This window comes from Yoonia sp. SWMV100 (assembly GCF_056108365.1).
In genome coordinates this window covers 115344-339530 of the sequence record NZ_JBWBAQ010000004.1, presented here as the reverse complement: position 1 = coordinate 339530, position 224187 = coordinate 115344, and the positions used below count along the sequence as shown (strand labels likewise).

General features: G+C 56.8%; 241 protein-coding genes, 4 tRNA genes, 1 other RNA gene, 3 pseudogenes and 1 riboswitch (2 of these 250 running past the window's edge). Of the genes and pseudogenes, 124 read left to right on the top strand and 125 right to left on the bottom strand.

Annotation, left to right across the window (positions count from 1 at the left end; all coding sequences use genetic code 11):
* The 4 genes from ACXJGX_RS10790 to ACXJGX_RS10775 all read right to left on the bottom strand — a co-directional run.
* Window positions 1-59, bottom strand: the 5' portion of a protein-coding gene (locus tag ACXJGX_RS10790; RefSeq protein ID WP_474781914.1) for a helix-turn-helix domain-containing protein. The gene continues 715 nt to the left of window position 1, outside the view; the window shows 59 of its 774 coding nt (coding positions 1-59); the start codon lies at window positions 57-59; the stop codon falls past the left edge of the window.
* A gap of 145 nt (window positions 60-204) precedes the next feature.
* A complete protein-coding gene (locus ACXJGX_RS10785; RefSeq protein WP_474781465.1) occupies window positions 205-1035 on the bottom strand; it encodes a carbohydrate ABC transporter permease in 831 nt (276 codons plus the stop codon).
* Between the two features lie 2 nt (window positions 1036-1037).
* Window positions 1038-1898: a carbohydrate ABC transporter permease gene (locus tag ACXJGX_RS10780; RefSeq protein ID WP_474781463.1), complete on the bottom strand. Its 861-nt coding sequence runs from the start codon at window positions 1896-1898 to the stop codon at window positions 1038-1040.
* A gap of 69 nt (window positions 1899-1967) precedes the next feature.
* Window positions 1968-3275, bottom strand: a complete 1308-nt coding sequence (locus ACXJGX_RS10775) for an ABC transporter substrate-binding protein (protein WP_474781461.1) — start codon at window positions 3273-3275, stop codon at window positions 1968-1970.
* A 295-nt stretch (window positions 3276-3570) separates the two neighbouring features.
* Between ACXJGX_RS10775 and ACXJGX_RS10770 the strand changes: the two genes are divergently transcribed.
* A complete protein-coding gene (locus ACXJGX_RS10770; protein ID WP_474781459.1) occupies window positions 3571-4572 on the top strand; it encodes a hypothetical protein in 1002 nt (333 codons plus the stop codon).
* A 485-nt stretch (window positions 4573-5057) separates the two neighbouring features.
* On the opposite strand, the gene ACXJGX_RS10765 is transcribed toward ACXJGX_RS10770, so the two are convergent.
* From ACXJGX_RS10765 to ACXJGX_RS10730, 8 genes are all read right to left on the bottom strand, one after another.
* Window positions 5058-5417, bottom strand: a complete 360-nt coding sequence (locus ACXJGX_RS10765) for a copper-binding protein (protein WP_474781457.1) — start codon at window positions 5415-5417, stop codon at window positions 5058-5060.
* Window positions 5418-5465: 48 nt separating this feature from the next.
* A complete protein-coding gene (locus ACXJGX_RS10760) occupies window positions 5466-8657 on the bottom strand; it encodes an efflux RND transporter permease subunit (protein WP_474781455.1) in 3192 nt (1063 codons plus the stop codon).
* Entirely contained in the window at window positions 8654-10879 is a 2226-nt protein-coding gene (locus ACXJGX_RS10755) for an efflux RND transporter periplasmic adaptor subunit (protein WP_474781453.1), read from the bottom strand. The genes ACXJGX_RS10760 and ACXJGX_RS10755 overlap by 4 nt, the downstream gene beginning before the upstream one ends.
* Before the next feature lie 93 nt (window positions 10880-10972).
* Window positions 10973-11239: a hypothetical protein gene (locus ACXJGX_RS10750; protein ID WP_474781451.1), complete on the bottom strand. Its 267-nt coding sequence runs from the start codon at window positions 11237-11239 to the stop codon at window positions 10973-10975.
* 188 nt (window positions 11240-11427) lie between these two features.
* Window positions 11428-12276: a copper resistance D family protein gene (locus ACXJGX_RS10745; RefSeq protein WP_474781449.1), complete on the bottom strand. Its 849-nt coding sequence runs from the start codon at window positions 12274-12276 to the stop codon at window positions 11428-11430.
* A gap of 2 nt (window positions 12277-12278) precedes the next feature.
* On the bottom strand, window positions 12279-12620 hold the full coding sequence (locus tag ACXJGX_RS10740) for a copper resistance CopC family protein (RefSeq protein ID WP_474781447.1): 342 nt from the start codon (window positions 12618-12620) through the stop codon (window positions 12279-12281).
* A 34-nt stretch (window positions 12621-12654) separates the two neighbouring features.
* A complete protein-coding gene (locus ACXJGX_RS10735) occupies window positions 12655-13089 on the bottom strand; it encodes a c-type cytochrome (protein ID WP_474781445.1) in 435 nt (144 codons plus the stop codon).
* Window positions 13090-13296: 207 nt separating this feature from the next.
* Entirely contained in the window at window positions 13297-13713 is a 417-nt protein-coding gene (locus ACXJGX_RS10730; RefSeq protein ID WP_474781443.1) for a VOC family protein, read from the bottom strand.
* An 83-nt stretch (window positions 13714-13796) separates the two neighbouring features.
* On the opposite strand from ACXJGX_RS10730, the gene ACXJGX_RS10725 reads away from it, so the two are divergent.
* The 3 genes from ACXJGX_RS10725 to ACXJGX_RS10715 all read left to right on the top strand — a co-directional run bounded on the left by ACXJGX_RS10725 (window position 13797) and on the right by ACXJGX_RS10715 (window position 19806).
* Entirely contained in the window at window positions 13797-15089 is a 1293-nt protein-coding gene (locus ACXJGX_RS10725) for an O-acetylhomoserine aminocarboxypropyltransferase/cysteine synthase family protein (protein WP_474781442.1), read from the top strand.
* Between the two features lie 110 nt (window positions 15090-15199).
* Window positions 15200-17755, top strand: a complete 2556-nt coding sequence (locus tag ACXJGX_RS10720) for a hypothetical protein (RefSeq protein WP_474781440.1) — start codon at window positions 15200-15202, stop codon at window positions 17753-17755.
* A 176-nt stretch (window positions 17756-17931) separates the two neighbouring features.
* Window positions 17932-19806, top strand: coding sequence for a cation:proton antiporter domain-containing protein (locus ACXJGX_RS10715; RefSeq protein ID WP_474781438.1), 1875 nt, complete (start codon window positions 17932-17934; stop codon window positions 19804-19806).
* Here ACXJGX_RS10715 and cobT read toward each other — a convergent pair.
* Window positions 19803-20813 (bottom strand): nicotinate-nucleotide--dimethylbenzimidazole phosphoribosyltransferase, encoded by a 1011-nt coding sequence (gene cobT / locus ACXJGX_RS10710; protein WP_474781436.1) that lies wholly within the window; start codon window positions 20811-20813, stop codon window positions 19803-19805. The two genes, ACXJGX_RS10715 and cobT, sit on opposite strands and share 4 nt — an antisense overlap.
* Window positions 20814-20889: 76 nt before the next feature.
* Between cobT and cobS the strand changes: the two genes are divergently transcribed.
* Complete coding sequence (gene cobS, locus ACXJGX_RS10705; protein ID WP_474781434.1) at window positions 20890-21642, top strand: adenosylcobinamide-GDP ribazoletransferase; 753 nt, start codon at window positions 20890-20892, stop codon at window positions 21640-21642.
* Here the strand turns inward: cobS and ACXJGX_RS10700 are convergent.
* Both ACXJGX_RS10700 and ACXJGX_RS10695 read right to left on the bottom strand, forming a co-directional pair.
* Window positions 21631-22383, bottom strand: coding sequence for an FG-GAP repeat domain-containing protein (locus ACXJGX_RS10700; protein ID WP_474781432.1), 753 nt, complete (start codon window positions 22381-22383; stop codon window positions 21631-21633). The genes cobS and ACXJGX_RS10700 overlap by 12 nt on opposite strands.
* The gene (locus tag ACXJGX_RS10695; RefSeq protein WP_474781430.1) at window positions 22383-22706 is read right to left on the bottom strand and encodes a 2Fe-2S iron-sulfur cluster-binding protein; all 324 of its coding nucleotides are present in this window, start codon (window positions 22704-22706) and stop codon (window positions 22383-22385) included. Before ACXJGX_RS10695 ends, ACXJGX_RS10700 begins: the two co-directional genes overlap by 1 nt.
* 303 nt (window positions 22707-23009) lie before the next feature.
* Here ACXJGX_RS10695 and ACXJGX_RS10690 point away from each other — a divergent pair, with 303 nt between their 5' ends.
* Window positions 23010-24011 carry a TAXI family TRAP transporter solute-binding subunit gene (locus ACXJGX_RS10690; protein ID WP_474781428.1) on the top strand — a complete coding sequence of 334 codons (1002 nt, stop codon included), beginning with the start codon at window positions 23010-23012 and terminating at the stop codon, window positions 24009-24011.
* 53 nt (window positions 24012-24064) lie between these two features.
* Entirely contained in the window at window positions 24065-26155 is a 2091-nt protein-coding gene (locus ACXJGX_RS10685; RefSeq protein WP_474781426.1) for a TRAP transporter permease, read from the top strand.
* 124 nt (window positions 26156-26279) lie between these two features.
* Here ACXJGX_RS10685 and ACXJGX_RS10680 read toward each other — a convergent pair whose 3' ends face one another.
* Window positions 26280-26558 carry a hypothetical protein gene (locus ACXJGX_RS10680; RefSeq protein WP_474781424.1) on the bottom strand — a complete coding sequence of 93 codons (279 nt, stop codon included), beginning with the start codon at window positions 26556-26558 and terminating at the stop codon, window positions 26280-26282.
* A 7-nt stretch (window positions 26559-26565) separates the two neighbouring features.
* A complete protein-coding gene (locus ACXJGX_RS10675; protein ID WP_474781422.1) occupies window positions 26566-28245 on the bottom strand; it encodes an OmpA family protein in 1680 nt (559 codons plus the stop codon).
* 204 nt (window positions 28246-28449) lie between these two features.
* Between ACXJGX_RS10675 and ACXJGX_RS10670 the strand changes: the two genes are divergently transcribed.
* Window positions 28450-28833 carry a GFA family protein gene (locus ACXJGX_RS10670; RefSeq protein ID WP_474781420.1) on the top strand — a complete coding sequence of 128 codons (384 nt, stop codon included), beginning with the start codon at window positions 28450-28452 and terminating at the stop codon, window positions 28831-28833.
* Between the two features lie 49 nt (window positions 28834-28882).
* Here ACXJGX_RS10670 and ACXJGX_RS10665 read toward each other — a convergent pair whose 3' ends face one another.
* From ACXJGX_RS10665 to rpiA, 5 genes are all read right to left on the bottom strand, one after another.
* On the bottom strand, window positions 28883-30367 hold the full coding sequence (locus ACXJGX_RS10665; protein ID WP_474781418.1) for a Do family serine endopeptidase: 1485 nt from the start codon (window positions 30365-30367) through the stop codon (window positions 28883-28885).
* 184 nt (window positions 30368-30551) lie between these two features.
* Complete coding sequence (hflC, locus tag ACXJGX_RS10660; RefSeq protein ID WP_474781416.1) at window positions 30552-31433, bottom strand: protease modulator HflC; 882 nt, start codon at window positions 31431-31433, stop codon at window positions 30552-30554.
* Window positions 31433-32569, bottom strand: coding sequence for an FtsH protease activity modulator HflK (gene hflK, locus ACXJGX_RS10655; protein WP_474781414.1), 1137 nt, complete (start codon window positions 32567-32569; stop codon window positions 31433-31435). The genes hflC and hflK overlap by 1 nt, the downstream gene beginning before the upstream one ends.
* A gap of 66 nt (window positions 32570-32635) precedes the next feature.
* On the bottom strand, window positions 32636-34072 hold the full coding sequence (locus ACXJGX_RS10650; protein ID WP_474781412.1) for an FAD-dependent oxidoreductase: 1437 nt from the start codon (window positions 34070-34072) through the stop codon (window positions 32636-32638).
* A 34-nt stretch (window positions 34073-34106) separates the two neighbouring features.
* On the bottom strand, window positions 34107-34895 hold the full coding sequence (gene rpiA, locus ACXJGX_RS10645; protein ID WP_474781411.1) for a ribose-5-phosphate isomerase RpiA: 789 nt from the start codon (window positions 34893-34895) through the stop codon (window positions 34107-34109).
* Window positions 34896-35050: 155 nt separating this feature from the next.
* On the opposite strand from rpiA, the gene ACXJGX_RS10640 reads away from it, so the two are divergent.
* Complete coding sequence (locus ACXJGX_RS10640; protein ID WP_474781409.1) at window positions 35051-35737, top strand: glutathione S-transferase family protein; 687 nt, start codon at window positions 35051-35053, stop codon at window positions 35735-35737.
* Window positions 35738-37111, top strand: coding sequence for an L-serine ammonia-lyase (locus ACXJGX_RS10635; protein WP_474781407.1), 1374 nt, complete (start codon window positions 35738-35740; stop codon window positions 37109-37111).
* A 51-nt stretch (window positions 37112-37162) separates the two neighbouring features.
* Here the strand turns inward: ACXJGX_RS10635 and ACXJGX_RS10630 are convergent, their stop codons facing one another.
* Window positions 37163-37843: a thiamine diphosphokinase gene (locus ACXJGX_RS10630; protein ID WP_474781405.1), complete on the bottom strand. Its 681-nt coding sequence runs from the start codon at window positions 37841-37843 to the stop codon at window positions 37163-37165.
* Window positions 37844-37964: 121 nt separating this feature from the next.
* Between ACXJGX_RS10630 and ACXJGX_RS10625 the strand changes: the two genes are divergently transcribed.
* The gene (locus tag ACXJGX_RS10625) at window positions 37965-39539 is read left to right on the top strand and encodes a hypothetical protein (RefSeq protein ID WP_474781403.1); all 1575 of its coding nucleotides are present in this window, start codon (window positions 37965-37967) and stop codon (window positions 39537-39539) included.
* A 48-nt stretch (window positions 39540-39587) separates the two neighbouring features.
* On the opposite strand, the gene ACXJGX_RS10620 is transcribed toward ACXJGX_RS10625, so the two are convergent.
* The 3 genes from ACXJGX_RS10620 to ACXJGX_RS10610 form a co-directional block, all read right to left on the bottom strand.
* Window positions 39588-39806: a DUF2842 domain-containing protein gene (locus tag ACXJGX_RS10620; RefSeq protein ID WP_474781402.1), complete on the bottom strand. Its 219-nt coding sequence runs from the start codon at window positions 39804-39806 to the stop codon at window positions 39588-39590.
* Complete coding sequence (locus tag ACXJGX_RS10615) at window positions 39806-41098, bottom strand: adenylosuccinate synthase (RefSeq protein WP_474781400.1); 1293 nt, start codon at window positions 41096-41098, stop codon at window positions 39806-39808. Before ACXJGX_RS10615 ends, ACXJGX_RS10620 begins: the two co-directional genes overlap by 1 nt.
* Window positions 41099-41187: 89 nt before the next feature.
* Window positions 41188-41838, bottom strand: coding sequence for a pyridoxamine 5'-phosphate oxidase family protein (locus tag ACXJGX_RS10610; protein ID WP_474781398.1), 651 nt, complete (start codon window positions 41836-41838; stop codon window positions 41188-41190).
* A gap of 163 nt (window positions 41839-42001) precedes the next feature.
* Between ACXJGX_RS10610 and ACXJGX_RS10605 the strand changes: the two genes are divergently transcribed.
* The 13 genes from ACXJGX_RS10605 (at window position 42002) to ACXJGX_RS10545 (ending at window position 53503) form a co-directional block, all read left to right on the top strand.
* Window positions 42002-42397, top strand: coding sequence for a DUF6524 family protein (locus ACXJGX_RS10605; RefSeq protein WP_474781396.1), 396 nt, complete (start codon window positions 42002-42004; stop codon window positions 42395-42397).
* 78 nt (window positions 42398-42475) lie between these two features.
* The gene (secG, locus tag ACXJGX_RS10600) at window positions 42476-42832 is read left to right on the top strand and encodes a preprotein translocase subunit SecG (protein ID WP_474781394.1); all 357 of its coding nucleotides are present in this window, start codon (window positions 42476-42478) and stop codon (window positions 42830-42832) included.
* 158 nt (window positions 42833-42990) lie between these two features.
* Window positions 42991-44634: a CTP synthase gene (locus ACXJGX_RS10595; protein ID WP_474781392.1), complete on the top strand. Its 1644-nt coding sequence runs from the start codon at window positions 42991-42993 to the stop codon at window positions 44632-44634.
* A gap of 72 nt (window positions 44635-44706) precedes the next feature.
* Window positions 44707-45495 (top strand): 23S rRNA (adenine(2030)-N(6))-methyltransferase RlmJ, encoded by a 789-nt coding sequence (locus ACXJGX_RS10590; protein WP_474781390.1) that lies wholly within the window; start codon window positions 44707-44709, stop codon window positions 45493-45495.
* Window positions 45496-45532: 37 nt separating this feature from the next.
* Window positions 45533-45970, top strand: coding sequence for a tellurite resistance TerB family protein (locus ACXJGX_RS10585; protein ID WP_474781388.1), 438 nt, complete (start codon window positions 45533-45535; stop codon window positions 45968-45970).
* 3 nt (window positions 45971-45973) lie between these two features.
* Window positions 45974-46708, top strand: coding sequence for a phosphate/phosphite/phosphonate ABC transporter substrate-binding protein (locus tag ACXJGX_RS10580; protein WP_474781386.1), 735 nt, complete (start codon window positions 45974-45976; stop codon window positions 46706-46708).
* A gap of 98 nt (window positions 46709-46806) precedes the next feature.
* Complete coding sequence (locus ACXJGX_RS10575) at window positions 46807-47580, top strand: ABC transporter ATP-binding protein (protein ID WP_474781384.1); 774 nt, start codon at window positions 46807-46809, stop codon at window positions 47578-47580.
* Between the two features lie 21 nt (window positions 47581-47601).
* Window positions 47602-48333, top strand: coding sequence for a transporter substrate-binding domain-containing protein (locus ACXJGX_RS10570; protein ID WP_474781382.1), 732 nt, complete (start codon window positions 47602-47604; stop codon window positions 48331-48333).
* A 57-nt stretch (window positions 48334-48390) separates the two neighbouring features.
* The gene (locus tag ACXJGX_RS10565) at window positions 48391-49275 is read left to right on the top strand and encodes an ABC transporter permease (protein WP_474781912.1); all 885 of its coding nucleotides are present in this window, start codon (window positions 48391-48393) and stop codon (window positions 49273-49275) included.
* A complete protein-coding gene (locus ACXJGX_RS10560) occupies window positions 49272-50075 on the top strand; it encodes an ABC transporter permease (RefSeq protein ID WP_474781380.1) in 804 nt (267 codons plus the stop codon). The genes ACXJGX_RS10565 and ACXJGX_RS10560 overlap by 4 nt, the downstream gene beginning before the upstream one ends.
* The gene (locus ACXJGX_RS10555) at window positions 50072-51403 is read left to right on the top strand and encodes a glutamine synthetase family protein (RefSeq protein ID WP_474781378.1); all 1332 of its coding nucleotides are present in this window, start codon (window positions 50072-50074) and stop codon (window positions 51401-51403) included. The genes ACXJGX_RS10560 and ACXJGX_RS10555 overlap by 4 nt, the downstream gene beginning before the upstream one ends.
* 67 nt (window positions 51404-51470) lie before the next feature.
* Window positions 51471-52154, top strand: a complete 684-nt coding sequence (locus ACXJGX_RS10550; protein ID WP_474781376.1) for a type 1 glutamine amidotransferase — start codon at window positions 51471-51473, stop codon at window positions 52152-52154.
* Window positions 52151-53503, top strand: a complete 1353-nt coding sequence (locus tag ACXJGX_RS10545; protein ID WP_474781374.1) for a glutamine synthetase family protein — start codon at window positions 52151-52153, stop codon at window positions 53501-53503. Before ACXJGX_RS10550 ends, ACXJGX_RS10545 begins: the two co-directional genes overlap by 4 nt.
* Here ACXJGX_RS10545 and ACXJGX_RS10540 read toward each other — a convergent pair.
* Window positions 53500-53922: a GFA family protein gene (locus tag ACXJGX_RS10540; RefSeq protein WP_474781372.1), complete on the bottom strand. Its 423-nt coding sequence runs from the start codon at window positions 53920-53922 to the stop codon at window positions 53500-53502. The genes ACXJGX_RS10545 and ACXJGX_RS10540 overlap by 4 nt on opposite strands.
* A gap of 84 nt (window positions 53923-54006) precedes the next feature.
* On the opposite strand from ACXJGX_RS10540, the gene ACXJGX_RS10535 reads away from it, so the two are divergent.
* Window positions 54007-55311: an NAD(P)/FAD-dependent oxidoreductase gene (locus ACXJGX_RS10535; protein WP_474781370.1), complete on the top strand. Its 1305-nt coding sequence runs from the start codon at window positions 54007-54009 to the stop codon at window positions 55309-55311.
* Window positions 55312-55379: 68 nt separating this feature from the next.
* Entirely contained in the window at window positions 55380-56564 is a 1185-nt protein-coding gene (locus ACXJGX_RS10530; protein WP_474781368.1) for a DegT/DnrJ/EryC1/StrS family aminotransferase, read from the top strand.
* Here the strand turns inward: ACXJGX_RS10530 and ACXJGX_RS10525 are convergent.
* From ACXJGX_RS10525 to ACXJGX_RS10510, 4 genes are all read right to left on the bottom strand, one after another.
* Window positions 56561-57520, bottom strand: a complete 960-nt coding sequence (locus ACXJGX_RS10525; protein WP_474781366.1) for a LysR family transcriptional regulator — start codon at window positions 57518-57520, stop codon at window positions 56561-56563. The two genes, ACXJGX_RS10530 and ACXJGX_RS10525, sit on opposite strands and share 4 nt — an antisense overlap.
* A 191-nt stretch (window positions 57521-57711) precedes the next feature.
* On the bottom strand, window positions 57712-58257 hold the full coding sequence (phaR, locus tag ACXJGX_RS10520; protein ID WP_474781364.1) for a polyhydroxyalkanoate synthesis repressor PhaR: 546 nt from the start codon (window positions 58255-58257) through the stop codon (window positions 57712-57714).
* Between the two features lie 198 nt (window positions 58258-58455).
* Window positions 58456-58905 carry a phasin family protein gene (locus tag ACXJGX_RS10515; RefSeq protein WP_474781362.1) on the bottom strand — a complete coding sequence of 150 codons (450 nt, stop codon included), beginning with the start codon at window positions 58903-58905 and terminating at the stop codon, window positions 58456-58458.
* 144 nt (window positions 58906-59049) lie between these two features.
* Window positions 59050-60846, bottom strand: coding sequence for a PHA/PHB synthase family protein (locus tag ACXJGX_RS10510; RefSeq protein ID WP_474781360.1), 1797 nt, complete (start codon window positions 60844-60846; stop codon window positions 59050-59052).
* A 66-nt stretch (window positions 60847-60912) separates the two neighbouring features.
* Between ACXJGX_RS10510 and phaZ the strand changes: the two genes are divergently transcribed.
* Window positions 60913-62187, top strand: coding sequence for a polyhydroxyalkanoate depolymerase (phaZ, locus tag ACXJGX_RS10505; RefSeq protein ID WP_474781358.1), 1275 nt, complete (start codon window positions 60913-60915; stop codon window positions 62185-62187).
* A 1-nt stretch (window position 62188) separates the two neighbouring features.
* On the opposite strand, the gene ACXJGX_RS10500 is transcribed toward phaZ, so the two are convergent.
* The 3 genes from ACXJGX_RS10500 to ACXJGX_RS10490 all read right to left on the bottom strand — a co-directional run bounded on the left by ACXJGX_RS10500 (window position 62189) and on the right by ACXJGX_RS10490 (window position 64631).
* Window positions 62189-62905 (bottom strand): alpha/beta fold hydrolase, encoded by a 717-nt coding sequence (locus tag ACXJGX_RS10500; protein WP_474781356.1) that lies wholly within the window; start codon window positions 62903-62905, stop codon window positions 62189-62191.
* A 94-nt stretch (window positions 62906-62999) separates the two neighbouring features.
* Window positions 63000-63854 (bottom strand): alpha/beta hydrolase, encoded by an 855-nt coding sequence (locus ACXJGX_RS10495; RefSeq protein WP_474781354.1) that lies wholly within the window; start codon window positions 63852-63854, stop codon window positions 63000-63002.
* 15 nt (window positions 63855-63869) lie between these two features.
* On the bottom strand, window positions 63870-64631 hold the full coding sequence (locus tag ACXJGX_RS10490; protein WP_474781909.1) for an alpha/beta hydrolase: 762 nt from the start codon (window positions 64629-64631) through the stop codon (window positions 63870-63872).
* 91 nt (window positions 64632-64722) lie between these two features.
* Here ACXJGX_RS10490 and ACXJGX_RS10485 point away from each other — a divergent pair, with 91 nt between their 5' ends.
* The 8 genes from ACXJGX_RS10485 to ACXJGX_RS10450 all read left to right on the top strand — a co-directional run bounded on the left by ACXJGX_RS10485 (window position 64723) and on the right by ACXJGX_RS10450 (window position 71120).
* Window positions 64723-65466, top strand: coding sequence for an ArsR/SmtB family transcription factor (locus ACXJGX_RS10485; RefSeq protein WP_474781352.1), 744 nt, complete (start codon window positions 64723-64725; stop codon window positions 65464-65466).
* Between the two features lie 21 nt (window positions 65467-65487).
* Window positions 65488-65934, top strand: a complete 447-nt coding sequence (locus ACXJGX_RS10480; protein ID WP_474781350.1) for an SRPBCC domain-containing protein — start codon at window positions 65488-65490, stop codon at window positions 65932-65934.
* A 101-nt stretch (window positions 65935-66035) separates the two neighbouring features.
* Window positions 66036-66305 carry an MAPEG family protein gene (locus ACXJGX_RS10475; RefSeq protein ID WP_474781348.1) on the top strand — a complete coding sequence of 90 codons (270 nt, stop codon included), beginning with the start codon at window positions 66036-66038 and terminating at the stop codon, window positions 66303-66305.
* Window positions 66306-66421: 116 nt separating this feature from the next.
* Window positions 66422-68368 carry a threonine--tRNA ligase gene (thrS, locus tag ACXJGX_RS10470; protein WP_474781346.1) on the top strand — a complete coding sequence of 649 codons (1947 nt, stop codon included), beginning with the start codon at window positions 66422-66424 and terminating at the stop codon, window positions 68366-68368.
* A 235-nt stretch (window positions 68369-68603) separates the two neighbouring features.
* Window positions 68604-68906: a BufA1 family periplasmic bufferin-type metallophore gene (locus ACXJGX_RS10465; RefSeq protein WP_474781344.1), complete on the top strand. Its 303-nt coding sequence runs from the start codon at window positions 68604-68606 to the stop codon at window positions 68904-68906.
* A 67-nt stretch (window positions 68907-68973) separates the two neighbouring features.
* On the top strand, window positions 68974-69828 hold the full coding sequence (gene bufB / locus ACXJGX_RS10460) for an MNIO family bufferin maturase (RefSeq protein ID WP_474781342.1): 855 nt from the start codon (window positions 68974-68976) through the stop codon (window positions 69826-69828).
* Window positions 69825-70556 (top strand): HvfC/BufC family peptide modification chaperone, encoded by a 732-nt coding sequence (locus ACXJGX_RS10455; RefSeq protein ID WP_474781340.1) that lies wholly within the window; start codon window positions 69825-69827, stop codon window positions 70554-70556. Before bufB ends, ACXJGX_RS10455 begins: the two co-directional genes overlap by 4 nt.
* A 12-nt stretch (window positions 70557-70568) precedes the next feature.
* Window positions 70569-71120: a DoxX family protein gene (locus ACXJGX_RS10450; RefSeq protein ID WP_474781338.1), complete on the top strand. Its 552-nt coding sequence runs from the start codon at window positions 70569-70571 to the stop codon at window positions 71118-71120.
* Here the strand turns inward: ACXJGX_RS10450 and ACXJGX_RS10445 are convergent.
* The 6 genes from ACXJGX_RS10445 to thyX all read right to left on the bottom strand — a co-directional run bounded on the left by ACXJGX_RS10445 (window position 71104) and on the right by thyX (window position 74677).
* Window positions 71104-71472, bottom strand: a complete 369-nt coding sequence (locus tag ACXJGX_RS10445; RefSeq protein ID WP_474781336.1) for a hypothetical protein — start codon at window positions 71470-71472, stop codon at window positions 71104-71106. The two genes, ACXJGX_RS10450 and ACXJGX_RS10445, sit on opposite strands and share 17 nt — an antisense overlap.
* A gap of 44 nt (window positions 71473-71516) precedes the next feature.
* The gene (locus ACXJGX_RS10440; RefSeq protein WP_474781334.1) at window positions 71517-71846 is read right to left on the bottom strand and encodes an arsenate reductase family protein; all 330 of its coding nucleotides are present in this window, start codon (window positions 71844-71846) and stop codon (window positions 71517-71519) included.
* A gap of 86 nt (window positions 71847-71932) precedes the next feature.
* A complete protein-coding gene (locus ACXJGX_RS10435) occupies window positions 71933-72094 on the bottom strand; it encodes a hypothetical protein (RefSeq protein WP_474781332.1) in 162 nt (53 codons plus the stop codon).
* Window positions 72095-72320: 226 nt separating this feature from the next.
* Entirely contained in the window at window positions 72321-72644 is a 324-nt protein-coding gene (locus tag ACXJGX_RS10430) for an arsenate reductase family protein (protein WP_474781330.1), read from the bottom strand.
* 205 nt (window positions 72645-72849) lie between these two features.
* The gene (locus tag ACXJGX_RS10425) at window positions 72850-73758 is read right to left on the bottom strand and encodes a type II toxin-antitoxin system death-on-curing family toxin (RefSeq protein WP_474781328.1); all 909 of its coding nucleotides are present in this window, start codon (window positions 73756-73758) and stop codon (window positions 72850-72852) included.
* A 13-nt stretch (window positions 73759-73771) separates the two neighbouring features.
* Window positions 73772-74677, bottom strand: a complete 906-nt coding sequence (thyX, locus tag ACXJGX_RS10420) for an FAD-dependent thymidylate synthase (protein ID WP_474781326.1) — start codon at window positions 74675-74677, stop codon at window positions 73772-73774.
* A gap of 134 nt (window positions 74678-74811) precedes the next feature.
* On the opposite strand from thyX, the gene ACXJGX_RS10415 reads away from it, so the two are divergent.
* A complete protein-coding gene (locus tag ACXJGX_RS10415; protein ID WP_474781324.1) occupies window positions 74812-76185 on the top strand; it encodes a surface lipoprotein assembly modifier in 1374 nt (457 codons plus the stop codon).
* 35 nt (window positions 76186-76220) lie between these two features.
* Here the strand turns inward: ACXJGX_RS10415 and ACXJGX_RS10410 are convergent, their stop codons facing one another.
* The 4 genes from ACXJGX_RS10410 to ACXJGX_RS10395 all read right to left on the bottom strand — a co-directional run bounded on the left by ACXJGX_RS10410 (window position 76221) and on the right by ACXJGX_RS10395 (window position 78740).
* Window positions 76221-76553 carry a chaperone modulator CbpM gene (locus ACXJGX_RS10410; RefSeq protein WP_474781322.1) on the bottom strand — a complete coding sequence of 111 codons (333 nt, stop codon included), beginning with the start codon at window positions 76551-76553 and terminating at the stop codon, window positions 76221-76223.
* Entirely contained in the window at window positions 76550-77494 is a 945-nt protein-coding gene (locus ACXJGX_RS10405) for a DnaJ C-terminal domain-containing protein (protein ID WP_474781320.1), read from the bottom strand. The genes ACXJGX_RS10410 and ACXJGX_RS10405 overlap by 4 nt, the downstream gene beginning before the upstream one ends.
* A gap of 311 nt (window positions 77495-77805) precedes the next feature.
* Window positions 77806-78144 (bottom strand): hypothetical protein, encoded by a 339-nt coding sequence (locus ACXJGX_RS10400; protein WP_474781318.1) that lies wholly within the window; start codon window positions 78142-78144, stop codon window positions 77806-77808.
* A gap of 521 nt (window positions 78145-78665) precedes the next feature.
* Window positions 78666-78740 (bottom strand) — tRNA-Thr (locus tag ACXJGX_RS10395).
* 27 nt (window positions 78741-78767) lie between these two features.
* On the opposite strand from ACXJGX_RS10395, the gene ACXJGX_RS10390 reads away from it, so the two are divergent.
* The 13 genes from ACXJGX_RS10390 (at window position 78768) to ACXJGX_RS10330 (ending at window position 86942) form a co-directional block, all read left to right on the top strand.
* On the top strand, window positions 78768-78977 hold the full coding sequence (locus ACXJGX_RS10390) for a hypothetical protein (protein ID WP_474781940.1): 210 nt from the start codon (window positions 78768-78770) through the stop codon (window positions 78975-78977).
* A gap of 6 nt (window positions 78978-78983) precedes the next feature.
* A complete protein-coding gene (murA, locus tag ACXJGX_RS10385) occupies window positions 78984-80252 on the top strand; it encodes a UDP-N-acetylglucosamine 1-carboxyvinyltransferase (RefSeq protein ID WP_474781316.1) in 1269 nt (422 codons plus the stop codon).
* Window positions 80249-80722 carry a DUF2948 family protein gene (locus tag ACXJGX_RS10380; protein ID WP_474781314.1) on the top strand — a complete coding sequence of 158 codons (474 nt, stop codon included), beginning with the start codon at window positions 80249-80251 and terminating at the stop codon, window positions 80720-80722. Before murA ends, ACXJGX_RS10380 begins: the two co-directional genes overlap by 4 nt.
* Window positions 80723-80857: 135 nt before the next feature.
* Window positions 80858-82168, top strand: coding sequence for a histidinol dehydrogenase (gene hisD / locus ACXJGX_RS10375; protein WP_474781312.1), 1311 nt, complete (start codon window positions 80858-80860; stop codon window positions 82166-82168).
* The gene (locus ACXJGX_RS10370; RefSeq protein WP_474781310.1) at window positions 82165-82644 is read left to right on the top strand and encodes a UPF0262 family protein; all 480 of its coding nucleotides are present in this window, start codon (window positions 82165-82167) and stop codon (window positions 82642-82644) included. Before hisD ends, ACXJGX_RS10370 begins: the two co-directional genes overlap by 4 nt.
* Window position 82645: 1 nt before the next feature.
* On the top strand, window positions 82646-83125 hold the full coding sequence (locus tag ACXJGX_RS10365) for an arsenate-mycothiol transferase ArsC (protein ID WP_474781308.1): 480 nt from the start codon (window positions 82646-82648) through the stop codon (window positions 83123-83125).
* A gap of 187 nt (window positions 83126-83312) precedes the next feature.
* The gene (infA, locus tag ACXJGX_RS10360) at window positions 83313-83531 is read left to right on the top strand and encodes a translation initiation factor IF-1 (RefSeq protein WP_007205486.1); all 219 of its coding nucleotides are present in this window, start codon (window positions 83313-83315) and stop codon (window positions 83529-83531) included.
* A 93-nt stretch (window positions 83532-83624) separates the two neighbouring features.
* Window positions 83625-84230: a Maf family protein gene (locus tag ACXJGX_RS10355; protein ID WP_474781306.1), complete on the top strand. Its 606-nt coding sequence runs from the start codon at window positions 83625-83627 to the stop codon at window positions 84228-84230.
* Window positions 84227-85261 carry a ribonuclease E/G gene (locus tag ACXJGX_RS10350; protein WP_474781304.1) on the top strand — a complete coding sequence of 345 codons (1035 nt, stop codon included), beginning with the start codon at window positions 84227-84229 and terminating at the stop codon, window positions 85259-85261. The genes ACXJGX_RS10355 and ACXJGX_RS10350 overlap by 4 nt, the downstream gene beginning before the upstream one ends.
* A complete protein-coding gene (locus ACXJGX_RS10345) occupies window positions 85261-85446 on the top strand; it encodes a DNA gyrase inhibitor YacG (protein WP_474781302.1) in 186 nt (61 codons plus the stop codon). Before ACXJGX_RS10350 ends, ACXJGX_RS10345 begins: the two co-directional genes overlap by 1 nt.
* 85 nt (window positions 85447-85531) lie before the next feature.
* Window positions 85532-85606: transfer RNA gene (locus ACXJGX_RS10340), tRNA-Phe, on the top strand.
* Window positions 85607-85903: 297 nt separating this feature from the next.
* On the top strand, window positions 85904-86323 hold the full coding sequence (locus ACXJGX_RS10335) for a hypothetical protein (protein WP_474781300.1): 420 nt from the start codon (window positions 85904-85906) through the stop codon (window positions 86321-86323).
* Between the two features lie 109 nt (window positions 86324-86432).
* Complete coding sequence (locus tag ACXJGX_RS10330; protein WP_474781938.1) at window positions 86433-86942, top strand: hypothetical protein; 510 nt, start codon at window positions 86433-86435, stop codon at window positions 86940-86942.
* Here the strand turns inward: ACXJGX_RS10330 and ACXJGX_RS10325 are convergent.
* Window positions 86915-87855: pseudogene (locus ACXJGX_RS10325) on the bottom strand (helix-turn-helix domain-containing protein); the annotation flags it as partial. The gene ACXJGX_RS10330 and the pseudogene ACXJGX_RS10325 sit on opposite strands and share 28 nt — an antisense overlap.
* Window positions 87856-87945: 90 nt before the next feature.
* Here ACXJGX_RS10325 and ACXJGX_RS10320 point away from each other — a divergent pair.
* Window positions 87946-88563: pseudogene (locus tag ACXJGX_RS10320) on the top strand (transposase); the annotation flags it as partial.
* 379 nt (window positions 88564-88942) lie between these two features.
* Here ACXJGX_RS10320 and rpmG read toward each other — a convergent pair.
* From rpmG to gatC, 6 genes are all read right to left on the bottom strand, one after another.
* Window positions 88943-89110: a 50S ribosomal protein L33 gene (rpmG, locus tag ACXJGX_RS10315; protein ID WP_011750518.1), complete on the bottom strand. Its 168-nt coding sequence runs from the start codon at window positions 89108-89110 to the stop codon at window positions 88943-88945.
* Window positions 89111-89330: 220 nt separating this feature from the next.
* An RNA gene (gene rnpB, locus ACXJGX_RS10310) (RNase P RNA component class A) lies at window positions 89331-89699 on the bottom strand.
* An 11-nt stretch (window positions 89700-89710) separates the two neighbouring features.
* Window positions 89711-90331, bottom strand: a complete 621-nt coding sequence (locus ACXJGX_RS10305; protein WP_474781907.1) for an N-acetylmuramoyl-L-alanine amidase — start codon at window positions 90329-90331, stop codon at window positions 89711-89713.
* Between the two features lie 74 nt (window positions 90332-90405).
* Window positions 90406-91113 carry a hypothetical protein gene (locus ACXJGX_RS10300; RefSeq protein ID WP_474781295.1) on the bottom strand — a complete coding sequence of 236 codons (708 nt, stop codon included), beginning with the start codon at window positions 91111-91113 and terminating at the stop codon, window positions 90406-90408.
* A 40-nt stretch (window positions 91114-91153) separates the two neighbouring features.
* A complete protein-coding gene (gatA, locus tag ACXJGX_RS10295) occupies window positions 91154-92635 on the bottom strand; it encodes an Asp-tRNA(Asn)/Glu-tRNA(Gln) amidotransferase subunit GatA (RefSeq protein WP_474781293.1) in 1482 nt (493 codons plus the stop codon).
* A complete protein-coding gene (gene gatC / locus ACXJGX_RS10290) occupies window positions 92635-92922 on the bottom strand; it encodes an Asp-tRNA(Asn)/Glu-tRNA(Gln) amidotransferase subunit GatC (RefSeq protein WP_474781291.1) in 288 nt (95 codons plus the stop codon). The genes gatA and gatC overlap by 1 nt, the downstream gene beginning before the upstream one ends.
* A 135-nt stretch (window positions 92923-93057) precedes the next feature.
* Between gatC and ACXJGX_RS10285 the strand changes: the two genes are divergently transcribed.
* Window positions 93058-93771 carry a metal-dependent hydrolase gene (locus ACXJGX_RS10285; protein WP_474781289.1) on the top strand — a complete coding sequence of 238 codons (714 nt, stop codon included), beginning with the start codon at window positions 93058-93060 and terminating at the stop codon, window positions 93769-93771.
* Here ACXJGX_RS10285 and ACXJGX_RS10280 read toward each other — a convergent pair.
* Window positions 93768-94226 carry a nucleoside deaminase gene (locus ACXJGX_RS10280; protein ID WP_474781287.1) on the bottom strand — a complete coding sequence of 153 codons (459 nt, stop codon included), beginning with the start codon at window positions 94224-94226 and terminating at the stop codon, window positions 93768-93770. The genes ACXJGX_RS10285 and ACXJGX_RS10280 overlap by 4 nt on opposite strands.
* A gap of 66 nt (window positions 94227-94292) precedes the next feature.
* Between ACXJGX_RS10280 and ACXJGX_RS10275 the strand changes: the two genes are divergently transcribed.
* From ACXJGX_RS10275 to dtd, 11 genes are all read left to right on the top strand, one after another.
* Entirely contained in the window at window positions 94293-95093 is an 801-nt protein-coding gene (locus tag ACXJGX_RS10275; RefSeq protein ID WP_474781285.1) for a pseudouridine synthase, read from the top strand.
* 28 nt (window positions 95094-95121) lie between these two features.
* The gene (locus ACXJGX_RS10270; RefSeq protein WP_474781283.1) at window positions 95122-95250 is read left to right on the top strand and encodes a hypothetical protein; all 129 of its coding nucleotides are present in this window, start codon (window positions 95122-95124) and stop codon (window positions 95248-95250) included.
* A gap of 33 nt (window positions 95251-95283) precedes the next feature.
* Window positions 95284-95487: a hypothetical protein gene (locus ACXJGX_RS10265; RefSeq protein ID WP_474781281.1), complete on the top strand. Its 204-nt coding sequence runs from the start codon at window positions 95284-95286 to the stop codon at window positions 95485-95487.
* Window positions 95487-96383 (top strand): 5-bromo-4-chloroindolyl phosphate hydrolysis family protein, encoded by an 897-nt coding sequence (locus ACXJGX_RS10260; protein WP_474781279.1) that lies wholly within the window; start codon window positions 95487-95489, stop codon window positions 96381-96383. The genes ACXJGX_RS10265 and ACXJGX_RS10260 overlap by 1 nt, the downstream gene beginning before the upstream one ends.
* Window positions 96380-97567: a toxic anion resistance protein gene (locus ACXJGX_RS10255; RefSeq protein ID WP_474781277.1), complete on the top strand. Its 1188-nt coding sequence runs from the start codon at window positions 96380-96382 to the stop codon at window positions 97565-97567. The genes ACXJGX_RS10260 and ACXJGX_RS10255 overlap by 4 nt, the downstream gene beginning before the upstream one ends.
* Before the next feature lie 5 nt (window positions 97568-97572).
* Window positions 97573-98535 carry a DUF2927 domain-containing protein gene (locus tag ACXJGX_RS10250; RefSeq protein WP_474781275.1) on the top strand — a complete coding sequence of 321 codons (963 nt, stop codon included), beginning with the start codon at window positions 97573-97575 and terminating at the stop codon, window positions 98533-98535.
* Between the two features lie 24 nt (window positions 98536-98559).
* On the top strand, window positions 98560-99663 hold the full coding sequence (locus tag ACXJGX_RS10245; protein WP_474781273.1) for an SPFH domain-containing protein: 1104 nt from the start codon (window positions 98560-98562) through the stop codon (window positions 99661-99663).
* A 193-nt stretch (window positions 99664-99856) separates the two neighbouring features.
* Window positions 99857-100432, top strand: a complete 576-nt coding sequence (locus tag ACXJGX_RS10240) for a cytochrome B (protein ID WP_474781271.1) — start codon at window positions 99857-99859, stop codon at window positions 100430-100432.
* Between the two features lie 44 nt (window positions 100433-100476).
* Window positions 100477-101595 (top strand): TFIIB-type zinc ribbon-containing protein, encoded by a 1119-nt coding sequence (locus ACXJGX_RS10235; protein ID WP_474781905.1) that lies wholly within the window; start codon window positions 100477-100479, stop codon window positions 101593-101595.
* A gap of 17 nt (window positions 101596-101612) precedes the next feature.
* On the top strand, window positions 101613-102518 hold the full coding sequence (locus tag ACXJGX_RS10230) for a carbohydrate kinase family protein (protein WP_474781269.1): 906 nt from the start codon (window positions 101613-101615) through the stop codon (window positions 102516-102518).
* Entirely contained in the window at window positions 102515-102952 is a 438-nt protein-coding gene (gene dtd, locus ACXJGX_RS10225; RefSeq protein ID WP_474781267.1) for a D-aminoacyl-tRNA deacylase, read from the top strand. Before ACXJGX_RS10230 ends, dtd begins: the two co-directional genes overlap by 4 nt.
* Here the strand turns inward: dtd and ACXJGX_RS10220 are convergent.
* The 3 genes from ACXJGX_RS10220 to ACXJGX_RS10210 are packed head-to-tail and all read right to left on the bottom strand — an operon-like array spanning window position 102949 to window position 104977.
* A complete protein-coding gene (locus tag ACXJGX_RS10220) occupies window positions 102949-103749 on the bottom strand; it encodes a metal ABC transporter permease (RefSeq protein WP_474781903.1) in 801 nt (266 codons plus the stop codon). The genes dtd and ACXJGX_RS10220 overlap by 4 nt on opposite strands.
* Window positions 103749-104495 carry an ATP-binding cassette domain-containing protein gene (locus ACXJGX_RS10215; RefSeq protein WP_474781265.1) on the bottom strand — a complete coding sequence of 249 codons (747 nt, stop codon included), beginning with the start codon at window positions 104493-104495 and terminating at the stop codon, window positions 103749-103751. Before ACXJGX_RS10215 ends, ACXJGX_RS10220 begins: the two co-directional genes overlap by 1 nt.
* The gene (locus ACXJGX_RS10210) at window positions 104492-104977 is read right to left on the bottom strand and encodes a transcriptional repressor (RefSeq protein WP_474781263.1); all 486 of its coding nucleotides are present in this window, start codon (window positions 104975-104977) and stop codon (window positions 104492-104494) included. Before ACXJGX_RS10210 ends, ACXJGX_RS10215 begins: the two co-directional genes overlap by 4 nt.
* A gap of 70 nt (window positions 104978-105047) precedes the next feature.
* Here ACXJGX_RS10210 and ACXJGX_RS10205 point away from each other — a divergent pair, with 70 nt between their 5' ends.
* A complete protein-coding gene (locus ACXJGX_RS10205) occupies window positions 105048-105959 on the top strand; it encodes a zinc ABC transporter substrate-binding protein (protein WP_474781261.1) in 912 nt (303 codons plus the stop codon).
* Here the strand turns inward: ACXJGX_RS10205 and ACXJGX_RS10200 are convergent.
* Complete coding sequence (locus tag ACXJGX_RS10200; protein ID WP_474781259.1) at window positions 105956-106660, bottom strand: HAD family hydrolase; 705 nt, start codon at window positions 106658-106660, stop codon at window positions 105956-105958. The two genes, ACXJGX_RS10205 and ACXJGX_RS10200, sit on opposite strands and share 4 nt — an antisense overlap.
* A gap of 71 nt (window positions 106661-106731) precedes the next feature.
* On the bottom strand, window positions 106732-107010 hold the full coding sequence (locus ACXJGX_RS10195) for a DUF3572 domain-containing protein (protein WP_474781257.1): 279 nt from the start codon (window positions 107008-107010) through the stop codon (window positions 106732-106734).
* A 93-nt stretch (window positions 107011-107103) separates the two neighbouring features.
* Here ACXJGX_RS10195 and ACXJGX_RS10190 point away from each other — a divergent pair, with 93 nt between their 5' ends.
* On the top strand, window positions 107104-108495 hold the full coding sequence (locus ACXJGX_RS10190; protein ID WP_474781255.1) for a diguanylate cyclase: 1392 nt from the start codon (window positions 107104-107106) through the stop codon (window positions 108493-108495).
* Here ACXJGX_RS10190 and ACXJGX_RS10185 read toward each other — a convergent pair.
* The 4 genes from ACXJGX_RS10185 to ACXJGX_RS10170 form a co-directional block, all read right to left on the bottom strand.
* Window positions 108484-108966, bottom strand: coding sequence for a periplasmic heavy metal sensor (locus ACXJGX_RS10185; RefSeq protein WP_474781253.1), 483 nt, complete (start codon window positions 108964-108966; stop codon window positions 108484-108486). The genes ACXJGX_RS10190 and ACXJGX_RS10185 overlap by 12 nt on opposite strands.
* A gap of 1 nt (window position 108967) precedes the next feature.
* The gene (locus ACXJGX_RS10180; RefSeq protein ID WP_474781251.1) at window positions 108968-109306 is read right to left on the bottom strand and encodes a hypothetical protein; all 339 of its coding nucleotides are present in this window, start codon (window positions 109304-109306) and stop codon (window positions 108968-108970) included.
* On the bottom strand, window positions 109299-109886 hold the full coding sequence (locus ACXJGX_RS10175; protein WP_474781249.1) for an RNA polymerase sigma factor: 588 nt from the start codon (window positions 109884-109886) through the stop codon (window positions 109299-109301). Before ACXJGX_RS10175 ends, ACXJGX_RS10180 begins: the two co-directional genes overlap by 8 nt.
* 74 nt (window positions 109887-109960) lie before the next feature.
* Window positions 109961-110458 carry an EF-hand domain-containing protein gene (locus ACXJGX_RS10170; RefSeq protein WP_474781247.1) on the bottom strand — a complete coding sequence of 166 codons (498 nt, stop codon included), beginning with the start codon at window positions 110456-110458 and terminating at the stop codon, window positions 109961-109963.
* A gap of 192 nt (window positions 110459-110650) precedes the next feature.
* Between ACXJGX_RS10170 and ACXJGX_RS10165 the strand changes: the two genes are divergently transcribed.
* Together ACXJGX_RS10165 and ACXJGX_RS10160 are read left to right on the top strand one after the other, a co-directional pair.
* A complete protein-coding gene (locus tag ACXJGX_RS10165) occupies window positions 110651-111040 on the top strand; it encodes a DUF983 domain-containing protein (protein WP_474781245.1) in 390 nt (129 codons plus the stop codon).
* Window positions 111041-111045: 5 nt separating this feature from the next.
* Entirely contained in the window at window positions 111046-111723 is a 678-nt protein-coding gene (locus ACXJGX_RS10160; protein ID WP_474781243.1) for an NUDIX hydrolase, read from the top strand.
* Here the strand turns inward: ACXJGX_RS10160 and ACXJGX_RS10155 are convergent.
* Genes ACXJGX_RS10155 through ACXJGX_RS10145 form a run of 3 tightly spaced genes read right to left on the bottom strand, consistent with a single transcriptional unit; the run spans window position 111720 to window position 113478 of the window.
* Complete coding sequence (locus ACXJGX_RS10155) at window positions 111720-112622, bottom strand: EamA family transporter (protein ID WP_474781241.1); 903 nt, start codon at window positions 112620-112622, stop codon at window positions 111720-111722. The genes ACXJGX_RS10160 and ACXJGX_RS10155 overlap by 4 nt on opposite strands.
* A gap of 50 nt (window positions 112623-112672) precedes the next feature.
* Window positions 112673-112933, bottom strand: coding sequence for a hypothetical protein (locus tag ACXJGX_RS10150; protein ID WP_474781239.1), 261 nt, complete (start codon window positions 112931-112933; stop codon window positions 112673-112675).
* Window positions 112930-113478: a lipocalin family protein gene (locus ACXJGX_RS10145; RefSeq protein ID WP_474781237.1), complete on the bottom strand. Its 549-nt coding sequence runs from the start codon at window positions 113476-113478 to the stop codon at window positions 112930-112932. Before ACXJGX_RS10145 ends, ACXJGX_RS10150 begins: the two co-directional genes overlap by 4 nt.
* Before the next feature lie 201 nt (window positions 113479-113679).
* Here ACXJGX_RS10145 and ACXJGX_RS10140 point away from each other — a divergent pair, with 201 nt between their 5' ends.
* Window positions 113680-114171 carry an N-acetyltransferase family protein gene (locus ACXJGX_RS10140; RefSeq protein WP_474781235.1) on the top strand — a complete coding sequence of 164 codons (492 nt, stop codon included), beginning with the start codon at window positions 113680-113682 and terminating at the stop codon, window positions 114169-114171.
* Here the strand turns inward: ACXJGX_RS10140 and ACXJGX_RS10135 are convergent.
* The gene (locus ACXJGX_RS10135) at window positions 114168-115211 is read right to left on the bottom strand and encodes an aldo/keto reductase (RefSeq protein ID WP_474781233.1); all 1044 of its coding nucleotides are present in this window, start codon (window positions 115209-115211) and stop codon (window positions 114168-114170) included. The genes ACXJGX_RS10140 and ACXJGX_RS10135 overlap by 4 nt on opposite strands.
* Window positions 115212-115338: 127 nt before the next feature.
* Here ACXJGX_RS10135 and ACXJGX_RS10130 point away from each other — a divergent pair, with 127 nt between their 5' ends.
* Window positions 115339-116562 (top strand): MFS transporter, encoded by a 1224-nt coding sequence (locus tag ACXJGX_RS10130; protein WP_474781231.1) that lies wholly within the window; start codon window positions 115339-115341, stop codon window positions 116560-116562.
* Here ACXJGX_RS10130 and ACXJGX_RS10125 read toward each other — a convergent pair.
* The gene (locus tag ACXJGX_RS10125) at window positions 116559-117023 is read right to left on the bottom strand and encodes a hypothetical protein (protein WP_474781229.1); all 465 of its coding nucleotides are present in this window, start codon (window positions 117021-117023) and stop codon (window positions 116559-116561) included. The genes ACXJGX_RS10130 and ACXJGX_RS10125 overlap by 4 nt on opposite strands.
* A 130-nt stretch (window positions 117024-117153) precedes the next feature.
* Between ACXJGX_RS10125 and metG the strand changes: the two genes are divergently transcribed.
* Both metG and ACXJGX_RS10115 read left to right on the top strand, forming a co-directional pair.
* Window positions 117154-118866: a methionine--tRNA ligase gene (gene metG / locus ACXJGX_RS10120; RefSeq protein WP_474781227.1), complete on the top strand. Its 1713-nt coding sequence runs from the start codon at window positions 117154-117156 to the stop codon at window positions 118864-118866.
* A 10-nt stretch (window positions 118867-118876) separates the two neighbouring features.
* Window positions 118877-119590, top strand: a complete 714-nt coding sequence (locus tag ACXJGX_RS10115; protein ID WP_474781225.1) for an acylneuraminate cytidylyltransferase family protein — start codon at window positions 118877-118879, stop codon at window positions 119588-119590.
* On the opposite strand, the gene ACXJGX_RS10110 is transcribed toward ACXJGX_RS10115, so the two are convergent.
* Window positions 119587-120294, bottom strand: coding sequence for a phosphatase domain-containing putative toxin (locus ACXJGX_RS10110; RefSeq protein WP_474781223.1), 708 nt, complete (start codon window positions 120292-120294; stop codon window positions 119587-119589). The genes ACXJGX_RS10115 and ACXJGX_RS10110 overlap by 4 nt on opposite strands.
* A 134-nt stretch (window positions 120295-120428) precedes the next feature.
* Between ACXJGX_RS10110 and ACXJGX_RS10105 the strand changes: the two genes are divergently transcribed.
* From ACXJGX_RS10105 to ACXJGX_RS10040, 14 genes and pseudogenes are all read left to right on the top strand, one after another.
* On the top strand, window positions 120429-121460 hold the full coding sequence (locus tag ACXJGX_RS10105) for an N-acetylneuraminate synthase family protein (RefSeq protein WP_474781221.1): 1032 nt from the start codon (window positions 120429-120431) through the stop codon (window positions 121458-121460).
* 2 nt (window positions 121461-121462) lie between these two features.
* Window positions 121463-122584 (top strand): capsular polysaccharide export protein, LipB/KpsS family, encoded by a 1122-nt coding sequence (locus ACXJGX_RS10100; protein ID WP_474781219.1) that lies wholly within the window; start codon window positions 121463-121465, stop codon window positions 122582-122584.
* Window positions 122581-123513, top strand: coding sequence for a glycosyltransferase family 92 protein (locus ACXJGX_RS10095; protein WP_474781217.1), 933 nt, complete (start codon window positions 122581-122583; stop codon window positions 123511-123513). The genes ACXJGX_RS10100 and ACXJGX_RS10095 overlap by 4 nt, the downstream gene beginning before the upstream one ends.
* A gap of 3 nt (window positions 123514-123516) precedes the next feature.
* A complete protein-coding gene (locus ACXJGX_RS10090; RefSeq protein WP_474781215.1) occupies window positions 123517-124284 on the top strand; it encodes a glycosyltransferase family protein in 768 nt (255 codons plus the stop codon).
* A 118-nt stretch (window positions 124285-124402) separates the two neighbouring features.
* The gene (locus ACXJGX_RS10085) at window positions 124403-124987 is read left to right on the top strand and encodes an ANTAR domain-containing response regulator (RefSeq protein WP_474781213.1); all 585 of its coding nucleotides are present in this window, start codon (window positions 124403-124405) and stop codon (window positions 124985-124987) included.
* Window positions 124984-126162 carry a CmpA/NrtA family ABC transporter substrate-binding protein gene (locus ACXJGX_RS10080; RefSeq protein WP_474781211.1) on the top strand — a complete coding sequence of 393 codons (1179 nt, stop codon included), beginning with the start codon at window positions 124984-124986 and terminating at the stop codon, window positions 126160-126162. Before ACXJGX_RS10085 ends, ACXJGX_RS10080 begins: the two co-directional genes overlap by 4 nt.
* Window positions 126163-126405: 243 nt before the next feature.
* Window positions 126406-127776, top strand: a complete 1371-nt coding sequence (locus ACXJGX_RS10075) for a CmpA/NrtA family ABC transporter substrate-binding protein (RefSeq protein ID WP_474781209.1) — start codon at window positions 126406-126408, stop codon at window positions 127774-127776.
* Window positions 127777-127842: 66 nt separating this feature from the next.
* Window positions 127843-128916, top strand: a complete 1074-nt coding sequence (locus tag ACXJGX_RS10070) for an ABC transporter permease (protein ID WP_474781207.1) — start codon at window positions 127843-127845, stop codon at window positions 128914-128916.
* A gap of 4 nt (window positions 128917-128920) precedes the next feature.
* Window positions 128921-130597, top strand: coding sequence for an ABC transporter ATP-binding protein (locus tag ACXJGX_RS10065; protein WP_474781205.1), 1677 nt, complete (start codon window positions 128921-128923; stop codon window positions 130595-130597).
* Between the two features lie 3 nt (window positions 130598-130600).
* Window positions 130601-131872, top strand: a pseudogene (locus ACXJGX_RS10060) (NAD(P)/FAD-dependent oxidoreductase); the annotation flags it as partial.
* Window positions 131873-131901: 29 nt separating this feature from the next.
* Window positions 131902-134478: a nitrate reductase gene (locus ACXJGX_RS10055; protein WP_474781203.1), complete on the top strand. Its 2577-nt coding sequence runs from the start codon at window positions 131902-131904 to the stop codon at window positions 134476-134478.
* Complete coding sequence (locus ACXJGX_RS10050) at window positions 134475-135428, top strand: glycosyl transferase family protein (RefSeq protein ID WP_474781201.1); 954 nt, start codon at window positions 134475-134477, stop codon at window positions 135426-135428. Before ACXJGX_RS10055 ends, ACXJGX_RS10050 begins: the two co-directional genes overlap by 4 nt.
* On the top strand, window positions 135425-136804 hold the full coding sequence (gene cysG, locus ACXJGX_RS10045) for a siroheme synthase CysG (protein ID WP_474781199.1): 1380 nt from the start codon (window positions 135425-135427) through the stop codon (window positions 136802-136804). Before ACXJGX_RS10050 ends, cysG begins: the two co-directional genes overlap by 4 nt.
* A gap of 89 nt (window positions 136805-136893) precedes the next feature.
* The gene (locus ACXJGX_RS10040) at window positions 136894-137532 is read left to right on the top strand and encodes a DUF4130 domain-containing protein (protein WP_474781197.1); all 639 of its coding nucleotides are present in this window, start codon (window positions 136894-136896) and stop codon (window positions 137530-137532) included.
* On the opposite strand, the gene ychF is transcribed toward ACXJGX_RS10040, so the two are convergent.
* Window positions 137529-138626: a redox-regulated ATPase YchF gene (gene ychF / locus ACXJGX_RS10035; RefSeq protein ID WP_474781195.1), complete on the bottom strand. Its 1098-nt coding sequence runs from the start codon at window positions 138624-138626 to the stop codon at window positions 137529-137531. The two genes, ACXJGX_RS10040 and ychF, sit on opposite strands and share 4 nt — an antisense overlap.
* Before the next feature lie 143 nt (window positions 138627-138769).
* Here ychF and trpA point away from each other — a divergent pair, with 143 nt between their 5' ends.
* Complete coding sequence (trpA, locus tag ACXJGX_RS10030; RefSeq protein WP_474781193.1) at window positions 138770-139561, top strand: tryptophan synthase subunit alpha; 792 nt, start codon at window positions 138770-138772, stop codon at window positions 139559-139561.
* Window positions 139562-139566: 5 nt separating this feature from the next.
* Here trpA and ACXJGX_RS10025 read toward each other — a convergent pair whose 3' ends face one another.
* Window positions 139567-140604 (bottom strand): Hint domain-containing protein, encoded by a 1038-nt coding sequence (locus ACXJGX_RS10025; RefSeq protein ID WP_474781191.1) that lies wholly within the window; start codon window positions 140602-140604, stop codon window positions 139567-139569.
* 209 nt (window positions 140605-140813) lie between these two features.
* On the opposite strand from ACXJGX_RS10025, the gene ACXJGX_RS10020 reads away from it, so the two are divergent.
* The 3 genes from ACXJGX_RS10020 to ACXJGX_RS10010 all read left to right on the top strand — a co-directional run bounded on the left by ACXJGX_RS10020 (window position 140814) and on the right by ACXJGX_RS10010 (window position 144053).
* Window positions 140814-141977 (top strand): alpha-hydroxy acid oxidase, encoded by a 1164-nt coding sequence (locus ACXJGX_RS10020; protein ID WP_474781189.1) that lies wholly within the window; start codon window positions 140814-140816, stop codon window positions 141975-141977.
* A gap of 126 nt (window positions 141978-142103) precedes the next feature.
* Window positions 142104-142724, top strand: coding sequence for a 50S ribosomal protein L25/general stress protein Ctc (locus ACXJGX_RS10015; protein WP_474781187.1), 621 nt, complete (start codon window positions 142104-142106; stop codon window positions 142722-142724).
* A gap of 213 nt (window positions 142725-142937) precedes the next feature.
* Complete coding sequence (locus tag ACXJGX_RS10010; RefSeq protein ID WP_474781185.1) at window positions 142938-144053, top strand: hypothetical protein; 1116 nt, start codon at window positions 142938-142940, stop codon at window positions 144051-144053.
* Window positions 144054-144075: 22 nt separating this feature from the next.
* Here the strand turns inward: ACXJGX_RS10010 and ACXJGX_RS10005 are convergent, their stop codons facing one another.
* Entirely contained in the window at window positions 144076-144708 is a 633-nt protein-coding gene (locus tag ACXJGX_RS10005; protein WP_474781183.1) for a cation efflux transmembrane domain-containing protein, read from the bottom strand.
* A 74-nt stretch (window positions 144709-144782) separates the two neighbouring features.
* Between ACXJGX_RS10005 and ACXJGX_RS10000 the strand changes: the two genes are divergently transcribed.
* From ACXJGX_RS10000 to ACXJGX_RS09975, 6 genes are all read left to right on the top strand, one after another.
* Complete coding sequence (locus tag ACXJGX_RS10000) at window positions 144783-145199, top strand: MerR family transcriptional regulator (protein ID WP_474781181.1); 417 nt, start codon at window positions 144783-144785, stop codon at window positions 145197-145199.
* Between the two features lie 32 nt (window positions 145200-145231).
* Window positions 145232-145909, top strand: a complete 678-nt coding sequence (pth, locus tag ACXJGX_RS09995) for an aminoacyl-tRNA hydrolase (RefSeq protein WP_474781179.1) — start codon at window positions 145232-145234, stop codon at window positions 145907-145909.
* Between the two features lie 131 nt (window positions 145910-146040).
* Entirely contained in the window at window positions 146041-147183 is a 1143-nt protein-coding gene (locus tag ACXJGX_RS09990; RefSeq protein ID WP_474781177.1) for a serine hydrolase domain-containing protein, read from the top strand.
* A gap of 1 nt (window position 147184) precedes the next feature.
* Window positions 147185-147577 (top strand): DUF2237 family protein, encoded by a 393-nt coding sequence (locus ACXJGX_RS09985; RefSeq protein WP_474781175.1) that lies wholly within the window; start codon window positions 147185-147187, stop codon window positions 147575-147577.
* A gap of 97 nt (window positions 147578-147674) precedes the next feature.
* Window positions 147675-148181 (top strand): hypothetical protein, encoded by a 507-nt coding sequence (locus ACXJGX_RS09980; RefSeq protein ID WP_474781173.1) that lies wholly within the window; start codon window positions 147675-147677, stop codon window positions 148179-148181.
* Between the two features lie 11 nt (window positions 148182-148192).
* Window positions 148193-148753 (top strand): helix-turn-helix transcriptional regulator, encoded by a 561-nt coding sequence (locus ACXJGX_RS09975; RefSeq protein ID WP_474781171.1) that lies wholly within the window; start codon window positions 148193-148195, stop codon window positions 148751-148753.
* Here ACXJGX_RS09975 and ACXJGX_RS09970 read toward each other — a convergent pair.
* The 7 genes from ACXJGX_RS09970 to ihfB form a co-directional block, all read right to left on the bottom strand.
* Window positions 148750-149232, bottom strand: a complete 483-nt coding sequence (locus ACXJGX_RS09970) for a helix-turn-helix transcriptional regulator (RefSeq protein WP_474781169.1) — start codon at window positions 149230-149232, stop codon at window positions 148750-148752. The two genes, ACXJGX_RS09975 and ACXJGX_RS09970, sit on opposite strands and share 4 nt — an antisense overlap.
* Window positions 149233-149261: 29 nt before the next feature.
* The gene (locus ACXJGX_RS09965) at window positions 149262-149678 is read right to left on the bottom strand and encodes a hypothetical protein (protein ID WP_474781167.1); all 417 of its coding nucleotides are present in this window, start codon (window positions 149676-149678) and stop codon (window positions 149262-149264) included.
* A gap of 47 nt (window positions 149679-149725) precedes the next feature.
* A complete protein-coding gene (locus tag ACXJGX_RS09960; protein WP_474781165.1) occupies window positions 149726-150166 on the bottom strand; it encodes a PepSY domain-containing protein in 441 nt (146 codons plus the stop codon).
* A 161-nt stretch (window positions 150167-150327) separates the two neighbouring features.
* The gene (gene trpB, locus ACXJGX_RS09955) at window positions 150328-151554 is read right to left on the bottom strand and encodes a tryptophan synthase subunit beta (protein ID WP_474781163.1); all 1227 of its coding nucleotides are present in this window, start codon (window positions 151552-151554) and stop codon (window positions 150328-150330) included.
* Between the two features lie 96 nt (window positions 151555-151650).
* A complete protein-coding gene (locus ACXJGX_RS09950; protein WP_474781161.1) occupies window positions 151651-152301 on the bottom strand; it encodes a phosphoribosylanthranilate isomerase in 651 nt (216 codons plus the stop codon).
* Window positions 152301-152657, bottom strand: coding sequence for a LapA family protein (locus tag ACXJGX_RS09945; protein ID WP_474781159.1), 357 nt, complete (start codon window positions 152655-152657; stop codon window positions 152301-152303). The genes ACXJGX_RS09950 and ACXJGX_RS09945 overlap by 1 nt, the downstream gene beginning before the upstream one ends.
* Window positions 152658-152666: 9 nt before the next feature.
* Entirely contained in the window at window positions 152667-152948 is a 282-nt protein-coding gene (gene ihfB / locus ACXJGX_RS09940; protein WP_474781157.1) for an integration host factor subunit beta, read from the bottom strand.
* A 432-nt stretch (window positions 152949-153380) separates the two neighbouring features.
* Between ihfB and ACXJGX_RS09935 the strand changes: the two genes are divergently transcribed.
* On the top strand, window positions 153381-154019 hold the full coding sequence (locus tag ACXJGX_RS09935; protein ID WP_474781155.1) for an NAD(P)H-dependent oxidoreductase: 639 nt from the start codon (window positions 153381-153383) through the stop codon (window positions 154017-154019).
* A 56-nt stretch (window positions 154020-154075) separates the two neighbouring features.
* On the opposite strand, the gene ACXJGX_RS09930 is transcribed toward ACXJGX_RS09935, so the two are convergent.
* From ACXJGX_RS09930 to trmB, 6 genes are all read right to left on the bottom strand, one after another.
* Window positions 154076-155119 carry a PAS domain-containing sensor histidine kinase gene (locus tag ACXJGX_RS09930; protein ID WP_474781153.1) on the bottom strand — a complete coding sequence of 348 codons (1044 nt, stop codon included), beginning with the start codon at window positions 155117-155119 and terminating at the stop codon, window positions 154076-154078.
* A 457-nt stretch (window positions 155120-155576) separates the two neighbouring features.
* Complete coding sequence (rpsA, locus tag ACXJGX_RS09925; RefSeq protein ID WP_474781151.1) at window positions 155577-157250, bottom strand: 30S ribosomal protein S1; 1674 nt, start codon at window positions 157248-157250, stop codon at window positions 155577-155579.
* A gap of 325 nt (window positions 157251-157575) precedes the next feature.
* The gene (locus ACXJGX_RS09920; protein ID WP_474781149.1) at window positions 157576-158961 is read right to left on the bottom strand and encodes a KAP family P-loop NTPase fold protein; all 1386 of its coding nucleotides are present in this window, start codon (window positions 158959-158961) and stop codon (window positions 157576-157578) included.
* Window positions 158962-159199: 238 nt separating this feature from the next.
* The gene (locus ACXJGX_RS09915) at window positions 159200-159808 is read right to left on the bottom strand and encodes a (d)CMP kinase (protein ID WP_474781147.1); all 609 of its coding nucleotides are present in this window, start codon (window positions 159806-159808) and stop codon (window positions 159200-159202) included.
* Entirely contained in the window at window positions 159805-161157 is a 1353-nt protein-coding gene (aroA, locus tag ACXJGX_RS09910) for a 3-phosphoshikimate 1-carboxyvinyltransferase (RefSeq protein ID WP_474781145.1), read from the bottom strand. The genes ACXJGX_RS09915 and aroA overlap by 4 nt, the downstream gene beginning before the upstream one ends.
* A gap of 102 nt (window positions 161158-161259) precedes the next feature.
* On the bottom strand, window positions 161260-161973 hold the full coding sequence (gene trmB / locus ACXJGX_RS09905) for a tRNA (guanosine(46)-N7)-methyltransferase TrmB (RefSeq protein ID WP_474781143.1): 714 nt from the start codon (window positions 161971-161973) through the stop codon (window positions 161260-161262).
* Between trmB and ACXJGX_RS09900 the strand changes: the two genes are divergently transcribed.
* A complete protein-coding gene (locus tag ACXJGX_RS09900) occupies window positions 161972-162286 on the top strand; it encodes a hypothetical protein (protein ID WP_474781141.1) in 315 nt (104 codons plus the stop codon). The genes trmB and ACXJGX_RS09900 overlap by 2 nt on opposite strands.
* A 15-nt stretch (window positions 162287-162301) precedes the next feature.
* Here the strand turns inward: ACXJGX_RS09900 and metK are convergent, their stop codons facing one another.
* The 6 genes from metK to miaB form a co-directional block, all read right to left on the bottom strand.
* Entirely contained in the window at window positions 162302-163483 is a 1182-nt protein-coding gene (metK, locus tag ACXJGX_RS09895; RefSeq protein ID WP_474781139.1) for a methionine adenosyltransferase, read from the bottom strand.
* Window positions 163484-163489: 6 nt separating this feature from the next.
* A riboswitch (SAM-SAH riboswitch) is annotated at window positions 163490-163537 on the bottom strand.
* Between the two features lie 32 nt (window positions 163538-163569).
* Window positions 163570-165057 carry an apolipoprotein N-acyltransferase gene (lnt, locus tag ACXJGX_RS09890; RefSeq protein ID WP_474781137.1) on the bottom strand — a complete coding sequence of 496 codons (1488 nt, stop codon included), beginning with the start codon at window positions 165055-165057 and terminating at the stop codon, window positions 163570-163572.
* A gap of 1 nt (window position 165058) precedes the next feature.
* Window positions 165059-165946 carry a transporter associated domain-containing protein gene (locus ACXJGX_RS09885; RefSeq protein WP_474781135.1) on the bottom strand — a complete coding sequence of 296 codons (888 nt, stop codon included), beginning with the start codon at window positions 165944-165946 and terminating at the stop codon, window positions 165059-165061.
* A gap of 30 nt (window positions 165947-165976) precedes the next feature.
* Window positions 165977-166468, bottom strand: coding sequence for an rRNA maturation RNase YbeY (ybeY, locus tag ACXJGX_RS09880; RefSeq protein WP_474781133.1), 492 nt, complete (start codon window positions 166466-166468; stop codon window positions 165977-165979).
* The gene (locus ACXJGX_RS09875) at window positions 166465-167478 is read right to left on the bottom strand and encodes a PhoH family protein (RefSeq protein WP_474781131.1); all 1014 of its coding nucleotides are present in this window, start codon (window positions 167476-167478) and stop codon (window positions 166465-166467) included. The genes ybeY and ACXJGX_RS09875 overlap by 4 nt, the downstream gene beginning before the upstream one ends.
* 92 nt (window positions 167479-167570) lie before the next feature.
* On the bottom strand, window positions 167571-168887 hold the full coding sequence (gene miaB, locus ACXJGX_RS09870) for a tRNA (N6-isopentenyl adenosine(37)-C2)-methylthiotransferase MiaB (protein WP_474781129.1): 1317 nt from the start codon (window positions 168885-168887) through the stop codon (window positions 167571-167573).
* A gap of 75 nt (window positions 168888-168962) precedes the next feature.
* Here miaB and ACXJGX_RS09865 point away from each other — a divergent pair, with 75 nt between their 5' ends.
* On the top strand, window positions 168963-169859 hold the full coding sequence (locus tag ACXJGX_RS09865; protein ID WP_474781127.1) for a hypothetical protein: 897 nt from the start codon (window positions 168963-168965) through the stop codon (window positions 169857-169859).
* Here the strand turns inward: ACXJGX_RS09865 and ACXJGX_RS09860 are convergent.
* From ACXJGX_RS09860 to irrA, 3 genes are all read right to left on the bottom strand, one after another.
* Window positions 169798-170343 (bottom strand): REP-associated tyrosine transposase, encoded by a 546-nt coding sequence (locus ACXJGX_RS09860; protein ID WP_474781125.1) that lies wholly within the window; start codon window positions 170341-170343, stop codon window positions 169798-169800. The two genes, ACXJGX_RS09865 and ACXJGX_RS09860, sit on opposite strands and share 62 nt — an antisense overlap.
* Window positions 170344-170409: 66 nt before the next feature.
* Window positions 170410-171129 carry a hypothetical protein gene (locus ACXJGX_RS09855; protein WP_474781123.1) on the bottom strand — a complete coding sequence of 240 codons (720 nt, stop codon included), beginning with the start codon at window positions 171127-171129 and terminating at the stop codon, window positions 170410-170412.
* A gap of 101 nt (window positions 171130-171230) precedes the next feature.
* Window positions 171231-171647 (bottom strand): iron response transcriptional regulator IrrA, encoded by a 417-nt coding sequence (gene irrA / locus ACXJGX_RS09850; RefSeq protein ID WP_474781901.1) that lies wholly within the window; start codon window positions 171645-171647, stop codon window positions 171231-171233.
* 147 nt (window positions 171648-171794) lie between these two features.
* Between irrA and fabA the strand changes: the two genes are divergently transcribed.
* Complete coding sequence (gene fabA / locus ACXJGX_RS09845; protein ID WP_474781121.1) at window positions 171795-172304, top strand: bifunctional 3-hydroxydecanoyl-ACP dehydratase/trans-2-decenoyl-ACP isomerase; 510 nt, start codon at window positions 171795-171797, stop codon at window positions 172302-172304.
* A gap of 57 nt (window positions 172305-172361) precedes the next feature.
* Here the strand turns inward: fabA and ACXJGX_RS09840 are convergent, their stop codons facing one another.
* Window positions 172362-173039 (bottom strand): Crp/Fnr family transcriptional regulator, encoded by a 678-nt coding sequence (locus ACXJGX_RS09840; protein ID WP_474781119.1) that lies wholly within the window; start codon window positions 173037-173039, stop codon window positions 172362-172364.
* A gap of 120 nt (window positions 173040-173159) precedes the next feature.
* Between ACXJGX_RS09840 and ACXJGX_RS09835 the strand changes: the two genes are divergently transcribed.
* From ACXJGX_RS09835 to ACXJGX_RS09825, 3 genes are all read left to right on the top strand, one after another.
* The gene (locus ACXJGX_RS09835; RefSeq protein ID WP_474781117.1) at window positions 173160-173588 is read left to right on the top strand and encodes a hypothetical protein; all 429 of its coding nucleotides are present in this window, start codon (window positions 173160-173162) and stop codon (window positions 173586-173588) included.
* Between the two features lie 164 nt (window positions 173589-173752).
* Window positions 173753-174982, top strand: a complete 1230-nt coding sequence (fabB, locus tag ACXJGX_RS09830; RefSeq protein WP_474781115.1) for a beta-ketoacyl-ACP synthase I — start codon at window positions 173753-173755, stop codon at window positions 174980-174982.
* Window positions 174983-174985: 3 nt separating this feature from the next.
* Entirely contained in the window at window positions 174986-175798 is an 813-nt protein-coding gene (locus ACXJGX_RS09825) for an enoyl-ACP reductase FabI (RefSeq protein WP_474781113.1), read from the top strand.
* A 195-nt stretch (window positions 175799-175993) separates the two neighbouring features.
* On the opposite strand, the gene ACXJGX_RS09820 is transcribed toward ACXJGX_RS09825, so the two are convergent.
* On the bottom strand, window positions 175994-176428 hold the full coding sequence (locus ACXJGX_RS09820; RefSeq protein WP_474781111.1) for an FKBP-type peptidyl-prolyl cis-trans isomerase: 435 nt from the start codon (window positions 176426-176428) through the stop codon (window positions 175994-175996).
* A gap of 127 nt (window positions 176429-176555) precedes the next feature.
* Here ACXJGX_RS09820 and ACXJGX_RS09815 point away from each other — a divergent pair, with 127 nt between their 5' ends.
* The 12 genes from ACXJGX_RS09815 (at window position 176556) to ACXJGX_RS09760 (ending at window position 186338) form a co-directional block, all read left to right on the top strand.
* Window positions 176556-177233 (top strand): haloacid dehalogenase type II, encoded by a 678-nt coding sequence (locus ACXJGX_RS09815; protein WP_474781109.1) that lies wholly within the window; start codon window positions 176556-176558, stop codon window positions 177231-177233.
* Window positions 177233-178051, top strand: coding sequence for an alpha/beta fold hydrolase (locus ACXJGX_RS09810; protein ID WP_474781107.1), 819 nt, complete (start codon window positions 177233-177235; stop codon window positions 178049-178051). Before ACXJGX_RS09815 ends, ACXJGX_RS09810 begins: the two co-directional genes overlap by 1 nt.
* Window positions 178048-179010 carry a threonine ammonia-lyase gene (locus tag ACXJGX_RS09805; RefSeq protein ID WP_474781105.1) on the top strand — a complete coding sequence of 321 codons (963 nt, stop codon included), beginning with the start codon at window positions 178048-178050 and terminating at the stop codon, window positions 179008-179010. The genes ACXJGX_RS09810 and ACXJGX_RS09805 overlap by 4 nt, the downstream gene beginning before the upstream one ends.
* Window positions 179007-180206 carry an endonuclease/exonuclease/phosphatase family protein gene (locus ACXJGX_RS09800; protein ID WP_474781103.1) on the top strand — a complete coding sequence of 400 codons (1200 nt, stop codon included), beginning with the start codon at window positions 179007-179009 and terminating at the stop codon, window positions 180204-180206. Before ACXJGX_RS09805 ends, ACXJGX_RS09800 begins: the two co-directional genes overlap by 4 nt.
* Window positions 180199-180996 (top strand): 3-oxoadipate enol-lactonase, encoded by a 798-nt coding sequence (pcaD, locus tag ACXJGX_RS09795; RefSeq protein WP_474781101.1) that lies wholly within the window; start codon window positions 180199-180201, stop codon window positions 180994-180996. Before ACXJGX_RS09800 ends, pcaD begins: the two co-directional genes overlap by 8 nt.
* Entirely contained in the window at window positions 180989-181708 is a 720-nt protein-coding gene (locus tag ACXJGX_RS09790; protein ID WP_474781099.1) for an alpha/beta fold hydrolase, read from the top strand. Before pcaD ends, ACXJGX_RS09790 begins: the two co-directional genes overlap by 8 nt.
* A 1-nt stretch (window position 181709) precedes the next feature.
* Complete coding sequence (locus ACXJGX_RS09785; RefSeq protein ID WP_474781097.1) at window positions 181710-182927, top strand: TCR/Tet family MFS transporter; 1218 nt, start codon at window positions 181710-181712, stop codon at window positions 182925-182927.
* Window positions 182928-182995: 68 nt separating this feature from the next.
* A complete protein-coding gene (locus tag ACXJGX_RS09780) occupies window positions 182996-183592 on the top strand; it encodes a TetR/AcrR family transcriptional regulator (protein WP_474781095.1) in 597 nt (198 codons plus the stop codon).
* Between the two features lie 102 nt (window positions 183593-183694).
* Window positions 183695-184375, top strand: coding sequence for a PspA/IM30 family protein (locus tag ACXJGX_RS09775; RefSeq protein WP_474781093.1), 681 nt, complete (start codon window positions 183695-183697; stop codon window positions 184373-184375).
* A 25-nt stretch (window positions 184376-184400) separates the two neighbouring features.
* Entirely contained in the window at window positions 184401-184679 is a 279-nt protein-coding gene (locus ACXJGX_RS09770) for a YiaA/YiaB family inner membrane protein (RefSeq protein WP_474781091.1), read from the top strand.
* 79 nt (window positions 184680-184758) lie between these two features.
* A complete protein-coding gene (locus ACXJGX_RS09765; protein WP_474781089.1) occupies window positions 184759-185400 on the top strand; it encodes a lysophospholipid acyltransferase family protein in 642 nt (213 codons plus the stop codon).
* Complete coding sequence (locus tag ACXJGX_RS09760) at window positions 185397-186338, top strand: phosphatidate cytidylyltransferase (protein WP_474781087.1); 942 nt, start codon at window positions 185397-185399, stop codon at window positions 186336-186338. The genes ACXJGX_RS09765 and ACXJGX_RS09760 overlap by 4 nt, the downstream gene beginning before the upstream one ends.
* Here the strand turns inward: ACXJGX_RS09760 and ACXJGX_RS09755 are convergent.
* The 7 genes from ACXJGX_RS09755 to ACXJGX_RS09725 are packed head-to-tail and all read right to left on the bottom strand — an operon-like array spanning window position 186335 to window position 192729.
* Window positions 186335-187078: a glycosyltransferase family 2 protein gene (locus ACXJGX_RS09755; RefSeq protein ID WP_474781085.1), complete on the bottom strand. Its 744-nt coding sequence runs from the start codon at window positions 187076-187078 to the stop codon at window positions 186335-186337. The two genes, ACXJGX_RS09760 and ACXJGX_RS09755, sit on opposite strands and share 4 nt — an antisense overlap.
* Window positions 187075-187953, bottom strand: coding sequence for a glycosyltransferase family 2 protein (locus tag ACXJGX_RS09750; RefSeq protein WP_474781083.1), 879 nt, complete (start codon window positions 187951-187953; stop codon window positions 187075-187077). The genes ACXJGX_RS09755 and ACXJGX_RS09750 overlap by 4 nt, the downstream gene beginning before the upstream one ends.
* The gene (locus ACXJGX_RS09745; protein ID WP_474781081.1) at window positions 187950-188492 is read right to left on the bottom strand and encodes an LbetaH domain-containing protein; all 543 of its coding nucleotides are present in this window, start codon (window positions 188490-188492) and stop codon (window positions 187950-187952) included. The genes ACXJGX_RS09750 and ACXJGX_RS09745 overlap by 4 nt, the downstream gene beginning before the upstream one ends.
* Entirely contained in the window at window positions 188489-189610 is a 1122-nt protein-coding gene (locus tag ACXJGX_RS09740; protein WP_474781079.1) for a glycosyltransferase, read from the bottom strand. Before ACXJGX_RS09740 ends, ACXJGX_RS09745 begins: the two co-directional genes overlap by 4 nt.
* Window positions 189607-190191, bottom strand: coding sequence for an acyltransferase (locus tag ACXJGX_RS09735; protein ID WP_474781077.1), 585 nt, complete (start codon window positions 190189-190191; stop codon window positions 189607-189609). The genes ACXJGX_RS09740 and ACXJGX_RS09735 overlap by 4 nt, the downstream gene beginning before the upstream one ends.
* Entirely contained in the window at window positions 190181-191530 is a 1350-nt protein-coding gene (locus ACXJGX_RS09730; RefSeq protein ID WP_474781075.1) for an oligosaccharide repeat unit polymerase, read from the bottom strand. Before ACXJGX_RS09730 ends, ACXJGX_RS09735 begins: the two co-directional genes overlap by 11 nt.
* Window positions 191515-192729, bottom strand: a complete 1215-nt coding sequence (locus ACXJGX_RS09725) for a lipopolysaccharide biosynthesis protein (protein ID WP_474781073.1) — start codon at window positions 192727-192729, stop codon at window positions 191515-191517. Before ACXJGX_RS09725 ends, ACXJGX_RS09730 begins: the two co-directional genes overlap by 16 nt.
* Before the next feature lie 151 nt (window positions 192730-192880).
* Here ACXJGX_RS09725 and ACXJGX_RS09720 point away from each other — a divergent pair, with 151 nt between their 5' ends.
* Complete coding sequence (locus tag ACXJGX_RS09720) at window positions 192881-194740, top strand: polysaccharide biosynthesis tyrosine autokinase (protein WP_474781071.1); 1860 nt, start codon at window positions 192881-192883, stop codon at window positions 194738-194740.
* 93 nt (window positions 194741-194833) lie between these two features.
* Here ACXJGX_RS09720 and ACXJGX_RS09715 read toward each other — a convergent pair whose 3' ends face one another.
* Entirely contained in the window at window positions 194834-196441 is a 1608-nt protein-coding gene (locus ACXJGX_RS09715; protein WP_474781069.1) for a hypothetical protein, read from the bottom strand.
* Window positions 196432-196689 carry a spike base protein, RCAP_Rcc01079 family gene (locus ACXJGX_RS09710; RefSeq protein ID WP_474781068.1) on the bottom strand — a complete coding sequence of 86 codons (258 nt, stop codon included), beginning with the start codon at window positions 196687-196689 and terminating at the stop codon, window positions 196432-196434. Before ACXJGX_RS09710 ends, ACXJGX_RS09715 begins: the two co-directional genes overlap by 10 nt.
* A 117-nt stretch (window positions 196690-196806) precedes the next feature.
* Here ACXJGX_RS09710 and ACXJGX_RS09705 point away from each other — a divergent pair, with 117 nt between their 5' ends.
* Entirely contained in the window at window positions 196807-197526 is a 720-nt protein-coding gene (locus ACXJGX_RS09705) for a metallophosphoesterase (protein WP_474781066.1), read from the top strand.
* Here the strand turns inward: ACXJGX_RS09705 and ACXJGX_RS09700 are convergent.
* The 10 genes from ACXJGX_RS09700 to ACXJGX_RS09655 all read right to left on the bottom strand — a co-directional run bounded on the left by ACXJGX_RS09700 (window position 197523) and on the right by ACXJGX_RS09655 (window position 208082).
* On the bottom strand, window positions 197523-198161 hold the full coding sequence (locus ACXJGX_RS09700; RefSeq protein WP_474781064.1) for a sugar transferase: 639 nt from the start codon (window positions 198159-198161) through the stop codon (window positions 197523-197525). The two genes, ACXJGX_RS09705 and ACXJGX_RS09700, sit on opposite strands and share 4 nt — an antisense overlap.
* A gap of 333 nt (window positions 198162-198494) precedes the next feature.
* Window positions 198495-199493, bottom strand: a complete 999-nt coding sequence (locus tag ACXJGX_RS09695; RefSeq protein WP_474781062.1) for an endonuclease/exonuclease/phosphatase family protein — start codon at window positions 199491-199493, stop codon at window positions 198495-198497.
* Complete coding sequence (gene ugpC, locus ACXJGX_RS09690) at window positions 199490-200527, bottom strand: sn-glycerol-3-phosphate ABC transporter ATP-binding protein UgpC (protein ID WP_474781060.1); 1038 nt, start codon at window positions 200525-200527, stop codon at window positions 199490-199492. Before ugpC ends, ACXJGX_RS09695 begins: the two co-directional genes overlap by 4 nt.
* 10 nt (window positions 200528-200537) lie before the next feature.
* The gene (gene ugpE, locus ACXJGX_RS09685; protein ID WP_474781058.1) at window positions 200538-201413 is read right to left on the bottom strand and encodes a sn-glycerol-3-phosphate ABC transporter permease UgpE; all 876 of its coding nucleotides are present in this window, start codon (window positions 201411-201413) and stop codon (window positions 200538-200540) included.
* A 9-nt stretch (window positions 201414-201422) separates the two neighbouring features.
* Window positions 201423-202304 carry an ABC transporter permease subunit gene (locus tag ACXJGX_RS09680; protein ID WP_474781056.1) on the bottom strand — a complete coding sequence of 294 codons (882 nt, stop codon included), beginning with the start codon at window positions 202302-202304 and terminating at the stop codon, window positions 201423-201425.
* A gap of 72 nt (window positions 202305-202376) precedes the next feature.
* A complete protein-coding gene (locus ACXJGX_RS09675; protein WP_474781054.1) occupies window positions 202377-203678 on the bottom strand; it encodes an extracellular solute-binding protein in 1302 nt (433 codons plus the stop codon).
* A 181-nt stretch (window positions 203679-203859) separates the two neighbouring features.
* Window positions 203860-204414 (bottom strand): DUF3833 family protein, encoded by a 555-nt coding sequence (locus ACXJGX_RS09670; protein WP_474781052.1) that lies wholly within the window; start codon window positions 204412-204414, stop codon window positions 203860-203862.
* A 4-nt stretch (window positions 204415-204418) separates the two neighbouring features.
* Complete coding sequence (locus ACXJGX_RS09665) at window positions 204419-205636, bottom strand: MFS transporter (RefSeq protein ID WP_474781050.1); 1218 nt, start codon at window positions 205634-205636, stop codon at window positions 204419-204421.
* A gap of 6 nt (window positions 205637-205642) precedes the next feature.
* Window positions 205643-206800 (bottom strand): class I SAM-dependent methyltransferase, encoded by a 1158-nt coding sequence (locus tag ACXJGX_RS09660; RefSeq protein WP_474781048.1) that lies wholly within the window; start codon window positions 206798-206800, stop codon window positions 205643-205645.
* Complete coding sequence (locus ACXJGX_RS09655) at window positions 206751-208082, bottom strand: NAD(P)/FAD-dependent oxidoreductase (protein ID WP_474781046.1); 1332 nt, start codon at window positions 208080-208082, stop codon at window positions 206751-206753. Before ACXJGX_RS09655 ends, ACXJGX_RS09660 begins: the two co-directional genes overlap by 50 nt.
* A gap of 140 nt (window positions 208083-208222) precedes the next feature.
* Between ACXJGX_RS09655 and ACXJGX_RS09650 the strand changes: the two genes are divergently transcribed.
* Both ACXJGX_RS09650 and ACXJGX_RS09645 read left to right on the top strand, forming a co-directional pair.
* Complete coding sequence (locus ACXJGX_RS09650) at window positions 208223-208993, top strand: DUF1365 domain-containing protein (RefSeq protein WP_474781044.1); 771 nt, start codon at window positions 208223-208225, stop codon at window positions 208991-208993.
* Window positions 208990-209715 carry an SDR family NAD(P)-dependent oxidoreductase gene (locus ACXJGX_RS09645; protein ID WP_474781042.1) on the top strand — a complete coding sequence of 242 codons (726 nt, stop codon included), beginning with the start codon at window positions 208990-208992 and terminating at the stop codon, window positions 209713-209715. The genes ACXJGX_RS09650 and ACXJGX_RS09645 overlap by 4 nt, the downstream gene beginning before the upstream one ends.
* Here the strand turns inward: ACXJGX_RS09645 and ACXJGX_RS09640 are convergent.
* Both ACXJGX_RS09640 and ACXJGX_RS09635 read right to left on the bottom strand, forming a co-directional pair.
* On the bottom strand, window positions 209712-210347 hold the full coding sequence (locus ACXJGX_RS09640) for a ChrR family anti-sigma-E factor (protein ID WP_474781040.1): 636 nt from the start codon (window positions 210345-210347) through the stop codon (window positions 209712-209714). The two genes, ACXJGX_RS09645 and ACXJGX_RS09640, sit on opposite strands and share 4 nt — an antisense overlap.
* Window positions 210344-210979, bottom strand: a complete 636-nt coding sequence (locus tag ACXJGX_RS09635; RefSeq protein ID WP_474781038.1) for a sigma-70 family RNA polymerase sigma factor — start codon at window positions 210977-210979, stop codon at window positions 210344-210346. The genes ACXJGX_RS09640 and ACXJGX_RS09635 overlap by 4 nt, the downstream gene beginning before the upstream one ends.
* Window positions 210980-211113: 134 nt before the next feature.
* Here ACXJGX_RS09635 and ACXJGX_RS09630 point away from each other — a divergent pair, with 134 nt between their 5' ends.
* A complete protein-coding gene (locus tag ACXJGX_RS09630) occupies window positions 211114-211299 on the top strand; it encodes a PLD nuclease N-terminal domain-containing protein (protein WP_474781036.1) in 186 nt (61 codons plus the stop codon).
* Window positions 211300-211409: 110 nt separating this feature from the next.
* Complete coding sequence (locus ACXJGX_RS09625) at window positions 211410-212468, top strand: AI-2E family transporter (protein ID WP_474781034.1); 1059 nt, start codon at window positions 211410-211412, stop codon at window positions 212466-212468.
* Here the strand turns inward: ACXJGX_RS09625 and ACXJGX_RS09620 are convergent.
* The 4 genes from ACXJGX_RS09620 to ACXJGX_RS09605 are packed head-to-tail and all read right to left on the bottom strand — an operon-like array spanning window position 212402 to window position 216358.
* A complete protein-coding gene (locus ACXJGX_RS09620) occupies window positions 212402-213934 on the bottom strand; it encodes a phospholipase D family protein (protein WP_474781032.1) in 1533 nt (510 codons plus the stop codon). The two genes, ACXJGX_RS09625 and ACXJGX_RS09620, sit on opposite strands and share 67 nt — an antisense overlap.
* Window positions 213934-215586, bottom strand: a complete 1653-nt coding sequence (locus ACXJGX_RS09615) for a sensor histidine kinase (RefSeq protein ID WP_474781030.1) — start codon at window positions 215584-215586, stop codon at window positions 213934-213936. The genes ACXJGX_RS09620 and ACXJGX_RS09615 overlap by 1 nt, the downstream gene beginning before the upstream one ends.
* Window positions 215587-215639: 53 nt before the next feature.
* Entirely contained in the window at window positions 215640-216197 is a 558-nt protein-coding gene (locus ACXJGX_RS09610; RefSeq protein ID WP_474781028.1) for an RNA polymerase sigma factor, read from the bottom strand.
* Window positions 216194-216358 carry a NepR family anti-sigma factor gene (locus ACXJGX_RS09605; RefSeq protein ID WP_474781026.1) on the bottom strand — a complete coding sequence of 55 codons (165 nt, stop codon included), beginning with the start codon at window positions 216356-216358 and terminating at the stop codon, window positions 216194-216196. The genes ACXJGX_RS09610 and ACXJGX_RS09605 overlap by 4 nt, the downstream gene beginning before the upstream one ends.
* 104 nt (window positions 216359-216462) lie before the next feature.
* Between ACXJGX_RS09605 and ACXJGX_RS09600 the strand changes: the two genes are divergently transcribed.
* Window positions 216463-217272: a response regulator gene (locus ACXJGX_RS09600; protein ID WP_474781024.1), complete on the top strand. Its 810-nt coding sequence runs from the start codon at window positions 216463-216465 to the stop codon at window positions 217270-217272.
* 42 nt (window positions 217273-217314) lie between these two features.
* Here ACXJGX_RS09600 and ACXJGX_RS09595 read toward each other — a convergent pair whose 3' ends face one another.
* The gene (locus ACXJGX_RS09595) at window positions 217315-217812 is read right to left on the bottom strand and encodes a Dps family protein (protein ID WP_474781022.1); all 498 of its coding nucleotides are present in this window, start codon (window positions 217810-217812) and stop codon (window positions 217315-217317) included.
* 32 nt (window positions 217813-217844) lie between these two features.
* Entirely contained in the window at window positions 217845-218009 is a 165-nt protein-coding gene (locus ACXJGX_RS09590) for a DUF1328 domain-containing protein (protein WP_474781020.1), read from the bottom strand.
* 166 nt (window positions 218010-218175) lie between these two features.
* Here ACXJGX_RS09590 and ACXJGX_RS09585 point away from each other — a divergent pair, with 166 nt between their 5' ends.
* The 3 genes from ACXJGX_RS09585 (at window position 218176) to ACXJGX_RS09575 (ending at window position 219579) form a co-directional block, all read left to right on the top strand.
* Window positions 218176-218493 (top strand): hypothetical protein, encoded by a 318-nt coding sequence (locus tag ACXJGX_RS09585; RefSeq protein ID WP_474781018.1) that lies wholly within the window; start codon window positions 218176-218178, stop codon window positions 218491-218493.
* 3 nt (window positions 218494-218496) lie between these two features.
* The gene (locus tag ACXJGX_RS09580; RefSeq protein ID WP_474781016.1) at window positions 218497-218829 is read left to right on the top strand and encodes a phage holin family protein; all 333 of its coding nucleotides are present in this window, start codon (window positions 218497-218499) and stop codon (window positions 218827-218829) included.
* A 132-nt stretch (window positions 218830-218961) separates the two neighbouring features.
* Window positions 218962-219579, top strand: coding sequence for a fasciclin domain-containing protein (locus ACXJGX_RS09575; protein WP_474781014.1), 618 nt, complete (start codon window positions 218962-218964; stop codon window positions 219577-219579).
* 81 nt (window positions 219580-219660) lie between these two features.
* Here ACXJGX_RS09575 and ACXJGX_RS09570 read toward each other — a convergent pair whose 3' ends face one another.
* The 4 genes from ACXJGX_RS09570 to ACXJGX_RS09555 all read right to left on the bottom strand — a co-directional run bounded on the left by ACXJGX_RS09570 (window position 219661) and on the right by ACXJGX_RS09555 (window position 222080).
* On the bottom strand, window positions 219661-220590 hold the full coding sequence (locus ACXJGX_RS09570) for an MYG1 family protein (protein WP_474781012.1): 930 nt from the start codon (window positions 220588-220590) through the stop codon (window positions 219661-219663).
* Window positions 220591-220757: 167 nt separating this feature from the next.
* Window positions 220758-220835: transfer RNA gene (locus ACXJGX_RS09565), tRNA-Arg, on the bottom strand.
* 501 nt (window positions 220836-221336) lie between these two features.
* Window positions 221337-221423, bottom strand: a tRNA-Leu gene (locus tag ACXJGX_RS09560).
* A 165-nt stretch (window positions 221424-221588) separates the two neighbouring features.
* Window positions 221589-222080, bottom strand: coding sequence for an Lrp/AsnC family transcriptional regulator (locus ACXJGX_RS09555; RefSeq protein WP_474781010.1), 492 nt, complete (start codon window positions 222078-222080; stop codon window positions 221589-221591).
* A gap of 104 nt (window positions 222081-222184) precedes the next feature.
* Between ACXJGX_RS09555 and putA the strand changes: the two genes are divergently transcribed.
* On the top strand, window positions 222185-224187 hold the 5' portion of the coding sequence (gene putA / locus ACXJGX_RS09550; RefSeq protein ID WP_474781008.1) for a bifunctional proline dehydrogenase/L-glutamate gamma-semialdehyde dehydrogenase PutA. Its footprint extends 1471 nt past the window's final position; only the first 2003 of its 3474 coding nucleotides appear in the window; its start codon is at window positions 222185-222187; its stop codon lies off the right edge, out of view.

Sequence of the window (224187 nt, the reverse complement as noted above, 5' to 3'; positions counted from 1 at the left end):
AAGTCTCCGATATAGTCGCCAACATAGCTGCGCCCGGTCGTGGTCATAATCAGATGCAATTCGCATTCCTTGTGCGCATGCCAGCGACACAGCGGGTCCGGCCAGCCATGTTCAAGATAGCGCAGGCTTTCCGGGCTGTTCTGAAGCACCTCCAATTCGGGTAGGATTATGGACATGAAACCGCCCCGGTCACTTGGCGCTGGATCATTTTACCGCCCCAAATGTCAGCCCTTGCACCAGCTGTTTTTGTGCCAGCCAGCCAAAAACCACAATCGGCGCGCAGGCCAGCGTCGATACCGCGGATACCTTGGCCCAGAACAGACCTTCGGGGGCTTGGAAAGATGCAACAAAAGACGTCAGTGTCGTCGCGTCGGTCGTTGTCAGGACAATCGACCAAAACGCCTCGTTCCAACACAAGATGATCGACAAAAGCGCTGTTGACGCGATCCCGCCCCAAGCCAGCGGCATAACGATGCGCCGGATTTCGTTAAACGTTGATGTGCCGTCCATCCGCGATGCCTCCAAAATTTCTTTGGGGATTTCACGGAAGTAGTTGAACAGGATCAGCATCACGATCGGCAGGTTCATCATGGCATATATGATAACCAACAGGCCCTTGGTGTCGTACAGACCAGTTGACTGCGCCAAAAAGTAGATCGGCATCAGCACACCCACTGCAGGCAGCATTTTAGTCGATAGCATCCACATCAAAATGTCTTTGGTCCAGCGCCCGGTGTTAAAGGCCATCGAATAGGCCGCGGGGATCGCGATAAGCAGCGCCAGCGCCGTCCCCCCAAAAGCCGTGATGACAGAGTTCAATGCGAATTTGCCATAGTTGGTCCGCGACTGAATTTCCGTATAGTTTTCCAGCGTGGGTTCAAAGAACAGCAGCGGCGGCACCGCAATCGCCTGCCCTTCGGTTTTAAAGCTGGTCAGAACCATCCAGAAAATTGGAAAGAAGAACAGGCATGCCACGATCCAGGCAACAATGACTGCAATTCGGTTTTTCAGGTGTGCGCGTTGTTTATCAGTCATGTTTACACCGTCAGCGTTTTGCCAACCGCACGGATCAAAAAGATCGCAACGATATTGGCAAGAATGATTGCAAAGACACCACCGGCAGAGGCCACGCCCACATCAAAGGCTTGCTGCGATTGGATATAGATCAGGTAGGTCAGGTTTGTAGACTGCACGCCCGGTCCACCGCTTGTGGTGACAAAAATCTCGGCGAAGATAGCAAGGTGAAAGATCATCTGGATCAGGATCACGATCGCAATCGGGCGCGCCAGATGCGGCAGCGTCAGGTGAAAGAACTGTGCCCAAAAGCCAGCACCGTCCAAGGTGGCGGCTTCTTTTTGCTCTTGGTCTTGCGACTGCAAAGAGGTCATGAAAATCAGGATGGCAAAGGGCGTCCACTGCCAACTGACCATCACAATAATCGACAAAAGCGGCATATCTTGCAGCCATTCGACCGGCGTGGCGCCAATCGCGCGCGCGAAGGCGGCGAACAGACCGTTGTTGGGGTCCATCAGCATGTTTTTCCAGATCAACGCCGACACAGTTGGCATGATAAAGAACGGGGAAATCAACATAACCCTTACGATCCCGCGGCCCTTGAACGGGCGGTCAATGAGCAGGGCAATCGCAAGCCCCAAGATGACCGTGATCGCCAGGATTGACCCGACAAGGATCAATGTGTTCAGCAAAGCCGGGAAAAAAGACGGATCGGTCCAAAAGAACTTGTAGTTGGACAACCCGATAAAACCTGACCGCTCTGGGTACAGAAGGTTATAGCGGATGGTCGAAAAATAGACCGTCATCGAAAGCGGCACGATCATCCATAAAAACAGGAGAAAAATGCTTGGCGCTTGAAGCCATTTGGCAAGTGTGGGGTTCATGACCGAATTCCCTGCTGAACGGGTGAAATCGGGGGCGGCAATTGCGGCCGCCCCCAACCGGGAGGAAACTTAGTAATAGCCGGCTTTGCGCATTTCGCGGTCGGCAGCTTCTTGCGACGCAGCAAGCGCCTCCTCGACTGTGGTGTCACCAGCCAATGCAGCGGTCATTTGCTGGCCAACAGCCGTACCGATCGCTTGGAACTCTGGGATCGCCGCGAACTGCACACCAACATAAGGTGATGGGTTCAACGTTGAATCCTCGGGGTTCGCCGACAAGATCGCTTTCAGCTCGGCCTCTGCAAAAACAGCTGCGGCTTGGAAGTTTTCGTTGTCGTATGTCGACTGACGCGTCCCTGTCGGAACAGCGGCCCACCCGTTGGTTTCCGCAACAAGTTCGATATACTCTTTCGACGTCGCCCATTCGATGAACTTTTGGGCATCTTCGGCTTGGTTGGTGCCCGCAGGGATCGCCAGCGACCAAGCCCAGAGCCAGTTTGCGCCTTTTGTCGTGACTTGCTGTGGTGCTTGCGCAAAGGCGATCGTATCAGCAACTTGTGATTGTGCTGGATCGCTCACGAAGGACGCCGCGATTGTCGCGTCAATCCACATACCGCACTTGCCTTCGTTCATCAGCGCCAGAATTTCGTTGAAAGAGTTGCCGCTCGAGCCGGGAGGGCCGTAGTTGTTCAGCAGATCAACGTAGAAATTCACAGCAGCGTTCCACTCTGGGCTATCCAAAGCAGGCGTCCAGTCCTCGTTGAACCACTGCGCACCAAAGCTGTTCGCCATCGTGGTGATGAACGCCATGTTGTCGCCCCAACCCGGCTTGCCGCGCAAACAGATCCCGTACACGCCGGCGTCTTTGTCGGTCATCGCGGCTGCGGCTTCTTCAACTTTCGCCCATGTCGGATTGTCTTCCAACGTGATGCCCGCGGCATCCAGCAAATCCTTACGGTACATGATCATCGAAGATTCACCATAGAACGGTGCCGCGTACAATGTGCCGTCATGGCTTAGGCCATTGCGCATTGCAGGCAGGATGTCGTCGACATCATAGGCCTCTGAAAAATCCAGCGCTTGCAGCCAGCCGCGTTCGCCCCAGATCGGTGCCTCGTACATACCGATTGTCATGATGTCGAACTGGCCACCTTTGGTGGTGATGTCGGTGGTGACGCGGCTACGCAATGTGCCTTCGTCCAAAGTGACCCAGTTTACGGTGATGCCGGGGTTCGCCGCCTCAAACGCAGGGGTCAGCTTTTGCATTTCAATCATATGACCGTTATTCACAGTCGCAATCGTCAGCTCGCCAGCGATCGCCATTGACGCGCCTGCGACGCCAAGGGTGAGCCCCAGCGCAGTATTCCGAAGATGTTTCATATTTTCCTCCCAAAAAACGACGGGCCGCTCTTGCAGGCCGTTTACCGAGATTGAACGAAACCCGGATCACAATCCTATACGTTTTGCACAAGTTGCTATACTAAAAGTACGCGATTGACGCGAAATCCACGAATTATTGCACGTAAAGTATGACCCTCGCAGATGCAGCATCGTTTTCTAACATTTAGTGCGCAGCCGCAGCATGACCTTGTGCGGTCAACAACGGCCATCTTGGTTGCGCGGATGTGGTGCAACGGTATAGGAAAACACAGACCTTATTGCAGATGGACCCCTCATGCCGCCCGCCGCAACACCACCCGCCTCGTTCAACATTCTGATCGTCGGACAGGCCGGGCGGCTGGAATATGAGGCCGTTCTTTTCACGGCGTCGTTGCGGCGCGCCTGCCCGAATTTTGCGGGCAAACTGATCGTTGCCGAACCGCAGCCCGGCCCGAAATGGGAGGGTGATCCGCGGATATCCGGTGGCATTCGGACCGCGCTCATTGAGATGGGCGCAGAGGTGCGCGGTTTTGATACCGTGCATTTCGGCAAAGACTATCCCTACGGCAACAAGATCGAAGCGCTGAAGGTTATGCCTGCCGCAGAGCCGTTTGTTTTCTTTGATACCGACACCATTATAACGGGTGATATCACCCACATACCTTTTGATTTCTCGCGCCCGTCGGCGTCGATGCAACGCACAGGGACTTGGCCAGTCGAAGAGCTGTACTGGCCGGGATATACCGCCATTTGGCGGTCACTTTACGACCGGTTCGGTCTGGATTTTGACAGCAGCCTTGACCTGTCGCAGCCGGATGAATTTTGGGAACGATACCTTTATTTTAATGCGGGCTGGTTTTACGGGGCAGACCCCGTGGCGTTCGGACAGCGGTTCACGGAATATGCCGTTTCGGTGCGGGATAATCCGCCGCCCGAAATGGTGATCCAGCCTTTGGATCCTTGGCTGGATCAGGTGGTTTTACCGCTGGTGATCCATGCGTTTGGTGGTGGCAGGCCGGGGCCGGAACTGGCGCCTTTGGACGGGGCATCCAGTTGTCATTACCGCGTGTTACCTTTGTTCTACGCCCGCGAAAGCGATGCGGCGGTCGCAGCGCTGGAAGACATCGCCAGCCCGAACAAGGTCAAAAAACTACTGAAGCAATATGAGCCGTTCAAGCGGATGATCTATCAGGGGCGCGGTCAAAAAGTACGGGCCTTGTTCGACCAAAACAACCTGCCCCGCCACGAGCAATCATTGCGCAACAAAATCAAATCAGCCGGATTTTGGATGCGCTAAGGACGGGTGATGCTATGTGCGGAAAACATCGGGCAACCATCTGTTTTAATGCTAAAAAATCTGCGGGATTAGCGTCAAAAATGACGGTGGCAAGACGTCCGACCACTTTCGGCGCCGTGGTGGATCAACGGCGCGGGCGAGGTACGCCTGCGATCAATTGACATCTATGGCGAACGGCGGACTTTGTGGATCGGTAAGTATGCGGGAAAAGCGCCATTTTGCTGCGGTTACGCCAACTTTTGGACGGTCCTACGCAACCCAACCCAATGATTTCTTTATGTCACCGCCGATGCCGCATATCCGCGAGCACCTGCGTCACTGACGTGCTGATGGCAATGGTCAAGGGGCGCGTTACTGGACGCATCAACCAGCAATTCAAGAAATCACCCGCATTGCCCCCTTCGCGCCCGAAGCTATGATCGTTGCCGTGATCCGGAATATCATCGCAAATGGCCGGGGCAGTTGCCCGCCCCGGCCAAAGTTATTTATTCGCTGGCCATCAAAGCGCCGACAGCATACATGCCATCAGCATCCTTAACCAACATCATGGTCACGGTATCGCCCACGGCGATCTCGCCCATCATTTCTGCGCCCTCCAAAAGTGGCATGTCCATCGTCATCGCTGGCCAGCCAATTTCGGGGATAGGACCGTGGCTGACATTGACCGTGCCATCGCCCATGGAATTCACCACGGCTTGGGCGTGGACAGCGCCTTCAATCACCTCTTCGCCCATCGCCATGGCGCTGTGGTCCATTGATGAATGGTCCATGGTTTGTGCGAACGCGGTACCTGCCGTCAGGACAATGCTTGCAATGCCTGCAGTAATAATAAGGGGTTTACGCATAGAAATCTCCAGTTCTTGGTTTTGGTTTTGGTTGATGGGCCCCGACGATCAGTCGCCGGGAACCGCATTGGGGTAATTCTCAAGGTGGTGCGACGGGCCTTCCGTCATCTGGCGATTTACGCGTTTGAGCGAGGCGCGTTTCCAGATCACGTAGATTGAAGGGATAACCAGCAGCGTCAAAAGCGTCGCAGTGGCCATACCACCCACCATCGGGGCGGCAATGCGCTGCATGATCTCGGACCCTGTGCCGTGGCCGTACATAATCGGGATCAGACCTGCAAAGATTGTAGCGACCGTCATCACCTTTGGCCTCACCCGCAGCAATGCGCCTTCGAACACAACTTGTTCTACGTCCACAGCCGTCAGGCTACGGCGTTCATCTACAGCCAGTTTCGTGCGCTTTTCCCACGCAAGGTTGAGGTAAAGCAGCATCACAATAGCAGTTTCAACGGCGACACCCGCGAGAGCGATAAATCCGACGAGTACAGCGACCGAAATGTCAAAGCTTAGATACCAGATCAGCCAGACACCGCCCGCAAGTGCGACGGGCAATGCCGCCAGAATGATGGCAACCTCGGTCACGCGACTAAAGGCCATGAACAGCATTAACGTGATGATCAGCAATGTCGCAGGTGCCACAAGCGCCAAACGGTCCTGCATCCGTTCGATATACTCGTACTGGCCTGACCACGTGATCGAATACCCTGGTGGCAGTTCAACCCTTTCAGTGACCAGATCACGCGCTTCGTTCACGTAGCCGCCCAGATCACGGCCTGCGATGTCGATGAACACGAACCCCGTGCGGCGCGCATTTTCAGACCGGATCATGCTGGGGCCATCCACGACATCAATTTGCGCCAAAGTCCCCAAAGGAATGTGCGCACCTGAGGGGGTCACGACGGGCAGATCACGCAATCTCTCGGGGCTGTTGCGCCATTCCTGCGGGTAGCGCAAGTTGATCGGGAACCGTTCTAACCCTTCAACACTTTCAGACACTTGCATACCGCCAATGGCTGTTTGCACGACATCCTGGACGTTCTGCACGCTCATCATATACCGCGCCGCGGTTTCACGATCGACGTTGATCTCGACATAGCGCCCACCAACAGGGCGTTCAGCATAGGCCGATGCCGTTCCAGCGATTGTGGCCACGACCTGTTCAATTTCAATACCGATCGTTTCGATCACAGCCAGATCCTCGCCCGAAATTTTGACGCCCACAGGGGTTTTGATGCCCGTTGCCAACATATCAATCCGGTTCTTGATCGGTTGTATCCAGACGTTGGTTACGCCGGGTATTTGCACGACGCGATCCAGTTCGTCGCGAATGCCCTCCATCGTCATCCCAGGCCGCCATTCGGCTTCGGGGCGCAATTGCACCGTCGTTTCGATCATCGTCAGCGGTGCTGGATCTGTCGCGCTATCTGCACGACCCAGTTTGCCATGAACGGTCAGCACTTCTGGCACCGTGGCGATCAGACGGTCGCTTTGCTGCAACACCTCGCGGGCCTTACCGATGGACACACCGGGATAAAGCGACGGCATATACAGGAAATCGCCCTCGTTCAGTTCGGGCATGAATTCCGTGCCTATGCGTTGTAATGGCCATGCCATAGACACGACCAGCGCGATGGCCAGCGTCGTAGTCGCCCATGGCCATGCAACGGCGGCGTCAAGAAACGGGCGGTATATCCAGATCACCAGCCTGTTCAGCGGGTTCCTATGTTCGGCCATGATACGCCCGCGCACAAAGTAACCCATCAGGACCGGAACCAAAGTAATCGACAAGATTGCAGCAGCGCCCATGGCATACGTTTTGGTAAAGGCCAGCGGTTTGAACAACCGCCCCTCTTGGCTTTCCAGAACGAACACCGGCAAGAAACTAACTGCAATGATGGCCAGCGAAAAGAACAGCGCAGGTCCGACTTCTTCGCAACATTCGGTCACAATCCGCCAGCGGTTTTGAGGCGTGAGCGGTTCCCGTTCAATCCGCCTGTGCATCGATTCAATCATCACAATTGCAGCATCCACCATCGCGCCAATCGCAATCGCGATCCCGCCCAGTGACATGATATTGGCGTTCACACCTTGGAATTTCATGATGATGAAGGCCGCAAATATCCCCAATGGCAGCGACAATACGATGACCAAAGACGACCGGACGTGAAGCAAGAACGCGGCACACACCAGCACGACGACGATGAATTCCTCGGTCAGCTTTTTCTCAAGGTTCTCGATCGCGCGTTCGATCACGCCTGCGCGGTTATAAGTCGTCACAATCTCGACGCCTTCGGGCAGGTTGGGGCGTAATTCTTCAATCCGCGCCTCGACGGCCTTGATTGTGCGCAGTGCGTTTCCACCCCAGCGCAAGATCACGACGCCACCGACAGCATCGCCTTTCCCGTCAAATTCGCCCACACCACGGCGCAATTCAGGGCCAAGTCGGATATCAGCCACATCCCCCAGCGTGATTGCCGCACCGCGCGCGTTCACCATCAACGGCGCGCTTGCAATGTCGGATATTTCATCGACGTAACCGGTTGAGCGGACCATAAATTCGGCCTCGCCCATTTCGATCACGCTGCCACCGGTTTCACGGTTGGCCCCTTTGATCGCATTGCGGATATACTCCAGCGTCAGATCGTAAGCGCGCAGTTTGTTGGGGTCCACAACCACCTGATATTGCTTGACCATGCCGCCAATCGTGGCGACCTCTGACACGCCATCGACCGTCTGTAATTCATATTTCAGAAACCAGTCTTGCAGGGTCCGCAGTTCTGACAGATCGTGGTTTCCCGTTCTGTCGATCAGGGCATATTGATAGATCCAACCCACGCCCGTCGCATCCGGCCCAAGTTCCGGTGACACGCCATCGGGCAGGTTTGCCGAAATCTGGCTTAGATATTCCAGCACACGGGTACGCGCCCAATACAGATCGGTTCCGTCCTCGAACACGACATAGACATAACTGTCGCCGAAGAACGAAAACCCGCGCACGTCCGTGGCCCCCGGCACCGCCAGCATGGCTGTGGTGATCGGATAGGTCACCTGATCCTCGACCACTTGCGGTGCCTGTCCGGCATAGGGTGTTTTGATGATGACCTGCACGTCCGACAGATCGGGAATGGCATCCACAGGCGTTGAACGTATTGCCCAGACACCCGCAATGGCCATCATCATGGCCAGAGCGATGATCAAAAATCGGTTCTTGATCGATCCGCGAATGATGGCAGGGATCATTGGGTCACCTGCTCGGCCGGGGCCTCATAGCCCACCAGCGTGATCGAAAAATCGGGATTGCGGGTCATCAGCAATGACACTTCAACCCCCATTGGCAGGTCCTGCATCTGGACAGATGGCGCTATGTCAAAGTCCATCGTCATGCCGGGCATTCCGATGTCGATCATCGGGCCGTGGCTGATGTTGGCCATGCCGGTCATTGGATCAACCGCGTTAATTGTCCCCGTCACCTTCATCGGAGCCTCTGCCTGCTCGACGCCGGCCAGAACCATCGTCATCCCATCCGGGCGATCAAATGTCAGGGTTGCCTCGCTGCCGGTTTGGAGCGTCATCAGATTGACCGTGTCCGCAATCGCAAAGTCCATCGTCATCCCGGGCATACCGGTTTCAACGATCGGGCCATGCGCGATTGTCGCTGTGCGGGCCTCCAGGTTGATGCTTTCGATTGTACCTGACACGACGATTTGTGCCGCTGCCGTTGCCTCGGGCATGTCATCTATGATCGGGTCATCCATCGACCCTGACATGTCGGTGTCAGACCCCGCATCATTCGCGGGCCGCACCGCGACAATCACAAATATGCCGTCGTCATCTTTGGACAGATCAAATGACACTTGCGCGCCGAGCGGCACAGTTGCCGGATCAAACCCGACAACGGGCATGTCCATCTGCATCGCCGGCCAACCAAGTTCGGGAATGGGATCGTGGCTCATGCTGAGTTTCCCATCGGCGGTGATAGCATCAACCACCCCATTGCCTGTTGCAGCGACGCCGTCGTCTGGCCCGATATCCATCAGGTATAACAAACCGTCCGCACCACGCGCCGCACGAAACGCGACCTGTTGACCGGCCATCAGATTGCCGACCATCACGTCAGCCCTGATCGGGAAATCAGATGTCATCGCAGGCCAGCCAAGGCTGTCCAAGGCATCGTGACGAATGGTTGCCATCCGTGTTTCGGGATTGAATGCCAGCAATTCACCCGCGCCGCGTGCCGGTTCCACATCCGTAGGGGCCATCCGCATGAGGCCCGCGCTCAGCGCACTTTCACTGTCGATCAGGAACTGTGCCGAGGCCACGACCTCTTCGCCGGGGGCCAGACCTTGCACAACTTCTGTGCGTCCGCCTTCGTCGAAATCATCCCGCAAACCTGTGGTAATCAAGCGGGGCGTGAACGTGTCTTCACCGGTTTTCAAGATGACACGTTCCGCACGACCGGTACGAATAATCGCTTCGGTCGGCACCGTAAGGGCCACGCGCGTCTGATTTGGGGTCAACCGCACGGTCCCGAACATATTGGGCTTTAACAGGCCATCGGAATTATCCACGCTCAACCGAACCGGCAATGTCCGCGTCTCAGCGTCCAGTTCGGGGTAAATGTAATCAATCTGTCCCTCAAAAATCCGCCCATTCAGATGTTCGAATTCCACGCGCGCCGTCATGTCGTCGGTCAAGCGTGCGATGTCGCGCTCGAATACATCAACAATCAGCCAGACGGTCGACAGATCAGTGAGCGACACGGCCCGCGTGTTGGGCTGCAAGAACATGCCGTCTGCGGCCTCAAGCGAAATGACGATCCCGTCTTGGGGTGCGAATACCTCTAGATTGCGGGCCATCTGCCGCGTTGTGCCAATTTCGTCAATCTGGGCATCGGACATGCCTTGACTGCGAAGATTACTGCGGGAAATGTCGATGATCCGCTGGTTTCCATTCTCAAGTGCGCGGATGTATTCAGCACTGGCAAGGCCGATCTGCGGAGAGAACATTTCGAACATAATGTCACCCTTGGCGACCGTATCGCCTACGGCCCGCACGGCAAGTTCTTCAATCCAGCCATCAACCCGCGTGTGGACGTGGCTTGTCAGATGCTCGTCATACCCAACAAAGCCAACCGTCTCGATGGACTGCGCGATGTCAGACACCTGCGCAACGGCGGTGCGCACGCCGATGGCGTTGATTTCGGCTGCGGACAGTAGCACGGTGGACGGATCGCCGGTCGGTTCTTCGCCTGCATAAACCGGGATCAGATCCATGCCCATCGGGGATTTTCCCGGTGTGTCGCGGCGAAAATTGGGGTCCATCGGGGCCACCCAATACAAAATATTCTGCCCACCATCGCCGGCCATATCCGATGGGTTCAAATAAAATCGTTCTGCATAAATGCCACCGGCCAATCCGGCACCAAGGGCAAGTATGCTAAGTGCTACATAGCGTCCACTCATGGTCGTCTCCTGTGACCCGCATAACGGGTCTAAATCATGATCAATACAAAGCCGCAGCCGCAGATTTACTGCGCTGTCGGTCCAATAGCGTGATCAGATTTGTTTCGGAGGTTTGCCGAGTTGCGACACGAACGGGCCGTCGACCATCGCGACGTCCATGGTGACCTTATCAACTGCAAGAAGGGTCAAAGCAGACAGTGGCAGCAGTGCATTCAAAGGCGAAAGCGCCTGACAGGCCATCATGTTACAAACACCGGTATGATCCTCAGGGTCAGCGGTGTTGTGTGCCATATCAGCATGATCGCCAAGGCCGTCATGCATCATATGTTCGGATGGCGTAATCGCATCAGTCATGGACATGTGGGACTGTGATACCATTTGCATTGCCTGCAGCATCAAGACCCCGCAAAGCAAGATCAACAGCGAAAACCTCTGGGCTTTCGTGAGCCATGATAGAATATGAAAATTCATTCCAAATCCTTTACCGGTAACACCTAAAACTGCAAGTCAAATAAATGTTGGTCCACGCATCTGCTGAATGCTGCCGCCTATGTCGGCAGCATCATGGTGGACGTGAACGTGGCTGTTACCGCGAAAATGAGCATAATAACCCCCCATTCAACGGTGATTGTTCTGACAAGCGAACGCGCCGCACAGGGATCGCCCCGCTGAAGGCCCGGTATGAACCTCAGCTTGTTTGCGGCTGCCAACCCCAGCAGCACAGCGACCAGCGCAACTTTCAGGATCAGCGCCTGACCGTATTGCGTTTCAACCAACGCCCCGAACGACCCCACGAGGACATACGCCATGTAACCGCCCGCAACGATCAAAACAGGCACCGCAAACGATGCCACGACACCAAATCTGTGCCCAAGGTGCGCGGCGTCTTCATATGTCGCCGGGTCCAAGGCCAACCGCCTAAGCGGCATCAGGACACCAAGCCAAAGCGCGACGGCAAGCAGGTGAAGCGTCAGCGCGATGTTTAACAATGCCATGCTCTTATCGGGCACGTGTCCAACATGGTCAAACGACCAGAGCGCGATGCAACCGCCAATGGCGGCGACCCAAAGCCCGCCGCGCCCCATGAATAACCCTGTCATTAGCAGGCCGAGCCCGGTCAACCGTAGGGCCAATGCCGTGCCAACAGGTGTCGACCAAAGCAAGCCGAGCATCTCGGCGTCGGCCATCCCGCTCGCGTCGCCAGTCAGGCTTGCGCCTCGCAAAGAAAACACCAGCAGCGTTGCCAAAATCCCGAGCCCGCCAAACGCCAGCGCGAACCCACGGTAGCGTTGAAACCGGAACATCAACGCCGCGAACACTGTGCCCGCGGCAGTAAATATCCCAAGATATAGCGCAAATTTCGTGGCGATGGCCGCAACGCCCCAGACATCAGGCATCGCTATTGAACAGTAAAGCTGAAGGATCCGGTCATCGGATGACCGTCAACGCCCAACCCACGCCATTCAATCAGGTAAATACCGTCGTCCTGTTCGGACAGTGGAATGGCATAGTCCGTCATGAACCCGTCGTGTCCGCTCAAATCCAGATCGACGCCATCTGCATCGGCATGGGTCATCGTCACCCGCGTCAGCCGAATATCATTTTTGAAATCAAAGGCTAAGACCTCTGGCACCTGTGCGATGACTGCGTCTGCCGCAGGTGTCGTCGCCTCTAGGGGGGAATGCGCAGCAGCTGCACCCGCCCAAAGGCCGATCAGGCCCGCAAGTATCATCGGTTTCATGGTCATTTCCTGTTTCATGAGAGGCCGCAGTTGATCAATTGATTCCGTTGGCTTGTTGCAGTTCGCGGATGTAGGCCACGATCATTGTAATATCCGCTGTCGTCACGCCCTCGACCGGCGGCATATCACCAAAGGGCCAGTGATGCCCACGCACACCTTGCGCGGCGGCGCGTTGAAAACTGTCGTCGCCGTGGTGGCTTGGTTCATAGATCACGTGAACCAAAGGCGGGGCGACCCCGTCCTGACCTGCCGCGTTCCTGCCGTGGCACGCCGCACATTTGGCTTCAAATCCGTTTTTGCCGACCTGTGCATTTTCTGATAGAACTTGGGGAAGACTTACGTCGACAAGCGCCAGATCATCAATACCAGGTGCTAAAACAGGCGCAGCGACGTCCGTTTGGCGCGGCCAAACGGTGTAACCCACACCGCTGGCAATCAAGATAGCGACAAGCGCAACGACCGGTTTCATAACATTTTTCGCCCTTTTTGTTGGTCAGATACAGGTTCCCGTTAGGGGAAGGTCAAACGTTTTTTTGTCACAGTTCTGATAGCATGCAAATCGCCACAACCACCACCGCACGTTCTGAGGCCACGACACAAACCTCATTGATAGCTTGCTGTCTTAACCACCGCTCGAAGCATCGGGCGCTTTTAGATCATGGTTGACCTTGCACCCTCAACCTTTTGCGAAGACCCCACTTGTTTCGGCGAACCCCTTTACCTCGATCGGGTTTCCAGACGGGTCGCGGAAGAACATGGTCCATTGTTCGCCCGGCTCGCCTTTGAACCGCACCGAAGGGGCGAGGATGAAATCGGTTTGCCGGTCTTCCAGCCGTCCGGCCAGCGCAGTCCATGTGTCCAACGGCAGCACGACACCGAAATGCGGCATTGGCACCATGTGATCGCCAACTTTGCCGGTGGGCGCGTTGGCAAAGGGTTCGCCCAGATGCAGGCTAAGTTGGTGCCCGAAGAAATCAAAGTCGACCCATGTGTCGGTCGACCGCCCCTCTGTCGCGCCCAGCGCGTCGACGTAAAAGTCCCGCGCGGCATCCAGATCAGTTACGTGAAAGGCAAAGTGAAACGGCACCAGCATCGGGTAGTCCTTGTGTGAGGGCATTGAGCGCGATTTGGGTTACGCCTACACCTAGTCCAACGGTTTTCAAAGGGAGAGAGAGAATGTCAGAGGCTTCACCACTAGGTTTTGATACGTTGCAGATTCACGCAGGCGCCGCCCCCGATCCGGCGACGGGCGCCCGGCAGGTGCCGATTTACCAAACCACGGCCTATGTGTTTCGCGACGCCGATCACGCGGCAAAGCTGTTTAACCTTGAAGAGGTGGGGTACATCTATTCGCGACTGACCAACCCGACCGTGTCGGCGTTGCAAGACCGCATTGCCGCGCTTGAGGGTGGTGCCGGCGCTGTGTGTTGTTCCTCCGGTCATGCCGCCCAGATTATGGCGCTGTTTCCGCTGATGGCACCGGGGCGCAATATTGTCGCATCAAGCCGGTTGTATGGTGGCACGATCACCCAGTTCAGCCAGACCATCAAACGCTTTGGCTGGTCGGCAAAGTTTGTGGATTTCGATGATCATGCCGCCGTCAAGGCTGCGATTGATGACGACACCCGCGCGGTGTTTTGTGAAACCATCGCCAACCCCGGCGGTCATATCAGCGATCTGGACGCGATTGCGGCGATCACCGATGCGGCGGGGATTCCGCTGATCGTGGATAACACGACGGCGACCCCGTATTTGTGCAACCCCATTGCCCATGGCGCAACGTTGGTGGTGCATTCCACCACAAAATACCTGACCGGCAACGGCACTGTTACCGGTGGCTGTGTGGTGGATTCTGGCAAGTTTGACTGGATGGCCAACGACAAATTCCCATCGCTCAGCCAGCCAGAACCGGCTTACCATGGTTTGACGTTCGGGTCGGCGCTGGGTCCGATGGCTTTTACGTTCCACAGCATTGCCATTGGTCTGCGCGATTTGGGCATGACCATGAACCCGCAAGCCGCCCATTATACGCTGATGGGGATCGAAACGCTGTCGCTGCGGATGGATCGCCATGTCGCGAACGCCCAGAAGGTCGCTGACTGGTTAGAAAATGACCCGCGGATTGATTATGTCACCTATGCGGGTTTGAACAGTTCGCCCTACGCGCATCTGGTGCCAAAAATCTGCCCCAAGGGTGCAGGCGCGCTGTTCACGATCGCGGTGAAGGGCGGGTATGATGCCTGTGTAAAGTTGGTGGATAGCCTAAAAATCTTTAGCCACGTTGCCAACCTTGGTGACACCCGCAGTCTGGTCATTCATTCCGCCAGCACCACCCACCGCCAGTTGACCCCAGAACAGCAAGCCGCCGCAGGTGCAGGCCCGTCGATTGTCCGGCTGTCGATCGGGATCGAGGATGTCAAAGACCTGATTGCCGACCTTGATCAGGCACTGACGGCGGCCACAACTTAACCTATCACAATCCTGTCCGCGCCCTTGGCGTGGGCGGGTTTCTGCTATAGGCTTTGCGCGCGGGGGCAAAACGCGTTTTGCCGATCACTTCAATATGCTAGATGCGGCTTATGACCACCAATTTTGCGCTATCGCTTTTCTTTGAAGGTATTGAACTGCTGCACCGTGTTCCGCGCGGCTGGCAAGTTGTTGGCACGGCTGATGTCGAGGATAAAAACCTTGATGCGGCATTAGCAGCCCTGCGCGAAAAGGCGTTGGCGCTTGAGCCCGGCAACCTGCGCACAAAGCTGGTGATCCCGATGGACCAGATCAAATATCTGGCGATCGACAGCACGCAGACCAACCTTGATGACATTCACGCCGCACTTGACGGTGCGACGCCTTATGATCTGAACGAATTGGCGGTTGACTATGAACGCTCTGGCGGGCGCACCCACGTTGCTGCCGTTGCCCGCGATACGCTGGAAGAGGCAGAAAGCTTTGCCAGCGCGCATCAGTTTAACCCGGTCGCATTTGTGGCGGTTCCCGAACCGTTCACCTTCCAAAAAGAAGTGTTTTTTGGGGCGACCACATGCGCGGCGCAAATCGTCGGATCCGATGTCATTTCCCGTGACGACCTGCCAGTGTTGAAAGTTGGCACGCGGATCAAATCGCGTTTGCTGATTATGTCCGACCTTGTTGATGACGAACCGGAATCGCCGGGCGAATTTAATCTGGCTGATGCGCTGGCACCGTTTGTGTCGCCTCCGCCCGTCGCGGATATTGCCATTGCGGTGCCCGTTGCGCCCGAGGTGATACCACACCCAGACGTTTTGCCCGCACCAGAAGCCGTTGCCGCCCCTGCCCCACGGGCGGTCCAAATTGACCGCATCTTGCCAGAGTTTCACGCACCGGTCGCGCCAGTGGCACCACAGGTGATCCTTACCCCCGAAGCAGTGACCGTCACCCGACCCATTCTACCGGAAAATCCGGTTTTGGCGGATATCTCCGGGCTGCACAGGATGATCCCAGAGTACCATGCCAAGACAGCAAAAGCGGGACGGTTGATTTTGTCGGCAAGCGCCCCTGCGGCCAGCCGGAACATCCCGACGCTTGGGGCGGCCACACCGTTCAAGACACCGGTAACGGATTCCGCATCGCGACGAACCACCGTTATTTTCGCTGCGTTGGCAGCAAGCGTTGCCGCAGCGGCCGTATTTGCATGGTCCCAGTACAGCGCCGCGCCGATAGCATCCGTGGACAGCCGCGCCGCGGCTTCGGAAACGATCGCGCCAGTTGAATTGCAAATTGTCGCAACGCCTGACGCCGCCGTGACGGTGACAGGCGCGGATCTGGCGACGCTTGCCCCACCTGTCATCCCGACGGCCAGCATCACCGCGCCGGAGCCGGTCAATATCTTCACGGTGCCCAATACCCCCGAAGCCATCATCGTCAGCCTGCAAGACGGGTTGCCAGATATCGCAACCGCCACGCCACCACCGCCGCAAGCGGATCCGGTCGCGCAAACCAATGCCGACACGCCTGCGCCCGTCATCGGTCAGGTGTTAAGCCCGGCCGACGCCCAGGCCGCCTATGATGCGACGGGCGTGTGGCAACGCGCGCCGCGTATGATCGACACGCCCCGGATTGCCCAAGGGCCGGATTTCACGCCGCCCGCAGACCTGCCTCCAGCGACCCAGCGCGTTGCGCAAGCCCCGGCAATTCCCGACATGTCGCCTGACCTCAGCTTTGTTGCGCCAGTGAACCCGCCGTCTGCCGATGCTGTTTTTGCGTTGGATGATAACGGCCAGATCATTCCAAGCACCGAGGGCACGATCACACCCGAAGGGGCCGTAGTTTATGCGGGTCTGCCCGATTTGCGTGTCCGCGTGCGCCCGGAATTGTCCGAAGAAGATCTTGCGCGGTTTGCACCACCTGTTGCACCGACCAGCGGTGGGGTGGTTGTGATTGCAGGGGCGCCTGATGTCGTGCCTCCGGCCCGGCCGGATGATCTGGTTGCAACCCCCGAAGATCCGGCACCCACGGCAGGCGCAGTTGGCCTTGGCGGATTAAGCACACAAGATAATGCCGCCGAAGCACTGATCGCGACCGCGCCAAACAATGTCGTCCGCCCGCAGCCCCGCCCACAAGATCTGGCGGCAGTTGCACCTTTGCCCGCACCTTCTGATGCTGCCACACCGGATATCACCGCGATTATCGCAAGCGTGATGGAAGAAGACGCGCGCCAACCGTTCATTGACATGACAGCCCAAGCCGTGAGCACATCACGGCGTCCGACCATGCGCCCGCGCAACTTTGACCGGGTTGTGGCAGCCGCCCGCGCCCGACAAGCAGCGCAACCCACGCAGACCGCGTCGGCCCCCGCCGCCGCACCAGCGCCCGTTGCCGCGGCCCCCGTCGCCCCGCAAAACTATGCACCCGTCCCCGGTGGCGTGGCGCGTGCCGCGACCGAAGACAATGCCATCAACCTGCGCGAAATAAACCTGATCGGGATTTATGGCCGCCCCAGCGCGCCCCGTGCGCTCGTCCGGCTCAGTAACGGACGGTATGAACATGTCGAGGTCGGCAGTGCGCTGGACGGTGGACAAGTGACTGCCATTGGTGATGGCGTGTTGAATTATGTCAAACGCGGTCGCACGATCTCTTTGCAGGCGTTGGGCGGTTAAGCAGTGTGCGCTACGGTTGCGCATCTCGTCGCGCGCCGTTTTGACAACACCGACTTTTCCCGCATGCGATGAATACGGTCGCACATCAGCAAGAGATCGCACAATTCTGCGTGCATACCCCAAAATGGTGTGGCAGCACGTTGCGTATTCACGCGCTGACCGCCATATCTTGACGCATGGAATCTTTTCTTCTTCAGGCCACAATTTACCTTGGTGCCGCGGTTATCGCGGTGCCTCTTGCTGCGCGTTTGGGTTTGGGGTCTGTGCTGGGCTACTTGCTGGCTGGCATGGTTATTGGCCCGTTAACCGGGCTGGTTGGCACGGAATCGCAAGACATCCAGCATTTTGCCGAATTCGGCGTTGTTGTGATGCTGTTTCTTATCGGGCTTGAGCTAGAGCCGCGCGCGCTGTGGGATATGCGCAAACGGCTGGTTGGCTTGGGTGGGTTGCAGGTTGGCCTGACAACCTTGGTGATTATGGGCGGGGCAATGGGTCTTGGCTATGATTGGGCCACGTCGCTGGCGATTGGTCTGATCTTTGCTTTGTCATCGACGGCGATCGTGCTGCAGACGCTGGCCGAAAAGAAGTTGATGCAAACCAGTGGGGGACGGTCAACATTTTCCGTTCTTTTGACCCAAGATATTGCCGTGATCCCGATGCTGGCTCTTTTGCCGCTGCTGGCTGTCCCTGCAATGATGTCACTGGCCCCCGACGGGTCGATGGTGCTGACCGAAGATCTGCATGACGAGGCACATGCAGGGATCAGTCTGGTCGAAGGATTACCCGGGTGGGGTGTGACCTTGGTCACGCTTGGCGCGGTGGCGGCTATCATTCTGGCCGGTATATTTTTGATTGGCCCATTGTTTCGCTATATAAACCATGCCCGGCTGCGCGAAATGTACACCGCCTTTGCGCTGCTGCTGATCGTGTCGATTGCCGTTTTGATGGAGCTGGTCGGCCTGTCGCCTGCGCTTGGGACTTTTATGGCGGGCGTTGTTCTGGCCAACTCCGAGTTCCGCCACGAGCTGGAAAGCGACCTTGAGCCGTTCAAGGGCCTTTTGTTGGGGCTTTTCTTTATCACGGTTGGTGCCGGGATCAATTTTGAACTGCTGTTTGCCCAACCGATCTACATCCTGAGCCTGACATTGGGTGTGATGACGATCAAGGGTGTAATCCTGTATGGTCTGGGACGGTTGTTCAATCTGAAAGGCAAAAATCAGTGGCTGTTCACACTTGGCCTCGCGCAAGCAGGTGAATTTGGTTTTGTCCTTATCTCGTTTTCATTGCAGCAGGGCGTACTGACAAGTGTTTTAGCGTCGCAACTGTTGCTGGTGATCGCGCTGTCGATGCTGATCACGCCGTTGCTGTTCATCGTTTACGATGTCCTTAGTCGCCGGATCGCCGATCCCGAAGCCCCCGAGGCCGACGAAGTCGACGAACAAGGCACCGTGATTATCGCGGGGATCGGGCGGTTTGGGCAAATCGTCAACCGGCTGGTGGAAAGCGCAGGCTTTACGACTGTTGTGATCGACAGCAACCTGCAAACGGTTCAAATGATGCGAAAATTCGGGTTTCGCGGTTTTTTTGGCGACCCCACGCGCCCGGACCTGCTAAGCGCGGCAGGCTTGGACGACGCCAAAGTGCTGGTTGTCGCGATCGATGACAAATCTGCCGCCAGCAAACTGGTGGCCTATGCCCGCAAGGTCAGGCCGGATTTGCATATTATCGCGCGTGCCCGTGACCGGGTGCATGTCTACGAACTATATGCGGCGGGTGCCAACGACATCGTCCGTGAAATGTTCGATAGTTCGCTGCGCGCAGGGCGCTATGCGTTGGAAAACCTTGGTCTGACCGAATTCGAAGCCGCAGAAGCCGAAGAGATGTTCTATCATCATGACCGGAAGGCCATGCGCGAACTTGCAGAGCTGTGGCAGCCGGGCGTGGCGGTTTCCGACATCCCCGCATATGTCGCAAGGTCGCGCGAATTGAACAATGATCTGGAAACCGCGCTGGCAACCCGTCAACAGGCAGAAGAGGCCAAAAAGGGTTAGCCGCCGCTGACCCCTGCTTCTGCAAACGTCACCATCCCGGAATGGCAGGCAACTGCGCCTTGCAAAACAGCAATCGCCAGCGCGGCGCCTGACCCTTCGCCCAGACGCAAGCCCAGATTCAACAACGGGTCTTTGCCCAATGTGTTCAACAGGCGACCATGCGCGCCTTCGGCGCTTTGATGGCCGGCCACGGCGTGGTCCAGTGCGCCGGTGACGGTCTGCGCCAAGGTCGCGGCGGCAGCGCAACAGATGAACCCGTCCAAAATTACCGGGATACGGTGGTGGCGGGCTGCTGCAATCGCGCCCGCCATCGCGGCGATTTCGCGCCCGCCAAGGCAGCGCAGGATTTCCAGCGGATCATCCGAGGTATGCAGTGCCAATCCGCGCGTCACCACGTCCAATTTTCGCGCAAGCCCAGCGTCGTCGACACCGGTGCCCCGCCCGGTCCAATCCGCAGGATCACCGCCGAACAATGCGGACGCAATCGCCGCAGCCGATGTTGTATTTCCGATCCCCATTTCGCCAGTGACCAACAGGTCGCTTGCGGGGTCAACAGCCGCCCAGCCGGTTTGCAGGGCGGCGACCACGTCGGCTGTGGTCATTGCCGGACCTTGGGTAAAATCGCATGTCGGTGTATCGAGCGACAAGGCATGCACGTCCATTTTGGCGCCGAAGGCCTTGGAAAGCTGATTGATTGCTGCGCCGCCATGTTCGAAGTTGGCGACCATCTGCGCCGTCACTTCAGATGGGAATGCCGAAACACCTTGCGCGCAAACACCGTGGTTACCCGCAAAGATCACCACCTGCGGCGCGGTGATCTGGGGCTTTGCTGTCCCCCGCCATCCTGCGTACCAAATCGCCAAATCCTCCAACCGCCCCAGCGCACCGGGTGGTTTTGTCAATTGCCCATTGCGGTCTGTCGCAGCTTCGAGAGCGACAGCGTCGGTCAGTGGCGCATTGGCCAATAGGTCGCGAAATTCGGTTAGGGTCGTAAAGGGCGCTTGCATCGGAACCTCGTTGCATCAATCTTTGGTCCTGTCTAACGATCAGGGCAGCAATGAAAAGACCGCTAGGGGCAAATCGATGACCAATCGCGACACAAACCGGATTGATGCGCATGATATTGCAGCAGCGATCGGTCTTTTGACGCGGCTGCCGATCCCTGTGTCACAAGACAGGGCGATTGCACGTGGGGCCGCTGCCGCGTGGGCCTATCCGATTGCGGGGGGCGTCGTTGGCGCTATAGTGGCGGCATCCATCGCTGTTTTGATGTGGGTGGGTCTGCCCATCGGGATCGTTGCCGCATTGGCCCTGGCCGTCGGCGTCATTGTCACGGGTGCAATGCACGAAGACGGTTTGGCCGATACCGCAGATGGGTTGTGGGGGGGCTGGGACCGTACCCGGCGCCTTGCGATTATGAAAGACAGCCATATCGGGGCTTACGGCGTGATCGCATTGGCGCTGTCACTGTTGATCCGGTGGATGGCCATCAGCGGGCTGATTGTTCTGGGGGGGTACGTTGCCGCGCTGATCTCGGTTGCTGTTCTTAGCCGTGCGGGCATGGTCGTGCTAATGGCGACAATGGTGCATGCACGTGACACGGGCCTCAGCCAGAGTGTCGGCCGCCCTGCCCCGATGACCGCATGGATCACCGTCGCCATCGCGGTAGCCGTCGCATTTGTGTGCGGGCATTTGGGGTTGATCGTCGTTGCGGTGATCACGACGACCCTGTGCGGCATGATCGCGCAGGTGAAAATCGGCGGGCAAACGGGCGACATTCTGGGTGCAACCCAGCAAATCACTGAAATTGCGCTGTTGCTGGTGCTACTGACCTGAACAATTCAGCGCAGCGGCAAACGACGCACGGCCGATGTGCGCGCCAATGTCGCGCGATTGCGCGCGGCCATCGGCAAAGGTGGTCGCCATGATCCGTGTCCAATCCGCATTTGCGGTGATCATTTCCGGCCCTTGCCCACAATCACGGATGCCACCCGCGATATTGTCTTCGCCAATGCGGTGGTTGGTCAGATCCGGCACGTCCACCACGTGTATCAATGCCCCATCCTGATAACGCCAAATGCGTAGCGTCTTGGCCAGATGTGGACGGTCGATATAGGCAATTTCAATCGCACCGTCACCGTCAAGGTCAGCCGCCCCAATCGGGGCGAGCCAGCGGTGGGTCTGGCCGATATACGGGGTGCTGGCAATCTCTTCGAGCTTGCCGCGATCATTCACCCCAAAGATTAACAGCCGCGCCCCAAAGCCCCGATGTGTTTCGATCACGACGACTTCAGGAAAGCCGTCCCCCGTGACGTCCCACAAGCGCGGATGAAAATCTTCGAAAACCTGTTCTTCGGGTAGATCAATCAGCCACGTCTGAGTGGTAAGCCCCCTCAAAGTCAGGCCTGTATCAGCAGCGCCGCCTTTCGTGACGATCTCAAGCCCGCCCCATTCAACCGCATCCCCAAGGATACCGTGGTCATACCGCGTGGTCGGATCGACAAATTCCGCGCTGTCGATGGTCTGCGCCGCAGCCATGGCTGGCCATAAGGCCAAGACAACAGCGCAAAGCCGCATCAGATTTGCTTTTCAGGCATCTGTACGCGCAACCCGTCAAGCGCGTCTGTCACCTTGATCTGGCAAGTCAGGCGCGATTTCACCGGATCGGGTTGATACGCAAAATCAAGCATGTCCTCTTCCATGCCGTCTTTGGCAGGCAGTTTTTCGACCCATGCGTCATCAATGTAGACGTGGCAGGTAGAGCAGGCACAGGCACCGCCGCAATCGGCTTCGATTCCTGGAATACCGTTGTCGCGTGCGCCCTCCATGACGGTCAGCCCGTTGGCAACCTCGACGACATGTTCTTTGCCACTGTGTTCGACATAGGTAATCTTGGCCATCTGCTGTGATCCTTCGCGTTTGACAATTTTGTTTCACGCATTCCTAAACAAGCCGCCAACGCTGGGCTAGGCCAAAACGCCGTGAAACGATGCAAATTGTCGTGGGCCGAGTCGGTATATGGCGTGAAATTGTGTGGATTTCCGCACATAGCACGATGCCGAATGATGTATGACCAAAAAGATACATTTAAAATCATTATGTTACGCTGAATTCGCTATCAGGGTTGTTCCAAAGCCCCTGAAAAGGTTTCTTTGCCGCAGTACGCCATGGCGTCTGTGATAATCCAACTGGGAGGAAACCCGATGACATTCTTTAAAGCTGCAATCGCGGCAGGTTTTGCTTTGGCCGCACCCGCGGCGCAGGCCGAAGAAGCCAGCTATATCTTGGCAACCGCGTCAACAGGCGGCACCTACTATCCGGTCGGCGTGGCGCTGTCGACTTTGGTCAAGGTCAAGCTCGAGCCATCCGAAAAAATCGGTATGTCCGCGATCAGCTCTGCCGGGTCGGGTGAAAACATTCGTCTGCTGCGCGAAGGCGAAGCACAGTTCGCCATCCTTCAAGGTCTTTACGGATATTATGCGGCAACGGGGACTGGTCCTTTGTCGGAATCCGGCCCGCAGGATAACCTGCGCTCTGTCACCATGCTGTGGCAGAACGTCGAGCAGTTTGTGGTGTCGTCTGACGTGGCCACCACCGGCACAATGGCCGATATGGTCGCGCTAAAGGGCGAAGCAATGGCGCTTGGCGCGCAAAGCTCTGGCACGTTGGGGTCGAATGCGGCGCTTCTGGCGGGTTTGGGTATCGACGCCGAGACCGATTATGAACTGGTTTATGGCGGGTACGGCCCAGCAGCCGAAGCCCTGCAAAACGGTCAGGTCAAAGGTCTGGGTGCCCCCGCAGGTGTGCCAACAGGTGCGATCAGCCAGTTGATGGCTGCAGCAGGCGACGGTGTGACGATGCTGTCATTCACCGCCGAAGAACTGGCTGCGGCTGATGCGGGCCGTGAATTGTGGACACCCTACCTGATCCCGGCAGGCACATATCCCGGTCAGACAGCGGATGTGAACACGATCGCGCAGCCAAACTTTTTGGCGACAAACGCGGATCTGCCAGAAGAGAACGTCTATCAGATCACCAAGGCGATCTATGAAAACCTCGCGTTTTTGCAGGCAATCCACCCGGCGACCAAAGTGATGGCAATTGAAACAGCAATTGCGGGTCTGCCTGTGCCGCTGCACGCCGGTGCGGTGCGGTATTATCAGGAAATCGGCGTCGACATCCCGGCACGCCTGATTGCTGACTAAACGGATCGTGGCCCGCAGCTTTTGCGGGCCGCCTTTTTTCAAGGAATTTTCTGATGTCCGATGAACGCCCCGCAGAAGGTCTGGCGCTGCGCAGCTTTACCGGCGCACCAAACACTGCCCTGTCTATTTTATGTTTTCTGATTGCGGTTGGGCACGTTTACGTCGCCTTTGATCCCATCATTTCCGAACTGCAGCGCAACGCCTACCACTTTGCTGGGTTTGCGTTTCTGGCGGCGGTTCTGCACCCTGCCGCCGCGACACGCGGCAAGGCCGGGCTGATTTTTGATCTGGGTTTTGGCCTGTTGATTGCAGCTGCGGCCATCTACCTGCCCTACGCGGAAAAGGGCATTTATGACCGCGGCGTAAAATTTGTGACGCTCGATTGGGTCGCGGCCGGTCTGTGCGTGATCGGCGCCATCGAATTGACCCGGCGTTTGACAGGTTACATCATTCCACTGCTGATCATCCTTGCCCTGACCTATATCGGGTTTTGGGGCAAATATGTCGGCGGCGTGTTTTCGTTTCCGGGTCTCTCGTGGGAATCGATCGCGTTCCGCTCTGTGTTTGGCGATGACGCAATGTTCGGGACGATTGCGCGGATTTCATCCACCTATGTGTTTTTGTTCATCATTTTCGGGGCCTTTTTGCTGCGATCGGGTGCGGGGGATTTTGTGATCAACCTTGCCCGCGCAGTTGCCGGGCGCATGGTGGGTGGACCGGGGATTGTTGCCGTGATCGCGTCTGGCCTGACCGGCACGATTTCGGGGTCCGCCGTGGCGAACACGGCCTCGACCGGGGTCATCACCATCCCCTTGATGAAAAAGGCCGGTTTCCCCGCAAAATTTGCGGGCGGGGTGGAGGCTGCCGCATCAACCGGCGGTCAGTTGATGCCGCCGATCATGGGGGCTGGCGCCTTTGTCATGGCCAGCTTTACCCAAATCCCTTACGAGACAATCGTCGCGGTCGCTGCCCTGCCTGCGCTGCTGTACTTTCTGTCAGTGGCGTTTTTTGTCCGGATCGAAGCCCAGCGTTTGGGCCTCAAGCCGATGGAAAGCGACGGAGAGACATTCCGGTCGGCCTTTGCCAAGGGCGGCGCGAGCTTTGTCATTCCGATCGGCGCGCTGATCGGAATGCTGGTATCCGGCTTTACCCCCGCCTACGCAGCTGTGTTCGGTATTCTGGCTGTGATCGCATCAAGCTGGCTGACCCAGAACCCGATGGGCCCGCGTGCCGTGCTGGACGCGATGGTAATGGGCACCAAAGGCATGGTGATGACCGCTGTGCTGCTGTGTGCCGTCGGTCTTGTGGTCAACGTGATTTCCACCGCCGGGATCGGCAACACCTTTAGTTTGATGATCTCGGGCTGGGCAGGTGGCAATCTGGTCATTGCGATCGTGCTGGTGGCCTTGGCAAGCCTTGTGTTGGGCATGGGGTTGCCGGTGACGGCGGCCTATATCGTGCTGGCAACGCTGTCGGCCCCGGCATTGGCGGGCATGATCGCGGACCGGTTTGTGATCGACGCATTGGTTGCGGGGACATTGGGCGACGCGGGCAATGCGATTTTGATGTTTGGCATTCCTGACCCATCGGTGTTGATGGGGCCGCTGGCCTATGCTGACGCAGCCGCCATTATCAAGACGCTCCCGCTCGAGGTGGCCGCCCCGCTGCGTGATCTGGTAGTGCCGCAAGATGTGGCCGTGGCTGCGTTGTTGTCAGCGCATATGATCATCTTTTGGCTGTCCCAGGACAGTAACGTGACCCCACCTGTGGCATTGGCGGCCTTTACGGCAGCTGCAATTGCCAAGGCCCCTGCGATGGCGACCGGCTTTGCAAGTTGGAAGCTCGCCAAGGGTCTCTATATCGTCCCGCTGATGATCGCCTATACGCCGTTCTTGTCGGGTGACTGGCCTGTCATGATCAAGATTTTCGCTTTTGGCGTGGTGGGAATTTATGCGCTGGCAAGCGCGATCCAAGGCTGTATGGAGCGCCCGATCGGCATTCCGGTACGGGTCATTGTGGGTATTGCGGGGGCAGCATGTGTGTGGCCTGCCCCGATCTGGGTGCATTTTCTGGCATCAGCAGTGGTCGTTGCACTGCTGGTCTGGAACAAACGCGGGTTCGGATCAGCAGCGCAGACGGCCTAGTCCGCGCTGCTGATTGTTTGCCGTATTTCGGCGCAATCACGGAAGAAATTGTTAATCCTGTAGAACAAAAAACCGCCCGGCTGATACACAGCCGGGCGGTTTTCATGTCACGGTATAGCGCGTATTACGAGCGAGCGGCACGCACCATATCTTCAAGCGACGCGATGCGTTTTTTCAATGCCGCCTTTTCTTCGGTAAGCGCGAGCGTTTTATTTTGCTCATAGCCGAGTTTGACGCGGCTTTCTTCAAGATTGCTGCGCCAGAAATCGACTTCGCTGCTGGCCGCACCCAACGCTTTTTGTGAAACGCCATCATAGCGCCAGACCAACCAGCCCAGCACGATACCCAGCAAAAACGTGATGCCCATGAAGGCAAAGATTTGAATTACAAATGGAGACATCATTATTTCCCTACTGGTCTACGGGGTCTGTCACGGCGTCTTCGGCGGTGGCAGGCACGGTTTCGTCTGTTGGTTCTGATACCGCTGCGTCAGGCGCGGTTTCTTCGGCTGCTTCGGACACGCCATCGGTTGCGTCCGTCGCGGCGGCGTCTGGGGTTTCAACAATCGGTTCTTCAGCTGGCGTCATCAGCTTCCATTCAAAGGTGATGCGACGGTTGGCGGCGCGTCCTTCGTTAGTGTCGTTGGTCGCAATTGGGTCTGCTTCGCCATATCCGACCGCTTGCATCGTGTCCGCATCGACTCCAAGGCGGACCATATAGTCCAACACGGCTTTTGCACGTGTTTCGCTCAGGCGTTGGTTATCCGCCTCGCCACCTTGGCTGTCGGTGTGACCGCCAATTTCGATCATCAGACCTTCGTTTTTGCAACCGATTGCCAGATCGCGCAGTCGTTCAAGCGTAGGTACAGAACTGTCGCTGATCGTAGTGGTTCCGGTCGAAAAGGTGATCTGTGAAGTTTCCAAAAACGCACGGGCCCAGTCCATACAGACCTTTGCCAGCTCATCGGCCTCCATCGGTTCATCACCCAGACCAAGACGCAGCATTTCAATTGTCGAGCTTTGGGTGTTGACCTGTTCTGACAGGTTGCTCACTTGCGTGTCCAGCGCCGCAATTTGCGCTTCGCGCTCTGCGACCAGTGCTGTGATGTCTTCGTCGGTATTCGCCGCTGCGGCCTCAGCGACCTGTGCTTCCAGCGCGGCAATAGCGGCCTCGCGTTCGGCCAAAGTCGCGGTCAGGGTTTCGATTTCCGCGTTGGCTTCGTCTTGCTGCCCGGCGTCACCGGTCGCGGCAGCTTCGGCCTGTGCCGCCTCAAGGGTGGCGATGGCCGCATCTCGTTCTGCAACCGCTGCGGTCAAGGCCGCAATTTCGGCAATTGTATCTTCGCTCGGGGCATCACCCGTTTCAGCCAATTGCGTTTCAAGTGACGCAATGGCCGCTTCACGCTCTGCGACTGTGGCGGTCAGTTCGTCGACCTTTGCAACAAGCGCCGCGGCCTCATCGGTCGCGTCCGCAGCGGGTGTCAGGTCGGTAATCGTTGTTTCCAAGTCGGCGATGACGGCATCGCGTTCCTCGAGCGTCTTTTGCAAAAGAAGGACTTGCTCGTCCGTGCTCACGGGAAGTGCGGCCGCATCAATTGTGCCAGTTTCCAGTTCTGCAATACGCGCGGCAGCCGTGACGGCACCGTCCTGCAACGCAGCCATTTGCGCCACGATCAGGTCCATTTCAGCATCTTTTTCGGCGATGGTTGCGTTCAGCGCGGCAATGGTCGCTTGCGATTCAGCGAATTGCGCTTCGAGTTCGACAGTTTGCGGTGACACCTCAGCAACCTGTTCGGCGTAAGCAGCCAGCGCGGCGCTCGTCTCGGCGGCGTTTGCTTGCGCAGCGGCCAGATCTGCGGCCAACGCATCGCGTTCGGATGTCACTGTCGTGATTTGCGCCTCAAGCGCAGTGCCAGCCTGTTGCAGGCGTGCAAACTCTGTCGCCAAGGCGGCTTGTGTCTGCACCAGTTGCGAATTCTGCGCGGCCTGCTCTGCGACCAAAATTTCGGCGTTGGACGATGTGAACCTTGCCGCTAGAAAAAACGTGAGCGCCGTTAAAGCCATGACCACGGCAACGAGAAGTGATCTCATAAGTGTCTTCCTTGATAACCCAATTGTCCATACAAAGCGTTTTAATGCCTTTGTCCCGTCATTAAGTATCAATTTGGTCTATTTTTAGGCATAGAGGACATCACCTAGCGGAAACAGCAAATGTCCGAAACTACTGCGGGTTGATTAGCTGAGACCGCAGGCCTCACGGTGTGGCATTGCCATCAACGCAAGGAAAGGTATCGCATGACACATAAAGGAAGCTGTCTTTGTGGCGCGGTGACGTTTACGGTATCGGGTGATCTGCCAGATCCAAACGCATGCCATTGTGCGGCCTGCCGCAAGCATGGCGGCCATTATGGCGCATCAGTTGATGTGCCACGCGCGGCGCTCACTGTGTCGGGAGAGGGCAGTCTAGAGTGGTACGCGTCATCGCAGAAAGTGCGCCGTGGGTTTTGCGGGCACTGCGGGTCCACCCTGTTTTGGGATCCGGTATTGCGCGACTGGACGGCCATCGCGATGGGCGCTTTTGACGGGCCGACAGGCACAAGGATGTCGGCGCATATTTTTGTAAGCGAAAAAGCTGACTATTACGATATCGCAGATGGAATTCCACAGAACCAAACATAAATGCGGGCCGCATATCGCCACCCGCCTTTATTCGTGGGTAATAATGGTTTTATTCGTCGATTGGCAGGGCCACAAACCGTGGGTCACCGCCACGGCGCACCAGCATCAACAGGGACTTGCGCCCGCCATCTTTTGCTTCCTGGATGCGCCCTTCTAGGTCAGCCACGGTTGCGACAGCCTGTTGTCCGGCTTCCGTGATAACGTCGCCTTCAAGCAACCCTTTTGAAGCGGCTTCCGATGACGGGTTGATCGCCGTGATCACAAGCCCTTGTTCAACGGTAATCCCGAATTGATCCGTCAGATCTGGGGTAATTTCTGACAAAGTCAGGCCCAGAATTTCAGATGCAGCGGGCGCGATTTCCTCTGGCTCGCTTGAGGCAGGGAATGCCACGGCTTCGGATGTTTCACGGCGCCCCAAGATCACGACGAGCTGTTCCATGTCGCCGTTGCGCAGCACCTCGACCGGGACTTCTTTGCCGACCGGAGAGTTACCAACAATGCGAACCAGTTCACGGGTATCTTCAATCGCGATACCGTCAAAGTTGACGATCACATCGCCTGCCATCATGCCGGAATCTTCGGCAGGACCAGTTGGAACGTCAGTGACCAAAGCACCGCGGGCAAGGTCAAGACCTTCGATTGCATCAACCATGTCGGGTGTCACGTCCTGGATGCGGACGCCCAGCCAACCACGGCGGGTTTCGCCGAATTCTTTCAGCTGGTCGACGACGTTTTGCACAACGGCTGACGACATCGCAAAACCGATCCCGATCGACCCGCCGTTTGGTGACAAGATCGCAGTGTTCACGCCAACGACCTGACCGTCCATGTTAAACAACGGCCCGCCAGAGTTGCCGCGGTTGATCGCGGCATCTGTCTGAATATAGTCGTCATACGTGCCTTGCAGCGACCGGTTGCGCGCAGAGACAATCCCGGCAGAGACCGAGAAGCCCTGACCAAGCGGGTTGCCCATTGCCATGACCCAATCACCTACGCGGGCGCCATCGCCGTTGCTGTCGCCGAATTCGACGTAGGGCAGATTGTTCATATCAACCTTAAGCACGGCAATGTCCGTGTTTGGATCGGTCCCGATCAATTCGGCAGGCACACCTTCGCCGCCACCCGGGAAAAATTCGATCAGGATTTCGTCCGCGCCTTCGATCACGTGGTTATTGGTGACGATGTAGCCATCGGCAGAAATCACGAAACCCGAGCCCAGCGCGGAAGACCGCTGTTGGCCGCCACCCGGACCGCGGTCCAGATCGTTAAAGAAATCTTCGAATGGGGATCCGTCCGGCACAAGCCCCTGCGGGCCGGTCCGCCCGGCAATCACGGTGCTGGTGGTAATGTTCACAACCGACGGGCTGATCTGTTCCGCCAGATCGGCAAATGTGGCTGGCCTGTCTTGGGCGTATGTCGGCGCGACCTGCGCAAAAACAACGGCCGAGGCGAGCGCGACAGCTGCGAAACCCGCGGTAAACCAGCGGCGCGCCTGTCCCAAATCTTGTTGAATTGCGATTGCCTGAGATGTCACGGGCGAATCTCCTCTTGAGTGTGAAGGCGCGTCAATCCGGCGCCCGGTAATGCATAATGTTGTATGTGTGTCAGAAAACATTCAATACAAACTATTTCACCTCACTGTGAGAATAACACCCCCTAAATGTAAGAAAAGGGCCAGCAAAGCCGGCCCTTTTTAAGATCGCAGAAAATCTGATGCCTTATTCGCTGGACGCAGCCCCGCTGTCAGACTTGAGATAATTAAAGAACTCGTTGTCTGGCGACAGCACCATGGTTGCGTTGCCCGCTTGCAAGGCCCGTTCATACGCGGTCATTGAGCGGTAGAATTCGAAAAATTCCGGGTCAGCACCAAAGGCGTCCGCAAAGATTTCGTTACGGCGCGCGTCCGCTTCACCTTGGGCGATCTGGCTTTGACGCGCCGCGTCAGAGACAAGTTCGATCACCGTCCGGTCGGCAAGCGCCTGAATGCGCAATGCCGCTTCGTTACCGCGCGCAATTTCGTCAGCCGCTTCGCGTTCGCGTTCGGCTTTCATCCGCTCGTAGGTGGCGTTCAGGTTCTCGGGTGGCAAATCCGTGCGCTTCAGACGCACGTCAATCAGCTCTAGCCCAAGACCGCGCGCCTCTGGGATCGCGTCATTGCGGATACGCAACATCAAAGCGGTCCGGTCCGTAGACAAGATATCATTGCTGGCGACCGTCCCCAGCACGTTACGCGTTTTGTCGCGCAAAATACCGTCAAGGCGTTCGGCTGCGCGCGCTTCCGCGCCATCACCAACCGCACGGCGGAACTGTTCGACATCCGAAATCCGGTAGCGCGCAAACGCATCGACAACAAGGCGACGGTCGTCAGATGGTGTGACCTCAAGCGGTTCCAGATCACGGCTGAGAATGCGGTCATCGTAGCGCACAACGTCTTGGACAAGCGGTATCTTCATATAAAGGCCCGGCTCTGTTTTGACCGAAACAATCTGGCCAAATTGCAGAACAAGCACCTTTTGCCGCTCGTCCACGATGAACAACGACGACAACACACCAATCGCCAAGACCGCGACCGCAGGCAGGATAAATGCTGACTTCTTCATTAGTTCGAGCCTCCGGTTTGGTTGCGACGCAGTTCATTCAGCGGCAGGTATGGAACGACGCCCTGCCCGCCGCCGGCGCCCTCATCAAGCAAGATAATATCGGTCCCGCCTAGAACACGCTCCATCGTTTCCAGATACAGGCGCTTGCGCGTGACTTCTGGCGCGCGCTGATATTCAGTCAACACAGCAGAGAAACGGCTGGCTTCACCTTCGGCTTCGTTGACCACGCGGGCACGATACCCTTCGGCCTGTTCCAGAATTTGTGCGGCTTCACCACGGGCCTCGGCCACGACGCGGTTCGCATATGCATCCGCCACGTTCTGGACCCGGTCGCGTTCTTGTTCAGCGTCCTGCACCTTGCGGAAGGATGCGATGACCGGCTCGGGCGGATCGGCCTTGTTAAAGTTGACGCGCACGATGTTCACACCCGAATTATACGAATCCAGCGTCAATTGGATTTCATCAGTCAGACGTTCCGCAATCGACCCGCGATCACGGTTCAAAATCGGGGCAAGCTGGCTTTGCGCGATGATTTCGCGCATCGCCGATTCGGCAACAGCGGCAATCGTTTGTGGCGGATCAGCAAGGTTGAAAAGGTAAAGTTCAAGGTCGGAGATGTTCCAGACAACTTGAAAGTCGATATCAACGATGTTTTCGTCACCCGTCAGCATGAGACCTGCATCCAGCCCCGAACGGCTGGTGCCGATGTCGATGCTGCGTTCGGTTGTCACCGCTTGGATTTCGTAGGTCACCAGTGGCCATGGCGCAAAGTTCAGACCTTCGCCATTGGTTTCAAGAAGCTTACCAAACATAAGCTCGACCGCCCGTTCTTCGGGCTTCACGGTATACACAGACGCAAAAACCCAAAGGAGCGCAGCGCCAAACAAACCCAGACCAACCATGCCACGCGTGATTTCTGGCCCACCGCCTCCGGAGGGTGGGGTACGCCGGGCGCCGTTGTCGCCGCCGCCACCCATCAGAACGCGCAGTTGTTCGCGGCCTTTATTTACCAGTGCGTCAATTTCGGGGATGCCGGGGCGGTCTTCGCCCTGATTACGTCCGCCGTTGCGATCACGATCGTCGTCGCCGCCGTTATTATTGCCGCCACCCCAAGGGCCACCCGAATTTCCTGCCATATTCTGTCTCAGCTTCCTTTATTCTTACGTCATCCCTAGGCCATGTGTGGCTTTGGGCCAAAAAATTCAAGCGGTGCGCACCGGCGATTTCATTGTCACCAGTTCTTCTGCCATCGTTGGATGGACGGCCACTGTACGATCAAAATCCTCTTTCGTCGCCCCCATTTTTACGGCGATCCCGACCATCTGGATCATTTCACCGGCATGATCCGCGACAATATGACAGCCCAGCACCTTGCGGGTGTCGGCACAGACGATCAGTTTCATCAGCACCCTGTCCTCACGCCCGGCAAAGGCGTGGTTCATGGGCTTGAACGACGAACAATATACTTCGATGGGGCCATTGGCCGCTGCTTGTTCTTCGGTCAGGCCGACGGTGCCCAGTTCCGGCTGGGTAAAGACCGCCGAAGGGATCAATTCATGATCGACCGGGGTTGGGTTACCCTTAAACACGGTTTCGACAAAAGCCATCGCCTCGCGGATGGCGACCGGGGTCAGCTGCACACGGTCGGTCACATCGCCAATCGCGTAGATCGACGGTACTTTGGTTTGGCTGAATTCGTCGACGATCACCTCGCCTTTGCGGCCCAGCGTCACCCCGATTTCGGCAAGCCCGAGCCCGTCGGTATTGGGCGCGCGTCCTGTTGCAAACATGACCTGATCATAGACTTTTTCGGTGCCGTTCGTGGCCTTGACCCAAATCCCGTGGCCAGCAGCGGTACCGGGTAGCTGTGCAGGTTTGCCCTGATCCATCAATGTCCCGGTTTCAATACCGGCAAGGTCGTCTTTGGTGGCGGCGCGCATCTCAATAACATTGGTGCCCAGATGCAAATCAACACCTTTGGCGCGCATCCCTTCGGCAACCAGACCGCGGGCTTCGTCATCGAACCCACGCAGAATTTGGGCGCCCCGATAGAATTGCGTCACTTCGACGCCCAAGCCATTTAAAATGCCCGCAAATTCGGACGCGATATAGCCGCCGCCGACGATCAGGATGGATTTGGGCAGCGCATCGAGATTGAAAATATCGTTTGACGTGATCCCAAGTTCCGCACCTGCCATATCAGGCAGAACCGGACGTCCGCCGGTCGCGACCAGAATATGTTTGGCAGTCACATCCTGCCCTGTGGACAGGGTCACCGTATGCGCATCCTTCACAGTCGCGCGGGCGTCAAAAATTTCGACCCCGGAACCATTCAGCAGTTTGCGGTAGATCCCTTCAAGCCGGTCGAGTTCGGCGTCAAGTTTGCCGCGAAAACGCGGCCAGTTGAAATCACCATCGTCCAGATCCCAACCGTATGCACGCGCGTCCTCGAACATTTCCGAATAACCGGATGCAAAGACCATCAGCTTTTTGGGAACGCATCCCCTGATCACACAGGTGCCACCCATCCGGAATTCTTCGGCAAGCGCAACTTTGGCGCCTTGGGATGCGGCGACACGGCCAGCGCGCACGCCACCAGAGCCACCACCAATGACAAAGAGGTCATAATCAAATGCCATATTCAGGCTCCAATCGCTGTTCGCGGGTCTGGGATTAGTCCGCCAGATCCGTAAAAATATTGTCGTCGTCGCGCAGATCGAACCGCACCACTTCGGTTTCATCGTTGTTCACATCGCGGATGTCGACACGCCCGTTCGCATGTCCGACGATCACCATGTCACAGATATCTATGAATAGCCCGTTTTCAACCAAACCCGGAATTTGATTGAGCGCGAGGCTAAGCTGGTGGGGGTTACCAATCCGTTTCAGGTGTAGATCAAAGATAAAGTTGCCTTCATCCGAAACGAATGGTTGCGTCCCGTTCATACGTTGGGTGATGTCACGTCCAAGCACATCCATGCCTGTCAGTGTTTCTTCGATCAGGCGTTTGGTGATGCCGGCCCCAAAGGGGATCACTTCGACGGGCAATGGAAAGGCCCCCAAAGTATCCACTTTTTTGCTGGCGTCAGCGATGACGATCATGCGGTCACTGGCGGTCGCAACCACTTTTTCTTGCAAATGCGCCCCGCCGCCGCCTTTGATCAGGTTCAGATCATTGTCATATTCGTCGGTGCCGTCGATGGTGACGTCCAGCCATTTGGCTTCGTCCAGCGTGATCACTTCGATGCCGACTTTGCGCGCGAGCGCCGCAGTGCGCGACGATGTTGGCACGCCTTTGATTTTCAAGCCTTCATCGCGGACCATTTCGCCAAGGCACTGCACCAGCCACGCCGCAGTAGACCCGGTTCCAAGGCCGACTTTCATCCCGGATTCAACGTATTCCGTGGCTTGTTTCGCGGCGAGAAATTTTGCTTTGTCGATGGGGGACAATTCACTGGTCATCGGGTCGCTCCAAAAAAATTCCTTGTGACTTATAAGCACGTTGTCACAAAGGTGCGAGACCTGATTGCCCTGACAGGCGCCCATTCGATACGTTTTCAGGACCAACAGGTCGTATTTAAACCGCCTGCAAACATGACTTGCGCTAGATTGGCGACATGACTGACCCTGTTCGCCTGCATTATGCGCCTGACAACGCCTCGCTTTGTGTGCGGCTGACGCTGTTGGAATTGGCTGTGCCGTTTGAAACGATCTTGGTGGACCGCCGCGCCAACGCCCAAAAGTCATCGGCATTTTTGGCCCTGAATCCAAACGGCTTGATTCCGGTTTTGGAAACGCCCGACGGGCCGATGTTTGAAACGGCGGCGATATTGTTATGGCTCGGGGATCGTTATGGTCATTTGCTGCCTGCCCCAACCGACCCGGCCCGCGCCCATGCTGTGCAATGGATGTTCTGGCTGTCCAACACCCTGCACGCTGCACTGCGAATGCTATTTTATCCCGATCACTATGTAGAGGACGACACCGAGGGGCTGCGCCGTATGACGCGTGCCCGGATCACCACCCAGCTTGACCTGCTGGCAGCCGCAAAAACCGCCCCGTGGTTGGATCGCGATACACCGTCGGTTCATGCCTGTTATCTGGCGCCGATGCTGCGGTGGTGCGCGCTTTATGGTGGGGACACGGCGTGGTTCGATCTAAAGCGATGGCCGCGCCTTCTGGCCTTTGCAACCCGGTTTGAAATACGCCCGGCGGCAGTTTTGGCCGCGCAAGCCGAAGGCCTTGGTCCAACCCCGTTTTCAAAACCTTGCCTGCCCATACCACCAGAAGGAAGTGCGTTATAAATGTTTCTGTCCGTATTCGACATGTTCAAGGTGGGTGTCGGCCCGTCGTCATCCCATACCATTGGCCCCATGGTCGCCGCTGCACGGTTTCTGGATCATCTGCGCGCGCAGCCGTTCCGCGTCGTTGGTTTGCGCGCATCTTTGCATGGGTCACTGGCGTTCACGGGCGTCGGTCATGCCACGGACCGCGCTGTCATCCTTGGGCTGGCAGGGTTTCATGCCGACACATATGACGCCATCAAGGCAGACGCCGAACTGACGCGGATCAAAAGCGAAAATACTGTGCAGCCAGAGGGGCTTGGCCCGCTTCGTTTTCATCCCGCTGACGACCTGAAATTTGACTATGGGCCAGCCCTGCCCGGCCATGCCAACGGGTTGGTTTTGATGGGGACGGACGCGCAGGGTGATATACTTACCCAAATGACTTACTATTCAATTGGCGGTGGTTTCGTGCTGACGGCGGATGAATTGGCCGCAGGCAATGATACCGACAACGGGCCGCCTGTGCCCTATCCGTTTCACAGCGCCGATCAGATGCTGGTGATGGCGGCGGCGTCGGGTAAATCCATCGCCGCAATGAAACGCGCGAATGAACTGTCGCGAATGCCTCATGCCGATCTGGACAAAGGACTGGCCCGGATTTGGCAGGTGATGAATGATTGCATCGATCGCGGGCTTGTCACGGACGGGATTTTACCCGGCGGCTTACATGTGCGCCGCCGCGCCAAGGGAATCTACGACGCGCTAATGGCAGAGCGTGGCATGAACATGACCGCGCCGCATACAATCAACGATTATATGTCCACCTACGCGATGGCCGTGAACGAAGAAAACGCCGCTGGCGGACAGGTGGTGACCGCCCCCACCAATGGTGCTGCGGGTGTTGTGCCTGCCACGATACGCTATTGGCTGGACCATGTTCCGGGCGCGGTGGCGTCACGTGTTCCCGAATTTTTACTGACGGCGGCAGCCGTTGGCGGGCTAATCAAATTTAATGCCTCAATTTCCGGGGCAGAATGCGGCTGTCAGGCCGAGGTGGGCAGTGCCGCGGCCATGGCAGCAGCCGGATTGGCGGCCGTGTTAGGCGGCACACCAGAACAAGTTGAAAACGCCGCTGAAATTGCGCTGGAGCATCATTTGGGCATGACCTGCGATCCGGTCAAAGGTTTGGTGCAGGTGCCCTGCATCGAGCGCAACGGCCTAGGCGCCATCAAGGCAGTTTCAGCGGCATCATTGGCACTGCGCGGAGATGGCAAACATCTGGTATCGCTGGATGTCGCGGTGGAAACCATGCGACAAACGGGTGCTGATATGTCGGAAAAATACAAAGAAACTGCGCTGGGCGGATTGGCCGTGAACGTCCCGAACTGCTGACAGGCGCCGCCCGCAAACGGCTGCCCGATCACCTGCTAGCGGTGTTTGACGTCACGGCCCGCGCAAGGCCGATTTGATCGCGTTTGGTAAAAATGCAAGTGGCAATGTTATCAGCACCGGCCCGTCGGTTTGCACACGCACATCGCCCGCAACCTCGTTTGATGAACTGATAAAACCGACAGGATGCATCACCCGATCAGTGAAGCTCCAACGCAGTCCCGTGACACTGACGCGACATTCGGCAAGCGGCATCAATGACATGCGTGTCCCTGGTGGTGCTGTGACCGACGTTGTCCCCTGCTTTGCGAGGAAACAGACGTCGGTGCCATCAGCCAAAATCACAGCGCGGTCAGCGAAGCGGGCAAGCACATTCAGCACAGCCAGCGTGTGGTCCATCCGCCCCCCCGTAAATCCCAGCGCGACAACCATAGGTGCTGCGACCCGCGACAATGCCTTTTCAAAATCAGTGGTGTCTTGTTCCGGGATATGATGCAGCACGGCCCCTAAAGCGGCGCGCGCGTCATCTGAAATGCTGTCTAGATCGCCGATGACTGCCGCAGGTGTAATGCCCGCCGCTATCAACGTGTCTGCGCCACGATCAACGGCAATAAATCGCGCAACCATCGGTAACATAAGTGAGATCAGGTCGGCATCCACCCTTGCGCCACCGACCAAGCAGACCGTATGCTCGGATGAAACAATCAGATCATTCGCTGTCGATTTAACCGGCATTCACAAACATTCCCCAAAACGGTCACAAAATGATCTTCAATGTAACCTCATCCTGTTCTTGAATAAGGACAATCCTGAATCGTGCAGGCATCGTCTGATAACCGAAGAAAGCATAAACGTCATGAGCCAGAAAAACCAAATCCTTGATGTATCTTATGGGACGTTCTCGTGTCGGCTAGAAGGTTTCGAAGATTCGGTTGCAACGATGAAGACAGTTGTGTCCTATTTTCACGATCTGGCCGGACATAACCGATTTATGGACATGGCCCCGCAAGCGCCCGACATGGACACGTTGGCACAGTTGACCGAAGAACAGGCCGGCACTGCAGTCGAAATCGAAGGAACAGGTCAAAACGTCAGCCTGCGGGCCGCGTTTGCAGAACCTGTGGCGACCGCGCATGACGATGTTGCCGATGACGGTTGGGACGAAGATGAAGACGACGAAGATCCCATTTCGCTGACCGCAGACGATGACGAAGAAGACGAAAGCGAATACGCTGACGGTGGTGCGATGAACATCACCCAAGACGACTACGAAGAAGATTACGACGACGACTCCGAAGATGACGTTGAACCCGTTGCCGCAGAGGCCGATGTTGACGACTTTGAGGAAGACGACAGTATTGCCGCTAAACTGCAACGCATTCGCGCTGTGGTTGGTCGTGGGCATGTCAGCGCAACACCAGCATCAACCCCCGCTGTCTCTTCCATTCTTGATCTTGATGAAGATGATGATGACGAAGACGACAAACCGAACCCATTGGCGCTGCGCCTCGCGGAACTTGCAAAACGCAATGCCGAAGTGACCGCCGCTGCGCAACAAGACACCGTCGCAGATGCAGACGACGCGTTTGATGAGGACATGGACGCCTTTGCGGGCGATTTGACCGAAGACGCGACAACGGATCACACCGACACGGTTGAAGACGACGCCGAAGACAGCCCGTTGGTGCTATCGACGACACCGCACGACCCCACAGACGCATTCGAATTTGATGCAGCGGACGCCGACGGCGAAGCAGATGTTGAGGATGACGTGCCGCATTCCAAACGTGACGAACTGACGCAAAACGTCGATTCCGCAATGAGCCGGATTCTGTCCGAGACTGACGCGCAATTGAACACCCCAGAGGGACGTCGTCATCGCGGTGCATTTGCGCAACTCAAGGCCGCAGTCGCCGCAACAGAGGCAGCGCGGCAGATGGGTGACAAGGATCCAACTGTCGATAAGGACGAGCCATTCCGCGAAGATCTGAGCGCGCACGACGCTGAAGAACGCAGTGAAGCGCGCGATTCCGCACCGTTGCGTCTGGTGCAACCGCTACCTGCGGCATCCGACAGCAGGCCCTTGGACCACGCGGCCGAAAGACTGCGCCGTATCGCATCAATGAAAGAGCAATCGCATGGACCGGCCGCAGGTGGGTTTGCTGAGTTTGCTGCCGAACAGGGCGTGACGGAATTGGGCGACCTACTAGAGGCAGCAGCGGCATACATTGCGTTTGTTGAAGGCGACGAAGATTTCTCGCGACCGCAAGTGATGAAGAAGGTGCAGATGGCGTCGTCTGAAGAAATTTCGCGTGAAGACGGGCTGCGGTCGTTTGGGCGCCTGCTGCGCCAAAGCAAAATTCTGAAACTGGACAACGGGCGTTTCCAAGTGGCCGAAAACACACGGTTCCGTCCCGATCAAACGGCCTAAGGCGACATGAAAAATTAAAAAAGGCGGGGTGATTGCCCCGCCTTTTTTTTATTCCTGATCCGGATCGGGTTGCCCGATACCCTTGAATACCCATTTGAGCGGAAATATCCACGCGATCCCCAAAGTGACGTAAATCACCAGCTCAACAGGTTTGGCAAAGCCGGGCGCGATGTTCATCAAGGTGACGGCCAGCACAATATAGGCGGGCAGGCCGACCACCAGCACAAACAGCGCCAGCCGCTTGCGGGCTTTGTACCCCAGCGCCATCAGTCGGCGAAGGGGTCAGTGACAAGGATCGTGTCTTCGCGTTCAGGCGACGTGGACAACAAAGCCACCGGACATTCGATCAGTTCTTCCACCCGCTTTACATATTTGATCGCGTTGGCGGGCAGATCGGCCCAGCTGCGCGCGCCTTCGGTCGATTCTGACCAGCCGGGCATTTCTTCGTAAATCGGGGTGCAACGCGCCTGCTGGTCCGCAGCAGTGGGCAGATAATCCAGACGTGTGCCGTCCAAATCATACGCGACACAGATTTTCAGGGTCTCAAACCCGTCAAGAACGTCAAGTTTGGTCAATGAAATACCGGTGACACCAGATGTGGCGCAGGTTTGGCGCACAAGGCAGGCATCAAACCAGCCACAGCGGCGCTTGCGACCTGTTGTTGTTCCAAATTCATGTCCACGCTCGCCCAGGCGTTCGCCATCACGATCGTGCAATTCGGTTGGGAAAGGCCCTTCGCCGACGCGCGTCGTATAGGCCTTGACGATGCCCAGGACGAAATCAATCGCGCTTGGCCCCAGACCAACGCCGGTGGCCGCCTGACCAGCGATCACATTCGACGATGTCACATAGGGATAAGTACCGAAATCGATATCTAACAACGCACCTTGCGCACCCTCAAACAGGATCCGCTTGCCCGCCTTGCGGTTTTCGTTCAGCACCTTCCATACAGGCGCGGCGTATTCAAGAATGCCCGGTGCAACCGCACGCAGTTTGTCCAGCACGGCATCACGGTCGATCGGATCCAACCCCAAACCGCGGCGCAGCGCGTCGTGGTGGACGAGCGCACGGTCCAGTCGCAATTCAAGCGTGGCATCGTCGGCCAAATCAGCGACGCGGATCACACGTCTGCCGACCTTATCTTCGTAGCACGGTCCAATTCCCCGACCGGTGGTTCCGATCTTGGCGACGGAATTCTGGCTTTCGCGCGCACGATCCAATTCCCCGTGGAATGGCAAGATAAGCGGCGTATTTTCAGCGATCATCAGTGTTTCTGGCGTGATGGTCACACCCTGCGCCCGCAAAGTTTCGATCTCTCCGAGAAGGTGCCAAGGGTCCAGCACAACGCCGTTCCCGATAACAGACAATTTGCCGCCACGCACAACGCCGGAAGGCAGCGCATGCAGTTTGTAAACTTTACCGTCGATGACCAGCGTGTGGCCTGCGTTATGGCCGCCTTGAAAGCGGGCGATGATATCGGCCCGTTCAGAAAGCCAATCAACGATTTTACCTTTGCCTTCGTCGCCCCATTGCGCACCAACGACCACCACATTTGCCATAAGAAGAGTTCCCTTTTGAGCTTCAGGCCTCCTATATCGTTCCGGGCGGCCATGGGAAACACCAAATTGCCGCGCGGCGACACGGTGCTTTAGTAAAGCGTCCGCTTGTACCCTGCTTCAAGGTCAGCATCGATTTGGCGCATTTCATCGGCATCAGTGGGGGCGCCAGTGGTTTGATCGAGAATGATCTTGGAAAGTGATGGCATTTCGCTGCGGTCCTGATGCTGCGTTGCGTCCCAAAGTTTGGACCGGCGGAACGCCTTGGCGCAGTGCAAGAATATTTCCGTCACTGCGACGACAATCGCAAGGCTGGGCGTGCGGTCGTTCACCTGCATACTGGCCAGCAATTCGGGATCCGTCACCAGACATGCCCGCCCGTTCACCCGCAGTGTATCGTCGAAACCCGGAATAATGAACAAAAGCCCGACAGCCGGATTGGCAACGATATTGGCAAGCGTATCAAGCCGGTTGTTGCCGGGACGATCAGGGATGGCCAGCGTCTGGTCATCAAGGATTTTAACAAATCCACGCGGATCACCCCGCGGACTGACATCGGCCTTGGTCTGCATGTCCTGGGTGCCGATGCATAAAAATGGCGCGCGCGCGATAAAATCCCGTGCGTGTTGGTCGAACCGCGTTTGGGACTTTAGCGCCGCCAATGTGTGTGTGGGCGGAAACAAGCTGCGCAACGTCTTTTCGTCCGATACGATAAATTCGGGACGTACGGCATATTTATGCATGATCATGTGCCTTTTATTTAAGGTGCCTTTTTACCAACACCCCAAAGAGGTTACGTAATGCGCAAGCGCGCGTCCATCTTCGATTTGCTGTGCTGTCGGCGTGGGGTGGACAGGGTGGCGCCGGGGCGGCATTGTCGGGCGCAAACAACAACAGGGACGTCACATGGGTTTTGTTATTCGCTGGATTTTTGCCTTTGCGCTGCTGGCCGCAACGTATAATCCAACCCAGTGGAACGTCGTGCGCTGGGGCATGGCCAACTATGAGACCAAACTGTCGTTGGTGGTGTTGTTCGGGCTGATCCTGTTTGTCGGCTACATTATCTATTTGCGTGCAACGCTGCGGTCGATTGGCCTGTTCGGGATGTTGCTGATTCTTGCTGTGGTCGGCACCTTGCTTTGGGTGATGTACGATCAGGGTCTGATCAATCTGGATAACCCCACGCTAAATACATGGATCGCAATTGTGACGCTTTCCATTGTTTTGGCCATCGGTCTAAGCTGGTCAATCGTGCGCAGGCGCCTGACCGGGCAAACAGATGTTGACGATCTGGATGACTAACCGGTTTTTCAGGGGTTGCGACATCGTCGCGTAGCTTTTAGATACCGCTTGTTCCGAACGCCCCGAAAGGCACCTTAGATGCAAAATGTTGTCCTTGTCATTCATCTGATTCTGGCCCTGAGCCTGATTGGTACAGTTCTGCTGCAACGCTCTGAGGGTGGTGGTCTTGGCATGGGTGGCGGCGCACCGGGTTCGACGGGCGGACGCCCTGCCCCCACTGCGATGGGCAAAGTGACGTGGATGTTGGCTGTTGCCTTTATCTGCACATCGATCGCACTGACATTGCTGGCCGCCAGCAACGCATCAGTATCGTCGGTCGTGGACCGGATCGATATCACCGCACCAGACGCAGATGGAACACCTGCGCCGGGCCTTGGCGATAGCCTGCTGCCACCATCGGCAACAGATGATCCGCTGGTGCCTTCGGTCGACTAAACACTACCACTGGCCGGTCGCCCGCGACCGGCACCATTATGTTGCGGGGCGGTTGCGCGACCTGACCTTTTCCGCTATAGGTCAAACCCCGTGATACTGCGAATTTTGACATTCGCACTTCCACAATTATTGGACTTTTTCACGGGAGATTCCTGCTCATGGCGCGTTACATCTTTATCACGGGCGGCGTTGTCTCTTCGCTGGGCAAAGGGCTGGCTTCGGCCGCGCTGGGTGCGTTGCTGCAGGCGCGCGGTTTTTCCGTGCGTTTGCGCAAGCTTGACCCCTATCTGAACGTCGATCCGGGCACGATGTCCCCGTTTGAACATGGCGAAGTTTTTGTAACCGACGACGGTGCGGAAACGGATCTGGATCTGGGTCACTACGAGCGTTTCACCGGCGTTCCGGCGCGTCAGACAGATTCGGTCAGTTCTGGCCGGATCTATTTCACTGTTCTCGAAAAAGAGCGGCGCGGCGATTATTTGGGAAAAACAATTCAGGTCGTTCCCCACGTCACCAACGAGATCAAGGATTTCTTGAAGATCGGCGATGACGAGGTTGATTTTATGCTGTGCGAAATTGGCGGGACCGTCGGCGACATCGAAGGTTTGCCATTCTTCGAGGCGATCCGCCAGTTCAGCCACGACAAACCGCGCGGCCAGTGTATTTTCATGCACCTCACGTTGCTGCCGTATCTGGCGGCCAGCGGCGAATTGAAGACAAAGCCGACCCAACACAGCGTCAAGGAATTGCAATCCATCGGGATCGCCCCGGATGTACTGGTCTGCCGGTCCGAACATCCGATTCCGGAAAAAGAGCGCGAAAAAATCGCGCTGTTCTGTAACGTGCGCAAAGAATGTGTCGTTGCGGCGTACGATCTAAAGTCCATTTACGAGGCCCCGTTGGCCTATCACGAACAGGGCTTGGATCAGGCCGTGTTGAACGCCTTTGATATTTCGCCGGCCCCAGCGCCCAAACTGGATATGTGGCATGACGTCTATGACCGCATCCACAACCCCGAAGGCGAAGTCAAAGTCGCCATCGTCGGGAAATACGTGCAGTTGGAAGACGCCTATAAATCCATTGCAGAGGCCCTGACCCATGGTGGCATGTCCAACCGTGTAAAAGTGCGCATCGAATGGGTTGATGCCGAACTGTTTGATCAAGCAGATGCAGCGCCTTATCTGGAAGGCTTTCATGCAATTCTGGTGCCCGGTGGCTTTGGCGAACGCGGCACCGAAGGTAAAATCAAGGCAGCGCAATTCGCCCGCGAAAAGAAAATACCGTATCTGGGCATCTGCCTGGGCATGCAAATGGCCGTGATCGAGGCCGCCCGCAACGTCGCGGGCATGGGCAAAGCCGGATCAGAGGAATTTGACCACGAATCTGGCAAAAAACGGTTTGAACCTGTGGTCTATCACCTAAAAGAATGGGTGCAGGGCAACCACAAGATCGCCCGCAAGTTTGACGACGACAAAGGCGGCACCATGCGGTTGGGCGCCTATAGCGCGACACTGGCCGAAGGGTCGAAAGTCGCCGAAATTTACGGCACCACGGCCATCGAAGAACGCCACCGCCACCGCTATGAAGTCGATGTAAAATACCGCGATGCGCTGGAAAAAGTGGGTTTGTGTTTCTCGGGCATGTCCCCGGATGGCAAGCTGCCAGAAATCGTAGAGTGGCAAGACCACCCTTGGTTTATCGGCGTGCAGTTCCATCCGGAACTGAAATCCAAACCATTTGCACCGCATCCGCTGTTTGCGGACTTTGTGCGGGCGGCTGTCGAAACCTCGCGCCTTGTTTGATCCAAGGGCGCGGGCGCAGCCCGCACAAACGGCGTGCTGCGCCCCTGATATTTTTACGCGAAAGACCCGCTGATGCTATCCTATCAACATGGTTATCACGCTGGAAATATGGCGGACGTGCACAAGCACAGCCTGCTTGCATGGGTCATCGCGTATATGACCCGCAAAGATAAGCCGCTAAGCTATCTGGAAACACATGCGGGACGCGGGCTTTATGATCTGACCGATGACGCCGCATTAAAAACCGGCGAGGCCGAAAAGGGCATCGCACTGGCTGCGGATTGGTTTGCGTCCAGTCATCCCTATACGCAAGTTTTGCGCCGCATTCACGCCAAGCATGGCCCAAACGCCTATCCCGGATCGCCGCTGGTCGCAGCGGAATTGCTGCGTCCGATTGACACGATCCACCTGTCCGAATTGCATCCGCAAGAGTTTGCCGCCTTGCAGGATAATATGGCCCCGTATGGGGCCATCTACCGCCAGCGTGATGGCTGGGAGATGGCAATGTCACTGTGCCCGCCAGACCCGCGCCGTGGCCTGCTGCTGATTGATCCGTCGTTCGAGGTGAAATCGGATTACGACACCATTCCTGACACCATCGCAAAGCTGCATCGCAAGTGGGCTGTTGGTGTGATCATGCTGTGGTATCCGATTTTAACAGATGCCCCGCACCGCCCCATGATCAAGGCATTAAAAGACGTCTTGCCCGAAGGCGTGGTGTCCGAAGTCACGTTCCCGCCCGCCCGCCCGGGCCACCGCATGGTTGGATCAGGGTTGTTCGTGGTCAATGCACCCTACGGGTTTGACATCGAAGCCCGGCGGATTGCCCATCTCTTTCACGAAAAACTGAAAGCAATTTGACCTTTGCAGCCACTGCCGCACGGCCTATGTAAGCACTATGTTTACTGATTTCCTCAAGCGCTTGACCGCCCCCGCCGCAAAGCCCCTGTCTGATCCTGATGCCCGTTTGGCCCTGGGGGCCCTGCTGGTGCGCATCGCCCGCGCTGATGGCGATTATGCAATGGCAGAAGTAACCCAAATCGACCGGGCGCTGGCAGCCCGCTATGGTTTGACGCCCGCTGCGGCCCAAGATCTGCGCCAACAAAGCGAAGCCTTGGAGGCAGAGGCCCCCGATACAGTGCGGTTCACACGCGCGATCAAAGACGCCATCGATTACGACCACCGTGTCGGCGTCATCGAAGCGCTGTGGTCCGTTGTCTTGGCTGACGGGGTCCGCGACGAAGCCGAAGACAGCCTGATGCGCATGACGACATCCTTGTTGGGCGTCACTGACCAAGACAGCCACGCCGCCCGACTGCGCGTCAAACCCAGCTGATCGATGATTGCCAGCCTGCCGATGTACGCGCGCGCGTCCAATCGCGACGCGCACGATGCGTTTTGGGTGTTGGTGCGCAATGGACTGCGTGATCGCGGTATTGCTGCGCCAGACACGCTGGACCATGATATCAACCACATGGACAGTTGGGCACACACTGATTTGGTGCTGGGACAAATCTGCAACCTGCCTTATCGGGTCGTTTTTCGGGATCGTGTCACGCTGATTGGGGCGGCGCATTATGGGCTGCCGGACTGTGCGCCGGGATATTATTACAGCCATATTGTCGTGCGTGCGGATGAAACACGCACCGATCTGCGCGGGTTGCGATTTGCCTGCAACGAATTGTTATCGCATTCGGGTTATGGCGCCGCGCATATCTGGGCCGCGGCGCGCGGGTTCCGGTTTAGCGCACCGCTTGTTCTGGGCAGCCATCATGCCGTCATTGCCGCCATCGCCGACGGGTACGCCGATATTGCCGCGATTGATGCGCAGACATGGTGGATGGAGGCACAGGAAAATCCGCAGGTGCCACGCCTGCGGATCATCGGGCAGACACCCGCCAGCGCCGGGCAAAGTTTTATGACCCGTGGCGGGCAGGACCCGGCACCCTATTTTGCCGCTATCCACGATGCGATCACAGCGCTATCGCCTGCCGACCGCCAAAGTCTGAATCTGCGTGGAATTATTCGACTGCCGCAAAGTGCATACGATCAGCCGCTTCCGCCTAAGCCTTAGGCGTTTGCCCCTGTAATCATCAATTGACGCTGGGCGAGCGTTGCAAAAGCTGACAGAATACGCCTTACTTGCCTGTGAAATTATTGAAGCGACTGACCGTGACAGACCCTACCCCCGTTATCGAAATCCGAAACCTTCACAAAGCTTATGGTGATCTGGAGGTGCTGAAAGGCGTCGATATTACCGCGCCAGCGGGGCACGTCGTGTCATTGATCGGGTCTTCGGGCTCTGGAAAGTCGACATTGTTGCGTTGTGCCAACCTGCTGGAGGATAGTCAGCAAGGTGACGTGCTGTTTTGCGGTGAACCGGTGATCTGGAAAGGTACAGGCGCCAGCCGCCGCCCCGGCGATCACGCGCAGATGATTCGCATCCGCACCAACCTGTCGATGGTATTCCAGCAGTTTAATCTGTGGGCGCATATGACGATCTTGCAAAACGTGATGGAAGCCCCCGTGACCGTTCTGAAACGCGACAAACCAGAGGTAGAGGCAGCCGCGCGCAAATATCTCGACAAGGTGGGGATCGGCGATAAATGTGATGCCTATCCGGCGCAGCTGTCTGGCGGACAACAACAGCGGGCCGCGATTGCACGGGCGCTGTGCATGGAACCCAAAGCGTTGCTGTTTGACGAACCGACCAGCGCGCTGGACCCGGAATTAGAACAAGAGGTGGTAAAGGTGATCAAGGATCTGGCCAACGAAGGCCGCACCATGATTATCGTGACCCACGACATGCGATTGGCCGCCGACGTGAGCGACCATGTCGTATTCCTGCACCAAGGCAAAATCGAAGAACAAGGTCCGCCTGAGGCCTTGTTTGGGAACCCTCAAACCGACCGACTGCGCGGATTTCTTTCCGCCACGGTTTCTTGATCATCAAACGGGAGACATCTGATGAAAAACCTGATCCTTACAACCGCTGCACTGGCTTTGACCGCCGGTATGGCCATGGCCGAAAGCCATTCTGTTGTCCGTCTGGGCACCGAAGGCGCCTACCCTCCGTATAACTTCATCAACGATGCTGGCGAAGTTGACGGTTTCGAACGCGCTGTCGGCGACGAAGTTTGCGTGCGTGCCGAACTGACCTGTGAGTGGGTCACCAACGAATGGGACAGCATCATTCCGAACCTTGTGTCGGGCAACTATGATGCGATCATCGCGGGTATGTCGATCACAGACGAGCGCAAAGAAGTCATCAGCTTTACCCAAGATTACTATCCGCCAACCGCGTCGGCCTATGTCGCGATGTCCGATGGTGTTGATCTGACGGGTGGCGTTGTTGCCGCGCAAACATCGACCATTCAAGCGGGCCATGTTGTGGACTCTGGTGCAAGCCTGCTGGAATTCGCAACCCCGGATGAAACAATCAGCGCCCTGCGTGCCGGCGAAGCCGACGCTGTGTTCGCCGACAAGGATTTCCTCGTGCCAATCGTTGAATCGTCCGGTGGCGAACTGATGTTCGTGGGCGACGACGTGCCACTGGGCGGCGGCATTGGTTTTGGTATCCGTCAAAGCGATACCGAACTGGGGGCGAAACTGGATGCGGCCATCACTTCGATGAAAGCCGACGGTTCGTTGAACGCGCTTTTGGTTGAATGGTTCGGCGAAGAGACCGCAACTTACTAATACCGCTACATTGAGGGGGCAATTTGCCCCCTCTTTCTACCCGATTGGTGACCTCTCATTTTTAGTTTTTGTTCTGATCCTAACGTGCTTGATGGTTTGCAATGGCTCGGGTGTTACCTGACCACCGGCAAGCACATGGCGATGTATTACGCGTTTGGTACTGTTTTGCTGCTTTTGGCGATCACGGCACCTGTGGCCTTGGCCTTTGGATTTGGCGCCGCCGCTGCGGCCCGCAGCCATATCCCGCCGCTGCGCTGGTTTGGCAAAGCCTATATCGCCCTTGTGCGTGGCGTGCCCGACGTGGTGTTTTTCCTGTTTTTTGTCATCGCGCTGGATCAGGCGCTTGAATACGTCCGCCACAAGGTCAAATGCCCTGACTGGACGGAACCCGTGCGGCAGGGCAACGATTTCGTCGTCTGCGCGGCGGCAAAGCTGCCGCTGGGCAACGCGCCACAATGGGTGCATGAAACCTACGGGTTTGCGCTGGCTGTGTTGACATTTTCGATCGTCTTTGGCGCCTTTGCGGGCAACGTTCTTTTGGGGGCGATGTCCGCCGTGCCGCGCGGCCAGATGGAAACCGGCGAAGCCTATGGCATGTCGCGCAGGCAGACATTTTGGCGCATTCTGGTGCCGCAAATGTGGGTTTTTGCCCTGCCCGGCCTGTCAAACCTGTGGATGGTGCTGATCAAAGCGACCCCGCTGTTGTTCCTGCTGGGCGTCGAAGATATTGTCTATTGGGCGCGGGAACTGGGCGGGTCGAAACAGCCGCAGTTCACCGACTTTCCGCACCCCGACTGGCGGATGTGGTATTTCCTCGCACTGTTAGTGTTCTACCTTTGCTTTACCAAGCTGTCCGAAGTCGTCCTTGATCGGATCATGGCGCGGTTGACCTTTGGGCAGGCCACCTCCGGCGGCGAAGCACAACGAAAGGCCGCCGCATGAGTTGCTGGGATACCATCATGGAATTCGGGCTGCGCAGCCAAGGGATCGGCGAACGCCTTCCGCGCAGTGATTTCACCCTGTGTCAGCAATTCACGCTGATCGGGTCGGGGATGATCTGGAACATTTATTTTGGCGTGTTCGCCCTGTTTTTCGGATTTTTCATGGCGACCGCCGTCGCGTTGGGCAAAGCCGCGCGATCCCCGTTCCTGCGCAAACCATCGGAATGGTTCATCTTTATCTTCCGTGGCTCACCGCTGTTTATCCAGTTCTTTTTTGCGTATTTCCTGTTCCTCGGGCTCAAGGGCAGCTATCCGGTGTTCACCCCGCTGACGTCCGCATGGGCGGGGGCATTGGTTGTGCTGTTTTTGAATACGTCAGCCTACACGGGCGAGATATTTTACGGGGCACTGCAATCCATTCCCAAAGGCGACACCGAAGCGGCAGATGCTTACGGGTTGTCTGGCTGGTCCCGGTTCAGGCGCGTCATTTGGCCGACGATGCTGCGGCTCGCGTGGCCCGCATATACCAACGAAGCGATATTTTTGTTTCATGCGACGACGCTGGTGTTTTTTGCCGGATTTCCGATCATCCAGCAACGCGGTGATGCCCTGTATTACGCCAACTATTTCGCGGATAAAACGTTTAACCCGTTCATTCCCTATCCGATTTTAGCTGGCTATTTTGTGCTATTGTCACTAGCGGTTATCGGGCTGTTCGGGTTGGTGAACAATCGCCTCAACCGCCATCTTCCTCAAGAGCGCCGCAAGCGCCTTAAAATCAAACCACAGGTGATCAGATGAGTTGGCTAGACGCGCACCCCGAAGTGCGCAATGTGCGGTGCGGTGCGGCAGACCTGAACGGTCAAGCACGCGGAAAACGACTTCCGCGCCGGTTCGCGGCAAAGCTGGAAACAGAAGGCACACGCTTTCCTTTCTCGATTCTCAGCCTTGATATTTGGGGTGAAGACGTCGAAGACAGCCCGCTGGTATTCGAAGACGGTGACCCCGACGGTGTGTTGCTGCCGACAGAACGTGGCTATGTGCCGATGCCTTGGTTGCCAAGCCCGTCAGCCTTGTTGCCTGTCTGGATGCACCACGAAGATGGCCGCCCGTTTGAAGGCGACCCGCGTCAGGCACTGGCCCGTGTTGTGGACCGCTACAAGGCGCGCGGTCTGACGCCCGTCGTCGCCACCGAAATGGAGTTTTATCTGGTCGATGACAGCGGCGATGGTATCCGCCAGCCGCGCTCGCCAAGGTCCGGCAAACGCCGCCCCGGCGCGGAAATCCTGTCTTTGCGTGCACTGGACGCGTTCGATGGATTTTTTAACGACCTGTATGACGCCTGCGAAGAAATGGACATTCCGGCAGAAGCCGCGATTTCCGAAGTCGGGATGGGCCAGTTCGAGGTCAACCTTGAACACGTCCCCGACGCCTTAAAGGCCGCAGATGATGCATGGCTGTTTAAAATGCTGGTGCGCGGTCTGGCCCGCAACCATGGCATGGCCGCCAGTTTTATGGCGAAACCATACGAGGAATATGCCGGCAACGGTCTGCATACGCATTTTTCCGTCGTGGATGATGCGGGTAATAACCTCATGGCCAACGACACCTTCGAAGGAACACGCCTGTTGCACAATGCAATTGCGGGCTGTCTGAAAGGTATCCCCGATCTGACGCTGGTTTTTGCGCCGCACGGAAATTCCTATCAACGCCTCGTGCCCGAAAGCCATGCGCCAACGGGCGTTTGCTGGGCTTACGACAACCGTACAGCGTCGGTCCGCGTCCCCGGCGGCAGCTTCAAGGCCCGCCGTGTCGAACACCGTGTCGCCGGCGGTGATGTAAACCCCTATCTGTTTCTAGCCGCAGTTCTGGGTTCTGCCTTGATCGGGATCGAAGACGATTTGACCCCACCCAAGCCGATTTCCGGTAACGCCTATGATCAGGATATTTTGCAAATCCCGGACACATGGGCAGGATCGATTGATACGTTTGAAACCAGCCCGCTTGTCCGCCGGATATTTGATGACCTGTTGGTGGACAGCTTTGTGATGACCAAACGGCAAGAACTGCACTATTTCTCGGAACTGTCAGAGGAACAGCAGCTCGAACTGTATCTCGACACTGTGTAACGGGACCGCTTGCGGCGGCATAAATGGCAGAGTAGCGTAACCCGATACATCAACACACGGTGACATTATGAAAATCGGCATCCTGCAAACAGGGCACGCGCCGGACGAATTGCGCCCGGACACCGGCGATTTCGCTGATCTTTTTAAACGTCTTTTGGGCGGCAAAGGGTTTGAATTTGCCGTCTATAGTGTTGTGGACATGGAATTCCCGGATGCGATCACAGATTGCGACGGCTGGTTGATCACCGGTTCCAAACATGGCGCCTACGAGGACCACCCGTTTATTCCGCCGTTGGAAAATCTGATCCGCGACGTCTATTCCGCCGATATTCCGTTGGTGGGTGTCTGCTTTGGTCACCAAATCATCGCGCAAGCGCTGGGTGGCAAAGTCGCCAAGTTTGATGGCGGCTGGGCTGTCGGGCGGCAGACCTACCGGTTGAACGGTGAAGAATTCGCGCTGAACGCGTGGCATCAGGATCAGGTTATCACCCGCCCCGCGGACGCGACCGTGGTGGGCACCAATGACTTTTGCACCAATGCCGCGCTGGTCTACGGCAACCGGATTTTTACGGTGCAGCCGCACCCGGAATTTGACACGCAAGTGATCGACGGACTGTTGAAGTATCGCGGCCCCGGAAATGTTCCCGACGCGCAACTGACGCAGGTGCGCAACGATCTTGATAAACCGGTGGACAGCGCCCGCCTTGCCGCACAGATCGCGCGCTTCTTTCAAGAAAGAAAACTAGCATGAGCTGGACAGCCAAAATCCCCGCAGCCGCAGTGGCCTATCTCGAGGCCAACCGTCTGGACGAGGTCGAATGTGTCATCGCAGATTTACCCGGTATCGCCCGCGGTAAGGCGGTTCCAGCCGGAAAATGGGAAAAGCAATCGCATTTCCATTTGCCTAATTCGATCTTTTTCCAGACCATCACCGGTGAATGGGGCGAAGCCGCAGGTCCAGACGGGTTTCTTGAACCCGATATGATCTTGAAACCGGATTTATCGACGGCGACCGCCGCTCCTTGGGCGGCAGATGGAACGCTGCAAGTGATCCACGACGCCTATGACCAAAAAGGCCGCCCGGTGCCGTTTTCGCCCCGCAACGTGTTGCGCCGTGTCGTGGATCTTTACAAGGCCGAAGGCTGGACCCCTGTTGTCGCCCCCGAGATGGAATTTTATCTGGTGGGCCGTAACATTGACCCCGCCAAAGCGATTGAACCAATGATGGGCCGCACCGGCCGTCCTGCCGCAGGGCGTCAGGCCTATTCGATGACCGCCGTGGATGATTACGGCCCGGTGATTGATGACATCTATGAATACGCCGAAATCCAAGGCTTTGAGATTGACGGCATCGCCCAGGAAGGCGGCGCCGGACAGCTTGAAATTAACCTGCGCCACGGCGACCCGATCAAGCTGGCGGACGAGGTATTCTTTTTCAAACGCCTCATTCGCGAGGCCGCGCTGAAGCATGATTGCTTTGCGACCTTTATGGCCAAACCGATCGAAGGCGAACCGGGGTCGGCGATGCATGTCCACCACTCTGTGTTAGACGAAAGCGGGCGTAATATATTTACCGGACCACAGGGCGGGGAAACCGACGCGTTCTTCCATTTTATCGGTGGTCTGCAAGAACATATGCCCAGCGCCATCGCGCTGATCGCGCCCTACGTCAACAGCTATCGCCGCTATGTGCCAGACAGCGCCGCACCTGTGAACCTGGAATGGGGCCGCGATAACCGCACCACGGGCATCCGGATTCCCATCAGCGACCCCAGCGCACGCCGCATTGAAAACCGCCTGCCCGGCATGGATTGCAACCCTTATCTGTGCATCGCGGCGTCATTGGCCTGTGGCTATCTGGGTCTGAAAAACGAAATACGCCCCGACAAGCGTTGGCGCGGTGAGGCGTATGATTCAGAGGCCGAAATTTCGGGATCACTAAGTGAAGCGCTGGATCTGTTTGAAGAAGCCAAGGAACTTCATACGGTGCTGGGCGCTGATTTTGCCCGCGTCTATTCCATCGTGAAGCGGCTAGAATACAAAGAATTCCTGCAAGTAATCAGCCCTTGGGAGCGTGAACACCTGCTGTTGAACGTCTAAGATTTGGTGAACCGCAACACCCCGGCGATATGCGGCGCGTCCGGATCGTCGCTGGGATGTTGGACGCCATTGTTCACGATGACCTCGGCAAAATCGAACGGGCTCACGCCCTTTAGACAGGCCGCATTCACCCCCAGTTCGTTCGGGTTCGATCGCCGTTTGTGATGGGTGTAAATCCCGCATTTCGAACAAAAATAGTGCTGCGCGGCTTTGGTGTTGAATTGATACAGCGTCAACGCATCCTTGCCCGCTGTAATCTGCACACCGTCCAAGGGCGCGGTCACCGCCACCGCCCCACGCATCGCGCAAAATGAACAGGTGCAGCGCCGCGCACTGGCCAATCCGCCTTTTAAGGTCACAGTAAACTGAACGGTCCCGCAGTGGCAGACTGCGTCATACGTGTCTTTCGGGGTGGTCATGCGTCAGTCCTTTCGGTTTCGATTGCGGGCTGGCAGCAGCATGCCTATCAATGGCTTATCAATGCAAGCCATCGGACGAATTTCATGAACCCGCTTTATCGCAACGATCAGCCCGGCCAACGACCCAATAGCTGGTACGCCGCCAGCACCGATTTGCCCGCTGACCGGCCGACGCTGGATGGCGACATATCGGTCGATGTTTGCGTGATCGGGGCTGGTTTTACCGGACTTTCCGCTGCACGGCATTTGGCGGAAAAAGGGCTGGATGTTGTGGTGCTGGACGCCCATTGCGTGGGGTTTGGTGCATCGGGGCGCAATGGCGGTCAGGTCGGCAGCGGGTATAACGCCGACCAGATGACGCTGGAAAAGAAGCTTGGCAAAGATGCGGCGCTTGCGCTTTGGGTGCTGGCCGAAGAAGCCAAGCAAGACGTGCGCGACACCTGTGCCACCCACATTCCCGAAGCACGCTATCGTCCCGGTGTCGCCCACGGGTTTTACAACCCCAAAGAGGCCGCGAGCTATGCGGCGGACGCCGCACATTCGGCACAGGCCTACGGCTACGACCAGATCGAGGTACTTGATGTCGATGCGATGCGCTCCATCGTCAAATCACCGCGCTATCAGGGTGGGTTGCTGGATATGGGCGCGGGCCACATTCATCCGCTGCGCTATGCGGTGGGTCTGGCGCGTTTGGCCGAAACCGCAGGCGCGCGCATTTTTGAACGCACAGAGGTGACACAAATCACCCACGGCGACACCGTGACACTGACCACACCCCATGGCGACGTCAAAGCCAAGCATGTGATTATCGCGGGCAACGGGTATCTGCCCAACATCGACGCAAAAACAGCTGCCAAGGTGATGCCGATCAACAGCTTTATCTGCGCGACCGAACCGTTGGGCGACCGGGCGGCAGACGTGCTGGCGCGCGATATTGCGGTCGCTGACAGCAAATTTGTGGTGAACTATTACCGGATGTCCGAAGACAACAGGTTTCTGTTCGGTGGGCGGGAAAGTTATTCGCTTGGGTTTCCCAAGGATATCAACACCGCGTTGATCCAGCGGATGACAAGCCTGTTTCCGCAGCTTGCCGGTGTGAAGGTTGATTATGTCTGGGGTGGCACATTGGGAATCACGATGACCCGCCTGCCCGCGGTACAGCGTGTTGCCCCCAATATTTTATCTGGGGCTGGTTTTTCGGGGCACGGCGTCGCGTTGTCTGGTTTCGCTGGCAAAGTGATGGCCGAGGCGATCGCCGGACAGGCCGGGCGGTTTGATACGCTGTCGGCGTTGAAGGTCCCGAATTTTCCCGGCGGCCCCACCTTTCGCGCGCCTTTGCTGACACTCGCGATGACATGGTATGCACTGCGTGATCGGTTAGGGGTTTAATCGTCATAGATTTGTAACTTAAGATATGTTAAAGTTCACCGAAACATACTTTCGGAAAAGCTGAATACATGAGCCAGATCCCCAACGTCTACGACGCCGAACCCATCCCACCAGCAGCCATGGCCGAGGTCACGCGCATCCTGCAGACGGGTGACCTATTTCGCTACACATCGGAAAATTCTCCGGTCACGTTGCTTGAGGCGGAATTTGCGGCCCTGTTAGGCAGCAAATATGCCTTGGCAGTATCGTCGTGTTCGGCGGCGCTATTTCTGTCGCTCAAGGCCTTAGGTCTGCCCCGCGACGCGCGTGTGATGATCCCGGCGTTCACCTTCGGGGCCGTACCTTCGGCTGTTGTGCACGCGGAATGCGTGCCGGTTTTGTGCGAATGCGCCGACAACTACCGCATTGATACGGAAGATTTCGCGGCCAAATTGCCAAGCGTGCAGGCGGTGATCATCAGTCACATGCGCGGACATACGTCGGATATGGATGCGATCATGCAGCTGTGCGACGCCGCGAATGTCCCCGTGATCGAAGATGCGGCGCATTCGCTTGGCACGACCTGGCACGGGCGCAATATCGGGACGATTGGCAAAATCGGATGTTTCAGCTTTCAGTCCTATAAACTGCTGAACGCGGGTGAAGGCGGTATCATGGTCACGGATGACCCTGACCTGATTGCCCGCGCCATTATTATGTCGGGCGCCTACGAACATAACTGGAAAAAGCACCCTGTGCTGCATGACAGTTTTGCAAAATGGCAGAACCAACTGCCGCTTTATAACCAGCGGCTCAATAACCTGTCAGCCGCGCTGATCCGGCCGCAATTAACAGAGCTGCCGCGCCGCGTCGCAATGGGACGGCGCAACCACGATCACGTGGCGGCACAGTTGAACCAGTCGCCTTGGCTTACGGTGCCTGACTGCCTGCGCGCTGAACAACGCGCCCCCGATTCGATCCAGTTCAACGTCGTTGACATGACAGACGCTGATATCGCGCAGTTTGTTGACGCTGCATCGGCTGCGGGTTTGAAAATTCAGGTCTTCGGGCAAAGCACGGACAACGCACGCGCATTTTGGAATTGGCAGTTCATGGGTGAAACGCCCGACCTGCCGCAGACCCGTGCCATGTTGATGCGTGCATGTGATGTGCGCCTGCCCGCCCGCCTGACGCTGGAAGAATGTGATGTGATTGCGCGGATTATTATACAGGCTGCAAACGCCGCGATGGTCCCGTCGCGCGCTTACGGTTAGCGCAGGCGCAGTTGATCGTGTAGCCAGGGATGGCTTTCGATCGCAGGCCGCACGATCAAGTCCGCGAGCAGCGGCTTGATATGCTCTGCGATTGTGGTGGGCATGGCGCCCAGAATATCGCGGCGCGCCGTCAATGAAATCACCCGCGACAGCGGCGCAAACGGCAAGGGCAGCAGGTCAACCGCGTGTTGAAACCGCTGCGCACGCAACCAGCCGAGCGGTGTCAGGATGGTCCAACCGGACCCGGCCGCCACCATCGCCATAATTGCGTGATAACTGTCGAGTTCGAACCGGTACGTGATCCGCACATTTTCGCGGGCAAGATGCGCGGCAATCATACGCCCCATCAGGTGCCGCGTGGTGTATTGGATCAACTGCATTTGGCGCAATTGTCGTATCACATCGCCATCCCTGATTGTGCCTTTCGGGACGGCAATCACAAAGGGTTCTTCAAGCAGCGGATGGGCTTCCATTTCGGGGCCGGCCTGCCCTAAATCTGTCGCTACAATCACATCCAGCGCACGACTGTCCAGCAAATCAAACAGCCGGTGCGATGCGCCGGTCTCTAACAAAAACTGGCAGTTTTTCAACGTGTCGCTCATCGTGGTCAGCAGGCCGGGTGTGACGTCCGCATCAAAATCTTCGATCATGCCCAACCGGAACCGCGTCAGGCGACTGTAATCGGCCATCGCCAGTTCGGCGCGGGCCTGATCCGCCTCGTTCAAAATGACATTGGCGCGGCGCAAAAACATTTCACCTGCGGGGGTCAACGTCACCGGACGTTCGGCACGGTTCAGCAACTGCACCCCGATTGCTGTTTCAAGGTTGGTCAGTTGCTGGCTAACGGTGGCAGCCGAACTATCCAACCGCCGGGCAGCGCCGGAAATAGAGGCTTCTTCGGCGGTGGCAACGAATATCTCGACACCCCATAGCGTAATTTTCCCTGCCGTTGCCATCTGCCCCCCTTGCACTGTTGCCCCAAGGCTAGGGGGAAATACGTGCTGCTGCAATTCGGTGATTGTCAGGGATCACATAACAATCATTGCGCAGCGATCCCCTTGCGCCGGTTCGGGCGGTAAAAGCACCCCTGTGAAACGCTGTTATTTTCCGATCCATACCACCCGACAAGGCGGCAACGACCGCCGCGCTACTTTCCGAGCTTTGAAAGTTTTTCCTGCAGTTCAGTCAGTTGATTTTTGATATCTGCCAGATCGTCGTTGCCGGTTTCGCGCGCAGGGCCACTGCTGCCGGTCGGGATTATCCCACCTGTCATCGCCTTGAAGAAAGCCGTCTGTTGGGCACGCATGGCTTCGAAACCGGGCATCGCAACCATCGGGTTGGCCTTGGTCATATTTTCAAGCGCCTTTGACTGCCCGTCGCGCAGCATTTCAAAGCTGGCTTGCAAGAATTCAGGCACGACAGACGCCGCTTGCGAGGTATAGCTGCGCACAAGATCCGTCAGCACATCCACAGGAAGCACGCTTTCGCCACGCGATTCATGTTCCGCGATGATTTGCAGCAGGTATTGGCGTGTCAGGTCGTCGCCCGATTTCAGGTCAACAATTTGCACTTCGCGACCTGCGCGAATGAACACGGCGATATCTTCAAGCGTTACATAGTCGCTTGTTTCGGTGTTATACAGACGTCGGCTCGCGTAGCGCTTGATCAAAAGCGGTTTGTTGGTGTCGGCCACAGCGATCCCTCCCCAGATATGTTGCAGTGCAGAGAAGCCTATGCCGCGTCCGCGCAAAAAGAAAGCCTTTTAGATCAACCCCCCACTCTGGTTTCGGAGTTCACCTTAAAGGTGATCCGCGAAACGAAAACGACCCGCAAATTGCGGGCCGTTTCAGTTTGTGATCTCAGGGGGGAGGATGAGATGCACAGATACTCGTTACTTCGCTGCAGTTGCTTTCTTTGCAGCGGCAGACACTTCGGATGTTGCTTTTTTAGCAGCAGCTGACAGGTCTTCTGACATGTCTTTGCCAGCAGCCATCATCAGTTCCATGGTCTGTGTTTGCACTTTTTTCGCGATTTCAGCGAAAGCAGACATGTGTTCGGCAGCGGCTTCTGCGGTCGAAGATGCGAAATCTGTCATCGCTTTTGCATAGTCAGCTGGCTCTGGCTTCGACTTTGACATCGCTTCCAGTTTGCCCAGTGTATCTTGTGTCCACTTTGCAGAAATTTCAGCAGATTTGCCAGCAGCGTCCAAAGCAACAGCGGACATTTTTTCAGCCAGCGCAGACTGGTTTTTGAATTGCTCTTCCATCGCTTTTGTATCGACGGGGAAAGAACCTGCCATGTCCTTGAAGATGGCGGTGAAGTCAGTTGTCTTAGTAGCCATTGTAGTAGCCTTTCAGGTTTGGTGGGCGATTGCCGCATTATTATCTCTGCACCCAATATGAATGCTGCACTGCAGCATTTCAAGTATTTTCTGCACCGCAGCATAAAAAAATTTGCAGGTGCGGAATTAACCCTGTCGGTTACGCTACTTAGAGATCACGTATGTGCCGGGCGCGGCCGCAAGGACGGGGTGGGAATCGTCCCCAAGTTGTCTTGCCGCGACCATTTTACCTGACTTTTTGGCCAACCAAGCCTCCCACATCGGCCACCAAGACCCGTCATGCTTGTCCGCTGTCGCAAGCCATTCGTCGGCGCCCAGACCCAGATCGGGGTTGGTATAATGACCATATTTCCGCTTTTCAGGGGGGTTTATGATGCCCGCAATATGGCCTGACTCGGACAGGATAAATGTCTTTTCCTTTGATCCCATCTTTTGCACGCCCGTATAGCTGCTTTTCCACGCGGCGATGTGATCTGTCTCGCAAGCGATGGCGCAAAGCGGGACAGTCACGTCTTTGAGCCGCACAGTGGTTCCACAAATCTCGAACCCGGTTGTCGCGAATTTGTCGTCTTGGCAAAGCCCGCGCAGGTATTCGACAGCCATCTTGCCCGGCAGGTTGGTGCCGTCCCCGTTCCAGTAGAGCAGGTCAAAGGCTGGCGGGGCCTTCCCCAACATATAACTTTTGATCGCGGGGCCGTAGATCAGGTCGTTCGCCCGTAAAAATGAAAACGTGCGCGACATGTAAAATGAATCGAGCATCCCGCTTTCGGAAACCTCGGCGGTGATCCCGTCGACGAAATCATTATCTAAGAATACGCCGACTTCGCCACGGTCGGAAAAATCCGTCAACGTTGTAAATAAGGTCGCCGTATTCACCGAGGTGTCTTTGCGCTGCGCCATTAATGCCAAGGTAAGCGACAGGGTGGTGCCCGCAATACAATATCCGACCGCGTTCACTTTCTTAACGCCGCAAATCTTTTTCACCTCGGCAAAGGCGGTCAGATAGCCGTCTTCGACATAGTCATCCATCCCGATGTCTTTGTAGCTGGCGTCCGGATTGACCCATGAAACCACAAAGACGGTATGCCCTTGGGCGACGGCCCATTTGATCAGGCTGTTTTGCGGTTTGAGGTCAAGAATGTAAAATTTGTTGATCCACGGTGGGAAAATGATCAATGGCGTGGTGTAAACCTGTTCTGTGGTCGGCGCGTATTGGATCAGTTCAAACATGTGGTTACGAAACACCACAGCCCCCGGCGTCGTCGCAAGATTTTCGCCCACTCTGAAGGCAGATTTATCAGCCAGCGTGACAACCATATCGCCATTGTTTGCCTCAAGGTCGGCAATCAGGTTTTCGAGCCCCGCAACAAGGCTTTCGCCTTCGGTCTCGGCCGCCAGCGACAATGCCTCTGGGTTTGTCGCCAAAAAGTTGGTCGGACAGATCAAATCGACAATTTGGCGACTAAAATAACGCAGACGCTTCTTTTCTTCCGAATCAAGCGTGTCGATATCTTCGACCGCCTGCTGCACCGCAGCGGCGTTCATGAGGTACTGCTGTTTGATGAAATTGAAGTACGGGTTGGTATCCCAAAGCGGGTGCGAAAACCGCCGGTCTGTGGGGGTATTGTCTGTGGCAGGTTCGAGTTTACCTTGCGCCAACAGATGCTGCGCCTCGACAAAATGTTTGACGGATTTACCCCAGAATTCAATCTGATGCTCGATCAGTTTGGCGGGATTTTGAAACATTTCCGTCATATAAGCGCCGGCAGCTTTGACATACAGTTCTTGGCTGGGGCCCTGCAACGCGGGCGGAACTTTGCGCGCCTGCCCCATAGCCTTAAGGAGACGTTGCGTGAGCACCTCGATCCGGGCCAGATTGGCGTCAAGCTTGGCAACATTGTGATCAGACGGGGTAGGCGTTTTTAAATCGTTTGTTGTCATAACCACATTCCTATGCGTATGCTGCACGTGCAGCATACTCTGCGCGCCCTCAAAAGGAGCTGATACATGAAGTATATGATGACCTACGACCTGATGGAAAGCGTGCGGAACACAAACCAATGGCTGGGTGCCTCGGCGCGCGCCTTTGCGTCATACCCTGCCATGTCCTTTGGGGCAAATCCTGCGATGGATTGGCTACAAGCCTGGGGTGAGGTGACAGAGCGCACATTCGCCCGCATGGTAATGAAGCCCGATTGGAATATCCCCCCTGTCACGTGCGAAAAAGGCAAGGATCACCCGGTTGTCGTCGAAACCGTCGTGAAGCGCCCCTTTGGCGATTTGATCCGCTTTACGATGCCGGGGCGCAAACCCAGCAAACGCCGGGTTTTGTTGGTGGCACCAATGTCGGGCCACTATGCGACACTGCTGCGCAAAACTGTGATTAGCCTACTGCCCGATTGTGACGTCTACACGACAGACTGGCACAACGCGCGCGACATTCCTGTCAGCGCTGGCAAATTTGATGTCGAAGATTACACCTTGTATCTGGTCGACTTCATGCGCGAACTGGGTGCCGATTTGCACGTGATCGCTGTCTGCCAGCCTGTGCCACTGACGTTGGCCGCCACCGCATATCTGGCAGAACAAGATCCGACAGCCCAGCCGCGGTCATTGACCCTGATCGGCGGGCCCGTCGACCCAGAGGCGAACCACACCGAAGTTACAGACTTCGGCAGGTCCGTGACCATGGGCCAGTTGGAACAGACGATGATCCAACGCGTCGGCTTTAAATATGCGGGTGTTGGCCGCCAGGTTTATCCGGGGCTCTTGCAGCTTAGCTCTTTCATTTCGATGAACGCACAAACCCATTCAGACGCGTTCCGCGACCAGATCATTCGCGTCGCCAAAGGCGAAGCATCCGAACACGACAAGCACAACGCGTTCTATGACGAATATCTGTCGGTTATGGATATGACCGCCGAATTCTATCTGACCACGGTCGAAAAGGTGTTTCAAAAGCGCGATATCGCCCGCAATGATTTCACCGTTGCAGGCCACAAGGTCGATATGGGTAAAATCACGACTGTTGCGGTCAAGATTGTCGAGGGCGAAGAAGATGACATTTCTGCACCCGGCCAATGTCTTGCGGCGCTTGGGTTGCTGACAAATCTGCCGGACAGCAAAAAGGCCGCGCATTTGGAACCCGGTGCGGGACACTACGGGATTTTTGCTGGCGCAAGCTGGCGGAACAATATCCGTCCGCTTGTGCTTAATTTCATTGATGCAAATGCGGAAGATCCGCACAAGGCCAAGCCTGCCAACAAAAACGCAGCGGCCTGAATTAACTGCGTAAGACCAGCGGCGCTTTCATCCACAGTTGCAGCGCCGCGGTCACGGCTTCTGGTGCTTCGAAGCTTGGCAAATATCCCGCGTCTTCGATAATTTCGAGGGTCGCATAGGGGATCAGCTCTGCCAAAAATTCGTGTCGTTTGACCGGATATTGCCCGTCATGTCGCCCGCAGATCACCAAGGTCGGTTGTTTTATCTGGTGCAACATCGCTTGCTGGTCTTTGCGGCGCTGCATCGCGCGTGATTGCCTGACGTAGACATCAGGCCCCAAAGCGTCACCCATTTCTTTGAGCAAGCGCACCAGCCCGACCTTATGGGTGGTGGGCGACATCCATGTTGAATGGATTTCGTGTTGCAGCACCTCGTCCCAGCGTCCGGCACGCGCCCCGATGATCTGCGGTTCACGCGCTGCGGCGATCTCGGGCGTGTCGGGTTGCGGATTTGTGCTAATCAACGCGATCCGCGTGACGCGTTCGGGCGCACGGCGCAACACCTCCATCGCGACCATACCCCCCATCCCCATGCCCATCAGTGCGAATTTGGCAGGTGCCCAGCTAAGGATTTGTGACGCAATTTCCTCCATCCTTTCGCCCTTTGTCGTGGGCGCAAACATGACTGCGTGATCCGACCCTAGGGTTCGGATTTGGTTTTCAAAGATGCGTGCATCGCACAGCATCGGCGGGATCATCACCAGTGTTTCACAAGGCATTTTTGCGGTTACCTGTTTTCATGCTCGCCCTTTCAGGGATTTGCGCCTGCCAGTCTGGCCCGCACCCCCCCTTAGCGCAAGCCTATGCACCGTGCTAGAGTCCCTGCAACCAAGCAGAAATCCGCTGGGCCAATGGCACAGTCTGGCCGGGGCTAAAGATCGCACCGGCCATCACATGTCCGTTGGGGTCGTCTCCGGGGCCGGGCGTCACCACGACTTCGGTTGTCGGCCCACCCCAACGCGCCATGACCGTGCGTGTGCGTTTGGGGTGCACCACCTGATCCGCATTATTGATCGCAAACAGCGTCGGGGTTTTAATTTTTGACAGATCGGATTTCCAGACCGCGCGCACCGCGTCGGCCATCGGGTAAAGCGCCTGTGTCGGATAGCTATTCGTCCAATAGGCCGCGTGCCCTTCGTTAATCGCCGCGAACTTTCGAGCCTTGCCAGCCACATAATGCCCCCAATGTCGCACGCCCGGCATATCCAGCAGCCCCTGCGCCGCAACGCTGCGCAAGCCAAAGTTGGGTGAAATAAACACGGCCGCCTTAGGTTGCAGCCCATTTACCATCGCGACGGTCGCTAGGGTGCAGCCCGTCGAGCAGCCCATCAAAACAATCTCGTCGCCGATAGTACGGGCAACCGCGACCGCCTCGGCGACATCCGCCTGCCACGCGGCAAAGGTTGCATTTGCCAGCGCGTCGCCGGTCTGACCGTGACCCGTAAGGCGGGTGAAATAGATGTTTGCCCCCAATTCTTGCGCGACCAAATCCGGAAGAGGCCGCAATTCTTCGGGAGACGCCGAAAACCCGTGGATAAACAGGATCACCACAGGTGTTTTCACGCATGGTTTATCCGCCCAGACGATCCGTTTGGCGCAGCCCGGTCGCAGATCCGGAACATCCGCCTCGCCAGCAGCAATACCATCCTCAAGGGTGGTGATATCCATCGTCTGTGTCATTGCCTATTCTTTCCGCGCAGCCGTCAGCACATCGGTCACCGATTGCGCGATCAGATCAAGACAGGCGTCATTCGAAAACCGGTGATCCGCACCGTCAACCAGTGTCAGGCGCATATCGGGACCGGTGGCATGGTCAAGCAACCGCAAAGCGACGGCCATATCGACGTCCTTGTCTGCGGTGCCTTGCAAAAACCGGACAGGAAACGGCAAAGCCAGCGGATCGCGCAAAACCAAACGGTCTCGTCCTTCTTCGATCAGGCGTTTGGTGATGATGTAGGGTTCGCCATACCCTGACGGCAATGCCACCTGCCCGGCCATCAGTTCGGCTTTTTGGCTATCGGAAAAGCTGCCCCACATGCTGTCTTCGGTGAAATCAGGGGCGGCCGCGATCGTGACCATCCCGGCGATCCGCTCAGGCATCGCCAACGCGATTTGCAGCGCGATCCAGCCGCCCATTGATGATCCGACCAGCACCACCTTGCCCGCGATCAGGCCCAGCGCCGCGCAGGCGTCCTCGAACCAGTCGCCAATCGCACCATCGGTAAAGGCCCCATCGCTTTCGCCATGCCCCGAATAATCGAACCGCAAAAACGCACGACCTTCGCGACGCGCCCAATCCTCTAGGAACACAGCCTTGGTGCCGCCCATGTCTGATTTGAACCCGCCCAAGAAAACAACCGCAGGCCCGGTGCCGTCGGTCAGGTGGTAGGCAATCTTGCGCCCTTGCGGGGTGTTTAAAGTCGGGGGGGTGTCATCTGTGTTCATGTCATGAAAGCACCACACCTGCCCGCGCACTGCAAGAGCCATTAAGTTACCCTATTGTCACGTTACTATCTAGTAACGTATAAGCGATTCCATGGACAAGATCTTCAAAGCCCTTAATGACCCTGCCAGACGCGCCTTGCTTGACAGCTTGCGCCAGCGCGATGGTCAAAGCCTGTCCGAGCTTGAAACGGTTCTGGATCTTAGTCGGTTCGGGGTGATGAAACATCTGGGCGTCCTTGAGGATGCGCGGCTGATCATCACCCGCAAGCAGGGACGGTTTAAATATCACTACCTTAATGCCTTGCCTCTTCAGGATCTGATGGACCGCTGGGTTGCACCATTTTTGCAACCGCAGGCCCGTGCACTGACAGAATTAAAACATAAACTTGAAAGAAATAGCAAAAGCGGAAAACCTGACTTCATGATGCAGATATTTATTCGCTGCACCCAAGACGCTTTATGGTCCGCGTTAACCGAAGCCAGCGCGATGGCGGCATATCACTTTGCCTGCAACGTGGTGCAAGGCAATGCCACGGTCGGTCAGCCGACCGCCTTTATTTTACCCAATGGCGATGCGATGTTGCGCCAGGTCACCACCGCGCTGGACCCGAAATCGCGGATCGCCATGACGTTTGAACCGCTATTTATGGGTCCAAACGCGCCCGCCAGCCACATGGTGTATCTGATCGAAGCCCAAGGCGACCGGTGCAAGTTGACGATCGAACATTTTGACATCGCGCCCGGCCAAGACGGATTCGCCGAAGGGTGGGCGCGTCTGGCGGCAAGTCTGAAATCTTATCTCGAAACTGGCGCGGCGCTGAAGGCGGCAATGTAACCTCAACCAAGGAGACCCGATATGACTGACAAACCTAAATTCATGATGCAAACCTACATTCGCTGCACCCAAGATGCGCTGTGGGACGCCCTGACAGATGCGGACGCGTTCCAGCATTATGATTTCCTTGAACAAACCGCAAAGCGCGACAACGACAAAGTCACCTATATGATGCCGGACGGCACGGTTACACTTTACGCACGTGACCTTGAGGTGACGCCAAAGACAAAGCTTGTGACCACCTTCGAGCCAACATGGGCACCGGATGCGCCCCCGTCGCGGATAACCTATGAAATCGCGGTTGAGGGCGACTTTTGCTGTTTGACCGTTCTACACGAGGATCTGAACAACGACCCCTCCGATGGCACGGGCGATGGTTGGGTGCGCAGTATCGCGGGCCTTAAAACATGGCTTGAAACGGGTCAACCTGCCCATTTTGGCGGCGCCTACCTGATGGAAGGCATGTGATACGCAGGCTTTCGCTGGAGTCCCTTTGTTGACGGCGTGTCATAAAACCCCTGCCCGCGCGTTCGTCCGATCCTTTCGCAAGGCCGCATGACCTACGATATATGGCGCCTTCGGGTCAGCGTTCCTACCGCGCCCATTTGAACCTGTTTGGACAGCTTTTGCCCTTTGCCATTCTTGTGCTGATCATCGACCGCATGACTGGCTTTGCCGCACTGACCCATTGGGCGGCAATCGCGTTCCCTTTTGTGCGGGTTGTGCATGACGTCGCGATGATTACCGGCAGACTGCGTTTGCCGTGGCGACCCGTTGTCATTGATCCGGTTCTGCTCTGTGTCGTGACGATGGGCGTTGCTGTCGTTGCCGCCGCATAAGGGATCCCGGCTGTCGGCGCCCGCTTGACAGCCCATATCTTAGGCATCATGTAGCTGGCACACATAACCCGCAACCGGGCGTTCCGTGGGCGCCAAACTGACGAGGAGCCCAATAGATGGCCCAAATCTCTCTTACTTTTCCTGATGGCAATGCACGTGTCTATGATGCGGGTGTCACTGCGGCTGATGTCGCTGCCGATATTTCCCCCAGCCTGCGCAAAAAGGCGATCAGCGCGACGGTGAACGGCGCGCATTGGGACCTGCAATGGCCGATCGATGCAGATAGCAGCATCGCGATCAACACCATGAAAGACGACGCCCCCGCGCTCGAACTGGTCCGCCATGACCTCGCGCACATTATGGCGCGCGCGGTGCAGGAATTGTGGCCCAACGTCCAAGTCACCATCGGCCCCGTGATCAAAGACGGTTGGTATTACGACTTTGACCGCAAAGAACCGTTTACACCCGAAGACCTTGCGACGATCGAAAAGAAGATGAAAGAGATCATCAACAAACGCGATGAGGTCCGGACCGAGATTTGGGACCGCCCCAAAGCGATCCAGTATTATCAGGACCGGGGCGAACCCTATAAGGTTGAACTGATCGAAAGCATTCCGGGTGACGAACCATTGCGGATGTATTGGCATGGCGATTGGCAGGACCTGTGCCGTGGCCCGCATTTGCAAAACACCGGACAGGTGCCTGCGGATGCGTTCAAACTGATGTCCATCGCCGGGGCATATTGGCGCGGTGACAGCAACCGTGCGATGCTGCAACGGATCTATGGCTGCGCTTTTACGAACAAAGAAGGGCTGAAAGCCCACCTGCATATGCTGGAAGAAGCCGCCAAGCGTGACCACCGTAAACTGGGCCGCGAGATGGACCTGTACCACATGCAAGAAGAGGCCCCCGGTCAGGTCTTCTGGCACCCGAACGGCTGGACGATCTACACACAGTTGCAGGACTACATGCGCCGCAAGCAACGCGCCGACGGCTATGTCGAGGTCAACACCCCACAGGTCGTGAACCGCGTGCTGTGGGAAAAGTCAGGGCACTGGGACAACTACCAAGACCATATGTTCATCGTCGAGGTCGACGAGGAACATGCCCGCGAAAAGACGGTCAACGCGCTGAAACCGATGAACTGCCCCTGCCACGTGCAGATTTTCAATCAGGGGCTGAAATCCTATCGCGACCTGCCGCTGCGGATGGCGGAATTCGGGTCATGCAACCGGTATGAACCTTCGGGCGCATTGCACGGGATCATGCGCGTGCGCGGGTTTACCCAAGATGACGCGCATATTTTCTGCACCGAAGACCAGATCGTCGCAGAGACGGAAAAGTTCATCAAACTGCTGGCCTCGGTCTATGCCGACCTTGGGTTTGACAACTGGACGATCAAACTGTCCACACGCCCCGAAAAGCGGATCGGCAGCGAGGAAAGCTGGGACCGGGTCGAAGCGGCGTTGGGGGATGCCTGTAAGGCGGCGGGCTATGACTTTGAATTGCTGCCCGGCGAAGGCGCGTTTTACGGTCCGAAACTCGAATTTACCCTCACCGACGCGATCGGGCGCGAATGGCAGTGCGGCACCTTGCAGGTCGACCCAAACCTGCCGGACCGGCTTGATGCGAATTATGTCGCTCAGGACGGGGCAAAGCATCGCCCGGTGATGCTGCACCGCGCTGTGCTGGGGTCGTTCGAGCGGTTCATCGGCATCCTGATCGAAGAACACGCAGGCAAGCTGCCGTTCTGGCTCGCCCCGCGGCAGGTTGTTGTGGCGACGATTGTGTCAGATGCGGATGACTATGCGCATGAAATTGTGGCAGCCCTAAAAGCCGTCGGCGTGCGCGCCGAGGTCGATACCCGCAATGAAAAGATCAACTATAAGGTCCGTGAACATTCCGTCGGCAAAGTGCCGGTCATTTTGGCGCTGGGCGCGCGCGAGGTCGAAGAGCGCACGGTGACAGTCCGGCGTCTGGGCGAGACCCAAACGACTGTAACATCTTTGGACGAGATCGTGCACGCGCTGGCCAAAAGCGCCACAGCCCCCGATCTTTTGTAACATTCCAGCGCAGGACACTGTAACAAACCCGCCGGTTGCATGACCGGCGGGTTTTTTCATGGCCAAAGCCGCTTAGTGCGACAGGCTGTTGCGGCAAGGTTGCGCTGTTCACATCAGATCACGCAAACGCGATGCACGCGGCTGTGAGTGGCCGCCGCGCATTTTCAGGCCCTAAAGTTTGGTCATCGCCGCGCAGACGTGGCGGAACATTTTGACGCAAACAAAGGAAACTATTATGTCCAACATCTCGAAAACTTTGATCGTCGCAACGGCTGTTGCATCTGCTTTTGCGGGCCTTGCCACGACTGCATCTGCGGCAGATGACGAAAAATGCTATGGTGTTTCGCTGGCCGGCGAAAACGACTGCGCGGCGGGCCCGGGCACAACATGTGCAGGCACATCCAAAGTCGATTACCAAGGCAACGCATGGGCGTTGGTGCCTGCTGGAACATGTACCACGATGGAATTGCCCGCGATGGAAGACGGATCTGCACGCATGGGTGCCCTAGAGGCCCTAGAGCGCGACATCCCCGCATAGACCACGCCACCCAGGGTGGGATTAAACCCACCCTACCTGCCGCGCCGCAACGATAATGGACCCCGCCATGTATGATAGTGCCGCCGATACGCGCCTCCCTGCCCTGCCAGGTGTCGGCTACAAAGCCCAGCATTATGCCGACATCATCGCAGACCCCGCGCCTGTGGGATGGCTGGAAATCCATGCTGAAAACTACATGGGTGACGGCGGACGCCCCATCGCGCAACTGCGTCACTTGGCGGAACGATTTCCGATTTCGGTGCACGGTGTCGGGCTATCCATCGGGGGGGCGGGTCCGCTTGACACCGACCATCTGGCGCGCTTGAAACACCTGATCGACTGGTTGAACCCGGCCAGTTTTTCCGAACACCTCGCGTGGTCGACCCACGACAGCCATTTTTATAACGACCTGTTCCCGCTGCCCTACACCGAGACAACATTAACCCACGTCGTCGCGCATATCGATCAAGTGCAGGAAGCGCTGGGCCGCCAGTTGTTGCTGGAAAACCCGTCCAGTTATCTGGCATTCGCGGAATCAACGCTGTCAGAGACCGACTTTCTGCGCCAAGTGGTCGCCCGCACCGGATGTGGCCTGCTGCTTGATGTGAACAATGTGTTTGTCAGCGCCACCAACCTGAAGACATCGCCGCAAGACTATATAAATGCTTTTCCGCTGGACGCTGTCGGCGAAATTCATCTGGGCGGTCATGACGCGGACACGGATGAAACAGGTGCGCCTTTGCTGATCGACAGCCATGGGAAACCGGTTGCTGATCCGGTTTGGTCGCTGCTTGATTACACGCTTGCCCGATCCGGGCCGAAGCCCCTGTTGATTGAATGGGACACCGACGTCCCCGACTGGACCACCCTTGCAGCCGAAGCACAGCGTGCCGCAGCAGCGCTGGACATGGTGGCTGTATGACTGTTTCACAATCCGGCTTTCTTGCAGGCCTTCTTGACCCGACAGCCGCAACCCCGCTTGGGCTGATTAACCCCGATGAAACAACCGCCGCGAAACGGTTTGATGTCTACCGCAACAACGTGGCCGTCGGATTAACTGACGCATTGGTTACCGCATTTCCGGTCATTCACAGGTTGGTCGGTGATGATTTTTTTCGCGCGATGGCGGGCGTGTTTTTGCGCCAACACCCCCCGACCTCACCGATGATGATGTTTTACGGCCTGCAAATGCCACAGTTCTTGCGGCGCTTCCCCCCCACGCAAAGCCTGTCATATCTGCCCGACATCGCCCTGCTAGAGCTGGCAATGCGGCGCGCCTACCATGCTGCGGATGCGACCCCGCTTGATCCACATGCCCTTGCAACATCTGCGCCAGCAGCCTTGCTTGGCGCGCGTCTGGGGTTTGCGCCAGCAGTGCAAGTCCTGACGTCAAACCACCCGATCCACAGCATCTACCGCGCCAACACCACCACAGACGCGCCGAAACCCGTGATGAAACCCGAAGCCGTCTTGATCACTCGCCCTGCATATGACCCCAAAATCCACTTGATCAGCGCAGCAAATGCGGCTGCCGTGACCGCGCTTATCGCGGGCGACCCGTTGGGACAGACATTAACCGACGAAGATGTGGATCTGAGCGCGCTTCTCGCCCTTTTGTTGGGACAATCAGCGGTCACCACCCTGTACTGAAAGTACGCATTTATGACACTTCCCCCGATGGCCACAGACCTGTCCGGCAAATTGCACCGCCTCGGCGATCACGCATTACCCATTTTGGCGCGTTTCGTTTTCGCGGCGGTGCTTCTGCATTATTTTTGGAATTCAGGTCTGACCAAAGTGGGGAAAGGTGTGTTTGGCGTCTTCATGCCGTCGTCCGGGGCATATGTGCAAATCTTTCCACGTGCGATGGACGCCGTTGGATACAACACCGCTGATCTGACCCTGTTTCACCGGGTCGTCGTGGTTGCGGGTACGCTCGCTGAATTTGTGTTGCCGCTTTTGATCGTGATCGGCTTGCTGACGCGCTTGGCAGCGCTCGGCATGATCGGATTCGTCGCCGTGCAGTCCCTGACCGATTTGTTTGGCCACGGCGGGATTGCGCACGAAGGCACGTTGGGCGCGTGGTTTGACCGGATGCCCGACGCACTTATCCTTGACCAGCGCGCGTTTTGGGTGCTGTGCCTATGCGTTCTGGTGTTCAAAGGTGCGGGCGCCATATCCGCCGACCGCCTGATATTCAAAAATGCGCCTTAGGCTCGTCGGGTTTGCCAGCGGCAACTGCCAACATGCCGCCCAAGCCCGCAAAACCGATCGGAAACATCGTCGCGACATTGAATCCAAAGGCAGCGTACATCAGTGCCGCAGAGGCGATTAACAACCCGCCGCCCCATAGCGCGCGCGATTTGGCCATCGCGCCGCCAGCAATCGCAAACAAAGGTGCCAAAAAGCTGGCCAGCTTGATAAAGCCCGGGCGCTCGAACATCCCGAATGTTTCGCCCAACTGGGCGTGCTGATCGGTCATGGTCACGTATCCATACCCAAACAGGCCCACGAATATGCCCATAATGCCGGCAATCAGGCCAAGGGTAAGTGCTGCGTTGCGCATGAAAGTCTCCTCGTTACTTGGTATGGCACATAAGCACCCGATGCCTATGCGCCAAGGTACAGCGCCTGCACATCGGGTTTCCAACCGACTGTCCAGCGGTCATCATGCATAATCACGGGGCGCTTCATCACTGTCGGGTGGGCCGCCAGCAAGGCGGCGATATCGGCGGATTTATCGGTGTCCGACAGGCCACGCCATGTGGCTGAGGATTTGTTGATAGCCGCGTCACCAAACTGGGCCGCGATCTGGGTGATGTCATTTGTGGTCAGGCCGTCGGCGCGGACATCGGTCACGACAGGAGTATATCCGGCGGCCTGCAGGGCCTTGATCGCCTTGCGGCAGGTGTCACATGTTTTCAAGCCAAAGAACCGCATCTTGCCTCTTTTCCGGTCGCCGTTGGGGCGCGTTCAGTCGGCAGAGCGATAAATCAGTTCAGGCCCGGCAGCAATGCGGCCGTGACTTAGGCTGCGATCTGGGGCTTCGTGTCATTGACCTTGGCCAGACCGCTGGCGACGTGGTCGCAGGTGCGCGTCAGGCGGTCGACCAAATCCACGCGGATCGGCGAAAAGATGTCGTGGGGTTTGGTGCTGGTGTTGGACGGTGTAGTGTCGTGGTCACTCATTACGATACCTGGCTTATGTTACTTGGCTGGGACGTATTAACAAACCTACATATATCGCAAAACAGGCATCTGGTGATGGGGAAATTTGCGGCTGACGCATCAGGTTACGCTAGGTAACTTTACCCAAAAGCAGTGGAAATGCGGCCATTCACAACTCTGGGAATCGCTCAACCTGTCCTTTGGGTAAGGGTGTTCGCGTGCGGCGATACAGCCCGCGAATCGGCGGTTAGAGCCACAAGGCGCGCGCGGCGTCGTCCCATCCAAGGGTCCACTGGGTGCCGTCGGAGATGATCGGGCGGGCCATAAGCGCGGGTTGCGCGGCAAGCTGATCCTCTGCCTCGCTCTCGCGCAGCCAAGCGTTCAGGTTGCGGTAGGTCTGGGATTTGCGGTCGACCAGATTGTCGCCAAATTCGGCCAGCAGCGGCGCCCAGTCTTCGGCAGACATCGGATCGGCCCGCACATCACGAAACGTCACATCCCGCCCCGCATCCGCAAGCGCGCGCAGCGCCTTGGTACAGTCAGAACATGTGGGGAGGCCGTAGAGGATCATGTGGGTTTCCATTTGTTGGTAGGCTTAATCTAATTGGATTAGCTCAGACGTTCAACACAAGCGCGGCGTTTGGACCTCGGGGTGGGTGCGAAGCGCCCTCCCCATGGGGGAGGGTTTGCGCCGTCTCGGAATTGATCCAGTGGATCAATTCCGGCGAAAACGGGCGAAGCCCCGGCCCGGGCGCTGTGAAATACGAATTCGTTCTTTAACGATACGCCAACCGACGAAGCGCCCCTTCATAAACGTCAATTAGTACTCTCATATCATCTAACCCATTAAAAAATGACTGTGAATCAATTCCCTTTTCCGGTGTCAAACCCAGTTCCGTTCTCAGGTATGCGATCCGGCCCTTACCCACCTGCTTGGACCATCCAGGAAACCCAAACGAACAAACCCTGCGTATTTCTTTCGTATACTTTTTCTTTTGAAAAAATTTACTGCCATTAACCTCAACGTCTTCCCAACGCATAATATCAATCGAACTATTTTTGGGGTTCTCCATAAATACATCGTATTTCTTTAGCAATTTCTCCAACTCTCTGTAGGTCACAAAATACTGTTGCCGGTCAATTATGTGGGTGTTCGCTCTCAAGTACCACGCAATGTATTTGACTTCCGCGTCAGGCCCCTTTTTCTGAAAATTACTAAAACGGCGAAATTTTTTCAAACCTTTTTTTGCAACAAGTACGGCTAAATCTTCTAAATCTTTCGGAGAAACAGAAAGAATGAATCCATTAACATACAGATAGTGTACAGTGCTCAGATACGCCGTTCTCTTGTTTGCATCGTGAAACGGATGGTTCATGATCAAACCGAAAAAAAGCGTTGCTGCCTTCTCATAAATGGTATTCCACTTAGAAACTCCACCAAATGATACGTGAGGGCGGGCCATCGCCGAAATTAGCATCCCCATGTCCTTTGGTCCGATGCCACCAATACCTTCGCCGTCACCCTCCCTCAGAAAATAGTCTACAACCGAGAAATGTGCTCTTAGCACTTCTTCGACAGATATCCCCTGTGCTCTCAAATCAATGTCTGAATCTGCCAAGCTTGATAATGCTTGGGAATATTTAACTTGAAGGCTTGGCAGTAATGTTGAGACAAAATCGTTCATATTTCTTGACTACTCACCCGATAATCCCTTCAAACTCCCGCCACTCGCCCTTGGACATCCCCGATGTCTCTTGCGTCACTTTTTCACCCTTAAGCATACGGCGGACGCAGTCAATCGCCTTACCGGACAGGTTGGCGCCCCCCATGCGGTAATCGTCAAAGGCGGCGTAGGCGGCAGGCACCCAGTCGGCGACGACGTTGCAGATCGCGTCGGCGTAGACGCGGATTTCGTATTGGGCGTGGGCGTCGGCGCGTAGGCGCAAGAAGTGGAACAGGTTGTGCAGGTCGACCTTCCAGTACCACTGCGTATAGATATTGGCGGGCAGGTTCATGCGGGCAAGTTCGCGCGCCAGCCCTTGCTGTCCTTCTTGGTCGATCATTTCCGCATAGTGGTCATAGCAGCGCGCCGCGTCCCCCTTGAGGTATTCAAGCACGCGCGCGGCTTCTTCGCCCGACAGGGCTTCGCCGCGCCCTTGGTTGTTGATCACGGATTGCGCGGCCAGTTTGTCGGCCTCGGGGATATAGAATTCACGGTCAAGGATCGAATAACGCGCGGAATATTCGTTCACGTTTGCGGTCCGATGCCGGATCCATTGCCGCGCCACAAAGACCGGTAATTTGACGTGCAGCTTGATTTCGCACATCTCGAACGGGGTCGAATGCCAGTGGCGCATCAGATAGCGGATCAACCCTTCGTCATTTTGCACCGATTTGGTGCCTTTGCCGTAGGACACCCGCGCCGCCTGACAGATCGCCGCATCGTCGCCCATATAGTCGATGACGCGGATAAACCCGTGGTCCAGCACTTCGTGCGCTTTGTACAGGTGCGATTCCATCCCTTCGGACACCGCCCGCAAGGTGGGTTTTGCTTGGGCGCGCAGGGCGTCGATTTCGGCCTGTTGGTCGGCGGTGATGGGCATGGGTTTCTCCGGCTGCTGGATTCGCGTTGCGGTCACTATAGAGTGTGATCATCGCGCAGACACCCCACATGTTGCTGGCCGTGTCCGGCGCGTTGTGCCAATGTCGCATCTGTCCCCCGTCAGGAGCCTTACATATGATCGCCCGCGCTCTGCGAATAATTGCCATGCTGGCCGCCTCTGGGGCGCAAGCCCAGTCAAACGTCGATATCCCTGTGGACCAGGCCCGCACCATCGCAACCCGCGCTGTGCTGGCGGGAGATATGGCGTTGGCGCGCGAAATTGCACTGCAATTGCTGACGGTTGACCCGGAGGACCGCACGGCGCTGATCGTGTTTGCCGCGACGGCGCCGCAAATGGGCGACCCGTCTGCGGGTCGTGTGGCGGGCGCACGCGCGTGGGATTTATCGGTCACCAATGCCGAAAAATACGAGGCCGCCCGGCTGACCGCCTTAGCCGCCGCGAATGAGGGCCGATTTACCCTTTCAACCTTATGGCTACGCCGCGCCCTGACGGTCGCACCAGATGACGCGGAATATGCGCGCACAATCGCCGATGCCCGCACGGTCGCCCGCCGCAATCCGTGGTCAACATCGGTGGGGTTTTCGATTTCGCCTTCAAATAACGTCAATGGCGGTGCAAAGAGCCCGACCGTGACCACCAATGGCGCCCCCACCGGGGGTACGCTAACCAGAGATGCGTTGGCGCTGGAAGGCATCCGCGCCACATTCAATTTCCGCACCCAATATCGCCTGCACGCCGACGCCAGTAGTCGCACCACCGTCGTCTTGCGCTATCAAGGTGCGCGGGTGAAACTGACGGAAGATGTCGATATTCCCGACGCGTCTTTCGCCACCAATACGTTTGAGGGCAGTGTACGCTATGACCATGCTTTGGACATTGGCAGCTACGGGTTAGGTTTCGCGCTGGGCCGATCAGACTATCGCGACGTCGACAGATCTGACCTGTCTACAGATATGGAGTTTTACGCGAACGTTCGGATCAGTGCCGATTATCGCCGCCCGCTGTCGTCCGCGACCGAAATCAATTTATCCACGCAAGCAGAGCGTCTGTCGTATCGCAACGCAAATATCGGCGATGTTGACCGGATAACACTGCAAACGGGTATCATTCATCAGCTGTCCAGTGGCGATGCATGGCGCGCAAGCCTGTCCTACACCGATAGCGACGGGGACAGTGTCAATTACACATCCGACATGTGGACCCTACAGGGCGCGTATTTTTGGAAAGACCCCATTGGCGCGGTCAGCCTGTCGGTGGGCGCGGGATTAAGCTGGGCAAATTATCCTGACTATCAACTTCTTGGTTCGGTTGCAGGCGGACGCCAGGACACTACGGTATTTTACAACGTGAACATCGGCTTTCCTGATGTCGCTTACGCTGGTTTTGTCCCGGGCTTCACGGTCAACCACAGCATCAGCGACAGTAACGTCAGTCGCTTCACACGCGACACGCTGTCGGTTGGCCTTACGGTGAACTCTGTCTTTTAAGAACTGTCTGAACCAGCGTCTTGTGCGGTTGCCATTCACTGCGCCGCGCCGAGTGCGGCAGCGATATGGCTTTTGATCTGCGGGGGCAGCCCGTCAATGACCTGCACCACCTGCGCAAGGTCCGCGCGCGCAGCATGAAGCTGATCCAACAACGAGATGACGATACCAAGCGCCGTTTCATCAAGATCAAGGTCGTGCGCCAAATCGCACAGTAACTCCAGGCGTGCGATATCAACCTGCCGGAACTGATAGTCGGGTCCAGTGTGTTCGGGTCTCACGAAATCAAGCTCTATGAACCGCACCAGCTGGGTACGCGTCAGCCGGGTGACACGCATGATAACATCGTCTTGCGAAAAGTGATCGGTCATGAGTTGCCCCCCTTCAACATATCCGCCCTTGGGTCAAATGGATGCGTCTTGCGCCATTCGGTCAGAAATTCACGCAATCCATCATCAATATCTTTGGGCACGACAACCTGCAGCGTGACTTTCTGGTCGCCCTTCGCCCTCCCTTTGCGGGCAACGCCCCGCCCGCGCAGCCGCATGACGCGCCCCGAACTTGCGCCCGCAGGAATATTCAACCCAACCGGACCGTCAATGGTGGGCGTTGTGACCTTCCCACCCAATATGGCCTCGTCAAAGCTGATCGGCAGCGTCAGCAAAATGTCATCCCCGTCACGTTGGAAAATGGGGTCGGGGCGGACCGAAATGGTGATCAGCGCGTCGCCTGCGGGGCCATCACCAAAACCGGGGCCGCCTTTGCCACGCAAACGCAACGTTTGACCATCTTCGGTACCTTGGGGAATCTTGACCGCAAGGTTCTGCCCGTCCGGCAATGTAATCCTGCTTTCTGTGCCATGCACGGCGTCCATGAATGACACCGACATTGAATACCGCGCATCATCCCCGGCCGCCGAAAAGCTGCCCCTGCCAAAGGGGTCGCCACCAGATGCACGGGCGCGGCTGCGCAAAATTTGTTCGAAAATATCCGCAGGATCACCCTGCGCACCAAAGCCACCTTGGGGGTGGTAGGCACCGCCGCCAGCCTCCGCAAAATCCCGATAATATTGACGCGGGGGTCGCTCTGCCCCGGATCCATCAATTTCGCCAGCATCAAACCGCGCACGTGTTTCCGGATCTTTCAAAATGTCATAAGCCGCCGAGATTGCTTTGAATTTGGCTTCGGCGGTCGGGTCATCGGGGTTCAAATCCGGGTGGCTACTGCGTACCAGTTTGCGATAGGCTTTTTTGATGTCGTCTGCTGTTGCGGTTTTCGTCAGACCGAGCACCGCATATGGATCTTTTGGCATTCCGTGTCCTTTGGTATTGTGCAGCGCGCGCTGCACATAACGTGTAGCATACCAACACACACATGTATCTGATTTACATCAAGGACTGCAAACCGACGCGATAGATCAATTGCGCCAGCCCGCCGCATATTCAAAACTGTCAAACGCGCCAAAGTCGCGATCAGTTTCCGCGCCGACCACTGGGTGCCGCGTAACCCGGCGCGATAAACGACCCGACGGCGGCCTTTTAAAACGGGCAGACAAAATGATCGACACCGTCATGGCCGCCGCCGAGGATAACGCGGGCAAAGTGTTTTTCTTAGCCCGCGCGTCTAGTTGGCTTCGCAGACGTCATAGACGTTGGATGCAACCACTTCGCCATCGACAGTCAAAAGCGCCAGCAGATCGCCGCGCGGTGGCATGCCAATGTCAAAACGGACATCGGGGTTCGCGCCTTCGTGCACATCAATCGTGCCAAGCATTTCGCCCTTCTCACCAAGCCGGTAATCATAGATCTCGACAACGCCGTCTCCCTCGGAAGTGATCAAGCCAAGGTCAAGCACGGATTTCGCCGGGACGCTGCCCATACACACAAAGTAGCTTTCAGCAGACGCACCCGAAGTCAGGGAAATGGCAATAAAGCCTCCGACAGCAATTGAACGTAACAACATCTTGTTATCCTTTCTTAGGTTTCTACGGCCGACAATCTGACGGCGCGTGCGGCGGAAACCGCCCTATAAGGGACAATAAGCGATCAAGAATCGGCCAAACTGACAAAAGTCATTTCAAAAGCGAAAAACTGGCGCTGCCCCGATGGAAACAAAAGCCAGCGGCGTTTGCCATCTGAACTGCATGTTTTCCATCCAAGACGCGCGTAGGAATTTTCCAAGCAAATACCCCTGACGCCATGCAGGTGGTATCCCCCAATTGCGCGGTGATCAAAAGTCGACGGTTTCCGCCGGGAAAATATCTGCGACAGCGGGCAGGTTTGGGGCGATGATGGAAATCGCGTGTGACATCAAATCAAGCGAATGGAAACAAAGGGAAATATGGTGTTCTTTACTGTGCCGGACGTTGCGCATATTGGCCAATACTTGGGTATTTGCGGACCGTCGAACGGACACACATAGAACACCGCAAAAAGCATTTCCGCGAAAAGCCTTGGCGATGTTTTGAGGGGGCAAATAATTCATGGTGCTGTGAGAGAGGATTGAACTCTCGACCTCACCCTTACCAAGGGTGTGCTCTGCCACTGAGCTACCACAGCATCCGTGAGGCGGGGAATTAGCTGCAAATGGCAGGTGGTGCAAGCCCTCTCTGGACGGTTTTTGCGCGAATTGCTAACAGGGCTGTCATGAGCGATAAACAAGAGCAAAAGAATAGGGCAAAGCCAGCCAATCCGCGTGAAGACCGGTTGAAGGCGGCGTTGAAGGCAAATATGGCCAAACGCAAGGCGCAGGCGCGCGCCCGTGCAAGCAGCGCCAATGAAAAAGAGAAAGAGTGAGCAGGCATGGATTCGATTGTTGTAAAGGGCGGAACACCGCTGAATGGGAAGATCCAGATCGCGGGGGCAAAGAATGCGGCGCTGGCGTTGATGCCGGCCACGCTGTTGTCCGAAGAGCCGCTGACGCTGACCAATGCGCCGCGCCTGTCCGACATCAAGACCATGACCGCCCTGCTTCAGTCGCTTGGCGTCGAAGTGACGTCTATGCAAGGCGGCAAGGTGCAGGTTTTGTCGTCCCACGACATGACGTCGACCCGCGCTGATTATGAAATTGTGCGCAAGATGCGCGCCTCCAACCTTGTCCTTGGCCCTTTGTTGGCGCGGCATCATCAGGCGGTTGTGTCCCTGCCCGGCGGCTGCGCAATTGGCGCACGCCCGATGGATATTCACGTGACCGCGCTTGAGGCGATGGGTGCCCAGATCGAGCTGAAAGACGGGTATTTGCATGCGGTTGCCAAAGGCGGGTTGAAGGGTGCACGCGTGCCGCTGCGGTTCGCCTCGGTGGGCGCAACCGAAAACGTCCTGATGGCAGCCACATTGGCCAAGGGCACGACAATCATCGAAAACGCGGCCCGCGAGCCCGAAATTGTTGATCTGGCGCAATGCCTGCGGCGCATGGGCGCCCAGATCGAAGGTGAAGGCACCAGCACGATCACCATTCAAGGTGTTGACCGTTTGGGGGCCGCCACCCACCCTGTCGTCACTGACCGGATTGAACTGGGCACGTATATGTTGGCCCCCGTCTTTGCCGGCGGTGAAGTGGAATGTCTGGGAGGGCGTCTGGATCTTGTTGCATCGTTCGTCGAAAAGCTGGACGCAGCCGGCGTTGATGTCACCGAGACCCCGGACGGGCTGAAGGTGAAACGCCGGGGCGACAGGGCGCAGGCGGTTGATATCACCACCGAAGTTTTCCCCGGCTTCCCGACGGATCTGCAAGCCCAGATGATGGCGATGCTGTGTACGGCCGAAGGCACGTCTGTTCTTGAAGAAAAAATCTTTGAAAACCGTTTTATGCATGCACCCGAGCTGATCCGCATGGGCGCAAACATAGAGGTACACGGCGGTACCGCGACGGTACACGGGGTTAACCGCTTAAAAGGCGCTCAGGTGATGGCGACCGACCTGCGTGCATCTGTATCATTGATTTTGGCAGGTCTTGCTGCCGAAGGTGAAACCGTTGTCAGCCGCGTGTATCATTTGGATCGCGGGTACGAGCACGTCGAAGACAAACTTGGCGCTATTGGTGCCAACATTGAACGGATTACAGTATCATGACCGAGGACGCACGCTTTGAAGATGGCCGCGAGGCGCCATTGCGCCTGAAGGCGCTTGATGCCGAAGATCTGACAGTGATCGCTGCACTGGTCCAGGATGCGGTTTTTCCCGCCAGCGAAATGCGCTGGGACAGCAAGGCGCGGCGCTTTGCGCTTTTGTTGAACCGGTGTCGCTGGGAGGATGCGGTCAACGCCCCGCGTCACGGGTTTGAACGGGTGCAGGCGGTGCTCGCTTTTGAAGATGTCATGCGCGTGCAAAGCCAAGGCGTGGATAAATCCGACCCTGAGATAGTGTTCTCCTTGCTGTCTATCGCCTTTCATCCTTCGGATGATGGCATGGGACGCATCGAGCTAACCCTTGCAGGGGACGGCGTCATCGCGTTGGAGGTCGAGACGCTGGAGGTCATTTTGCGCGATGTCACCCGGCCCTATGTTGCCCCGTCAGGCAAAGCACCCCATCACAACGTGTGATCCAAAGGGGCGGCTACGCCGCACATGATTCCATGGTGCGCTGCGCGCAGCGGATATCTACCCTCGCGACTTGCAAGACACACGGCATTGATGCGCCGCCCGCACATGTTTATGTCCTGATCAAAGGAGTGCCCTATGCCACAGTTTTTGAACACATCTGACACCGACTTTGAGGTCCGCTTTGCCACCCTCTTAGGTGCTAAGCGCGAAGAAAGCCCGGATGTCGATCATATCGTGGCGGACATCATCGCAGACGTGCGTGCGCGCGGCGATGCAGCGGTGTTGGAGCTGACGGCAAAATTCGATCGTCTGGAACTGACACCTGAAACGATGCGTTTCTCGCCCGCAGAGATTGAGGCCGAATGCGCCAAGGTCAGCGACGAGGACCGTGCGGCACTTGAACTGGCCGCCGAGCGCATTCGCGCCTACCACACCCTGCAAATGCCCGAAGACGCGATGTGGACGGATGCAGTCGGTGCGCGCCTTGGCTGGCGCTGGACGCCTGTTTCTGCGGCGGGGTTATACGTGCCGGGTGGGCTTGCATCCTACCCGTCATCCGTCTTGATGAACGCAATTCCCGCCAAAGTGGCAGGCGTCGGGCGTTTGGCGGTTGTTGTGCCAACGCCGGATGGCGTGACAAATCCACTGGTTTTGCTTGCCGCCCGCATTGCAGGGGTCGACGAAGTCTACCGTATTGGCGGCGCCCAAGCGATTGCCGCCTTGGCCTATGGGACCGAAACCATTGCCCCGGTCGATAAAATTACCGGCCCCGGAAATGCTTTTGTGGCGGCTGCCAAGCGCAGGGTGTTTGGCAAGGTTGGCATTGATATGATCGCCGGCCCTTCCGAAATTTTGGTGATTGCGGATAAGGACAACGATCCCGACTGGATCGCGCTTGATTTGCTATCGCAAGCCGAACACGATGAAAGTGCGCAGTCCCTATTGATAACCGATGACGCCGCCTTTGGGATTGCCGTGGCAGACGCTGTCGACACACGTCTTAAGACATTGGAACGCCGCGCCATTGCCAGTGCAAGCTGGCGTGACTTTGGCGCAGTGATCACGGTCGCCAATATGGACGAGGCCGTGGCCCTATCCGACCGTATAGCGCCCGAACACCTTGAATTATGTACCGCCGATGCTGAAAATTTGGCCAACCGCGTCACCCATGCGGGCGCCATCTTTATCGGGGGTTGGACACCCGAGGCGATTGGTGACTACATTGGGGGACCGAACCACGTGTTGCCGACGGCCCGGTCGGCGCGGTTTTCCAGTGGATTGTCTGTTATGGATTTTATCAAACGTACGACACTGTCGCGCATGACCCCCGAAGCCCTGGCCGCGATCGGCCCTTCTGCCGAACGTCTGGCAAAGTCCGAAAGCCTTGAAGCGCACGGGCTTTCTGTCCGTGCCCGTCTTGATCGACTGAATGCAGGCAACCGATGACACGCATTAGCCATATCACCATCGACGACAGCGGGCTGCCTGCGCCGACCCCCGAAATCGAACAAGAGCGCAAAGTCGCAATGTTTGATTTGCTTGAGGACAACAGCTTTGACCTCCCGGCGCGCGCCGACCGCGATGTTCCCCCCGGACCCTACCAACTGGGGCTATCCATTCGCGAAAGGCGTCTGGTGTTTGATATTCAGACCGAAGACCTGCGACCGGCCGGCGAATTCCATCTGTCACTTGGCCCATTCCGGCAGGTCGTAAAGGATTATTTTCAAATCTGCGCAAGCTACTTTGATGCGGTCAAAACCCTGCCCCCAAGCCAGATCGAAACCATCGACATGGCGCGGCGCGGTATCCACAACGAAGGGGCGCGCGTGTTGCAAGAGCGCCTGGAAGGCAAGGCCACTGTCGATACTGACACCGCCCGCCGCCTGTTCACCTTGATCTGCGTTTTGCATTTTGGTGGTTGATTTGGCATCAGGTGATACATTTCTACCTTTGCCACAGTCGGTATTGTTTTGCTGCGATTACAATTCTGTCCGTTCTCCGATGGCGGAAGGGATCATGAAAAAGCTTTACGGTACAGACTGTTACATCCAGTCCGTCGGCGTGAAAAACGACCTTGAAATCGACGGGTTTGCGATTACCGTCTGCGAAGAAATCGGCGTCGAATTGTCACGTCACCGCGCCCGTACGTTCGATCAGATGGAACAATGGGGCGATGATCTGTCGTCATTTGATCTTGTCCTGGCCCTGTCACCTGCCAGCCAGCGCCGCGCGCTTGATTTGACCCAGTTTTATCATATCGAAGTGGAATACTGGCCCATTCTTGACCCGACGGGTCTGGGCGATGACCGCGAGGCGCGGCTTGCCATGTATCGTCAGGCCCGCGACCAAATCAAGGAACGTCTGATCGCACGATGGGGCCCGGGAAAGTGCGATGACGCCTGACAACCGCTGCTGCATCCGCTTTGGGATACCTTTCAGCAGCGCAAACAGATGCAACCGCCGCTGACAACAGCATCAAAACAGTCACATCCGTGACGTTACGCTGATTAGGCCTTGAAAATCTGCAGGTTCGGGCGCATTTAGACGCCGACCGCCATACTTTGGGCGGAAGTGAAACACAGGAGATCACATGGCCAAGGAAGAACTGCTCGAATTCCCAGGTGTCGTAAAAGAACTTCTGCCAAACGCGACGTTTCGGGTCGAGCTGGAAAACGGCCATGAGATCATCGCGCATACGGCAGGCAAGATGCGCAAGAACCGCATCCGCGTTCTGGCTGGCGACAAGGTACAAGTCGAAATGACACCTTACGATTTGACCAAAGGTCGGATCAACTATCGCTTCAAGTAACATGAAACGTCGTTTCATGCAGCGCGGGTAAGTGCTTTGCCATAAGGCAAAATGCCGCCGATACCCGGTTGCATTTGTTAGGTGCCCGCTCGCATGACAACACAGCAGCCAGCAAATGACCTCAAGCTTGTGCTCGGTTCAGGTTCGCCCCGGCGGCTAGAACTTTTGGCACAGCTTGGCGTGTCGCCCATTGCGATCCGCCCCCCCGATATCGACGAGGAACCGCGCAAGGCTGAATTGCCGCGCGATTACGTCAACCGGATTGCTGCGGAAAAAGCGGCTGCCATTGTCGCGGGCGATAACGAGGTCGTGCTATGCGCCGACACAACCGTTGCGTTGGGCCGCCGAATCATGGGCAAACCCAGCGACCCGGGCGAAGCGGCCGCGTTTTTATACGCCCTGTCAGGGCGTCGTCACAAAGTCATCACCGCCGTCGCGGTCAAACGCGGCGACCGAATCTGGCAAAAAGACGTGCAAAGCACCGTTGCGATGAAACAGCTTTCCGATGCCGAGGTGAACGCCTATCTGGCGTCTGGTGATTGGCAGGGCAAGGCAGGCGGCTATGCAATCCAAGGGCCCGCCGGCGCGTTCATCCCGTGGATCAACGGATCTTATACTGGCATTGTAGGCCTGCCACTGACCGAAACCGCAGGTCTTTTGACCGCTGCTGGTTTCCCGCTTTATCAAGGTGACATATGAAGGGCCGCACAATCATTCTGGATCATATCGGCGAGATCGAAGTCGCCGCCTATATGGTCGATGGCAAACTCGACGATCTGCTGATCGACGACATAGATGCCCCGCGCCCCGGCGCGATCTTTCGCGGGATATGTGATCGTCCCATCAAAGGCCAAGGCGGCATGATGCTGCGCCTTCCCGACGGCGAAACCGCGTTCTTGCGTGCTGGCAAGGGGCTGCATCCCGGCCAAGCACTGTTGGTCCAGGTCACCGGCCATAGCGAAACCGGAAAGGCGGTGCCTGTCACCGACCGCGTCCTGTTCAAAAGCCGCTATGCCATCGTGACCCCCGGCAAACCGGGGATGAATATTTCCCGTCAAATCACCGACGAAGACACGCGCGACGCTCTTTTAGCGGTAGCGCACGAGGTGTTCGACAGTGAACACGGCCTGATTCTGCGCTCCTCCTGCGAGGGCGCTGACGAGGCAGAGATTGCCGAGGATATCATGGCCATGGTTTCAATGGCCGACGCCGTGCTGGCGGACGCAACGGGTCCCACACCCGAGGCCCTGACCGAAGGCGACGGACCCCATGCCCTTGCTTGGCGGGAATGGACCGGCGCGGCAAGCATCGTGACAGAACCCGGCAGCTTTGCCACGCACGGCGTGTTGGACCAGATCGCCGCACTGGGCGGCGCGCTGGTCGAAATCGGCGAAGGCACAATGTACGTCGAACCGACCCGCGCCTTGGTCGCGGTGGATGTAAACACCGGCAATGACACATCGCCCGCTGCCGCGCTCAAGGCCAACCTTGCCGCCGCGCGCGCCCTGCCCCGTGCGCTGCGGCTGCGCGGCCTGGCCGGACAAATCAGCGTCGATTTCGTGTCGATGTCCAAGGCGCATCGGAAACAGGTCGAACAGTCGCTCCGGGCGTCGTTCAAAAACGACCCGATTGAAACATCGCTTGTCGGTTGGACCCCGATGGGGCTGTTTGAACTTCAGCGCAAACGCGAACGCCCCCCCTTCCCCAAGCATTTGTTTACGGACCTCTGATGCCCTGCCCGATTTGCAAGAAACCCACAGTCGTTGACTTCCGGCCATTCTGCTCAAAACGCTGCGCTGACATTGATTTGGCCAAATGGTTCAGCGGCAGCTACGCGATCCTTGCCGCTTCACCCGAAGATATGGAAGACTTGGAAGCCGAACGACGCGCCGCAGAAGAAAAGAAACCGCACTAAGTACAAACTTCCCTCTGGACACCCCCCGTCCCCACGTCTAAAACGCCGCTACCCAAGAGGTTACAGATTGTAATTTCGTCCCGATGCCCGGGTAGCTCAGGGGTAGAGCAGTGGATTGAAAATCCTCGTGTCGGTGGTTCGATTCCGCCCCTGGGCACCATTTTAATCGCATGTAAACAATGCCTTAACCGCTTCATTGGCGCGGAGAATTCGTGCAGTCTGAGGGCTGGGTGCCGTATGGGGGCCCAAAGCCCTCTGCATTAAGTGGCGGTCTTCGACGGGGTGCTGCGCCTGAGAGTGCGGATGCACTTTCAACAACGCAGAAGATGAGCGTCTCATTTTTGGTAAATGTGCCCACTGGGGGTTCTACTTTCGGTTGGGGCTCAATACCTTGCGGTAAAACCATTCTGGGATTTGACTGGCCGGGAAAGCGAGAACCTATCGGAGTAAGTAAACTTTGAAGCCCTATGTACCCACCGAACGACGCTTTGCCCTAGCCGAAAAGGTTGAACTCAGAGACCCCCACTACTTGTCGCTTTTTGGGGCGGTACCGGATGGCGTTTACAAGTGGCCAGACCTATTTGAAATGACGCCGTTAGTAATTATTGGTGAGGGGCGTTCCGGAAAAACACGAGAATTCGAAGAACAAGTTGAAATGCTCCGTGCATCGGGAAGCGACGCGTTCTTCTTACCATTGGAACGACTTCACGACGAAAACTTGGAAAGCGCCATGCTTCCAGAAGATGTCATGGCGTTTGAAAGATGGAAGCAGAGTCCCACGGCTGTGGCGTACTTCTTCTTGGACGCCTTGGACGAACTGTGGCTCAGAGAAGGTTCCTTATCCAGCCAGTTGGTTGCTCGCATTGGCGGCAGTTAAGGCAAAGTCCGAAACAGACGGTTGGGCGACGTCACTATCTCATGACGAGGCCATCCGAGCCGCGAGGATCTCATGCGTCGAATTAAATGGGTTCGGTGACTATTTATCCATGCTTGATCAGGCGCACCCCAATGCGTTCGCGGAAGTAGTATCCTTGGAGGCTCTGGCGCAATTGCAGCAACTTGCCGATATCGGGCAGGCCGAGATTTTTCATGATGTATTGCACCACGGAAGGGCAAACATGAAGGCCGCGGTAGCTACTCGCATCGCCCCTCGAATTGCAGACTTCCTTTCGACTGAGCAGGCGGGCGCGAGGAACGCTCTAGAGTATGCAATCCGTATCATCGAGGAGGCAGGCGGGGCGGAACATCGTCAGCATGCAAAGGATCAGCTTGAAGCATCACTTAGAGACGAAAGCCTTTCGGCGGGCTTCGCGCTGTCGCTTCTCGCAACAATTGATGCACAGGCAGGTTGCCGACAACTTTTGCTGAAAACCGAAGAGCTACGTAATGCGGAAAGCCGTCAAGACGCAATAGATGTATTCGCATCTGTCTTTGGTGACCGTCCCTTTGGACGTGTGCCTGACTTGTTTGTGCAGAGATTCCAGGCGATGATATAGTGGCTGTAATCATCCAAGATGGTGCTGAGATAATACCAACCCCAGCCGATGATCTTGAAGTAGGTGAAGTCGGTCTGCCACATCTCGTTAATGGCGGTGGTTTTGTCTTTGAACTCCTCGACCGCTTTTAATGACCACATAGTCTGGTGCTGTTATCAGGTCGGCTGCCTTGAGAATACGTTAAGCTGATGATTCAGAGACAAAGTTGGAGGGGTCAGGAAAGGCCCCAGTGGGGCGTTTCCCCCGAATAACGTTTCTCATCGGTGTATTTGACGGCCAATTCCCGTGTCGACAGCGCCTCGTGTTCGAGCGCAAACTCAATCAGATCATCGCGCCTTGTATCAGGGATACGGTTCCGGACCGACTTCGGGCGCGGCGATCCATCGGCCAGTGCATCGAAGCCACCATCAACGTAGCGATCATACCATCGGTAAAATGTCGTGCGTGGGATGCCCAACATGTCGAGGGTCATCTTGGTGGGGAGGTGCGAACGCTCCACGGTGCCGATGATTTCCAGTTTCTCTGAAGCAAAATACCTCATTCCTCGTATCCCCCCACTTCCTGTCATGCTTTTTTTGAGCAGACGGTTCTCAAGAGTCAGATCGGCGACGCATTCTTTCAAGGCCAGCGACTCTGAGCGCAGCTCCTTCACTTCAGGCGATGTGGCCTGACGTGCCGTGTCCCCAGACAGACGGCGTTTGCCTGCCTCCAAGAATTCTTTCGACCAGCTTTAATACAGGCTCTCAGCGATTCCTTCACGGCCGCACAACACTGAGATGCTTTCCTCGCCGCGCAAGCCTGCCAATACAATGCGGATCTTCTCTTCAGCTGAATAAGTCAGCAGGGTCTTACGGAAGATGTTTTTAACCACCTTCTCGGCGGCATCCTTCGATGTCTGCGGTTTCTTCGTCATCTCGATCTCCTAATCGATAAGATGAACCAGAAATCCTCCGTTGTTCAAATCCCCAAATCATTCCCACGGGTGCTGACGTCAGACAGGTTGCTGATCAAAGCGGCCGAGGAGTTCAAAGACAAAACCACCGCCATTGACGAGATGTGGCAGACCGACTTCACCTACTTCAAGATCATCGGCTGGGGTTGGTATTATCTCAGCACCATCTTGGATGATTACAGCCGCTATATCATCGCCTGGAAGCTATGCACAAACATGCGGGCTGAAGATGTGACAGATACGATTGAACTGGCGCTGACGGCATCAGGCTGCGACCAGGCCGTCGTGCGCCATAAGCCGCGTCTGCTCAGCGATAACGGCTCCTGCTACACCTCTGGCGATCTGGCTGAATGGTTGGGCAAGCAAAACATGAAGCATGTCCGTGGCGCACCGTTCCACTCACAAACTCAGGGCAAAATAGAACCTTGGCACCAGACCATGAAGAACCGAGTTCTGCTGGAGAACTACTATCTGCCCGGCGATCCCGAACGCCAGATCGGCGCATTCGTCGCGTATTACAACAATCAGCGTTACCACGAGAGCCTGAACAACGTCACACCCGCCGACGTCTACTTCGGACGCGACAAAGCCATTCTCAGGGAAAGGGAGAAGATCAAGAAACTGACTATCAAACAACGCCACTTGCAACATCAAAAACAAGCCGCATAATCAATCACACAAACGAGCCAGAGCCTCTATTACTCAAGCCGCTCTGATGTCCCATTTTATATGACGACGGACATGAATAGCTCGGATGAGGGTAACGGCCCCTCGGCCAGGACTTCCTGCAGGAACTCTACAACGCGCTTCCTCACTCTGGTCGCGAACGCGCGACAGGTCCAGACAACGGATGCTTAAGTCAGAAATTTTGAAGACCACTCATTTTAGGCGGGATTACCCGGCATAACACCACCTGTGACAGATGCACCGTGACACCCCCGTCGCGGCGGCAATCTCGGCGGTGCTGACTACGCTAGAAGTCATCTCAACCGAAACAAAAAAAGCCACGCGATTGCGTGGCTTTTATGCGATCCAAAGGGTCGACCAATTACTTGATCTTGCCTTCTTTGTATTCCACGTGCTTACGCACAACGGGGTCGTACTTGTTGACTGTCATTTTTTCAGTCATGGTACGTGCGTTTTTCTTGGTCACGTAAAAGTGCCCGGTCCCCGCAGTGGAGTTCAGGCGGATCTTGATGGTGGTAGGCTTCGCCATGTCTCATCTCTCCTGGTTGCGGGCCATCATCGGCGCTACGCATAAATGTCATTGAAGCTGCCTTTTACGCCAGCCGCGCCCCGAGTCAACCGCAAAGACACGCATTAAACGGCATCGCCGACCAAATCATGCAGAATCCCGCGAAACCTGATGGTACGGGAACGCCACAAGGGATGTGGACAATTTATTCTGGCTTGGAAATGTAAGCGAACGGATCAAATTGCGCGGACGGCCTATAAGCCGGATTTTGTCCTTTGGGTTGCCCCAAATGGATGACCATTCATCTGGAGCGCCTGTTACCAGACGCCCTCTAGCTGCCAACCCGGACTGCTCGGGCTCAAGCCACCCTGCCTTGCGGCGCGCAGTCCCTATTTGGCATTGCTCCCGGTGGGGCTTGCCGTGCCGCTTTGGTTGCCCATCGCGCGGTGGGCTCTTACCCCACCGTTTCACCATGACCCTGCATGCAGGGCTGTCTGTTCTCTGTGGCGCTATCCCTAGGGTTACCCCCGCCGGGCGTTACCCGGCACCGTGCTTTGTGGAGTCCGGACTTTCCTCGAACGTTACCGCCCGCAGCCATCCAGCCATCCGCGCATGGTTGAGTTAGGTGCAAGCGGCGTTCACGTCAACGGGGAAACGCCGCGCAAGGTCGGTGATCATCCCGGCGTCCGTCGCATCCAGCGGCCCCGTGGCCCAAGGCCGGAACCGCAAGCGAAAGACCGATAACAGCAGATCGGCATCATTGGTGGCCGTGTAACCAAAGGCCTGCATACTGGCCACAAATCTGTCAGTGTCGTGTGATTTTACATCCTGCGGCCAGACCGACAGGCCCACATGCGCCAGCCTGCGCCAGTCGAACCGCGCGCCCGGGTCGATTTTGCGCCCCGGCGCCATGTCCGAGTGGGCAATCACCCGTTCCGGCCGTATCGCCCAGCGCGCAGTGATCCCCTGCAACAGGTCTGTTAGCGCGTCCATTTGCGGGGCGCTAAACGGACTGACGCCGTTGTTGGCGATCTCGATCCCGATCGACCGGCTATTCACGTCTGTGACGGCACCCCAGCGCCCTGCCCCGGCATGCCAGGCCCGCATCTGTTCGGGAACCAGCGCCAGCACCTCGCCATCCTCCGCGATCAGATAGTGCGCGGACACTTCGTTGTCGGGATGACACAGGGTCCGCAGCGCCGCCTTGGCGGATTGCATCGCCGTATAATGCAGCACAACCATATCTGGCCGCACGTTGTCACGTCGCGGCCCGAAGTTCGGTGATGCATGTGTTGTCAGCTTCAGCGGTGTCACCCTTATTTGAACGGTGCAGGGTCCCAACCGCACGCAAAACCGTCCCCATCGGGATCAATACCGCGCCGATCACGTTCGGGACCACCACGCGCCAAGAAGTCGCGCTGTGCTTCGTCAGGGCTGCTGTAGTCGGCGCAGTTGCGCTGATAGCGACCTTGGGTGGTCAGCAGTGAACGGCTGTACCATTCCTGTCCCTTCACGTTCGGCGCATTGATCGCGTATTCCACAATGTTCGGGCCGGTGTTGGATGGGCGCTGCGGCACTGCGGTCGGTTGGACCTGCTCGCGCGCTGCGGCTTGCGCGGCGCGGCGCTCTGCGTCGCTTTGGATCGTTTCGCGCCCGGCAACTGCATCAAAGCTTTGCTCGTCGGAAATTCCGGTGTTGTTACTTGGCGCGGCAAGCGGCTGGCTGACGGCGGGCGCGGCAGGCACAAATGGCGTGACCGCGGGCTGCATCTGTCCAATTCCGGCGCGGGCTAAATCCGCGGACGGAATGGCCTGCTGCATCGGCGTGGGGCTGGCCACAGTGTTAATGCGCGGTGCCGGGATAATGCTTTGCGATCCGGTCAACTGCGCCTCGCGGCGTGCCCGGTCCAGCTCATAGGCTGAATAGTCGTCAAAGCCGACACCGCGGCTTTGCGGTGCATCTGGTGACGCGCATGCGCCCGCCATCAGCAAAGCGCCAAACGCTACTCCAAAGCCTATTTTCATTGCTCTCTACCCGTTACCCAGTGTCTTCGTTCAAAGACAACTACCACCACTTTGTCGGCTTGGCTACAAATCCTGCAGCCTGTTCGAGACTGTACGCCACGTTCAACAAATCCGCTTCTTCCCAAGGGCGACCAATCAACTGTAGCCCCATCGGCAATCCGGCCGCGTCCGTCCCTGTGGGCACCGCAATGCCCGGCAAACCAGCAAGGTTCACAGTCACCGTAAACACGTCATTGAGATACATTTTGATCGGATCGGCATCCGTCATTTCGCCCAAACCAAATGCGGCCGACGGTGTTGCAGGTGTCAGGATCGCATCCACACCTGCGGCAAACACGTCGTCAAAGTCGCGCTTGATCAATGTCCGCACCCGACGGGCACGGTTGTAATAGGCGTCGTAGAACCCGGCGGACAGCACATAGGTGCCGACCATCACCCGACGCTGGACTTCGTGACCGAATCCTTCGGCGCGGGTTTTTTCGTACATTTCGGTGATGCCGTCACCCGCCGCCAACGTGGCGCGGTGGCCAAAACGCACCCCGTCATAGCGCGCAAGGTTTGATGACGCCTCGGCTGGCGCAATCACGTAATAGGCAGGCAGCGCGTATTTGGTGTGCGGCAGGCTGATGTCTTTGATCACAGCGCCTGCGTCTTTGAGCATCAACGTGCCGTCGTCCCATAGCTTTGCAATTTCGGTCGGCATACCGTCCATGCGGTATTCTTTGGGGATACCGATGACCTTGCCTTTGATATCGCCTGTTAATGCCGCCTCGAAATCCGGCACGGCCAGATCGGCGCTAGTACTGTCTTTGGGGTCGTGACCACACATGGCTTGCAGCATGATCGCCGCGTCGCGCACGTCTTTGGTCATCGGTCCCGCCTGATCAAGCGATGACGCGAAAGCAACAACACCCCAACGCGACACCCGCCCATACGTGGGCTTCAGGCCGGTGATGCCGGTAAAAGCAGCGGGTTGGCGAATGGAACCGCCCGTGTCCGTCCCCGTCGCCGCAAGGCATAGGTCAGCCGCAACCGCAGCCGCAGACCCACCCGACGACCCGCCGGGCGTCAATTCGCGATCGTCCACCTTCCATGGGTTCACCGCATTGCCGTAAACCGAGGTCTCGTTGGACGACCCCATGGCAAATTCGTCCATGTTGAGCTTGCCCAGCATGACCGCGCCCGCATCAAACAACTGGCTGGTCACGGTCGATTCGTATTCGGGTTTGAAGCCCTGCAAAATACGCGACGCCGCCTGTGATGGCACACCTTTGGTGCAGAACAGATCCTTGATACCAAGCGGAATGCCACACATCGCAGGCGCATCCCCTGCCTTGATCCGCGTGTCCGCAGCCGCGGCTTGCGCTGTCGCAATTTCGGGCGTGTGATGCACAAATGCATTCAACGCACCTGCGCCTTCAATGGCCTTCAGGCAGGCAGCGGTGATTTCCGCGCTGGTGGTGTCGCCCTTGCGCATCGCATCACGGGCACCCGCAATCGTAAGTTTCGTCAGATCAGTCATTATTCCACCACCTTCGGCACGGCAAAGAACCCTTCGCGGGCATCGGGCGCGTTTTTCAAAATGGCCGCTTGCTGATTGCCATCCGTTACCACGTCTTCACGGCGTTTCAGGCGCTGCGGTGTGACGGATGTCATCGGCTCAATGCCATCCACATCAACTTCGTTGAGCTGCTCGATAAAACCCAGAATGGCGCTGAACTCAGCGGCCAAAGCGGGCAGTGCATCGTCTTCCACCTTGATACGGGCAAGCTTTGCCACGCGGCGGGCGGTTTCGGTGTCAATGGACATGGAACGCGTCTCCGGTAAATCGTTGCTCCGCGTTTATCGGTTGGGACGGCTGGTCGCAAGCACGCAGGCCGCCGAAAATACGCTTGTCTTGCACCAAATGCAGCTTAACCTCACGATAGCAACAAGGAGGTAGGCATGAAAATCACTTGGCTTGGCCACGCGGCCTTTCGGATCGAGATCGCAGATGCCGTTCTTTTGATTGATCCTTGGATGAAGGCGGGACCATTTATAGGCATGGCAAACCCGCTGTTCCCCGGCGATCAGTTCGCACAGGCCACCGCTGGCGTCACCCATGTGTTGCTGACCCATGGCCACGCCGACCACATCGGGGACACGGTGGAAATTTGCAGCACGCACGATATACCCGTGGTCTGTATCGCCGACCTGTCCGACTGGATGGCAGCAACCCAAAACATAAAAACAATTGATATGAGCAAAGGCGGCACCGTCGACCTGAATGGCGCGCAGGTATCTATGGTGCCCGCAAGCCATTCATCATCGTTCATGCAAGGCGAAACGGTTGTTTATGCGGGCACCGAAGCAGGCTTTATGATCGGTGGCGAGGGACACATGATCTATGTCAGTGGCGACACGGGAATCATGGCCGACATGGGTTGGATGGGGGACTATTATAAACCCGACATCGGGATCATCTGTGCCGGTGGGCATTATACCATGGACATGCAGCAGGTCGCTTATGTGGCAAAGCGGTATTTTGACTTTCAGACCGTGATTCCATGCCACTATCAGACATTTCCCGTTCTCGCCCAATCCGCGGCGCCACTTATCGATGCGCTACCGCATGGCGTGGTCAAAACACCAGCAGTGATGGAAACACTCGACTTTTAAGAACGTATGTCGCGTTTCGCCGCGAAAAAATCGCGCAACATCGTTTCAGCCTCTTGGGACGCGATGCCGTCGTACACTTCGGGTTTGTGGTGGCATTGCGGGTGCGCAAATACGCGTGGACCCTGCGCCACGCCCCCCGATTTCGGGTCCGCCGCCCCGTAATACAGCCGCGCAATGCGGGCATTGCTGATGGCCGCCGCACACATCGGGCATGGTTCAAGCGTGACATACAGATCGCAGCCCGTCAGCCGTTCCTGACCCAATGCCGCGCAGGCTGCACGGATCACCAGCATTTCGGCATGGGCCGTGGGGTCGTTCAGCGCGCGTGTCTGATTCCCCGCGCGCGCAATCACCTGACCGCCGCGAACGATCACGGCGCCCACCGGAACCTCGCCGCGGGCGGCGGCGGCCTGCGCTTCTGACAGCGCAATATCCATGTAACTGCGAAAATCCATGCAGATGTGATGCCCTGACGATGCACCCACTGGCAAGGGGCGATCAAAGCAGCTATGGGCATAGCTATGACCAATGACACCCCACAGGGCGATCGCATCGCCAAAGTTTTATCCCGCGCAGGCATCGCCAGCCGCCGCGAAGCTGAACGCATGATCGCCGATGGCCGCGTCTATGTGAACGGGAAACCCATCGACAGCCCGGCGTTGAATGTGACGGATACGGATAAAATCACCGTTGATGGCAAAGCTGTCGGTGAACCCGATCCGCCACGTATCTGGCTGTATCATAAACCCGCGGGTCTTGTGACGACCGAACGCGACGAACGCGACCGCGCCACCGTGTTCGGGGCGTTGCCCGAAGATATGCCGCGCGTGATGTCCATCGGGCGCCTTGATCTGAACTCTGAGGGTTTGTTGCTGCTGACAAACGACGGCGGCGTGAAACGCAAGCTGGAATTGCCCAGCACCGGCTGGCTGCGGCGTTACCGTGTGCGGATCAACGGATCGGTATCCGAGCCGAAACTGGAACAACTGCGCGCGGGCATCACTGTTGATGGCATCACTTACCAGCCGATGATCGTCACGTTTGACCGCCAGCAGGGGGCGAACGCGTGGCTGACCGTGTCGCTGCGCGAAGGCAAAAACCGCGAAATCCGCCGTGCCATGGAGGCGATCGGCGTGACCGTGAACCGTTTGATCCGCGTCAGCTATGGCCCGTTCCAGCTTGGCTCGCTCAAGCAAGGCGAGGTCGAAGAGCTAAAGCAACGGGTGGTGCGTGAACAGCTGGGTCTGTCAGAACGACCAACGCCGACACGGGTCCGCAAACCTGTCAACCGTCCCGCTGCGGGGAAAAAACGCGCGCGTTGAACCCTTGTTCTATGAACAGGCGTTGTGCATGGTAGTTGGTGACAACTGCATGGAGGACTTTGGCGTGTTCTATTTCATTCTTTGCGCCCTTGCGACGTATCTGATGACGACGGCGCGGCAGCCCGCCATGGCCAAGGTCGCCGTAATGCGGCGTTAGGACATCCTGACGGCGAACCGGTAGAGGGTAAGAATGGCGCGTCTATTTCTTTTAATTGCCTTATCGGTCATTGTTGTCATTGCAATGATAACCGTCTTTGGGACAATGCAAGCTGTGGTCAGATTGGCCCAAGAAAAGGAAGACGACCATATGCCCGACACATTCAAGCGGATCGCCTATATTGTTCTGGTGATTTTGATGTTTGGCGTCACCTCTGGCTGGCTGGGGGCATCGTAATGGCGCAACGATTCGGCGGAAAATATAGCCCTGACGCGACAACAGAAGGGGCCCGCGAACCTGCCTTGAATGCGCGCCAGGCCCGCGCCGCAAAATCACCCGCACGCCTGCTGTTTGTGCCTGCCATCGTGCTGGCGGTGACGTCGTTGAATGACGGGCCTGCGGTTTTGGTGACGGCGCTGATCGGTGCAGGTATCCTGACGCTGGCGGCATGGCTGCTGCAAGAAGGGCTTGTCGCCGAGGCCGCGTATAACGCCCGCAAGGTGGCCCGCCGCCCCGGCGTGCCGCGCAAGATGCTGGCGTCCCTGCTAACCGGGGTTGGTATCGCGATTGCGGCCTATTCGGGCCAAAGCAGTGTCGCGGGTGCAGTGCTGTACGGGATTGCGGCGCTGGGTCTGCATGTTGCCGTCTTTGGCATTGACCCCCTGTCCGACAAGCGCATGGAGGGGGTCGACGATTTCCAACAAGACCGCGTCGCCCGCGTGGTCGACAAAGCCGAAGCCCACCTAGAGGCGATGCGTGGCCAGATCGATATTCTGGACGATCGCAAGCTGACCCTGCGCGTTGTGGCGTTTCAGACTGTCGCGCGCCAGATGATCCGCACTGTCGAAGAAGACCCGCGCGATCTGACCAGCGCACGCAAGTACCTGGGCGTCTATTTGCAGGGCGCGCGTGACGCGACCACAAAATTTGTCGCTCTCTATCGCCGCAAAAAGGACGAAAGCGCCCGCGCCCATTATGAAACGCTGCTGAATGATCTTGAACAGAACTTTGCGGCACGCACCGAAAAGCTGATGATCGATGACCGCAGCGATATGGACATTGAAATCAAAGTATTACGTGACCGGCTTCAACGCGAGGGCGTCACGCTAAACCCGAAAGGAACCGACGAATGACCGAGAATACCCGCCAAAAAGCAGAGGCCGCTCTTGCCGAAGTCGCCAAAGTGACCGCCGTGGTTCTGCCCGAACCCAAAGGCGAGATCGTCCCGCTTGAGGCCGCTGATGCGCCAACAAGCGCCGAGATCACCAGACGCATTGCCGAACTGGACATGACCGACACAAATTCCATCGTGTCGTTCGGGTCGTCAGCCCAAGCAGAACTTCAGGTGATCAGCCAAGCCATGCTGGCCGGTGTACGCAACAAGGATGTGGGGCCAGCGGGCGACAGTCTGCGCAATATCGTGTCCACGATCCGCGGGTTTTCTGTGTCCGAACTTGATGTGCGCCGTCAGCGCACGTGGTGGGAAAAATTGTTGGGCCGCGCTGCGCCGATGGCAAAATTTGCCGCCCGTTTCGAAGAGGTCCAAAGCCAGATCGACAATGTGACCGACGACCTGTTGGGCCATGAGACAGTGCTGCTGAAAGACATCGAAAGCCTTGACGTTTTGTACGACAAGACACTGCAATTCTACGACGAACTGGCGCTGTATATTGCTGCGGGCGAAGCAAAGATCGCCGATCTGGACGCAACAACCATCCCCGCGAAAGAGGCCGAGGTCGCCGCTGCCGCCGAGGACGCCGCGGTGATGAAAGCCCAAGAACTGCGCGACATCCGTTCTGCCCGCGACGATCTTGAACGCCGGGTGCATGACCTGAAACTGACCCGTCAGGTCACGATGCAGTCGCTGCCATCGATCCGTTTGGTGCAGGAAAATGACAAATCACTGGTGACCAAGATCAATTCGACTTTGGTCAACACGGTGCCTTTGTGGGAAACCCAACTGGCGCAGGCTGTTACCATCCAGCGGTCTGCCGAAGCCGCAGAAGCCGTCCGTGACGCAAATGATCTGACCAACGAATTGCTGACGGCAAACGCACAAAACCTGCGTCAGGCCAACAAAACCATCCGCACCGAAATGGAACGCGGCGTGTTCGACATCGAAGCCGTCAAGCAAGCCAACGCCGACCTGATCGCGACCATCAACGAAAGCCTCGAAATCGCAGACGAAGGCAAGCGCAAGCGCGCCGAGGCCGAAGTCGAGATGAAAAAGATGGAAGCCGAGCTCAAGAACACCTTGGCCTCTGCCAAGGCGCGCAAGACCGGCGCCGGCGACACCATTGGTACGTCAGCCGACTAAACGCGATGGGTTTTGGGGGCACAGTTCAGCGGTTTGGCATGGTCGTCAGTTTGGCGGCCATGGCAGGCTGCGTCGCGGGTGCCCCGCCGCCCGTGGTGCCGCCGCCCGATCTACCAGAGTTGGTGGTGCCAATTACCCCGCCAGAATCGGTGGAACCCAGCGACGAAAGCAAACAGTTGGCGGCCTATTACACGCGCTTGCAAACCGGTTTGCTGACCCAAGGGTTATTGCGTGGCGATGGCGGTGGCCCTGACACACAGTTCACCGATACCCACTTGGCGCGGAATTTTGTGCGCATCGCGCTGTTTAATGAATACCAAGACGATAGCGATTTCAGGACCACCAAAAATACCGTTTCGCACTTGCGGCGCTGGGATCAACCGATCCGCATGTCGGTCGGATTTGGCAACACCGTTCCTTTTTCGCAGCGTGACCAAGACACCGCAAGTGTCCACACGTATGCGGCGCGCCTGTCACGTCTGACCGGGGTGCCGATCAGCTTTACCGACGCCAACCCCAACTTCCACGTTCTGTTTTTGGGTGAAGACGACAGACGCACGTTCGAACCGCAGCTGCGCCAACTGATCCCTGCGATTTCGACGGCAACCGTGCGCGCGATCATTGACCTGCCCCGCGATCAGTACTGCATCGTGATCGGCACCTTTAACCCCGGCCAGTCCAGCTATAGCAAAGCCGTGGCCATCATTCGCGCCGAACATCCCAACCTGATGCGTGCCGCCTGCATTCACGAAGAATTGGCCCAAGGGATGGGTCTGGCCAACGACAGCCCCGGCGCGCGCCCGTCGATCTTTAACGACGACGAAGAGTTTGCGCTGCTGACCACGCACGACGAACTGTTGCTAAAAATGCTTTACGATCCACGCCTGCAAACCGGCATGGACCCCGCCACCGCCGCCCCCATCGCCCGCCAGATCGCCCGTGATCTGATGGCGCAAGGGGCGAGCTGACCAGACATAACCACGGAGGCCACTATGGGCATTTTCGATTTTCTCACCGGCGAATTTATTGACGTCATTCATTGGACGGACAACACCCGCGACACGATGGTCTGGCGGTTCGAACGTGAAGACCATGAAATCAAGTATGGCGCGAAACTGACCGTGCGCGAAGGCCAAGCGGCGGTGTTCATCCACGAAGGCCAATTGGCAGATGTGTTCACCCCCGGCCTTTATATGCTTGAAACCAATAACATGCCGATCATGACGACCCTGCAACACTGGGATCATGGTTTCAAAAGCCCGTTCAAATCCGAAATCTATTACGTCAACACGACCCGGTTTTCCGACCTTAAATGGGGCACCAAAAACCCGATCATGTTGCGCGACCCTGAATTTGGTCCGACACGCCTGCGCGCCTATGGCACCTATACCATCAAGGTGGCCGATCCGGCGGTCTTCATGCGCGAAATCGTTGGCACTGACGGCGAATTCACCATGGACGAGATCAGCTATCAAATCCGCAATATCATCGTGCAGGAATTCAGCCGCGTGATTGCATCCTCCGGCATTCCGGTGCTGGATATGGCCGCGAACACCGCCGATCTGGGCAAACTGGTCGCGAGCGCCATTGATGCGACCATGAAGCAATACGGGCTGACCATCCCCGAGCTGTATATCGAAAACATCAGCCTGCCCCCCGCCGTCGAGGCCGCATTGGACAAGCGTACATCGATGGGCCTCGCGGGCGATCTGGGCAAATTCACCCAATACTCTGCCGCCGAAGCCATGACTGCGGCAGCGGCGAATCCTGCGGGTGGCGGCATGGCGGCGGGCCTTGGGGCGGGCATGGGCATGGCGATGGCCGGACAGATGGCGCAACAGGGCCCATGGGGTGCCGTGCCCTCAGCGGTTACCCCGCCCCCTGCACCCGTCGAACATGTCTGGCATATCGCGGAGGCTGGCACAGTGACCGGTCCGTTTTCCAAGGCCGCGATGGGCCGCAAAGTGACGGACGGCACGCTGACCCGCGACACGATGGTCTGGACCCAAGGCCAAGACGGCTGGAGCAAGGCAGACGAGGTCACCGAACTGGCGCAGCTTTTCACCGTGATGCCGCCTCCACCGCCGGGCGCGTGACCACGACATCAGCGTGATCTCCGCGGGGATAAAACGGCGGGGGTCGTGTCAAAGCGGATCGCATTGGCGCACACGACAGGCCAGATGTGGTCTTGGTGATGGGCCATGTGATGGCCGCGAAGAACGATGGCATTCGTATGCGGCGCGCGACACAAATGTGAAACTTTTGCGCCGCGGGGTGCGTGACTGCACCATGACACATCGTTTTCACATCCTGCGCACTGAATTGATGCGCCGCCTGCCGCATCGCCGAATCTGGCTCAAGACGATGCACGGTGCGATGATTCCCCTGTTGGTCTGGTTTATTATCGTGACGCCCGACGATGTTGTTCCGCTTGGCCCACGCGCATTCCAGTTTCATTCGATCCTTGCACTTATTTTTGTGACGCTGTCACTGATCTGGATGGCAGATCACATGCGCCGGGGCTTGGCCGGTCGACCGGGGCCAAAGCTCGGTCCTGTCGCACGCCGCCTGCATTGGTGGCTGAATACGGCGATTATCTGGGGCCTGTGGGGCGTTGCCCTGACAGGTTTCCTGCTGGGGCTGACCTCGCACCGCCTACTCTTGGCGGGTGGGTTTTTGCCGATTGCACCGCCCATGAACATGCCGTTGGCAAACGACATTATCGGCAAGTTCCATATTTACGAATTTTATGCACTTGGCTTGCTGGTTGCCTGTCATGCGACCTTTCATATCTGGCGCCATGTCAAACTGCGCGACAATGCTTTGCGCATTATGGCACCAAAGAAACTTCATCGTTTTCTGTAAATCCAACCATGGCGCGTTGGCTGTCGGGTTGGTATGCATTTGCTATGGATACCTCTGCAACAACTGCCCCCGACTCGCCGGTTTCCGAACACCGGTTTCCCTGTGACACCTGCGGGTCCGATCTGCGTTTCGACCCGGGCGCAAGGCAGCTGGTCTGCGACCATTGCGGCAATACCCAAAACATCGCCGGGGGCGGACCTTGGGTGAGCGGGATCAAGGAATTGGATTTCCGTTCTGCACTGGACAATCGATTGGCCGAGGCAGAAATCGAAGAAACCCGTGTCGTCAGTTGTCCGAACTGCGGCGCATCCTTTGAATTTGATGCCGACACCCATGCATCCGAATGTCCGTTCTGCGCCACTCCTGTCGTTACGGACACCGGCACACATCGCCATATCAAACCGCGCGGCCTGCTGCCGTTTGGGTTGGCAGAACCTGACGCGCGCGGCGCGCTGACCGCGTGGTTGGGCAATCTGTGGTTCGCGCCAAACGGGTTGACGGACTACGCCCGCAAGGGCCGCAAAATGAACGGTATCTACGTCCCGTACTGGACCTTCGATGCGGACACCAAAAGCAGCTATACCGGCCAACGCGGCACGCATTACTATGAAACAAAAACCGTCATGCGCGACGGAAAACGCACACAGGTGCGCGTCCGCAAAACCCGGTGGCGGCCTGCCTCTGGTCGGGTTGCGCGGTTCTTTGACGATGTGTTGGTATTGGCGTCGCGGTCGCTGCCCAAACGGTATACCGATGGGCTTGAACCTTGGGATCTGTCTGCGCTGGAACCTTATAACCCTGAATATCTGGCCGGGTTTCGTGCCGAAGGGTATCAGGTTGAACTGGTCGAAGGATTTTCAGAGGCCCGCGTCTACATGGACAATATGATCCGGCGCGACGTGAAATACGACATCGGCGGTGACGAACAGCGGATCAGCAACGTCGAGACGGCAATCAACGATATCACCTTTAAACACATTTTGCTGCCCGTCTGGATGGCCGCCTATAAATACCGCGGCAAGACCTACCGCTTTGTCGTCAATGGCCGCACGGGTCGTGTGCAAGGTGAACGCCCCTATTCTGCATGGAAGATCGGATTTGCTGTTATTGTCGGGCTTATCCTTGCGCTTGTTGCAGGATTTGTTATCGCTAACAGCCAATAGTATTGTGGAGAACGAAGATGATCATTTGCTGCGGCGAAGCCCTGATTGATATGCTGCCGCGGCAGACAGACACCGGTGAACGGGCGTTTGCCCCCCACGCAGGTGGCGCCGTGTTTAACACGGCAGTCGCGCTGGGGCGGCTTGGCGCACCTGTGCAGTTCTTTTCAGGGCTGTCATCGGATCTATTCGGCACGATTTTGCGTGACCAACTGGCCGCATCGCACGTGGACAGCACCCCTGCCGCGATCATGGACAGGCCCACAACACTGGCCTTTGTGACGCTGACCAACGGGCACGCATCCTATGCGTTTTACGACGAAAACACTGCAGGGCGCATGCTGTCGGTTGATGACCTTCCCCCGAGCGGCCCGGATGCGCTGTTCTTTGGCGGAATCAGTTTGGTGGTCGAACCTTGCGGTGCCGCTTATCAAGCCCTGATGCGACGCGAGGCGCCGACGCGCGTCACCATGATTGACCCCAATATTCGCCCCGGTTTCATCACCGACGAAGCCCGCTATCGCGCCCGGTTGACCGACATGCTGGGGGTGGCCGATATTATCAAAACATCAGACGAGGATCTGGAGTGGATCACGGGAAATACCGATGCCGCGGCCCTGCGCGCGCAAACAGGTGCGCAGATCGTGCTGCTGACGCGCGGCAGTGATGGCATCACGGTTGTGACAGCGGACGGCAGCATCGATGTGCCTGCACAAAAGGCGACAGTGGTCGATACGGTCGGTGCCGGCGACACGTTCAGCGCCGGATTTCTGGCCGAAATGAACAAACGCGGGTTGTTGACCAAATCAACCTTGGCAAACGCAACCGCCGCAGACCTGACAGCCGCCGCCGCCTTTGGTGCGCGGGTCGCGGCCATCACGGTCAGCCGTGCGGGCGCCAACCCGCCTTGGGCCGCCGAGCTGTGAGAGCGTTACTTCAACGCGTCACACAGGCGAACGTGCGCGTCGATGGGGCGGTGATTGGCGACATTGGCCCCGGCCTGTTGATCCTGATCTGTGCGATGCAAGGCGACGACAGCAGCACGTCTGCGCAATTGGCCGCAAAAATCAGCAAGCTGCGGATCTTTACGGACGATGCGGGTAAAATGAACAAATCGCTGTTGGACACGGGCGGATCCGCCCTGATCGTGAGCCAGTTCACCTTGGCCGCCGACACATCGCGCGGCAACCGCCCCGGATTTTCGTCTGCCGCAGCCCCCGATGACGGGCGCGCCCTGTATGAACAGTTTATCGCCGATATGGGCGCATTGGGTATCACCACGGCGACGGGCCAGTTTGGCGCAGATATGGCCGTAAGCCTGACAAACGACGGGCCGGTGACGATCTGGCTCGACGTTTAGGCCGCGCGGTTGAGGTTCAATTTGGCCCCAAGCGTCGCAACACCAAACAACGCAACCGCCACGCAAATAATCGACGGCCCGACTTGGGTGTCGAACATCACCGCCGCCCGCAGCCCGCCCAGCGCAGACAGCGCACCGATCGCCATTGCGGCAATCGCCATGCGTTCGGGTGTCCGCGCAAAACTGCGCGCTGCTGCGGCCGGGATGATCAGCAAGGCCGTGATCAACAAGGCGCCGACAACTTTGATCGCGACAGCAACGACACCCGCCAAAAGCAGTGTTAAAACCAATTGTTCGCGGCGCGGGTTGATCCCCGCCGCATAGGCCAAATCAGGGCTAAGCGTTGCGGTCAACAGCGCCGACCAATGCCACCAAAGCACCCCCACAACGACGGCGCCACCGCCCCAGATCACCGCCAAATCATAGCGTGTCACACTGAGCACATCGCCGAACAAATAAGCATCCAGATCGATCCGTTGCCCCGGAATCATCGTCACTGCGACCAGCCCCAGCGCCAATGCGCCGTGCGACAACACACCCAATAACGTGTCCATCGATGCGCCCTGCCCGCTTAGCCCGTGGATCAGGACGGCCATCGCCAAGGCGACGATCACAACGCCCAGCGTGATTGACGTGCCAAAACCCAAGGCAAGCGCCACGCCCAACACCGCCGCGTGGGCCGTGGCATCGCCGAAATAAGCCATGCGCCGCCAAACGACGAAACACCCCAACAGGCCCGCAGCCAGCGCGGTGCCCACCCCGGCCAATGCGGCACGAACCAAAAAGTCATCTAACATCATTCTGCTGCCTCGTGGTGGTGATGGTCGTGGTTGTGGTCATGCCCGTGATCATGTTCATGCCGGTAAAGCGCCAATGCGCCCCCAGTGCCCGTGCCGAACAGTTCGCGATAGGCAGGGGCCGCCGAGACCACCTCGGGGGTGCCTTCGCAGCACACGTGACCATTCAGACAGATCACCCTGTCAGACGCGCTCATGACCACGTGCAATTCATGACTGACCATCAAAACGGCGCAGTCCAGATCCCGGCGCACGGCTTCGATCTGGCGATAGAACGATGCGGACCCCGGTTGATCAAGGCCTTGCGTCGCCTCGTCCAGCATCAAGACGTCAGGACGTCCCAAAATGGCGCGCGCCAAAAGCACCCGCTGGAACTGTCCCCCCGATAGCTGCGACATCTGTTGGACTGCCACCCCCGGCACACCCGCCGTTTTCAAGGCGGCCGCTGCATCGCTGGGATCGACCGCATGGGGCAGGTTCAGAAAGCGGGCGACCGTCATCGGCAGCGTCGGATCAATATGCAATTTTTGCGGGACATACCCGATCCGCAAACCCGGTTGGCGGCTGATTTTGCCTTTACGCGGACGCAAGGCACCGATCAGCAAACGCAGCAATGTGGATTTGCCAGACCCGTTCGGACCAACGATGGTGACAATTTCGCCGGGCTCCAGAGCCAGATTGACACCTTGCAACACCCGCTGCCCGCCGTGCGAAAAATCGACCCCTTGTGCGACAATCAGACTCATTCAGCGTCCTCGCCCGGTTGGCACGCAGGGCACAGGCCCTCGGCTTCGATCACGGTTTGCCCCAGTTGGAAACCGCTGTCGGCTGCGACCTGTTGCAGTGCAAGAATGGCGGCTTCGGCTTCGGCGACTTTGCCGCAGTCGCGGCAGATCATAAACGCGGGATCGTGGCGCGCGCCCGGATGGGTGCAGGCAATAAAGGCGTTCAGCCGCTCGATCCGATGCACAAAGCCTTGCTCGACCAGAAACGTCAGCGCACGGTATGCGACAGGAGGTTTGGACCCCAGCCCTTCGGCATCCAGCCGCCCCAATACATCATAGGCCCCCATTGCCGCGTGGCTTTCCAACAAAATCTCAAGCACACGACGGCGCACAGGCGTGAGTTGCACCTTGCGATCCACGCAGGCCTGTTCCGCGCTGGAAAGTGCGGAGGACACACAATGTGCATGATCATGGCTGGCAAAGCCAAGCGTATCCGTGGGCATCTTTTAAACCTTGTTATGTTATAACATACATTTTATAGCAAATCCGAAATCCAACAACAAGGACGAAAACATGATTCGCTTTCTCGCGCCGCTGTGCCTGATACCACTGTCCGCCGCCGCCGAAGTCCCGCATGTCATGACCGACATCGCACCGGTGCATAGCCTTGTTTCCCAGGTGATGGGCGACTTGGGGCAGCCCGATCTTTTGCTGCCTCCGGGCGCCGACCCGCACAGCTTTGCGCTGCGCCCCAGTGACGCGCAACGCCTGACGCAGGCTGATATGGTATTCTGGATCGGCGAAGGATTAACCCCTTGGCTTGAGGAGCCTCTGGCGACCCTCGCCCCGCACGCAATGCAGCGTGAATTCCTCGCGACCGAAGGCTGGGAAAAACTGCCCCCCCGGGACATGCACCACGCGGAAGAAGGTGAAGATGAGGACGCAGACCACGATGACCACGATGATCACGGTGACGTTGATCCGCATGCATGGCTTGATCCGACCATCGCGGCCTATTGGGTTGCGATCATCGCCCAAGACCTGATCGCGCATGACCCGGATCATGCCGACACTTACAGGTCAAACGCCGAAGTTGCCGTTGCACGGATCGAAAAAATCGACAGTCAAAACGCCCAGGCTTTGTCGGATGTGGTTGGTATTCCTTACATCCTGCCGCATGACGGCTATCAGTATTTTGAACACCGCTACGGGCTGACGCCCGCAGATGCGATTGCAGGCATCGACGGCCGCACACCGGGGCCTGCACAACTGGCCGACATCCGCGCGAAACTTGCGGCGGGGAATATCCACTGTGTGTTCAACGACTTTGAAGTGACCGAACGCACCAGCGCCGTTGTGACCGAAGGCACCGGCGTTAAGACGGCCACGCTTGATGGACTGGGGGCGACATTGCCTGCAAATGGCGCGCTATATCAAGACCTGCTGACCAACTTGATGGCCAGCTTTTATGACTGCCTGACTTAGGCGTTGATCAGCCCTTCGGCGCGCAGCCAACCAGGAATTGCGCCGATGTCTTGCAACACCACATCTGCCCTTGGCGCTAATTCTTCGGCGGGGGCAGGTCCGGTCAGCACACCAATGGTCAGCATTCCTGCGGCGCGGCCAGCATCCAGATCATGGGTGCTGTCGCCCACCATCGCGCATTGCGCGGGCAGCAAGCCGGTGTGCGCACAAAACCCCTGTAACTGACCCGGCGCCGGTTTGGCGCCATAGCCACTGTCGTAACCTGCGATAAATCCAAAATGGTCGCGCACACCCGCACGTTCCAAGTGGCGCAGCGCAGGGGCTTCGGCATCGTTGGTGGCGATCCCCAATTGCAGGTCCAACTGCGATAGCGATGCGAAATATGCGGCCAAAGGCACCGCCTCTTGCTGTTCAACCTTTGCAGACCCAGCGTTCATACGGGCCAGCAATGCGTCTTTGGGGACATCGCCCAGCACACGCAAAATATGATCGGCCACCACATCAACAGTCGAGGCAATGACAATACTGCCCGGAAAAAACCGATTGTTTACGGCATCGTAGCCCAAAACGTCCGCCAGTTGGTCAAACTTGGCAAGATCATCGCCGACCTCTGCTGCCAACATCTGCCGTGTCCACGCGCCCCATGTCGCGTTGAAATCGAACAACGTGCCGTCTTTGTCGAAAATAATGCCTTTGATCACGTCTGCTGCCCCTTGGTATCTGCGCTGCCACACCACCCCGGCGAACATCCGGTGTCAATCAAGATTGCGCGTTAGGTCCAATGTACGGCCTCTGCGCCCGGCAGCGCGTAGCGTGCGCGCAGCGGTTTGTCATAGGCCAGATCAACTGTGTCACAGAACGCGATAACCCACGCGTCATCCATCGTTATGAATTCCAACACAGCCGCCTGAAATGCCGGGTCGGTGGCGCGTTCACGCAGGTCGTCGACCGATCCGCCACTCGCGCCCAAAAATACCGGGCATAGGTCTTCGTTGCCAACCAGCCATGCCAGTGCCTGCAGTGCGATGATCTGTGCGTGTTCATGATCCATAAGACATCCCCTAAGCCGTCGAAAGGTTTCCTTAACCAATATCTGACAAATTGTATCCAATAAAAGTTGCAGTGCCAGTCAAAGGAAACGCACATGCCGGGACGTATATTGATCATCGACAGCGTCGCGACAAATCGAATCGTGATGAAAGTAAAGATGCAGGCGGCACAGTTCCGGGTCGACTCATGCGCCCGTGTCGATCAGGCGATCGCATTGATGCGTGACCAGCGACCGGATCTTATTTTGATCAACATGTGTGATCAGGTCGCTGATTTACACGCCTTTTGCCATACGCTGAAACACACGCCGGCCACCGAAGGCATTGCGATCATTGCAATGGGTGTCGCCGACACCGCAACAGCCCGCCTTGCCGCCTTGGATGCAGGGGCAAATGATGTGCTTCCGCGCCCTATCAATGATGCATTGCTGCTTGCCCGCATCCGCAGCCTCTTGCGTGTGCGCAGCGCTCATCAAGAACTGGTACTGCGCGATGGAACCAGTCGCGCGCTAGGCTTTGAAGAGGCGGTGTCGCCCTTTGAAACGGCTGCCAATGTCGCGCTTTTGTCGGCAGACGGCATGCCTGATGCCTTTCTGGTCAGGTCGTTAAGCCAGAACCACACCCATCTGGTGCGTGCGCTTGATCCGGATAAGGCCTTGCGCGGCGGCGGGATTAGGCCGTCACCTGATCTTTTTGTCATTGATGTGGGTGCGACGGATACGACCGACCCCCGTCTGTTTGGTCTTGTCTCCGATTTGCGCGCCCGCCAGGAAACGGGGCTTGCCACGCAATTGGTGGTCATTCCCATGGGCACGCCAAACACTGCAGCGATGTTTTTGGATCTAGGGGCAGATGACGTGATCATCGGTCCTGTATCCGGCGACGAAATCGCCCTGCGGGCCAGAGTGTTGGTCCAGCGAAAACTGCAGCATGACCAGCTTCGGGCCACCCTGCGCGACGGGCTACAGGCAGCCGTCACCGACCAGCTTACCGGGCTTTATAACCGGCGCTACGTCGCGTCGCATTTACCGCGTATCGCGGAAACATCGCTTGCCGCTGGTGCGTCACTGGCGATTATGATGGTGGATATCGATCACTTCAAAGGGATCAATGACACTTACGGTCACGCTGCAGGCGATATGGTGCTCAAACAGATCGCACAGCGGATGCGCGACAGCCTGCGCAGCATTGATATGGTCGCCCGCATAGGCGGAGAAGAGTTTTTGGTCGCCCAACCCCGCACCACTGCCGCCCAGGCCCGTGTCACGGCGAACCGTCTGCGCCAATTGGTTAGCAAGACACCTTTTGACATCGGCGAAGCCCACCCACCGCTGTCTGTGTGTATTTCGGTCGGTGTGGCAGTCAGTCACGCTTTGGCAAAAACAGCGACCGATACAATCAAGATGTGCGCCCGCGCGGATGCCGCTCTTTATGCGGCGAAATCAGCGGGGCGCAATCAGGTCGCCATGAGTAAATCAGCCGCCTGATGGGCGGACGTCGCGATGCCGCAGACGGACCAGTTCATCCATCAGACGATCCGCAAACGCGATACGCGCTGCGGCAGGCATTTCCGCGATGTGGTCGATCAGCACATTTTGTGCGTTTGTTTGCAGCGCTGCCGTGCGCACATTTTGCGCCGCCAGCAAAGCGCGCAGTGCTGCGGCATCAAACGGGTCGGCGCGCACGGCAGCGATCATGTCGTGCACTTGGGCGCGCAGGTCGACATCAGTCATCGGTCGCGTGCGGCGCAATGCCATCCCCACCGCCTTGCGGTCAGCGGGATCAAGTGCGCGCGCAACGGGGCCAAGCCCAAAATTATAGCTGCGCGGCGGACCATCACCGAATTTACCAGACACCAGTGACCCAATCGCCAACCCCGCTATCGCAAGGTTCAGCCCAAGTGAGGCCACCAAGACGACGCGCATCCAACGGGATGACTTTTTGGGTTCTGCTACCATCTTAAAGGTCTCCCGCATAAACAGTAGTGTCAGCGAAAATACTGACGGTAATTTCGTCACCCCACAGGGCGGCGGTATAGTCTTCAACGGCGGCAGGCGGTGCAACGCCAACCCAGACGCCGGCAAACGTTGCAGCAGCAAGCCCGCCAACAGCAGGCCAGCCACCCAAAAGCCCTAGAAATTTTGCACCAATACCGTGCGGCCGTGCAACCATTGTTGCCGGAGGAGGAATGACAGCACCCGCCAGAACACGGGCAAACAGGTCGTCGCTTGGCGTCGGTGTCAATTCACGCGCCTGTGCAAACAGATCATCCAGCATATCAGTCTTAGGATCAGTCATCGTCGTACCCCAGTTCCGCCTTTCGCCCTGCCATAATATCCGCAAGGGCCCGTTTGCCGCGCGCGGTCAGACTTTCGACCGAGCGGACGCTAATGTCCATGATCTCAGCAATGTCGGGGTTGGACAGCCCCTCAAGATGGCGCAAGGCCACGGCCTGTGCCTGTCGTTCCGGCAGTTGCGCCAACGCATCCGACAGCGCCTTCATGCGCGTCTGCGTTTGCATCTGCTGTGCCACGCTGGGCGCCGCGTCTTGTGGTTCATCCACCTGATCTAATGACACACCGCCCCGCCGCTTGCGCAGCACATCCGTGCACAGGTTTGCCGCAACCCGATAAAGCCAGGTCGTGACCTTTGCCTCGCCTTGCCGCCATTCCGGGGCTTGCTTCCAAAGCCGGATCATCGCCTCTTGGGCCACATCCTCTGCCTCGGCTGTATTCGCAAGCATCCGGGTTGCCTGCGCCAGCACACGTGGCAACAGGCGCACAGTCAACGCACGCGCAGCGTCCACATCGCCGTTGGCAAATGCAACCAACAGCGCCTCATCCGGGGCGCCCAAAAAGGGATCTGGCATCGCGTTCATATAATCGAGTGCTAACCGTATTCCATCGCTTCAGCAACAGACAGGGACGCGGCGCGCCCCTGTCTATGATTGGTTTAACCGCGGCCGCGCATGCCATGACCATCGCCATGACCGCCATCATGGCGATGACCGCCGCGCTGTTCCATACGCGCTTCGGCCGCTGCGAACTCTTCTGCGCTCAGCACACCGTCTTCGTCGGTATCCATCCGCTCGAACATCCGTTCGAACATCGCCCCCCCACGCGGCTGCATTTCGGCCAACTGCAAGCTACCATCTTTGTCAGCGTCAAGTCGGGTGATCATCCGCGCCACACGTGCTTCGGCATCGGCGACGGCCCGCGCGACCAGTTCTTCAGCGCTCAGCGCACCGTCACCATTTGTATCGCTTTGGGCAAAGCGGTCTGCGCTGCGCGCCTGCAGTTCATCCATCGTCAGGTTCCCGTCAGAATCTGCATCCAGTGTCGCGAAGTCGGGGCGTTCCATCATGCCGCCGGGTGCCGGCTGTGCCGAAGCAGCGCCTGCCGCCATCACAACGCCTGAAAGAAGTGCTGCCATCAAGAGTGTCTTTTTCATTGTCATTCCTCATTTCGGGTTGGGCGGCGCGTTTGCGCCGCTGACCCTTCTTGAACGCAACACCCGTAGATTTCCGGCGCAGGTTTGTGAAAAAAACCTGCGCAGACCGCGACACGGCGCCACAATAGCGCGGCTTCCCCTTTTCAAACGGGTACCGATACGCCATTTGAAGAGAGTAACCGGAGACAGACAATGTCAAACGCCCATACCACAATTGATGACCGCCCCACAAAACCCGCGATCCTATGCGGCCTGCGCCAGCGTTGCCCCAACTGCGGCGAAGGGCACATATTCAAAGGCTACCTTAAGGTCGTTGACCACTGCCCGGTGTGCAATGAAACCCTAAGCCATCACCGCGCCGACGATGGACCCGCCTATCTGACCATTCTCATCGTTGCGCACATCTTGGGCTTTGGCATGCACCTGATATGGAGCTATTTTCAACCAAGCCCTGTGATCATGGCGACAAGCCTAAGCATCGGCGCAGTCGCCCTATCTCTTTTCCTTTTGCCCCGCCTGAAGGGCATGATCGTCGCCATCCAATGGTCACGCCGTATGCATGGATTTGGGCAAGGCGATTAAATCGCATGGATGAAATGCCGATCAGGGACGCGGCGACGCTGATTGTTTTGCGGGACACGCCCCACAGGCCGTCTGTCCTGATGGGCCAACGCGGTGCTGGCGCGATCTTTATGCCCGGTAAGTTTGTGTTTCCGGGCGGCGCGGTCGACCCGCATGACGCAACGATCCCCATTGCGCCATTACACCCGCTGGAATCGGCGCGTCTGTCAGCACATAGTGCAACAGCCCCCACAAGTCTTGTTGCTGCCGCTATCCGCGAACTCTGGGAGGAAACCGGTCAAATCCTTGGACATCCGGCCGCATGGTCCGGTGCCCCCCGAAACTGGCAGGCATTTGCGGCAACGGGTCACCAACCAAACGGCGCAGCGCTACAGTTTTTCTTTCGTGCAATCACGCCTCCCGGCCGCCCGCGGCGGTTTGATGCCCGTTTTTTCTTGGCCGATGCGGCTGATCTGGCATCTGACCCCGATGATTTCAGCCAAGCGGATGGAGAGCTGGCACACCTGCAATGGGTGCCACTGGCGCAGGCGCAGGACTTTGACCTACCCTTTATCACCCAGGTCGTTCTGGCTGCGCTGCGTGATCAGGTGGCATCGGGCACCCGCCCTGCCACCGTGCCGTTTTATCAAAACGAAGACGAAGATTGGCACATTCGCCAATTGGATGGCCAAAGCCCGCTTTAGCCCAGCGCAACCAAAGCCACGATACTGGTGGTCAAGAACGCAATCCCTTGCCATTCACGGCGGCTGATCTTTTCGCCAAAGGCAAAAGCACCAATCGCCAAGGACAACAGCAGTTCCACCTGCCCCACGGCATTCACATAGGCCGCAGTTTGCAACGTGTAGGCGTTAAACCAACAGATCGACCCGACCATGCTGGTCAGACCGACCAACCCAGCCACGCGCCACGCGCGCACGACCTTGATGATCTCGCCACGCTCGCGCCAGACCAGCCAAATCGCCATGGTCAGGGTCTGCAGCATCGTGACGATCGCCAGCGTCACAATCGCGCGGTAAAACACATCCCCCGCCCCAAGCGACAGCGACGCGCCGCGATACCCATTGCCCGACACCCCGAACAAAACGCCTGCCCCAAGGCCGAGCGCCGTCGCACGGTTAAAGATGCGGGTATGCCATGGGCCGATCGCATGCGGTGGATCCGACAACAACAAGACGCCCACCAATCCGATCAACATGGCGCCAACAGCCCAGACACTGATCACATCGCCCAAGACGACAAAGCCGATGAGCGCGCTCAGCAGGACTTCGGTTTTTTTAAAGGTGATACCCACCGCAAAATTGCGGTGACTGAACAGCGCGACCACACACATGGTTGCCAAAATCTGTGCTGCCCCGCCGGCAATCGCATAAGGCCAAAATCCAGCCGTCAATTGCGGGGCGCCCTGCCCGGAACTGCGCGCGTAAAAAATGGCAATAAGCACAACCAATGGCGACGAATAGACAAAGCGCGCAAACGTCGCCCCTGCCGTCGACAATTGCATGCCCCGCAGCTGTTTTTGCAGCATGAACCGCAGCGCCTGCGCCGTGGCCGCCCCCAAAGTGATCAGAATCCACAGGTCCAAGCAATTGATCCTTCTGTCCTGATGCGCAGATCACGACATCCGCTAACTGCTTAATTCGTCGGAGCGCCGGGGTGATTCAACTCGTCCGCAGGCACAGGTTCGCGGCGAACCGTTGGATCGCATGCGACCATCGGTGTATTACTGTCACGGATAATCAAACCGCCGCGGGCACGACAGTCTTCGAATGTCATGCGATTGCCGATGACCATGAACTCTTTCATACCGGCGCTGCCGCCGCTTGACCCAACCATTGGTGCGCCGCCTTCACAGGCCGCCAAAAACATCACCGTTCCCAAAACCAGTCGCTTCATGGGTGTATCTCCATCAGTTGGCTCAGATCATAGCCATTAAATTCCAAAACATCGCGCGCGGCATTCAACCTATCGGTGGGTATTTCAGGATCGCGGTTCAAAATCCAGCCCGACTTGCCATCAGGTGCGCCAACAACCGCCGTGCGATACCCGTCATCAACCCAAAGCACCCAATAATCGGCGTTCACCAAGGGTATGCCATCAAACTGCACCTTCAGACGGCCCGGACCGACGATCTGCGCGCTGCCAGTGATGCGCGACCGTTCCGAACCGTCGGCATTGCGGCAAATATTCAAAACGGACAGGTCACCTTGGGGGCGCAGCGTGTATTCGGCAGTCGCGCGGGCGCAGCTTGATTCAAACGGGACTGGGTAACGCGCAACCTCGTGCCAGACGCCTGCGTAGGCCACGGGGTCAAACACCGCCTTTGATGAAATCGGTGCTGTGGTGTCGCGGTAAACCGGAAAAACGGGTGGGACAGAGGCGCAGCTTGCAAGCAGCGACAACGCGACAGCGGCTGCCCGCACAGTTTTCATACGACCCATCGGCCTCTTCCCCTGATATGTTGATCCTGCACTACCGCAAATACGGCAGAAGTCCAACGCAAAGCAGGCGGAACCACACACGGGACCCGATCCTGCGTGCGTGGCAATCAAATGGCATGACGTATTATTTGTCCCTTTCGTCTGCCTATTTAACCGGGTCATATAAGACGCTCAGTGGCACCAACCCAAAGGACCACGCGCGTGACACGCATCATACGCATCGCAAATCCCGCAGACCTGCTAGTGTTGATCACGATGATCCGCGCACTTTCCGGCGTGCATAACGACACCGCCGCGATTACGGATGAAAGGCTCCATGAGATTTTGTTTGCTTCAGGGGCGCGCGCATTTGCGCTGATCGCTGAACAAGACGGTATGCCTGTCGGCTACGCCGGGATCATACGCATTCCAACGCTGCACAGTGGTGTCGACCGATTTGACATCCAGCACCTGTTCGTCAGCGATGGACAGCGCGGCAAAGGGGTCGGCAAAGCCTTGATTGCACAGGCCCGCGTTATCGCAAAGGCCGCAGGCGCAAAGGGGCTAACCATTGGCACTGCGCCGCAAAATACAGCGGCGCAGGCGACCTATCGCGCGATGGGCTATGCTGAGGTCACAGGGGTCGGCCCACGGTTCTGGATCCCCTGCGACGATGAGGGCCGTCGGGTGGATCGTGATCCACCCAGCGTTTAGTAGGGCATCGGATGCATTTTATGGGCGGCATCAATGTCCGCGATCACGTCATCATGCAGCACCAGATCCTGACCCGCCAGAATTTCGCGCAACTGATCCGCCGTCGTCGCGCCAAAGATCGCAGAAATCGGGAACGGTCGGGTGCGCTGCCATGCCATCGCCATGTGGATCGGGTTCAGCCCATGCTTGGCGGCTACGTCCAAATATACCTGGGTAACGGGCAAGGTGCGCGGTGTCATGCGTCCGCCCAGATCGGGGCCAATCGACCGACGGCTGCCATCAGGGATCGTGCCGTCCTGATATTTGCCCGTCAACAATCCGCAGGCCAGCGGCGAAAACGACAACAGGGTGACGTCTTCGTTTACCGCCATTTCGGCCATATCGGTGTCGTACAGGCGGCACAGCAACGAATATTCGTTTTGCACCGACGCCATGCGCGGCAGACCTGCGGCCTCGGCCAGATCGACCCATTTGGTCATGCCCCACGCGCTTTCGTTTGATGTCCCGATGGCGCGAATTTTGCCTTCGTTCACCAGATCACCCAGCGTGGTCAAAACACCCATCATGTGGTCCATCGTTTGCTGGCGGTCCTGACCGGACGGATCAAAGGTCCAGTTCTGGCGGAACATATAAGACCCGCGATCAGGCCAGTGCAGCTGGTACAGATCAATCACATCGGTTTTCAACCGCTTGAGCGACGCATGGACCGTCTCGCGAATAATGCCGCCGTCAAAACCTTTGCCGTCACGGACCCAACCGGGGTTGTTGCCGGACACCTTGGTTGCAACGATAACGTCGTCACGGCGCCCTGATGTCGCGATCCAATTGCCGACGATTTCTTCGGACCGGCCAACGGTTTCGGCCTTGATCGGGTTCACCGGATAGGCCTCTGCCGTATCCAGAAAATTGATCCCTGCATCCAGCGCCATATCGATCTGGACATGTGCGTCTGCTTCGGGTGTCTGGTTGCCATAGGTCATCGTGCCAAGGCACCATTCGGTGACGTTGATATCGGTACGGCCAAGAGTAAGTTTCTGCATCTATCTGCTTTCAAATTGCTTTTCGCGCAGAACCTAACCCCTGCGCCGCCAAGGGCAAGGCCACAATCTGCGGGACCGCCACTTTTGTCTCTGGTGTTGGCTGCGCAACTGTCGCAGGGTCGCGATTATGCGCATGCTGATTTCCTTTGCAGCCCTGTTCTTATCTGTGGTGCTTTTGCAGCTATCCTCGGGCGGGGTTGGGCCGTTGGATGCGTTGACAGGGCTTCGCAGCGGATTCAGCACCGGCGAGGTCGGATTTTTGGGGTCCGCGCATTTCTTTGGCTTTTTTATCGGCTGTTGGGTCGCCCCCCGCCTGATGGGCAGCGTCGGTCACAGCCGCGCCTATGCCTGTTTCACGGCCACCGGGGCGATCGGCATGGCGGCACACGTCATTGTCACCGACCCCGCCTTTTGGGCGTTGTTTCGGATTGCAGCGGGGTTTTGCGTTGCGGGCTGCTATACCGTGATCGAAGCGTGGCTACAGGCCAAAGTCACCAACGAAACCCGTGGCCGTGCAATGGGCAGCTACCGGATCGCCGATATCAGCGCATCGTTTGTGGCGCAGTTCATGATTGGCGCACTGGCAGATATGGAAACCTATATCGCCTATAATATTCTGACCATCTTGTGCTGTGCATCCCTGTTGCCATTGGCGCTGACCCAATCTGAACAGCCCGCCATCCCCAAAGCCCCGCGATTGCGCCCGGCCCTTGCATGGGCGTGTTCGCCACTTGGCGTTGCCGCGGTGCTGGTGTCGGCGCTGTCGGGGGCGTCTTTCCGCATGGTCGGCCCGATTTACGGGCAAGAGGTCGGATTGGGCGCCGATCAGATCGGTTATTTCCTTGCGGCTTTTGTTGCGGGGGGTGCCGTTGCACAGTATCCGGTTGGCTGGCTTGCAGATAAATTTGACCGGCGCTGGGTGATGATTTGGCTGTCCGTCGCGGCCATAGCCGCCTGCGGGTTTACCGTGGCAACAGCCGGTCATGGGGCCAACAGCGTCATGCTGGCCGCGTTTATCTTTGGGCTGACAACATTTCCGATCTATTCGGTCGCCACCGCCCACGCCCATGATTTTGCGACCGCAGACCAGCGAGTCGAACTGTCCGCCGCGCTGATGTTCTTTTATGCTGTGGGGGCCATCGCCGCACCCTATACCACATCCGCGCTGATCGCGCATTTTGGGCCCGCAGCACTGTTTTACTTTATCTCGGTCGGGCACATCGTGTTGATTGTGTTCGGGATCGGCCGGATGCAAGTGCGCCGCGCGCCGGAACAGCGCACGCGCTATATTTATGCCCCGCGCACCAGCTTTATCATCGGCCGGTTACTGGGGCGCAGCCGCGAGCGTTAGAACCGGTAGAACGCGGCGATCCGTGTGGTTGTGACCGCAGCCGTTTCACCTTCGTCCATGAAATCACGGATGAATTCAGCGCGCAGGCTCAGGTGCCGGCCGATATCGTTTTGCACGCCGATCCCAAGGTTATAACCGGATTCGGTTTCGTTCGGCCGCTCGTATGCGGTTAGGCCGCCTGCGGCGCGCACCGAAATCGCGCCAAGGTCATACGCCCCGAACGCCCGCAAACGGCGTGTGTCAAAATCACCGCCGCCTGCCAGATGCGTGCCAAATTCAACTTCGCCGCCATAACCATATTGGCCATACCCCACATCGACGCCCGCGATCAACGAACCTGCCGTCTGCGTGTCACCCGAATGTGGATAGGCGTAGTCAAGCGCGCCACCGACATAGAAATCCTGTGCAGCGGCCACGCTGCCTGCGACCGCCAAAACACCCGCAGCAAGAAGAGTTTTCATGTTGTGCCTCAATTTGTTTTTATGCGCTTATCATAACGCTGCGACGCGCCCATGACTAGTCAATGCAAGCAACGTCTGGCATCTATTGGCCCAGCCCGTTAGATAGGCCCAAATTGATAGGAAAGTAACGATGGCCCGTCACCTCATCACATCCGCAATTCCCTATATCAACGGGATCAAACACCTTGGAAACCTTGTCGGCAGCCAACTGCCTGCCGACCTGTTTGCGCGCTACTTGCGGCAACGCGGTCACGAGGTTCTGTTTTTATGCGCAACCGACGAACATGGCACCCCTGCCGAACTGGCCGCCGCCAAGGCAGGCAAGCCGGTCGCGGACTACTGCGCCGAAATGCACGATGTGCAGGCCAAAATCGCCGCAGGGTTCAGATTGTCATTCGATCACTTTGGACGGTCATCAAGCCCGCAAAACCATAAACTGACCCAAGCCTTTGCAGGCCGTTTGGCCGATGTCGGCCTGATCCGCGAAGTGACCGAAGAACAGGTCTATTCGGTTGCGGATGGCCGTTTCCTGCCCGATCGCTATATCGAAGGCACCTGTCCGAACTGCGGCTTTACATCCGCGCGTGGCGACCAGTGCGACAACTGCACCAAACAACTGGACCCGACAGACCTGATCGACGCCTACTCCACAATTTCGGGGTCCAAAGACCTTGAGGTTCGCGAAACCAAGCATCTTTACTTGCGTCAATCCGAACTGAAGGGCGATTTGGCCGCTTGGATCGACAGCAAAAAAGACTGGCCTATCCTGACCACCTCGATCGCCAAAAAATGGCTGAACGACGGGGACGGCCTGCAAGATCGCGGGATCACCCGTGATCTGGACTGGGGCGTGCCCGTCAAACGCGGCGATGCCGATTGGCCCGGCATGGAAGGCAAAGTGTTTTATGTCTGGTTCGACGCGCCCATCGAATACATCGCCTGCGCCCAAGAATGGCAAGACGCAGGCAAAGGCACCGACTGGGAACGCTGGTGGCGTACCGACAAAGGCGCGGACGACGTGACCTACACCCAGTTCATGGGCAAAGATAACGTACCATTCCATACGCTTTCGTTTCCGGCCACGATCATGGGCACCAAAGAGCCTTGGAAACTGGTCGATTACATCAAATCGTTTAACTATCTGAACTATGATGGCGGCCAGTTCAGCACATCGCGCGGACGCGGCGTATTTATGGATCAAGCGCTTGAATTGCTGCCTGCAGACTATTGGCGCTGGTGGCTTTTGTCACATGCCCCAGAATCGTCGGACGCCGAATTCACATGGGAAAACTTCCAGACTGATGTGAACAAAGACCTGTCTGACGTGCTGGGTAATTTTGTTAGTCGGATTACTAAGTTTTGCCGGTCGAAATTCAGCGAAGCCCTGCCAGATGGCGGTACATTCGGCCCCGCCGAAGAGCAGTTGATCGTCGACCTGACCACCCGCATCCGCGCTTACGAAGGTTTCATGGAAGCCATCGAAGTCCGCAAAGCCGCCGCCGAATTGCGCGCGATCTGGGTGCTGGGCAACGAATACCTGCAAGCCAACGCGCCGTGGACGACCTTTAAAACCGACCCGGATACCGCCGCGATGCAGGTACGTCTGGGGCTGAACCTGATCCGCATTTATGGCGTGCTGTCCGCGCCCTTCATCCCCGATGCCGCCGCCGCGATGATTGCCGCGATGCAGACGGATGACACCAGTTGGCCGACGGATGTTGCAGCGGCCCTGACCGCGCTGCCTGCGGGACACGCCTTTACGGTGCCAGATAACCTGTTCAATAAAATCACCGACGAAGAACGCGTCGCATGGTCTGAACGGTTTGCAGGCACACGCGACTAGGGGGGCGGCCATGATCATCGGGCACATCGGCGCACGGGCGGGCAGCAAAGGCGTGCCGGGCAAGAATTTTCGCAACTTGCACGGTAAGCCGCTGATTGATTGGGCGCTGGACCAATTGTTCGACAATCCGCGTGTCGATCATGTGGTTGTGTCCACCGACAGCCCGGAAATGTACGCGCACGGGCTGAAACGTGGCGCGCTCGAAATTGGCCTGCGCCCCGCACATCTGGCCACGGATACGGCCGCCAAATGGGATGTCTGGCAGCACGCATTGTCAGAGGTGGAGAAGCAAACAGGCCCCGCCGATGCATTTCTTGATCTCGACTGCACATCGCCTTTGCGCCTGCCCGAGGACGTGGATGCGGGCCTTGATCTTTTCGCGGCAAAGCAGCCCGACATGGTGATGTCCTGCTGCGAAAGCCGCAAAAACCCCTATTTCAACATGTTAGAAACCGACGAAACGGGCGGACTGCATGTGTCAAAACCCTTGCCGCACGGTGTGGTGGCACGCCAGCAGGCGCCCATGGTCTATGATCATGTCGGTTTGGTCTATGTGGTCAAACCGTCCTACCTGCGGACCGCCACACGCCTGTTCGAAGGACACGTCATCCCGCTGATCGTACCGAACGAACGCAGTCTGGATGTGGATAGCCCGTTTGACTGGGACATCATCGAATACCTGATGGGCAAACAAATCGCAGACGGGATACGCCCGCCGGCCTAACGCCAACCCTGCCAGAACCGCAGGGTCGCCTGCTTTTGGGCAAAGCTTTTGGTCAGGGCCTTTGGGTCGTATTCGGTTGTGATCCAGTCTTCGATGCCAATCGGCGACTGCGCATTGCGGGCGGCATAGGTATCAAGGAAATGATCCAAAATCCCGGTTTTCGTGCGCCGGATATGCAAAAACCGAAACGTGAGTTGCTTGCGCGCTGTCTCTAACGGCTGGCCTTTGATCAGCATCAGATACAATGTGGCGGCCAGCCCGGTCCGATCAGCGCCCGATTTGCAATGCATCAAAAACGGGTGTTCGATAGTGCGAAACGCTGTGATCAGATCAACCAGTCTTTCAACCTTTGGCGCACTACGCGCCCCCATCGGAACAGTCACAAGCGTCAAACCGTGCTTTTCGCAGGCTTCGACTTCGAACAGGTAATGTGGTTGCTTGGCGACACCACGTAAATTCAAGACCGCCTTGATCCCCAGCGCAGCATAGTCATCAAAGCGCTTCAGGCTCGGGTGATTTGACCGATAGGCGCCCGGCGCGAATTCTTCAAAGTTGTGCCAAAAGACACGCAAAATCCCGTGATCAAGCCAATGAAAATGTCGCAAGGATTTTTTCCGCTCAACTGGATCAATGATATCGTGGCCGAAGGAATTGCGCAGATCTTTCTCTTTCTGCGCAAGTTTTTGGAATATGCGGCGGATCATCACGGGCTCACTGTTGTTCAGTCGCGTTTCACTTGGACCATCGACCATCATATTGCAATGTCATCTGTGCAATTGCTCCGCCGCGTCAAACGCCATAGAAACCCGACATACACCTCGCGCTTAGGAGCAGACCTATGGATATCGCCGGCCGCAAAATCGGACCAGACCACCCCCCGCTTGTGATTGCGGAAATTGGGATCAACCACGGCGGAGACCTTGGGGTCGCCAAAGAAATGGTGCGCCTTGCTGCGGGTGCCGGTTGCGAAATGATCAAACATCAAACCCACATCATCGAAGACGAGATGACGGAGGAGGCCAAACAAATTTTCCCGCCGAATGCCGATGTGTCGATTTGGGATGTGATGCAGGCCTGCGCGCTGTCGCTTACTGACGAAACAGAGCTAAAGCGCTATACCGAAAGCCTTGGCATGATCTGGATTTCCACACCGTTCAGCCGCGCCGCCGCCGATTTCCTGTACGATCTGGATGTGCCCGCGTTCAAGATCGGGTCTGGCGAAGCCGACAACCTGCCCCTGATCCGCCACATCGCGCGGATGGGCAAACCGGTGATCATGTCCACGGGCATGCAAAGCATCGAAAGCGTGCGGGCATCCGTCGATATCTTGGATCAGGCCGGGATTGAATACGCCCTGCTAGAATGCACCAACCTGTACCCGTCCCCGCCGGAAATCGTATCACTGCAAGGGGTGACAGATTTGAAAAATGCGTTCCCCAACGCAGTCGTCGGGTTTTCAGACCATTCGATCGGGCCGGACATGGCGTTGGCCTCTGTCGCCTTGGGCGCGTGCATTCTGGAACGGCACTATACCGATAGCCGCTACCGCAAAGGACCGGATATCATTAATTCGATGGACCCCGCGGAACTGCGGTATCTGATTGACCGCTCGCGCGAAATTCACACCGCGCTGCGCAACCCCAAACAACGCACCACCGCCGAAGAAGACGTCTACCGCTTTGCGCGCGCATCCGTTGTTGCCGACAAAGACCTGCCCGCCGGCCATATCATCACCGAGGCAGACATCTGGGCCCGCCGCCCCGGATCCGGCGAGATCGCAGGCTATGATTTCGACAAGGTGATCGGCAAAACACTGACGCGGACCGTCACGCGCAACACGCAGCTTAGGTGGGCGGACCTGGAAAGCTAAGGATGACCAAGGACACACACTTTGTCTGTCTGGACCCGCGCAAGCGCAAGCGCAAGGCAATCGCCGATACCCTGCGGTCCGGTGGGACGATCCACTGGCGAAGGCTGGCACCGATGTCGTTGCGTCGCTGGCCAGAAACACGACAAGAGGCGCTGACTGCGCTACAGATGTCCAAAGATCGCGACAGACTGTGGGTGATACGGTGGCTCAACCTGCAGGTTCTGAAGCTTCAGTACAGTGGTGCGCGCGCCTATTTTGCAAAACGCCGTGGTGCGGTTGCCGTCTGCTGGAACGGCCTGAACGGAACCCGGCGCGTGTTTATGCAAGGCGCCAAGCACGCGGGCGCGCGACGGTTGTTTTTTGAACTGGCCCCATTTCCGGGGCGCATCACCGTTGATCCGTCAGGTGTGAATTTCGCCAACAGCCTACCGCGCGATATCGCGCCTTACTTGGCCTGGAAAACCACCGCGCCAAACGTCGATTGGCGTCGCATGCGGTCGCAAATCCAACAAAGGCCAGCCCTGACCTCCACGAACAGCGATGCCGCGCTTCCGGCGCTTACCGATCCTTTCTTGTTTGTCCCGCTGCAAACGCCCGGCGACAGCCAACTGCGGCTGTTCGGTGGCGAATTCCAGACCGTAGAGCGCTTTATCGCCGCCCTATCGGAAGCGGCGAAACACCTTCCCGATGGGTGGCATCTGCGGATCAAAGAACACCCAACCGCCCCCACATCTTTCGCTGCAATGATCCGCGCCGCAGCCCCACATCGGATTTATCTGGACAACGGCAATGACACCTTTGCGCAGGTCGCCGCATCGCGGGGTGTGGTCACAGTGAATTCGTCGGTCGGGCTTGAGGCGATGTTTTTCGACAAGCCCGTGATTGCTTGCGGGCAATGTTTCTGGGCGATAGACGGGGTGGCGCAAACAGCCGCCAATCTAGCGTCGCTAAAAAAGGCGTTCCAGAACGCCAATACGTTGACCTTCGACACTGAATCGCGCGATGCATTTCTTAGCTTTCTCGATCAGTGCTACTACCCTGACCGCGACGACGTCGACTTCGCGATTATCGCCGATCGCCTCGGGGGCACAGATACTTTTGGATTTTGGGACGCTTCATCATGATATGGCCTTTTAACAGGAACAAAGTCGGGCGCGCCTCTAAGATCGCGATCAAACCTCCGCAAGCAGGACCAGACCGGCACGGCATTTGCCTAGTCGTCATCGCACGCAACGAAGGGAAACGGTTGCATGATTGGCTGACCTTTCATGCGCTCGCCGGTGTCAGCCATGTTGTGTTATATGATAATATGTCGACAGACGATACCGTAGCGGTCGCGCGCAACTTCAAAGGCATCGCTGTCACTGTCGTCCCGTGGCAGTTGCACACGCAAACCGTGAAGCCAGCGCTTATCTTACCGCGTCAGATCCTTGCATATTGCCACGCGATATCAACGTTCGGGTCAAGATTTCGCTGGATGGCGATGATTGATGTGGACGAATACATCGTGCCGCGTGATGATATGCGCATCGACGATGTGCTTGCGGACTTAAACGCTTTCACAAACATTTCACTGCCATGGACGATGTTTGGCCATGCGGGGCACGACGAACCGCCTGTGCTGCCGATCCCGTATGCGTTCAACAGACGTGCGCGCCACGCAACCGGTGATCTGCTCAACTTTAAATGTATTGTGGACCCGTGTGATGTTACCCAGGTCAGCACGCACAAATTTGAAACCCGCAAGATGGGCAACGCATCCGCAAACACGTTGGGTCAGATCAGTCCGAATAAGCAGCGGCATCAGGCCAATTTCGTGACAACGCAAGGCCTGCAACTGAACCATTATTACCTGATGTCGCGGGCTGAAACCGCAGCCAAAATATCAAACAGTGACGTCGCAGGCGTGTCACGCGCGAAAAGAGAAATCGCTATCATGCGCAAAGCAGCGCTGATTGAAGGTGATAGTGTCGATGACAGCGCCGCCGCCGTTTTCCTTGCGCGTCATGGCCTGACCGATCCCGACGCTTTTTCATCCCTTAACAAGAGATAGCCGATGCGCGTCCTGTTTCAGCACCTTCGTGACACGAAAAATATCGGTGACGCCGTATGCAGCCCGTTCGATTATTTTGACTGGGGCGACGCGCAGGTCAAAGACATGCGTACCCCAAGCGCTCCGTACGATGTTGGCATTTATGGCGGCGGGAAGATATTTGGCAGCCTGTCCGCAGCCAAAGGCATCAATCGTGGCCCCGATATCACCCATATCGCTTGGGGTGTCGGCACACGTCAAACGTTTCCACTGTCGCTGAAATACGCGCGCGCGCGAAAGTTATGCACGTTGATCGGCAGTCGTGATTGGGGCGATACGCGTTATGACTATGCGCCGTGCCCGACGTGTATGTCCCCGTGGTTTGATGCACCACCTGCGCCCACACATGACGTTGTATTTTATAATCACGGCGGCAAGACCGCGCAGCAGAACATCAGCATTCCCGACAGCATCCCGCATCTGTCCAATAACTGTGCGTCGCTTCAAGAGGCGCTCGCTTTTATCGCAAGCGGCGCAACGGTGATCTCGAACTCTTATCATGGTGTCTATTGGGCGCTGCTCATGGGGCGCAAAACGGTTTGCATCCCGTTTTCGAACAAATTCAAAGGCTACCGTCTGCCGCCACACATGGCGACCCCGTCGAATTGGCAAAGCCAGATTGGCAACGGCAAGGCCTATCCGGAAATGCGCGATCTGATGCGCGCCGCGACGCTGGAGTTCAAAGTCAAGGTCGACGCTGAAATCGAGAAGATGCGCGCGCGCAAAATATAATGCCCGTTTTTTAAGCGAAACGCCTCGTATCTGCCAATTAGGTAATCGAAATAGCGGCATGCGCCCAATAATATGTCTTGTCGCTGTTGGTCGCGATCCAGTCTGGTAATCCAGACCTATGGACACCGCCCTCAAAATTCTTGTTGTCGAAGCCGACGCCGCCCGTGCGCGCGATATTACGGATGCGTTAAAGGATGGCGGTTGGGACAACATCTTTGTGGTGGCTGACATCACCCTGCTGGCGCGCAAGCTGACAGAAATTGACCCCGATATCGTCCTGATCGACATTGCGCATCCGGATCGGGATACGCTTGAACATATCGGCCAGGTGTCGCACGCCCAGTCGCGCCCGGTTGCGATGTTTGTCGACCGCTCTGATGCCGGCCTGACCCAAGCCGCGATCACCGCAGGCCTTAGCGCTTATGTGGTCGACGGGCTCCAGAAAAACCGCATTATCCCCGTGATGGAAACCGCGATTGCCCGGTTTCGGATGATCGAACGGATGCGTCATGAACTGAGCGCCGCAAAACAGGCCCTGACCGACCGCAAAACCATCGACCGCGCCAAAGGCCTGTTGATGAACGCGCGCAAAATCAACGAAGACGAAGCTTATTCGCTGCTACGCAAAACCGCGATGGACCAAGGCCGCAAGGTTATCGATGTGGCACAAGCTCTGGTGACTGCGGCGGACCTGCTCGGATGACGCGTGCGCCGATCAGATGTGGATACCTTCCCCTTATTGATGCAGCGCCGCTGATCATCGCCCATGAACTGCGCTTTGCCGCGGACGAAGGCGTCGACCTGCAACTGGTCAAGCAACCTTCGTGGTCCGCCCTGCGCGATTTGCTGGCGTTGGGGCAGTTTGATGTCGCCCACATGCTGTCGCCCATGCCCATCGCGATGACCTTGGGCCAAAGTGGCGTGCCGACCGATGTGGACGCGCTGATGGTGCTTTCTGTCAACGGAACGGTGATCGGCGTTTCAAACACGCTGGCCCGCGCGATGGAAAAAACCGGCTGGGCCAATGATTTTGCAAGCCCCGCCGCCACTGCCACCGCCCTGTTCGCCACCGGGCAAAAGACGATACGGATCGGTATCCCCTTTCCGTTTTCGATGCACCGCATGTTGCTGGAACACTGGCTGTCGGCACATCCGTCCTTTCGCAGCAAGCGGGTTGAAATTATCACTATCCCACCGCCGCGCATGGCCGAGGCCGTTGCAAACGGCACGCTTGATATGTTTTGCGTCGGGGAACCCTGGGGCACGGCCGCAGTCCAGCAAGGTGTGGCCGAACTGGTCTTGCCCGGCGCGGCGATCTGGCAGTTTGCGCCTGAAAAGGTGCTTGGGGCCAAACGAACGTGGATCGCGGAAAATCCGGATACCTGCCGGGGGCTGATGCGGGCGATCTACCGCGCAACGCTGTGGCTGGATCAGCCGCAGAATAAACCGCTTGCTGTCGAAATTTTGGCGCGCAGCCAGCATATCGACCTGCCACATGACGCGATTGACCCCGCGATTTCCGGTCAAATCGTGCCGCGCAAGGGCGCCTTGCCATCCGCACCACCGCATATGCTGTTTTTTCATAAGAACGCTGCCAACTTTCCGTGGCGCAGTCAGGCCGCTTGGATCGCGGAAAGGATCGCGGTCTGGTTCAACCTTGACCCTGACACCGCAATCGCACGTGGCAAAGACTGTTTTCGCACCGATTTGTACCGCGCGAACCTTGGCCCATTTGGCGTCGATATGCCGGGTGCGTCGGCCAAAGTCGAAGGCGCATTGCGCGTACCCACGGCTGTTGCCTCATCCAAAGGGGAAATGATTCTGGGTCCAGATGCATTCTTTGATGGCGCGATATTCGACTTTGACGTGCGGGACTGATCAAAAATCAGGCAGTTGCTGCATTGCGGCATTCTTTCGCGACCGGGCAACTCTCCTCCACTTGAAGCGCCAATTGGAACGGGCATGATGAACCTAACAAAGACAATGACGTCTTACATGGGCCACCACTGATGGGTGGCACTGAATTAGAGCAAAGCCGCTCGATAGCTTCATGCAGCCTCCCTGCGTGAGTTTATCGGGCGGCTTTTTGTTTTACCGCGTTACTCGGAAAGGACCGCGATAATGAAGCCCACTCTCCCCCTTGCGCTTACCCTTGGCGTTTTGCTTGGCACCACCGCCATCGGCCAAACGCTCGAGCTGGAAAAAGACGAACTGACATTCGGGTTTATTAAACTGACCGATATGGCCCCTCTCGCTGTGGCCTATGAAAACGGCTACTTCGAGGACGAAGGGCTTTATGTCACCCTCGAAGCCCAAGCAAACTGGAAAGTCCTGCTGGACGGCGTGATCGACGGGCAATTGGACGGTGCGCATATGTTGGCGGGTCAACCGCTGGCCGCGACGATCGGTTACGGCACCGAAGCCCATATTATCACGCCCTTTTCGATGGATCTGAACGGGAACGGCATCACCGTGTCCAACGCAGTCTGGGACCAGATGAAACCGAACCTGCCACTGATGGACGATGGGCGTCCACAGCACCCGATCAGCGCCGGCGCCTTGGCTCCGGTCGTTGAAGACTACAAGGATCAGGGCATCCCGTTCAACATGGGGATGGTGTTTCCTGTATCGACCCACAATTATGAACTGCGCTATTGGCTTGCCGCGGGTGGCCTCGTGCCCGGTTACTATTCCCCCGATGACGTGAGCGGCCAGATTGGTGCCGACGTTTTGCTGTCGGTCACACCACCGCCACAAATGCCAGCGACATTGGAAGCCGGTACAATTTTTGGCTATTCTGTCGGCGAACCATGGAACCAAGCCGCGGTATTCAAAGGTATCGGCGTGCCTGTCATCACCGATTACGAACTGTGGAAGAACAACCCAGAAAAGGTATTTGGTATCTCGGCTGAATTCGCCGAAGAAAACCCGAACACAACCATCGCCATCACCAAAGCACTGATCCGCGCCGCAATGTGGCTGGACGAGAACGACAACGCCAACCGCGAAGAAGCTGTGGAAATGTTGGCGCGCTCTGAATACGTCGGCGCCGATGCCGAAGTGATCGCCAACTCGATGACGGGTACCTTCGAATACGAGAAAGGCGACATCCGCGAAGTCCCTGATTTCAACGTGTTCTTCCGCTACAACGCAACCTACCCCTACTATTCTGACGCAATCTGGTACCTCAGCCAGATGCGCCGCTGGGGTCAGATTGCCGAACCACAGACAGACGAATGGTTCATTGACACAGCAAAAAGCGTCTACCGCCCTGATATCTACATCGAAGCCGCACGTATGCTGGTCGAAGAAGGCATGGCAAACGAGGCGGACTTCCCTTGGGACAGCGACGGTTTTAAGGCGCCAACCCCTGCCGAAGATATCATCGACGGCATCCCTTATGATGGCCGCACGCCAAACGCGTATCTGGAAAGCCTGCCAATTGGCCTCAAGGGCAACCAGACCGTTGTTGGCAACCAGATCCAAGACTAAGCGCTCTGGCCCTTCCCATACCTTGGGTGGGGCCATTCCTTGGCCCATTGACGACAGGACAGCATTATGACCGCAATCGACCCAGCAACCCTGAATACCGAAGCCCGGCGCGCACGGCTTTTCACAAGGATCAACAAGGCAGACGCATGGTTCCAGGTTCTGGGCCTGTCATGGGTAACCCCCATCTTGAAAGCCATAGCGGGGGATAATCCGCGCGCGCAGATATCCGAAATCTGGCGTTTATTAGGTGTACCGCTGCTGGCTATCGGTTTGTTTCTGCTCGCTTGGGGAACGTTGGCCCCTAAGGTGCAAACATCGCTGGGCGCGATCCCCGGCCCTGCTGCGGTCTGGGAACAGGTCGGAAATCTGCACGCCGATGCGGTCCGCGAGACCAAAAAAGAATCCGATTTCTACACGCGACAAGACACGCGCAACGCCGAATTCATCGCTAACGGTGAAACCGACAAGGTGCGCGACCGCGTGTACACCGGCAAACCCACCTATTATGATCAAATCTGGACATCGATCAAAACCGTGTTCTTCGGCTTTCTGGTCGCATCCCTGATCGCGATCCCGCTTGGGATCATGGCCGGGCTTAGCCCGACAGCCAACGCTGCCATCAATCCCCTGATCCAGATTTTTAAACCTGTGTCCCCGCTGGCGTGGTTGCCGATTGTGACCATGGTTGTTTCCGCCGTTTATGCGACCAACGACGGCATGTTCTCGAAATCCTTCCTTGTCTCGGCCATTACGGTGACGCTGTGTTCGCTTTGGCCCACACTGATCAACACCGCCCTTGGGGTCGCCAGCATCGACAAGGATCTGGTGAACGTGTCCAAAGTTCTGAAAATGAACACCTATACCAAGATCACCAAACTGGTGCTTCCCTCGGCACTGCCGTTGATTTTCACCGGGTTGCGCCTGTCGCTGGGTGTGGGCTGGATGGTGCTGATCGCTGCTGAAATGCTGGCGCAAAACCCGGGTCTGGGCAAATTCGTCTGGGATGAATTCCAGAACGGGTCGTCACAATCGCTGGCCAAAATCATGGTCGCAGTGCTGACCATCGGGATCATCGGCTTTATGCTGGATCGTGTCATGTACGCGCTGCAATCCATGTTCACCTTTACAGAGCAGCGGTGATCACATGAGCATCCTCACATTTGAAAACGTCTCAAAAAGTTTCGGCGAAGGCTTGCAAAAAGCCGATGTATTGAAAAACATCAGCCTCGCAGTGCAAGAGGGCGAATTTCTGGTACTGCTTGGGTTTTCCGGCACCGGAAAAACCACCCTGATCAACCTGATGGCGGGCCTTGAAAAGCCCACCGAAGGCCGCGTGGCCTTTAAGGGTGCCGAAATCACGGGCCCGGGCCCGGAACGCGGCGTGATTTTCCAAAGCTATTCGCTGATGCCATGGCTGACGGTGGGCGGGAACGTGCAACTTGCGCTTGATTGCGTGTCGCCGAAGATGCCCAAGGATGAAAAGGCGGCAATGGTCAGCCACTACATCAAAATGGTGGGCCTTAGCCACGCGGTCCACCGCCGCCCCGCTGAACTATCGGGCGGCATGCGTCAACGGGTCAACGTGGCCCGTGCGCTGGCGATGCGCCCAGAGGTCTTGTTGCTGGATGAACCGCTGTCGGCGTTGGATGCGTTGACCCGCGCCAACCTCGCTGACGAAATCGAACACATCTGGGAGGCTGACAAAAAGACTTGCGTGCTGATCACCAATGACGTGGACGAGGCGATTGTACTGGCAGACCGGATCATCGCGCTGAACCCCGATGGAACGCTGGGCGATGAATTCCGCGTCGACATCCCCCGCCCCCGCGACCGCACCGAGATGAACAACCACGACGGTTTCAAAAAACTACGCGGCGAGGTGACACAATACCTGATGGACAAAGGGATCGCGGCCAAGGTTGCGGAAACCCGTCACCTGCCCAACGTCACCCCAATCCACAGCGTCCCCGCTGCCGTCGCGCAGGCCCAAGAAGGCACGCTGGACGAACGCTACCTGACGTTTTCCGGCCTGCACAAAGTCTATCCGACACCAAAAGGTCCGTTGACCGTGGTGGAAAACTTTGACCTCAAGGTCAACAAAGGCGAATTTATCAGCCTGATCGGTCACTCTGGCTGTGGGAAATCCACTGTGCTGACGATGGCCGCCGGACTGAACCCGATTTCGCAGGGGCAAATCCGCCTTGACGGGTGGGACGTGAACGGTGCCGACCCGGAACGCGCCGTGGTGTTTCAGTCGCCCAATCTGTTTCCTTGGCTGACCGCGCGCGAAAACGTGGCGATCGGCGTCGATAAGGTCTATCCGCGCGCCTCGCAGGCGGAACGCCAGGATGTGGTGGAATATTACCTTGAACGCGTGGGGCTTGCCGACAGCATGAACAAATCTGCGGTCAGCATGTCCAATGGCATGAAACAGCGGGTTGGCATCGCACGCGCCTTTGCACTGTCGCCAAAGCTGCTGCTGCTGGATGAACCGTTCGGGATGCTTGACAGCCTGACGCGCTGGGAGCTGCAAGAGGTGCTGATGGAAGTCTGGTCGCGCACCAAAGTAACCGCGATTTGCGTCACCCACGATGTCGACGAGGCAATTTTGCTGGCAGACCGTGTGGTCATGATGACAAACGGGCCACAAGCGACCATCGGGAAAATCACCGAGGTGAACCTGCCGCGCCCGCGCACCCGCAAAGCGCTTCTCGCGCACCCCGACTATTACGCCTACCGCCAAGAAGTCTTGGATTTTCTTGAAGAATACGAACACGGCGCTCGGCCAAAGCCGAAATCAGCGCCCATCGCAGCGGAGTAACCCATGACACAGAAAATCATCGTCATCGGGGCAGGCATGGCAACGGGGCGGCTGCTTGAACATCTGTTCGACGCAAACGCCGATATCGCTGTGACCCTGTTCAACGCCGAACCGCGCGGCGCCTACAACCGGATCATGCTGTCGCCTGTTCTGGCTGGAGAAAAGACATATGCCGATATCGTCACCCATGATGCGGATTGGTATGCGGCCCACGGCGTCACCTGCCGCTTTGGTGAAAAAGTGACACAAGTGGATACCCTGCGCAAACAGGTGACCGCCGAAAACGGCGATACTCTGCCCTATGACAAACTGGTCTTTGGCACAGGATCAAACCCGTTTATCGTCCCCCTGCCCGGTCATGATCTGGACGGCGTGATTGCATACCGCGACTTGGAAGACACCAGCCGGATGATGGCAATGGGCCCGGACAACAGGGTCGTTGTTATCGGCGGCGGTGTTCTGGGTCTCGAAGCGGCGGCGGGCATGGCGACACGTGGCGCAAAGGTCACCGTCATTCACAACCAAGGCCACCTGATGGATCGTCAGTTGGACGCAGCAGCCGGATATCTGCTGCGCAAGGCGCTGCTGGACAAGGGGATCACGGTCCGCTGTCAGGCCAATTCAGCGGAAATCTTGGGCAAAGATGGACATGTACGCGCCCTGCTGCTGGATGATGGCACCGAACTGCCCTGTGATCTGCTGGTGATGGCGGTGGGCATTCGCCCCAACACCCGGCTTGCGCAAGCGGCGGGCGTGGCGGTGGCGCGCGGCATTACCGTGAACGACCAGATGCAAACATCCGATCCCGACATCCTTGCCATCGGCGAATGCGTCGAGCATAACGGCGCGCTGTTCGGGCTGGTGGCCCCGCTTTATGATCAGGCAAAGGTCGCCGCGGCAACGCTGTTGGGGCAAGACGCACAGTTTGTCCCGCAAGATCTGTCGACAAAGCTGAAGGTGACAGGCTGTGATGTGTTCAGCGCCGGTGATTTTGCGGCAGGTGAGGGCCGCGAGGACATCGTGTTGCGCGATCCAGCGGGCGGCATTTATCGCCGGCTGGTGTTGCAAGGCAACCGGATCGTGGGCGCGGTGATGTATGGCGATACCCGCGACAGCAACTGGTTCTTTGGATTGATCAAAGATAAATCTGACGTGTCCGACATGCGCGACACGCTGATTTTCGGTCCAGCATATCACGGGGGTGCCCCCATGGACCCGTCAGCAGCCGTTGCAGCCTTACCGCGTGACGCGGACACAGCAGGCAGCAACGGCATTTCCCCAAACACATTCACAAAGGTTGCGGCATGAAAACGGTCTGCACCACGTGTCCTTATTGCGGCGTCGGTTGCGGTGTGATCGCATCCTCTGATGGCACGATCAAAGGCGACCCCGACCACCCGGCCAACTTTGGGCGACTGTGTTCCAAAGGATCGGCGCTCGGCGAGACCATCGATCTCGATGGTCGTCTTCTCGCACCGCAGATCTTCGGGCGTGACGCGGGCTGGAACGACGCACTTGATCTGGTCGCACATAAATTTCAGGCGGCCATCCGTGATCATGGCCCCGACAGCGTGGCATTTTATGTCTCGGGTCAACTGCTGACCGAGGATTATTACGTCGCCAACAAGCTGATGAAGGGTTTCATCGGGTCGGCCAATATCGACACCAATTCCCGTCTGTGCATGGCCTCGTCGGTGGCAGGGCACAAACGCGCCTTTGGCACAGATACCGTCCCCGGCACCTATGAAGACCTTGAACAGGCCGATCTGATCGTGCTGGTCGGATCGAACCTTGCGTGGTGCCACCCTGTGCTGTTCCAGCGCATTGTCGCAGCAAAGGCCGCGCGCCCCACCATGCGGATCGTTAACATCGACCCCCGTATCACCGCCACCAGCGATCTGGCGGACCTGCATTTACAAATCCGGGGCGATGGCGATGTTGCGTTATTCAACGGGTTGCTGGCACATCTGGCCGACAGCGGTCATTTGGACGACGCTTATCTTAATGCCAATGTGAACGGGTTTGATCAGGCGCTGCACAGCGCGCGCGCTGATGACCCGCGCGCCAGCGGCCTGAGCGCCGCGCAAATAGCCGCATTTTACGCGCTTTGGGCGGGTAATGAAAAAACAGTCACCATCTATTCGCAAGGCGTGAACCAATCCACGTCAGGCACCGATAAAGTCAACGCTATCATCAATTGTCACCTTGCCACCGGGCGCATCGGACGTCCCGGCATGGGCCCCTTTTCGGTGACAGGGCAACCGAACGCCATGGGCGGCCGCGAGGTGGGCGGGCTTGCCAATACGCTGGCCAATCACCTCGACATCGAAAACCCCGCCCACCGCGACGCCCTGCAAATCATGTGGGATAGCCCCACGATGGCCACCAAACCGGGCCTCAAAGCCGTGGATCTGTTCAAAGCCTGCGCGGATGGCCGCATCAAGGCGCTGTGGATCATGTCCACAAACCCCGCCGTCAGCCTGCCTGACGCCGATGGAGTCGCCGCTGCGATCCGCAATGTGCCGTTTACGGTCGTGACCGACATCATGGCGCACACCGACACGGGCGATTTAGCCGATGTCCTGTTGCCCGCGACAGGGTGGGGCGAAAAAGACGGCACCGTCACCAACTCTGAACGCCGTATTTCGCGCCAACGCGCATTTCTTCCCGTCCCCGGCCTAGCCCGCCCCGACTGGAAAATTATCGCCCAAGTCGCCCAGCGTATGGGATTTACAGGCTTTGACTATGACGGCCCTGACGATGTTTTTGCGGAATATGTCGCGACAACCGCGCTGGCCCAAGCGTTCGGAAAAGATCTGGACCTTACCGCGCTGACCGGGGTCGATTACGCAACCCTTGCACCAGTGCAGTGGCCGGTTGGCAAGCAAGACCGGTTCTTTGCCGATGGCGGTTTTTATCACCCCGATGGCAAGGCGCGCATGATCGCGGTCACGGCCCCTGCGGTAGCATCCGGGCAATTCCGGCTGAACACAGGCCGCAACCGCGATCAATGGCATACCATGTCGCGCACCGGAAAATCGCCCCGGCTTGGTGCACATCTGGCCGAACCTTATGTTGAAATCCATCCCGATGACGCCGCCGCGCTGGGGGTCGATACCGCAGAGCTGATCACTCTGACCGGCCCCAATGGCAAAGGCATCTTTCGCGCCTTGATTAGCAGTAAAGTCCGCGCCGGCGATCTGTTTGCGCCGCTCCACTGGACGCGGCAACTGACCTCGGCGGGTGTCGTAAACAGCGTGGTCGACACTGGCGTTGACCCGATCTCTGGCCAACCCGCCACCAAAAGCGCAAAGGTCGATGCGGCACGCGCCCCCGTCGCGTGGTACGGATTTGCGGTCAGCGCGGCACAAATGCACCCAACCCGCCCCTATCACGCCATCGCCCGCACCCGCACAGGCTGGCAGGCGGAATGTGCTGGTATGAAAGCCCCCCAAGATTGGGAGGCAGAAGCCCGCACCATCACCGGCATCGCCCAAGGCAGCGCCGCAATGGTGACGGATGCCACCACTGGCGATGTCCGCGTGGCGCTGCTGCACGATGGCCAGATCAAAGGACTGTTCTTTGCCAGTCGCACGCCCGTGGTCGTGGCGCGCCAACACGCCGCAACCTTGATCGGATCCGACGCAAGCAGCATGGATGCGCTTTCAGGCCGGGTCGCCGCCGATATGCCGGACCCAGGCGCGACCGTTTGCGCGTGCTTCAACGTCGGGATAAACACATTGCGTGACGCGGTCGCCCAAGGGGCCGACAGCGTTGCCGCACTTGGGGCTGCAACCTGCGCCGGCACCAATTGTGGATCTTGCAAACCAGAGCTGGCGGCGCTGATCGCCCAGTTCCAACTTCCGGTGGCCGCTGAATGACCCTGACCCCCTATGTCCAGATTGTGGCCCGTGGCCAAGGACGCGCCCGGCCCCTGACGATGACCGAGGCAACCGATGCCATGCAGGTCATGCTATCGGGCAACGCCCAGCCAGAGGCCTTGGGCGCGCTGTTGATGCTGCTGCGCTATCGCGGCGAAGTCCCTGACGAGATCGCGGGTTTTACCGCCGGTCTGCGGGCCGCATACCATACACCCATCAACGCCGATCTTGACTGGCCGTCCTATGCCGCAGGACGGACGCGCGGGGCGCCGTTATTCTTGCTGGCCGCCAAACTGGTGGCACACGCGGGTTACCGCGTGGCACTACACGGTTGGAATTCCCACCAAAGCACGGGTGCATCGGTGCGCGACGCGCTGGACGCGCTTGAAATCCCCCTGAACGCCAGCGATGCGCCGCTGACATATTTGCCGGTCGAAACCTATGCGCCAGCAGCCTTTGACCTGCTGTGCCTGCGCGACACATTTGGGCTGCGGTCCTGCATCAACACCGTCTTGCGGATGTGGAACCCGACGGCTGCGCGGGCCACGGTGCAGGGGGTGTTTCATCCGTCATACCGCGGGCTACAGGCGCAGGCAGCGGCGTTGCTGGGGCAATCGGACCTGACCGTCATCAAAGGCGGCGGTGGCGAATTTGAACGCAACCCGACCAAAGCTGTGCAGGTTTTCGGGCTGCGCGGCGGGGACCATCACCAAACAGACGCCCCTGCCCTGCATGACGAAACACGGCGCATGCATGAACCCGACTTTGACGTAGATGTGTTGCAGCTTTGGGCTGGAACCCAGACCGACCCGTTCGCAACAGCGACCGTCATCGGCACCGCCAGTATCGCGCTTTGGACCTTGGGCGCGGCGCCCACCATCGCAGCCACAGACGCTATGGCCGCAACCTTGTGGTTCGCACGTCACCGCAAACAAAGGATGTCAGCATGAAAACCTTTCCAATGTTCCTGACGATGGCGGGTCGCCGTGTTGTAATTGCGGGCGGCGGGGAACAGGCTGCGCAGAAATGTCGGCTGATCCTGAAGACAGAGGCGCAGATCACCCTGCTTGCCCCGGCGCTGGACGCCGAATTGTCCGACTTGCACCGCGACGGCAAAATCCTGTGGGATACATCGCCGATCACCCCGGCCCATTTCGCAGACACGGCGCTTGTGTTTATCGCGACCGGCTGCCCCGGCATGGATGCGGCACTGCACGCGCTGGCCAAGGTCGCAGGGGCCACCGTCAACGTGGTTGACCAACCGGCCCTGTGTGATGCGATCACCCCGTCGATCGTGGACCGCGACCCTGTGGTTGTCGCCATCGGCACCGAAGGGACCGCGCCCGTCCTCGCGCGCCAGATCAAAACACGCATGGAGGAATTGCTGGAACCACGCTTGGGGGATCTGGCCGCCGTCGTCGGGCGCCTGCGCGAAAGCGCTGCGATGCGGTTGCAACCACGCAAACGGCGCGATCTGTGGCGCTGGGTGTTTGACGGCCCTGTGCGCGACACCCATAAACGCGGGCGCGAACGTGACGCGGCGCAAATGATCAAAGACGCGATTGCGACCGGGGATTTCGGGCTTGCTGGGCCATCGCCTGTCGCGCTTGTCGGGGCGGGTCCGGGGTCGAAAGACCTGATCACCCTGCGCGGCGTCCAACGTCTGCAAGAGGCCGATATCATCTTTTACGACCGTCTGATCGACCCTGAAATTCTGGACCTTGCGCGGCGCGATGCGGAACGGGTCTATGTCGGCAAAGCCCCCGGCGCGCACAGCTGGCCGCAAGATAAAATCTGCGGATTGCTCGTGTCCGCCGCGCGCCAAGGTAAACGCGTGGTAAGATTGAAATGCGGCGATCCGGGCATCTTTGCGCGGGGCGCCGAAGAGGCAGAGGCGCTGGCCGCCGCAGGCATCGCCTATGAAATTGTACCGGGCGTGACATCCGCAAGTGCAGCCTCGGCTGCAATGGGCGGGTTTCTGACCGAACGTGGGGCCTGTGATACGCTTGTGTTAACAACCGGACGCGGCGCGCACGAACATGACACCCCGGATTGGGCGGGTCTTTTGGCGCAGGGGCGCCGGGTCGCGGTCTATATGGGCGTGGGCACCGCCGACCGGATCGAAAGCGTGCTTTGTGCGGCAGGTCTTGGGCACATCGTGACCGTGGATATTGTCGCCAATGCGCAGCGGCCCGACCAGATCATCGCCCACTGCAATGTGGCGGCCCTTACGGATACGATCCGCGCGCACGGCATCGAAAACCCCGCTATCATGTTTCTGAGCCACCGGAAAACCGCGCAGGCATTACAGGTACAAACCGCCTGACCTGCGGGAAAATTTGCGCGGTGCCTTGCCCTGCGCCAAACAAGAACATAACATGAACACACAACGACCCCCAGCGCTTGAGTCTTTTGATGTTCACCATTCCCTTGCCCCAAATCGGAACCGACATCGCATGGCGTGACGCCGCCAAGCGGTTGATGGGGGCTGGCGTGCCGCCGACCGATATTTTGTGGGACTATGCCGGACAACTGACGCCGCTGCTCGACAGTAGTGGCCTGCCTGCGGCAAAACGGCGGATACAAGCGCCGCACAGTTTTCTGACGTTGGCGCAGAACGTGGTCTGGCACCGATCCGAAGACAGGTTCGCGAGGCTTTACACCCTGCTTTGGCGGTTGCGTCAGGGTTCGGGGTTGATGCAAGACACCCATGATGCAGACCTGAACAGCTTGCGCGCCTACGAAGATGACGTGCTGCGCGCGCAGGCCAGGATGCGCAAACGGCTGTCATTTCAGGATTTGCGACAGGGCGGCACGCGGCACGCCTTTGCTGCGTGGTACGCGCCGGCGCATCACGTGGTCGAACCCACCGCCCCGCATTTTGCACAACGGCTGCCCAACCTCGATTGGATGATCGCAACACCGGACCTGACCGCGCAATTCATCGACGGCAACCTGTCATTCCATCCGGGGCAACCCAAACCGCCCGCCCGCCGCGCGGGCCAGCGATCCGATGCAATATTGGGCGATCTGTTTAACCCGAACGGGGATTAGGTGTTGAACAAGAAATGCATCACATCGCCATCTTTGACGATATAGGTTTTCCCTTCGGCTTTCATCTTGCCGGCCTCTTTGGCGGGCTGTTCGCCGCCCAGACCGACAAAGTCATCATAGCCGATGGTTTCCGCACGGATAAAACCGCGTTCAAAATCACCGTGAATAACACCGGCAGCCTGCGGGGCGGATGTGCCTTCTTTGATCGTCCACGCGCGGGCCTCTTTTGGGCCCACGGTGAAATACGTCTGGAGGTGCAGCAATTGGTAGCCAGCGCGGATCAGCCGATCTAGACCCGCTTCTTCAAGGCCCATTTCGCCCAAGAACATCTCGGCCTCTTCGGCGTCCAGCTGGCTGATTTCTTCTTCGATCCGCGCAGAAATCACCACGGCGGAATTGCCTTGCGCTGCCGCCATTTCAGACACCCGCGCCGACTGGCTGTTACCAGTTCCGGCGCTTTCCTCTTCGACGTTGCAAACATAAAGCACCGGCTTCGTTGTCAGCAGTTGCAACATGCGCCACTGCTTTGCATCTTCGGGGTCGACATCAACGGTGCGGGCAGGTTTACCCGCTTCAAGGGCGGCCTGGGCGGCCTCTAGCAGACGGACCTGCTGCGCTGCATCTTTATCGCCACCACGGACCTTGCGGTTCAGGTTCTGAAGGCGCTTTTCGATGCTTTCGAGATCCGACAGCATCAATTCTGTTTCAATGGTATCGGCGTCTTCGACAGGGTCGACGCGGCCTTCAACATGGGTGATATCGTCGTCTTCAAAACAGCGCAGCACATGGGCAATGGCGTCACATTCACGAATGTTGGCCAAAAACTGGTTGCCCAGACCTTCGCCTTTTGATGCGCCCTTGACCAAGCCGGCGATGTCCACAAAGGTCATGCGCGTTGGGATGATCTGCTTTGATCCCGCGATCTCGGCCAATTTATCAAGGCGTGCATCAGGCACAGCCACGTCACCCACGTTGGGTTCAATCGTGCAAAACGGAAAGTTCGCGGCTTGTGCCGCAGCCGTTTTTGTCAGCGCGTTGAACAGGGTCGATTTGCCCACATTTGGCAAACCCACAATACCCATCTTGAAACCCATAGCAGCTCTCCTTGAAACTTAGGGCGCTTCTAGGGGGGGAACGCCGCTGGTGCAAGATAAACAGGGGCCGAATACGCCCGACCCCATTGATTTTCCGGCTTTCATCGCGCACACCGAAACCAACAACACAGCCGGGGACTAAGATGAGCAGAATCGACGCCAAATTCGCACAACTGCGGGCCGAAGGGAAAAAAGCCTTTGTGGCCTATGTGATGGCGGGTGACCCCGACTATGACACCGGGCTCGAGATCGTCAAAGGTCTGCCCGGCGCGGGCGTCGACATCATCGAATTGGGGGTGCCATTCACCGACCCGATGGCCGATGGTGCAACCATTCAATTGGCCGGACAACGCGCGCTGGACGGGGGGCAAACGCTGGAAAAAACCCTGCAATACGCCCGCGAGCTGCGCAAAACCGACGACACCACGCCAATTGTGATGATGGGCTACTACAACCCGATCTATTCGCGCGGCGTCGATAAATTTCTGGTGGATGCTGTCGCGGCAGGCATCGACGGGCTGATTATCGTCGATCTGCCCCCCGAAGAAGACGACGAACTGTGCATCCCGGCACAGGCTGCTGGTATCAATTTTATCCGTCTGGCAACCCCCACCACCGACGACAAACGCCTGCCCAAAGTACTGACCAACACCTCTGGATTTGTCTATTATGTGTCTGTCACAGGGATCACCGGCACCGCCGAAGCCCAAGCCGGCGATGTTGGCCCCGAAGTGGCGCGGATCAAATCCCACACCGACCTGCCCGTCATCGTGGGTTTCGGGATCAAAACACCCCAAGCCGCCGAAAACATCGCCCGGATTGCCGACGGCGCCGTCGTCGGATCAGCCATCGTCGAGAAAATCGGCAAAGGCGAAAGCGTCGGGGACGTACTGGCGTTCGTGAAGTCGTTGGCGGATGGGACGCACAGAGGGTAACGCGCTTACGCCCCCATGACCGAATGATGCTGCTTTGCCGGATAAATTTCAGTCAGCAAACCCGCCTCGAAACGGCGTAACGTGCGATAGGCCGTCGGACCGTAGGTTGCGACACTACGGCCAACCGCATTCAGCTTTTGTTGAATTTCTTGCTGATCTGCGTCACTCAGGATGACATCAACCTGTTTGGCTGGATGCAGGCTTTCGGCATAGGCACCATCGGCATTCAACGCGTGATGTTCGTCTAGTAAAAGATGCACGTATGTTACGGACAGACATCCTTCGCGTGTGACGCCGGCGATGTGGGTCAGATGTTTCGCGTGGACGAACACTTCGTGGGTTTCGAATAACAACTGCGACTGCGATCCAGCGACGAGCATCCGGTGCCACGGTGAGACATGGATAGGACCCCTGTTTCCCAGCACGCCCGCATCAAAACGGATTGGTGCCAACTTGCCGAAGCCAAGCACATTTTGCTTGCCGACCCACAAAATAGGCTTTGGCCCGGCTTCGCGCGTGATGACAATATCACCTTCGCGCAGATCACCTGCATCAACAAATCCAGAGGACGTAGCGATAGGCGTTTTCGCCGCAAAGCAAACATAATCAGCATAGGTGAAATAGGGGTCACCTAAAACCTCCGCATTCGGCTGATTATCAAAGGCGACAATTTCGTAGGTGCGACCCTCCACCAACGGGTACTCGGACAAGGTATAGCTAAAGCTAGTCGAACCGTCTTTTCCGTTCAAAAGTACAACTTCGAACGTGACATCATCGATCGGATCATAGAATGTCCAACCTGCATCTGCGTTGATCGGGATATCCGTAAATGTGGTTGTCGGCGTTGTAACCGTTGCGGTCGCAGTTTCCTGACTGGTCTTAACGTTATCGTCCAACGTCTGGCCGTTAACACCAGTTTCGTTATCGGCAATTACGGCAGTCCCGGTCGCCGTCGTATCACCCGTGAACGTGAACGACCCCAAGGTTGAAGGAAATTCCGTGTACGGAGACCATAGATATATATTAAACGTATAATCGGCCACGTCTCACCACCCTTCTTTACTCGTAAGCACAAAATAACACAAAATTATCTAACGTAGGTTAAGCTGAGCTAGATCTTAGGCAAATCTATGACGGTACTGCGGTTATTCAGCTTTTCGACAACGTCGCTATAAACAAACATCGATGAAAGGCAGTTGAACGTGACCGCATCAATTGGTAACAAGAACTAACCAATTCCAGGAATTCAGCCATGCCCGTTATCACCACCATCTCCGATCTCAAACGTCTGCATAAACGCCGTGCGCCAAAGATGTTCTATGATTACGCTGAAAGTGGCAGTTGGACTGAACAGACGTTTCGCGAAAACACCACCGACTTTGACCAGATCCGTCTGCGCCAGCGTGTGGCTGTCGATATGTCGAACCGGACGACTAAATCACAGATGATCGGCCAGGACGTCGCAATGCCGGTCGCGCTTGCCCCGGTCGGGTTGACGGGGATGCAATGCGCCGACGGCGAGATCAAAGCCGCGAAAGCTGCCGAAAAATTTGGCGTGCCTTATACGCTTTCCACCATGTCAATCTGTTCCATCGAGGACGTCGCCGCCCATACCAAGGCGCCGTTCTGGTTCCAGCTTTACGTGATGAAAGACGAAGAATTCGTCGATAACATTATCGCCCGCGCCAAAAATGCAGGCTGTTCAGCGCTGGTGCTGACCCTTGATTTGCAGCTTTTGGGCCAGCGGCACAAAGACCTGAAAAACGGACTGACCGCGCCGCCGAAAATGACGATCCCGACAATGATCAACCTGTCAACCAAATGGCGATGGGGCATTGAAATGCTGCAAACCAAACGCCGCACCTTTGGCAATATTGTCGGCCACGCGAAAAACGTCGGTGATACCAGCAGCCTGTCGTCGTGGACGGCGGAACAGTTCGAACCCAAACTGGATTGGGACATGGTTGCCAAGCTGAAGGAAAAATGGGGCGGTAAACTGATCCTCAAGGGGATTCTGGATGTAGAGGACGCCCAAAAGGCGGTCGCTGTCGGCGCTGATGCCATCGTGGTGTCCAACCACGGCGGGCGGCAATTGGATGGGGCGCTGTCTGCGATCCGCATGTTGCCATCGATCGTGGCCGCTGTTGGCGACCAGATCGAAATTCACATGGACAGCGGCATCCGGTCTGGACAAGACGTGCTGAAGGCGCTCGCGCTTGGGGCCACGGGTGTCTTGATCGGACGCGCCTATATCTACGGGCTTGGCGCGATGGGCGAGGCTGGTGTGACAAAGGCGCTTGAGGTGATCCACAAAGAACTGGACATGACCATGGCGCTATGTGGGCGGCGGGACGTCAAGACGTTGGACCGCGACGTGCTGTTGGTGCCGAAAGATTTCGAAGGGAACTGGGGCTAAAAGCCAAGGCAGATTGCCTGCGCGCAGACAAACCCCTTTCCAAAAACCCGAATCCCGCCTATAGGCACAATTCTTACCGGACCGCACACCCTTGGAGGGCGGTCCATAACATACTGGAGAAATACTATGGCTGGACAGATTCCTGATCTGAACGCCAAGGTACGCGCGGGGACAGGCAAGGGGGCCGCCCGCCAAGCTCGCCGTGATGGCGACGTACCTGGCATTGTTTATGGTGGTGGCGCAGAGCCCCAATCCATCAGCATCCCATTCAACTACCTGCTGACAACACTGCGCAAAGGCCGCTTTATGTCCACGCTCTTCAACCTCAAGGTTGAAGGTCAAGAGGACGTGCGCGTTGTTTGCCGTGGTGTACAGCGCGACGTGGTCAAAGACCTGCCGCTTCACATCGACCTGATGCGCCTCAAGCGCACAAGCCGCGTGAAACTGTTCATTCCTGTCGAATTCCTGAACGCTGATACATGCCCCGGCATCAAAAAAGGTGGCACATTGACCGTCGTGCGTAACGAAGTCGAACTGGACGTTCTGGCCGGTGACATTCCTGATCACCTCACTGTTGATCTGGCGAACCACCAGATGGGCGACGTGATCCACATCAGCGAAGTCGCAATGCCGGAAGGCGCAACAGCAGTCATCGATCGTGACTTTGTCATCGCAAACATCGCCGCACCACGTGGCCTGATTGCAGAAGACGACGCCGAAGACGACGCAGTCGCAACCGAAGAATAATCCAGCGCGCAAGCGTAGGATGGCAAGGGCACCCCTTTGGGTGCCCTTTTTTATTTGAACCATGCGTGCATAAATGAAACGCACATGTATCGACTGACACACCCGTATCGCCACACGCGCCGTTTTGCAGGGTAGCTATGCACCATTGATCGCGTTAAGGTTTTAAAATTACTTTTCAAAATCATTGCATAATTGCGCGACAGGACCCCCATCATGACACTCACCGACCGTAAGATCTGGTGCATTTCTGGCATCGTCTCGCTTGTTTTAGCGGTCGCGCTTTTCTTTCTGTGGGTCGATAAAAACCAGCGTACCGAAGACCCGACGCAACTGCCCGATCAACAGTCCGTCGAAACCTATTTGCAAACCAACTGGCCGGACCCGCCGCTGCGGATCACCACGGGGATATTCATTCAGTCGTTGCGTTTTGTCGGGTTCAGCGATGTTCACCTGACGGGCTATATCTGGCAGCACTATGCGGATGGTGTGCATGACGCCGTGAAACCCGCCCCCGGCGAAGTGGGCTTTATCCTGCCCGAAGGCGTCGACGAAGCCAGCGGCACCCTACGCGAGGCCTATCGGATACGGCAGGGCGACAGCGAAGTCATCGGTTGGTATTTCGAACAAACATTGCGCCAAACCTTTGATTACGCGGAATATCCGTTTGATCACAAAACCGTCTGGGTCCGGTTTTGGCCCAAAAATTTCAGCGACAACATTGCGCTGGTGCCTGATTTGGACGCCTATGCGGCCACTGGTCCCGCCGATGTCTTCGGGATCGAAGAAACCATCGTCTTGGGGACGTGGGACCGCAAGAACACGTATTTTGACTATAAACCGGCCGATTACGACACCAACTTTGGTATTTCGGATTATGCCGGGCAACAGAACTTTCCCGAACTTTATTACAACGTTGTCGTCAAACGGAAATTCGAGAACGCTTTTATCGTCTATATGATCCCTTTGTTCGTGGTGACAACACTGCTGTTTGGCGCGCTCATGACCATCACCCGCCAAGACGGTCTAATGGCCCGCCACGGCGCCAATACGTCCAACGTCATTGGAACCTGTTCGGTGTTGTTCTTTGTCGTTTTGTTGGCCCATGTGCAACTGCGTGACGGCTTTGCAGGGTCGCACATTGTCTACCTCGAATACTTTTACTTTATGATGTATTTTTTATTCCTTGGGGTGTCGGTGAACACCTACCTTTTTGCGCTGGAACCGACGCGGTTTTTGCGGATCATCCACTACAAGGACAACCTGATCCCAAAGGCAGCGTTCTGGCCCGTTGTTTTGGTCACCATGGTGGGCATCACGCTGCTGACCTAGAAACCCTGTCAGCAGCGTAAGATCAATGGTGATGGTGATGCACCGGACCGCCTGCCCGCTCGGTCATCGCTCGCCGGATGATCTGAATAGCGGATGACAGGAACAACCCGGCCATGATCCCCGCAACGATCAGGTCGGGCCAACCGGTCGCCGTCCCCCACACGCCTAGCGCGGCCACCATCACCGCCACATTGCCAATCGCGTCATTGCGTGAACACAGCCACACCGACCGCACATTTGCGTCGCCGTCTTTGTAACGCATCAACAGGGCCACGCTGGCAAGATTTGCAATCAACGCCAGAAACCCCACCAGCCCCATCACTTCGGCGGTCGGAACACCCACCGAAAACACCCGGTAAGCAGTCGACCCAAACACCCAAAGCCCCATCAGCAAAAGGCTGATCCCTTTGGCCAAGGCGGCCATGCTGCGCACCCGCAGCGACGCGCCAATCACCGCCAACGAGATACCATAGGTCAGCGCATCACCAAAGAAATCCAATGCGTCGGCCTGTAGGGCTTGGCTTTGCGCCAGTTGCCCGGCGGTCATTTCCACCGCAAACATCCCGGCGTTAATCGCAATCACTGCCCAAAGTCGCCGTTTATAATCCGCCGATACCCCATCAAACTGGGCGTTGTGAACACACGATCCCGACATTTATGCATTCCTTTTATCTTTGCTGATGATGATGTAACATCTCTAGCAACTAGAGGTTCAAGGGGTTTTTTGAAATGTTTTCCATCGGCGCACTTTCCAAACGCACAGGGGTCAAGGTTCCGACGATCCGCTACTACGAAGACATGGGGCTGATGCCCGCGGCGGAGCGCACGGCAGGGAACCAGCGGCGGTATACGCACGCGGGGCTGGACCGGCTGGGGTTTATCAAACACGCACGTGATCTGGGGTTCCGCATCGAAGCCATTAAAGACCTGATCGCCCTGCACAACCACCCCGACCATTCCTGCCAGGCCGCCAATGCCATCGCCAGCGCACAGTTGGACGACGTACGCGCCAAGATCGCGCGATTACAACGGCTTGAACACGAACTATCGCGGATCGCGACCCAGTGTACCGGCAACGGCAAGATTGAAAACTGCTATGTTTTAACGGCGTTGTCCGACCACAATCTTTGCGAAACCGCCCACTAGCGCTGCACTGCGGCATAGGTTAACATATCTGTATGAAACTTATTGTTGGCCTAGGTAATCCGGGCGCGAAATACGCGCAAAACCGTCACAACATTGGCTTTATGGCCGTGGACCAGATCGCATCCGATCATGGATTCACCCCGTGGCGGAACAAATTTCAAGGCCAGATCGCCGAGGGGCGGATCGGGTCAGAAAAAGTCACTTTGTTGAAACCCGACACCTTTATGAACCTGTCCGGGCAATCCGTCGGCGAGGCAATGCGCTATCTCAAACTCGCGCATCAAGACATTATCGTCTTTCACGATGAACTGGATTTGGCACCGGGAAAGGTCCGGTTAAAAACCGGCGGCGGTCATGCAGGTCACAACGGATTGCGGTCAATCCACGGCCACATCGGCCCTGACTACGACCGTGTCCGGCTTGGCATCGGGCATCCCGGTCACAAGGATGCCGTCGCAGGGTATGTGCTGCGTGATTTTGCGAAATCCGAAGCAGGCTGGCTCGACGATGTGCTGCGCGGCATCGGGGAAGGTATCCCGCATCTTGTTGCAGGTGACGGCCCCAAATTTCTGAATGTGATCGCGCTGCGCGTCGCCCCGGCCCGGTCATCGACAGGCGCCGCCAAACCCAAGCCCGATATCGTGACCCTGCCCGAACCTGTGGCAGACGCCCGATCGCCGATGCAAAAACTGGTGGATCGTTTCCGGTGATCGCTGCGGCCGTTGCTACCCAATGCCAAGCCTGCTGGTCGTTTGCCCCGCCCTTAAAGCGGTAATTTTCATGCATCGTTTCGACAGACGCGCATGACAACCGGCGTGCTGCCGCAAAATACGGAGCAACAATGACAAACGCACTTTTTCTTGCCGCCGCTATCGCCGCGGGCATTGCCCTGTGGAAACGGCGTGAAATCGCGCGGCTGCGCCACGTACTGTCCCTGTTTGCGCCCGATAAAATCATCCATAACTTCGGCCATATGGATCGGATATTTCTGCACGACCGGATGCCCGCCGCGCATACCGTCAGCCCGCTTCCCAAAGGCCCGCAGATCACGCTGCAGCAAGACGCCCAAGCCTGGATCGTGGACCGCACCCTGACGGCGCTGGTCATTCTCAAGGACGGAATGGTGGTCTATGAGGACTATTTTCACGGCACCAAAGCAGACGACCTGCGGATCAACTGGTCAGTTTCAAAAAGTTATCTTTCCGCGCTCTTTGGCATTGTCTTGGCCGAAGGGGCCATCGACAGCATCGACGATCCGGTGACCAAATACGCGCCCGAACTGTCCGGCACCGCCTACAAAGACGCCACCATCAAGAACGTGCTGCAAATGTCGTCCGGCCTGCAATTCAACGAGGATTACCTTGCCTTCTTTTCCGACATCAACCGGATGGGGCGGGTGCTGGGGCTAGGCGGGTCGATGGACGGGTTTGCCAAACGGCAGACGCGCAGCGCGGCGGCACCGGGCACGCGGATGGAATATGTATCGATCGATACACATGTGATCGGCATGGTGATCCGGGGCGCGACCGGACGCGGTATCGCCGACCTTCTCCACGAGAAAATCATCGCCCCGTTGGGAATGGAACAGGCACCCTACTATTTAACTGACGGTTACGGGGTGGCCTTTGTCTTGGGCGGGCTCGCTTGCACCACGCGTGACAATGCGCGGTTCGGGCAGATGATGTGCGACGGCGGCCAGTGGCAAGGCCGCCAAATCGTGCCCGCCGATTGGGTCGCCGCATCAACCATCGCCACTGCAAAAACCGCCCCCGGCGAAATCGGTTATGGGTATCAGTGGTGGATTCCACTGGGGTATCAGAACGGCCAGTTTTTGGCGCGTGGCATTTACGGCCAATACATCTACATTGACCGTATCAACAACGTCGTCATTGCGGCCCATAGCGCCGACCGGACCTTCCGCGAAGACGGCGTGAACCGCCAAAACGAAGTGATCTTTCAACAGATTGCAGAAAGCCTGAGCTAACATGGAAAAAGACCCCTCATTCAACGTGCTTGGCAGCAGTCTTGCGCCCTGCTCTCGTGATCCGCTGACCGGATATTTTCGCAACGGTGCCTGCGACACCTGTGCCGAAGACCAAGGCAGCCATACAGTCTGTGCCGTGATGACAGCCGAATTTCTCGCCTTTTCCAAATACGTCGGTAACGATCTGTCCACTCCGCGCCCCGAATACGGATTTGCCGGGATCAAAGCGGGCGATAGCTGGTGCCTATGCGCCAGCCGGTTCCTGCAAGCCCACGACGAAGGATGCGCACCCAAGGTCAACTTGCATGCGACCCACGTCCGCGCGCTTGAGGTCGTGCCAATTGATGTGCTGCGAATTTACGATATCGAACACCCTGACAACCAGTCATCCTGAGGGTTGAAAACTGTGTTTTGGCCCATCTGATCTATCGCCACGCTGATGAAGACCCGTTAACCACACCTTGAATGATACTGTCATCTGGAGATCACCAATGACCACCATCCGCATTCTACCGCTTATCCTCATGTTCGCTCCTGCCGCTGTGGTGGCCCAAACTGCGGATTACACCGGGTTGGCGGGCAGCTATGAGGTTGCGCAGAACCGTGATTACAACGACGTCATTCGGGGACTTGAAGCGACAGATTACGAAATCGAAGATGTCTCGACCACGTTGCTGGGCCGCACGCGGATCATGGCCAACAACGGCCTTTACCGCCGCGAGGTCGTGGTCAGCTCTGCAACAGGTGAAATCCTGTCGGACCTGCTGCTGGAATTGCCGCTTGACGATGACACCCGCGCCAGGCGTGCGGCAATGGCCGCAGGCAGCGACCCAAAGCCCGACGAAGGCGCTGTCCCGCAGCTTGATATCAGCGGCTCAATCACACTTGGCGTGAACAGCAACACAGGCGGCTTCGGGCGTGCCGGCGTCACTGTTGGCAAAGAGAATATCAACGGTTCAGGCGTCAGCGCATGGGTCAGCGTCTACGACAACTTCTGATCGCAGCGCAGATGCCCAGACCCAAAATCCCGCGCCGCTGGTCGCTTGGTCTTCTGGCGGGGCTGACCCTGTTCCAACTGCTTTGCGCCGCATTCTTTATCAGCGAATTCCTGACCGAAGTCCTTCATCTGCGTCACTGGGCCTTGCCTTTTGCGTGGCGCGAAATCCTTCAAATCCTCGCGAGCCTCGGTTTGGCGATTGGGTCGGTGACATCTTTGCTGCTCTTGCGGCAATCACGTCGGCGCATGGTTGCGATGCACCGCCAGGTGCGCGCCGCATCGGGTGCCTTTCACGAGGTGATGGATGAATTCTTTGACGACTGGGCCCTGTCCCCGTCTGAACGCGATGTCGCAATGTTTGCCTTACGCGGTTTTGGAAATGCCGAAATCGCAACGCTGCGTGGCAAAAGCGAGGCCACGATCAAAACCCAAATCAACGCTGTCTTCCGCAAGGCAGGTGTTGCAAGCCGGGCGCAGTTGATGGGGGTTTTCGTGGACGCAATGATGGTAAGTGGTGATCAGGGCAACATGCGAGCACCCCAAAAGCCGATGCCGCATATTGCCCAAGCTTAGACGCCTTCGACCGCCAGTAATTCTTCGATAAAGATGCTTAACAGTTGGTTGCGGCCCGTCACGTCCGCCTTGCGGTAAATCGCGTTTGTCTGGGCTTTGATGGTGCCTTCACTCACGCCGCGCAGGTCTGCGATTTCTTGGGTCGACATGCCCTTGATCGCGAACAACGCCACATCGCGTTCCGCAGGCGTCAAACCCCAATCGGTGAACCGCTCTTCGATCACCTCCATAAACGCGCCAGAGGCGACGCGCAGTTGGCCCTCGACCGCGCGGTTGCGTGTCATGGTCTTGCGCAGCAATAGAACACCCAAGCCGGTGCCCAACAGCAGCCCTAAAGCGGCCCCCAGTTCGATAAGTTCGTATAAATTCCAGCTAATCGGGGCAACGCCCAACATCGACCCGACAATCTGCCACAGAAAGAAAAAGGCGCAAAGCACCTGAACGCCAACAATGGCGGCAACATACCACTGGCGCTTCACCAGGTGATCCTATGCGTCAGGCAAGCCACTTAATCATCGTCCTCGCGCGCATCATCATCTTCATCGTGGTCGTCGTCATCAACGTGGTCATCATCTTCGTCGCGGTCGTCGTCATCGTCTTCGCCGTCGTCGACACGCGTATTCCCAGATCCCGCGTTTCCGTTGTCGGGATTCACCAACCGCGGACGGTGTTCAGTGACATCATCATCCACCGAGAACCAATAATCGCGCAGAATTTCGCCCGTTTGTGGATTGAAAACCAGTTCACGCCGCAAATCGTCACGCATCGCAACAACGCGCACCCGGCCCAGCCATGTGCGGTTCAAAGCGATGCCTTCAAACCCCTGCCGTTCCAGCTGGGTCACAATCTGGTCCTGAACCGACTGGGCCGCCACTGCAAAGGGCGCCCCAGTCAAGGCCAGACATATGGCGAGTCGTTTAAACATACCTACTCCACTACGCGATAATGACCGCTTTGGACCACGTCGGTCGCTTAGTCGTCGTCACCGCTATCGTGATCATCGTCACGATCATCGTCATCATGATCATCGTCATCATCCTCATCATGATCGTCGTCATCTTCATGATCATCGTCGTCGTCGCCATGATCGTCGTCATCGCGATCATCATCATCGTCCATGTCATCGTCGCTATCGTCTTCAATACGCACTGATGGTGTCGTATCTTCGCCTGCTTCGACGGGGCGGACCTCTTGTTTCAGCACCTCACCAGTGGCGGCATCATATGTCACCTCTAGCTTCATGCCGTTGCGGATCGCTTCGACTTTGACTTGGGTTGGGCCATTCTTGACTTCAATCCGCTGATAGCCTTCGGCCTGCAACTGCATCACAACCTGTTCTGCAATCGACTGCGCAAAAACGGCGCCCGTGCCGAATACAACTGCCGCGACTGTGGAGAGTAAAAGTTTCTTCATGGTGTCGTCCTTTTCAATCACACCGACCTGACGTTTACAGGCCGCTGGCAATGTAATTGCATCCAACACACGGCCGCGCCTATCGGCCAAGGGTTTAAATGACGGAAGTAAACCAAATGCAAAGCGGCCTAAACTAAAGTTTAGGCCGCTTTGGTGTAATCCTAGATCTTCATGTCGAAGCCAAGGTGCTTGGCGACGGTAAAGATGTCCTTGTCGCCACGGCCACACATATTCATCACCAGCAGGTGATCTTTGGGCAGCGTCGGCGCAATCTTCATCACATGGGCCAAGGCGTGGGATGGCTCCAGCGCGGGGATAATTCCCTCGAGAGCGCAGCACAGTTGGAACGCTTCTAGGGCCTCGACATCGGTGATCGACACATATTTCGCGCGGCCAATATCGTGCAGCCAAGCATGCTCTGGTCCAATACCGGGGTAATCCAGACCTGCCGAAATGCTAAAGCCTTCAAGGATCTGACCATCATCATCTTGTAACAGATATGTCCGGTTGCCGTGCAGCACGCCGGGGCGACCGCCCGTCAACGACGCACAATGTTCCATCTTGTCGTTCACGCCTTTGCCGCCGGCCTCGACGCCGATAATGTTCACGGATTTATCGTCAAGGAACGGAAAAAACAGGCCCATCGCGTTAGACCCGCCACCGATGGCAGCGATCAACGTATCGGGCAAACGTCCTTCGGCCTCTTGCATCTGGGCCTTGGTTTCCTGCCCGATGATCGCTTGGAAATCGCGGACCATCGCCGGGTACGGGTGCGGACCCGCGACAGTGCCGATGCAATAGAACGTATCGCGCACGTTGGTGACCCAATCGCGCAGCGCATCGTTCATCGCGTCTTTCAGGGTGCCACGGCCAGATGTGACAGGGACGACCTCTGCACCCAAAAGGCGCATGCGGAACACGTTGGGGGCTTGCCGTTCAACGTCATGGGCGCCCATGTAGACGACGCACTTCAGGCCAAATTTGGCACAAACAGTGGCCGTCGCGACCCCGTGCTGGCCCGCACCGGTTTCGGCAATGATACGGGTTTTGCCCATGCGGCGGGCCAGAATGATCTGGCCAAGCACGTTGTTGATCTTATGCGCGCCAGTGTGGTTCAGCTCGTCGCGCTTCAGGTAAACCTTTGCGCCACCCAAATGCTGGGTCAGACGGTCCGCGTAATACAGCGGGCTGGGGCGCCCCACATAATGCGTCCACAGATCATGCATTTCGGCCCAGAACGCGTCGTCCGTTTTGGCGAACTCGTACTGCGCCTCAAGCTCAAGGATCAGCGGCATCAGGGTTTCGGACACAAAGCGCCCACCGAAATCGCCAAAGCGCCCATTTTCGTCGGGACCAGTCATGAAGCTGTTGAAAAGATCGTTGGGCATGTCTCACCTAATTTTGTCGCGCTCTTCAGGACTAGCGCCATTGGGACGAATGGTAAAGCAGGCAAGCTATCTTTGCAGTGTGGCAAAGCGCGTGATTTAGACGCGCCGCGCGGCCTGACAGAATGCTGCCATCAGGTCGGGGTCTTTGACCCCCGGCGCCGTTTCGACGCCCGATGCCACGTCAACCTGCAACGCGCCTGTCTGCGCAATCGCATCTGCGACGTTGGCCGCATTCAATCCACCAGCAAGCATCCACGGCTTGGTCCAGTACTTGCGCCCCGACAACAACGACCAATCAAAACTGACGCCGTTGCCGCCGGGCAAAATGGCATTCTTTGGCGGTTTTGCGTCCAGCATCAACTGGTCCGCGACCGCGCTGTAGCTGTCAATCGCCCCAAGGTCCGCAGGCCCCGAAACGCCCAGCACCTTCATCACGGGCAGACCATAGCGCGCCCGAATTTCGGTAACACGTTCCGGTGTTTCGTGTCCATGAAGCTGCAACATATCCAGCGGTACACTGGCGGTCAGCGCATCCAGTAGCGCGTCATCTGCATCCACGACCAACCCGACCTTCGCCACACCAACCGGCACATCAACGGCCAGCGATCGCGCTTGTTCAAAACTGACATAGCGCGGTGACTTGGGGAAAAAGTTGAAGCCGACGTAGGTCGCGCCAGCCTTTGCCGCAGCCGTAACATCGCTTGCGGTCCGAAGCCCGCAAATCTTGACCCGAATATCAGATTGCATCAGTGGGTGTTTTCCAACAGCGCAAGCACGTCATCGCTGTCTTTGGCCCCGGCCGCCGCACCGCGCAGTTGCTGCACCTCGCGGCGCAATGACGCCAATTCACGCGCCGTGGCGCGGGCTTCGGCACGCTGGCGGTATTCACGCAGCCATTCCCAGACGAACCCGATCAAAAGACCTGCACCCACACTCACAAAGATGATGATGAACAGCGGGACCTGTGCGTCAGGTGATATCGACAGCAAATCAGCAACGGGTCCGGGCATCGCACGCACAGTAACCGCGCCACGATTGGCAAGCCCGATCAAAATCAGACACAGGCCCACAACGGCCCAGAATGCGTAACGAATGGTTTTCATGGCGTCCTCTTAACTGCCGTTCAACCGGTCCCGCAATAGTTTGCCGGTCTTGAAGAACGGAACATGTTTTTCTTCGACCTCAACCGCATCACCAGTGCGTGGGTTACGGCCGATTCTCTGGTCCCGTTTTTTCACCGAAAACGCGCCAAAGCCACGCAATTCGACACGGTCACCACGCGACATGGCGTCCGTGATCTCTTCGAAGATGGTGTTGACGATTTTTTCAACGTCACGTTGATACAAGTGCGGGTTCTCATCAGCAATTTTTTGGATCAATTCTGAGCGGATCATAACAGTGGCCTCCCTAACAACAGTCTAACACATACAACGAGTTTGTCCCCGCTTTTCAAATGACTATAGGCAGTTTGCTGCCTTCGGGAAATAGCGCAGACACGGCGAATCCGCCCAAAATTGCTATCAAAACGTGAATAATTCCCAGATTTACACCTGCACGATCCAGAATATGAACCTTTGCCGCGAATGCTGCGACACAGCACAGCAAGGCGATTCGGTCGGCGGCGATGGGCAAACGCAAAAAATCATAACATATTGATCAAATGGTCAATTTCTTAAGGGGATCGCAGGCGTCACGCGCCGGGGCTGTGCGCAGCCTCACAGTGCCTGTGCACCACTGCGACTTATGTGCTGCCCGATTGAGGTTAAATACAGCGTGTCACCACCCACACCGGGCCAGATCGGCAGCGGTACATCAGGATACAGATTATGCTTCTCGAACGTTTAAACTGGCGTTACGCCACCAAAAAAATGGACGCCTCCAAATCGGTGCCCACAGCCAAAGTTGACGCCATCCTTGAGGCGATCCGCCTTGCCCCGACATCCAGCGGGTTGCAGCCATTCGAGGTGATCGTCGTAACAGATCCCGCGGTGCGCGCTCAGCTTAAAGATGCGGCGTTTGGGCAGGAACAGTTGGTCGATGCCAGCCATGTTCTGGTGTTTGCCGCATGGGACAACTACACCGAAGCGCGCATTGATAGCGTCGTTGCCGATACAGAGGCCGCACGCGGTGGCGCAAGCGAAACCCTTACCGCCTATTACGACCGCCTCAAGGCGATGTACCTTCCCCGCGAACCACATGTGAATTTTGAACATGCGGCGCGTCAGGCGTATATTGGTCTTGCTATGGCGCTGACTGCCGCCGCCTTTGAAGAGGTGGACAGCACCCCGATGGAAGGCTTCGAGCCCGAAAAAGTGGACGAAATCCTTGATCTTGGCGCACGCGGGCTGAAATCGGTTGCGATCATGCCTTTGGGATACCGCGCAGAGTCAGGTGATTGGCTGAACGGCTTGGCCAAAGTCCGCCGCGCGGCTGACAAATTCATCACGCGCATCGACGCCAAATAACGACAGCACAAGACAAGGGTGGCACGCCGCCCTTGTCTTAAACTGGTGACGGCAACCTACTGCGCCAGGGGCATCGTAAAGGTGAACACCGTTTTCTCTGCGTCTGATGTCACGCTCAATGTGCCATGATGACCTGCCGCGATCTTGCGGGCGATAAACAATCCCAACCCCAGACCCTGTTGTGCTTCGCGGGCGTCTGCGCGCGTGAACGGGGCAAACAGCATTGACATCGCTTGTGCCGGGATCGGGTTACCGCGATTGCTGACAGAAAGAACAAAATCGTTGCCCACTTCGCGCGCAGCCACATGAATGGGCTGATCATCGGCACCGTGCGTGACTGCATTGGACAAAAGGTTCGACAGCAACTGCGCGATGCGATCAGGATCGACCCGAAGCATTTCTGCAAAGTCATATTCTTCAACAATCTGCACATCGCGATGCGCCATCCGGATTTCTTCGACCGTATGTTCCAAAACGGATTTCATGTCCGGCTGGTTTTCCAGCGTCATCGCCAAACCGCCACCCAGACGCGCACGCGCGAAATCCATCACATCAGAAATCAGATGCGCCATACGACCAAGTGACTGCTGGGACGCTGCAATATACTCTTGCGCCTTTTCGGATTGCGGCTCGTGCGAAATCAAACGCAACGCCGACCCCACAGCTGCCACAGGGTTACGCAAATCATGGCCCAGCACGGCGATAAACTGTTCGCGAAACCGCGCTTCTTCCTCACGGGTTTTTAACGCCGCCTCGTTTTGCTTTTCGACGGTGACGTCGCGCGCGTTGCAAAAATAAAATATCCCGTCTGGGATCGCGTTCCACGACAGCCAACGGTAGCTCCCATCGACATGGCGATATCTGTTTTCGAACTTTAGTGCGGGAATGCCTCTTTGGATATTCAAGAAGGCTTCTTGTGTGCGTTCCACGTCATCAGGATGCAGGAACTCTAAAAACGGCCGCGATTCGATTTCTTCGGGCATATATCCCAGCGTGACCTTCCAAGCCGGATTCGTGTGCCGAAACAAACCGGCTGAATCGAGAATGCCCAAAAGATCAGGTGTTACACGCCAGGTAACACTGCCCTTATCGATTTGCATTGGCAAGATATAGCATCCTCATCCTAAATTGTATTCCCGTTTAACCGTAAATTCAGCGGCTGCAAAACATTATTACGCTGCAAGGCTCACAGTTTAGTGGCATGTTCGTAATGCGATGTCGGATTCTGCTCACGAAGTGATACGTACAACGTCGCGCCTGATCCGAATTGGGTAAACATCAAGACCGATCCATGGATTTCGCCCCGACCAAACAGGCTGGTTTGATGTTCTCTTGCCGGAACACCCGTCCAGCATCTGGTCACAGGGGCCAGCGCATTTGCTGGGGCATCCGCCACATCACGTTGTCAGCGCCTTCGCGAACCAATTTTTGGTTACGGTGTGTATGCGGCGTGCGCTTCGCATGCACCACCTGTTTTCGTTCCAGAATTGTCATGCACAAAAAACCCCGCCGCAGTGTCCTGCGGCGGGGTCAATTTCGTACGAGGTCAGCGGTGACTTATTCGTCGCGCTTCAGTGCGGCACCCAAGATATCGCCCAAAGATGCGCCAGAGTCGGACGAACCGAACTGCTCAACAGCTTCTTTTTCTTCTGCGATTTCACGGGCTTTGATCGACAGACCCAGCTTGCGTGTTTTTGCGTCGATGTTGGTGACGCGCACGTCAACCTTGTCGCCAACGCCGAAACGCTCTGGGCGCTGCTCGGCACGGTCACGTGACAGATCAGAGCGACGGATGAAGGATTTCATGCCTTCGTAGTCAACTTCGATGCCGCCGTCTTCGATCTTGGTCACTTCAACAGTGATGATCGCACCGCGCTTTGTACCGCCAATGGTTTCAGCGAACGGATCGCCGTCCAACGCTTTGATCGAAAGCGAAATACGCTCTTTCTCTACGTCGACTTCAGCAACCTTAGCTTTCACGATGTCGCCCTTGCGGAAATCACCGATGACGTCTTCGCCACGGCCTTCCCATGTCAGGTCAGACAGGTGAACCATGCCGTCGATGTCGCCTGGCAGGCCAACAAACAGACCGAATTCGGTGATGTTTTTGACTTCGCCTTCAACTTCGGTGCCCTCTGGGTGGGTCTCAGCAAAGACTTCCCATGGGTTGCGCTGTGTTTGCTTCAGGCCAAGGGAAACGCGACGCTTTGCAGAATCGATTTCCAGAACCATGACTTCCACTTCTTGCGAAGTAGACACGATCTTGCCGGGGTGTACGTTTTTCTTTGTCCAAGACATTTCAGAAACGTGAACCAGACCTTCAACGCCAGCTTCCAGCTCAACAAATGCGCCGTAATCGGTGATGTTGGTTACGCGGCCCTGATGAACCGAACCAAGGCTGAATTTCGCTTCGACTTCATCCCATGGATCTGTCTGCAGCTGCTTCATGCCAAGGCTGATGCGGTGGGTTTCTTTGTTGATCTTGATGACCTGTACCTTGATCGTCTCACCAATTGTGAGGATCTCGGATGGGTGGTTGACCCGGCGCCATGCCATGTCAGTCACGTGCAGCAGGCCGTCAACGCCGCCAAGGTCCACAAACGCACCGTATTCAGTGATGTTCTTGACCACGCCGTCAACTTCTTGACCTTCGACCAGACCGCCGATGACTTCGGCACGCTGCTCTGCACGGGATTCTTCAAGGATCGCACGACGCGACACAACGATGTTGCCCCGACGACGGTCCATTTTCAGGATTTGGAAAGGCTGCTTGAGGTTCATCAACGGGCCAGCGTCGCGCACGGGGCGGACATCAACCTGAGAACCGGGCAGGAACGCAACAGCGCCGCCAAGGTCCACTGTGAAACCACCTTTGACGCGGCCGAAAATGGCACCGTCAACGCGGATTTCGTCAGCATATGCCTTTTCAAGGCGATCCCAAGCTTCTTCACGACGGGCCATTTCACGCGAAATGACAGCTTCGCCGCGGGCGTTTTCAACCTGACGCAGGAACACTTCGACAGTGTCGCCAACGTTGATTTCCGCATCTTCGCCTGGGTTTGCAAATTCTTTAAGATCGATGCGGCCTTCCATCTTGTAGCCGACGTCGATGATCGCTTGGCCCGCTTCAATCGCGATGACCTTGCCTTTGACAACCGAGCCTTCAGCCGGTGTGTCCATTTCGAAGCTTTCGTTCAAGAGTGCTTCAAACTCTTCCATTGTATTAGCCATGTGGCAGCTTTTTCCTAATCTAGTCTTTTATACGGGCCGAGCGGTTGTCTCCGCCGGTCTTTCAATTTCAGTTGGTCTGGGCACGTCCACGAACATAAAACAACAGGGCCGGTTCAATACCGACCCCGCTCAAATCTCACGCCCGCACCTGTTTTCGGCACTTCGACAGGGCGGCGTATAGGCCCGTTTTGTTAAGTTTGCAAGGGGTTTTGACTCTTTTACGGACCGTAATCACTCAGTAAATCTATCAAAATATCCCACCGCGCCCGCCCCGTGGGGGCGGCTCGGGCGCTGCCAAATCGAAGATTTGGCAGCATCAATCCTGCTAAGGTGTATGATCGTCATTTGCGCTTGAATAGACGGCGTTAAGGACGCTTTCATGCAGAGGCAAGTATACTTTTGCAAGAAACGCCAATTTTGCCCAATCATAATATTCTTGGTTGTCGTCAGGCAAGTTGTAGCGTTCGCGTGCTAGGCCTAAAAAATCTTTCCCATTAGTTTGTACAAACTCACTGTAACTGTTACTCTTTCCAAATCCATCGTCACCGAATTTTTTGCCTACTACAGAAGTTAGACGTACTCTCTTGAGCATGTCTTCAGCGATTTTTTGGTGTCCGGCCACATCCCGAAACGCCAAAAATACTAGTAGTGGCACGTCCAAGTACAGGTGACCGTGACACCGCAGCGCAATCTCAACTTTCATCAGCACACGTTTGATTTGGCGCATTGAGAGGCCACTTGCCGGAGAGAGCTTCTCGGTTAGTTCCGCGGCAAAGTCTCGTGAAAAGACATGACTATCACCAAAAGGCTTAAAAACAGGAAACGTTTCCAAAAGAATTTGGGCCGCCGCTTTGCCCAAAATCGCATCATTCCGGGGCAGCGCCAAGCGAATATCAACGAATTTATCTAAATACCGCTCGCCCACTTCCGAGCTTCCATGCTGACGATTTGCGATGCGCTCCAAATAGTCTGCATTCACCATAAGAACGAAAACAAAGCCCTTTTGGTGAAACACCAACTTCATCGCCTCAAGTAGCGCGATAGCATATTCAGGATGGCAGCGATCCAATTCGTCAATTAGGACGACAATTCTCTTGTTTGACCTTTTTGCGGTGAGGGTTTCAAACAACGCAGTTAATTGTTCGGGCAGTTCCTTGGTGCGTGCTTCATCGGCACGCAGCTGATGTGCGATCACCCCCGCCAGGTATTCTGATACCTCGGTGCCCACATCGGACATCACTTGATCCAATGTTTTTCCAGAATCAGTCGATGCGTTATCTTGATTGTGAAACGATTCAGCAATTTGATCCGCCGCATTGCGGACAAGTGCATTCACAGCGATCTTCGCACCCACCGAGCCAATCTTTTTCACGGCACTTAGGACCTTCTTGCGGCGCTCGGGCTCGCTCTTCGGTACTAGACCCAATAACGCAGCCAAGAAGGTCACAACTGGATCGCCTGAATGATCAGACTGCTGCGAGTCGATCTCCACCACAACTTCGCCTTCGTTGCGCAAATGCTGCGCCCACGCCTTACGAAAGAACGTTTTTCCGTGTCCAAACCGGGCCTCGATAGAAATGACTTTTGACTCCGGCCGACTTTCGTCCGCGTTGATGGACTGGATCAGCCGTGTGTATGTCTCACCGATTGCTTTGTACCCCAATAGGTCTTTGGGGTTTTCCCAAGGGTCGTGGGGTGGATCGTTTAACATGAAAAAACCAATCTAAATTCTTTGCATGAGCATCTCCAACACACTCAATAATTGCAATGCCAATCCTAGCGCACGCCCCACTAACCGCCCTCCCCGACCGTAAAACCACACAAGGTGTCATACGCTGTGCCGATGCAAAGCCGACATTTTGCCGACATCATATTTCTCATATTTTTATGAAAAAGCGCGCGTCAACCCGCCCAAACTTTGCGCGGGCATGGCACAGCGCCGTACGGTGTTAACCCAATCGCGCCTGCACGACCGCAACCGCCTTGGCCACGGCCTGTTCGATCGTCATGTCAGACGTATCAATCAGCACCGCATCATCGGCAGCGATCAGTGGCGCAGTGGCCCGGCTGCTGTCGCGCGCATCCCGTTCTTTAACATCCGCCAAAACCTGATCCAGCGTGATGTCCATGCCCTTGCTTGTCAGTTCTTTGAACCGCCGTTCGGCCCGACATGCCGCACTGGCCGTCACAAATAATTTCGCGCCCGCATCAGGACAAATCACCGTCCCAATATCGCGGCCATCTAAAACGGCGCCGCCAGACCGGCCCGCAAATTTCCGTTGAAAATCTACAAGCGCGCTGCGCACGTCGGCGATCACCGCGACCTCACTGGCGGCCTGCGCCACAGCGGGTGTGCGCAGGCTGTCATCCTCAAGATCAACCGGATCAAGCGCCCGCGCGACCGTGACGGGGTCACCGCCCGCCAGCACCTTGGCGCCCACAGCCCGGTACAGCAGCCCCGTATCCAGATGTGCGAATCCAAAATGCGCTGCAACCGCCTTGCTGATCGTGCCTTTGCCAGCGGCCGCGGGCCCGTCGATGGCGACAGTGAAAATCACGCGTTTGCGCGCACGATTTGTGCACCAAGGTTGGCCATCAGTCCCTCAAAAATCGGGAAAGAGGTGGCAATCGGCGACCCGTCATCAACCGACATCGGCTTTTGAGTGGCCATGCCCATGACCATGAACGCCATCGCAATCCGGTGATCCAACCGGCTGGCCACAGTGACCCCGCCCGGCACATTTCCGTGACCCAGTCCAGTAACCTTCCACCAGTCCGGGCCTTCGTCCACGCTTACGCCCGCCGCGCGCAGGCCCTTGGCCATCGCGTCGATCCGGTCGCTTTCCTTGACGCGCAACTCCTTGACGCCCTGCATATCGGTAACACCCTTAGCAAAGGCCGCGACAACTGACAGCACAGGATATTCGTCAATCATGCTCGCCGCGCGCGCAGGCGGCACCGCAATGCCCCGCAGGTTCGGCGAAAATTTTGCGCGTAAATCCGCAACAGGCTCACCACCCTCTTCACGCATGTTTTCATAGGTCAGATCCGCGCCCATTTCCTGCAACGTGGTGAACAAACCGGCGCGTGTGGGGTTCAGGCCGATATTGGGGACCAACACATCTGATCCGGGCGTAATAATCGCCGCACAGACAGGAAACGCCGCCGAAGACGGATCGCGCGGCACAACAATCGTTTGCGCCTGAAGTTCGGGCTGACCGGTCAACGTAATGACACGGCCCTCGTCGGTTTGTTCAACTGTCAACGTGGCGCCAAAACCCTGCAACATACGCTCGGTATGGTCGCGGGTCGCTTCTTTTTCAATCACCACGGTTTGACCGGGCGCATTCAAACCCGCGAGCAAAACTGCGGATTTTACCTGTGCCGACGGCACCGGCACAACGTAGCGCACCGGCACAGGGTCCGCAGCACCAACAATCGTCATCGGCAATCGGCCGCCCTGCCGGCCCACGGATTGTGTGCCAAACAACGCTAACGGATCAGTCACACGGCCCATCGGACGCCCGTTCAGGGACGCATCGCCGGTAAATGTCGCGGTGATGGGCGACGTCGCCATCGCCCCCATAATCAACCGCACACCTGTACCGGAATTGCCGCAATCGATCACATGGTCAGGTTCCGCAAATCCGCCGACGCCCACACCCTGCACCGACCATTCGCCTCCGCCATGGTCGGTCACAGTCGCACCAAATGCGCGCATGGCCTTGGCGGTATCCAGCACGTCCTCACCCTCAAGCAGGCCCGTGATGCGGGTCTCACCCACGCACATCGCCCCCAAAATAATCGACCGGTGTGAAATCGACTTGTCGCCGGGCACATGGGCCTCACCCTTTAGGGGGCCGCAGGCGCGGGACGTCATGGGAATCGGGGTGCCGTGACCGGACATATAACTTTCCTTTACTAACCTTTGGCGTCTTAGCGCAGCGTCGCGAGGGGGTCCACTGTTACCCTCGCTTTGTTCAAAATACTCCCGCCGGAGGCGCCAAGATCACAGCCGCCGGAAGGTCAGATAGTGCGGGGTACGACCTTCACGCAGGGCTTTTTGCTCGTAACGGGTCGAAATCCAGTCGTTCCATGGGTCGCGCCAATCCGTCGGCCCTTCGGCCAGCCATTCAAATCCGGCGGGGGGGACTTGCTCCAAGGTCTGGCGCACATAGTCGGTGATGTCGGTCGCCACGCGCAACTCGGCCCCCGGCTTCATCACACGGTGCAGCGGCAACAGGTGTTCTGGCGTCACGAAACGGCGGCGGTGGTGGCGTTTTTTGGGCCATGGGTCGGGATAGTTCAGAAACACTTTGCTTAGAGTCTCGGGCGGTAAAACATCAAAAATATCGCGCGCATCGCCCGGATGAACGCGCAGGTTATCCACCCCGGCTTGCCTAATCTTGCCCAACAGCATCGCCACACCGTTCACAAACGGCTCTGCGCCGATAAGGCCGATATCAGGATAGGTCTTGGCCATGTGCACCAAATGCTCGCCGCCGCCGAACCCGATCTCAAGCCATATTTCCCTGCCAGGGAATACCGATTGCAGATCGATCGGTGTGCGGTCGGGATTTTCTTCCCAGCTGATGGCACCCGGCGACAGTGGCCCCAAGTCATTTTCCAGATATTCATTCTGGTTCGGACGGATCGTCTTACCCCGAAACCGGCCATAAAAATTGCGCCATGGTGCGCCCGAAGGATGTCTGTCATTTTTCATGGCGTTGCCTTACCAAGCCGCGCGCGGCGGCGCAATTGGCTCTATTGCGCAGAACAGCTGCCACTTTGCGCTGTTATCGGGTTGGATACCACATCGCCGACTGCGCTTGCCTTGTCGGAACGGCGAAAACGGGGTGTCCCCAATCTCATCGGTGCGCAAATACGTGCAGTCGGGCAAATTGCGTCTTTGGTCCGTGGGTTTTGATGAAACCCGATTGCACCACCAAGGCCCGTCAGAACACGGCCAGAACGCAACAGGCGTGACCAGTCAAAAGACAGCCACGCCTGCGTTGAAATCGCTTTCAAAAACCTAGGGCAATGTTTTTGCGTTAAACGGCGCGACGCAACGCATCCGCCAGATCGGTACGCTCCCAGCTAAAGCCGCCATCGGCATCCGGTGCACGGCCAAAGTGCCCGTAGGCGGCTGTGCGTTCATAGATCGGTTTGTTCAGGCCAAGATGGGTCCGAATGCCGCGCGGCGTAAGATCCATCACTTGGGCCACAGCGCGTTCGATGTCTTCTGGACGCACTTCACCTGTTCCGTGTGTGTCTGCATAGATCGACAGCGGTTTGGCAACGCCGATCGCATAGCTCAGCTGGATTGTGCAACGCTCTGCCATGCCTGCTGCCACGATATTTTTCGCAAGATAGCGCGCAGCATATGCCGCAGAACGGTCCACTTTGGTTGGATCTTTGCCTGAAAATGCGCCGCCGCCATGCGGGGCCGCACCACCGTAGGTGTCAACAATGATTTTGCGCCCGGTCAGACCCGCATCACCATCCGGACCACCAATCACAAATTTTCCGGTCGGATTTACCCACCAAGACGTGTTTTCAGTGATAAAACCTGACGGCAATACTTCGCGAATATAGGGTTCGACAATAGCCCGGATATCATCACTGGTCTGATCGTCGTCGCGATGCTGGGTTGAAAGAACAATTGACGTCACCTCGACCGGCTTACCGTCTTCATAACGGACAGAGATCTGGCTTTTTGCATCCGGGCGCAGGGTGGGTTCTTCACCTGATTTACGGACTTCCGCCAACCGGCGCAGAACCGCGTGTGCATATTGAATCGGTGCAGGCATCAGCGCGTCGGTTTCGGTCGTCGCGTAGCCAAACATGATCCCTTGATCACCGGCGCCTTCGTCTTTGTTTTCGCTCGCGTTCACGCCTTGTGCGATATGCGCGGATTGCTCGTGCAGCAGGTTGGTGATGTTGCACGTTGCGTGATGGAATTTGTCTTGCTCGTACCCGATGTCTTTGATGCAGGCGCGCGTAATTTCTTCGACGCGGCCCATATATTCTGTGAGCTTGGATTGATCAGACAGCCCAACCTCCCCACCGATCACGACCTGATTGGTCGTCGCAAATGTTTCACACGCGACGCGTGCCTCGGGCTCTTGGGTCAGAAACGCGTCCAGTATCGCGTCAGAGATGCGGTCGCAAACCTTATCAGGGTGCCCCTCGGAAACGGATTCCGACGTAAAGATGTAGTTCTGTCGTGCCATGGGAAGTGCTCCATTGAATTTAGCTGTCACGTCAGGAAGCCGTTGTGACAGAATGACCCCCGGCATACGTGCCGCAGGTGGTCGCGTCAATCACTTCTGCGCCGCAAGGCCAGATAACCCATGGTCGTTAATAAAATGAGCAACACAGCATGCGGCCATTCCCCCATGCGTGCATAAAATGTCACGGGCCGGGCGGCAGGCAGCGCAACATCCAGTGTGCCCGATGTGTTCAACGCCAGCGACGCGACAATGCGTCCTTGTGGATCAATCATGGCGCTGATGCCGGTGTTGGCGACGCGCACCATGGGCAAACCCTGTTCGATAGCACGCAGGCGCGCCTGTGCGAGGTGCTGGTAAGGTCCAGCGGCCTCTCCAAACCACGCGTCATTTGTGATCAACAACAACAGCCGGGGCCGTTCGCCATCACCACCGTCGATTTCTTCGGCAAAGATGCCTTCGTAACAAATCAGCGGCACCGCACCGCCGATGCCCGGCAGTTGCACCGGACCCGCTGATTGACCGCCCGCGAACCCCGCACCGTCAGCTGTGGCAAGACCATGAACGCCCCACCTGCTGAGCATATCCCCAAAGGGAACATATTCGCCAAACGGCACCAGATGTCTTTTGTCGTAAACGCTCTGAATGATCCCGCCCTGCCCCATCACCACAAGACTATTGTAATAACGGAACGCGTCATCGCGCCGCTGGATTCCAAACACCAGTGGCGCGCCACGGGCGGCATCCGACAGCAGGCTTAGGTCGGATTGCACATAATTAAGCAGATACGGCACCGACGTTTCAGGCCACACCACAAGGTCAGGCACCGCGCCCTGCCCGGTCAACGCGACCAAATGGTTCAGGAAAAATGCGCTGTGGTCCGGGTCCCACTTTTGATCTTGCGGCGCATTCGGTTGGACAAGACGTACGATAGGACCGCTGTTATCCACCGCCGCTGAGGGACGCAGCAGCGGCGCGAGCAGCAAAATCGCGATCAAAATCGCGCCACCCATCATGCGGGTGCCGCTGATCAACGCCATCACCGCCCATGCTGCCATCACGGTGACAAGCGTCAAAAGATGGGGGCCACCATAGGCCGCCAACTGCGCCCACGGAGTTGGCACCCAGATATGGCCCAGCAACGCCCACGGAAACCCGGTAAAGACCAAGGATCGCGTCAGCTCTGCCCAGCATAGCGCAAGACCAAGCGCGAGGGTTGATCGTGGCAGCGCACGATCCGCCAGATAGGCAAAACCTGCCCAAAACAGCGCCGCGCCTGCCGCCATCAACGCCAGCGCAAACGGTGCCATCCAACCATAGCGCCCGGCATCAATCAAAAACGGTTCAACGATCCAGCGCAGCGTAAACGCAAAATAACCCAGCCCAAGGGACAAGACATGAAAAGCGGATTGGCGGGGGCTGCGCGATGTCGGGTGCATGAACAGCATGAACGCCAGCGCGAGGATCGTGGCAGGCCAAAGGTCAATGGGCGCCTGACCCAGTCCGGCAATGACCCCGACCACGCAAAAAACGATAAAACGCACCCATCCCGGCAGCGCCGCAAAGCGCAACCGCATGCTAACTTTCCATCGCGCTTGGTAACCGGACACGCAAGCGTTTGATGCGGCGTGGATCTGCGTCGACGACTTCGAACTCCAGCCCGTCAGGGTGCAAAATGACTTCGCCGCGCGCAGGCAAATCGCCGGACAGCATCGTCACCAACCCACCCAATGTGTCGATTTCCTCTTCGTCGATGTCATCATGATCGGTCAGGTTAAACCCAATTTCGGCCTCAAACTCCTCAAGCTCGGTCCGGGCTTGCGCCATGTAAACGCCGGGCTTTTCCATGTAGAAGCTTTTGACTTCTTCGATGTCATGCTCGTCTTCGATTTCACCAACCACCTGTTCGATCAAGTCTTCGATCGTAACGAGACCATCGGTGCCGCCGTATTCATCAATCACCAGGGCCATGTGAATGCGTTCTGCTTGCATCTTTTGCAGCAGCACCCCCAAGGGCATGGAAGGCGGCACATAGATCAACGGACGCAGCATATCGCGCAGGTCAAATTCCGGGCTATCACCATTAAAGCCGTGACGCAGCGCAAAATCTTTGAGGTTGGCGATCCCAAGAGGCGTGTCCAACGTGCCGTCAAAAACCGGCAGACGTGTCAGGCCGCAGTCCCGGAAAACTTGCACCAAATCATCTTTGCCAATGGTTACAGGAACCGCGACAATATCCGTTTTTGGAACGGCCACGTCCTCGACCCGCATACGGCGCAGGTTCAGCATCCCCAGAACAGACCGTGTCTGCGGGTTCAAGAGCTGCGGAGAGTCACGGTGCAAATCAGGGGGCGTCTGTGCACGAAACACTTTATTAAATCTGGCTAAAAACCCAGGGTTGTCGTCATTTTGGTCCAGTTGCGCGCTTTGCGCAGCACTAGATGGACCGTCGCCGGTGTCGTCCATTTCATCCTTACCTATGTGGGTCGACTGACCCTACTCTTCCCTATATGGGTCACGAACCCCTAGCTTGCCAAGTATCTGTGTCTCCAAATCTTCCATTAAGGTGGCGTCTTGGTCACGTTCGTGGTCAAATCCCAGCAGATGCAGGGTGCCATGCACAAGTAAATGAAGCGTGTGGTCAGACATCGCATTCCCTGCCTCTTCCGCCTCGCGGGCACATGTTTCATAGGCGATTGCGATATCGCCCAGCTCCGCATCTATCGGTAACGCCGGGGCATCGGGCATGTCACCATCCGCTTCAGCGCCGCGTTCATCCGACGGCCAGCTCAGTACATTCGTCGGCGAAGGTTTGCCGCGAAAGTCAGCATTCAGTGCTGAAATGCGTTCATCATCACAGGCCAAAAGACTAATTTCGAACGTGTCAGGGTCGTAACCCAGATGCTTGAGCGTGGCATCACAGGCGATCTGCGCCAGGCTTTCGATATCAGCCCAGCGCGAATCTTCGATTACACAATCTACGGTCACTGTTCTGCGTCTTTTTCATAGGCCTCGATAATCGCCGCGACCAGCGGATGGCGCACGACGTCCTTCGAGGTGAAATAGCTAAAGCTGATCTTGGGGATGTGTTTCAGCAGGCGCTCTGCCTCCCATAGGCCCGAATTCACCCCGCGCGGCAAATCGATTTGCGTGCGGTCGCCGGTGATCACCATCCGCGACCCTTCGCCCAAACGGGTCAAGAACATCTTCATCTGCATCGTGGTGGCGTTCTGGGCTTCGTCCAATACCACAAACGCGTTCGACAGTGTGCGGCCCCGCATAAAGGCTAAAGGCGCGATTTCAATCACCTTTTCTTCCATCATTTTGGCGGCCTGTTTGCCCGGCAGAAAATCGTTCAGCGCGTCATAAAGCGGCTGCATATAGGGATCGACCTTGTCCTTCATATCGCCGGGCAAGTAACCCAATTTCTCGCCAGCCTCGACCGCGGGACGCGACAGAATGATCTTGTCGACATGACCGCTGATCAACATGTTCACACCGACAGCCACGGCAAGATATGTCTTACCCGTCCCTGCCGGGCCAATACCAAAGGCCAGTTCTTTGTCGAACAGCGCTTTCACATAGGCCTTTTGCGCGTCAGTGCGCGGTTCGACCAGTTTTTTGCGGGTCTTGATTTCGACACGCTGCGCCTCGCCTTTGAACAGCTCGGTCTGTTCGGACGGGCCAGCCGGACCGCGCACCGATTCCGGCCCCATGCGCAATTCGCGGTCGATATCACCGGGATCCAGACTGCGCCCGGCCTCAAGTCGCCCATAGAGCGATTTCAGCACCTCTTGGGCCGTTTCGCGCGCGGAACCATCGCCCAAAACAGAAAGCTGGTTGCCACGGCGCACAATCTGCACACCCAAACTATTTTCGATCGTTGTTAAATTGCGATCATACTCACCGCAAAGATTTATCAGCAAGAAGTTGTCAGGAAATTCCAAAGTGATTTCGGTGACAGTGTCAGCGGGTGGGGTGAGGGCACCTGTGGCCAAACGGCTCTCCTTTGAGTCTGTATAAGGCCAGATTGGCAAGGGAATGCTGCGGGTGCAAGAAGAGATCGGGGGAGTCACGAAAAAGGGATGCCTTAGGCGGGCGACAACAGTTCGCCTTTCAACGAATTCGCGCTGTCGTCTACAATTTTCACGCGGCGCACCGTGCCCAGTACATCCATCGGGGCCGCAGCGTAGACCGCATGCAGATATTCGGATTTTCCGATCATTTGCCCGGCTTCGCGGCCTGCCTTTTCGAACAGCACCTTCACCTCGCGGCCGATCATTGACGCTTGGGTTGCCTGTTGTTGTTCGCGCAACAGCGCCTGAAGGCGCTGGAGGCGGTCGTTCATCACATCCTCGGGCAACTGCGGCTTTTCAGCTGCGGGTGTGCCGGGGCGGGTGGAATATTTGAACGAATAAGCCTGCCCGTAATGCACGTCGCGGACCAGTTGCAGGGTCGCTTCAAAATCTTCTTCGGTCTCACCGGGGAAGCCCACGATAAAATCACCCGACAGCAAAATGTCGGGACGCGCCGCGCGGATACGTTCCAGCAAACGCAGATAACCCGCAGCGGTGTGCTTGCGGTTCATCGCCTTCAGAATACGATCCGACCCCGATTGCACGGGCAAGTGCAGATAGGGCATCAATTTTTCGCAGGTGCCGTGGGCTTCGATCAGGGCGTCGTCCATGTCGTTGGGATGGCTGGTGGTAAATCGGATACGTTCCAAGCCTTCAACCTTGTCGAGCGCCCAGATCAGCCCCGCCAAACCACCGTCATGACCGTGGTAGGCATTGACGTTCTGGCCCAGCAACGTGATTTCGCGCACGCCTGCCGCAACCAGTTCGCGTGCTTCGCGCAATATTCGGTCAGCAGGGCGCGACACCTCGGACCCGCGCGTATAGGGGACAACGCAGAAGGCACAGAACTTGTCACATCCTTCTTGCACGGTCAAAAATGCGGTTGGACCGCGTTTGGCTTTGCTGCGGCTTTTCAGCGTGTCGAATTTGTCGTCTTCAGGGAAATCCGTATCCAGCGCCTTGGCCCCGGTTTGTATGGCGTCATCCATTGCGGGCAGCCGGTGGTAACTTTGCGGACCCACGACCAGATCAACCATCGGCGCACGGCGCATAATCTCTTCGCCCTCGGCTTGGGCCACGCAACCTGTCACACCGATTTTCACATCGGGGTTCAGGTCTTTGAACACCTTCATCCGGCCCAATTCTGAATAAACCTTTTCGGCGGCTTTTTCACGAATGTGACAGGTGTTGAGCAGAATCATATCTGCGTCATCGGGCGTTTGTGTTTCCACATACCCCTTGCCGCCCAGCGCTTCGGCCATCCGTTCGCTGTCATAGACGTTCATCTGACAACCATAAGTCTTGATAAATAGCTTTTTGGGGGCGGACATGGCGGGTTCTCGGCTTTAAGGGTCAGGGCGTCTTCTAGCGGTTTGGGGGTGTGCTTGCAATGCAGGCCAATTTACATGAGGTTGCAGGCCATCACAGCGGATTTCACGACCATGCACTATGCCAACCTTGCGGCCCTCGCAGCAGACCATAAAACTGCCCTGAAAGGGCCTGTTGCGTTGATCCTTGTCGAGGACACCACCGAGGTCGGCAGCACCGTAAAACATCACGCTGATCTTGGATTTGCCAATCTTGTGCTTTTTTGCCCGCGTGATTTCACGTTGCCCGCAGGTATGCCCGCAAACGTGCACCGGGTCGATTTTGATATCACAGCGGATGATGCTTTGCAGACCATTGTGAATACCGTCATCGCCGCCGCCCCGACCCAATGGCTGTTTTACTGCTATAACGCGGAATATCTATTTTTCCCGTTTTGCGAACATCGTGCGGTCACCGAGGTGTTGACCTTTATGTCCGAAGAGCGCCGCGATAGCGTGATGACCTATACCGTGGACCTTTATGCGCGCGACTTGGACCAGTCGCCTGATGCTGTGAATGTGGCGGATGCGTATTTTGACGGGACTGGGTATTACGCCTTGGCGCGCACGGACGATCAGGGTGAAAATCTTGATCGGCAATTGGATATATTTGGCGGGTTACGGTGGCGGTTTGAAGAACACATTCCAAAAAACCGGCAAAGGCTAAACCGGTCATCCCTGTTTCGTGCGCTTCCAAACCTGAAAATGCTGCCTGATGGCAGTCTTAGTGCACCCGAACACAACACAGTGTCCTGTCCATGGCATCATAATTTGACAGCGGCGACGGCGTCATTCCGGACGGCCAAGGCCTTGCGCAACAACCCGGGAAGTCGTCATGCTATTGCGAACTTTTACGCGCTGAATTCAGTGCCGTTTACATGGACATCACAGCAGCTTCTGGAGATTGGCCTGATTGAACCAGGGCAGTGGTTCTAAGCGGCTGTTGATCACGTTCCACCAGCCGCGCATGCAAAGAGCAAAATTGCCAGTCCGACGGTTTACGCACGAGGCCCGCATGAACCGGCGCAAAGTGGATTTGGTGCATATGCAAATCAAAGTCTTGTTGATCCCTGATCAGGTGTTGCTGCACCCCGCGCTGCCAAACGTCATGTGCGCTGCGAAAACCACGGTCCGCCGGCAAATCATCACGCGCAGGGAGATGACGCGAAAACGTAGATTTGATCAGCCGCCAGCGTTTCGCGCAGTCAGTATCGCCTGCAGGCAGCGTCCAGATCATATGCAGGTGCGACGGCAGAATCACGGCCGCGTCAATGGCAAATGGCCACCGTCGCGCACAAACCCGCACTGACGACCGCAAAAGATCCACCTGTCTGACCAGCGCGTCCGATTGCAGGTCAAGCAGGCGCACCGAAAAAAAGTAGGTGCCGCCAGCCACAAAAGTCTGTTCAAAATTTGCCATGAGACCATGCTGCAACGTCGCGGTTAATTTCAGGTAAACCACGATAACCACGCGGTGGATCGCTGACTATGATTGAACCCTGTCCTCTTGGTCGGCGACCGGCAATCCCACCAAACGTACCAGCGCAATATCCGCCTCGCCTTTCACAAGCCACGACAAACCAAAGGCCCAGATACCAAAGGCTTCGAACCAGAAAACGACATTGTACCTGACCACCGCCAGCTGAAGCGCGCCACCGCCGAATATCTTGACGACGGAGGCCAGCGTGATCCCGACCAATGCAGCTAAAAGAACCCAACCACACGCGATATAAATATACCGCCTGCGGGTTCTTGCGCTGCGCGAAAATTTCGCCAAACAAAACACGGCCAAACAGCTAAAAAATACCAACGCAGATGCATAGTGAAACATCGGGCTGACATCGATCCCGACAACGTTTTGGGTCATGGTCGCTATCTCGTGGGTTGGGCTTTCGTTCGGAAACAGGGCCACGCCAAAGGCAGCCACACCGGCGATTGTGCCTAACCAATCGTCGTCAATCACGTCACCCTCACGGCGTCCGTATCCGCGATAACAAATCAAAAACACACCAATCGCACAAAGCGTGCCCACAAAAATGTCGCGGTAGATTGTGTGATAAAAGTCGCTGATCGAAGGTTCGATACGCTGATAATCGTTCAGCCCACCAATAATGAGCACCATCGGCATCAGCATACCCAACACACCAAGAGCGGTGCGGACACGGTGGTAAGACAAGACCATATCTTCGCGTTGTTTTTCGGACATCGCCAACCCGTATAATATAACTATAAAATACAGCCAGCATGAGACAGTGCATCAAAGCAGACAAGGTCAGGCAAACCTGACCTTTTCGCACGCATCACATTTTACTTGCGTCGCAGCCGGATCACCACATCCACAGACGCAATTTCCGCCCCATATGGCGCATGCGGCACCCGTGCGATTTCCAGCTGGTCGGCAGGTGCATCCGTGAGGACAGCGGTGTCTTCCCAGTAAAAATGCGGATGATCCGTCATGTTTGTGTCAAAATAGCTTTTTGACCCATCCACGGTAATTTCGCGCACCAAACCCGCATCACAAAACGCGCGCAGCGTGTTATAGACGGTTGCAAGCGACACTTTTTCGCCCGCGGTCAAGGCTGCCTCGAACAGGCTTTCGGCAGTGACATGACGGTCTTGACCATCGCCCACAAGCAGGCTGGCAAGAGTCATCCTTTGCCGGGTGGGCCGTAATCCGGCCCCCGCTAACCAGTGTGTACTGCGCTCTGTCACGTGATCGGTCATAGTCGCCCGTTCTTTGCCTGCCCCTTCATATGGCATGATTGCATTGATTATCAATTGAAAATGGTCAATTGCGTCGCAGACTTGCCCTTATAAAGCTCAGGGTGGTAGAGATTGCAGAATGTAGCAGTTAAAAATGAGACCACCGAAATGGCCCAGTACCCCAGTAGTTTTGACAAAGAAGACCTTTTGAAATGCGCCCGTGGCGAACTTTTCGGTCCCGGTAACGCACAGCTTCCTGCCCCGCCGATGCTGATGATGGATCGCATTACCGAAGTATCGGACGACGGCGGCGCGCACGGCAAAGGGCATATCGTCGCCGAATTTGATATCACGCCTGACCTTTGGTTCTTTGATTGCCACTTTCCCGGCAATCCGATCATGCCCGGCTGTCTGGGTCTTGATGGCCTGTGGCAGTTGACCGGCTTTAACCTTGGGTGGCGCGGCTGGCTGGGGCGCGGGTACGCATTGGGCGTTGGCGAAGTCAAACTGACTGGCATGGTGCGCCCTGACCGCAAGATGCTGACCTATAAAATCGACTTCACGAAAGCGATCCAAACCCGCCGCCTGACAATGGGCGTCGCCGACGGCATCGTCGAAGCCGACGGCGAAGTGATCTATCAAGTCAAAGACATGAAAGTCGCGCTGAGCGAGAGTTGATAATTGGGTTTAGCGGCGGAACCAATCCTGCGCCGCTAAACGCCGCCAATCGCCAGGTTAGATCAACGGGCGTGTCATCGGTGTGCGGTTGCTTTCAAGCTGCGCAATCTGGCACAGACGCTTGTAGTCTAATATATTCAATGACCCGTTGCGCCAGACGGCAATATCTTGTTCGCGCAGCACCTTCAGTGTTTTGTTCGTGTGGACCAGCGACAAGCCAAGAGCGTCTGCCAGATCCTGCTGCTTGTAGGGCAATGGCATCTTTGCTTTGACAATCATGCCCAACGCGGCCGCACGATCATGTAATTGCACAAACGCGCGCGCCACGCGTCCAATCCCGTCCATACGTCCTAAAATAGCCAAGCTTTCCCCAAGCAAGTGTTCTTCCACTGCTGCGATCCACGTCAAATCAAAAGCGCGCTCTGGATGATCACGGAACATCGTCCACAGCATTTTACGATCGAAAACGCATAATGTCATCGATGTTGTGGCCTCGACCGAATGCTGCATTTCCCCCATGACACCCGCTTGAAGTCCGATGAAATCACCGGGCAGCACAAAATTAATCACCTGCCGTTCGCCCGATGGCAGCGTTTTGTACCGCAACCCCATACCGTCCAGCAGGGTGTATAGCTGGGGGCTGTTGGCCCCTTCCATCATCAACGTCGTTCCTGCGTTGACTTCAAGTTCACCCACCTTGAATTTCTGCATGAAAGAAATTTCAGGGTCGGTCATGGGATCGAATATTGATCGCGTCCGCAAAGGACAATTTTGGCATCGGATAGTCACAAATAAATCCTCGCTACTATGTCATAGTTTAATGCGCCAAACCCAAATCTGTTCCACGCAGCGGGAATGATTTATCCAAATGCCAGCAACAGCGACGCGTATTCCAATGCAACGGCACCCAAGACGCCGGATGTACCTTTATTTCTTGTGCAAGAAACCGATGCTTTGGTTGCGGACGATATCATCGGGTCGCTGCGCGCCAAGGGCCAATGTCGCACGATCTACGCAAGGCACCCCGAAGATATTGCCCCGGCCCTTGTCGGAGAGCCGCACCTGACGGCCGCAATTTTAGAAATACCGTTTGCATCGGTTTTAGCGATGCAACTGGATCAGGCGCTGATCGCGCTTGGGGCGCGGATCATTTTGACAGCGGGGGCCAACGATGAACCCGATGTACGTGCTGCGGGTTGGGGTATGTTGGTGCGCCCGTTCACCGAACAGATGATCCACGATGAATTAGCCGCCCCCATCGTTGCAGTTGACGCAGGCGCATAAGCCTGCGCTGCCTGATGGCGTGAACATCCAGTGCGATCTGCCCGCATCAGTGTCCGGCGGTCGCACCGATTTTCGTCGTCGCTGTGGTCTGAGCAACCATACCTGCTTGCCCCCGCCCCCACTGCTGCCTTACAAAGCACTAGCAGTATAAAGGGAGAGCGCTTATGCGTCGCGTCGTCATCACAGGTTTGGGGATTGTGTCCCCGATTGGGAATAACGCCGAAGAGGTCAAAGCCTCTCTGATGGCAGGTAAATCCGGGATCGTGGCTTCGCCGGAAATGGCGGAACATGGTTTCCGCAGCCAGATCGCCGGCACGGTCAAGCTCGACATCACAGAACATGTCGATAAACGTGCGCTGCGGTTTATGGGACCGGGTGCGGCCTATGCCTATATTGCGATGGGGCAGGCAATCGCTGATGCGGGGCTGGATGAGGACACCGTTTCGAACGTGCGTACGGGTCTGATTGCTGGTTCTGGCGGCCCATCGACATCGGCAATGTTCGCCGCCCATAACGTGGTAAAAGACACCGGCGCGACCAAACGCATTGGGCCGTTCGCTGTGCCAAAATGCATGTCGTCGACCATATCCGCGAACCTGTCGACACAGTACAAGATCAAAGGCATCAACTATTCCATCACATCCGCCTGTTCAACAAGCCTGCACTGCATTGGCAACGCGGCAGAACAGATCATGATGGGCAAGCAAGACGTGATGTTTGCAGGCGGCGGCGAAGAACTGGACTGGACACTGTCGTGCCTGTTCGACGCAATGGGCGCAATGTCATCGAAATACAATGACACCCCCGAAAAGGCATCCCGCGCATTTGACGCAAACCGTGATGGCTTCGTAATCGCAGGCGGTGGCGCAATTCTGGTGCTAGAAAGCCTAGATCACGCCCAAGCACGCGGCGCGAAAATCTACGCCGAGGTCACAGGCTATGCCGCGACATCCGATGGCCACGACATGGTCGCCCCGTCTGGTGAAGGCGGCGAGCGCGCGATGCGTCTGGCACTGCAAACCCTGCCAGAGGGCCGCAAGATCAGCTATATCAATGCCCACGGCACATCGACGCCCGTTGGCGATGTGGGCGAAATCGAGGCCGTGCGCCGGGTATTCGGCCAAGGGACAACACCACCCGTATCTTCGACCAAATCCATGACCGGACACAGCCAAGGTGCCACAGGCGCATCCGAGGCTGTCTATTGCCTGCTGATGCTGCAAGACGACTTTATCGCGCCGTCGATCAATGTCGAAACGCTGGACCCGGCGCTGGATCCGGCCGAAATTGCCACGACCCGCGTGGATAACGCCGGGCTTGATACAATTATGACCAATTCGTTCGGCTTTGGCGGAACGAACGGGTCTATGTTGCTTTCTAAATTCAAAGGCTAATTCATGACCATTACATTGAACGGAAAACGCGGCCTTATTATGGGCGTCGCAAACGAGCGTTCCATCGCGTGGGGTATTGCCAAATCCATGCATGAAGCCGGTGCAGAACTGGCGTTCAGCTATCAGGGCGAAGCCTTTGGAAAGCGGCTTGAGCCGTTGGCCGCATCCGTCGGGTCAGATATGCTGGTAGACGTAGACGTCACGGACGAGGCCAGCATGGATGCCGCCTTTGCGATGCTCAAGGACCGCTGGGGTACGCTCGATTTTGTCGTGCATGCCATCGCGTATTCCGACAAGAACGAGTTGGCAGGTCGGATCGTGGATACCAGCCGCGCTAATTTCCAGACGTCGCTGACGATCTCGTGTTATTCGTTCATCGACGTTGCAAAACGCGCGTCTGCATTGATGCCGGACGGTGGCACCTTGTTGACACTGACCTATCAGGGCGCAAACCGCGTGACCCCGTTTTACAACGTGATGGGCGTGGCCAAAGCCGCGCTAGAAAGCGCCACGCGATATCTCGCCAATGATTTGGGACCGCAGGGTATCCGCGTTAATGCGATCAGCCCCGGCCCCATGAAAACCCTTGCAGGTGCCGCGATTGCTGGCGCCCGCCGCACGTATAAGCACACCGAACAAAACGCGCCGATGCGGGCGAATGCGACCCTCGAAGCGGTGGGTGGCACGGCGGTTTACCTTGCATCAGATGCCGGTGCATTTACGACGGGCGAAATTATCCGCGTCGACGGCGGCTTTCATGTTTTGGGAATGCCGCAGCCGGATAATCTGGTGATGCCGCAGGCTGACAAATCATAGCGTTTGGTGGGCCTCGAACGGCATAAGTACCGGGCTGCAGATCAGGCCGGACCAAAGGCGTGTTTGACGACGCTATTTAAGATGCGAAAGTATGTGTTGTTGAACGCCACACGCGTGCGATGCGGCGTTCAAGCGATTTAGGACCGATCCGTGGACCCCCGACGCATGCGAAGCCCCGTTTGATCCACCAAGGGATCAGGCGGCGTCGATCCCGACCATTTCGATTGCAAAGATCAGGTCTTTGCCGGCCAGCGGGTGGTTCGCGTCAAGCGTGACCTCGGCCTCGGTGACTTCGGCGACCGTCACATTCACGACCTGCCCCTGCGGCGTCTGCATTTGCAACTGCGTGCCAAGATCAAGCGGAATGTGATCGGGGATTTCGGCACGCGGCACGGATTGCAGCGCATCAGGGTTGGTGTCACCGTAAGCATGTGTGCATGGCACTTCGACGGTTTTTTTGTCGCCGACGGTCATTCCGGGGATGGCCACGTCAAGGCCAGGAATGATCTGGCCGGAACCCACAACGAATTCCAGCGGGTCGCGCCCTTCGGAGCTGTCGAATGTTTCACCGGTGGTCAATGTGCCGGTATAGTGGATGCGAACTGTGTCGCCTGATTTTGCTTCGGTCATGTGAAACCTTTCGTTTTTTCCTTTTTCGTCGCGCGCAGGCTATGCCCCCGCACAACACATTGCAAATCGGTTTCCCCCTTTTCGCCCCGGGACCATCGTGACACGATGCAAGAAACTGGAGGACGCAATGCCAATCACCACCTGTGTTTTCGATGCTTACGGCACATTGTTTGACGTGCATGCCGCCGCGCAGATTGCGGCGCAGGAACCGGCACACGCGCATTTGGCGTCGGTCTGGCCGATGGTGGCACGGGACTGGCGCGCCAAGCAGCTGGAATACAGCTGGCTGCGCGCCATCGCCGACCGGCACTGTGATTTTTGGCAGGTGACGCAGGACGGGCTGGATTGGGCGTTAGAGGCGCATGATGTCGCGCAATCCGCCACACGCGCGCGCCTGTTGGCGCTTTATTGGGAATTGCCGGCTTATCCCGAAGTACATGCGATGCTGGCGGCCTTGAAGTCAAAGGGGATGAACACTGCGATTTTGTCGAACGGCAGCCCGGACATGTTGACCGCAGCGCTGACGTCCGCCGGGATCACGCCCTTGTTGGATGCTGCGCTGTCGGTGGAAAGCGTGGGTGTGTTCAAACCCCACGCCAGCGTTTATAATTTAGTCAACGACCGGTTCGGATGCCCCACATCCGAGGTGCTGTTTGTGTCGTCCAACGGCTGGGACATTGCGGGTGCTGCGGGCTACGGGTTTCAGACAGTTTGGGTCAATCGCGCCAGCGCGCCAGTCGACAGGCTTTATGCGACGCCGCACCATATCATCCCCGACCTGACCACCCTGCCGGAGCTTTGCTAATGCCCTATTTCCAATCCAAAGATGGTGTGCGCCTGTTCTACAGTGACGACGGTGTAGGGGTGCCGGTGATTGCCCTTGCCGGCCTGAGCCGCAACAGCGCCGATTTCGATCATGTTGCCCCCCACCTGCCCGTCCGTTTGATCCGGTTGGATTACCGCGGGCGCGGACAGTCTGATTGGGCCGATCCGGCCACCTATACGATCCCCCACGAGGCGGCGGACGTACTGGCGCTAATGGATCATCTGGGTCTGACGCGCGCGGCCATCCTTGGCACCTCGCGCGGCGGCCTGATCGCGATGGTCTTGGCTGCCACCGCGAAACACCGCCTGTTGGGGGTCGCGCTGAATGATATCGGACCAGAGCTGGACCCCAAAGGCCTGTCCACGATCATGGACTACATCGGACACAATCCCGCGCAAAAAACATATGCCCAAGCAGCCAGTGCCCGCGCCAAACTGTGGACGCAGTTTACCGATGTCCCGATGACCCGCTGGCTTGCCGAGGTCACTGGCCATTACCGCGAAACGCCTGACGGGCTGGTCATCCGCTATGATCCCAAGTTGCGCGATGCGGTGATAGCCGCAGGCACACAGCCAACACCCGACCTTTGGCCGCTGTTTGATGCACTTGACGGGTTACCTTCGGCATTGATCCGCGGCGCGAACTCTGACCTTTTGGCGCAAACGACGGTGGACAAGATGGCCGCGCGCCGCCCGGATATGATATGGACGAACGTCCCCGGTCGCGGCCACGTACCATTTTTGGATGAATATAAATCAAAGGCGGTTCTGACTGCCTGGCTGGAGAATATAGAATGAATATTGATATGATCCGCGCCGCAGCAAAGCGGCTGGATGGCCACGCACGGCGCACCCCGATCCTGACCTCGCCTTTTTTGGATGAAATCGCGGGCCGCCGGGTGTTTGTGAAGGCAGAATGCTTGCAACACACCGGATCATTCAAATTTCGCGGTGGCTGGTCGGCGCTTTCGGCCCTGACCCCGGCGCAACGCAAGGCGGGCGTCATTGCCTTTTCCAGCGGCAACCATGCGCAGGGCGTCGCCCTTGCTGCGCGCGAACATGGCGCTCCTGCCGTCATCATCATGCCCGCGAACGCGCCCGCGATTAAGATCGCCAACACCCGCGCCTTGGGGGCAGAGGTGGTGCTGTACGACCGCGCGACCGAAGACCGTGACGAAATCGGCGCGCGCCTTGCGGCAGAGCGCGGCCTGACCCTGATCAAGCCGTTTGATGAACCGCAGGTCATTGCAGGCCAAGGCACTTGCGGGCTTGAGATCGCGCAAGAACTGGGCGACCTGACAGCGGATGTAATGGTGTGTTGCGGCGGTGGCGGGCTGACGTCGGGCATCGCGCTGGCGCTTGCCGCCGCTGCGCCGGGGTTACGGGTGCGCCCGGCAGAGCCCGCAGGGTTTGACGATGTCACCCGGTCGCTCGTCAGCGGCAAGATTGAACGTAATGCCCAGTTGGATGGATCGATCTGCGACGCAATCGTCACACCGCAGCCCGGCAATCTGACGTTTCCGATTATGCAATCTCTGTGTGGTCCGGGCATCGCTGTCACCGAACATGAATGCCTGCGCGCAATGGGCGTCGCATTTGAACGGCTCAAGATCGTGATTGAACCGGGCGGCGCGGCGGCGCTTGCTGCCGCGCTTTATTACCCTGACGCCTTCAGCCAGGACGCCGTGGTCGCCGTGGCCACAGGGGGGAATGTTGATGCGGACATGTTCAAACGGGCGTTGGAAACGATTGCATGACACGGTTTACGATTGCCAGCTTCAACGTCAAAAACCTGATCGAGCCTGATCAGGAGTATTACCGCTTTGAACAGTACACACCCGAAGAATATGCGTGGAAACGCGCGTGGCTGGCGGACCAACTGTTGACAATGAACGCGGACATCGTCGGATTTCAGGAAATTTTCAGTGAAAACGCACTGCGCGATGTGATCATCGAAACGGACGAACTGGGCTTTGCCGCAAATGCGGCCCATATCCCCGATCGCTCCAGAGGCTATGCGCGCAAGGCGATTTTTCGCAAACTGGCGCATGAGCCCTATACCGAATCCGCGCTGGCCTTTGCGCCCAACAGCTTTGATGGCGGTCCGGGCGACCGACGCCCCGGTGTCGCGATCCTGTCGCGGTTCGGGTTTGTCGGCACACCTGAAGTGATCCAAGATTTGCCAGCGCCATTAGATATCCCATTCACCGATATCGACGGTGCTGACGGTGGCAGCTACCGCATCCATAGATTGAGCCGCCCGATACTCAAGGTGCGCATCCCCATCGGCGATCAGGTGGTTACCGTTTTTAACTGCCACCTGAAATCGAAACTGGGTGAATTTCCGCGTCCCGCCGGTGCGCTGTTTGCCCCTGCTGCCGACCTTGTGAATTATGACCCGGCCGCCCGTGCGATGGGTTCATTGCGCGCCGCGTTGCGCCGCATGGCAGAAGCATGGGTTTTACGTCAGGCGATCATCACGGAGCTTGCGCTGGACAATCCCGTCATGGTGTTGGGGGATTTCAACGACAGTGACACCGCGGTGTCATCAGAAATTGTCACGGGCGAAGCACCTTTTAAAAACTATGCATGGATGCGCCGTCACGATGCGAAAACGCCACGTGATCGCTATTCTGACGCCGAGAACGCGATCATTCAGAACAAAATCAACAAGGTCCGTCTGTTTTCGGCCGAAAAGATGTTTGTGCGAAAATCTCTGCGCGACATGGTTTACACATCCGCGTTCGGTGGCATTTTCGAAAGCATCGACCAAATTTTAATGTCGTGGCATTTTCATCCCGACTTTGCGGGCAACGTCGGAGAGATGGAGTATTTCAGCGTGCTCAACGACCATTTGACCGACGGATCGCACCCGGAAGCACCCTATAATAAATTGGCATCGGATCACGGACAGATCATGGCGCATATGATCATGGGGGATCCAGATGTCTGAGACACATACCGTGATCCGTGGCAACGTGCGCCTGCATGTTGTCACCGATGGCCCGGCAGACGGGCCAGTGATTGTATTTTCCAATTCGCTTGGCACCAATTTGCATCTGTGGGACGCCGTGTTGGCGCTGTTGCCTGCGGGCCTGCGGACGGTGCGCTATGACATGCGTGGCCACGGCCAGTCTGATGTGCCCGTTGGCCCCTACACAATGGGGCAAATGGTTAGCGACGCCGAAGCGGTGTGCGACGCCTTTGACCTGCGTGATGTGATGTTTGTCGGATTGTCCGTAGGTGGCATGATCGCCCAAGGGCTCGCCGTGAAGCGCCCCGATATGGTCCGGTCGTTGGTGCTGTCGAACACAGCCGCAAAGATCGGCAACCCGACACTATGGCAGGACCGGATCGACACCGTGCGCAAATCAGGTTTGGCCATCATGGCGGACGAGGTCATGAAGCGGTGGTTTTCGCGCGACTTTGTGCAATCACCCGCCGTCGCACCCTGGCGTGCGATGCTGTCAGAAACGCCAGTTGAAGGGTATACAGGCGTCTGCGCCGCCATCGCGGGGACCGATTTCTATACGCCGACAAGCGGGCTGCGGATTCCCACGCTGGGTATTGCGGGGTCCGAAGATGGATCGACGCCACCCGATCTGGTGCGCGAAACCGTCGATCTGATCCCCGGTTCGCAATTTGCGCTCATGCGTCGTGTGGGCCATTTGCCTTGCGTCGAGAACGCGGCAGGGTACGCTGCACTGTTAACGCAATTCATTCAGGACACCGGACATGGCTGATTTTTTGTTGATCCACGGATCGTGCCATGGCGCATGGTGCTGGGATGACGTGATCCCGCATCTACAGGCCGCAGGTCACACGGCGCGCGCGATCGACCTTCCATCACATGGCGCAGACCAGACGCCTGCGCAGGACGTGACACTGGACCTGTACGCGCAGGCCATTGTCGACGCGATTGACACACCTGTTATTTTGGTCGGGCATTCAATGGCAGGCTACCCGATTACCGCGGCAGCCAATTTGGCCCCACATAAAATTGACCAGCTGATTTACCTGTGCGCCTATGTGCCTTTCGCAGGAAAAACACTGGCGGAAATGCGGCGCATGGCGCCCAGCCAACCGTTGCTTGACGCGATCGTGGTTGATGAGGCGCGCGTGACATTTTCTGTTGATCCCGCCAAAGCTGCTGCAAAGTTTTTCCACGATGTCCCGACCGCACGCGCCGCGTGGGCCGTCAGCATGCTGGGGCCGCAACCGATTTTGCCGCAGGAAACGCCGCTGACGGCACGGCACACCCTGCCCCGTCACTACATCATCTGTACCGACGACAGGACGATTCCGCCGGAATTTCAGTACACAATGACCAACGATTGGCCTGTTGGAACAGTGACCGAAATGCCGACGTCGCACTCTCCATTTCTGGCAGATCCGGCGGGGCTGGCTGCGCGATTAATCCAGATTGCAGCCGGTAAAGAACGCGGTGAAGCCTGATATGCAAAGCCGCCTGCCGATGGTTTTTATCCTGATCACTGTGGTGATCGACGCAATGGGCATCGGGCTGATCATGCCTGTGATGCCCGAATTGATCCAAGAGGTCGAAGGCGCGGGTTTGGGGCGTGCTGCCCTTTGGGGTGGCGTTTTGACGACGATTTTTGCGGGGATGCAATTTTTGTTTGGTCCCACCGTCGGAAGCCTGTCTGACCGGTTTGGTCGCCGCCCTGTCCTGCTGTGGTCACTGGTATTCATGTCGTTTGACTATGTGCTGATGGCCTTGGCCGGGTCGATCTGGCTGCTTGTGGTCGGGCGAATTATTGGTGGTATCACTGCCGCAACCCAATCCACATCCGCAGCCTACGTCGCCGATATTTCCACGCCCGAACAGAAGGCTGTCAACTTTGGCCGGATCGGCGCGGCCTTTGGGATCGGATTTGTGTTTGGTCCGATGCTGGGGGGCGTTCTGGCAGAGTTTGGCACCCGTGCACCATTTTGGGCGGCGGCTGTCTTGGCCGGGGGCAATGCGATTTTTGGATATTTTGTGCTGCCGGAAACCGTGACAGACCGTATCCGTCGTCCGTTTGACTGGCGCCGGGCCAATCCGCTAGGCGCGTTCAAAAACATTGGGTCGCTGCCGGGACTAAAGCGACTGATGCTCATCATCTTTGTCTATACGATTGCGTTCTTCGTTTATCCCGGCGTTTGGGCCTATTTTGGTGTTGAACGCTTTGGTTGGGGACCGGGCATGATCGGGTTGTCATTGGGTGTCTTTGGTATCGGCATTGCGATCGTACAGGGATTGTTGATGAAACCTATTCTGGACCGGATTGGCGAACGAAAAGCAGTGATATTTGGATTTGGCGTTGATGTGGTCGCTTTTGGTTTGCTTGGCTTCATCACAAACGGTTGGCTCGCGCTCGCGTTGATCCCGCTGACTGCGTTCGGATCAGTTGCCGGACCGGCCCTGCAAGGGATCATGTCGCGCACGGCCCACGATGACCAACAGGGCGAATTGCAGGGCACTGTGGCGTCGATTACCGCTGTCGCCACAATTGTCGCACCGTTGATCGTGACACAGACGTTTTATTATTTCACCGCTGACACGGCCCCGGTGTATCTGCCGGGTGCACCATTTCTGGTGTCGGCGCTGCTGACCATGGGATGTATTGTGGTGTTTATGCAGACGCCGCGTCCTGCGCGTCCGCGCAAGGCGTAATCTTTCGAAATCGGATTGCATCACTTGCAGAACCGTCTAGTCTGAACTTAGTTCACTACGAGGGTATCATGGCAGGCATTGTGGCAGAGCGGCGCGCAGCGTTGCGCGAAAACCTGATTGCTATCGCAGAGCGGACCATCGCCGAAAAGGGCCTGAGCGCCGTGCGCGCGCGCGATCTGGCGTCCGAGGCGGGCTGTGCAGTGGGTGCGATATATAATGTATTCGGTGACCTCACTGATTTGGTTTTAGCGGTAAATGCCCGTACTTTCCATCGTTTAGGCGCAGACGTCGCCGCGGCTTTGGCGGCAGCCCCTCAAGATCCTGTCGAACAACTGGTTGTGATGGCGCAAGCCTATCATCATTTTGCGGCGGCCAATCTGCCCAGTTGGCGCGCCCTGTTTGACGTTGAACGCGCGCCCGGCGAACCCGCTCCAGACTGGTATCTGAAAGAAATGGCGCAGTTGTTCACGTATATATCGGATCCGCTGATGGCGATATTTCCGAATCGCACCCCCGCAGACATCGCCCTTTTGACACGCGGATTGTTCTCTTCGGTGCATGGAATCGTTCTTTTGGGTCTTGATGGTGCCAGCGCCGGGGTTCCGTCGACAGATATAGATCGGATGATCGCCCTTATTTTAAGGCAGTTGACGATACCTGCCTGAAAAATTGAACATTGTTCAATTTTTTCCTTGATCGAATTCGCCTCATTCGCTAAATCTAATTCATGAACGGCGTTCAGGCGTCAAATGAAAAGGAAAATTGCGATGTTCAAAACACTTGCCACATTGATCCAAGGTCAGAACGCACGCGCCGAAGACCGTGTGCGGGATGCTTTTGCAATCGAGCTGATCGACCAGAAAATCCGCGAAAGCGAAAATAGTCTGCGCGCCGCCAAGGCAACGCTGGCCAGCCTGATCCAGCGGCAGCGGGCCGAGCAGTCCCAGTATAGCGGCCTGAAATCCCGGATCACCGACCTGACCAAACGCGCCAGCGACGCGCTGGACAATGACTGCGAAGATATGGCAACAGAGGCCGCCCGCGCCATCGCCAGCATGGAAAATGAATTGACCATCCGCGCAGACACCCTGCGCCGTCTGGACCAAAAGGTGATCCGCCTGCGCAATTCGATCGAAAGCGGCCACCGCCGTATTATCGACCTGAAGCAAGGCGCAATCCAAGCCCGCGCCGTGCGCCGCGAACAAGATATCCAAATGCAAATGGTGCGCACCGGTACCGGTCAATCCAGCGTCGCCGAAGCCGAAGAACTGATTGCGCGTGTACTGGGTCGTGACGATCCGTTTGAACACTTCGAAATTCTTGCCGAAATCAACCACGATCTCGACGGTGGGAGCATCACAGACCGGATGGCCGACGCGGGCTTTGGCACCGCGACCCGCTCCACGGCAGATGATGTTCTTGCCCGCCTCAAATCATCCAAGAAATAACAGACACACAGAAGGAATATAAAAAATGGCTGCTTCAAAATCTGATAACTCATTGATCATGTTCGTAAACGGGGCCGGTGTTGCGGTTGCCTATGGGATGCTCGGGATTTCGCTTTGGCTGTCGACGGACGTACCGCTGTCCACCAAAGGTTTCTGGGCCATGTCGGTGATGATGCTGACACTGGCGCTGGTCAACTTTGTCAAATACCGCTTTGACGAAAAAATGTCCGAAGACCGCGTGAAACGCATCGAGGATGCGCGCAACGAAAAGCTGCTGTCGGAATACGTCAGCGACACAATCTAAACCAGCGTTACAGCCTCGCCCATTTTTCGGGCGGGGCCGCCTCTTTTCAAATGCCCGAATATTCTCCAAGGTTGCCGCCATGACATATTTACGCGCCATCGCCGCCCGGATCGTGGGCCATGCCATTCGTATTTTTGCACGTGCTGTCACCGCAGTGCGGGCGGATTGGCAGGGAATTGAACCCGTCCCACGCCAACGCGTTTATTATGCCAATCACACCAGCAACGGTGATATGCCGATGATCTGGGCTTCATTGCCGTCAGCGTTGCGCCGCAATGTGCGCCCTGTGGCCGCCGCCGACTATTGGCTGAAGAATAAATCGCGCGCCTTTGTCGGGCCAGAGGTGTTCAACTGCGTACTGGTTGATCGCCGCCCCGAGGTAAACGACAAACCGATGGATAAAATCATCGCCGCCCTTGATGAAGGATCATCGCTGATCATCTTCCCCGAAGGCAACCGCAACATGACCTCGGACCCGCTGCTGCCGTTCAAATCCGGGCTGTACAACATCGGTGTCGCCCGCCCCGACATTGATCTGGTTCCGACATGGGTCGCCAACCTGAATTCGATTATGCCCAAAGGCGAGGTGATCCCGCTGCCGCTGATCTGCACCGTTACGTTTGGTGCGCCGCTCCATGTGCAAGACGGCGAGACCAAGGATGCGTTTTTGAAACGTGCGTCTGATGCATTAGCGGCGCTTGCCCCGCAGGTGAAATCATGAGCCAGACAACCCTTGATATTCTGGCGCTTGCCTTTGGCAGCTTTGGGATTTTGATCGCGCTGACGGTGCTGGGTGAACTGCTGCACGCCCGTCAACAACCGGGCCAACCCAACCCTGTGCTTGAAAATTATATGACCCGCATCCAAAGTTGGTGGGGCATGGTTGCCTTTGTCGGTGTCGCACTGCTGCTGGGAAAAGTCGGCGTGATGGTGTTATTCGCGTTCTGCTCTTTCGCGGCCTTGCGCGAATTTCTAACGCTGACGACCAAGGCGCAGGCCGACCACATGTCGCTGGCGCTGGCGTTCTTTGCGGTTTTGCCGCTGCAATATGTTTTTGTCGGGATGGGGTGGACCGGGATGTATACCGTGTTTATCCCGGTCTACGCGTTCTTGCTGCTGCCGATTGTGTCAGCGTTGCGCGGTAACGCCGACAAGTTCCTCGTGCGGGTCGCTGAAACCCAATGGGGCCTGATGATCGCGATCTTTAGCGTCAGCCATGTTCCCGCCCTGATCAATATCGACATCGCGGGCTACGGCGACCGCAATATTCTGATGATCGCCTTTTTGGTGATGGTTGTTCAATTTGGTGACCTGCTGGAATACTTTTTCGGTCGCCGCTTTGGCCGCCGCAAAATCGCGCCCGGCCTATCGCCCAAGACATGGGTGGGCGTGACGTGCGGCGTGCTTTGCGCCGCGATCATTGGCGGACTTCTGGCGTGGATTACGCCATTCACCCCGATGGCAGCCATGGCCATGGCCGGATCTGCATCACTGGTTGGCATGCTGGGCAGTCTGGTCTTTGCCGCGATCAAGCGGGACCGTGGCGTCAAGGATTGGTCACATCTGATCCCCGGCCAAGGCGGATTTGTCGAACAATTGGACAGCGTGATTTTCGCCGCGCCGATTTTCTACCACCTGACGCGGTATTATTACGGCTAGCTCCAAAATTGCGGCAGTTTTGACAGGTTTTTCGCAACAAGCGTGCCAATGCCGCCCACCTGATGTCTGCGGATCGCGCGATAATCTTCGCGGCTTTTGCGCAGTATCTGCGCAAATGACCGATTGCTGGCGCCGCCCAACTGCATCCGCACCATCACTTGCGGCAGATAACCAAGACGGACATCGCCTTGCGTCAGGTACCGCAGCATTGCATCGTAATCACCCGAAATGCGAAAATTCGGGTCATACAGACCGCACCGGTCAAAGACCGCGCGCCGCAGATACACTGTCGGGTGTGGCGGCATCCAACCGCGCATCAACAAGGACGGGTGGAATGGCCCAGCGGTCCACTGGCGGATCACGCGGGTCGGGTCGCCGCGACCGACATATTGCAAATCACCGTAAACACCATCAATTTCAGGATCTTGCAACGCCAGCGCAACATCCGCCAAGACCCCTGCGTTCGCCAATTGGTCATCCGCATGTAACAGGCCGATCACATCGCCCGTGGCCCGCGTGATGCCGGCGTTGATCGCTGCGTAAATTCCGCCGTCTCCCGCCGATACCAATGCCATCCGCGGGTGCCCATGTGCTGCTAGATAGGCCTGTGTCCCGTCAGTCGACCCACCGTCCTGCACGATGTGTTCAACATCACGATGCGTTTGCCGGATCAGGCTTTGGATCATCGCAGGGAGGGTTTCCCGCCCGTTTAGAACGGCAGTGACGACTGATATCTTCATGATGACCGCGCCATGTCTGCGTCAATGCCGAGCACGTCTTTGATTGCAACCTGCAGCGTCACGCCGTGTGTTTTGCTGCGCCGCCGGACTTCGGTCAGCTTTGCATCGACCAGATAGCGATACCAAAACCCCTGCAAGACGTGAAACGACCGCGCTTGCGGTCCATCACAAAAGCCCAAACGCACCACATACCGATAAAAGAAATATACCCCTGCGCGAACTCCGCACGGCAGGCGCGCATAGATGTGGTCCTTGATCCACCGTTTTGCACCCTTGTGTGCGGCTTCAGACGGCTTCAGTTCGCGCCTTAAAATATCGACAACTTCGCGGCTGGCATAGGCGTTGTGCTTGGCAATCCACCAATCCAAAGGTTTTTGATTATCGTCCACAATGGCACCGCGCAGTTGGCCCGTCGGCCCTGTGACGACAATATGTTCGTCCATCAGCCGGTCTTCGCAACGCCCCGTACCATTGCGAAACAGGCGCAACACCCGGGTTGGAAACATGCCGCCACGCCGCACAGGCTGGCCCAAAAAGTTAATCCGACGGTGCACATAAAGCCCGGCAACATCTGGCAAACCCCGTTTGATTTCGGTCGCCAAGAACGGTGTCACCACCTCGTCCGCATCAAGACGCAACACCCACCCCGGCGTACCAGCGATCTGATCTAGCGCCCAGTTGAACTGCGCAGCATGGTTACTCCAAGCGTGAAACAGCACAGTCGCGCCCGCTGCATGCGCCAATGCGACGGTATCGTCACGCGACCCGCTATCGACCACAATAATACGGGATGCGACATCACGCACGGATGCGATGGCCCGCGTGATATGTCGTGCTTCGTCCTGCGTCAGGATGATAACTGTCAGCGCGATCATCGTTGTCGCCGGATCTGCATCGGGTTGCCTTTACCGATGTGCCCCGCAGGCAAATCAACAAGCGCCACTGCGCGCGCGCCAAGAATTGCGCCTGCCCCAATCTGCACCCCCGGCCCGACAAAGGCATCGGCGCAAACCCATGCGTCAGCGCCAATAAAAATCGGCGGCATCAGCAATGGCCGGCTCGGGTCACGCCAGTCATGGCTCCCTGCGCACAGGTGCGCGTATTGCGAAACCGTGGCACGCGCATCAATTGTAATCGTCCCAAGCGCATAGAGAATTGCCCCATCGCCAATGGCGACCATGTCGCCAATTTTAAGGTGCCATGGCATGGTGATTTTCACCGACGGATAGATGTGAACACCTTGCCCGACCTGTGCCCCGAACTGCCGCAAGAGCCACCCACGCCAGCACCACAACGGCCTTGGGCTGTACCGAAAAAGCGGCGCAGCCAGCGCCCAAGCCACACGGGCAACCTGAATAGAGAACGCATACTTGCGCTGCTTCCGGTTGGCTTGAACGTCAATCTGCATGGTCATGCCGGCACCACCTGCGGACGCTGTCGGTGTTGGGACCGATATAAATCCAGAAACGATGCGATCATTGCTGCGCGCGAAAAATCCTGCGCGATCCAGGCGCGGCCCAAACGGCCCATGTCAGCAAGATCTTTCTTGGCAAGAGCCTGAATTTCAACAGCAAGGTCATCCCGTGCGATATCCATGCATCGTCCGCACCCTTTGGCGCCAAGTTGCCCCCATGGTGTCGCTGTCGTCGTCAACACCGGGACGCCATGCGCCAGCGCCTCGGCAACTGCGATTGCGAAGTTTTCCGAGAAACTGGGCAATACAAACAAGTCTGCATTGGCAAAGGCCCGTGCCTTGACCGCATCATCAGCGTGACCGTGCAGGACCGTGTTTGCGCCCAGCCTTGACCGCAGGTCTGCACAATATTTTGGGTCACCGGTTCCATAAATGTCCAATGATACATGTTCGGGCAGGCGATCCATCGCGTCCAACAACAGATCGAGACCCTTTTTCGGGTGCAGCCGTCCAAGAAACAGCAACCGCAGCCCCGGTCCCCTCGTTTTTTTCGTGATGTTTGGTATCGCAACAGCGTTGGGGATCGTCACAGTCCGAATGCCAGCCAATCGCGCGGTACTTTGGTTTGCTTCCTTTTGGCTGGTCACATGCAGCACTGTACCGCGTGGACGCAACATGTCCGCCACCTGCTCAAACCGATGTTTCAGCCGCCGATGCGGCGCGGCATCCCAATCCGTCGTGGCCTGCAATGCGCCACGCGGTGACCAGACCAGTGGTTTGCCCATCAACCGCGCAAGGACCAAGACCGGCAGCGTCGGGAAACTATAGGTACCGGTCAGGTGTACGACATCAGCCCAGCGCATAGCGGGAGGCAACTTAGCCAGCAGTCCCGGTGCGATGCTATGCCCTGCAATCCGACGCGCATAATCGACCCGATAAGGTAGGGTTTCTGGTACAACCCGATCACCGCGTTCGGGGCCGCCCGCATCGGTTGTCAGCACGCGCACTGCCAACCCCGGTGTTGCGGCGATCCCGTCACAGATTGCCTTGGTCGACCAGATCGGACCGCCCCAAAAAGTCGCCGGATAAAATGATGGGGTGACATGCAGGATATTCACGCCGCCACCTCGTGCGCGGGCGCGCGGTGACGGATGACGCGGGCGGGGTTGCCTGCAACCACAGCATATGCCGGCACATCGCGTGTGACGATCGCACCTGCGGCAACCACAGCGCCACGACCAATTTGTTGACATTGTGGCAAGATGACAGCGCGCATGCCGATCCAAACGTCGGGGCCAATAACCTTTGGGTAGGCTTGGGGCGCAGCGCGCGGATCAAGACCGTGATCGTGTGTATAGATCACCACATCTTGTGAAATAAGAACGTCATCACCAATTTGCATGCCTCCGGTGACGTCAAGTTGGACATTCAGATTGATTTGCACCCTGTCCCCGATCACCAACTTTGCCTTCGGCAATTCGGATGACGCCATGCACCCGCGCCAGAAATAGCAGTCGGCGCCCACTGTCACGGTACCGGGGTTGTCGAACCGCACTCCGTATTGGAACCGGCTATGCCGTCCCACTGACCTTAAGGTCGCGTGGTGCATGATCGTGGCCAATCGAAGCGTGACCCGCCGCCAGATTGCGCCCACCAAGCGGCAGGCCCAGTACAGAAAGGTCAAGGGATTAAGCCGCATTATATGCCACCCGTCTATGAAGCGACCAAAGTGAAAACCGCGTCACAAAAAGACAGGTCATCACAACGATCAACACCCATTGCGCGGCCGCCCCGACAATAAACGCACTGAATGATGATTGCAGGGTTGCTTGTACAAAGGGATAAAACAGGATCGGATACAGAAAAGCACTGCCATAGCGCAGCGTGTTTTTGGTACATAACAGCGCCACCTCTCCCTTGCGGTAGATCGCCCCCAAAACACCACCCATGCCCAATCCGAACCATCCAAAGTTGATGAACGCCTCGCCCGGGCCGGTCACGTTAAACGCGCCGCCGGTATAAATTTGCATGACGTCACGCTTAAAGAAAACGCCAAGGTCAATCGCCGGTTTATCAGGCCATACCGCACGCGGCACCCAGCCGAAGCTCCACCATGTATAGCTTTGTCCCAGCAACATATGCGCGCGGTCCATCCGGTCCGTCACCATGGTGGCGGCGTTGATATCAAGGAAATACGTCGATCCCACAATTTGTAAAAGCAAGGCGGCAGGCGATCCATCGCCACCAAACCGGAGCGCTGTCATATACGCAGAGACAGCGCCAATGATACACAAGGCACCGCCGCCGATCACGACCGCGCGAAAGCCGATTTGGCGGCCTGTAATCGCATATGTTGCGAGCGCAAAAATCGCCATCTCAATCAATTCAAAACGATCACCCGAGATGATCGCAATCACAACCAAAACGACGGCCAAGATGCCCGCCCATATGAAAGAAATGTGTGATCCGCGCACCAAGCCATGCGCGAACAACAAAATAAACGCGAACTTGGGTACCATGAAAAACGTCTTGATACCCGCCAGCGTCGCCCCGATACCGTCCGCGTTGACGTGGATTTGTTTCGACGTATTAAGCCCGGTCAGCACACCCTGATCCAGCAGACCAACGCCGCGCGCGCGCAGAACCAACGCAATCGTGCATATGGTAATCCCCAAGGCGCAGGTAAACAGCCCTCCGCGTCGGGTAATACCCCCGGCGACTTCGCGCGCGGCCCAAGCACAGGGGCCTACTGTCGCAGCAGAGTAAGCAATCAAGTAGCCCAAGCAGATCATGACGATGAATGCCCCCAAGTAGATGGCACCCTTGAGGTCCGCTTGGGGCGTTAAGGCAAACCGCCGGTAGAACGCCAAATCCGGGGCATAGGCGTATACACTGACCTTCAGGAAAAAGCCGAAGAAGCTAAAATACGCCAATAGGTGAAGCGGCGAAACATACCCCACTACGCCACAGCGCATCCCGATCCAAAGCGGTAAAACCGTGCAAACGGCTGCCAGCGCGACAATCAGGACAGGCTCCATTTCGCCCCCCTGTCACGCCAAAGCACCCATACCGACGTATCCACGCCAAGGCGCGTCCGCAGCAAATGCCACAGCACCAATTGACCTGCGGCAATCACGACAACATATGCGACCGCATTGCTAAGGGCTGTGTCGATTGTGCCGACTATGACGATCAACCCGTAAGCCATGATGCTTAGCAATCGCGACATCATCGCAAAATGCGCGCATTCACACAGGGTTGCGACGGTAAATGTTGCCGCGAAAATAATTTGAATGAACGCACCCGCCAACAACACAAAACCCGTCACCGAAGCATCAGGCGCAAGCCACAGAGATATCGCGATAGCCACAGCAAACAGCGCGGCGCCCGGAAAAAATGCGACGATGCTTGCGTTGCGAATAGCGTTTTGCAGCGCTCTGTTATCCGCATTTGCATGGCTGGTCGCGACAGCGCCAGCAGTCACCCATGTGGCCACACTAATCGGCAGCGCAACCAAATTACTGATACGGCGTAGCAGGGCATAAACCCCCAACTGAGCCGGAGACAAAAAGCTTTCACCAAAAATAATATCGACCTGGGATGCAACCACACCTAAAACGGATGTTCCCCAAAGTGATACCGCAAATTTGCGGGAAATATCGGCACCCGATAGCAGCACCTGACGTTCAGGATGCAGCCAAAGCCACCAAAGGGCGCCACCCCCCATCCCGACCATAGCGGTACATGCCAAAGGCAAAATCAGTTCGACAGATCCGGTCATGGCTGCAAAACCGAGTGCGATGTGCGGGCACGCATCGCGCAATACCATCGACAGATTCACGCTGCCCAGTGCCCGCATGATGCTTGCCAGACATGTCAGAAAGTTAATGCAATACCCTGCCGAAATCATCGCGCCCCACGGATATCCGGGCCACACCGATGACAAAAGACAGTAGGCCGACGCACCCAAGATCGCGGGCCAAACAAAAATCATCCGCAAGATCACACCTCGGTGCAAACCATGGCGTTTGGATACGGTGTCAAGCAGGATCAAAGGTACACCTGCGCCAATACACGGTGCGCATACCGTTGCACCGCTCCACACCAACACGACCCGACCAAAATCATCGAACCCAAGACCCGCGGCAAGTCCGGCGATGACAGCAAAATTCACACCTACCGCGCCACTGCGCGTCACCATCGCGATCACGGCAGGCATCTGTGCAAATTTTGCCATCTTACCCTTGATCATGACTCATTTTTACCTGTCGTGCCCGTTAACCACCTTGGCGCTGTGAATCCGTTTTCATTCACCAACATTAATTTTCAGTTAACCCTGATGTGTTTGAGTGGCGGCAAATCTGTGATCCGCAAAGGCAACACCAACCATGACCAAACCCCTGTCGCATGACCGCGTGGATTTGCCTTTCTTCGCACTCGCACCGATAGAGCCAGTTGACTTGTTCGGCTTTGCCAGCAGCCTTTGGCAAGGCCGCTGGATTGTGGCGTTAACCACTCTTCTCACGGTCGTCATCGCTGGCTATTACGCTTTTGGTGTCGCAACCCCGCAGTATGCCGCCACGGCAACCTTACAAATTGACCTGCGCAGCGCAGAACAAGACCAGACAGCCGGGCTTGGTATCGATATGGCACAGTTGAATACGCAGGCCGCAATTTTGCGGTCTCGACACCTGTCAGAACAAGTTATTGCACAACTGGACCTCACCGCGGACCCAGAATTTAACCGATATCTTGTGCCTGTATCGCCGTGGTCAATCACCGGCCTGCGCACAAGTTTGCGCAATTTTCTTACCGGAAGCGACCGCGTTCAGCCCGACCCGACTTTGACGATCGAAAAAACCGTCGAGAACCTGCAAGCAGCACTTTCTATCGGTCCGGACCGCGGGACTTATATTTTCGGGATCACGGCCACCACGGCCGCACCAGCGCGTTCAGCCCAAATCGCAAATAGCTTGGCCGAAGCATACCTGACCGATCAAATCAACGCACAGCAGACAGAGACAAACAGCGCTGTCGATGCATTGACCGAACGCGTCGCAACGCTGCAATCAGAAACCGAAACCCTCGAAACCGCGATCACTGCCCTGCTGATGACGGGGCAGGTCCAAGACGCCGCCTTGCTTGACCCGTTATCACGGCAAGCAATAGACACAGATCAGCGGCTCGCAGAGGCACAGCGGACCTTAAGTTTGGACCCCGACAACATCAATACACTGGCGCAGATCCGCGCGCTCGAAACATATCGGGATAATCTGACCGCAAAGCTCGCGACCCAATCGGCCGGGTTGGTTCAACTGCAACAATTACGCCGCGAAGCCACCGCCACCCGCACGATGTATCAAACATTGCTCGATCGGTTGAACACAACACGTGTCCAACATGGGCTTGACCTGCCCCGCAGCCGCATCTTGTCACCCGCAAGCACTGGGCGTTATGTCGCGCCGCGCAAGGTCTTGATTTTGGTGATTGCAGCACTGCTTGGCGCCTTACTGGGCGGGGGCATTGTCCTGTTTCGCCAGCGCGGCATCATACGACCTGCCGCTATGGCCATCCAACTTGATCGCCCCATCCTTGCACAATTTCCCAAATTACCACGCTTTAACGCCGACAGGTTTCTGCAACTGATTGGAAAAAACCCGCGTGGCCCGATCGCCGAAGCCGCAAGCCAATTGCGCACCGCGCTCATGTTTACGCCGGGACCGCGACCGCCCGGCGTCATTGTGGTAACGTCATCCACTCAGGGCGAAGGCAAAACCACAACTGCAATCGCATTATCAGACGCAATGGCGCGGCTGGGGCTGTCCGTCCTGTTGGTCGAAGCAAACCTGCATCAGCGCAGCATTGCCGCCTATTTCCCACCAACAGATGTTGGCATAGTGGCGGTGATCAAAGGCGCAACACGCCTTGTCGACGCGATCACTTTACATCCAGATATAAAGGCGGATGTGCTGTGCGCAGAAACCAGCACCCAAAACCCCTCTGATCTGTTTAGCAGCGCGGGTTATGCCGATATGACCGCACAGGCGCGCGCGGCCTATGATGTCATTGTGATCGACGCGCCTGCCGTGTCGAACTCTGCGGATGCTGCGATTTTGGCACGGACCGCAGATTCAGTCATTTATGTGGTCCAGGCAAACAAAACACGCCTGCCATCGGTACAACAGGGTTATGCAGCCTTGCGGGCGGTGAACGCCGATATTCGCGGTCTGGTCATCACGCGCACCTGACGACAGCATTCTGCTGCGAACGCATGGCGCGCCTTGGGCATATCGGCCCAAGGGAAACCATGGATGTTATCGCATCCGCAAAAATGTGCTGTGTCACACAACCTTCAGCACGTGCCGGCTGAAAAAGCCAAGCGCATCGCCGGCCCCAAATTGAAATCCCGTGTTTGGACCCGCCGTAACATACGCCTTTGCCGTCCAATCCGTACTGCCGCTTGCACTTGCAGCGTTCTGATTTGGGTGCAAAATGGTATCAAACCTGTTTAGGATATTATCGGTCGCGGACGTCTTCCCCACCTCCAGACCATATATAAAAGATTGCCCCAATGCCGATCCCGTCAAACCCGTTCGATGCGTGTTGTCATAGGTAAAATTGGCGGGTGTGACGCCCGCATAATCGGCAATCACCACCTGTGACTGCTCTGCCGCCTCTGCCTGCGTGATAACAACCGCCTGCGTTTCACCGTCCCAATGAACAAACGGGGCCATGGCTGCATAAAGCCATTCAATATCGGCGGTCGCACCAGTGCCGATCACTGACACATCATGACGGATCTGACCGGACGTGATCGTCCGCTGCAACTGACACTCACCCAAGTCGCCCCCCTCTGACCGCTGCCAAGTTGTGTTTTCGGTCATGGTAACCTGCGTGCCCAATGTCAGGCCATTTCCCCCACTCACAGGCACCCACGGCGCACCGTCAATTTCGATTGTGCGTGATACCAACGCTTCATTGCCGTGCGTCTGGCCGCCCAATTCGGTCGCAACCCCGCCTACCGAAAAACGCGCCGCATATTCGCGCTCTGATGCGTAATCGACCGCGACAAACGCCGGATAGGTCGGGCGATTATCGGCGCGCCAATCCAGACCACCGTCAGAGGCAATGCCCGCGATATGTGATGGGCCTGTGGTTCCGCTCACGCCGGTCGCGCGCGCAGCATAAAATATGCCCATATGCTGAACCTCGTCTCCCTGCGTATACGCAAAGCCCGGCTGCCATGCCGGTGGCAAGATGCGCGCATCGGCAAGCGCGCCGGAAATCGCAACAGCTTCGATCATGATCGCATTCCCACCCGGACTGGCGGCGCCTGCTGCTCGCAATGTCACCACGTGGCTTCCACGCAATCCGCTTGCCACCTTGATGCTGCTGCGCCGCTTTAAATCGACAGGCGAATACGTGCCAAATGCCAAATACCCGAGCCCGGCAGGGTCATCGATCTCGTTCACCAGATCCTGTGCGCCATCAATATCAACACGGCAATACCCACCATTGGTGCGGCCGGTGTAATGAATCCAAAGATCATATGGTGCATCGCGTCCGACTGTGACTTGCGCAATTGCCGCCGCAGACGATGTACTGACAGCGCGGTTGCCAGTATAGCTGCTTTGCAACCCTGACCCAGATGACTGTAACTGTGACCACGATCCGGAAAGCTGAAAATCGGCGACTGGATACATACATCTCAACTCAGCTACCAGCGTCTCGCGCCACGACAGCCGTGTGCTGCTATTCATCCCATCCAAACGCAAACAGGCCGCGCATTGCGAACCGATCTCGGTCCACACAGTCAGGCTTTGTGATGGCCCTTGCGCCAAGGCGACATGCGCACCCGGCCCCGGCGCGAAAAAAGCCGCCAGCGGCAATGGGCGCGCGGGCCGAGTGTAGCCCGGTGAAACCTCCAGACCAATCATGGTCAGTACCACGCCACAAGTTGGGCGGTTGTCCCTGACGCCAGCACCCGCAACGGTCGGATGCTCAACACGCTTCCCGCGACAAGGTCGTAGCTAATCGCAACACCATTTTTATCCTGCAATACTGCAATCCCGCTCGTATTCGCAAAAATCGCGCGCGGCCGCACTGGTAAATCCATCGTATCACTGGGTACGATGGCATAGTGAGACACGGCAGGCGAGGTCAAGTTGACGTAATCGGAATCAAAGGGATCAGACATCAGAGGCTCCAGTTCTAAAATGATCCTCCATGCCTATCGCGCGGCGATTACCAACTGATTGGACCACCGCGCGCACTTAATATGGTCAAGCCAATACGGACTGCGTAAAGAGGAAACATGACAAGCCTCCCAACCACCTCTGCCTTTACGGGTGGCCCTCCGATGCCGACGCAGCCATTCTACGTTGTTGGCGATGTGCATGGGCGGGCGGACCTCTTGGCTCCGCTTTTTGAACGGCTTCTTGCGCAGCCCGATCAAATTGTGTGTGTGGGCGACTATATCGACCGCGGCCCGGACAGCGCAAAAGTGTTGCGCCTTCTGCAAGAGGCATCTCTGCTTGGCAACGTGACGTGTTTGCGCGGCAACCACGAAGAAATGTTACTGCGGTTCATAAAACATCCACGTAAAAACGGGCGGTATTGGTTGCGCTATGGCGGCGCTGCCACACTGGCCAGCTATGGCATTGCCGCAATTACCTTAACGAGCGAACCCGCAGAATTTGTTCACGCACGCGACGCACTGATGTCCGCGATGGGCGATACTCTCGCTTGGTTAAACGCCCTGCCCTATTGGTGGCACAGTGGCAATGTCGCCGTCGTGCACGCCGGGGCGGACCCGACCCAACCTCTTGCGGATCAGCTCGACCGTGCGTTTGCGTGGGGGCATCCGGAATTCGCGAACCAGCCCCGAACCGACGGCATGTGGGTCATACGCGGCCATGCCGTTGTCGCCGATCCTCATATCGAAAACGGGCGGGTACATTTAGATACGGGAGCGTATAAAACGGGAAAGCTGACAGCGCTACACGTCACGATGGGTGAATTCACCGTTCTTTAGACGCCCTTGCGGGCAGCGATAACGATCAACGTGCGCCACACGATCCACATATCCAAACCGAAACTGGCGTTCGCAATATAGTACAAATCCGCCGCGACCTTGCGGTGAAGCCCCGCGATCGCATCAACATAGCCGATTTCTGTTTGGGCATAGCCACTGATACCCGGAAGAACGTGCTGGCGCGCCGCGTATCCAGGCACATCACGCAGGTAAACCTGCGCATGTTCATAGCTGTCGGGTCGCGGTCCAATCAGGCTCATTTCACCGCGAAGCACGTTGATCACTTGGGGCAGTTCGTCGATGCGTGTTTGACGCAAAAACCGCCCCAGCACGGTGATCCGTTCGGTCTCGACGTGATCAAACGCGCCTCTGGGGCCACATACTGGCCGCATTGTGCGAAATTTTATCACCGTGAAAGGTTTGCAATCCTGACCCATCCGCACCTGCCAAAACAAAAGTGGGCCAGCATTCATAAAAGGGTTCAGCACGATCAATATCAGCCCGAATACCAAAACTGGCAGCAACAGTATCACAGCAAAACTATAGTCGAAAACACGCTTTGATCGTGACGACTGACAAACGGCAGAGCGTGGCTTCACGTGAAGGGCAGAGACGTCGTTTTGAAAATCAAACATGAACTCATCATCCATACCAATGGTCGCGATATGCTGACCTTTGGTTAACAAATAGAGGTAAGGATGGTTAAAAATCCCTTAACCTTCGACAAGTAAACGCTAATATTATAGTGTTTTAAGACGGAACAATCACGAAGCGTGTGGAAATAAACGCTTAAGGCGATTAACCTATATGCTACCTACTTTTAACGTGATTTCCTTGCACATGCGGAAAGCTACGCGCCAGTTAAAAGCAGCGTTCTAATCCTGTCATTCAGGTTACCGACCATAATCACATTGTGCGGTCCTCGATGTCAGCCCCGATCATGATGACAACGTGGTACGAACCCGACACTATTGACGGTAGAAAGTGGCAAGGACAGCGTCATGATCCGACAACGGGCGTCCGGTCGCGTCGGTACTGGGCAAAATTCGGGCCTCGCGAGCATCCACACCCCGACAGCAAAACCAGTCCAGCTTCATCTTCCGGTCGGGATGCGGGGTGATCAGGCTGGGCCGTGTGGTAAACCCCGGCGCATTTGCGTCCCAGTGATAGCCGCGCGCATAGGCGGTATCGAAAAGCGTCTCGTCATGCCAATTGAAATCCGGTGGAATGTGGTTTCCCGTGTTCAGATCACCGCCAATAATGACAGCCATATCCGGTGCAAAATCATCAATTGCATCCAGCAGCCGTACCATCTGCATATCGCGGTGCGCGGCCCCTGCGTTGCTTTCCAGATGGGTCGACACAAAACACACATCGCGCCCATCCACCGCGATTACCGCGGCAATCGCCATCCGCCCGCCGACCCGTGGCTGACCGGGGTCCACCGCATTTGTGTCAGGTGCAAACCAATGCCCGTGATCATCCAGCCGGATCAGTTCCAGCCGCTTGAACGGCGCAGCGGATAAAATGGCGTTGCCATGCCAGCCTTCGGTGTTGAAATCATCTTTGCAAAACGCCCGCTCTGTTGCACCACCTAGATCCAGCTCGTGGAATTCGACACCATACGCATAGGCCATCCCCAAATGCGCGGCCATATCCGCCATCGTATTGCGCTGTCCGGTGCGCGCCATACCCTTGTCGGCTTCGGACACCAGAATAACTTGCGGCGTGTACGGTCGAAGATGATCCGCGCTGTCTTTGGGAAACAGGCACCGCTCAAGGTTCCATGCCGCGACAGTAACGGACCCCGCCAAGCTATCCGCAGCATGCCCCCCGACCTCAATCAATGTCATCGCAGGTATCATCGCCATCAGCGCACGGTGCGCCTCGGGGGTCGGGTCGGCCCGCAAGATCGCAGCACGCTGGACGTCGGTAACCGACGGCAGCTTTTTCACAATCTTGGTCATAGCCGTTTTCCCGTCTGTGCATCGAACAGGTGCAATGCGCCATGAGGGAAATCAAGCATCAACCCTTCCGAAAGAGCCGTATCATCATTGGGCGCATTGACGACAAAATCCTGCCCCGCAACCTTACCATGCAACAAACGGCTTGCACCAAGCTCTTCAATCAGCGTCAATTGGAATGGAACGGTTCCCGTCGAGGAAACGCTCACCTCTTCGGGGCGAATACCAAGCAGTACAGCTCCATCCGCGCCCGCCATCGGCAACGCAACCCCGCCGATTTGGACCGTGCCGCCTTGCGCGTGCCCCGCCAGCAAATTCATCGGTGGCGCGCCCATAAACGACGCGACAAAAGTCGACGCGGGCGTGCGGTAAATTTCCGACGGCGTGCCGATCTGTTCGATCCGCCCCGCGTTCAACACAAAAATCCGGTCGGCCATGGTCATCGCCTCGACCTGATCGTGGGTTACATACATCGCCGTCACCTTTAGGCGGCGCTGCAATTTGCGGATTTCCACGCGCATCTGGTGGCGCAGCTTTGCGTCAAGGTTCGACAGCGGTTCGTCGAACAAAAACAACGCCGGATCGCGCACAATCGCGCGCCCCATCGCAACACGCTGGCGTTGACCACCCGACAACTGGCTCGGGCGGCGACCCAACAGTGGTGTCAGGCTTAGCATGTCTGCCGCTTCCGCGACCTTGTCGGCAATCTGTTCCTTGGAGGTGCCGCGATTTTTCAGCCCATACCCCATATTTTTCGCAACCGTCATATGCGGATAAAGCGCGTAGTTCTGGAACACCATCGCGATGTCGCGCTCTGCCGGATCAACATTATTGACGACTCGGTCGCCAATACGCAAATCGCCCGTACTGATGTCTTCAAGACCTGCAACCATACGCAACAATGTTGACTTGCCGCAGCCCGATGGGCCAACCAGCACAATCAGTTCGCCGTCCGCAATGTCAAAGGTAGCAGGGTGCACGGCCTGTGCACCGTTTGGATAGGTTTTTGAAAGATTGGTAACGCTGACGGTTGCCATAGTGATGTTCCTACTTTTCGGATTCAACGAGGCCCTTAACGAACCAGCTTTGGAAAAAAATAACGATCAGAACGGGCGGCAGCATCGCGATAATAGCAAGCGCCCAGGCCTGACCGTATTCGGGAATTTGGTTGCCCTCATAGATGGATTGGGTGATCTGCTTGATCCCGCGGACCAGCGTGAACAGACCTTCGTCTGTGGTGATCAGGGTCGGCCACAGATACTGGTTCCAGCCATAGACGAACATGATGATGAAAATCGCGGCGATCATCGTGCGCGACAGTGGTACAAGAATGTCGATGAAAAACTTGACCGGCCCAGCGCCATCAATACGCGCGGCTTCGACCAGCTCTTCGGGGACCGACAAAAAGAACTGCCTGAAAAAGAACGTGCCCGTCGCAGATGCCAACAACGGTACAATTAACCCGGTATAGCTGTTGGCAAGGCCAAGCCCGGTCACCACCTCGTAGGATGGCAAAATACGAACTTCGAGCGGCAGCAGGATGGTGGTGAAGATGATCCAGAACGCAAATGTCGCGAACCGTAGGCGAAAATACACAATCGCATAGGCCGCCGCCATCGACAGCACAATTTTCCCCGCCGCAAACCCAAAGCCAAGGATCAACGAATTGATCAGCATGGACGTGCCATCAATGGTTTCGCTAAATCCGCCTTTTTCAAACATCGCGTTATAAAAGTTATGCGCCATCTGGTCGCCAAACCAAAATTTCAGGCCCTCCCTGCTAAGGGTGATATTGTCGTGGCTTGTGGTCGTCAGGGCTAGATAAACCGGAAATAACATCACCAATCCACCGATGATCAAAATTGCATGATCGGCGATATCGCCAAGGCGGATCGGTTTTTTGTTGCGGGTCAGTTTTGTCATCTCATGCCCTCAGGTATAATGGATACGGCGTTCCAGCATGCGGAACTGCATGACTGTCAACGCAAGAACAAGGATCATCAAAACCACCGATTGTGCCGATGACCCGCCCAGATCACTGCCGCGAAACCCGTCCGCATAGACTTTGTACACAAGGGTGATCGGGTTCGACGCGGGGTTGCCTTTGACCATGATGTCAATGATCCCGAATGTATCGAACAGCGCATAGGTGATGTTGATGATGAGTAGGAAAAACGCTGTGGGCGCTAATAGCGGAAACGTAATATCCCAAAATCGACGGGTGCCGGATTTATTGTCGATCAATGCCGCCTCGCGCACGGCAATCGGGATCGACTGCAACCCCGACAGCAGAAAGATGAAATTGACGGGGATCTGTTTCCAAACGGACACAACAATCATCGCGAACGCGGTGTCGTTGTAATTCAAGCCTATTTGTAGCTTATAGCCAAAAAACGCGAACAAGTCGGTGATCGGGCCAATATTTTGGTCAAACAACAGCCCACCCAAGAACCCTGCGACAGGCGGTGCCACCGCATACACCCACATCAGCAACGTGCGATACGTCTTGGCGCCGCGGATCACCTTGTCAGCCTTCACCGCCAACAGCAACGCAATCGCCAGTGACAGGAACGTAACCACCACCGTGAAAAACAGCGTAAAGCCCGCGACCTTTGCGTATTCCGATGATTTCGCAAGCCGGGTGTAATTGTCGCCGCCCACGTAATTCGACCCGAATCCAAATGGGTCTTGCATGAAGAACGACGAATAAACCGCCTCCCATGCGGGCCAATAGAAAAACACAGCGATGATGATCAACTGCGGCAGCAAAAGCGCTACAGGCATAAAAGGCTGAGAGAACGCAGCGCGCTTCATATTCTGTTCCTGATGTCAAAGAATGCGAATAGCGGCCGCATTGCTGCGACCGCAGATAGTTGCCTGATTGGCTTAGTTTTGCGTTTGGGCGAAACGCGCCAGCAAATCATCTGCTTCGGTCTTGATCGCCGTGAACGCATCATCCAACGACGTTTCACCTGTCAGGTAGCGGGTGTATTCGCGGTTCATTACATCACGGATTTGCACATAGAACCCCATGCGATATCCGCGTGTCCATTCACCCGCAGGCAATGACAGTTGCTGAATGCCGACTTCGGCGGCCGGGAACCGGTCATAGTGACCATCCGCCTTCGCCATTTCATATGCAGCTTCAGTGATTGGCACGTAGCCGGTCTGCTGGTGCCACATGTACTGGACTTCGGGTGATGTCAGGTACCGGAAGAATTCGGCGGTCGCTTTGTTTTCTTCCGCTGGCTGACCAGACATCGCGAACAAGGCGGCACCACCGATAAAGGTCTGTGTTGGCTCTGTTGTGATAGCTTCCCAGTATGGCAGGTAGGTCGCCGAAAATTCGAATTCCGCCGTTTGCTGCAATCCGCCAAACGACCCCGAAGACCCAAGCCACAGGCCGACTTTGCCTTGCTCGAACGGTGTCGCATTGTCGTCCCAGCCCGCGCCATAGAACCCGGCATAGCCGGTATCGATCCAGCTTTTGAACGCCTCAAAGTGGTTGCGGATTTCAGGGGCATCCATGTTGATCGTGATGTCAGCGGAATCGTACCCGTTATTGCCGGTCGCAAATGGCAGGTTGTGACGGGCAAAGAAGTTCTCGGTGAAAATCCACGGCATATGCGATTGCGTCAGCGGGATGTACCCGGCGTCGACCAGTGCGGGCGCGGTCACGTCTTGAAACTCTTCCCATGTCACAGGCGCAGTAACACCAGCTGCATTCAGCGCGGCCACATTGTAATACATGATCGGCGAAGACGAATTGAACGGCATACCGATCATTTTACCGTCGCTATCGGCATAGAAATACCGCACGCCGGAAATATAATCTTCGATGTTGAAAGGGACACCGTTTTCAACCAACAGATCCTGAACAGGCACCGTCGCGCCTTTGGCGCCGATCACAGTGGCAGCACCGGCATCAAACACCTGCAAAATGTTCGGCTGTTCACCAGCACGGAACGCCGCGATCCCTGCGGTCAGGGTTTCTTCGTAGCTGCCTTTGAACACGGGCGTGATCACATAATCGGATTGGCTGGCGTTAAAGTCAGCGGCAATCTGGTTCACGGTATCGCCAAGACTGCCACCCATCGCATGCCACCATTCGATTTGGGTTTGGGCAGCCACCGGGACGGCCAGCGCCGCAGTCATCGCGCTCGCGATCAACACGGATGTCGTTTTCATAATCTTTTCCCTCGTTGTCGAGGGACACATCCGTCCCCCGCTTACTGGGGGCGGGGCTATGGGATCAGCTTGTCAGTTTCACAACGAAGCTGTGAACTATTTGTAAAACAACCACTTACTTTAGTACTGTAGTATAACTGCGTTCGGCATCGCCTTGATCATCGTGACCAAGGCACAATATTCACGGGTTCCGATCGGGGCGCATCGTCGCAATCAGTTCACCCACTTTGAAACCGAACATCCGCATTTCTGATCGGTTCATAATCACCCCATCTTCGGTCAGGTACATCCAGTCGGTCACATCGAGCTTATGCCCCCCAACGTCAGACGGCAGTACAATCGTATAGCGCAGCGAAATGGTGGCACCCGAAACAGTCCCGTGCGCCGTCCCGATGATATCATCGGCGGTCGCGGTAAACTGGTTACCCTCTCCCGCTCGCAAGTACCATTTGCGTGACTGCGTCCGACCATTCGAATAGGTAAAGTCCTCGGTTAGGGTGCCGGTATTTCCCTCCCACTCACCAAACATCCTTGCGACAAACGTGCTCGTCACCCGTCCGGTTGGACCGTAAATCAGCCCTTCGGATTGGATCGGTCCTGACAAATGCGTTTTCAACGCCATCTCAGGGCCAAGGTTGACATAGCCTTCCGGGGTTTGTGCCCGAAAACTCAACAGCCTGTCTTTCAAAACCCAAAGCAACAAAGCCAAAACCAAAAGCGAAATAAGTATTTTCAACGGACTATTCCTTTGTCGGTAGTCTGAGCACGAAACCCAAAGCCACAAGTTTCAGGACACAAGGCACAAAAGCATATGCAGCATTAAGGGTCATCAAGGCGCCATCGCTGTTTGATACCCCCGGCGTAAATCCGCTGCGCCCCAATACCGGCAACACAATAAACGCAGCCAATGCCAACCCAAGCTTGCCAGCAAACGACCAAAGTCCAAACGCAGCACCCGCATTGACACCTGCCCGCGTCAACGCCACAGAAAACATCGCAGGCAAAACAACCATGTCTGCACCCAATGCCGCGCCAGACACCACACAGATGGCTGCAAATGCGAACAACTGCCCCGGTGCCAAAAATCCGGCACCGATGAAGCCAACAATCGAAAGCGGCATCGCCAACAACAGCACATTGCGTGGCCGGATACGGCGACTAAGCCGCGCCCAGAATGGCACACTGATCCCGGCGCTGGCGAAAAATAACACCAGAAGCAGACCCGCTTTGCCCGCAAGTTGCAGCCGGTCTTCGACGAAAAACAGGAATAACGTAGACGTCATCGCCACTGGTAAACTATTGATCAAGGCAACGATCAGCAGGCGCAGCGCGCCCGCGCCCGCCAATCCGGCCAACGATATCCGCGAGCCCAAAATTGGTTTGCGCCGCCAAATCTGGCGCGTCCCCCATGCACTGATGACAGCGATGGCTCCCAAAAACCAACCAAATGCAGGGTAACCTTGTCCGGCCATGCCCAGCCCGGCAAAAACAGCAGGGGCAACAGCCGCCAGGACGACGCCAAACAGCATCCCGATTTCACGGTAGGTCGCAACGGTCATCAACTCATCGGGTGTGACCGACCGCGCCAAGGTCGCGCTGCGCCCGTAAAGCAAGATCATCCCAAGGCTATAGGCCGAAAAAAGAAGCACCAGCAGTGCAACCAATGCCGGGACAAGATAGGGACCGGGGTTCAACGAAAACAGCATCGGAAACCCAATTGCAAGCCCGCTGGCTGCCAGCAAAGCAAAGGCAGATTGCTGCAACGGCCACCGATCAATAGCCCACCCGAACAGGGGGTCTTGCGCCAAATCAACAACCCTGATCAGTAACAACACGGTCCCAATCACGGCCAAATCCAGCCCTAAATTCAACGCCGCAAAGCGCGGCAGATGAATGTAAAGCGGGATACCAGCCGCGGCCAGCATCATCGCATATAGACTGACGCGCGGATAAACCATCAGCCGCTACGCATGGCCCAATTCGACCTGCACCACATTGGTCTGGCCAATCGTGAAGGATCCGGCGCAAATCTCAAGGTAATACTGCCAGTTACGGAAAAACGCGTCGCCGTGGCCCAACGCCATAACTTTGCGCTTTTGCGCGACAAGCCTTTCCGCCCAAATACGGCAGGTCTTGCCGTAATCTGCGCCAAAGGCATAGTTGTCTTGCACTTTCAGGCCAGCCTTCTTCGCCTGATCTGCAATCACTGCATCTGACAACAGCATGCCGCCAGGAAATACATATTGGCGGATGAAATCGGACCCTGCGGCGTAGGTATCAAAGCTTTCGTTTGGCACCGTGATCGCCTGAACAACTGCCTTGCCCCCTTCGGCCAGATTGCGTTTGATCGTGGAAAAATAGCTTGGCCAGTACCGCTCGCCGACCGCCTCGATCATCTCGATCGACACAATATTATCGAATTTCCCCTCAACGTCCCGATAGTCGCGCAATTGGATATCCGCGCGTCCGTCCAATCGGCTGTCGGCATAGCTGTGCTGGTTGCGCGACACGGTGATCGCTGTGACATCGCGGCCGTCGTCAGCAGCATGATCGGCAAAACCACCCCAACCACAGCCGATCTCCAACAGGCGTTCGCCATCTGTCAAACGCGATAGCACGCGCGCATTCTTGCGGGTTTGCGCCTGGCCCAAGTCGTTGTCACCGGAGACAAAAATACCCGACGAATAGGTCATACCTTCGTCAAGCCACAGATGATAAAATTCGTTGCCCACATCATAATGCGCCCGAATATTGTTGCGCGATCCACGGCGGGAATTGGCGCGCAACACGCGGTCAACGGCGCGAAATTTCAGACGGTTCCACGGGCGCGCACGGTCATACGCCGCCAGTTGATCGCGGTTGCGCATTGCGATTGTCATCAACCCCTCGACTGACGGCGTGTCCCACAGGCCTTGGACATAGGCTTCGCCTAAACCCACCTGCCCGTGCGCGGCCATCGCCGATACAGCAGACCAATCGCGGATGACCATCTCGGCTTGCGGGCCGCTGCTACCAAATTGGTAACGCTCGCCCTCGGGGGTGCGCAGCGTCACCTGACCGTCTTGCAGCCGCTCACAAGTTGACAGAAACTTTGATTTGAGCGCTTTGTTTGTCAGCCGCATCGGGCAGTCCTTTCGTATTAACAGGGGTCATCAGCTGGCGCACAATCCGCATTGCACTGGCAATACCGTCTTCGTGAAATCCGTGACGGTTATAAGCACCGGCAAACCATGTGTGGTTTTCACCCTGCATCGCCCGAATTTCACCCTGAGCGCGCAGCGCCGCCTGATCAAAGACAGGGTGCGCATAAGTGACCTGATCGTAAATCAGATCCTGCGGGATGTCTTGGGACGGATTCAGCGTCACGAACAGCGGGTCATCCATCGGAATGCTTTGCAACTGGTTCATCCAATAGGTCACGCCAATCGCGCCATCTTGCGACCGGTACGCCCAAGACGACCAGCACGCCCGTCGCTGTGGCATCTGTGCGGGGTCGCAGTGCAAAACGGCCGTATTCGTCTGATAGCGAATGTCGCCCAGCGCCATGCGTTCCGCCGGTGTCGCGCAATCGCCCAGAATTGCCAATGCCTGATCCGAATGGCAGGCCAAAATCACGTCATCAAAACATTGTTCCGCTTGGCCCTTGGCCTGCACCGTCACGCCAGACGTATCGCGTGTTACATGCAACACCGGGGCATCCGTGTGCATGACACAGCCCCGCGCGGTCAACGCTGCTTGAAGCCGGTTCACATAAGAAATGCTACCGCCCTTGACCGTCCACCACTGATGTGTCGGTGCGCCAGCCAATAGCCCATGATTGCGGAAAAAACGCACCAGCGATTTCGCCGGAAACCTGTCCACGTTATCGATGGGCGTCGACCAGATCGCGCCGCACATTGGCAACAGGTAGTAATCGCGAAACCAATGGCCCAGCTTCAGCTTGGCGACCAGATCCGCAATCGTCATCTCGTCGTTTTCGGCGGTCACCTCGGCATATTTACCGAACCGCAAGATATCCCAGATCATTTTATAATACTGAGGACGGAAAATATTCCGCTTTTGCGCCGTAATCGCTTTCCACGAATTCAGCCCGTATTCCACGCGACCATCGTCGATGCTCGCACCAAATGTCATATTGCTTTTGATGACGGGCACATCCAGATCGCGAAACAATCGGGTTAGATTTGGATATGTTACGTAATTAAACACGATGAACCCGGTATCAACGGGCTGGTCCCTGTTTTTCCCCGCAATTACCGTGCGGGCATGACCGCCCAACCGGTCCGCCGCCTCGAACAGGGTTACATCATGTTGCGCCGACAAATAATAAGCGGCGGAAAGGCCCGAAATGCCTCCCCCGACGATTGCGATCTTTTTGCGGGGGCCCTGCGTCTGGTCTAACATCCGGTCCTCACTAATGTTGTTTATGAAAGAGATACGGGCGCTGTGTCACATTGGATCACATACAATCCAAAAAATGCGAATAAAACAAAGATGCGCGATCAAATGATCCATACAGCAAGAACTGGCGTATAGATATTATCATGTTGGAACATATCTCATCGCAAACCCGTCACGCCCGCCGCGGCAGCGTCCATAACAGCTTTGGTTACAGCATTGACTATGTCCTGAGCGATTTTTCCGACGATGGACCCACCGTATTCTCTCGGAACAGATTTAACCTCTGGTCGCTCTGGGATCACAAACATGGTGGTGCGCGCGGCGATGGACGCGGGGTTGTGTGGTTTCGCGACGTCTTGGATGCGCGCGGCTTTGACACAGACAGCGCGCAATTGCTGTTGCTCACACAACCCAGCTACTTGGGTCTTCATTTTAACCCTGTCAGCTTCTGGATCGCGGTGATCGACGGTCAACCACGGGCGTTTGTCGCCGAGGTGAACAATACATTCGGCCACCGACATTGCTATTTTTGCGCACATTCTGATTTTTCAGCAATCACCCCCGCCACGCCGATCGTCGCAGAGAAAATGATGCATGTTTCACCGTTTCAACAGGTCGCGGGCGACTATACCTTCCAATTTGGAATGACAGACCAAGCCTTTAACATCCGCATTTCTTATGAAAACGGTGATCAAGGTGTGGTGGCAACGCTATCGGGCAAGCGCAAACCAGCAACAAACCAATCGCTGCTTTGGGCTGCCGTGCGCCGCCCGTTCGGTTCGGGGCGTGTCGTGGCGCTGATCATGTGGCAAGCGCTCAAGCTGAAATTCAAACGGGCACCATTCAAAAATACGCCGCCACCACCCGATCCGCTTTTGACCGACAGCGCAACATTCAAAGGACAGCAGCCATGACACCGTTTACCGGAAAAACCTATTGGCTCGTCGGCGCAAGCGAAGGTTTGGGGCGTTGCCTTGCGCAAAAGCTTGGCGACGCGGGCGCGACATTGATCGTTTCAGCGCGCAGCAAGGACCGGCTGGACAGCCTTTGCGCGGTATTGCCGAACGCACGCGCGCTGCCGCTCGATGTGACTGACAGCGACAGCGTGCGCACAGCGGCGGCACAGGTCGGGCCAATCGACGGACTTATCTATAATGCGGGCGCATATGATCCCATGCCGGCAACAGCGTGGGACACAGACAGCGTGTTGAAAATGACCGATGTGAACTTTACTGGCGCGCTGCGCATTCTGGGCGAGGCGATGCCGCAATTCGTAAAATCAGGGCGTGGTGACATCACGCTGGTCGGGTCGTTGGCGGGATACCACGGGTTGCCCAAATCAATCGGCTATGGCGCCAGCAAAGCAGGATTGATCAGCCTAGCAGAAACCATGCGTCACGATCTCAAAGACAGTGGCATCACGGTGCGCATCGTCAACCCAGGCTTTATCAAAACGCGGTTGACGGAAAAGAATGCGTTTAAAATGCCAATGCTGATGGAACCCGAGGATGCCGCCAAACGGGTATTTCGCGCAATGCAATCGCGGCGTTTTCGCACCGATTTTCCTGCGCCTTTTTCGTGGTTCATCCGGCTGGTGGATTACCTGCCGGATCTGTTGGTTTATCGGGGGCGTTAAATACGGAACAGCGGCTGCAACAAGCGCGGCAAAAATGCGTTAAACCGCAGCCTTGCATCCGTCGCAGCCAAACAGATGCATGGTAACCCGGCATCGGCAATCGGGGTGTGCTCAAGATCACTGTCGCCAATCTCGACGTCACCCACACCAAACTGGCCGGTTTCATCTGTGAAGCTGCCCTGCAAAACCAACGTCAGCTCCAGCCCGTTGTGACCGTGATCTGGCACTGCTTGGCCTGCCGGAATATACAGCAGACGCACCGACCCACTGCGATCCTCTGACAGGATGCTTTGCTTGACGCCCATCCCCAAGGTTTTCCACTTTGGGTTTTTACCTTCCATTGCTTGCACAACAGGGCCTGGATAAATCCCGCTCCGGTCATACTCTGGCTGGGGAATATAAGGCGCATCAAGCAACGCCAAAGTTGCCTGTTTCATATCCTTCGAAACCGCAGATGTGGCAATACCGTCCAGCACGACCCCGCCCACCGCCTGATGGGCCTCTAGCGCTGCACGACATTGCGGACACAACGACACATGTGCCGCAACAACTGTCGCAAACACCTGTGGCAGACTGCCAGCGGCGTAGGACGCAATCAAAGCGTCAGAAATATGGTGGGTAATGGCGGTCATTCGCGCAGGCCTTTAAGTTCGTGTCTTAAACGATCCAGCCCAAGCCGGATCCGTGATTTGATGGTACCCAACGGTAATCCGGTCTGGATACTGATTTCCTGATGAGACAATTCGCCCATATAGGCCTTTGTAATCATCTCGCGCTGGTCGTCCGTCAGATTTGCCAACGCATCCTTTAATCGGGCGGTCTCTTGGGCGATTGCAAAAACCTGACCGGTGTCTGGCTCAGTTCCGGGCTCTTCGATCATGGCTTCGGGCAGTGGGCGATTTTCTTTGCGTACGATGTCAATATGACGATTGCGGGCGATCTGGTAGATCCATGCAGACACCTGTGCGCGGTGCGGATCAAACATCGCAGCCTTGCGCCAGACTGTCAGCATCACGTCTTGCACAATTTCTTCGGCCTGTGTCGCGGGCGTTCCGGTCCGCATGATAAACCCCTTCAGCCGTGGGGCGAAATGATCAAACAAGGCTGCAAAAGCGGCTTTATCCCGATGATCGCGCACGGCCAGCATCCAGACAGTTTGCTGCGAGACCTCAGTAGAACGTGACAGCACAGGTATTCCTTTTGAGCGTGGCGCAGCCAGCACGGGACGTCTTGCGCAAGGGATTTCAAGAACTGTTGTCATCATAATCTGAATACGCAGCGAACTTAAAGTTGGATCACATCAATCTACGGTTTTCTGCGTGTCACACCAATCACGTGGAACCAAATCAACCTTGCGGCGTTACATCACCAATGAAACATTAATCAAAGGAAACTGACATGGAATATGGTATTGGTGGACTTCTTATCCTGGCGCTCGACATTTGGGCGATCATTTCAATCCTCAGCTCGGGGGCGTCAACAGGCTCCAAAGTCCTGTGGACATTGCTTGTTCTGGCCCTTCCAGTTGTAGGCTTTATTATCTGGCTGCTTGCTGGCCCACGCGGTAACGCCCGGGTCGCTTAAAACCCAAATAAGCGTCACATTATTAGCCCCTGCGCCAGTCGCAGGGGTTTTTTTACGTTCGGACGGAACTATGTCCGCGCGTCTGCGTTGGAAACAAAAGGAGATCTGTATTGCCTCAAAGATCCGTTCTGACGCTCTGCGTTGCCGCAATGGCCACCGTTCTCGTATTTGCAGCCCTACAGCAGACCAAGGGTCTGTTTGCCCCGATCGTCGCGGCACTGGTTCTTGGGATTGTGATGACACCTCTTTCAGATGCGTGGGATCGGCTACGCGTACCTCCTGCCCTTGCCGCACTTCTTTCGGTCATGCTTGCATTGGCGGCGATCATCATTCTTGGTCTGCTCATCGAACCCTACGCCACGCAAGCGATCAACAAAGCGCCCGTAATCTGGCATGAATTGCGCGATACCGTCGAAGACTTGAAATACGTGTTACGGGGCATCGAAGAGATGAAAGACGACGTCGCAGCCGCGATAGAGGCATCCCCTGACTCCTCTGGTGAAGACGCCGTGAAACTTCCATCAGCCATGGACGCATTGTTCTACGCACCACAGTTCGCCGGTCAGGTTCTGATTTTTGTCGGGACATTGTATTTCTTTTTAATGGCACGCAACGACATCTACGCATGGGTCACGCATATCTCGCGGCGCTTTGGCGAAGCAGACCTGCGCTATGCCAACAAACAGGTCGCACGCTATGTCCTGACAATCAGCGCCATCAATTTGGGCTTGGGTGTTGTGGTGGCGATCGCGATGCAATTACTGGGTATGCCTTCGCCCATCCTTTGGGGGATCATGGCGTTTTCACTTAACTACCTGCTGTATCTTGGGCCAATCATCATGATCGCGACGCTGACGATCACCGGCATTGTCATGTTTGAAGGCGCGCAAAGCTTCCTGCCTGCGGTCGTCTATCTTCTCATCAACGGGATCGAAGCGCAATTTGCGACACCAACTTTGGTTGGGCGGAGCCTGTCGGTAAACCCGCTGCTGGTGTTTTTGTCGTTGGTTTTTTGGATGTGGCTATGGGGACCTGTGGGCGGTGTGATTGCCATTCCGATGCTGGTCTGGGGCATCGCCATTTACGAGCGACTGATGATGGTTCAAACCATTTCCGCGGGCACACCTGGCACCGCAAATCCAAATGCCTTGGCAGCTTCGACGTCGTAAGGCAGGATAAAGCCCTGACGCTTTTCAGGTGGCAGCTTCGCATTCTGCGCTGCTTGCGCGGCCCACGCCGCGCAGGCGGTTGACGCTTCAAAACATGCTGGATCTGCGTCTTTTCCAAGCCATTGGGTAAAGCAGCGGCTTTTTACCAACGCCGCCTCAGCGGCGGTTCGGGTCGCAATCCCGGTTTCTGTATCCCATGACAGGCTACGCCCGTTCAGGTTTGCCGAACACACAATCGCATGACTGTCGTCAAAAACCGCGACCTTTGCATGAAGATAGATCAGTGGCGCGCCGAAATAGGTGTCGCGCCCATCGCTGGCTTCACTCCGGCATTGCGCAGGCGACCCGATAAAGACACGTGCGCCAAACGCATCGCGCACGATATCAACACATTTTGCTTGCAGGTATTCACCATATGCCGCGTCAGATCCCGGATTGTCGTCAAAGGCCACATCTTCTGGCGCAGCGGGTACGACAATAATCAACGTCAGTTTCGGGTTCTGCTTGGCGCGTTTTGCCAAAGCTTTTGCCAGTTTGCGGTCCCGGAAAAACTGCGTCTCCAGATAAATCAGGTCCTGGGCTTGCGCGACACCGTCGGCATGGGCCGCAGCAAGCTCGCGACACACCGCCTTGGGCGCTAAAAACGGCAAATCAAATTTGCGCCGCGCCGATAGCGTGCGCAGCAAATGCTGTGTTTTCCCAACAGGCTGCCCATTCACTTCAGCCTCAAAGCGACGCAGGTGCGCCGCTGCCTCTTGGGCCGCAGGGCCGTCAACGATAACTTGCACATCGTGCCATGTTTCATCGCTCGGGCGATCATGTTCGGGCGTATCATAGCGCCGTTCGTTCAAATCCAGACCACCGATATAAACCAGCTTCTCATCGAACACGGCGATTTTCTGATGGTGGGTCACTGGAACAAGTGACGGCGGCGGGATTTTTCGCGCGACTAAGGTGTCACCCCGCCATTTTACCATCGGCACCAATCCTGGTCGATCATGCAGAATTTTTTCAAAATCACTGCGATTTTTTGCCCCTTGCAGCTGCGCATTTATTTTTGAAAGCGTTCCGGGAAGCAACGCCAAACGCGGCAGCAACCCCGCACGAGCCGGGTGCATTCCAGCCCGCACGTTCAGCCTTGATGGATGGTCAGATCGCGTCGCCGCGTCGCGCATGGCGCGCACGCATCGCGTCGTAAACGCGTGATCGTCACCGCGCACGACTGGATCAAAATCGCTGATCACAAGCGAAATCATGACCCCGCGATTTAAAGTCGCCGTGATCAGATCAGCCCAAGTATCGCCAAAGCGACGCGCGGCGTCCGACCGCAGTTTTGTAGTCGGATCAAAGACGCGAAAGCTTGCTAGTATTTCTTTCTGCGCCGAAAGAAAAAGTTCCTCGAAGGCGGGATACGCTTCTTGCGCCGTCAAAAATAAATCAAATCGGCGGCCCCCTGCGATTTCCATTAGAAATCTCGCGCGTCCGGTTGGAACTCTTGCGGCTGAAAGCGCACTTTGATCGTATAGCTGTCGGGCTGTTCATCTATCTCGACCTTACTCCCCAGCTGAATTGAAAACGCACGAATAAGCTGCGCACCCAGACCCGTGCTTTCGACGGCGCTAGCAGGTCCAACGGAATTGCCGACCACCAACAAACATTCGTCGCCCTCTTGCTTAAGCGAGACCTTTACCCAAGGGCGGCTTCCATCTGCGGGTGTGCCGATATATTTCATTGCATTTGTAGCAGCCTCTGACGTCATCAAAGACAGCGGAACGGCCTGATCCGGATACAGCAAAACCTGATCAATATCGCTCTCCACATCAATCGATGTTTTATTCATCGCAGCGACCTCGATGGTCTTTTCGACGACTTCATTGATCAAGCGTCCCACATTCACCCGCCCGCCGCCTTGCGATTGATACAGGTCGCGATGGATCGTCGCCAGACTAAGCACACGGTCTTGCAGCCGCGATAAAACCTGTTTGGTTTCTTGTTCGGTGGCGGCGCGGATTTGCATGCTCATAATCGACGAAATCAGTTGCAGATTGTTTTTCACCCGGTGGTGAATTTCCTTGATCAGTACACCCTTCTCACGCAGGGAATCCTCTAACCCGGCCTCGTCACGCAAAATGTCGTCTGTCATGCGCAAAAAGTTATCGTTCAGCGCCTGCAGCTCGTTTGGCATCACCGACACATGTGATGTAGGCGGAATTGTCCTGCGTAATGCAAAGGCCCGCATATTTCGGCGCAATCGCGTGATGTGGCGTAAAACCAAGGTGTAGATCGCAAGCATCGCAACGCTCATGCTTGCCACCCACATCAGTATGGGGAACAGCGCGGGCCGCTCAAGCACTGATACCTTATCGCCAAGACCGTTTTGGGAACTCCAGACGCCTAAAACATAGGCGGGCGTACCCACAATCCGTGAAATCGTATAGGTGCGACGTTCCCCGAGCGCGTTTTGCCCCAGATAAACGTCACTCCGCAAAAATGCCAATTCTTTCAGTTCTATGCCGGCCGGCAATTCATTTTGCGCACTGTCCAGATCGTGGCGCGAAGTGAACACGGTTCCCTCATCATTGAATGTAATGAGGTCATGCAAGCCGAGCGCGGTCATATCAGTCTCCGCATGGGGTAGATCCGTGTGCGGAATAGAGATCGTCACAAACCCGGCAAACTCGCCGTCAATTTCATACGGCTCCCAAATCACAAAAACAGATTGCCCGCTAATTGGTCCATCCGTGTTGACCGTCAATGTTGGCTGTTGTGCCGCGATTATCGGGGTCACGCGCGGAGAGTCAGAAAAATCAAACACCCCCTCGGCGGACGAACATTCAACCACGCCATTGGACGGGATGTAGCCCACAAAGCTGTAAATCTGCTCTTTCTCAAGAAATGACGACAGTTCAGCAGTGCATCGCGCTGGGTTGCCTAAAAAATCTGCAGCGACAGCCCCGAACACGCGCGCCGCGCCAGAGGCTTGCTCTATCACGACCTGCTCGGCGCGTGCGGATTGTTCCGTCAGCGCGATCAGCGCAAGGTGCGCGTTCCTGTCAGCCGCTTCCGCAACCCGTTTGGTCTGAAAAATTGCAACTGCCCCCAAAGGGAGCAGTGCCAATGTAAGTAAAACAACAATCTGAATTCGCAGACTGTTATACCAAGGTCCAGATGTCATCGCGCAGCGACACCCGGGCTACCGATGACGCCAAGCGTAACAGCGTCCGTCAGTTCCAAGGGCGCGTCAGCGTCGAGCTTAAGTAGCTCGGTAAGCCTTGAGCGGCCGCGGTTGACACGGCTTTTCATCGTTCCGGTGGCAACACCACACATTTCGCCAGCGTCTTCATAGGTAAATCCGTTTGCACCCACCAATATCAGCGCCTCTCGCTGTTCGTCAGGAAGCTGCGCAAAAGCATGTTTGAAATCCATCATCTGCAAACGGCCATCATGATCGGGCTTTACCGAAAGACGGTCGGAAAACGCGTTGTCGACATCTGCGACTTCGCGGTTCAGCTTGCGACGGCTGGTGTAAAAATTGTTTCTAAGAATCGTAAAAAGCCACGCCCGCATGTTTGTGCCGGGGGTGAATTTATCCATATTCGTCCATGCTTTCAGAACCGTGTCTTGCATCATGTCATCTGCGGATGCGCGGTTACGGGTCAAGCTAAGTGCAAAAGCGCGCAGCGCTGGCAGATGGGTGATCAACTCGTCTTTGGGATGCAGGTCACTCATTTGCGTCCCCGCTGATCTTCATCTTGCGCACGCAAGACAGACAACAGGTCCGTAATTTGGTCTGGCATATCATCGCGTGCAAGATCAGAGAAAACCTTTTTCAGGTTTTCGTCTATATACTCTGCAATACGTGCCGTTTTTTGTTCTTCAGCTCTTGCCATACGCTCGCTCCACCTCAACACTCGACGAAATATATTCCTTTTCATGGAACCAACTGACGATAACCGCGTTTGGTTCCCAGAATAAATGAAAAAAGGTCAAAAAAATGCACGACACTCAGACCGAGGCCACTTTCTCCGATTTGATCGCGGCAGAGCTGCCTTATTTGCGTCGCTACGCACGGGCTCTCACAGGGTCACAGACACGCGGGGACAAATACACAGTCGCAACACTCGAGGTGATCCTCAAGGACAGATCCAGCTTCGAAAACGACGACACGATGAAAGTCAATCTGTTCAAGTGTTTCCATGCGATCTGGTCCACATCCGGTCAGCAGCTTGCCGAGCCAGAGGATGCGTTGCAAGGCCGCGCGCAAGGCTTGCTTGCGTCGCTTACAGCAAACTCCCGCGAAGCGCTTTTGCTGCGCACCATCGAAGAGTTCAGCGTCGGTCAAATCGCGACCATTATGCAAACAGACGAAGACGATGTCCGCCGCTTGATCGGGGCTGCGAACCAAGAACTTGCCAGCAAGGTCACTGGGCGTGTGATGATCATCGAAGATGAACCCATCATCGCTGCCGACCTCATGGCCATCGTCGAGATGCTGGGTCACGACGTTGTCGGCATCGCCCGCACCCACAAAGAGGCGGTAGAGCTTGGCAAATCATCGCACGTTGACCTGATCCTCGCCGATATCCAGCTTGCCGACAACTCTTCTGGCATCGAAGCGGTGAATGAACTTTTGACCACGATGGATGTGCCCGTGATTTTCATCACCGCCTTCCCAGAACGCCTGCTGACCGGGGATCGCCCGGAACCTGCCTTCCTGATCTCGAAGCCATTCCAAGAGGCTCAGGTACAGTCGGCCGTCAGCCAAGCAATGTTCTTTGCATCAACCGCGACGCTCAAGTCGTAATCGCAAAGCCCCCACACGGTGATGCCGTGTGGGGGCTTTTTTTTATTGGGCAACCAGCGCCCGCAGCATCCATGCTGCTTTTTCGTGGAACGCTGACCGTGCGGTGGCCAGATCTTCTGTCACCGGGTCATTTTGCTCTCCGGCAACCTTGATCAACGCATGCAGTCGATGCGCGACGCGCACGTGGTCTTCTGCCAACATCGCGACCATTTCGCCAGCTGACGGTGTCTTGGTTGCATCCTTGATTACCGAATTTTCCATAATATCAGCCATCGTCATCGGGGCCATCTGCCCAAGCGCGCGCATCCGCTCCGCCAATTCATCGGCGGCCTCAAACATGTCTTCGTATTGGCCTTCAGTCAGGTTATGGACGCCATAAAACAGCGGACCTTCCACATTCCAGTGAAAGGCATGTGTTTTAAAGGTCAACCGATAGGTGTCTGCCAATACATTTGCCAAGCCTTCGGCAACAGTTTCAGCATCCTTAACCCCGGATTTCACGTCTTTGACGGCGGCAACTACATTCAACGTCTTCGTCATTTTACTCTCCTTCTTTAGTTAGGGTTTGCCAATCAGGCCTTGCGAACAAGGTTCAGTATCAACGCGCCAACAAACAGTACCAGGAACACAAAGAATAGAACCTGCGCGATACCGGCCGATGCCGAAGCGATCCCACCAAAACCAAAGATGGCGGCGATGACCGCGACGACAAGAAATGCGAGTGCATAGCTTAACATGATAGTCTCCTTAAATTTAACAGTGTCTTGCGCCGCTAGATCCGACGCGTTCTGTCAAATGAACCCTGCCATCCTCATTCTGGTTCCGAAATTATGGAATTTAAAAAAGGGAACCAATTCGCGCAAAGCGTGTTGAGGCTGTGAATGAAGAACAAGGAGATACATTATGGCCACCGCATCTAAAGACACAGCAACAACTGCCGAGCTCAGCGACCAGATCGCAACATTGCGCGCAGACCTGGGCAACCTGACACACACGATTGCAGGCATTGGTAAAGCAAAGGGTGACGACGCCGTCGCCGCCACCAAGGCCAAAGTTGCAGAGGTACAGTCGAAGGCCGCCGATCAAGCCGAAATCGCGCGTCAGCAAGCTGTCGCACTTCAAGGTCAAGCGAATGACTTTATCCGCACGCAACCAGCAGCTGCACTTGGCATTGCTGCCGGCATCGGGTTCCTGATCGGTTTCCTGGGGCATAGGAAATAACTGATGTTCGGCATCAAAGAAAAACTGGCGCGCAGCGCTAAAAAGGCAGGCCTCATGAGTGGGGGCCTGCTTTGCTGCTTGGTCGGGACAGGTTTTTTGACTGTTTCGGCATGGTTTGGTCTTGCGCCACAGCTTGGCGTGCCAACGACAGCTGCGATAATTGCAGGTGTCTATATCGGTGTGGGCCTGATCCTGATCGGGCTAAGCACACGCGAGGAACACCCTGCTGTGCGTGCAGCGGCGACAGAACCAACACCCTCACAAGCGCCCCCGCTGACCCAAGCCTTCTTGTACGGCCTACAGGCAGGCAACCACGCAAACAAATCGCGCCGCTAAGTTAGCAGGCGCGATTTTATTATATTTTTCAAATCATTAATAAAATTTATAAAAACAAAATTGGAACGATATGGCCAGCCATCCGTTGTGTCACCAGAGGCCAACAACGGCCAAACAAGAAGGAACTTAACAATGAATACTTTTACAAAAACCGCTCTGATGGGTGCAACCTTGCTGTCCGCTGCGACAATGGTCCATGCTGAAAACGAAGTGTCGCTCACAAACAACTACCTGCTGACTGACGACCTGACGATTGCACAAAATGCTGCCAAGGTTCGCGACTTTTCAACATTGATGATCGCTGTTGACGCCGCAGGGCTGTCGGACGAGCTGGGTGGTGAAGGCCCTTATACGATTTTTGCGCCAACTGACGCCGCATTTGCAGAGCTGCCAGAAGGTACGGTAGAAAACCTGCTTTTGCCTGAAAACCGTGACGCGCTGATCGCATTGGTTTCGGCACATGTTGTGCCTGCATCGGTTGTCGCCAAAGACTTTGAATTGGCAGAAGTCGGTGAAGGCAGCATCGAAAATGGTACGATCCACGCCACGCTTGATGGAACAATGGTATCGATGGACACCATCTCTCAGACTGATTTGGCCGTAAAGAAAATCGGCGACGCCTATTACATCGACGCCTACCTCGACGATGAAGACACGATCAACCCGACGACTACGATCATCTATTCTGACATCATGTCATCTAACGGTGTCATCCATATCATCGACAAAGTACTGCAGCCCGGTGCTTAATCGTAACTGTCGATAACTTATCATAAAAACGCCGCCCCAGTTTGGGGCGGCGTTTATTTTTGCGCGAACGAAGACGCGGATTTACTCCGCATGATTTTGAACGTCAGCGACAGCAATTGCAGCCATCTGCATAATCGCTTCGCGCGAACTTGCGACTGCGATAAAGCGCGCGTTGTGACAAAACTTTGCACCCTTGACGCCGCTCACATCTTCTAGCGCGGCGTCGGTCAAACCTGCCCATGCGGCAGGCAGATCCGCGCGCTGTTCGAATGTGTCATTCGAAATCTTGATCCCACCTAATGTCCAATCATCGCCGCGCGGATGGACAACAAACAGAATGTGGTGGGCTTCGGCCAAATCAAGAACCGAGCGATACGGCATCCCCATCGGAAGCTCGAGGATAGGCGAAGGCCCCGCCTTGGCAATTGCGTCCAGGACAATGCTTTGCGCACGCGCTTTCGCGGCAAGGTTACGTACCTGCGCTGCGACGAAACTGCGTACAATCGGCAACGCCGCCATAAACGCGTCATCATCAGCCGTTGGCGACGTGTCGTCAAATACCGGCTTCAAACTGCCCAGCAGCGCTGGCAAGGTCAAAATAGACAACGGCCCCGCAACAGAAGGCTCCATCGCACCATTGTCCAGCAGGTCAATCGGTAGCACAAACTTGGTGTCAAACGTGGTGTGTATGGTTTCGATATCCGCCGCAGGCACGTCCATCGCGGTAAGGTAGGCGCGCCCGTAATGTGCCCAAATCAACCCAAAAGAACTATAAGGTTGACCGTCTTCACGGACCGGATTGGGTCGTTGGTGGTGATCAAATATCTGCGCGTCAGCATCATACTGCCCACCAACATCGTAAATAATCTTGTCATTCGCAGGCGTAATCCACTGCCGATCCCGCGTGCGCGCGATCTTCGCGTCGGGAAACACACAGGTCAATATCACTGTGGACAGCAGTTCGTCCGCATGGAAGCCGCCGGAATGGGTGATAAGGTGTGCGATATGCATGGGCGTGTTCCAAAAGTTTGGTCAAATGAAATGGGGCGCCTTATCGGTCGCCATTCAACGAAGTCACGGCTCCTTTGTCAAAGGCACACCGTCAGTTCAAGATCAAAATGTCAGGAAATACAATCTGCGCCCGCAGTGCGACCGCGTTAAACGCGATTTTTTTCAAATGGCGAGCCGTGGAGGACTCGAACCCCCGACCTGAGAATTAGAAGTTCCCTGCTCTAATCCAGCTGAGCTAACGGCCCGCACTTAGCTCGCTGTATTGGGCATGTCACCCCGTCATGTCAACGTCAAGTTGGCCGAACACGCGACGTTAAAAATGCGCTCCCGTCTTGCGCATCTGCTGCTGGTCGCGTGTGGCGTAGCTAAGACCTGATCTGGGTCGTCTCGGGCCACTTTTTGGGCTTGGTCCGGCATCTAAGAATACGTCGGACGGCGGTCGTTTTTCGCGGACCGTTTAATCAGCACTGCTGGATCAGGCTAATATCAGCGATTCAAATAGGTCATCGCTATACTTTCGCTTGAGCTTATCGCTTTGGTCCTGCTCAAAGAATGATCTCTACCGCGGGCTGTCCGACCTTGGCCTGCGGTTATCTGACTTCAGGCTGAATGCTTTCCACCCGCCGGACCGTGTCGGAAAAAACGCCCCTCAAGCCATCCAGTGCCGTCCTGTTTCCACCAAACGCCAATATGCAAAATAACCCTGCAAACAACCTATACTGAATTCTTCAAAGTATCATTTTATTTGGTGCGGGCGGTGGGACTCGAACCCACACGGGCACAAGGCCCAACAGATTTTAAGTCTGGTATGTCTACCATTCCATCACGCCCGCATCTGGCGTTGTCGTCAATTTTCAGTTCCGGGCCAATACACGACCCACAACAACCATCTGATCGCAACGTCTTGTTCCATATGAGCGTTATCAAACAGACTCAAGGATTTTAGTCTCAGATGCCTGCCGTTCCTACTCACAGTTGCCGCAAGGGGCAAGCGCTGATCATGCGTGCGTAATCGGAATGCTTGCAGAAAGGCCCTCTTCTTTGACCGCCTGCATCGCCACATAGGTCGACGTGTTTGCCACATGCGGCAACGTCGAAATCTTTTCCGCCAGCACAGCACGGTACCCCGTCATGCCTGCCGTCCTGACTTTTAGCAGATAATCAAAAGACCCGGCAATCAGGTGGCATTGTTCGACCTCGGGGACCCGTACCACCGCAGCGTTAAACGCAGCCAAGGCGGCCTCGCGGGTATCCGCTAATTTGACCTCGACAAAGGCAACATGGTCGCGACCAAGCCGGATAGGGTCGAATAACGCCCGGTATCCGCGAATAACCCCACTATCCTCAAGGCGTTTCAGGCGCGCTTGCGTCGGCGACTTTGACAGACCAATGCGCCGGGCAAGCTCGGTGACGCTGATGCGCCCTTCAACGGCCAGCACATCAAGAATTTTGCGATCAAAAGTATCGATTCCAAAAATCGGTTCGCCCAAGATATCCCCTTCTTTCGGTAAATTAGTCTATCAATACCTGAAATATCAGCCAGATTGACTTCAAGCAATGGTGTAATGAGGATCATCTTCATATGGGTGCCAAAATGCAAAATGTCCTGACCGAACTGCGTACCAAAATTGACGACACTCTTTACCGCGACGAACATGACGCCCTTGTTGGGCTGGTTGAAACCGCCGCACTTTCGGACGCGGATCGCGCCCGGATCGGTACCCGCGCCGCCGATCTTGTGCGCAAGATTCGCGCCAGTTCAGAACCCGGCCTGATGGAGGTCTTTTTGGCTGAATACGGCCTATCGACCGACGAAGGCATCGCGTTGATGTGCCTCGCAGAGGCCCTGTTGCGTGTCCCCGACGCTGACACCATCGACGCGCTGATCGAAGACAAAATTGCGCCGTCAGATTGGGGCAAACACCTTGGCCATTCCGCCTCCCCCATGGTGAATGCCTCGACATGGGCGCTGATGCTGACGGGCCGCGTGCTGGACGACGAAAAGCCCGGCGTTACACGCCATCTGCGCAGCGTGATCAAACGGCTGGGCGAGCCGGTGATCCGCACCGCAGTCGGGCGCGCCATGCGGGAAATGGGGCGCCAATTTGTGCTGGGCGAAGATATCACCAAAGCCATGAAGCGTGCCAACGGGATGCAAGCCAAGGGGTTCACCTACAGCTATGACATGCTCGGTGAAGCCGCCCGAACCGAAGCAGACGCGCGCGGCTATCATCTTGCCTATTCACGCGCGATCAGCGTGATCGCCGATCATTGCACCCACAACAGTGTCGCTGAAAACCCGGGGATTTCAGTCAAACTTTCCGCACTGCACCCCCGGTATGAGGTCGCCCAAAAAAACCGTGTGATGGCCGAACTTGTCCCGCGTGTCCGTGCGCTGGCCTTGCTCGCAAAATCGGCAGGTATGGGTCTGAATATCGATGCCGAAGAGGCGGACCGCCTGTCACTGTCACTGGACGTGATCGCCGAAGTGCTTTCAGAACCTGCCTTGGCAGGCTGGGACGGTTTCGGCGTTGTCGTGCAGGCATATGGCCAGCGTGCGCCATTGGTCATTGACTATCTGCACGACCTTGCGACCCTTCTGGACCGCAAAATCATGGTCCGCCTCGTCAAGGGGGCCTATTGGGACACCGAAATTAAACGCGCCCAAGTCATGGGGATCGACGGCTTTCCCGTCTTTACCGCCAAACACCACACCGACATCAGCTATATCAGCAATGCGCGCAAACTCTTGGGGATGACCGACCGGATTTATCCGCAATTTGCCACCCATAACGCACATACGGTGGCGGCCGTGTTGGATATGGCAAAAACGATGGGCCTGACACCCGAAAACTACGAATTTCAGCGCCTGCACGGCATGGGGGAAACGCTTCACAAGATCGTGCTGAGCGCTGAAAAGACGCGGTGCCGCATCTATGCCCCTGTCGGCGCCCACAAAGACCTGTTGGCCTATCTGGTGCGCCGCCTGCTTGAAAACGGTGCGAACTCCAGTTTTGTGAACCAGATCGTCGATGAAACCGTCCCCGCCGAAACTGTGGCTGCTTGCCCCTTTGATGCGCCGCAAAGCAGCCCCCACCTACCCACAGGTCCGGAATTATTCGCGCCTTTGCGTGTCAATTCAGCGGGTTGGGATCTGACGCATACCCCAACGTTGGATCGTGTCGAAACAGGCCGCGCGCCCTATCAGGATGCGCAATTTGCAGCCTACCCAATGACAGCAACGGGCGCGCAATATGCCGGGCAACCGCTGCCCGACGCAGTTTCAGTCCGCAATCCCGCCCGCCTGAACGACTCAGTGGGGTCTGTCCAGATGGCAAGTGATGACGATATCGCCGCCGCACTGGATGCCGCCACGCCGTGGACCGCAGACGCGTCCACCCGCGCGGCAGTGCTCAACGCCGCTGCGGACGCACTCGAAGCCGACGCCATCGCGCTGTTCGCCATTCTCGCGCGCGAAGCCGGCAAGGGGCTGCCAGATGTCGTCGCCGAACTGCGCGAGGCGGTCGATTTCTTGCGCTACTACGCCACCCAAGCCAGTGACGACATGAAACCACGTGGTATCTGGACCTGCATCAG

Excerpts from the sequence above, each read along its gene's own strand:
- ACXJGX_RS10465 (WP_474781344.1), top strand. The coding sequence starts at position 68,604 with ATGTCCAACATCTCGAAAACTTTGATCGTCGCAACGGCTGTTGCATCT.
- ACXJGX_RS10130 (WP_474781231.1), top strand. The coding sequence starts at position 115,339 with ATGCGCATGCTGATTTCCTTTGCAGCCCTGTTCTTATCTGTGGTGCTT.
- ACXJGX_RS10580 (WP_474781386.1), top strand. The coding sequence starts at position 45,974 with ATGATTGCCAGCCTGCCGATGTACGCGCGCGCGTCCAATCGCGACGCG.
- ACXJGX_RS10685 (WP_474781426.1), top strand. The coding sequence starts at position 24,065 with ATGTCCGATGAACGCCCCGCAGAAGGTCTGGCGCTGCGCAGCTTTACC.
- ACXJGX_RS09945 (WP_474781159.1), bottom strand. The coding sequence starts at position 152,657 with ATGAAAACCATTCGTTACGCATTCTGGGCCGTTGTGGGCCTGTGTCTG.
- ACXJGX_RS09700 (WP_474781064.1), bottom strand. The coding sequence starts at position 198,161 with ATGTTTGATTTTCAAAACGACGTCTCTGCCCTTCACGTGAAGCCACGC.
- ACXJGX_RS10410 (WP_474781322.1), bottom strand. The coding sequence starts at position 76,553 with ATGACCGATCACTTTTCGCAAGACGATGTTATCATGCGTGTCACCCGG.
- ACXJGX_RS10615 (WP_474781400.1), bottom strand. The coding sequence starts at position 41,098 with ATGGCAAATGTGGTGGTCGTTGGTGCGCAATGGGGCGACGAAGGCAAA.
- murA (WP_474781316.1), top strand. The coding sequence starts at position 78,984 with ATGGATTCGATTGTTGTAAAGGGCGGAACACCGCTGAATGGGAAGATC.
- rpiA (WP_474781411.1), bottom strand. The coding sequence starts at position 34,895 with ATGACCAGTGAATTGTCCCCCATCGACAAAGCAAAATTTCTCGCCGCG.
- ACXJGX_RS10285 (WP_474781289.1), top strand. The coding sequence starts at position 93,058 with ATGAAAATCACTTGGCTTGGCCACGCGGCCTTTCGGATCGAGATCGCA.
- ACXJGX_RS09835 (WP_474781117.1), top strand. The coding sequence starts at position 173,160 with ATGATTTATCCAAATGCCAGCAACAGCGACGCGTATTCCAATGCAACG.
- ACXJGX_RS09885 (WP_474781135.1), bottom strand. The coding sequence starts at position 165,946 with ATGGACGACACCGGCGACGGTCCATCTAGTGCTGCGCAAAGCGCGCAA.
- ACXJGX_RS10555 (WP_474781378.1), top strand. The coding sequence starts at position 50,072 with ATGAGTTGGCTAGACGCGCACCCCGAAGTGCGCAATGTGCGGTGCGGT.
- ACXJGX_RS09580 (WP_474781016.1), top strand. The coding sequence starts at position 218,497 with ATGTTCGGCATCAAAGAAAAACTGGCGCGCAGCGCTAAAAAGGCAGGC.
- fabB (WP_474781115.1), top strand. The coding sequence starts at position 173,753 with ATGCGTCGCGTCGTCATCACAGGTTTGGGGATTGTGTCCCCGATTGGG.
- ACXJGX_RS10115 (WP_474781225.1), top strand. The coding sequence starts at position 118,877 with ATGATCATCGGGCACATCGGCGCACGGGCGGGCAGCAAAGGCGTGCCG.
- ACXJGX_RS09585 (WP_474781018.1), top strand. The coding sequence starts at position 218,176 with ATGGCCACCGCATCTAAAGACACAGCAACAACTGCCGAGCTCAGCGAC.
- ACXJGX_RS09855 (WP_474781123.1), bottom strand. The coding sequence starts at position 171,129 with ATGTCCGAAAAACAACGCGAAGATATGGTCTTGTCTTACCACCGTGTC.
- thrS (WP_474781346.1), top strand. The coding sequence starts at position 66,422 with ATGGCCCAAATCTCTCTTACTTTTCCTGATGGCAATGCACGTGTCTAT.
- ACXJGX_RS09980 (WP_474781173.1), top strand. The coding sequence starts at position 147,675 with ATGACCACCATCCGCATTCTACCGCTTATCCTCATGTTCGCTCCTGCC.
- ACXJGX_RS10430 (WP_474781330.1), bottom strand. The coding sequence starts at position 72,644 with ATGATCCTCTACGGCCTCCCCACATGTTCTGACTGTACCAAGGCGCTG.
- ACXJGX_RS10595 (WP_474781392.1), top strand. The coding sequence starts at position 42,991 with ATGGCGCGTTACATCTTTATCACGGGCGGCGTTGTCTCTTCGCTGGGC.
- ACXJGX_RS10095 (WP_474781217.1), top strand. The coding sequence starts at position 122,581 with ATGATATGGCCTTTTAACAGGAACAAAGTCGGGCGCGCCTCTAAGATC.
- ACXJGX_RS10050 (WP_474781201.1), top strand. The coding sequence starts at position 134,475 with ATGACCCTGACCCCCTATGTCCAGATTGTGGCCCGTGGCCAAGGACGC.
- ACXJGX_RS10230 (WP_474781269.1), top strand. The coding sequence starts at position 101,613 with ATGATCATTTGCTGCGGCGAAGCCCTGATTGATATGCTGCCGCGGCAG.
- ACXJGX_RS10675 (WP_474781422.1), bottom strand. The coding sequence starts at position 28,245 with ATGAGATCACTTCTCGTTGCCGTGGTCATGGCTTTAACGGCGCTCACG.
- ACXJGX_RS10080 (WP_474781211.1), top strand. The coding sequence starts at position 124,984 with ATGACGCGTGCGCCGATCAGATGTGGATACCTTCCCCTTATTGATGCA.
- ACXJGX_RS10450 (WP_474781338.1), top strand. The coding sequence starts at position 70,569 with ATGACACTTCCCCCGATGGCCACAGACCTGTCCGGCAAATTGCACCGC.
- ACXJGX_RS09935 (WP_474781155.1), top strand. The coding sequence starts at position 153,381 with ATGCTTCTCGAACGTTTAAACTGGCGTTACGCCACCAAAAAAATGGAC.
- metG (WP_474781227.1), top strand. The coding sequence starts at position 117,154 with ATGGCCCGTCACCTCATCACATCCGCAATTCCCTATATCAACGGGATC.
- ACXJGX_RS10175 (WP_474781249.1), bottom strand. The coding sequence starts at position 109,886 with ATGAACGCGATGCCAGATCCCTTTTTGGGCGCCCCGGATGAGGCGCTG.
- ACXJGX_RS09650 (WP_474781044.1), top strand. The coding sequence starts at position 208,223 with ATGTTGGAACATATCTCATCGCAAACCCGTCACGCCCGCCGCGGCAGC.
- ACXJGX_RS10040 (WP_474781197.1), top strand. The coding sequence starts at position 136,894 with ATGTTCACCATTCCCTTGCCCCAAATCGGAACCGACATCGCATGGCGT.
- ACXJGX_RS10255 (WP_474781277.1), top strand. The coding sequence starts at position 96,380 with ATGACCGAGAATACCCGCCAAAAAGCAGAGGCCGCTCTTGCCGAAGTC.
- ACXJGX_RS09590 (WP_474781020.1), bottom strand. The coding sequence starts at position 218,009 with ATGTTAAGCTATGCACTCGCATTTCTTGTCGTCGCGGTCATCGCCGCC.
- ACXJGX_RS10570 (WP_474781382.1), top strand. The coding sequence starts at position 47,602 with ATGAAAAACCTGATCCTTACAACCGCTGCACTGGCTTTGACCGCCGGT.
- ACXJGX_RS09575 (WP_474781014.1), top strand. The coding sequence starts at position 218,962 with ATGAATACTTTTACAAAAACCGCTCTGATGGGTGCAACCTTGCTGTCC.
- ACXJGX_RS10725 (WP_474781442.1), top strand. The coding sequence starts at position 13,797 with ATGTCAGAGGCTTCACCACTAGGTTTTGATACGTTGCAGATTCACGCA.
- ACXJGX_RS10405 (WP_474781320.1), bottom strand. The coding sequence starts at position 77,494 with ATGCCAAAAGATCCATATGCGGTGCTCGGTCTGACGAAAACCGCAACA.
- irrA (WP_474781901.1), bottom strand. The coding sequence starts at position 171,647 with ATGACCGATCACGTGACAGAGCGCAGTACACACTGGTTAGCGGGGGCC.
- ACXJGX_RS10440 (WP_474781334.1), bottom strand. The coding sequence starts at position 71,846 with ATGCGGTTCTTTGGCTTGAAAACATGTGACACCTGCCGCAAGGCGATC.
- ACXJGX_RS09865 (WP_474781127.1), top strand. The coding sequence starts at position 168,963 with ATGAGGTTGCAGGCCATCACAGCGGATTTCACGACCATGCACTATGCC.
- ACXJGX_RS10625 (WP_474781403.1), top strand. The coding sequence starts at position 37,965 with ATGAGCCAGAAAAACCAAATCCTTGATGTATCTTATGGGACGTTCTCG.
- cysG (WP_474781199.1), top strand. The coding sequence starts at position 135,425 with ATGAAAACCTTTCCAATGTTCCTGACGATGGCGGGTCGCCGTGTTGTA.
- ihfB (WP_474781157.1), bottom strand. The coding sequence starts at position 152,948 with ATGATCCGCTCAGAATTGATCCAAAAAATTGCTGATGAGAACCCGCAC.
- ACXJGX_RS10510 (WP_474781360.1), bottom strand. The coding sequence starts at position 60,846 with ATGACAACAAACGATTTAAAAACGCCTACCCCGTCTGATCACAATGTT.
- ACXJGX_RS09755 (WP_474781085.1), bottom strand. The coding sequence starts at position 187,078 with ATGAAGATATCAGTCGTCACTGCCGTTCTAAACGGGCGGGAAACCCTC.
- ACXJGX_RS10100 (WP_474781219.1), top strand. The coding sequence starts at position 121,463 with ATGACCAAGGACACACACTTTGTCTGTCTGGACCCGCGCAAGCGCAAG.
- ACXJGX_RS10090 (WP_474781215.1), top strand. The coding sequence starts at position 123,517 with ATGCGCGTCCTGTTTCAGCACCTTCGTGACACGAAAAATATCGGTGAC.
- ACXJGX_RS10345 (WP_474781302.1), top strand. The coding sequence starts at position 85,261 with ATGCCCTGCCCGATTTGCAAGAAACCCACAGTCGTTGACTTCCGGCCA.
- ACXJGX_RS10265 (WP_474781281.1), top strand. The coding sequence starts at position 95,284 with ATGGCGCGTCTATTTCTTTTAATTGCCTTATCGGTCATTGTTGTCATT.
- ACXJGX_RS10415 (WP_474781324.1), top strand. The coding sequence starts at position 74,812 with ATGATCGCCCGCGCTCTGCGAATAATTGCCATGCTGGCCGCCTCTGGG.
- ACXJGX_RS10085 (WP_474781213.1), top strand. The coding sequence starts at position 124,403 with ATGGACACCGCCCTCAAAATTCTTGTTGTCGAAGCCGACGCCGCCCGT.
- ACXJGX_RS10620 (WP_474781402.1), bottom strand. The coding sequence starts at position 39,806 with ATGGCGCTGGGGTACAAAGCCCGCAAGCGGCTGGCGCTGTTTGTGCTG.
- ACXJGX_RS10280 (WP_474781287.1), bottom strand. The coding sequence starts at position 94,226 with ATGGATTTTCGCAGTTACATGGATATTGCGCTGTCAGAAGCGCAGGCC.
- ACXJGX_RS10165 (WP_474781245.1), top strand. The coding sequence starts at position 110,651 with ATGTCAAACGCCCATACCACAATTGATGACCGCCCCACAAAACCCGCG.
- ACXJGX_RS09975 (WP_474781171.1), top strand. The coding sequence starts at position 148,193 with ATGCCCAGACCCAAAATCCCGCGCCGCTGGTCGCTTGGTCTTCTGGCG.
- ACXJGX_RS09810 (WP_474781107.1), top strand. The coding sequence starts at position 177,233 with ATGCCCTATTTCCAATCCAAAGATGGTGTGCGCCTGTTCTACAGTGAC.
- ACXJGX_RS10160 (WP_474781243.1), top strand. The coding sequence starts at position 111,046 with ATGGATGAAATGCCGATCAGGGACGCGGCGACGCTGATTGTTTTGCGG.
- ACXJGX_RS10245 (WP_474781273.1), top strand. The coding sequence starts at position 98,560 with ATGGGCATTTTCGATTTTCTCACCGGCGAATTTATTGACGTCATTCAT.
- ychF (WP_474781195.1), bottom strand. The coding sequence starts at position 138,626 with ATGGGTTTCAAGATGGGTATTGTGGGTTTGCCAAATGTGGGCAAATCG.
- ACXJGX_RS10065 (WP_474781205.1), top strand. The coding sequence starts at position 128,921 with ATGAGCATCCTCACATTTGAAAACGTCTCAAAAAGTTTCGGCGAAGGC.
- ACXJGX_RS09730 (WP_474781075.1), bottom strand. The coding sequence starts at position 191,530 with ATGGAGCCTGTCCTGATTGTCGCGCTGGCAGCCGTTTGCACGGTTTTA.
- ACXJGX_RS09790 (WP_474781099.1), top strand. The coding sequence starts at position 180,989 with ATGGCTGATTTTTTGTTGATCCACGGATCGTGCCATGGCGCATGGTGC.
- ACXJGX_RS10485 (WP_474781352.1), top strand. The coding sequence starts at position 64,723 with ATGGACAAGATCTTCAAAGCCCTTAATGACCCTGCCAGACGCGCCTTG.
- ACXJGX_RS10590 (WP_474781390.1), top strand. The coding sequence starts at position 44,707 with ATGCTATCCTATCAACATGGTTATCACGCTGGAAATATGGCGGACGTG.
- ACXJGX_RS10770 (WP_474781459.1), top strand. The coding sequence starts at position 3,571 with ATGCCGCCCGCCGCAACACCACCCGCCTCGTTCAACATTCTGATCGTC.
- ACXJGX_RS09665 (WP_474781050.1), bottom strand. The coding sequence starts at position 205,636 with ATGGTTTATCCGCGCGTCAGTCTATATGCGATGATGCTGGCCGCGGCT.
- ACXJGX_RS10700 (WP_474781432.1), bottom strand. The coding sequence starts at position 22,383 with ATGCGGCTTTGCGCTGTTGTCTTGGCCTTATGGCCAGCCATGGCTGCG.
- ACXJGX_RS10215 (WP_474781265.1), bottom strand. The coding sequence starts at position 104,495 with ATGAGTCTGATTGTCGCACAAGGGGTCGATTTTTCGCACGGCGGGCAG.
- ACXJGX_RS10780 (WP_474781463.1), bottom strand. The coding sequence starts at position 1,898 with ATGAACCCCACACTTGCCAAATGGCTTCAAGCGCCAAGCATTTTTCTC.
- ACXJGX_RS10370 (WP_474781310.1), top strand. The coding sequence starts at position 82,165 with ATGACACGCATTAGCCATATCACCATCGACGACAGCGGGCTGCCTGCG.
- metK (WP_474781139.1), bottom strand. The coding sequence starts at position 163,483 with ATGGCACGACAGAACTACATCTTTACGTCGGAATCCGTTTCCGAGGGG.
- ACXJGX_RS10355 (WP_474781306.1), top strand. The coding sequence starts at position 83,625 with ATGACAACACAGCAGCCAGCAAATGACCTCAAGCTTGTGCTCGGTTCA.
- ACXJGX_RS10530 (WP_474781368.1), top strand. The coding sequence starts at position 55,380 with ATGAGCCAGATCCCCAACGTCTACGACGCCGAACCCATCCCACCAGCA.
- infA (WP_007205486.1), top strand. The coding sequence starts at position 83,313 with ATGGCCAAGGAAGAACTGCTCGAATTCCCAGGTGTCGTAAAAGAACTT.
- ACXJGX_RS10735 (WP_474781445.1), bottom strand. The coding sequence starts at position 13,089 with ATGAAACCGGTCGTTGCGCTTGTCGCTATCTTGATTGCCAGCGGTGTG.
- ACXJGX_RS09610 (WP_474781028.1), bottom strand. The coding sequence starts at position 216,197 with ATGAGTGACCTGCATCCCAAAGACGAGTTGATCACCCATCTGCCAGCG.
- ACXJGX_RS10630 (WP_474781405.1), bottom strand. The coding sequence starts at position 37,843 with ATGCCGGTTAAATCGACAGCGAATGATCTGATTGTTTCATCCGAGCAT.
- gatC (WP_474781291.1), bottom strand. The coding sequence starts at position 92,922 with ATGTCCATTGACACCGAAACCGCCCGCCGCGTGGCAAAGCTTGCCCGT.
- ACXJGX_RS10075 (WP_474781209.1), top strand. The coding sequence starts at position 126,406 with ATGAAGCCCACTCTCCCCCTTGCGCTTACCCTTGGCGTTTTGCTTGGC.
- ACXJGX_RS09930 (WP_474781153.1), bottom strand. The coding sequence starts at position 155,119 with ATGCAAATCGATAAGGGCAGTGTTACCTGGCGTGTAACACCTGATCTT.
- ACXJGX_RS10170 (WP_474781247.1), bottom strand. The coding sequence starts at position 110,458 with ATGAAAAAGACACTCTTGATGGCAGCACTTCTTTCAGGCGTTGTGATG.
- ACXJGX_RS09680 (WP_474781056.1), bottom strand. The coding sequence starts at position 202,304 with ATGAAGCGCGCTGCGTTCTCTCAGCCTTTTATGCCTGTAGCGCTTTTG.
- aroA (WP_474781145.1), bottom strand. The coding sequence starts at position 161,157 with ATGTCCGGTCACGGCACCCCGATTCCCATGACGTCCCGCGCCTGCGGC.
- ACXJGX_RS10670 (WP_474781420.1), top strand. The coding sequence starts at position 28,450 with ATGACACATAAAGGAAGCTGTCTTTGTGGCGCGGTGACGTTTACGGTA.
- ACXJGX_RS09950 (WP_474781161.1), bottom strand. The coding sequence starts at position 152,301 with ATGCAATCTGATATTCGGGTCAAGATTTGCGGGCTTCGGACCGCAAGC.
- ACXJGX_RS10070 (WP_474781207.1), top strand. The coding sequence starts at position 127,843 with ATGACCGCAATCGACCCAGCAACCCTGAATACCGAAGCCCGGCGCGCA.
- ACXJGX_RS10210 (WP_474781263.1), bottom strand. The coding sequence starts at position 104,977 with ATGCCCACGGATACGCTTGGCTTTGCCAGCCATGATCATGCACATTGT.
- ACXJGX_RS10350 (WP_474781304.1), top strand. The coding sequence starts at position 84,227 with ATGAAGGGCCGCACAATCATTCTGGATCATATCGGCGAGATCGAAGTC.
- ACXJGX_RS10635 (WP_474781407.1), top strand. The coding sequence starts at position 35,738 with ATGTTTCTGTCCGTATTCGACATGTTCAAGGTGGGTGTCGGCCCGTCG.
- ACXJGX_RS10480 (WP_474781350.1), top strand. The coding sequence starts at position 65,488 with ATGACTGACAAACCTAAATTCATGATGCAAACCTACATTCGCTGCACC.
- ACXJGX_RS10055 (WP_474781203.1), top strand. The coding sequence starts at position 131,902 with ATGAAAACGGTCTGCACCACGTGTCCTTATTGCGGCGTCGGTTGCGGT.
- ACXJGX_RS09770 (WP_474781091.1), top strand. The coding sequence starts at position 184,401 with ATGGCTGCTTCAAAATCTGATAACTCATTGATCATGTTCGTAAACGGG.
- ACXJGX_RS10270 (WP_474781283.1), top strand. The coding sequence starts at position 95,122 with ATGGTAGTTGGTGACAACTGCATGGAGGACTTTGGCGTGTTCTATTTC.
- ACXJGX_RS10680 (WP_474781424.1), bottom strand. The coding sequence starts at position 26,558 with ATGATGTCTCCATTTGTAATTCAAATCTTTGCCTTCATGGGCATCACG.
- ACXJGX_RS10015 (WP_474781187.1), top strand. The coding sequence starts at position 142,104 with ATGGCTGGACAGATTCCTGATCTGAACGCCAAGGTACGCGCGGGGACA.
- ACXJGX_RS10125 (WP_474781229.1), bottom strand. The coding sequence starts at position 117,023 with ATGAAAACTCTTCTTGCTGCGGGTGTTTTGGCGGTCGCAGGCAGCGTG.
- ACXJGX_RS09705 (WP_474781066.1), top strand. The coding sequence starts at position 196,807 with ATGACAAGCCTCCCAACCACCTCTGCCTTTACGGGTGGCCCTCCGATG.
- ACXJGX_RS09600 (WP_474781024.1), top strand. The coding sequence starts at position 216,463 with ATGCACGACACTCAGACCGAGGCCACTTTCTCCGATTTGATCGCGGCA.
- ACXJGX_RS09920 (WP_474781149.1), bottom strand. The coding sequence starts at position 158,961 with ATGTTAAACGATCCACCCCACGACCCTTGGGAAAACCCCAAAGACCTA.
- ACXJGX_RS10765 (WP_474781457.1), bottom strand. The coding sequence starts at position 5,417 with ATGCGTAAACCCCTTATTATTACTGCAGGCATTGCAAGCATTGTCCTG.
- ACXJGX_RS10150 (WP_474781239.1), bottom strand. The coding sequence starts at position 112,933 with ATGAAGCGACTGGTTTTGGGAACGGTGATGTTTTTGGCGGCCTGTGAA.
- pcaD (WP_474781101.1), top strand. The coding sequence starts at position 180,199 with ATGTCTGAGACACATACCGTGATCCGTGGCAACGTGCGCCTGCATGTT.
- ACXJGX_RS09820 (WP_474781111.1), bottom strand. The coding sequence starts at position 176,428 with ATGACCGAAGCAAAATCAGGCGACACAGTTCGCATCCACTATACCGGC.
- ACXJGX_RS09725 (WP_474781073.1), bottom strand. The coding sequence starts at position 192,729 with ATGGCAAAATTTGCACAGATGCCTGCCGTGATCGCGATGGTGACGCGC.
- ugpE (WP_474781058.1), bottom strand. The coding sequence starts at position 201,413 with ATGACAAAACTGACCCGCAACAAAAAACCGATCCGCCTTGGCGATATC.
- ugpC (WP_474781060.1), bottom strand. The coding sequence starts at position 200,527 with ATGGCAACCGTCAGCGTTACCAATCTTTCAAAAACCTATCCAAACGGT.
- thyX (WP_474781326.1), bottom strand. The coding sequence starts at position 74,677 with ATGCCCATCACCGCCGACCAACAGGCCGAAATCGACGCCCTGCGCGCC.
- ACXJGX_RS09750 (WP_474781083.1), bottom strand. The coding sequence starts at position 187,953 with ATGATCGCGCTGACAGTTATCATCCTGACGCAGGACGAAGCACGACAT.
- ACXJGX_RS10560 (WP_474781380.1), top strand. The coding sequence starts at position 49,272 with ATGAGTTGCTGGGATACCATCATGGAATTCGGGCTGCGCAGCCAAGGG.
- ACXJGX_RS09660 (WP_474781048.1), bottom strand. The coding sequence starts at position 206,800 with ATGCGGCTGACAAACAAAGCGCTCAAATCAAAGTTTCTGTCAACTTGT.
- ACXJGX_RS10755 (WP_474781453.1), bottom strand. The coding sequence starts at position 10,879 with ATGAGTGGACGCTATGTAGCACTTAGCATACTTGCCCTTGGTGCCGGA.
- secG (WP_474781394.1), top strand. The coding sequence starts at position 42,476 with ATGCAAAATGTTGTCCTTGTCATTCATCTGATTCTGGCCCTGAGCCTG.
- ACXJGX_RS10300 (WP_474781295.1), bottom strand. The coding sequence starts at position 91,113 with ATGAAAATAGGCTTTGGAGTAGCGTTTGGCGCTTTGCTGATGGCGGGC.
- ACXJGX_RS10240 (WP_474781271.1), top strand. The coding sequence starts at position 99,857 with ATGACACATCGTTTTCACATCCTGCGCACTGAATTGATGCGCCGCCTG.
- rpmG (WP_011750518.1), bottom strand. The coding sequence starts at position 89,110 with ATGGCGAAGCCTACCACCATCAAGATCCGCCTGAACTCCACTGCGGGG.
- ACXJGX_RS10400 (WP_474781318.1), bottom strand. The coding sequence starts at position 78,144 with ATGTTGTTACGTTCAATTGCTGTCGGAGGCTTTATTGCCATTTCCCTG.
- bufB (WP_474781342.1), top strand. The coding sequence starts at position 68,974 with ATGTATGATAGTGCCGCCGATACGCGCCTCCCTGCCCTGCCAGGTGTC.
- ACXJGX_RS10250 (WP_474781275.1), top strand. The coding sequence starts at position 97,573 with ATGGGTTTTGGGGGCACAGTTCAGCGGTTTGGCATGGTCGTCAGTTTG.
- pth (WP_474781179.1), top strand. The coding sequence starts at position 145,232 with ATGAAACTTATTGTTGGCCTAGGTAATCCGGGCGCGAAATACGCGCAA.
- ACXJGX_RS10720 (WP_474781440.1), top strand. The coding sequence starts at position 15,200 with ATGACCACCAATTTTGCGCTATCGCTTTTCTTTGAAGGTATTGAACTG.
- ACXJGX_RS10185 (WP_474781253.1), bottom strand. The coding sequence starts at position 108,966 with ATGGTAGCAGAACCCAAAAAGTCATCCCGTTGGATGCGCGTCGTCTTG.
- ACXJGX_RS09635 (WP_474781038.1), bottom strand. The coding sequence starts at position 210,979 with ATGATGACAACAGTTCTTGAAATCCCTTGCGCAAGACGTCCCGTGCTG.
- ACXJGX_RS10775 (WP_474781461.1), bottom strand. The coding sequence starts at position 3,275 with ATGAAACATCTTCGGAATACTGCGCTGGGGCTCACCCTTGGCGTCGCA.
- ACXJGX_RS10390 (WP_474781940.1), top strand. The coding sequence starts at position 78,768 with ATGGCAGGTGGTGCAAGCCCTCTCTGGACGGTTTTTGCGCGAATTGCT.
- phaZ (WP_474781358.1), top strand. The coding sequence starts at position 60,913 with ATGAAGTATATGATGACCTACGACCTGATGGAAAGCGTGCGGAACACA.
- ACXJGX_RS09720 (WP_474781071.1), top strand. The coding sequence starts at position 192,881 with ATGACCAAACCCCTGTCGCATGACCGCGTGGATTTGCCTTTCTTCGCA.
- ACXJGX_RS10745 (WP_474781449.1), bottom strand. The coding sequence starts at position 12,276 with ATGCCTGATGTCTGGGGCGTTGCGGCCATCGCCACGAAATTTGCGCTA.
- ACXJGX_RS10195 (WP_474781257.1), bottom strand. The coding sequence starts at position 107,010 with ATGGATCATGAACACGCACAGATCATCGCACTGCAGGCACTGGCATGG.
- ACXJGX_RS10135 (WP_474781233.1), bottom strand. The coding sequence starts at position 115,211 with ATGCAGAAACTTACTCTTGGCCGTACCGATATCAACGTCACCGAATGG.
- ACXJGX_RS09990 (WP_474781177.1), top strand. The coding sequence starts at position 146,041 with ATGACAAACGCACTTTTTCTTGCCGCCGCTATCGCCGCGGGCATTGCC.
- ACXJGX_RS10535 (WP_474781370.1), top strand. The coding sequence starts at position 54,007 with ATGAACCCGCTTTATCGCAACGATCAGCCCGGCCAACGACCCAATAGC.
- ACXJGX_RS10740 (WP_474781447.1), bottom strand. The coding sequence starts at position 12,620 with ATGAAACCGATGATACTTGCGGGCCTGATCGGCCTTTGGGCGGGTGCA.
- ACXJGX_RS09655 (WP_474781046.1), bottom strand. The coding sequence starts at position 208,082 with ATGTTAGACCAGACGCAGGGCCCCCGCAAAAAGATCGCAATCGTCGGG.
- cobS (WP_474781434.1), top strand. The coding sequence starts at position 20,890 with ATGACCAATCGCGACACAAACCGGATTGATGCGCATGATATTGCAGCA.
- cobT (WP_474781436.1), bottom strand. The coding sequence starts at position 20,813 with ATGCAAGCGCCCTTTACGACCCTAACCGAATTTCGCGACCTATTGGCC.
- ACXJGX_RS10455 (WP_474781340.1), top strand. The coding sequence starts at position 69,825 with ATGACTGTTTCACAATCCGGCTTTCTTGCAGGCCTTCTTGACCCGACA.
- ACXJGX_RS10550 (WP_474781376.1), top strand. The coding sequence starts at position 51,471 with ATGAAAATCGGCATCCTGCAAACAGGGCACGCGCCGGACGAATTGCGC.
- ACXJGX_RS09775 (WP_474781093.1), top strand. The coding sequence starts at position 183,695 with ATGTTCAAAACACTTGCCACATTGATCCAAGGTCAGAACGCACGCGCC.
- ACXJGX_RS09645 (WP_474781042.1), top strand. The coding sequence starts at position 208,990 with ATGACACCGTTTACCGGAAAAACCTATTGGCTCGTCGGCGCAAGCGAA.
- ACXJGX_RS10305 (WP_474781907.1), bottom strand. The coding sequence starts at position 90,331 with ATGGTTGTGCTGCATTATACGGCGATGCAATCCGCCAAGGCGGCGCTG.
- ACXJGX_RS09630 (WP_474781036.1), top strand. The coding sequence starts at position 211,114 with ATGGAATATGGTATTGGTGGACTTCTTATCCTGGCGCTCGACATTTGG.
- ACXJGX_RS10010 (WP_474781185.1), top strand. The coding sequence starts at position 142,938 with ATGACACTCACCGACCGTAAGATCTGGTGCATTTCTGGCATCGTCTCG.
- ACXJGX_RS10650 (WP_474781412.1), bottom strand. The coding sequence starts at position 34,072 with ATGGCATTTGATTATGACCTCTTTGTCATTGGTGGTGGCTCTGGTGGC.
- ACXJGX_RS10275 (WP_474781285.1), top strand. The coding sequence starts at position 94,293 with ATGACCAATGACACCCCACAGGGCGATCGCATCGCCAAAGTTTTATCC.
- ACXJGX_RS10445 (WP_474781336.1), bottom strand. The coding sequence starts at position 71,472 with ATGCGCAACGCAGCACTTACCCTTGGCCTGATTGCCGGCATTATGGGC.
- ACXJGX_RS09800 (WP_474781103.1), top strand. The coding sequence starts at position 179,007 with ATGACACGGTTTACGATTGCCAGCTTCAACGTCAAAAACCTGATCGAG.
- rpsA (WP_474781151.1), bottom strand. The coding sequence starts at position 157,250 with ATGGCTAATACAATGGAAGAGTTTGAAGCACTCTTGAACGAAAGCTTC.
- ACXJGX_RS09745 (WP_474781081.1), bottom strand. The coding sequence starts at position 188,492 with ATGACCATGCAGATTGACGTTCAAGCCAACCGGAAGCAGCGCAAGTAT.
- ACXJGX_RS09985 (WP_474781175.1), top strand. The coding sequence starts at position 147,185 with ATGGAAAAAGACCCCTCATTCAACGTGCTTGGCAGCAGTCTTGCGCCC.
- ACXJGX_RS10205 (WP_474781261.1), top strand. The coding sequence starts at position 105,048 with ATGATTCGCTTTCTCGCGCCGCTGTGCCTGATACCACTGTCCGCCGCC.
- ACXJGX_RS09605 (WP_474781026.1), bottom strand. The coding sequence starts at position 216,358 with ATGGCAAGAGCTGAAGAACAAAAAACGGCACGTATTGCAGAGTATATA.
- miaB (WP_474781129.1), bottom strand. The coding sequence starts at position 168,887 with ATGTCCGCCCCCAAAAAGCTATTTATCAAGACTTATGGTTGTCAGATG.
- ACXJGX_RS10220 (WP_474781903.1), bottom strand. The coding sequence starts at position 103,749 with ATGTTAGATGACTTTTTGGTTCGTGCCGCATTGGCCGGGGTGGGCACC.
- fabA (WP_474781121.1), top strand. The coding sequence starts at position 171,795 with ATGGCCCAGTACCCCAGTAGTTTTGACAAAGAAGACCTTTTGAAATGC.
- ACXJGX_RS10695 (WP_474781430.1), bottom strand. The coding sequence starts at position 22,706 with ATGGCCAAGATTACCTATGTCGAACACAGTGGCAAAGAACATGTCGTC.
- ACXJGX_RS10785 (WP_474781465.1), bottom strand. The coding sequence starts at position 1,035 with ATGACTGATAAACAACGCGCACACCTGAAAAACCGAATTGCAGTCATT.
- ACXJGX_RS10500 (WP_474781356.1), bottom strand. The coding sequence starts at position 62,905 with ATGCCTTGTGAAACACTGGTGATGATCCCGCCGATGCTGTGCGATGCA.
- ACXJGX_RS10000 (WP_474781181.1), top strand. The coding sequence starts at position 144,783 with ATGTTTTCCATCGGCGCACTTTCCAAACGCACAGGGGTCAAGGTTCCG.
- ACXJGX_RS09595 (WP_474781022.1), bottom strand. The coding sequence starts at position 217,812 with ATGACGAAGACGTTGAATGTAGTTGCCGCCGTCAAAGACGTGAAATCC.
- ACXJGX_RS10380 (WP_474781314.1), top strand. The coding sequence starts at position 80,249 with ATGACCGAGGACGCACGCTTTGAAGATGGCCGCGAGGCGCCATTGCGC.
- ACXJGX_RS09675 (WP_474781054.1), bottom strand. The coding sequence starts at position 203,678 with ATGAAAACGACATCCGTGTTGATCGCGAGCGCGATGACTGCGGCGCTG.
- ACXJGX_RS09760 (WP_474781087.1), top strand. The coding sequence starts at position 185,397 with ATGAGCCAGACAACCCTTGATATTCTGGCGCTTGCCTTTGGCAGCTTT.
- trpA (WP_474781193.1), top strand. The coding sequence starts at position 138,770 with ATGAGCAGAATCGACGCCAAATTCGCACAACTGCGGGCCGAAGGGAAA.
- ACXJGX_RS10750 (WP_474781451.1), bottom strand. The coding sequence starts at position 11,239 with ATGTCCATGACTGATGCGATTACGCCATCCGAACATATGATGCATGAC.
- ACXJGX_RS10105 (WP_474781221.1), top strand. The coding sequence starts at position 120,429 with ATGGATATCGCCGGCCGCAAAATCGGACCAGACCACCCCCCGCTTGTG.
- ACXJGX_RS09825 (WP_474781113.1), top strand. The coding sequence starts at position 174,986 with ATGACCATTACATTGAACGGAAAACGCGGCCTTATTATGGGCGTCGCA.
- ACXJGX_RS10475 (WP_474781348.1), top strand. The coding sequence starts at position 66,036 with ATGGCGCCTTCGGGTCAGCGTTCCTACCGCGCCCATTTGAACCTGTTT.
- ACXJGX_RS10540 (WP_474781372.1), bottom strand. The coding sequence starts at position 53,922 with ATGACCACCCCGAAAGACACGTATGACGCAGTCTGCCACTGCGGGACC.
- ACXJGX_RS10260 (WP_474781279.1), top strand. The coding sequence starts at position 95,487 with ATGGCGCAACGATTCGGCGGAAAATATAGCCCTGACGCGACAACAGAA.
- ACXJGX_RS10435 (WP_474781332.1), bottom strand. The coding sequence starts at position 72,094 with ATGAGTGACCACGACACTACACCGTCCAACACCAGCACCAAACCCCAC.
- ACXJGX_RS10145 (WP_474781237.1), bottom strand. The coding sequence starts at position 113,478 with ATGGGTCGTATGAAAACTGTGCGGGCAGCCGCTGTCGCGTTGTCGCTG.
- ACXJGX_RS09815 (WP_474781109.1), top strand. The coding sequence starts at position 176,556 with ATGCCAATCACCACCTGTGTTTTCGATGCTTACGGCACATTGTTTGAC.
- ACXJGX_RS10640 (WP_474781409.1), top strand. The coding sequence starts at position 35,051 with ATGACTGACCCTGTTCGCCTGCATTATGCGCCTGACAACGCCTCGCTT.
- ACXJGX_RS10585 (WP_474781388.1), top strand. The coding sequence starts at position 45,533 with ATGTTTACTGATTTCCTCAAGCGCTTGACCGCCCCCGCCGCAAAGCCC.
- trmB (WP_474781143.1), bottom strand. The coding sequence starts at position 161,973 with ATGAAAAATGACAGACATCCTTCGGGCGCACCATGGCGCAATTTTTAT.
- ACXJGX_RS09965 (WP_474781167.1), bottom strand. The coding sequence starts at position 149,678 with ATGTTTAAACGACTCGCCATATGTCTGGCCTTGACTGGGGCGCCCTTT.
- ACXJGX_RS09780 (WP_474781095.1), top strand. The coding sequence starts at position 182,996 with ATGGCAGGCATTGTGGCAGAGCGGCGCGCAGCGTTGCGCGAAAACCTG.
- ACXJGX_RS10110 (WP_474781223.1), bottom strand. The coding sequence starts at position 120,294 with ATGATCCGCCGCATATTCCAAAAACTTGCGCAGAAAGAGAAAGATCTG.
- ACXJGX_RS09900 (WP_474781141.1), top strand. The coding sequence starts at position 161,972 with ATGGCGTTGCCTTACCAAGCCGCGCGCGGCGGCGCAATTGGCTCTATT.
- ACXJGX_RS10610 (WP_474781398.1), bottom strand. The coding sequence starts at position 41,838 with ATGCATAAATATGCCGTACGTCCCGAATTTATCGTATCGGACGAAAAG.
- hflC (WP_474781416.1), bottom strand. The coding sequence starts at position 31,433 with ATGAAGAAGTCAGCATTTATCCTGCCTGCGGTCGCGGTCTTGGCGATT.
- ACXJGX_RS09960 (WP_474781165.1), bottom strand. The coding sequence starts at position 150,166 with ATGAAGAAACTTTTACTCTCCACAGTCGCGGCAGTTGTATTCGGCACG.
- hisD (WP_474781312.1), top strand. The coding sequence starts at position 80,858 with ATGCCACAGTTTTTGAACACATCTGACACCGACTTTGAGGTCCGCTTT.
- ACXJGX_RS10495 (WP_474781354.1), bottom strand. The coding sequence starts at position 63,854 with ATGGATATCACCACCCTTGAGGATGGTATTGCTGCTGGCGAGGCGGAT.
- ACXJGX_RS10005 (WP_474781183.1), bottom strand. The coding sequence starts at position 144,708 with ATGTCGGGATCGTGTGTTCACAACGCCCAGTTTGATGGGGTATCGGCG.
- lnt (WP_474781137.1), bottom strand. The coding sequence starts at position 165,057 with ATGCGGTTGCGCTTTGCGGCGCTGCCGGGATGGGTGCGTTTTATCGTT.
- gatA (WP_474781293.1), bottom strand. The coding sequence starts at position 92,635 with ATGACTGATCTGACGAAACTTACGATTGCGGGTGCCCGTGATGCGATG.
- ACXJGX_RS09785 (WP_474781097.1), top strand. The coding sequence starts at position 181,710 with ATGCAAAGCCGCCTGCCGATGGTTTTTATCCTGATCACTGTGGTGATC.
- ACXJGX_RS10690 (WP_474781428.1), top strand. The coding sequence starts at position 23,010 with ATGACATTCTTTAAAGCTGCAATCGCGGCAGGTTTTGCTTTGGCCGCA.
- ACXJGX_RS09640 (WP_474781040.1), bottom strand. The coding sequence starts at position 210,347 with ATGACCGCCATTACCCACCATATTTCTGACGCTTTGATTGCGTCCTAC.
- ACXJGX_RS09620 (WP_474781032.1), bottom strand. The coding sequence starts at position 213,934 with ATGGAAATCGCAGGGGGCCGCCGATTTGATTTATTTTTGACGGCGCAA.
- ACXJGX_RS09860 (WP_474781125.1), bottom strand. The coding sequence starts at position 170,343 with ATGGCAAATTTTGAACAGACTTTTGTGGCTGGCGGCACCTACTTTTTT.
- ACXJGX_RS09765 (WP_474781089.1), top strand. The coding sequence starts at position 184,759 with ATGACATATTTACGCGCCATCGCCGCCCGGATCGTGGGCCATGCCATT.
- ACXJGX_RS10545 (WP_474781374.1), top strand. The coding sequence starts at position 52,151 with ATGAGCTGGACAGCCAAAATCCCCGCAGCCGCAGTGGCCTATCTCGAG.
- ACXJGX_RS09695 (WP_474781062.1), bottom strand. The coding sequence starts at position 199,493 with ATGACCAAGATTGTGAAAAAGCTGCCGTCGGTTACCGACGTCCAGCGT.
- ACXJGX_RS10020 (WP_474781189.1), top strand. The coding sequence starts at position 140,814 with ATGCCCGTTATCACCACCATCTCCGATCTCAAACGTCTGCATAAACGC.
- ACXJGX_RS10760 (WP_474781455.1), bottom strand. The coding sequence starts at position 8,657 with ATGATCCCTGCCATCATTCGCGGATCGATCAAGAACCGATTTTTGATC.
- ACXJGX_RS09840 (WP_474781119.1), bottom strand. The coding sequence starts at position 173,039 with ATGACCGACCCTGAAATTTCTTTCATGCAGAAATTCAAGGTGGGTGAA.
- ACXJGX_RS10730 (WP_474781443.1), bottom strand. The coding sequence starts at position 13,713 with ATGCTGGTGCCGTTTCACTTTGCCTTTCACGTAACTGATCTGGATGCC.
- ACXJGX_RS09735 (WP_474781077.1), bottom strand. The coding sequence starts at position 190,191 with ATGCGGCTTAATCCCTTGACCTTTCTGTACTGGGCCTGCCGCTTGGTG.
- ACXJGX_RS10490 (WP_474781909.1), bottom strand. The coding sequence starts at position 64,631 with ATGAACACAGATGACACCCCCCCGACTTTAAACACCCCGCAAGGGCGC.
- ACXJGX_RS10515 (WP_474781362.1), bottom strand. The coding sequence starts at position 58,905 with ATGGCTACTAAGACAACTGACTTCACCGCCATCTTCAAGGACATGGCA.
- ACXJGX_RS10330 (WP_474781938.1), top strand. The coding sequence starts at position 86,433 with ATGCTTGATCAGGCGCACCCCAATGCGTTCGCGGAAGTAGTATCCTTG.
- ACXJGX_RS10235 (WP_474781905.1), top strand. The coding sequence starts at position 100,477 with ATGGATACCTCTGCAACAACTGCCCCCGACTCGCCGGTTTCCGAACAC.
- ACXJGX_RS09570 (WP_474781012.1), bottom strand. The coding sequence starts at position 220,590 with ATGCATATCGCACACCTTATCACCCATTCCGGCGGCTTCCATGCGGAC.
- ACXJGX_RS10525 (WP_474781366.1), bottom strand. The coding sequence starts at position 57,520 with ATGGCAACGGCAGGGAAAATTACGCTATGGGGTGTCGAGATATTCGTT.
- ACXJGX_RS10715 (WP_474781438.1), top strand. The coding sequence starts at position 17,932 with ATGGAATCTTTTCTTCTTCAGGCCACAATTTACCTTGGTGCCGCGGTT.
- ACXJGX_RS10190 (WP_474781255.1), top strand. The coding sequence starts at position 107,104 with ATGCCGGGACGTATATTGATCATCGACAGCGTCGCGACAAATCGAATC.
- ACXJGX_RS10605 (WP_474781396.1), top strand. The coding sequence starts at position 42,002 with ATGGGTTTTGTTATTCGCTGGATTTTTGCCTTTGCGCTGCTGGCCGCA.
- ACXJGX_RS09710 (WP_474781068.1), bottom strand. The coding sequence starts at position 196,689 with ATGTCTGATCCCTTTGATTCCGATTACGTCAACTTGACCTCGCCTGCC.
- ACXJGX_RS09805 (WP_474781105.1), top strand. The coding sequence starts at position 178,048 with ATGAATATTGATATGATCCGCGCCGCAGCAAAGCGGCTGGATGGCCAC.
- hflK (WP_474781414.1), bottom strand. The coding sequence starts at position 32,569 with ATGGCAGGAAATTCGGGTGGCCCTTGGGGTGGCGGCAATAATAACGGC.
- trpB (WP_474781163.1), bottom strand. The coding sequence starts at position 151,554 with ATGCCCAACGATCTTTTCAACAGCTTCATGACTGGTCCCGACGAAAAT.
- ACXJGX_RS10180 (WP_474781251.1), bottom strand. The coding sequence starts at position 109,306 with ATGACTGATCCTAAGACTGATATGCTGGATGATCTGTTTGCACAGGCG.
- ACXJGX_RS10425 (WP_474781328.1), bottom strand. The coding sequence starts at position 73,758 with ATGAACGATTTTGTCTCAACATTACTGCCAAGCCTTCAAGTTAAATAT.